Origin of the sequence: Hyphomonas sp. (assembly GCF_022844445.1) — a bacterium.
GTDB lineage: Bacteria > Pseudomonadota > Alphaproteobacteria > Caulobacterales > Hyphomonadaceae > Hyphomonas.
The window spans coordinates 1-230,031 of record NZ_JALHLS010000003.1 but is presented as its reverse complement, the minus strand read 5'-3'; the positions used below and the strand labels follow the sequence as shown (position 1 = coordinate 230,031).

Genomic DNA, 230,031 nt, shown 5'->3' with positions numbered 1-230,031 from the left:
GTAAGACGCTCAATGCCTATCTCACCGAAAAGATCTGGACACCCTTCGGCATGGAGGCCGACGCCACATGGCTCCTCGGCCAGGACGGACATGAGATCGCCGGCTGCTGCATCCAGGCGACAACGCGCGACTTTGCCCGCTTCGGTCTCTTTATGCTGGCCGACGGCGTCGTGAACGGTGAGAGCATTCTGCCGGAGGGCTGGATTGAAGCCGCCACCGTGAAGCAGGCCGACATCAATTCCCCCGGCGAAGGTTATGGCTATCAGTGGTGGACCTGGGACGACGGCTCATATCAAGCCGACGGAATCTTCGGCCAAGGTATCTTCATCGATCCCAGCCGTAACCTCGTCATCGCCTCCAATGCCAGCTGGACTTCCGCCCTCGGCTTTCGCGGCGGCGAGTGGGAAGCCCGCCGCGATTTCTATAAAGCGGTCCAGCAAGCCGTCGATCGTGACAAATCTGAGTAGATCCCCGGTCTTGTGAAAATCGCCGGTGTGTCGTTCAGTGTCTTCCATAAAGGGAGAAGACTGCCATGACCGACCACAAGTTCACCATGACCATCAACGGCAAGGCCGTTGCCGGAACGGAAGCCTTCGGCGTTGAAAACCCCGCCACTGGCCAGGTTTTCGCGCAGGCGCCGGACTGTACGAAGGCCGAACTGGACGCTGCCGTCGCTGCCGCGCGCGCCGCGCTGCCGGCCTGGAAAGCCACGCCCATCGAGAAGCGCCGGGAGCTGCTGAACGTGATGGCCGGCGTCATCATGCAGAACATTCCCGAGTTGTCGCGCCTCCTGACGCGCGAGCAGGGCAAGCCCCATCCGGACGCCGAAGGCGATGTCGGCGGCGGCGCCTTCTGGCTAATGGAATCCTCCAAGCATGAAATTCCCGAACACGTCTCCGAAGACTCCGCCGAGCGCCACGCCATCACGCGCTATGGCCCCATCGGCGTCGTCGCGGCCATCGTGCCGTGGAATTTCCCGATCATCCTTGCCGCCTTCAAGCTCGGCCCGGCGCTCCTCGCCGGCAACACGGTCGTGCTGAAACCCGCGCCGACGACGCCGCTTACCACGCTTCGCCTCGGCGAACTCCTGCGCGGCGTACTGCCGGACGGCGTGGTCAACTTTATCTCCGGTTCGGACCGGCTCGGTCCCTGGCTCACCGCCCACAAGGGCGTCGACAAGGTGAGCTTCACCGGCTCGACCCAGACCGGCAGGAAGGTCATGGAAAGCGCGGCCGGCTCGCTTAAGCGGGTTACGCTCGAACTCGGCGGCAACGATCCCGCCATCGTCATGCCGGATGTCGACGTGAAGAAGGTTGCCGAGGATCTCTTCTGGGCCGCTTTCCGCAACACCGGACAGATCTGCATCGCCACCAAGCGGATGTACATCCACAAGGACGTGTACGAACCCCTGAAGGCGGCGATCGTCGAATACGCCAAGACGGTGAAGATCGGCGACGGCGCGGAGCAGGGCACCCAGATCGGCCCGATCCAGAACTCCGCCCAGTATCGCCGCGTGCTGGAACTCATCCAGGACGCCAAGGACAACGGCTACAAGTTCCTGATCGGCGGCGAAGCCTCGAACGTGCCCGGCTACTTCGTGCCGATCACCATCCTCGACAATCCGCCCGAGTCCGCCCGCATCGTGCAGGAGGAACAGTTCGGCCCGGTCCTGCCGCTGCTCAAGTTCGACAATCTCGATGAAGTCATCGGCCGCGCCAATGACAGCGAATACGGCCTTGGCGCCTCCATCTGGACCACCGACCTAGACCGCGCCCAGCAGATCGCCGACCAGCTCCAGGCTGGCACCATCTGGATCAACGAAAGCCAGCACCTCAGCCCCCACGCGGCCTTCGGCGGCTTCAAGCAATCCGGCATCGGCGTCGAAGGCGGCCCGGACGGCGTCCTCGAATTCTGCCAGGCCAAAACCGTGTTCACCCGCAAGGCTGCCGCCACGGCTTGACGGTAATCCGTCTCCGGACGATGCCCCAAACGCAAACCGCCCCGGCCGTGAGGCCGGGGCGGTTCTGTTTCAGGTCAGGAAAAGTCAGACGCGTTCCGGACGGCGCGAGCGTCCGCCGCCACCGCCGCCCTGGCCCGGGCCGCGGCGATTGCCGCCGCCGTTTCCGCCGGGCTTGCCGCCGCCGGAGGTGCGCTGGAAGTGGCCACCCGTGCCGGAGGGGGTGCGCTCGCCCGTGCTCTGCGGGCGGCGCTCGCCATCACGCTGAGGGCGGCGTTCGCCGTCCGCCTGCGGACGACGTGCAGCAGGGTCATAGGCCCGGCGCTCGCCATCGCGTTGCGGGCGGCGATCACCGTTTCCGCTGCTGCGCTGCTGGCCCTGCGGCCGGCGGCTCTGCTGCTGCGGTTTGCGCGAGCCGCGATCATCGGCTTCCGACTCGCCCGCAGGACGCGGCGCCAGTTTGTTGCCGACCAGTTTCTCGATGGCGCGCAGGTAGTCGCGCTCATCCCTGGAGACGAACGAGATTGCCACGCCCGTCGCTCCGGCGCGCGCGGTGCGGCCGATACGGTGGACGTATTGCTCCGGCACTTCCGGAAGGTCGAAGTTGATGACGTGGGTCAGGCCGTCGATGTGAATGCCGCGGGCGGCAATATCGGTTGCGACGAGCACCGGCACGCGGCCGCCCTTGAAGGCTTCCAGCGCGCGTTCACGTTGCGACTGGCTCTTGTTGCCATGGATGGCGACCGAGTCGATGTCCGAGGCGGCGAGGCGGCGAACCACCGCGTCGGCGCCATGTTTCGTCCGGGTAAAGACGAGGACAGTTTTCACTTCCGGCTTGCGAATGGTCTCGACGAGGAGTGCCTGCTTTTCGCCCTGTTCGACGAAACAGATTCGCTGCTCCACTTTGTCGGCAGTGGCCGAAGGCGGGGCCACGGCCACCTGGGCCGGATCACGCAGGAATTGCGCCGCAAGGCCTTCGACGAGTTTCGGCATCGTGGCGGAGAAGAACAGTGTCTGGCGTTTCGCCGGAACGTGTTTCGCGATGGCGCGCAGTGCGTGGATGAAGCCGAGGTCCAGCATCTGGTCGGCTTCGTCGAGCACGAGGACTTCAACATCTTTGAGGCCAACCGCGCGCTGCTCGATCAGGTCGATCAGCCGGCCGGGTGTCGCGATCAGCACGTGCACGCCGCGCTCGAGCTTGCGAATCTGCGGGCCGATCTTGGCGCCTCCGCAAACCATTGCCACGCGCAGGCCGAGGCCTGCGCCATAGGTTTCGAACGAGGCGGCAATCTGGCCGGCGAGTTCACGGGTCGGGGCAAGCACGAGTACGCGCGTGCCTTTGTGCGGGGCCGGACCCTGATTGCGAAACAGCTTGTCGAGGATCGGGGCGGCGAAGGCCAGCGTCTTGCCAGTGCCGGTCTGGGCGAGGCCCATGACATCGCGGCCGGACATGATCAGCGGGATGGCGCCGGCCTGGATCGGGGTGGGGGTGGTATAGCCGGCAGCGGTCAGCGCAGATTCAACGCGCGGCGCGAGGCCGAAGGATTGGAAATTGGTCATGTGGTCTTTCAATACGAATGAATGCGCCCGGCGCGACACACGCGCTGGGGAGCGGGGGTTCTAACGACCCGCGTGAAGAAGGGCGCCTGGGGCTAAGTTGGTGTCTGTAAGGAGGGCCTCGGACAAGGCGGATGTTCCGCCACGCCAGCTCACGCTGCCCTGCAAGGCCGCCGAAGCGGCCCAGACCGGGGCCCAATGCGCTTTAAATTCCAGAAAGTCAAAGGGTTTTCCACAGGCCGGCCCGCCGCTCCGCCTACGGATCGAGCCCGTCCTCCAGCAGCTTCAGGGCAACCGCGCGGGCCCGGCCCCTCGGTTTGCCGAGCAGTTCGCCCAGCGTCGGGCCGAACAGGCCGACCCCGATGGCCAGGATTACGCTGATGAGGATCGCGTCTTCCAGTCGGCCTTCATCCGCCGCCGCGGCGCCGATCTTCTGCCGGACCACCGTCTGCACGGCCTCGCGCACCGTCCGCAGGCGTCGTGATTCGTCCGTCAGCTCCAGCCAGGCGGCCAGGCGCGCGGCGCCCTTTGTCTCGAACGCATCGAACAGGTTTTGCAGCGCCGCAGCCCGCCCGGCGCGCGGGTCGTCCGGAAGATCCATCGCCACCAGGCCTGAGACCAGCTCCACGATCATCTTATCCATCAATGCGGCCTGCACGCCGTCGATGGTGCCGAAATGGTGCAGCACGGTGGCGTTCGCCACGCCCGCCTCTTTCGCCACGTCGGCCAGCCGCAGGGTCTGCGGGCCGCCGCCGACGAGCAGGCGCTCGGCCGCCGCCAGGATATTGTCCCGGGAGGCCTCCTGTGACCGCCGGACGCGGGGGGGAGGGGTGCTTTTGTTTATCGACATTTTTGTCAGTAAATGATACAAAGACTGAAATTGGATTGAGAACAGGGGGCAGATTGCCCCTTTTTACGAGGAAAAGCGATATGACCGCCAAGCGCTCCCCTGAAGATCTGACGATCCTGCCGCGTGACCTACACTTCGATGTCGCCGGCGCGAAGTCCGGTCACTGGCTCGACGGCGACCCGGTCGCGACCGCCGTGATGAACACCCTGTCGATGACCTTCCCCGATGGCGAGCGCCTCTTCATGGACGCCGTGCGCGCCTATAAGGACCGCCTCACCGGCAAGCTGGCGCAGGATGCGAAGGATTTCATTACGCAGGAAGCGCTGCATTCGCGCGAGCATCACCTGCTCAACAAGATGATCGACCGCGAGAAGTATCCGGTTGCCCGCATCGAGGAACAAATCCGTGAGCGGATCGCTTTCTCCCGGGCACGCGGGCCGATGCGGATGCTGATGGCGACCATCTGCCTCGAGCATTTCACCGCCATGCTGGCTGATATGTTCGCAGAACATGATGACATGTTCCGAAAGACCGATCCCGCCTTGCGCGACCTCTGGCGCTGGCATGCGATGGAAGAGACCGAGCACAAGGCCGTCGCCTATGACGTGTTCCTCGTCGCCACGAAAGATTGGCCGGCCTGGCGCCGCTATGTCCGGCGCTGCGTGTCGATGCTGCTGATCTCGTATTTCTTCCCGCGCAACATCGCCACCTATTCGGCCTGGATGCTGGAAGCCGATGGCTATTCGCCGAAAGAGGCCAAAAAAGCCGTTCGTCATTTCCTGTGGAAAGATCCGGCCTTCTTCGGGCGCGGCTGGAAGATCTGGATCACGTGGTTCAAACCGGGCTTCCACCCGTGGGATCATGATAACCGCGACCTGATGTCGGACTGGCGCGCCGAATTCACGCCCGTTCCGGCGGAATAGGCCTCTTTCCAAGAATTCACCTGAATCCGGCCACAGGACCAACATGTTTGGTCCTATCAACTCTAGCTTCAAGGCTGGGGAATGAGGCCGTTCGCATGAACATTTTCTGGTTCCGCCAGACGCTCGCGCGCATTCCCGTTACCCTCGCGGTTCTGGCTGCGGCCCTCGTAGCGAGCGCCCAGCCGGCGCCGCTCGACTTGGAGTCCGCCGCGGCCGGGATCGAGACGGCCTCCGAAGAGACGCCCAACTATCTCGGCCTCAGATTGCCACTTCGCGCGGGCGAACGCGTCGTGCCGACCGCCAGTGGGGAATGTTCGGTCATCGTGTTTGCGCCCAGTGAGGAGCGATACGAGCGCTTCGCCGCCTACTGGCGCGCGGCCAACTGGGACGGCTACTGCCGCTTCGGCCTCGCCCACGGCAAGGGCTGGATTTCCGGCGCCGACGGCAACTGGAGCGTCGAGACGGCGATGCTCTACGGCCTTGAAGTGAACCCGGCTGAAACGATCACCACCGAAGTCGGGCAGGACGGTGCGATCTCCTGGGACCCGTCGACCGACACTCTGAACTTCTTTGTTGGCGAGGCCTTCAGTGATCTGAACGCCAGGCGCTACGTCATCCAGCTGGAGCGCGAACCGGCGAGCGAACTGGAAATAGGCGATCTCGTCTCGGCCTGGTACGGCACGGACTACCTCGAAAAGCACAGCTTTGACGAAGAAGGTCGCGAGCGTACGATGAGCGTCAGTGTCTGGAACGTGGACACTTATTGCGGCCTCGGCCTTCCGCCGGAATTCAAGCCGTACCAGAAGGAAGTGAAGAAGGCCTGCAAGAAGACCGGCGACAAGCTTGTGCTCTTCCGCCGTGAGGGCTTCGAGATTGATCCTTGGGCGAGCCGTCCGATCACCTGGCTGAAATCCTGCCCGGTCAACAAGACACGCGGTACCAGTGATTGCGGTAAGCTGGTGCAGGAGGCGCTCGGCAAGGACGCCTCCGAAATCGAGAAGCTGCTGACCGAAGGCGATGCAGCGGCCCGCGCTGCGGCAAAGGGGGAAATCCTTGATCGCTATGCCGAACTGGAATCGACGGTCGAGGAACCCCTGCTGGTCGAGGACTTCGATTAGCCGCGACGCCCCGCCTACAGGTCAATCACCACGCGCCGGTCTTCGAGCGCCGTGATTGCTTCTGCCGAGGTGGCGCAATGCACCATCGCGCCGCGGAAGTCCTCAGGAATGAACCCGCCCTCGATGATCTTCTCGATCAGCTGGAAGAAGGGCTCCCAGAATCCGTCCTCGTCGAGAAAGGCCATCGGCTTGGCATGGATCCCGAGCCGCGCCCATGAGAGGATCTCTACCGCTTCCTCGAGCGTGCCGATCCCGCCCGGCAGCACGATGAAGGCATCGGCTTCCTCGAACATCATCATCTTGCGGGTGTGCATGTCGTCGACGATGCGATGCTCCACCTCGGTGTACATCCGTTCCTTCTGCAACAGGAAGCGCGGCATGATACCGAGCACTTCGCCGCCGCGCTCATGGGCGGCCCTGGCGCAGGCGCCCATCAGGCCGACACCGCCGCCGCCATAGACGAGGCGGATGTCGCGGCTTGCGAGTTCGCGGCCCAGCTTTTCCGCAAGTCGGAGATAGGCTTCGTTCACCGTGTTCGATGCACCGCAATAGACGCAGATCGACCCGAGACGGCCAGCTTTCAGGGACTTCTTGATATGATCCATAGCTCTGAAATTAGGCGGCGTCGCCGCCATCCGCTAGTGGTTTTGCAGGGGCGCTGGCAGCCGCCTTTCGGTGGCCTGTTCCGTTTTGGCGCGTTCCGCGCCATATGGCGTGCATGAGTCCTCCCGCACACGGCCAGCAGGCGCCCGAAAATCACGACCGGATCGAGAGTGCGGATGGCGGCCTGCAAGCCTCCATCATGCGCATCCTGAAGCTGCTCTGGCGGCCGGAACTGGCGAAATGGCGCCCGGTCATGGCGATTGCCGTGGTCCTCACGCTAGCCGCTTCGGTGCTGGAAGTCATTTCGCCGCTGGTCATGGGGCACGCGATCAACCAGGTCGCCCCCCAGGAAGCCGGCGGCGGATTTGCCGTCGCGGCCTTGTGGCTGACCTATGGGCTGGTCCTGCGCTTTGCTGCCGCTGCGCTGCCGCAGGTCCGGGACTGGCTGTTCTCGCCGGTCAGCCAGGATGCTCAGCGGGTTGCGAGCGTGGACGCCTTCGGCCATTCGCTTGGTCTTTCGCTGAATTTCCACCAGACCCGCCGCACCGGCGCCCTGAATCGCATCATCGAACGCGGGGCAGGGGCGATCGATTACCTGATCCGGTTCCTCGCCTTCAATATTGGCCCGACGCTCATCCGCCTGGTGCTGGCCTCCATCGCGCTCGGCATTGCCTATGACTACCGTCTTTCGCTGATCGCGGTGGCGACCATTGCGCTTTACGTGATCTCGACCGTCATCATCACCGAATGGCGCGTGCGCCAGCGCCGCAAAATGAACGAGGCCGATACACATTTCCGCGCGACCTCGGTCGACATCCTGACGAACTTCGAGACTGTGAAATCCTTCGCCGCCGAGACGCGCGAGACGGCGCGCTTCGACAAGGCAATGGGCGAATACAACACTCACTATGTCGAGACAAACCGCAGCATGTATGTGCTGAACACCGTGCAGGCGCTGGTGATGAACCTCGGCCTGCTCGCTGTGCTGATCCTCTCGGCCTGGAACGTGCTGGACGGCAAGATGCAGATTGGCGACCTCACCGCCGTGATGCTGATGTTGCTGTCGCTCTATGCGCCGCTGAACATCCTTGGCTGGGCCTGGCGCGAGATCAAGCAAGGCGCGGTGGACCTCGAGAAGCTGCACGGCCTGCTCGGCATGGTGCCGGAAGTGCGCAATGCGCCAGATGCGAAAGTGCTGGCCAAGCCGCAGGGCAGGGTGACATTCGAGAATGTCAGCTTCAACCATGAAGGCCGGTCCGTCGGTATACAGAATATCAGCTTCGACGCGCCGCCTGGCGGCAAGATCGCGTTTGTCGGCACGTCAGGCGCCGGCAAGTCCACCCTGCTGAAGCTGCTGTTCCGCTTCTATGACACCGACTCCGGCCGCGTGCTGATCGATGGGCGGGATGTGCGGACGCTGACGCAGGAATCTCTGCGCGGCAATCTCGGCCTCGTGCCGCAGGATGTGGTGCTCTTCAACGACACGATCCGTGCCAACATCGCCTATGCCCGTCCCGGCGCGAGCGATGCGGATATCCGAGAAGCGGCGCGCGGGGCGCAGCTGCTCGACTTCATCGAAAGTCAGCCCGATGGCTGGAATACCCGCGTCGGCGAGCGGGGCCTGAAACTCTCCGGCGGCGAGAAACAGCGCGTTGGTATCGCCCGCGTCGTGCTGGCAGACCCAGCCATACTGGTCCTCGACGAGGCGACCAGCGCCCTCGACAGCGCCACCGAAGCGGCCGTTCAGGACGCGCTGGAACACGCCTCGGCGGGCCGCACCACACTGATGGTGGCCCACCGGCTCTCGACCGTGATTTCGGCAGACGAGATCATCGTGCTGGAAGCCGGACGTGTGATTGAGCGTGGTAACCACGCCGCGCTGCTGGCAAAAGGCGGCAAATATGCTGATATGTGGCAAAGACAGGCCCGTAGCACGGATGCTGCATTGGCCGCCGTCTGAACACCGCCCATCGTGAAGGGAGCGTTAGAATGTCCGAGGAAATCGAACGCCGCTCCATGCCGTGGCTGAATGTTGTGCTGGACTGGGAAGGCGTGGCCGCGGCCGCCGCGGCTTTCCTGGCGGCGCTGTTGCTCGGCTGGATCTGGGGTCCGCTGTTCTGGATTGGTTTTGCCGCGATGCTGGCCGCGCTCGCCGCCGGGCGCTGGTCGCGCCGTTCGCCGCCAGACATCCTCGACGGGGTGGTGGCGCCCTGTGACGGGATCGTCCTCTCGGTCGAGCGTGACGAGCCGCCGACGGCGCTGCGCCTCTCGTCGGGCAGTTTCCTGCGCATCCGCATCGCCTCTTCGCCCTTTTCCACCAACAAACTCTATACCCCGATTGCCGGCGGGGTAGATCTGATCAGCCTCGCGCAAGGCGAAACGAATGTGCCGCTGGCCTTCCGTCCCGACGATGACGGCCTGACGCGCGCCTACGTCACGTTCGAGAGCGCCGGTGAGCAGGCGGGGATTGCGCTGGCGAGCGGCGGCCTCGGCCCGCGCATCGAACTGGCGGTGGAGACCGGCGATGTCGTGCGCCTCGGCCGCGCCTTCGGCACGCGCCGCCTCGGCGGCTGGTGCGACCTCTATTTGCCGGCCGCCATGAGCGTCCAGATCTGGCCGGGCCAGACCCTGATCGGCGGGGAGACGGTGATTGGCCGCCTGCGCGCCGGGTTCGACGACGAGATGGTGATGGACGCGGTGGAAGTGGCGCCGCCGGAAGTCCGCAAGGAAGTTGTTGCGGCGGCCGCTGCGGCTGCGGTTGCAGAGGCCGCCATCGCGGACGAAGAAGTGTTCGATGATTATCCGGAGCCGGACGAAATCGAAGCCCCGGAGGACCCGGCGGCGATCTTTGCGCGCCTGCGCGAAGCGGCGCGCAAGCACGGCGAGAGCGACTGAGCTCTGCGCGAAGGATGTGTGGCCGGATGCGGGGCCTCCCGGGCGGTTTGTCATTCTGCATACTCGGCTTCTGCTCCTCCCGGCTTTTGCCGGGTCCAGCGGAGAGCGGTCAGCTTGTGTTCAATGGATATAGACCGGGCGCCCCGAGCTAGCCGGATCGTGCCAATGTCCCTAATCAGGCCCTTATGCTCCGCAGGCGGAAGGATCAGCGACTTTCGTGGCAGTGCGGATCGCGCGGTCTTCGGATGTGCAGGCCTGAGAACAGAGCCCGCCTCGCGCCACCCCAGCCCTATCCAGGATGAGGCGGGTTGGGGCGGCGCGAGGCGAAGGGGCCCTTCAGTCGTCTTCCGGGGGCTCGTTCGCGTTCATCCACTTCAGCAGCGGGCGAAGAGGGAGGATCCAGCCGAAGCCTGCGACAATATAGTAGACAAGCTGCAGCCAGGCGGAGCTGCCGGCGATCATGGTGCCGAGGGTGCCGGCGCCCCAGATCCAGAGCGCCATGAAGGCGAGCATCAGCACGACGGCGATGGGCTTGCGCATGGGGCGGAGCGGCTCCTGAAGCTGATGCGACGTTGGCGCCTCTTGATTGCGCCCGCGTCCGGATGATTTAGGCGGCATGGCTGCAAACGCAATTTCACCCGTTGCCGCACGCTGGATCCGGGCGTGGCTGATCCTACTGGGCCTGCTGGTCTATGCGACCATCCTTGTGGGCGGAGCAACCCGGCTTACGGATTCCGGGCTCTCCATCACCGAATGGCAGCCCGTGAAGGGCGCACTGCCGCCGCTGGATGAAGCCAGCTGGCTGGCGGAGTTCGACAAGTACCGGGAGACAACCCAGTACAAGCTCCAGAACCACGGCATGTCACTGGCCGAGTTCCAGTTCATTTACTGGTGGGAATGGGGCCATCGCCAGCTTGGGCGGTTTATCGGGCTAGTGGCGGTGATCGGCCTGGCCGTGTTCGCGGCCCGGCGCTGGCTGGGGGGCGGGCTCGGCTGGAAGCTGCTCGGTCTCGTAGCGCTTGGCGGACTGCAGGGGGCGATCGGCTGGTGGATGGTGGCCAGCGGGATGGGCGATACGGACCGGGTTTCGGTCGCGCCCTATCGGCTGATGACGCACTTCTCGCTGGCGCTGCTGATCCTGTGCGTGATCACCTGGCTCTGGCTGTCGCTCCGGGGCGCGCCGCGTGCGGCGGCGCCGGAGGGGCGGCGCACGTCGATCCTGCTCTTGGCGCTGGTCTTCATGCAGATGGCCGCGGGCGCGCTGGTGGCGGGGCTCGATGCCGGGCGCAGCTACAATGACTGGCCGCTGATGGCGGGTGAACTGGTGCCGTCTCACTACATTCAGGGCGATCTCGGAATCCGCAGCCTCTTCGAGGGGCGCGCAGCGACGCAGTTCAATCACCGCGTCCTTGCCTATGTGCTGTGGGGCCTTAGCCTCTGGGCCGCCTGGAGATACTGGGGCGGGGCGCTGGCGCGGCCGTTCGCGGTGCTGGCCGCGCTGGTGAGCGCACAGGCCCTGTGGGGCATCCTGACGCTGCTGAATGCCGCGCCCCTGACGCTCGCGCTGGTGCATCAGGGGCTCGGCGTGATCGTGACGCTGGCGGCCGTTTACCTCGTGTGGCGGGCCGCCGCGCCGGCTACTCCGTCACCGGTTCAAGAGTGATCTGGCTCGGGTCGATGAAGACGACCTGATGCTCGCCTGAGGCATTTTCGCCTGCAACGACGACAACCCCGCCGGGAAATCCGCCGGCCGGCAGTGTGCCAAGGGCGGTTATGGCGGTCGGGTTGCGGGGGGCCTGAATGGTGATGCCGTCGCGGACAGCCACATCCGTTGTCGTGATGCCGTAATCGGTCGAGATCTGGATCGGACGGCCGTCCTCAAGGGAGAGCAGGGCGGAAACCTCCCCCCGCGTCAGCGAGGCAGAATCGGCCGAGCGGGGCGAGGCGACGAGGGTGCCGCGCGCAAAGACGCAGGAGGTGACCGGGAAGTCCGTCCGGGTGGCGGCTTCGGGCGTCCAGGTAAGGTCGCCGTTAACCTCGGACAGGACGCCAGTGGTCAGGGACATGGAATTGGCCAGTGTCCAGTAGGCGATGCGGATCAGGCCGCCGGCGCTGGAATCCCCCGTGCAGAGGCCCTGGATGGCGCGTTCCTCCACGATCGGCAGGTCGATCTGGGTCGGGGCCACGAGGCCCGGGCTGTAGACATAGCCCTTGATCTCGCCGGCCTCGGTGATGCCCGGGAAGAGGGTGACAGAGGAGTCGCCGATGGTGGTGGAGCGCCCATCGGCAATGGCCTTCAGCCGGAACAGGGACGGCTCACCGATCCGCTCTCCTTCCATATCGAAGAACTCAAGGCCGCCGCCATCATAGGCAACCGCCAGCACGGCGCCGCCGCCGGTGGACATCGCCACGTCCCGGACGGGGCCGGAAAGGGGGCGGGTTGACCAGACGGCCGGAAGCTCCAATCCTGCAGCAATTGGGGCAGCCTGAGCGGGGGCTTCAGGCTCCTTTTCGCTACGGGAACAGGCCGCTGCGCCAAAAAGCAGGATGGCCCCGGCAGCCGCGTTGACAAAGGGAGAAGCGGCGACTAAACGCCAGCCCTTAATTTGCATTCCTGGAACTCCGAAATTGAGAGGCTCTGAGCAGAGCAATGAAAACCTATAACGCACCAGTAGGCGTAGAGACTAAGTGGGTCGTGATCGACGCGACAGGCGTCGTCGTCGGACGGCTTGCTTCTTACGTCGCGAAACGTCTCCGCGGCAAGCACCGCCCTGACTTTACCCCCCATGTCGACACCGGCGATCACGTCGTTGTAATCAACGCTGACAAGGCGGTCTTCACCGGCAACAAGCTGACCGACAAGGTCTACTACCGCCACACCGGCTACCCGGGCGGCATCAAGTCGACCACCGCCGGCAAGATCCTGTCCGGCCGCTTCCCGGAGCGCGCTCTGGAACTGGCCGTGAAGCGCATGATGCCGCGTGAAAGCGCGCTGTCGCGCCAGCAGTTCGGCAAGCTGCGCATCTATGCCGGTGCGGAACATCCGCACGTCGCCCAACAACCCGAGGTCGTCGATTTCAAATCGATGAACCGCAAGAACTCGAAAACGGCCTGATCCACATGACCGATACCTCTGCTTCCCTGAAAGACCTTGGCGCCCTGACCGGCGCACCGTCGGCCCAACCGGCTGTTAAAGCCGAGCCGAAGATCGACGCGCTGGGCCGCGCCTACGGCACTGGCCGCCGCAAGGAGGCTACGGCCCGGGTCTGGATCAAGCGCGGTACCGGCAAGATCACGATCAACGGTCGTGATCAGGAAACCTACTTTGCGCGCCCCGTGCTTCGCATGGTCATCGCCCAGCCGCTGATCGAAGCCGGCCGCGCGAGCGAGTTCGACGTAATCTGCACCGTCAAGGGTTCGGGCCTTATGGGCCAGGCCGGCGCGGTCCGTCACGGCATTTCGCGCGCGCTCGTTGCGTTCGAGCCGGGCCTTCGCCCGGTGCTCAAGCCCTTCGGCTTCATGACCCGTGACCCGCGCGTGGTCGAGCGCAAGAAGTACGGCAAGGCGAAAGCCCGCCGCAGCTTCCAGTTCTCGAAGCGCTAAACCGCACAAGGTTTATCCAGTTCTCTGGCGGGCGCTTCGGAAACGAGGCGCCCGTTTTGTTTTGGCCCCTGATCTCGAAGGAGTGGGCGCATGAAACCCAAGGTTTTCATTGATGGCGAAGCCGGCACAACGGGCTTGCAGATTGCGGCTCGCCTGAAGGCGCGCGACGACCTGGAGCTGTTGTCGATCGACGAGGTCAAGCGCAAGGATGCAAACGCGCGCGGGGCGATCATGAAGAAGGCCGACGCGGTAATCCTGTGCCTGCCGGATGATGCGGCGCGCCTCGCGGTCAGTCTTGTCGAGAATCCGAATACGGTCATCATCGATGCCTCGACAGCGCATCGGACTTCGCCCGGTTGGGTCTACGGCTTTCCAGAAATGGACAAAGGGCAGCGCGCGGCAATCGCCGCCTCGTCCAGGATTTCCAATCCGGGCTGCTATCCGACCGGGTTCATTGCTCTCGTCCGCCCACTGATCGTTTCCGGGCTGGTGCCGCATGACTGGCCGCTGACGGTGAACGCCGTGTCCGGATATTCGGGCGGCGGCAAGCCGATGATTGCGGAGTTCGAGGAACGCCAGACCGAGGACAACTACCGCATCTATGCGATGGGTCAGACACACAAGCATCCGCCGGAAATGAAGAAGCATGCGGGTCTTGCACAGATGCCGCTGTTCATGCCGGCGGTCGGGCGGTTTGCGCAGGGGATGATTATCGAGGTGCCGCTGACGCTCTGGGCGCTGCCGAAAAAGCCGAAGCGTGCCGCGCTGCACGCTCAGCTGAAGGCGACGTATGCGGGCGAGCGGTTCGTTAAGGTCGTCCCGCTGGGCGAGGGCGATGTGATGAAGACACTCGGCGCTGAAGGTTGCAACGAGACCAACCGGCTGGAGCTTTACGTGTTCGGCACGGATGAGCAGGCGCGCCTGGTGGCGCGGCTGGACAATCTCGGCAAGGGCGCCTCGGGCGCGGCGGTGCAGAACCTAAACATCGCGCTTGGCCTGGATGAGGGGGCTGGACTGGAAGGGTAGTCCTCTTTCACCGGGAACATTTCTGTACGCCATCCGTTGTGAACCAGGGCGCCCGCGCCCGTCTGCTACGGAGTACAATATGGACACGATACCAGGGACCACATCCGCTCGCCTGATCAGCTCCAGCCGGGTTGAAGGCACTGCCGTTTTCAACCTCGACGGCGAAAAGCTCGGCACGGTGGATTCGGTGATGATCGACCGCAGTACCGGCCATGTCGTGTATGCCGTCATGGCGTTCGGTGGGTTCCTCCGCATGGGCGAGAAGCGCCATCCGATGCCGTGGAAGACGATGGTGTATGATAAGCAGCGGGAGGGTTACGTGGTGAGCCTGTCACGCGTCGATCTTGAAGCGGCTCCGCACATGGAGGCGAACGAGTTTGGCCGCCTCGATGACCGCGACTACGAGGAAACGGTGTATACGCACTACAAGGCTGAGCCTTACTGGCTCTGAACCGCGCGTGATCAGCCGGGCGGAAGCTTGATGTCGGCGAGGCGCACCTTGGCATAGCTACCCGGCGCTGCGCCGAGGCCCATCTCCTTCGGTTCGACCACGGAAACCTTCCGGCCCGACTTGGGCTTCAGCCAGTCCCACCATGTGGGCCACCAGCTGCCGCCGACTTCGGTGGCGGTGTCGAGCCATTCGTTCGCCGAAGCACCGAGCTTGCCGGGATTTACCCAGTGCTGATACTTCTTCGCGTCGGGGTGGTTCACCACGCCGGCGATATGGCCCGAGCCGGAGAGTACGAAGGTCGCGTCGCCGCCATAGAGTTTCGCGGTGCGGAACACGCTTTCATAGGGGACAATATGGTCGTCCTTCGAAGCTTGCAGCATCACGGGAATCTTGATGTTCGCGGGATCGACCTTTATTCCGAGTACGGTGTATTCACCTTTCGCCAGGCGATTCTCGGAATAGCATTCCTTGAGATACCGGCGGTGAACGGGACCAGGAATATTGGTCTGGTCGGCGTTCCAGTAGAGCAGGTCGAACGGTCGCGGCGGCTTGCCGAGCATGTACATGTCAACGACATAGCGCCACACGAGATCGATCGGGCGCAGCCAGTTGAAGGTTTCGTACATATCCTTGCCAGGCATGATCCCGCCATGCTCGTCGATCAATCCGTAGACATAATCCCGGCCCGGACCATCGGTGAACACTTTCAGATCGCCGGCGAGTTCGAAGTCCGATTGTGAGGCGAAGAAGGTGGCGGCAGAAATCTTGTCGTAACCGGTGGCCGACATGTGGGCGAGCGCGGAGGTGAGCAGCGTGCCGCCGATACAGTAGCCGACGGCGTTGAGCTGCTTGGCGCCGGAGGCCTGCAGCGCGGCTTCGGTGGCAGCGTAGATGCCCTTCTTGACGTAATCGTCCCAGTCATAATCTTTCGTCACCTTGTCGGCGGAGCGCCAGGAGACAACGAAGACCGTGAGGCCCCGGTCGACGAGCCAGCGGATCATCGAGTTCTCGGCGCGCAGGTCGAGGATGTAGAACTTGTTGATCCAGGGCGGGAAGATCAGGAGCGGTTTGGCATAAGCTTGCGGCTGGGTGGGCGCGTACTGGATCAGTTCGAGCAGGTCGTTGCGGAACACAACTTGGCCGGGCGCGGTGGCGATGTTGACGCCGACCTCGAAGGGCGTCTCGTCGGTTTGCGATATGTAGAGCTTGCCGTTGCCCTTGCGGACATCCTCGCGGGCCATGCGAAGGCCCGCAAGCACGCTTTCGCCGCCGCTTTCGATGAAAGTGCGCAGGGCCTGCGGGTTGGTGCCGAGGAAGTTGGTGGGCGAGAGGCTCTCGGTCAGCAGCTGCATGAAGAAACGAGCGCGCAGCTGGACGGCCGGGTCCATCCCGGTGGCGCGGTCTGCGAGGCTGTTCATCCACTTCGAATTGACGTCATAGGCCTTGCGGATGAACTTGAAGGCGGGGTTCACCTGCCACTCAGGGTCGGCGAAGCGTTTGTCCTTTTCCTTGGGGGCTTCCTGGGAAACGGTCTCGGAAATCATTTCCTGCCAGAGCTTCATCCAGCCCTGCATCAGCTCCATATTGGCCTGCATCAGGGCCATCGGGTTCATGGCCAGGCTCTGGCCGACCTGGCGGAAGGCGTCCGTGGCCCCCATCGGGTCGCCTTTGGTGACCGTGGAGAGGGGCCCGGAACCAGTCATGACTTCGGTCATCAAAGCCTGGGACTCGGTATTTGCGAGCGCCATCGTGGTCATCAGCACTTGCCAGCGCAGGGGGTCCTGCGCCGCCATAAGGGCGGCGAGGGGCTCCTGACCGGTCGTTGGTGTGTTTGCGCTGCTCATAGGTCCTAGTTTTGCCCCGTTTTTCGCGCTCATCTATCCATCACAATGTTTGTGATTTAATGAGATTAACCATGAAAAACACGGCGATTCTCCTCTGTGGCGTGCCACTTATGCTGGCCTCAGGCTGCACTTCGTTTTCGAAGGTGCGCAACGCGATGGCCGATGCGCCCGCATGGTACGGCGAACGCCGGGCCGAAATCCGCGGCGAGGGCTATCCCGAAATCGCCGACATCCCCACGGTGGACCCGAACTGGAAGCCCGGCAAGGCGTTAACGGTCTCCGGCGCGGAGATGGCGATTATCCAGGCGGCTTTCGCGACGGATGCCCGGGCACAGGCGCCGGCGATCGGGGAGGCTGAAATCGTGGCCATCGCCGCGGAAATCCGCAGCGAATTCGAGCCGGGGCTGCCGCCGGGGGACTTCTTCACTGAGACCGAGATCGCGGCGATCCGGGCCAGTTTCAACGTGCCGCGCGTAACCGAAGGCCTGATCACGCCATGATCAATACAGATTTTCACAAGATCCGGCGCTTGCCGCCCTATGTCTTCGAACAGGTCAATCGCACCAAGGCGGCGCTGCGCGCGAAGGGCGCAGACATCATCGACCTCGGCATGGGCAATCCGGACCTGCCGACGCCGAAGCACATCGTTGACAAGCTGGTCGAGACCGCGCGCAAGCCGGACGTCAACGGCTATTCCGCCTCGCGCGGTATTCCGGGATTGCGCCGTGCACTGACGGATTATTACAAGCGCCGGTTTGACGTGAAGCTCGACAAGGACCGCGAGGTCATCGTCACGCTTGGGTCCAAGGAAGGCTTTGCCAACCTCGCGCAGGCCATCTCCGCACCGGGCGACGTGATCCTGGCGCCAGATCCGTCCTATCCGCTGCACCATTTTGGATTCATCATTGCCGGCGCCTCGATCCGAGGCGTGCCGGCGCATACACCTGAGCAGTATCTGTCGAACCTTGGGCGGGCCGTGCGCTATTCAGTGCCGCCGCCGACAGCGATGGTGCTGTGCTTTCCGTCGAACCCCACGGCGGCGGTATGCGATCTCGATTTCTACAAGGAGGCCGTGAAGTTCGCGAAGAAGCACGACCTGTGGATCCTGTCTGACCTCGCGTATAACGAAATCTATTTCGACGAGCCGACGCCTTCGATCCTGCAGGTGGACGGCGCCAAGGACATTGCGGTGGAGTTCACCACCATGTCAAAGACCTATTCAATGGCTGGCTGGCGCGTCGGCTTCGTAGCCGGCAATGACAAGCTGATCTCGGCGCTCGCCCGCGTGAAATCCTATCTCGATTACGGCGCCTATACGCCGATCCAGGTTGCAGCAGTGGCGGCGCTCGACGGGCCGCAGGACTGCGTAGACGATATCCGCCGGATCTACCGTACACGGCGCGATGCCCTGGTGGACAGCTTCACGCGCGCCGGCTGGCCTGTGCCGAGCCCGAAAGCCTCGATGTTCGCCTGGGCGCCGATCCCGGAGAAGCTGCGCCATCTCGGCAGCCTCGAGTTCTCCATTCAGCTGATCAACGAAGCGCACGTCGCCGTCGCCCCAGGCGCCGGCTTCGGTGAGCACGGCGACGATTACGTCCGCATCGCACTCGTCGAGAACGAACAGCGCATCCGCCAGGCCGGCCGAAACATCCGCAAGTTCCTCGCCGCCCACGGCGTCAAGGAGATCAAGCCGGTGGCAGCGGAGTAGGGTGATCCGAAGGGGGCACCAAGGCCAGAGGCCGCAGCACACCCTGCGAGGCGCCAGGCGTTCCGTCGCTTTCCGTTATTGCGTTCAGTTACGCTGACCTGAAACGGGCGGTTTCTACGCCTTTAAGGTCAGAGTGAGTTGAACCTTAACGGAGCGGCGCGATGTCGGAGGATAGTTTCGGTAACACCCCCTGCTATATCTGCAAGGCGCCCTTGGCCCCGCTGGTTTCGATCTGCTGGACCTGTGGATACTCGCAGCTGCCAAATCCGGAAGCGGAAGCGCCGGGTAGGGGCGCGGGGCCGGATGGACCAGCCCCGGCAGGCCATTCGGGTCCCGCCACGCCTAAACCTGCGCGCGACAAGCTGCGCGCTGATCTCCAGGCACGCATGGACCAGGCCAAGGCCGACTTGAAATCGCGCCTGAACAAGAAGTAAACCCGCTCTGACTTCCGGCAGGATGAGCGCGGCGCGGCGATGCCGCCCCTTCCCCCAAGCGTCCAAAACCGCTAGGCACCCGCCGAAACCTAGAAATAGCAAATGAGGCGCCCGATGGGGCCGTTACGGATTGGAATTGCAGGCCTTGGCCATGTCGGCACAGGTCTGATCGAGCTGGTGCAGCGTCAGGACCGCCTGCGGTTGCCGGGCCGTGTCGAGATTACAGGCGTAAGCGCCCGGTCGCAGAGCCGCAACCGGCCGGTGAATACCGACGCCTATGCCTGGTTTGATGACGCTGCGACCCTCGCCGAAGACCCCAATGTCGATGTATTCGTCGAGCTGATCGGCGGCTCGGATGGCCCGGCCAAGTTCGCCGTGGAATCGGCCCTGAAGGCCGGCAAGCATGTGGTGACCGCCAACAAGGCACTGATCGCCAAGCATGGCATCGCGCTCGCAGCGCTGGCCGCCGAGAAACATGTGGACCTTTTGTTTGAGGCCGCGGTGGCCGGCGGCATCCCGGTCGTCCGTGTGCTGCGCGACAGCCTCGTCGGCACCGAGGTGAAGCGCGTTTCCGGCATCCTCAATGGCACGTGCAATTTCATCACGAGCACCATGCTGGACACCGGCCGATCGTATGACGAGGTGCTCGCCGAAGCGCAGAAGCGCGGCTATGCCGAGGCGGATCCAACGCTGGACGTCTCGGGCATGGATGCGGCCCACAAGGCGGCGATCCTTTCGGCCATTGCCTTCTCGGCAGACCTTGACTTCTCGAAGGTCGAAGTGCGCGGTATTGAAGAAATCGGCCTTCTGGACCTGCGACTTGCTGACCGCCTGGGCTTCCGCATAAAGCTGATCGCCGAAGGCGTGCTGACGAAATCCGGTGTGGTCTGCCGTGTCGAGCCGATGGCACTGCCGCATGCGCATGCGCTCGCCCGCGTGGACGGTTCGCTGAACTCGGTGCGCATTGAAGGCGACCCGCTGGGCGCCGTCGTGCTGACCGGCCCCGGCGCCGGCTCCGGGCCGACTGCCAGCGCCGTGATGGGCGATGTGGCGAAGTTGTTCCGCCCGGCCATCCGCAACGCGTTCGGCCGCGCCGAGCACCACGTGGCCCAGCCGTTCGTGACCGGCGACTCCACCGAGATCGCACCGTTTTTCCTCCGTGTACGTCTGGCCGACAAGCCGGGCACGCTCGCTGCGCTCACTGAAGCGCTGGCTGAGGAAGGCGTCTCGGTCGACAAGCTGTTGCAGGATTCTGCCGACGAGAGCGGGGCTAGCCCCGTGGCCGTGGTAACCCACCGCTGCCCGCGCGCGCAGATGCAGGCGGCGGTTAACCGTATCGCGAAACTCTCCGTCTCTGTTGAAGATCCGCGCCTGATCCGGATCGAAGCGGCAAGCTAATTGCTTCCCGTATACGTTAACTGTCCCGAATTCCCCTCCGTGGAGAAAAAGATATGAAAAACAACGTACTGACGCCGAGCCTCGCTGACTCGATGGTCCGCGTCACCGAGCTGGCGGCGATCGCAGCTTCGAAGGAAGTAGGCAGGGGCGACGAAAAGAAGGCTGATGCCGCTGCCGTGGACGCGATGCGTTCGGCGTTCAACGAGGTGGATTTCAAGGGCCGCGTGGTGATCGGCGAAGGCGAGCGCGACGAAGCCCCGATGCTCTATATCGGCGAGGAAGTCGGCACCGGGAAGGGCCCGGAAATCGACATCGCGCTCGACCCGCTGGAAGGTACAACGCTGACCGCGAAGGCAATGGCGAACGCCTGCGCCGTGCTCGCCATCGCCCCACGCGGCGGGCTGCTCTATGCGCCCGATACCTACATGGACAAGATTGCCATCGGCCCCGGCTATCCGGATGGCCTGGTGAGCCTCGACGCGAGCCCCGCAGAAAACATCAAGGCGCTGGCCAAGGCCGCGAAACGCAAGGTCGAGGAGATGACTGTCTGCGTGCTCGACCGCCCGCGCCACCAGGATATCATCGACTCGCTGCGCTCGGCCGGCGCGCGCATTTCGTTGATCACCGACGGCGACGTGGCCGGGGTGATCGCCACCACCGATCCGGCCACCGGCATCGACATGTATGTCGGCCAGGGCGGCGCGCCGGAAGGCGTGCTGGCGGCTGCCGCGTTGAAGTGTGTAGGCGGACAGATGTTCGGCCGCCTCGTGTTCCGCAATGATGACGAGAAGAAGCGCGCCGCGCGTACCGGCATCACTGATTTCGGCAAGACCTATTCGCTGCACGAACTCGCCTCGGGCGACACGGTGTTCTGTGCCACGGGCGTGACCAATGGCACGATGTTCGACGGCGTCGCCTACAAGAACGGCCGCGTCCACACGCATACGCTGGTCATGACGTCCACGGACGGCATGGTCCGCTACGTCCGCAGCTCGCGGAAGGTTTGAGCTGAACTGAACCCCACTTCTCTGCGGGAGAGGGGCGCAGTCATTTGGGAATCCCGGGATACCCGAACATCGCCAGCTGCAGGCTCTGCGCGATACGGCCCGCGCGCTCCATGAAATAGTCGATGGCACCCGGTGTCGGCGCGGTGTCGCGCAAGGTCTGCTCGAAGATGGCGAGCCAGAGATTGAAATGCCATTGCTGGATATGCCGGTGCTTTGCATGCGCCGGCACGGGCTTGCCGGAATAGCGCCCGGCATTCAGCGCCACCGAGGCCCAGAAATCCTTCATCGTGATGAGGTGCGGCGTCCAGTCGCTGATCGCACTGTCGAACACCGGGCCGAGCAACGGGTGCGCGCGCAAGCGCGAGTAGAAGGTCTCGACCAGAAGCGAGATGTACGCCTCGTCGATGCCGAGCGCGGCGGCATGAGCGCGGATTTCGTCGCGACGCTCATCGGCGCTGCGGACTCGGAACTCGGTCATGTTGCTGAAATGGCCGCGGGTGAAAGCCGGCGGAATCGGTAGTTTTCGCAAGGCCGCATCAGAGCGGTTTGCCCAGCACGATATCGTCAAACAGCTTGCTGCCGACCTGGAACTGGCGGGTGCCGATCAGAGTGAAGCCGTGGCGTTTATAGAAGGCGATGGCGCGGTGGTTGTCCTGGTAGGTGCCCAGCAGCAGGCGCGGGGCGCGGCGCGCGCAGGCGTCTGCGACGGCGGCGAGCATGAGGCTCTGGCCGATGCCGGCGCCGTGGAAGCGGGAGAAGCAGTAAATGCGTTTCAGCTCCACATCGCCGGTCTGGATGGCCACGGGCAGGTCCGGGGGGCAGTTGACGGCGTAGCCGACCGGCGCGCCGGTGGCGGCGTACTCGGCGAGCCAAACGGAGCAGGCCGGGTCGGTCAGGTATTTTCCGTATACGTCGGCAGAATGCTGGCGCGCGCAATGGGCAACCATGTCCGGCCCGTCGATAATCTCAGTGTAGCTCTCGAGAAACGTCGCAGCGCCGATTTGGCTGAGCGCGCCGGCATCGTCCGGGCGTGCGCGCCGGATGCGGAAGTCAGTCATGGCAGGCAGCGGCGGTATGGGCCAGGAGCTCGTCAATGGTGGCAATCGCCTGCGGCAGTCGGGCCTCCCAGGCGCCGGTGATCAGCACATACGGCGTGCCGCTCGCGCGGATGAGTTCGACGAAGCGGGCGTGCATCCAGTCGCGGATCTTTTCACCGTCGCGCACGCCGTCCTGCACGAAGGGAACGTCCGGGGACGGAATGAGGTAAAGGTCCACGGTGTCGCGCGCGCCGATGGCGTCGACCACCGGATGGCGGGTGCCGGCATAGCGTTCAAACCAGGTGGCGGTCGCAAAGGCGTTTGTATCGCAGATCAGCACGCGGTTGGCGCGCGCCGCGGCCTCGTTCTCGCGGCGCTGTTGTTCCTCGGCAATGTGGATGAACTCGTCATCCGTCCAGGCCGGTGTCTCGCCGGGCGGGGTGTTCTGGTCCGCGATCTTGCTTTCCCAATGCTCGCGTCCGTATTCGGCCACCCACACCGTGCCATAATGCGCCGCCAGTGCCTCGCACAGTGTCGTCTTGCCGGTGGACTCGGCGCCAATCAGCACAACACGCAGGACACGAGACCGGCTCATGCCTTCACCGCCTTGCGCCAGGCGAGGAGGCCGATGACCGCCATGCAGAGGAATACGCCATAGAGCAGCGCCGTAAGGTTAAGGCCGCGGGAGATATAGAGGGGAACATAGATCACGTCGGCGAGTATCCAAAGGTGCCAGCATTCGAGCTTCTTGTGGCTTTGCAGCCATTGTGCCGAGAGGCTGATCGAGGTCGTCAGCGCGTCCCAGAACTTCGCCGCCCCGCCCAGCTTGCCCAGCAGCCACCATAGGAAGGCGGTCGAGGCCGCGATGAACACGGCGATCAAGGCCAGCTCGCGCTTCGACGTGGTGCGAACTTTGAGCGCTGCACGGTCCTCGCCGCCGAATAACCAGAGGTACCAGCCGATCAGGTTCAGCGCGAAGTACACGACCTGCAGACCTGAGTCCGCATACAGACGGTACTCATAGAAGATCCAGGCATAGGCCGCGACGTTGAGCAGGCCGAGCGGGAAGTTCCAGATGCTCTGGCGCACCACGAGCCAGACGCAGACTATGCCTGTAACGAAGGCGCCCGCTTCCAGCGCGCCTGCCGCGCCGGTGGACCAGGCAGCGTACGCAATGCCGATGGTGGCAAGCAACAGGAGGGCGGGAACGCCCAGTTCAACAAGGCGGTTGCCGGATGTGCGGGAAGGGGCGGTCTGCGTCATCCGGTGGCCAGGTTGAGGGTGCGCCGGGGCCGGGCCGTGCAGCCAGCCCCGGCGATAATCCTCAGTTTTTCGACATCGCGGCTTCGAAGTTCTGCGCGACTTTCTCGATGAAGCCCTCGGTCGTCAGGTAGCCCTGGTCCGGGCCGACGAGCAGCGCGAGGTCCTTGGTCATGTGGCCGGCTTCCACCGTCTTGACGATGGTCTCTTCCAGCGTGCGCGCAAACTTGCGCACGTCCGGCGTGCCGTCCATGCGGCCGCGGTGATCGAGGCTCTGCGTCCAGGCATAGATCGAGGCGATGGAGTTGGTCGAGGTCGCCTCGCCCTTCTGCCAGTTGCGGTAGTGGCGCGTTACGGTGCCGTGCGCGGCTTCGGCTTCCACGGTGCTGCCATCCGGCGAGAGCAGCACGGAGGTCATCAGGCCCAGCGAGCCATAGCCCTGCGCCACGGTGTCGGATTGCACGTCGCCGTCATAGTTCTTGCACGCCCAGACATAGCCGCCGGACCATTTCATGCACGCGGCCACCATGTCGTCGATCAGGCGGTGCTCGTAGGTGCCCTTGAAAGCGGCGAACTTGTCCTTGAACTCGGTGTCGAAGATTTCCTGGAAGATGTCCTTGAAGCGGCCATCATAGGCTTTCAGGATCGTGTTCTTGGTGGAGAGGTAAACCGGCCACTGGCGCTGCACGCCGTAGGTGAAGGTCGCGCGGGCGAAGTCGCGGATCGACTCGTCCATGTTGTACATGCCCATCGCGATGCCCGCCGAGGGGAAGTCGAACACTTCCTTCTCGATGACTTTGCCGTCCTTGCCTTCGAATTTCATCGTCAGCTTGCCGGCGCCCGGCACCACGAAATCGGTCGCCTTGTACTGGTCGCCGAAGGCATGGCGGCCGATCACGACCGGCTTGGTCCAGCCGGGCACGAGGCGCGGGATGTTGGAGATCACGATCGGCTCGCGGAACACCACGCCGCCGAGGATATTGCGGATCGTGCCGTTGGGGCTCTTCCACATCTTCTTGAGGCCGAATTCCTCGACGCGCTGCTCGTCCGGGGTGATCGTTGCGCACTTCACGGCGACGCCGTATTTCTTGGTCGCCTCGGCAGAATCGATGGTCACCTGGTCATCGGTCGCGTCGCGGTTCTGGATCGAAAGATCGTAATATTTCAGGTCGATATCGAGGTAGGGGTGGATCAGCTTGTCCTTGATAACCTGCCAGATGATCCGGGTCATTTCGTCCCCGTCCATCTCCACAACCGGGTTTTTGACCTTGATCTTCGACATGTTTTGGAATCCTTGCGCTGTAACGGTCCGGTTCGCGCTATAGCAGACCGGGCCCGCCCGTCAAAACCGGATATCCCATGGCAGACCGCCGCAGCCCCGCCATCCTCCTCCACTCGCCCCAGCTGGGCGAGAACATCGGCGCCACCGCGCGCGTCATGCTGAATTTCGGCCTGACGGACCTGCGCCTGATCGCCCCGCGTGACGGCTGGCCGAACCCCGCCGCCGATACCATGAGCGCCGGCGCGCTGGAGCAGGGCGTCGAGGCCCGTGTCTTCGACACACTCGAGGCCGCGCTGGCAGGGCTCTCCTTTGCCGTTGCGACGACCGCTCGCCCCCGCGGCATCGAGAAACCGGTGATGGACACGCTCCAGGCGGTGGAGGCGCTCGCAGCCCATCCCGGCCGGTGCGGCGTGCTTTTCGGCGGCGAGAAGTCCGGCCTGCCGAACGAGGCGGTCGCCCTCTGCGACGCGATCCTCACCTATCCCGTAAACCCCGGTTTTGCCTCGCTGAACCTCGCCCAGGCGGTCGGCATCTTCTGCCATCAGTGGGGCGCGGGCGCCGGCCTCGGCGGCCGCTTTGCCGGCAAGAACGAAGGCGTCGGCGCCCCGGCCTCCCGCGAGGATGTCATCGGCATGTTCGAACACTTCGAAGCCGAACTTGATCGCGCGGGCTATTTCTATCCGCCGGAAAAAACCCCCGTGATCACCAACAACCTGCGCAATGCCCTCATCCGCGCGCAATGGACCGAACAGGAAGTGCGCACCTTCCGCGGCGCCATCAAGGCCCTCACGCTGGGCCGCGGCAAGGCGCGCGTGAAACGCGAAGAATAGGCCTTCGTTTCAAGAAAGAATGTGCGGAACCAACCCTTTCGCGCGGGATTGGTACAAACGGGGCTTGGCTATCAATAGGTCGCTTGCACCAGCCCCTTCGCTGCGCTGATGGGGGGCACGCCTTGCCGGACGGCTTGGCAAGCTGGGTGGCGTAAATGATTCGGCCATCGCTCCCGTCGTCCAGTTTGCCATGGTTGTCGTCTTTGCGCCCCAGCGTGTCCCGCCGGTGACCATGCGGTCGGTCGCGGTGATTTTCGGCGCCGGCGCCAGTTTCAGCTCACCCGCCGGCTACCAGACCATCACGCCGGTCGACGCCGCCGGCAATGACCGCTTCTGGGGCTTCCTGAAGGTCGGTGTACCGATGAACATCATCATCGGCCGCGCCAGTGCTTCGCGATCGCACCTTGCCATGGCGTATAGGTTGAGGCGCAAGGCGCACGACATGATCGAAAGTGAGGTGTGCCGGCCCCAAATGATAACCGCCGTCCCGGTTTCCCGGAACGGCGGTCTAGGTCGTCAGATCTCGTAAGGCTTACTTGCCTTTCCAGACCGGCGCGCGTTTCTCGATGAAGGCTTTCGGGCCCTCCTTATAGTCCTCGGTATTGATGAGGCTCGCGAAGGCGACGCCGGAATCCTTCCAGAGGTCGTCGTCCGACTTGACCGTTGCATTGAGAGCGACGGCGCGGCTGGCCTTCACGGCGAGCGGAGCGTTGGCGGTGATGCGGCCGGCGAGTTTCATCGCCTCGTCCATAACCTGCGCTTCCGGCACGACCTTGTTGACCATGCCGAGTTCATAGGCGCGCTGCGAGGAGAGCGGATCGCCCGTGAGGATGGCCTCGAGAGCCACCGCCTTGCCGATCTGGCGCGGCAGGCGGAACAGGCCGCCGGCGCCGGCGACCAGTGAGCGCTTCACTTCGGGCAGGCCAAAATTCGTATCGTCAGCGGCAATGATCATGTCGCAGGAGAGGGCGATCTCTGTACCGCCGGCCAGCGCCGAGCCGGTGATTGCGGCGATCAGCGGCTTGGTGCGCTCGCGCTTCGCGATGCCGGCAAAGCCGCCCTTCTTGGTAGAGAGAGCGCCGCCATTGCCGGCGGAAATTTCCTTCAGGTCCGCGCCGGCGCAGAAGGCCTTGCCGACGGCAGTGAGGATGCCGACCCAGACTTCGGGGTCGTTTTCCATCTGGTCGATGGCCGCTTCCATCGTGGCCGCCATTTCGCCGTTGATGGCGTTGCGCGCCTCCGGACGGTTCATGGTGATGATGGCGACATTGCCTTTCTTGACGTATTCGACGGGCATGGCTCGGGTCTCCCTTGAGTTTATGGTGCAAAGCTAAGAGCCTTTCCGCTACGTCGCGCAAGCGTCCCTCTTGCCGGACGTTGCGGCAAGGACGACAGGTTAGGGGCATGAAACTCGATCTCGCTCCCGAATACGAAGCCTTTCGCGCTGAAGTCTCCGACACGCTCGCGAAAAACCGTCCCCTTGCGCCAACGGCCGACGACAAGGGTTACAAAAACCCGAAGCGTATCGCCTGGCAGAAGTTCCTGATCGATCACGGCCTTACGGCCCGTACGATCCCGAAAGAATACGGCGGCTACGGGGCCGAGCCGGACATCCTGAAAGCGCGCATCATCGCCGAGGAATTTGCGCGCAGCCGCATGCCGGGACCGATGGCGGGGCAGGGCATCTCGATGCTGGTGCCGACACTGCTGGAGCTGGGCACCGAGGAACAGAAACAGGCCTATATCCGCCCGACCATTCAGGGTGAGATGATCTGGTGTCAGGGCTATTCGGAGCCGGGCGCGGGATCCGACCTCGCGGCGCTGCGCACCTCTGCGGTGGAGGACGGCGACCACTACCTGATCAACGGTTCCAAGATCTGGACCTCGACGGCTAAGCAGGCCGACATGATCTTCTGCCTCGTACGCACCGACCCTGCGGCAAAGAAGCATGAGGGCATCACGTACATTACATTTCCGATGTCGACGCCGGGTATCGAAGTACGCCCGCTGGTCGACATGACCGGCACGGCGAACTTCAACGAAGTCTTCTTTACGAATGTCCGTGTACCCAAGAGCGGCGTGATCTTTGCGCCGAACAAGGGCTGGCAGGTGGCCAACGCCACGCTGACGCACGAGCGCGGCATGCTGGGTGATCCGAACGCGACCAAGGCCCGCTTCCTCGAACTCGTCACGCTGATGAAGTCGGAGACGGTCAACGGCCAGCGCTTGATCGACAATCCGGTTCTACGCGACCGGCTGATCAAGCTGCAGGCGGAGGTCTATGCGATGCAGGCGAACGGCCTGCGGATCACAACGAGCCGCCTGAAGGGCGAGCCGGCAGGCCTTGCAGGCCTGATCGTGAAGCTCAATGGCTGCGACCTCAACCATGAAATCGCGCGTCTTGCGATCGACGCGCTCGGTGAGTTCGGTATCCTTTATGAGGAGGGCGACCACCTGCGCGCCGATGGCAGCTGGCAATGGCGCTACATGTACGATCTCGGCCTGATTATCGGGGGCGGTACCGCCCAGATCCAGAAGAACATCATCGCGGAGCGCGGGCTCGACATGCCGCGCGAGCCGAAACTGGCAAAGGCATAAGCGCCATGGAATTTGCACTCTCCGAAGACCAGCGCCTGTTGCAGGACAGCCTGAAGGGCGTCCTCGCGGGCGCCGCCTCGCTGGACCAGGTCCGAAAGATTGCCGTGGGCGACGGCGCCGCGATCAGCGCGCTGGATGCCGCGCTCGCCGAGTTCGGCCTTGCTTCGCTCCTCGTGCCGGAAGATGCCGGTGGGCTAGGGCTTGGCCTGCTCGACGCCTGCCTCGTTCAGGAAGCGCTTGGCTATCACATCGCGCCGTCGCGCTTCCTCGCGAACGCGCTGGCGGCGACGGCGCTGACGGATTTCCCGGACCTGCTGACGCTGATTGCAGCGGGCGAATCCAAGTTCGGTCTCGCGCTGACGGAACTCGTCTCGCGCCGCGATGGCGCAGGCCTGACGGCCGAGAAAGGCAAGCTCTCCGGCAAGTCGTTGCTGGCAATCAGCGTGGATGGAGCCACGCACCTTCTGGTGGCCGAGACCGGCGGACAGCTTCATGTCGTCGAGGCGGGGCCGGACACCGTTCCGATGCAGACGATCGATCGCTCACGGACCTTCCACGAAGTGAAGCTCGCGGGCGCAAAGTCGCTGGCCGCCCTGAAGGCGGATGAGCGTTTCCTCGCGGTTGCGCGGCTGCTGGTGGCGGCGGACACGCTCGGCGCGGCGCAGGCGATGATCGACAAAGCGGTAGCCTATGCCGCCGAGCGCCAGCAGTTCGGCCGGGTGATCGGCTCGTTCCAGGCGGTCAAACACATGTGCGCCGAAATGGCCGCCAAGCTCGAGCCCGGCCGCGCACTGATCTGGCACGCCGCCCATGCGCTCGACATCGGCGACGCCGAAGGCCCCGTGATGGCAAACCTCGCAAAATCCTACCTCGCCGAGGCCGGCACCTTCATCGCCCGCACCTCCACTGAGGTACATGGCGGGATGGGCTTCACCGATCTCGTCGGGCTCCACTACTGGTACAAGCGCATCGGCGTGAACCGCCAGCTATTCGGCTCGCCTGAAGAGGCGCGCGAATCGGCGGCCGAGCTGCAGGGCCTGCTGGCCTGAAGCACAACCTCTCCGCGAATTTAGTCTTGCGACGTATTTAAACGTGTGAGAGAGTTTCCGCGAAATGCACGCTGTGCGTGTTGTCGCGGAGGCCGTTCATGGGTGAAGTTCGGATCGACTATGCGGGACTGGCCCGGCGGGCTGGGGAGTTTGAATTCCGGCGCGCCAACTATGCGGAGCTGGAAGCCGGCCTCGCGCTGGCCGAGCAGTTGACCGGGCAGGCGATGGCGACGCCCGCCTCCATTCTCTGGATCGAAAGCCAGACCGGTATGGCCGGCTGGGTGACGGGCGATCCGGTGGACGGCGTGTTCATCACCGTGGCGCTCAGCGCGGCCGGCGTTGCGGCAGTGCGCGATGGAACGTTCGTGCCCGCCTGGCCCGCGCTGGACCATATCTGCTCCACCGGAGAGGCGTGTAGCGGGGTCTATATCGGCGTCTATGCAGGCGCGACGAAGGAAGCGCGCAAATGCGTGATGATGGCGGCGGGGATCACGCGGCTGGAATTCTTCGCGCCGGTGCCCTGCTTTGCCCGCGGCGCGACGGAAGATGGCAAGCGCTCAATGGCCTCGCTCGGCTTTCATGCCATCGAAGGCGGCTTGCCGGACCTCTGGGGGCAGGATCCCCTCCTGGTCCCGCAGGAGCAGGCTGCATGAAACCGCGCCCGGATTTTGGTGAACTGTCTCTTTCGCGGCCCTTGGAACCCGCCATGCTGGCGCGTTTTTCGGCAGGGCCCGTGCGCACGCTGGACGAGTATCAGCAGTCGATGGCGCTGCGCGCAGCGGTCTATATGGCTGAGCAGGATTGTCCGTATGAGGAGGAGTATGACGGGAACGATTTTTCCTGCACACACTTCCTGGTCCGGGAGGGCACGAGGCCTGCGGGTACCTGCCGGGTGCGCTGGTTTGCGGACTTCGCCAAGATCGAGCGCTCGACCATCCTTCCGGCTTACCGGGGCACACCGGCGCTTCGTGTACTGATGGCGGAAGCCTGCGAGGTGATTTCGCGCAAGGGCTACCGAGTGGCGCTGGCGCAGATCCAGTCGCGGCTTTGGCCGGTCTGGAGCCGGGTATTCCGGTGCCGGATCGTGACGGGGCGAGCGCGGTTCGCATTCTCGGATTTTGACTATTGCGAGATGGAAATCCCGATCGCTCCGCATCCCCAGGCGCTGACCATCCGGGCGGATCCGTTTCAGATCATTCGTCCGGAAGGCGCCTGGGATGAACCGGGCGTTCTGGACCGGTCGGCGAGCCGGCTGGGCGACGCGGCCTGACCCCAGGGGCACGGCCCCCCTTTGCTTGGCGCTTGTTTTTCGGCCCAAGCCGCGCCACTAACACCGCAGTCGCCCGGTCTTGGTGCGGCCTAGCGTTCCCCCGGATTTCAGGACCTGCCCATGTCCGTCAACCTGCTCAAACTCGATGCGGCCGCCCGCAAGGCGCCGGTCGTTCCCGTGATCGTCGTGGACTCGGCGCGCCAGGCCGGGCCGCTGGCCCGTACGCTGGTGAAGGCGGGGATAACCATTGCAGAAGTGACCCTGCGCACGCCCGCCGGCCTGGAGGCGATTGCGGCGATGCGGGCCGAAGCGCCTGAACTGCTGGTCGGCGCGGGAACGGTTCTGACCGGGCAAGATGCCGACGCAGCCTTGAGCGCAGGGGCAGAGTTCCTCGTCTCGCCGGGCATGTCGCCGGGGCTGAGGGATGCGCTGCGCGGCCGCGAGCATGTGATGATCCCGGGTATCGCCACTGCCAGCGAAGCCATGGCGCGGCATGAAGAGGGCTTTGCGCGGCTGAAGCTGTTTCCCGCAGCAATCGCCGGTGGAGCGCCGGCGCTGAAGGCGTTGGCCGGGCCCTTGCCGCACCTGAGATTCATGCCCACAGGCGGCATCAGCGAGGGCGAGGTGAAGACTTATCTCAGCCTGCCCAACGTGTTCGCCATTGGCGGTTCGTGGATCGCCAGCCAGTCGGATATTGCGGCCGGGCATTGGAGCCGGATAGATGAAATCGCGCGCAGATTGCTGGCGCTCGCTTAGTGAATATATCAATCCGTAAGCGCGGCGCCGGATATCCCGATCCGACACCTGCCGCTACCACGTGGAGGGACAGGACATGAAAGCAGTCATTTTTGCAGGTGGTTTCGGTACGCGTCTGAGCGAGGAGACGGCTCTGCGGCCGAAGCCAATGGTCGAGATCGCCGACCGCCCGATCCTCCACCACATCATGGAAATGTATGCAGCGCACGGGATCAACGAGTTCGTAGTGCTTGGCGGCTACAAGGTGGGCTTCATCAAGGACTATTTCCTCAATTATCACTGGCGCAAAAGCGACTTCACCATTGACCTGTCGACTGGCGAGATCCTCTGGTCCGACAAGAAGGCGCTGCCCTGGAAAGTCACCGTACTGGATACCGGCGTCGACACGATGACCGGCGGCCGCCTGAAGCGGGCTCGCAAGGTGATCGGCAGCGAGACCTTCTGCCTGACCTATGGCGATGGGGTGTCTGATGTGGACATCACGGCCCTGATTGCCTTCCACAAGACATCCGGCGTGAAAGCGACCGTGACGGCCGTGTCGCCGCCTGGCCGCTTTGGTGTCATGGGTCTGTCGGCCGACAACCCGATCGTGCAGTCTTTCCGGGAGAAGGACTCAGCAGACGTGGGCCTGATCAACGGAGGCTTCTTCGTCTGTGAGCCGGACGTGATCGATCTCGTGGACGGCGACGCAACCGTTTGGGAGCAGGAGCCCATGAACCGGCTCGTCGACGCAGGCCAGCTTGCTGCATACCGTCATACCGGCTTCTGGCAGGCGATGGACACCGTCCGTGACCGACAGGTTCTTGAAGGCCTCTACGCAAAGGGCGCGCCCTGGCTGAAAAACGGGAGATGACATCATGAAATTCCACAAGACCACACTCAAGGACGCGATGCTGATCGACCTCGAACGCCGGGGCGATGATCGCGGATTCTTTGCGCGCACGTTCTGCGTTGACGAGTTTTCGGCCAATGGCCTGCCAACGGAGTTTGTCCAGCAGAATACCTCCTATTCCGCCAACAAGGGTACGCTGCGCGGCATGCATTTCCAGCGCGCGCCCTACGCCGAGGACAAGCTGGTCCGCTGCCTGCGCGGCGCGATTGTGGACATCATTCTCGATCTCCGCCCGGATTCGCCGACCTTTAAAAAATGGGAAGCGTTCGAACTGAACGACGAAAACAAGCGCCAGCTGCTGGTGCCTAAAGGCTTTGCCCACGGCTTCCAGTCTCTCAGCGACCATGTCGAAGTCACTTATCTGGTTTCCTCGCGCTACAACGGCGCGGCGGAAGGTGGGGTGCGGTGGAACGATCCAGCCTTCTCGATCAACTGGCCGCTCGCGCCGACGGACATGTCGGACAAGGACCGGAACTGGCCTGACTTCAAAGGTTGAGGTTTTCGGAAACCAGATTGGAAAAGCCCGCCTTTTGCGGCGGGCTTTTTTGTTGGCCTTTCTGCTTTCAGCAAAGCCCAGAAGGGGGCGGTGAGCGCCAGGTCCAATCGAGGGTCAGAATGCAGATGTGGCGTGATGTGTGGTTCCTCAGGCTCCAAATTCGCGGATCTGGAGCCTGAGGAAGCTGAAACGCTGTGAACTTACGCCTGACAAGTGGGAAGCGTACCTCGCACTTGTGGCCAGCATGAGTGCCGAAGCTGGTCATCCCGTGCAACGCCACATGCAGGCCCCCCTGTTCCTCACGACTTAGAAGACTGCAAGCTTCGCAACCTCATCGAACGCTGCTTCAGTCAGCTCAAGCATTTCCGCAGGATCGCCACTCGATACGACCACCGAGTCCGAAATTTCCTCAGCTTTGTCGTTCTTGCAGCCGCAATGCTTTGGAAGCGCCCAATGTCGGTTCTGCCTAATCCTTCAGCGCCGCTGCGACGGCTTCGGCGATGGAGAGTGAGCTCGTCAAGCCGGGCGACTCGATGCCGAACAGGTGGACGAGGCCGCCATGGCCATGATGGGCGGGGCCATCAATGCGGAAGTCGGCTGCAGCTTGGCCCGGGAAGGACAGCTTCGGGCGGCATCCGGAATAGTCGGCAGCGATAGCGCCGTCCGGAAGGCCGGGCCAGTATTCGCGCACAGCGGCATAAAAGCTGTCGGCGCGGCGGATATCCACGCGGTAATCGACCGCATCAGGATCATCTGTGTTAAGCCATTCGACATCCGGCCCGAAACGCATCCGGCCGCCGAGATCCAGCGTGACATGCACGCCGAGGCCGCCTTCGACCGGCGCAGGATAGATGAGGCGCTGGAATACCGGTTTCGTCTGGCAGCTGAAATAGCTTCCCTTGGCGAGCGTGAAGGGCGGCAGCAAGGCGGCGTCATAACCGGTCATGGCCCGTGCAACGCGGTGGGCATAGAGACCGGCGCTGTTGACGACGCGGCGGGCACACAATGTCATCGGTTCGGCGCCGCCCGCTTCGATCCGTATACGGCCATCAGCGAGGATCTCGGTCGAGGTGACGGGAGTATTGAAGGCGATCGCTCCGCCATGATCCTCAAGCTCGCCCTGCAACGAGAGCATGTAGCCATGGCTGTCGAAGACGCCCGTTTCGGCGGAAAGCACGGCGGCCTTGCAGGTGAGGTGAGGCTCCATCTTCATGGCTTCAGCGCCGGTCAGGAAGGAGAGGCCCTCCACATCATTGCGCCGGCCCCTGTCATAGAGGCCTTCCATCGTGGGGATCTGAGCATCGGCCGCGGCAACGATCAGTTTGCCAGTCTTGCGGTAGGCGACGCCATGCGCGTCCATCCAGGTGTAAAGCTTGCGCCGGCCGGCCACGCAGTGGAGGCGGCGGAGGCTGTCTGTGGGATAGTATAGGCCTGCGTGGATGACTTCGCTGTTGCGAGAAGACGTCAGTGTGCCGATGGCGCCCGCCGCTTCGAGGATCAGGACATCCTGTCCGTTGCGGGCGAGTGTCGCTCCGCAGGCGAGGCCGACGGCGCCCGCCCCGATGACGATGGTGTCGACGGCGATCATGGCGGGCTTGCCTCGGGTCCGGGGTTCAGACGCCGGCGTCTGCGTGTACGAGTCCGAAATGGCGTTCCATCTCGGCGTAATAGGCGTCGATCTTGCGGCCCGGCGGTATGACCACGTCATCGAAGGTGAGGGCGGTGTCCTTGGCTGTGTCGCGTTTGACCCGGCAGCCTTCGGCGAGACCCATCGGCAGCAGGCGCTCCTTGTGGACGACCGGTGCATTTTCGGCGACGCCGTAAGTGTCGAAGCCGCCAATGCCGTCCAGCGTCTGGCCGGCCTTGAGGTCTCGCTTGGCAAGGGCGACGACACCGACTTTCGGCGCGCCCGCAGGCGTCAGCGCGGCGTCGTTGAAGAGCACGGCGCGCGCCACGGTCAGTGGCACTTCGAAATGGCAGAGGTGGTAGGGCGTGTAGAAGAGGTAGTAGGGGCCGGCGCCAAGCTTGTAGAGATTCAGGTAGTGTGCCTGGCGCGGGTCATCGTGAGTGCCCAGAACAAATACGCCGGGGCCGGGACGTGCGCCGACAACGAAGTCGACGATGCCGGGGCCGGTGGGATCGATATGCGGAGCCAGCATCTCGACAAATTCCTCGAGCGGGCGAAGCGGGAGGGTGGGGTTCTTATTGGTCGGGTCCGGGCCGATCATGCCGCGTTTCGCAACACCCATACCGGTGCCATTGGCGACGATGGCCTGTTCGAAGGCGATCTTGGTGCCGTCCGCGAACGAAGTCACCATGTTGACGTTCTGACCCCATTTTTCCGCGAAGCCGCGCTGCGTGTCCGGTGTACGATATTCGTCCTGAAGACCCTTTATGTTCCCGCAGAGGACGGGCTTCACGCCGATCGACTGGACGAAGCGGAACAGGTTCATCTGCACGCCGGGCTGGTCGCCGTCGACATTCGTGATGACGACACCGGCCCTGTCGGCCTTGACGCGGAGCAATGGGCCGACGGTGCCATCCAGTTCGGCATTCATCAGTATGATGTGCTTGGCTGTTTCGAGTGCGCCTTCGACGGCGTCGAGGGCGAAATCCATTGATCCAGTGGCTTCGATGATGGCGTCAAGGCCTTCGGCGCGGGCGAGGGCGCCCGGATTGGTGGTCACGACCGGCTTGCCGGCCCTGATCGCCGCCGAGAGCTCTGCGGCCGTATCCGCCAGCACGGCGGTTTCACCCGGGCGGCTGGCTTCAAACGCATCAACACCGCGCTGTGGCTGGCGAGCGGCTATGGCGCAGAGCACCATTCCGGGCACGGACTTTGCGATCTGCAGCGCAATGCCCGACGCCATGAATCCTGCGCCGATCATGCCGACCCGGATGGGGCGGCCTTCGGCTTCACGCTTCTTCAGTGCGGTATCGACTATGATCATGGGGTTCAGACCGTTGCGATCTCGGGTGTCTTCCAGAATAGTTTGTCGTCAAGCAGCTTCGCCTTGCGCAGCTTGTCCAGCATCTTCAAGCGCGTGTAAGGCGCCGAACGGAAGTCTTCTTCCGTCATGTCGATGCTCTCGAACACCTTGCGCATCTGCTTGGCGCCGAGCTGGGCCGTCCACTGGCATTTGAAATCCGGAAGGACCTTCTGGATCTTGTCGAAGTTCACGCGGTAGGAGCGGTTGTCTGCGCCTTGGGTTCCGACTTCCAGTTCGCAGCCAGGAAACTCGTTCGCCACGATCTGCGCGATCTCTATCACGCGGTAGTTCTGGTCGGATGAGCCAACGTTGTACTTCTGGCCGCGGATTGCATCTGCCGGAGCAGTCAGCGAAAGGTAGACTGCCTGACACATGTCGAGCGCGTGGACGAGCGGGCGCCAGGGCGATCCGTCGGAGAGCAGCTTGATCTTTTTCGTGGTCCAGGCGAGGCCGGAGAGGTCGTTCAGAACGATATCGAAGCGCTGGCGCGGCGAGGCGCCGTAAGCGGTTGCGTTGCGCAGGAAGCACGGCTCGAAATCATCTCCGGCCATCTTGGTCAGGTCGTTCTCGACCTTCACCTTGCACTCGGCATAGGCTGTCTGCGGGTTGACGTCCGACGTCTCATCGAGAATCTGGTCCGGCTTTCCGACTCCGTACACGGAGCAGGAGGACATGTATACGAAGCGCTTGATGCCTGCCTTGCGCGCCAGGTTGGCCAGGTGAACGGAGCCGCCGTGGTTGATTTCGTGGGTCAGGCCTGGGTCCTGCTGTCCGAGCGGATCGTTTGAAAGCTCTGCGAGGTGAGCGACCGCATCGAAGCCCTTGAGGTCTTCGGCGGTGATCGCGCGGATGTCCTTCGACAGGATCAACGGGCGCGGAACATTCGTCGGGTAGAGCCAGCCCGAGCGATAGAAGCCGGTATCCAGACCGACCGCGTCAATACCGCGTTCAAGCAGGTATGGCCCGAGAAGCGTACCAATGTAGCCGTCTGCGCCTGTAAAAAGAACTTTCATGGCCATTAATTGTGCACTCCCTCGTCACGCGAACCGACGCAAGCCATATGCCAAGCAATTGTCAGGATGGCCTCTCAAAAAGCTTGTGGCTCCTCTGGTGTCAAGCCGAGATTCGTTTGGAGAATACTGCCTGCGGCGGCGTGCATCCGAAGCTAAATCGCAACAGCTCAAACGGTCGCAAAATCCGGATCGGTCTTGCGATTTCGGCTCCGGCGAAATGATTTGCCATTACCAGCAAGGAGGCAATCCGGCTGCGTCCCGACGCCATCGGTACCGGCAGGGCTCGGCTGGCAGAGACTTCGCAACCTATGACCGGGATTTCGACTATTCGGACGCTTCGGAGGACGAAGCCGGCGTTTACTCCCTGATCGACCATTCACCGGTAAGGGTCTTGCCGGTCTTGAGCTTGTAAAGGATCCGGCTGATCAAGAACTGTGCGCGCGCCGTCAGTTGTTGTGCATTCTGCTGTATCAGTAGGGTCTTGAACCGGTCGGCCTTGCCGAATGTGCGCTTCCCGAAATTCTGTTCCAGGCTAGCACGGAAAGCCCCGGCCCGGCCTTCGGCGATGAAGGACTCGAGCCGAGCGGCGATCGCGGCCTGCTCACTTTGCCACCACGCGAGGCATTCGGCCTGCAGCGCATCCATGCTGGCCGGCTGCTTTAGCTGGCGCTCAACGAACCGGCGTGCCGAGGACCAGTCTTCGAAGGCCGGCAGGGGATGGTTGCCCAGCACGTCCGCGTACGGATCGGCCAGACGCCGCTTCGGAAGCAGCGGGATAGCGCCAAAGTGCAGGGCCTCGTAGGGGCGGCAGGTCTCGATGCAGACATTGCCGGCCGGGCTGGGCGCGAACTTGGTGCTTGCCATTTTTGACAGATATTCGGGCCGGCTGATGCCGCGTTCACCATAGAATGAGCGAGGCAGCGAGAGGTAGCCGCCCGGCAGCGTCCGGAACCGGTCCGCCATGACGCGCCGGTCTGCCTTCCAGTCGCCAGCGAAGAACCAGTCCAGCGGGCGCTCGCTGACCGGCGTGGTCACAGGCGGGCCCAGATTGTTGGTAACGCCCAGCGCCAGCGGAAAGACGCCGCGAACGTTCAGCCATGACGACGACATCATGCGGACGACATGATCAAAGGCGGCATAGTTGGCGAAGTTTCCGCGGTAGTACTCGTCCCCAATATGTAGAAGGCCGCATCCGCCGGCCGACTTTACAGCGCGCAGGAAGTCCTCGGGCAGGTCCATCCTGTGGACACTGTTGTAAACATAAAGGGCGCCAGGCGCGACGGGCACCGGATGGCTCAGCGGCTCGAGCGTGTAGCCCAATGGGCCAAGCAGATGCAGCAGCCAGTCACGCTCCGACGGCACACTTTCTGTGAGACTGTAGAGTTTGAAGGGAGGAGCCTTTCGTTCTGCGCTGTTTGGATAAATGGGGGTCTGTGACATTCTGATCTTTTGCTATTCTCAAACTCGGACGCCGACCGACGATAACGCAAGTTCAGACTGGCTGCCAGCCGCCCACCCTGGCTGGGACGCCGGATCTCCAATCTGCAACGGCAGATTCATCCGAGGCATGCTTCTAAAGATGTACCGCGCGCCCCGCTCGACGTGAGCGGGAAGGTTAAGGGAGAGAGTGTGACGCCGAGCGGACCGAGACGTCGCATAAGCCAGCCGAACCCGCCTGGTATGGGTTCCTGCGGGCGATAAAGTTTCAAGCCTCTCACAGGACCGAGTGCTTTCTTCTCTGCTTTGTATAGAATGGTGTCATCCGGAAACTCAGGCGGTTCAAACGCCGGGTCAAGAAGCGGCTGGCCTGCTACGAAGCTGGTCGGTTGCTCGATCGTGGGCAATAGGTGGCGCGAAAGCATGCGTTTCGTGCGGTATGCTATCGGGTTCGCAATCAGCTTTCCCGCAGACCCCTGTTTGCTCTGGCGGTTTCGACAACAACTGCGTGTTACTGCCCGCGAGCAAGGCAGCCCTGACCGGGTTCATCAATCCGGCCCTCGTTCCCCACGGCGATCTCGAACCGGCTGGAGGTGCATGCTGCCCGATGGCGAACCTGCCCAAGGCCTGTCTGACCCAAGCCGGCACTTTCAAAGCCCGCATTTCGTCTGAAGTGGTGGCGAGATTGGCTTCTGGCGGTGGCTTGAGCGGCGCGCGTTCCTACGGAACCCGCATTCGGTGCGCCCCCGCCGCCGATCAGCTCGCGACCTGGCGCGCAAGGATGCTGCGGCAAATGTCGATGACGTCGGTGATCGCCTTGCGGTCGAACAGGGCAAGGCCGCCCAGATAGATCACGACGCCTACTGGCACGCCCACGAACAGGATGTAGAGCTTCGGCCAGCTGCCCGGCAGGACAAGCGTTAGCCCGTAGACGGCGAGGCTCATGCCGATGGAAAGGAGCGCCTGAACTTGCAGCGCGCCCCAGGCTTCGATGAGCCGGGCGCCGATCAGGTTCAGCAGAGCCCGGAAGTTAAACGGGGCGCAGACCAGGGTCGCCGCGAGATAGCCGAGGGATGCGCCCTCCAGACCCCACTGGACGCCGATCAGCAGGCACACGGTCAATACGGCGGCCGAGATCAGCGACCATCGCCACATGATGTCGACCCGGTTGAGGGCGACGAAGACGGAGCCCTGCATGAAGAGGAGGCTTTGTACGGCGCCGTAAACAGCGAGGGCGGCCATCGGGAAGGCGGCGGGCGCAAAGCTCTCGCCGAACACGACATAGGTCAGGGGCACCGATAGCGCGGCGACGCCCGCCATGACGGGGAAGGTGAACAGCGAGATCATGCGATAGGTCTTGAACAGAGCCGCCTTTAGCCGCCCAGGCTCATCCTTGATCTGGCCGATGGTCGGCAGCATTACCGCAAAGAGGCCGTTAGCGAAAATCTCGACGGGCATCATCATGATGCGCCAGGCGATGGAGTAGTATCCGAGAGCTGTGGCACCCAGCACGCGGCCAATGATGATGATATCGACATTCCGAGAAATAAACTGCAACACGCGCGTGCCAGTCATGCCCAAGCCGATGTTCATGATCGACTTGAGTTCGCGGTAGGAAAACTCGAATTTCAGGGGCGCGTTTGAAGAGATGCACAAGGCGGCCGCCTTGAGCACGTACATGACCAGCTGCTGGATCACCAGTGACCAGACGCCGAAGCCTTTAATGGCGCAGGTCAGGGCGACGATGATGCCGATGGTGACCGTAGTGAATTCGACAATTGCCAGTATACGGAAGTTCATGGTCCGCAGGAACCAAGCGCCGGGCACGATCATGGTGCCGCTGGCAAGTATCGTGATAGCTAGCAATTGAATGATCAGTTCGGCGCGTGGCTCGTTGTAAAAGTCGGCAATGAAGGGCGCCACGAAGACCAGTGCAAGCGACAGAACGGTTGCCGTTGCCATGCCAGTCCAGAAGGCCGTGGACCAGAGCTTGCTGGTCGGGTTTTCGGCGACGACGAGCGCCGGCTGCATGCCGAAGTCATTGAACACAAGCATGAAGAAGATGAACGGCATCGCGATCTGGATCAGGCCGAAGTCTTCCGGCGACAGAAGCCGGGTCAGGACGGGCAGGATCAGGATGGTGGAGGCGATGCGGGCGGTTGTCGCGGCCATCGTCCAGATTGCGCCTTTGGCCACGCGCTGCGCCAACGATCCGGGGACCGGGGCGGCGTCAACCGGCGCGGAAGGCTGTAGATCCGACATGATGGTCCGTTGCTGGCTGGGAGGGCGGGGGTGGTCCGCCTGGCCTTATAGAGGTCCTGCTCATGCAATTGGCAGTCCAAACAACACGTCCCGCGAAATCTCTTCGACGGCGACCTTGCCGGTCAGCGCCATGGACACGGAGAATTCACCATGCAGGGCCTTCAGCTGGTTCAGTAATCCGGCTTCGCCGGCGCCCGCCAGGGCGTAGACCCAGGGGCGGCCGATCATCGCAGCGTCGGCGCCCAGCGCCATGGCTTTCAGGATGTCCTGGCCGGATCGCACGCCGCCGTCGAGCAGGAGCTTGGTCTGGCCAGCCACCTTGTCCGCAATCCGCGGCAGCATCGAGATGGACGAAGCGACGCCGTCGAGTTGTCGGCCGCCGTGGTTGGAGACAATCAAGCCATCTGCGCCCGACCTGACCGCCTCGGCGGCGTCCTCCGGGCTCAGGATACCCTTGATCAGCAGAGGTCCGGACCATTGGGAGCGGATCCATTCCAGGTCGGCCCAGGTGATGGAGGGGTCGATAGAAGCATTGGCCCAAGCGGAAAAGTCTGCCGGTGTCGAGGCATTGGCGACGTAAGGCGCTATGTTTCCAAGAATATGGGGCTTGCCGCCAAGGCCCACGTCCAGCGCCCAGGCGGGGTGGAGGGCGTAGGAGATCAGCCCCCGGCGCAGCTTTGCCCAGCCGCCGCCGCCGCCGCTCATCGTGTTGCGGACATCGCGGTACCGGGTGCCGACGACGGGCAGGTCGACCGTGAGGGCAAGGACGGAAACGCCGGCTTCTTTCGCGCGGCGGATCAGGTCGGCGCAGGCGCCCCGGTCGCGGATCATGTAGAGCTGGAACCAAAGCGGCCCCGAGCCTGCGGCTGCAGTTTCCTCTACAGAACACACGGACAATGTCGACAGGCAGTAGGGGATCCCGAAGGCGCCGGCGACCCGGCGCGCGACGGCTTCGCCCCGACGGGCCATCATTCCGGAAAGGCCGACCGGTGACAGCGCGAGGGGCAATGTTAACTCTGACCCAAAAAGGGTCGTTTTGGTTGACCGGGCCGAAACATCGCGAAGTATTCGCTGGTGCAGTTCCAGACCCTCGAAATCGCGTACGTTGCGGGCGAGCGTCACCTCGGCATAGGCGCCGCCATCAAGATAATCGAACAGGAACCGGGGCAGGCGGGCCTCTGCGAGCCGGCGGTAGTCCGCGACAGACGCGGGGGCGAGATTTAGTGTCGGCACGGTAAATGTGTCCCCATTCGGCCCGTTAAGCTTGACTCACCATAAGCACAAAGCGGTTCCACTTGTTACCAGCCTGGTCCGGTAAAGTAACAGACTCCCGGATTTGTTAACGTATATTCCGGGGTCCGATATTCTGTTTCGAACCTTTTCCGGTTAAAGGGTGTTAGCGCCAAAATCCTGATTAATCGGGCTTATTGGGCTGGTACTGAACTTGCACGGGTCGTGAAGAGACCCAGGCCATGTCGGCCGCGCAGAGAAACTGGGGAATGGTAAGATGTCCAAACTTAAACGCATGAGCCTAATGAGTGTCGCTGCCTGCGCACTGATCGCGCCGGTCGCCTTCGGGCAGGTCGACAATTTCTACAGCCGCGACAAATATGAAGCCGTGATGGACCGGGTGCAACCCGAGTATGATCCGGAGCCGATCCGGCTTGGCTCGTTCCTTGTCCGCTCGCAGGCGGACCTTGGCGTCACCGCTACGGACAACGTGTTTGCCAGCTCCACGAATACTCAGTCGGACGTGATTGCGCGCGCCGGCGCCCGCGTTGCCGCAGATACCAACTGGAGCGTCCATAGCCTTGGCGGCGAAGTAACCGCCCACCGCAACGAATTCCTCGACCTCAGCGATGAATCGACGAACGACCTAACGGCCCGCCTTGGCGGGCGCCTGGATGTCACCCGCGCCCTCTCGCTCGGCGCCAATGTCTTCGCCGTCGACTCTGCCGAGCCGCGCACCGAGTTTGCCAACGACTTCGGCGCCGACCGACCGATCAACTTCACTCGCACCGGCGCATCAGTTGAAGCCAACTATCGCAACGACCGCATCCGCTTCGAGAACAGCCTGAGCCTGACCGAGGAGAACTTCGAGGATGGCCGCACGATCGTCGGCGGTTTTAATATTGACCAGGACTTCCGCGACCGCTCGATCACCCAAGGTCGCTCGCGCCTTTCCTATGCCATGACGCCGGACCTCGCTGTTTTCGCGCAGGGTACCTACACCGACAGCAGCTATGACAATCTTCAGCTGGTGGGCGGTTCACTGCGTTCGCGCGATTCCCAGGGCTATACCGTGTCCGGAGGTGTCGACTTCGAGCTGAGCGCACTGGTTCGCGGCGACATTGCGGTGGGTTACCTTGACGAGAAGAAGGACGACGCGTTCTTCGCTGACGTCAGCGGTCTTTCGGTTGACGGTCGCCTGCAATGGTTCCCGACGCGCCTGACAACAGTCAGCTTTACCGGCGCACGCCGAGTGGTCGATACAGGCGCGTTCGATTCACCGAGCGCAGTGGAGACCGTACTCGGGGCGCGCGTTGACCATGAACTCCGCCGCAATATCATCCTGTCGGCCTATGGCACCACATTCGACTACGAGTATCAGGAAACCGACCGCGAGGACCAGACCTTGGAGCTCGGCGCAATCGCAACGTACAAGATGAACAAACGCGTCCATTGGGAAGCCTTCGTTCGCAACCGCGACCGCGATGTATCGGGCCTCTCCGTGTTCGGTGACCCGTCCTACGGCGTCACTTCGGCCGGCATCGGTCTGAGGCTCTTCCCGTAATTCTTCCTGCAATCGGAGGCCGGCAAGCACGTCGGCCTCCGTCTTCCCTTTTCCGAGGCCGTGTTTTGACCAAGTCGTTTTCCATAGAATTGCCATCCAACCTCAGCACCGTTGGGGATGACCAGACGGCGGGCCCACCGCTCGACCTGAAGGCGATCGTTGGCATGGTGTATCGCCGTTTCTGGCTGATCCTCTCCGGATTCCTCACGACTTTCGGCGTCATCGCCTACATCACGTTCACCCAGACACCTCTTTTCTCGGCGCAAACGGTCATCCAGCTTGATACTCAGGAACGGAACGTCATCGATCTCGGTGCGATCTTCTCCGGTCTCGGCGGCACCACCGCTGTCATTGACACCGAAGTGATGGTGCTCGAATCCAAAACACTACTGACCCGTGTCGCCGAAAGGCAGAAGCTGGTTGAAGATCCGGAATTCAATCCGTGGCTTCGCCCGGAGCAGAAAAGCATTCTGTCTCCGATCAGTGGACTCGTGAAGTCGGTCACCGGCGCGAACGACAAACCCGATCCGTTTGACGCTCTGCCGGCGGAGGAGAAGCTCGCGATCCAGAAAGAAGTGGCTGTCGATATCCTCCAGGGCAAGGTCGATGCCGCACGCGTTGGCTCGACCTATCTGATTACGATCTCTGTGCTTAGCGAGTCTCCGGAGACAGCTGCACGCCTCGCCGATGAAGTTGCAGAACAGTACCGCGTCCAGCAGCTCGAGGAGAAATACGAAGCCACCCGCAAGGCGACCGAATGGCTTTCCGAGCGCGTGTCGGGATTGCGTGAAGAGGTCGAGGAAAAGGAACGTCGCGTCGAAACCTATCGCGCGGAATCCGGCCTTCTGGCTGCCCAGGGCGCGACCCTTACGGAACAGCAGATCGCCTTCATGACAACCCAGCGGGGCTCGCTTCAGCTGGAACTCGACCGGGCCCGCGCCCGGGCGGAAAGCCTCCGTCGCCAGATGGCTAGCGGCGCTGGCGCTGATGGTATCTCAGAAGTCCTCGACTCGCCGGTGATCTCTGACCTGAAAGCCCAGCGGGCGGGCATCAATCGCCGCGTCGCAGAACTCGAAACGAAGCTCGGCCCGCAACACCCGGAACTCATCAGTGCCCGGAATGAAGCCGCCGACATTGAACGTCAGATTGATGCAGAGGTGCAGCGTATTGCCGGCAACATCGACAACGAACTGCGCGTCGCGCAATCCCAGATCAATTCGATCCAGGGCGAGATCTCGCGTTCGACCGGCCAGCTGCGTGGCAACAACCAGGCGCTCGTTCGCCTGCGGGAGCTTGAACGTGATGCTGACACCAGCCGTCAGCTGCTGGAAGAGTTCCTGACCCGCTCCAAGCAGACCGGCGAACAGGATGCCCTGATTACAGCCGATGCCAACATCCTGTCGAAAGCCTCTGTGCCAGTGTCGCCGGCTTCGCCGAGGACGGCGCTGAACCTGCTCATCGGTCTGATCCTCGGCGCCGTGATCGGCGGCGGCCTCGCGCTGCTCACCGAGATGTTTGACATGAAGGTCAGCTCGACAGAAGACGTGGAGCGCAAGCTGGGTGCAACGCCGATAGGCTCGGTTCCGCTGATCCGCACGGCGAGCTTCCTGGGTTTGTCGAACACCAATCCGGCGGACTTCCTCGTGGAGAACCCGCTCTCGGCGTTTGCGGAAAGCATCCGCTATCTGCGCGCGGCGATCGCATTCTCCGACCTCGATAGCGAGACCAAGACTGTCGCGGTCTGCTCGTCGCTACCGGACGAAGGCAAGACCAGCCTCACGCTCGCGCTTGGCCGTATGTCGGCCATGTCGGGTTCGCGCACACTCGTCATCGACGGCGACTTCCGCCGCCGCCAGCTGACCGAAACGGCGGGTCTCAAACCGGATATCGGTTTTGTTGAGCACCTGTTCGGCGCCGGACAGCTTTCGGATGCGATCGTCAAGGATCGCAAGACGATGCTGGATATCCTTCCGCTCGCGCAGAACGGCCATACGCCGCATGATGTGTTCGGCACGCGCGCCTTCGACGATCTCCTCGAGCGGCTGCGGTCTATGTACGACTTGATCCTCATCGATACCGGCCCGCTTCTCTTGATGGCGGAAGCGCGTGTCGTCGCCGGCAAGGCCGACAAGACGATCCTCGTCGTACGCTGGCGTCATTCGAGCCGTTCGGCTGCGCGCCAGTCTCTGGCACTGCTGCGCAACTTCAAAGCCGACATCCTGGGCGTGACGCTCAACATGGTCGACCTTAACAGCAGCCGTCACCACCGCGATCCGGGTGCGACCTACAAAGCCTATCAGAAGTACTACCAGATGGAGGCTAAGCCCTCGGTGTTCAGCTGGATGGGCTTTGGAAAGGCCAAGCCGAATGGAAAAGGTCCCAAAGGGGCTGTTGCCGTGCAGGTTCCGCCTTCGAAGGCAACCGGCCGGGGGCTGTAAGGCGGGCCGGATGGCCGAGTATCGCGGAACAGGAAAGATTTCCCGGCGGGTGTTCCAGAAAGAAGGCCCGCCGCGTCTTAACTGGCAGGACAGGAGGCATGCAATGATTCGAATCGCCTTCTTCGGTCATGACGCCGCCGATGCCGCTGTGCGTCGCCGTGTTCGCGGCTTCATCGATGACGGGCTTGGTGTCACAGGCTTCATGATGCGCCGGCGCGATCCCGGCGCGCTCGACTGGGACAACATCGACCTCGGCGAAACCCGCGACGGCGCGCTTCTGCAACGCGTCCGCCAGATCTTTGCCGGGGCGCGGCTTGCCGCCGCTGCGCGCGACAAGCTGGCTGCCGCCGATGTGATCTACGCCCGCAATCTCGACATGCTCGCCTGCGCCTTTCTTGCCAAGCGTCATGCCGGGCTGGACACCCCTGTGATCTACGAGAGCCTCGACGTTCACCGCCTGCTGACGCGGCCCGATCTCGTCGGCACGGCCATGCGCTGGCTGGAGCGCGCGTTGCTGAAGCGGACCGCGTCCCTTGTTGTGTCGTCGCCGGGATTCATCCGCAATCATTTTGAACGCCACTATCCGGGGGACTACCGCGCCTTCATCGTCGAGAACAGGCTGGCGCCCGGCGCAGATTACGGCGCACGCGCCTGCGAGCGGAAGTCCGCGGCCAATGATGCTGCGCGGCCTTTGCGTCTTGGTTGGGTAGGAAACCTCCGCTGCAAGCGATCCTTGGACCTGCTTTGTCAGCTGGCGGATCAATTTCCGGACCGTCTTGAGGTTCACCTTCACGGCCAGCCAGCGCGCTCAGAGGTGCCGGTGTTCGAGCCGCTGATCGATGCGCGTGCAAACATGACCTATCACGGTCGCTACCGTGCACCAGAAGATCTTGCCAGGATCTATGAGGAGCTGGATGTGGTGTGGGCAGGCGACTTTATGGAGGCCGGGTACAACTCTGTCTGGCTCCTGCCCAACCGGATCTATGAGGGCGGGTATTACTGCACGCCGTCGATCGCGCCGGCTGGCACCGAGACGGCGGCCTGGCTGGAGCAGCATGGTTGTGGGTTCATTCTGGAGGAGCCGCTCGAGCGCTCGCTGGGCGAACTGGTTGAGGCTCTGATTGAGGACCGCGCGCCGATTACCGCGCGCGCAGCTGCGCTGGCCCAGCTGCCGCAGGAGACCTTCATCCAGCTGCCCGGGTTCCTGGCGGATGTTGTGCAACGCAGCCTGATGACCGGGAAAGCCGCATGAGTGTCTACCCGATCCGCGCCGCGTCCCCGGAGCCGGTTTTTGCCGTTCTGACAACTCGCACGCGCCCGGCGGCGTGGTGGGAGCAGGTTGTGGTCGGCATCTGGGTGCTTTGCACTTTCATTGTCTTCCCCGGCAACGCCTTTCTCCTCTATCCGTGCGCCCTGATTTTCCTGGCACTGTTCTTCGTTTACCGGGATGTGACGGTTCCGATCGCGCTACGCGCGCCGCTCCTGCTGATGGTGCCCGTGCTGGGTGTCCTGTCGACGGGGTGGTCGAGCGTGCCTGCGGAAACGTTCCGCGTTGGCGCCATGATGGTGCTCAACTTTTTCATCATGGTGACGATCGCCGCACGGCTGGACCGGCGACAGATCGTACGGGCGGTGTTCTTCGCTGGCATCGTTGCCATCGTGATCGCGGCGCCTCTGATCAATACGTTCGACCGGGGCGGACCCTATGGAAGCAAGAACATCTTTGCGATCCGTATGCTGATCTGCCTGTTGGCCTCGCTCGCCGTAATGTTCGAGTCGAAGGAGCATATCCTTGTGCGACTGCTCGCCGTGCCAGTAGCGGGCGTAGCGCTTGTCTTCACCCTGGCGGCGGATTCGGCGACCGCGCTCGTATTCGCTGTGGTGGCTGTCGTGGTGATGACCGGGCTCTGGATGTTCTGGCAGCCCGTATCGCGTGTTCGCCACCTTCGTTCCTTTGTCATGCTGATGCTGATTGTCGTGTTGGGGGGCGGTCTCATCGCGTTCCTGGCCATGCCCAACAATAGTCTGGTGAATGACTTCCTTGCGGCGGTCGGCAAGGATGCGACGCTGACGAACCGGACGATTTTCTGGGAAATGGGCAACCGGGTTGCCAAGGAAAACCCCTGGTTCGGGACCGGCCTGGAGGTATTCTGGCAACGTGACAGCGGCCCTGCTCAGACGCTGAACGAGATTGATCACAAGGCCTTCGGGACCAAGCTTTCGTTCCACAACACGTACATCGAAATCAAGGTTGCGCTTGGCCTTGTCGGCATGTACGCGCTGATCACCGCGATCACGTGGAGTTATATCCGCACCGTGTTCAACTGGTTCCGCACGCAGGGGATGGCGGCTTCGTTCTTCCTGACGACGGCGACGGTCATCCTGATCTCGACCTTCACCGAATCCTACATGTCCGGCGCTTTCGACACATTCGTGCTCCTGTTTTATCTCGGGGCGCTGACCGGATTGGCCGAAAAATACCATGCAGGACAACGCCAATACGTGCGTTTGAACCCAGAACCGGCCTGAGCCGGGCGACTATTGCAATACTGCAAATGCCCGATCTTCGCCGGATTTGCGCCGGATTCTGCCGATATGGTTAATTCCATGACCGCACGCTCGGAGCTCCCGTTTAAACGCCACGTTAAACCTTGGTCGCTTAATTGAACCGCATGTCGAGTTCGGATCCCATGATTCCCGTAGAGAGCCGCGTTTTCACGTCACCAGTCAGGATGTCCGGACGGACAGACTATGCACGCATGAGTGATTACAGCGAAGGCAAGTGGCCCGTCTGGGTCCGGCTCGCAACGATCATTGGCCTCAGTGCAGGCCTCTGGGGCGCGATCATCTGGGCCGCTGTCGCACTTTTCAGCTGAAAAACCGTTTTTCGCGTGCATGACCGGCAACTTCCCGTGCCGGCGGACTCGTCTTTGCATATAAAGGGCTGATTCTTCCGCCGCGCACGGGGCGCCAGCGGAGGCTTTCGGCCCTGAGAGGACATTATGCCAGGCAAACTATTGGTCACCGGCGGCGCGGGATATGTCGGCAGCCATTGCTGCCGCGCCTTTGCGGAAGCCGGCTGGGACGTCACGGTATTTGACAACCTGTCGACCGGCTGGCGCGACCTTGTCAAATGGGGCGACCTGATTGTCGGCGATCTTCAGAACCCTGCCGATCTCGAAGAAGCTTTTGCGAAGGTGAAGCCCGACGCGGTCGCGCACTTTGCCGGCTCGGCGCTGGTGGCCGAATCCGTCCGTGAACCGTCGATCTATTACCGCAACAACACCGTGGCGACGCTGAACCTGCTTGAAGCGATGCGCCGCCATTCCACCGGCTATCTGATTTTTTCCTCCACCTGTGCCATCTTCGGGCAGGCGCAGATGGACACGATCCGCGAAGACCATCCGAAGAACCCGATCAATCCCTACGGCATGTCCAAGCTAATGGTTGAGCATATCCTGAAGGATTACGACGCCGCCCACGGCATCCGCTCGATCCCGCTGCGATACTTCAATGCTGCCGGCGCTGACCGGGACGGCAGGACCGGCGAGCGCCATGCCTGCGAAACGCACGTTATTCCGCTCGCCATCCAGGGCGCCTATGATGCGGGCTACGAATTCACGATCCTCGGCACCGATTTCGATACGCCGGACGGCAGCGCCATCCGCGATTACATTCATGTCGAGGACCTTGCCGAAGCCCACCTGCGGGCACTGACCGCACTCGAGAATGGCGCCGCCTCGACCGCCTACAATCTGGGGACCGGCCGCGGCACAAGCGTGGCTGAAGTCGTTGCCGCCATCGAGCGCGCGACCAACCGCAAGATCCCGCGCCGCTTCGGGCCCCGCCGCCCCGGCGATCCGGCCAAACTGATTGCGCTTCCGGACAAGGCCGCACAGGAACTCGGTTGGGTCGCGTCGCGCTCGGATATCGACAACATCATCCGCTCGGCCCTGAAATGGCATGAGGCAGACCGCGCCGAACACGCGGCGCTTTCCAAAGCCTGAGCGGCGCAGCGGCGACTGACATGGCAGAGGTCACTCTCATCATCCCGTGCTACAATGCAGCGGATACGATTGCCGGAACGATCGAGAGCGCGATCGCGCAGACGGTTCCTGTGCGGATCATTGTGGTGGATGACTGCTCGACCGACAATAGCTTCGAGGTGGTTGCCGCGCTCGCGGAGCAGCATCCGCAGATCAAGCTCTTCCGGCAGGCGGTAAATGGTGGGCCGGGCAAGGCGCGCAATACCGGACTTCGTCTCGCAGAGACTGTGTGGGTCGCAGGGCTCGATTCCGATGACTTCCTCGAACCGGAGCGTATGGAGCGCCTGCTCGCGCATGTCGCCGGCCGCGAGGTCGACTTTCTGATGGACGATATCATCCGCATCTGGCCGGGCCAGCGGGTGGACGACGGCGTGCGGGTGTGGCGCGACGGGCCGGTCGGCACTGTGGCGATGGACCTTGCCGCCTTCGTTCGCGAGAACACGCTGAAGCATACCGGTTTCCGCCGCGAAATCGGATATCTCAAGCCTTTGATGCGCACGGCTTTCCTTCGAAAGCATGGGTTGGAGTTCCGCGAAGACATGCGTCTTGCCGAGGACTACGAGTTCTATGCGCGGGCGCTGGTCGCTGGTGCGCGGCTCGAAGTGGTTGATCCGTGCGGCTACATTGCGCTCAACCGCGAAGGTTCACTCTCCAAAGCCGTGCCGACAAAGGCGATGGAGAAAGTCGTAGCCGCAGATCGCGCACTGCTGGCAACGCCGGGCATCTCAACCGCGGCCCGGGCAGCGCTGCGTGAGCATCTGACACAGTCGCAGATCGATCTGCAGTGGATGCGCCTCATCGATTCTGTGCGGGCGCGCAGCCTTCCGCGGGCATTTGGTGTATTGATGACGCGGCCAGCCGTTGCCGCCGGCGTTATACTGCGGCTCGTGAAGCACGCTCTGAAGATCCCGATCTATCCGGAAGAGCGCGGAAAGATGGCTGCCGCCTGAGCGGTCAGCGTACATCGTATTTGTCGGTCTTCCGGTCGCCCAGCAGGATGCGCTGTTCCAGCCGTCGGCGAAGCGCCGCGTAGTATGCCTCAAGGAACGCCAGGTCCGTCTCGCCCTCCGTCCGGGTCCAGTTGATCTTGGCGCGAATGCGCGAGGCGACCTGTGCCTTGATCTCCGGCGTTGACTGGCGAAGCACATCCTCAAGCACATGCAGTTCGTGGATGCCGTAAGCGTCGGTCTGTGCTGTGGTGAAGGCGAAACGCGAGCCCGTCTCGGGCCGGGCAGCGGCGGAGGTGATGTCCTGCATAAGCTTGGCCTTCGGCGCCTTGATAACCCAGGTGCCGGCGATCAAGTCACCAACCCGCATCTTGTCCTTGTTGAAGATCGGGAAAAGCAGGAACACACCCGACCAGAGCAGGCCGAACAGACCCATCCAGGCCCCGAACTGGTCGCCGCCCATCAAGGCGAACTGGAAGGGCAGGCCGATCTCGATCTCGCGGATGAAATTGCGCGCCAGTACGGAGTTGGCCGTCAGTCGCCCGCCATCCCGCGCGGCAACCCTGAGGCCCAGTACCCGCTTGCCGGGCGTTGCTGCGCGCTGCCCGATCTCGAAGAAGATGTAGTAGAAGTTGCGCACGAAGAAGAAGAAGACAAGCCAGAAAGCAAACGCCACATTCGCGCTGCCGGGACTCATTGCGCCGATGACCATGCCGAGGCCGACAAAGGTTGCGATGACGATGGCCCACTGGATGGCTATGTCGATCAGGAATGCCCCGGCGCGTTCAGAGGCGCTGCCGAGACGGAGCTGGATGGCCGCGCCTTCCGGCGTGACCAGCCGGCGCACCATCTTTGAAACCCGCATCTCCTCAGCGAGGCGCGCGCGCCGCTGCACAGCGGCCTCCATGCTGAGGCCGGGACGCCGGCTTGTATCCACCGGTTTGACAGGCGGCGCGGCGCTCATGCGTCGGGCGCCTTCCGTGGGATGTAGAAATAGCCGAGCCAGAAAATCAGGGTGCTGCCGGCGACTGCGTAGCGGATCTCGTCGGAATTGATCAGCTGGCGACCGAATCCTTCAAGGATCGCCGCGACGATCAGCATCACGACGCAGCCCATGGCGATCGTCGCCGCCTTCTGCCCGGCTGCCCGGGCCGACGCGAGCCGCGTTCGACCACCCGGAAACGCCACCGCCCCCCCGATGATGAACCCCGCCGCGCCCGACAGCACGATGGCGTAGAGTTCGGTTACCCCGTGGATCATCAGCCAGCCGGTAAACTCGTAGCCAAGGCCCTTGTCCCAGAATACGGCATACATCGAGCCGATCATGACGCCGTTATAGACGAGCAGCCAGGCCGTCGGGATGCCGAACGCGAAGCCGAGCGCGAAGGCGAACAGCGCGATCTGCGCGTTGTTGTTGAACAGGAAGCTCGAAAAGGCCGTGAGCTGACCATCCCCGATCTCGTCCTCGTTGACGTAGATCGTACTGCGCAGGTACTCGACCGTCGCATCGGGATTGCGCCCTTCCATGAAATTCTGGCCGTGGAAGGTCCAGTACCATTCCATGTCCTGCAGGCAGAGAAAAAAGGCAAGCGCCCAGCCGCCGAAGAAGAAGAAAGCCGCCAGCAGCGTTGCCAGAACGGACTGACTGACCGCCGCCGGCCAGTCCTGCCGAAGGAACATCATCATACGTTCGCCGAGCGTCGTGCGTGCGCCGTAGACGAAGAAATAGGACCGCGTGCAGAGACTCTCGAGATAATTGATGACGTTCTGGTCCAGCGAAATCGACCGCGCGACCGACAGCGACGAAACGGCCTGTCTGTAAAGCCGGGGCAGGGCGAGCATCTGCTCGTCTGACAATTTCTTCACTCCGCCATTCTCTGCCTTGGTCAGTATCAGGTCGAGGCGTTGCCAGTCGGCCTGGCGTTCCTCGCGGAAGCGGTAGGATTTCAAGAGGTCGCTCACAGCATGTCCCTCTGCTTGATCTGGAGATAGCGCGAGACGAGTTCCGCGCTGAAGGCTTCCGGTGTCGACTCGATGATCTGCACGCCAAGGCGTTGCAGCCGGCGGAAGACAACATCGCGCTCCGCCAGCAGCGTATCGGCAATCACGGCCCGGGCGACATCCTGGGCCGTGTCCGGCGGCGCATCCGCCATCTGCGCGAGCGCGGCGTCCTCGAACGTCGCAAACAGCACGAGGTGGCGATCCGTCAACCGCTTGACGTTCTCGAGCATCAGTTCTGCCGAAATCGTATCGACAAAATCCGAGAAGATGATGATCAGGCTGCGCCGCTGCAGCTGCGCGCCAAGGTTCGACAAGGCCAGCGTAAAGTTAGCTTCGTTATCCGAGTAATCGAGCTCCGCGGCCATGGCCTGCGCCTTGGGGAAGCTGCTTGTGCCCGTCAGGAAGCCGCTGTTGAGGCCGGGGCGTTCGGAAAAGCCGTAGAGCATCGTCCGGTCTCCGTTGCGCAGCGAGACGTAAGCAAGCAAGAGGCCCGCCGTTACCGCCCGGTCGATCTTGGGCACGCCGCCGAGCGGCTCGCTCATCAGGCGGCCCGTGTCGAAAGCGAAGACAATGTTGTGGTTGCGCTCGGTCTTGAATTCCTTCGCCAGAAGGTGCCGGTGGCGTGCGGAGTGTTTCCAGTCAATTGCGCGCCGGTCCATCCCGGAGGAGAACTCCCTCAGCGCATCGAACTCGCTGCCATCGCCTCGCTCGATTTGTGTCTTGATGCCGAACTCCGCATCGCGCGAGAACAGACGGATCGCCTCGTCGCGTACCCAGCGTACGTTCGGCGTCACTGGCACATCGAGATTGAACATCTGGATGTGCCGTTTCTGGATCAGGCCCAACGGTCCCTGCCAGCGGCTCCAAAGCTGTACGATCTTTGCCACGCCGCGCCGCGACGGCGTCACACTAAACGTATACGGACGGGTGCGTCCATCCCAACCGCGCAGGCCTTGCGGCGTCGGCGCGCCCAGCAGCGCGTTGGTTTCCAGCTGGATTTCTATGCGCCGGGGCAAGGCGCCTTCGGCAAAGGTCAGGTCGATCTGCACATCATCCGCGCTGCCGACATAGAGCAACGGCGGCAGTGTCACCTTCGCCGAATAGTGGCGCACCGAGGCGCCGAGCAGCGTATCCGCCGCAATCAGCGCGCACACGCCCGCAATCCAACCCGCCGAAACAATCCAAAGCTCTGGCGCCATAAGCGAGATGGCCACCAGGATGGGCAGCCCGAGCAGCATGAGGAAGATTGCGCGAAGGGTCGGAGAAATCACCGGGGCGCCGCCGTCTGTTCTATGATGCCGAGTAGGGTTTCCTCGGTCGTGCGTCCCTCGATGTCGGCTGCGGGCGACAGCAGCACGCGGTGGCGAAGCGTCGGCAGGGCAAGGTTCTTCACGTCGTCCGGGATCACAAAGTCACGCCCGTCGAGCGCAGCGCGCGCCCGTGAGGCCGTGGCCAGCGCCGCTGCGGCCCGCGGGCTCGCGCCCGTTTCCAGCGCCGGGCTATTGCGCGTCGCGCGCACAAGGTCGACGATATAGGCGATAATGTCGTCATTGATGCGCGCTGCGGCTACGGCGTCCACGGCGGCATTGAGCTCCGCAGGCGAGATGACGGGCTGGATTCCGAACGCTTCCGGTGTTTTCATGCCGGTGCGCGTGCCGTGCTGCGCCACGATTTTCAGCTCCTCCTCGCGGCTCGGATAGTCCAGCGTATGCTTGAAGAGGAACCGGTCGAGCTGCGCCTCCGGCAGCGGATAGGTGCCCTGCTGCTCGATCGGGTTCTGGGTCGCGATCACCGTAAAACGCGGGTTCAGCGGGTAGCTCTCGCCGTCGATGGTCACCTTACGCTCCTGCATAGCTTCCAGCAGCGCGGCCTGCGTCTTCGGCGGCGTACGGTTGATCTCGTCGGCCAGCAGGATGTCAGTAAAAATAGGGCCTTTGGTGAGGCTGAACTGGTTGGTTTGGAAGTTGAAAAGGTTTGTACCCAGAACATCGCCCGGCATCAGATCCGGTGTGAACTGGATGCGCCCGAATTGCAGAGAGATCGCCTTGGAGAAGCATTGCGCCAGGAGGGTCTTCGCCGTGCCGGGTGCGCCTTCCAGCAGAACGTGTCCGGACGAAAACAGGGCCACCAGCAGAAGGTCCACGGTCGTATCCTGGCCAATGATGGCCTTGCGCACCTCGGTCCGGATCCGGTCCGCGAGGTTTCGGATGTCAGTTACGCTCATGTCGTGTTCTCCTGATGATTTCTTTGCGCCAGCGATAAAGCGCCCGCGCCTTGGCGAGCAGGTCTTCGCGGCTTGCGGCGGGCTCTTTCAGCTCCGCCTCCATTTGTGAAAAGACGCGGCCCGTTTCCGGGTCCGGCCCCAATCGATCGAACATGTCGGATGTCTGAGCCTCGGTCAGTGTGCGCGGCGCGCCAATCTCGCGAGCCAGGCGCCGGCGCACCAACGCGAGGAACCCCGGCGCCATCCGCGCCTCGCGCCGTGCCATGGTGACGAGGCCGGCCGAATTATCGGCGAGCGCCTGCTTGCCCAGCGCAATGGCGCGTTCTTCTGTCTTCGGCGGGCCAAACCGGACTGTGGCCGCCCAGCCGAGCAGCAGCGCGGCCGCCAGCGCAACCAGTGTCACGCCGACATAGGGTACGCTGAACATCATTTTCAGCAGGTTTTCGGACCGCTCAAAGCCGTGGAGCGTTGCGTCCATCAGGATGGGCTCGTCCGGATAGGTGCGCAGATAGTCAACAAGCTGTAGCGCAAAGCGGGCATTTTCGCGCTGCGCGAGGCCGAACGTGTTCATCAGGTCCGGATCGCTGAGGATGTAGAGCGCGCGGCTTTCATCATAGGCGAGCAGGGCGCCGCCCTTGAACCCGATAATGGTTTCCAGCGACGGGTCGCGGATCAGCTGCAGCACCACATCCGGCTTGACCACAAGATTTCCGAAGGGCGTCTCGAGGGCTTCGCGCGGCACTGGCACGCGCTGGATCTCCGCATCCGGATAAATTGAGTTCAGTTCGTCATTCAGGACGCGCGCCTCGATGAACTGTGTGTCCGCCTGCCGCGCCGGGTTCAGCCCGTCCGTGCGCCCCCACCATTTCGGCAGCACCGCCAGCGTCACTGCCTGCAGGTTGCGGTCGTCCAGCACCTCGAGGCTGCCATAGGCCGGCAACGTCAGGATCATCAGCCCCCAGTCGCGCGACTCCAGATCACTCTCCAGCCGCGACACCCGCACCGGATAGCCCGCGCCTTCCATGAGGCGCACAAGGCCGTTAAAGCCGAGCGCAGAAGTCGAATAGGGATGGTCGCCCGCCTGGTTGCGATCGCGCAGCTCCGGCGCCCAGCCAGCCATCACCAGCACTGCGCCGAACGAGATGGCCGCCACGGTGATCAGGATCGCGACGACACGCGCCGAGAAAGGTGAACTGGTCTGCACGCCCTCGCTCATGTCCAGCCCTCGCCAAAGGCAAAGTCTTCATAGCTGCGCCGTGCTTCCTGCCAGCCATCTGCGTCCACGGGGCGCCCGCCAAAGAAACTGCGCTCGACGACCATGATGATCGGTTTCAGCCCGTGCTTTGCCCGTTCAGGCAGCTTGCCGAGCCCGGCAATCTCGCGTGCTGTCAGAGAAGTCGGCACGCCGCCCTCGACGCGCGCCTGGATGTCCTCGATGGACCGGAACAGCAGGAGGTGCACCGCCTCAGCAAACCGCCCCTGCCGGGCCAGCGCATCGGCCTCTTCAAGCAGCGACCGCGCCGCCGCCGCATCCGGGCGGATGTCGGACAGCACATCGTCCTCGGCGCGGATCTTCGCGTCCTTCTTGCCGCCGAACCGCAGTCGGATCGCCTCTCCGAACAGGAAGTAGAGAATGCCCAGCACGACCAGCGCCGCCGCGATGTAGAACACGACCTGGAACACAGGCCCCAACGCGCTCAGGAACCGCCCGATGGCCGCCAGCCAGCCGGGCGTCTGGCGCGGCGGTACAAGCTCTATGTCCTCTTCCGGCCGCTCGAGCTGGAGCTCGCTGTCGTTGATGTAGGCCGCATGGGCGCGGTCCACTGCCGCAAGGTTGGTCTGTATGCTTTCCGGCTCGAACTCCGACTCGTCCGCAACGACTGCAACGTCCTCATAAGCCAGCGGGTCGCTGTCCGGGGCGGCATGGATGGTTTGCGAATGAGATGGCGTCGCCAAAAGCAGGCAGAGGCCCAACGCACCCAGAGGCGTCCTCAACCTGTTCTTCAGTGCCAGGCCCTCCTTGCGATTCTGCCTTGCGTTGTCCCGGCTGACTATTTCAGAGGACGCCAGCCGCTTCAACGGGCACTTGCCGTGAGGCCCATCCCGGAAGTACAGCCGCCAAAGGACCGCACGGAGGCCGCAAATGGACAAGGCTGAGGCATATCGCCAGCTCACCGAAGAAATTGCCAGTGTCGTGGCCGGAGAAACCTCCGAAACCGCCCGCTATGCGAGCGCCGCCTGCCTGCTGACACTCGCTTTCAAGCCGCGCTTCTTCTGGACCGGTTTCTATCTTGTCGATCCGCTGAAGCCGGACGAACTCGTTGTCGGCCCCTATCAGGGCACTCTCGGCTGCCTGCGCATCCCGTTCGGTAAGGGCGTCTGCGGTCATGTCGCGGCCTCGCGTTTGCCGATCATTGTACCGGACGTGCACGAGTTTCCCGGCCACATAGCCTGCGACTCCGCTTCGAACTCCGAGATCGTGGTGCCCGTCTTCAAGCCTGACGGCAGCCTTGCCGGCGTGCTGGACGTGGACTCGACAGAGTATGACGCGTTCGATGAGGTCGACCAGGCGGGCCTGGTCGAAATCTGCCGGATCCTACTCAGCGCCTAGGACAGGGCCGCCAACCGTTTCCAGTGTCTCCGGTTCCGGCGGCGGGGGCGGCGCAGGGGGCGGGCCGGCGATCGCCTCGATCCGGTCGCGCAACGCTTCCTCCAGAATGTCCAGCTTGCGCGCGCGCAGTCCCTCGATGGGTTCCGATACCGCGTCGAGTTTCATCCACACGTCTGCCTCCAGCGTTGTCGCCGGCCAGACCGGCAGACCCTCGCCGTTCGGATTGCCGGTGCGCGCAAAGTTCGACCAGTAGCTAACCATCCGCTTTGTCAGCTTCCGGTCGCCATCGGTCAGTTTCATGCCGCGAAGGTGGCTGTCGAACACGAACGAGATCTCGGCTGCATGGAATGCGCCAATAGTCTGTTTGCTTGAGGGCGGCACCCGCGTGAAATGATAGAGGTAGGTCGGCGCGCCCGATTGCGCGTTCTGCCGTCCAACAAATCGTGTGTGCACGCCGAACATGTCGTCGCCCAGCATCGCAGTCGCGCCCTTGTCCCACTTCTCCAGCGAATCCATTTCGTAAAGCGCCTGCAGCGCCTTCGCCGGGTTGAGTCCGAACACTTCGGCAAGGGCTTTCTCGCGCTCCTCCAGCGTCCCGGTCATCTGTGGCCGGACGATCGTCGGCGACTGGAACATGTCATAGAACAGAGAGGCTTCGTCCGCATTGTAGCCTGCCATCAGCGGCACGCTCGGCACATCTCCGTCCCGGAACGCTGCGCCGATCGCGCGCGGCATAACCCGCCCGTCCACCACCGGCAGGAAATAGCCATTGAGGTCGCTGCGGGCATTGGAGCGCGAGATGATCGCAGCCGCTGGAATGGCGCGCAGGTCCTTTGCGGTCGCTGCAGGCGGGACCAGCGTCGAGAGGAATTCCGCGCCCGCTTCCTCAGCACTCAGAATTCCGGGGAAGGGTGAGCGCTTCAGGTGCAGCACATTGCCCGTGCTCGCGCCGCTTTGCAGGATCGCTTTGTGAAACAGGCCATCGGCTGCAGGCAGAGCCATCAGTTCAGTGATCGACTGCGCCCCCGCGCTCTCTCCGAACACCGTTACGTTCTGCGGATCGCCGCCGAACGCGGCGATGTTGTCGCGCACCCAGGCGAGCGCCGCGGCCTGATCCAGCAGGCCGTAATTGCCCGATGTCCCGGCTTCCTCCGTCAGCGCCGGATGCGCGAGGTAGCCGAACGCGCCAAGCCGGTAATTGATGGTGACCAGCACAATTCCTTCTTCGACGAGTGCGTTGGACTGGTAAATCGATTGCGATCCCGAACCATATTGGTGCGCGCCGCCATGAAGCCACACCATGACCGGCTGCTTTTCCGTGCCCTTCAGGTTGCCCGTGCGCACGTTCAGCACAAGGCAGTCTTCAGCCTCCGGCGGGGTCTCCTGCGCTGAAATGGCAATCCGGGCGCCCATGCGCTCGAAGAAGGACAGGCCCAGACCGTCTATGATCTGGTTGACGAAACTCCCGTAACGAGTGCGCGGCTGGATGCATTCCGGGCCGAACTCGCGTGTATCGCGGGAGGTGGCGCCCCACTGGATCGGCGGCCCCGGCGGGGTCCAGCGCTTTGCCGAAGCATAGGGAATACCGTTGAAGACGCGGATATCGCCGTTGTCCCGGTCGATCCCGCCGATCACGATGCCTTGATGGATCCGCACAGGCTCCGAAATCTCCAACGGCTTCGGAGGCTGGCGCAGCGCGAACCAGCCATAAGCTGCCGCCGCTGCAAAAATGAAGAAGAGGACTATACTAATTCTGCGCATGTTTCGGTTCCCGGGCCCGGGCTGCAAGCCTTATACGAACGTGACTCGGCTGTCATGAATAGTCCGCAGGCCCGTGTTTTCAGACCTTTTCGAGGGCCGCCAGCGTTGCCGAGACAAGGTCCGCCACTGGCTCCACTCCGCAGGCAAAGCGGATGAAGCCCTCTGGCACCGCGTCGCCCCATCGGATGCGGCACTCGGCGCTCGAATGCACGCCTCCGAAACTGGTCGCTGCCGCCGCCAGCGGATGGCGCGCGATGAAGTCTTCCGCCGTCGCCCGGCTCTCAAGGCAGAAGCTGACAATCGGGCCATAGCCCTTCATTTGCCGCCGCGCGACCGGGTTGGCCGGATCGCCCGCCAGCCCCGGATAGCGCAGTCCCTTAACCCGCGCGTTGCCGCTCAGCGCGGTCGCAACCGCCATCGCATTGGCGTTCGCCCGCGCAACGCGCAGCTCCAACGTCTCCAGACCCCGGTGCAAAAGATAGGCATCGAAGGGGCTCACCACCGCGCCCGCCAGCCGTCGCCAGGTCCGCACGGGCGCCATCAGCGCCTCGCTGCGGCTCGCCACATGACCAGCCAGTATGTCCGAATGCCCGGCCATCGCCTTGGTGTCGGCCATGATCGAAAGGTCTGCCCCTAGGTCGAGCGGACGCTGGCACAGCGGTGTTGCGGTTGTGTTGTCGGCCACGAGGATCGTGCCTGCCGCTTTCGCCTTGGCCGCCACCACCGCGATGTCGCACACATCGAGTCCTGGGTTCGACGGCGTCTCGATCAGCGCCAGCTTCACGCCGGAGAAATCCGCGGCTGCAAAGTCGGCCGTGGCCACCGCGTGCACATGCACGCCCATCGGCTCCAGATGCGCCGCCAGCAGCGCCCGCGCATTGTAGTATCCGTCCGCATGCACCAGCACACGGTCACCCGGCCGCAGGTGTCCGTAAAACACCGCCGCTATCGCTGACATGCCGGACGGGAACAGCACCACATCGGCGTCCTCGATGATGCCGATCTCCTCTTCCACTTCCTCCACCGTCGGGTTCCCGTTGCGGCCATAGAAGTGGGTCCCGTCCGGGTTGCCCGGCTGGTGGAAGGTTGACGAGGCAATGATCGGCAACGCAATCGCTTCGCCCTTGGCCAGGCGCTTGGTGCGGTGATGCAGCAGCCGAGAAATCGGAGAATAGGGGTCAGTCAAGAATCCCGGCTCCTTTGCCCATAAGCGCGCTTAGCTGCGCTCTATCATCTGCGCTGAGCGCCTTCCAGCCGGCGCGCAGCGTGTCGAGGCACTTCGCCTGATACTTGAATACACCCTGCGCATACCGCTGACCTTCCAGCGTCACCTCGAATGTCTCCGCCCCGGCGGCCAGCGCCTCGGCATTCGCTTTGAGGAAGGGCAGGTAGGTATCGCCTGCCTGCGCCAGCAGCGCCTTCACCGGCGCTGCCGATATCGCCGCCGCCGGCTCCAGCCAGTCTCCGTCCAGCCCGCTCGCGTCATCCGCCAAGTCCAGCCAGCGGTAGAGGTAGGGCGTCTCTCTGCGCAGCCACGCCATCGGCGTCGGGTCCACGCTCATCACCTTCAGCTGCCCATAGAGCGCAATGTCCGCCAGCGAGATCCGGTCCCCGAACAGGAACCGCGTCGGCCCTGTCGCCATGGCTTCAAGCGCCTTGTTCGTCCTTTTCCAGCTTGCCTCGATGATCGGTGCCGTCTCTGGCGTGCAGCCGACCAGCGCCATACGCGAAATCTGCCGTGAGCGGATCATCGCCGCGTTGCGCTCTACGCCTTCGCGTCCCGCATTCGGCAGCGAGTCGAACATGATCCAGTTGGCGCACCATTCCGCATCGTCCGCATAGAACCAACGATAATGGAACATCGCTTTCATGAACCACTCGTCCGCCATGTCCTCGATCAGCAGGCAGACGAACCGCAGCTTCGGATCAGTTGGCACCAGCGCCCGGCCTTCGCCCTCTATCCCGAGCAGGAACGGTGTCGAGTCGTTTGTCCAGCCGCCATCGGGAGTCCGGATCACGGGGATCACCTGCGCCTTCACGTTCGGCATCACCCGCCCGCGATCCTCGGCTGTCATCCCGGTCCATGTGTGGGCCAAACGCTTCGCCCGGAGCGCCGCGCGCACCTTCAGCGAGTAGGGCGAGCCCAGCGCGCCGTAGACATCATATCTGCTCATGCCTTCTTTCCTCCTGCCCATGTGGGCCGCGTCACGATCAGCTCCTGACAGAGCAGCCCAGCCTCCCGGTGGCGCGCCATTTCCTTGTAGTCCCTGTGGTTCAGCGTGGCGATGAAAGATTGCCGGTCGGGGAAGTAGTTCACCAGCACCCCATCCCAGTCCCCGCCGCCGATGAAGTAGCGTTCCGTATCGCCCAGCAGCAGGGTGCTGCCGCCGACTTCCTCCATGGCCTGCGAGAACGCCTCCGAGTAGCGCAAATAGGCTTCCCGCCCGCTGATGTCCTTGCCATGCTCCGGGTCGCCCGGCGGATACTCCGCCTTGATGCGGAACTTCAGCAGGTTCACCTGCGCCACCGGTCCGTCATGCGGATCATCCCGGAAGGCGCGGAACTGGGCGGCGGTGGGCTGGAAGGCGGGCATTGCGGTCACTCCGTTTGCGCCGCGACACTAGCCCGGATTGCGGCCCTGTCACCTTCCGGCACGGGGTATGGCATATCGAATTTTCTTCCCTTCCAATGGCCGGGTGTGATTTCCTCTCCACCTGTCTCCCGGAAGGCCAATACATGCTTCGCACGATCCTCATTGCTACAACCGCGCTACTGGTCGTGATCATCGGCGCTTTCTGGTGGCTTTTGCTGGCCGACTCAAAAGCGCCGGCCGCGGCGCCTGGCCTGTTCGCCATCGAAGACTGGCGCGCCTTGATGCCGGAAGACGCCGCCAGCCTCCCGACCGAAATCCGCGTCCTCGAGATCGGCCGCGACAAAGCTCCCGGCTTCGCGGCCCGCGCCGGCGCCTTCGGCACCGACTGGAACACCACCTACCATTCCATCCAGATAGTATGGCCGGAACGTACGATGGTCATTGACGGCGCGATTGACGCCGACACGGCCATCGCCATGAAACAATCGGAGGCCGACTGGGCCTTTGATGCCCCCGCCTACGAAACGCTCCTCGCCGCGATGCTCGCCGCTGATCAGGTGCTGATCACGCACGAACATCTGGATCACGTCATGGCTGTTGCCCGCCACCCGGACCCCGCCACCCTCGCGCCGCGCCTGGTGCTCAACGCGCCCCAGATCGCTACCCTGCCGGTCTTCGCCCGCGGCACACTCGACCCCGCCCTCGCGGACCTTGCGCCCCGCCTCGACGGCACCGTTCAGCAGATTGCCCCGGGCGTCGTCATCGTCCCGGCCCCAGGCCACACGCCTGGTAGCCAGCTGGTCTTCATCCGCACGCAGGACGGCCGAGAGACCCTGCTGATCGGCGATGTCGCCTGGTCCCTCGACGCCGTCGAAACGCTCACCACACGGCCCGTCCTGACTCAGTACATGATCTTCGACCCCAACGAGGATCGCACTTCGGTAAAGGCCCAGCTGCGCGCCCTGCACGATCTGACGGTGTCGAATCCCGACCTTACCGTCGTCCCGGCCCATGACGGCAACCTGGTCGCCGGCCTTATCGCCGATGGCCACCTGATCAAAGGCTTCCGGAACTGACCCATGGCGTACTTCATGATGAAGCTGATCCCGCCACGTCCCACCTTCTTGCGCGATGCCACGCCAGTCGAACTGGAGGCCATGAGCCGGCACGCCATCTATATCCGGGGCCTGATAGGAGAGGGGAAACTCCTCGCCGCCGGCCCGGTCCACGACCCCTCCGGCGCCTGGGGCTTCGCCATTGCGGATGCTCCGGACGCCGCGATCGTCGACAGTTGGGGGCAGGCCGACCCCGTTGTCCAGTCAGGCCTCGGCTTCCGATGGGATGTCTTCCCGATCCTTTCGCTGCTCCGGCCGGAAACCTGACACCTTACCTTCGAGCTTGATCTTCGCCGCGCGGCGCGCCACATCGCGCGCTGATCCGTTTTCATGCCCATAAAGGAACCTCCGCCCATGGCCGGTCCCCAGTACGTCTTTCACATGCAGGGCCTCACGAAGGCCTATCCCGGCGGCAAGAAGGTGTTCGAGAACATCCACTTGAGCTTCCTGCCGAGCGCCAAGATCGGTGTCGTGGGTGTCAACGGTTCGGGTAAATCCACCCTGCTGCGGATCATGGCCGGCGTCGACAAGGACTTCGTCGGCGAGGCCTGGGCCGCCGACGGCGTGAAGGTCGGCTACCTGCCGCAGGAACCGAAACTTGATCCTGCCAAGAACGTGTTCGAGAACATCGCCGCGACCTGTCCGGAAAAGATGATGGTCGACCAGTTCAACGAAATCTCGATGAAGCTCGGTGAGGACTATTCCGATGAGCTGATGGAAGAGATGACCAGGCTGCAGGAGCGCATCGACGCGGCCGACGCCTGGGACATCGATTCCAAGATCGAGATGGCCATGAACGCGCTGCGCTGCCCGGAAAACGAAGCCGACGTGTCCACCCTCTCGGGCGGTGAGATCCGCCGCGTCGCCATATGCCAGCTGCTTCTGTCGAAGCCCGACATGATCCTGATGGACGAGCCGACCAACCACCTCGATGCCGAAACCGTCGCCTGGCTTCAGAACTACCTGATTAACTTCGCCGGTTGTGTCATCCTCGTTACCCACGACCGCTACTTCCTCGACGACATCACCAACTGGATTCTCGAACTCGACCGCGGCCGCGGCGTGCCCTTCCAGGGCAACTATTCCGGCTGGGTCGAACAGAAGGCCAAGCGGATGGAGCAGGAAGCGCGCGATGATGTCGGCCGCAAGCGCACGCTCGCCAAGGAACTTGAGTGGGTCCGCTCGGGCCAGAAGGCACGTCAGGCCAAGTCCAAGGCGCGTATCAACGCCTACGAGAAGATGGCCTCCGAAGCCGAGCGCGAGCAGGTCATGACTTCGCAGATCCGGATTCCCCCCGGCCCCCGCCTCGGCGGCGTCGTGCTGGAAGCCGAAAACCTCAGCAAGGCGTTCGGCGACAACGTGCTGATCGAGAACCTCTCCTTCAAGCTGCCCCCCGGCGGTATCGTCGGCGTCATCGGCCCGAACGGCGCCGGCAAGTCTACCTTGTTCAAGATGATCCTCGGTCAGGAGAAGCCCGACGCTGGCGCCATGCGCGTCGGCGATACGGTCAAGATCGGTTACGTTGACCAGAGCCGCGACAAGCTCGACCCCAACAAGAACGTCTGGGAAGAAATCTCCGGCGGCACCGACGTCATCGATCTCGGCGGTGTCACCGTCATGTCGCGCGCCTATGTCGGCGCCTTCAACTTCAAGGGCACAGACCAGCAGAAGAAGGTCGGCATCCTCTCCGGCGGTGAGCGCAACCGCGTCCACCTCGCGAAGATGCTGAAGGGCAGTCACAACCTGCTGCTGCTTGACGAACCGACCAACGACCTTGACGTGGAAACCCTGCAGGCCCTCGAAGAAGGCCTCGACAATTTCCCCGGCTGCGTCGTCGTGATTTCGCACGATCGCTGGTTCCTTGACCGCATGGCCACCCACATCCTCGCCTTCGAGGGCGACAGTCATGTCGAATGGTTCGAGGGCGATTTTTCATCCTACCTCGAAGACAAGAAACGCCGCCTGGGCGAAGATTCCGTCAATCCCAAGCGCCTCAAGTTCAAGAAGTTCGCGCGCTGAGCTTCGGCGCTCCCCCTCTCGGCCCGCGCGCGGGAGAGAGGGGCCGGGGTTCGGGGTCTTGCTCCCGAAGAGAACCGGTCTACCGTGTCCCCCATAGCCGGGAGACCCGCCATGAATCACATACTCACCGCCGCGATCAGCGTGCTCACCCTTGCGGCTTGCGCAACACCGGTGGCTTCTCCGCCTGTCAGCGGTGAGGCCGAGTTTTACGCGAAAGACGAAGCCGTCAATGCGCCCCCCGCGGCCCAAGCCCGCGGCCCCTACGAGGCAGACGCCCTTCTCGCCAGGTCCCTTCCGGAGATCTCCGAAGCGATCGTCAACGGCGAGACGACCTCCGTGCAGCTCACGCAGGCCTATCTGGACCGCATCGCCGCAATTGACCGCGCCGGCCCGCGCCTCCAATCCATCCTCTCGCTGAACCCTGACGCTCTCGCGCAGGCCGCCGCCTCTGACGTGCGCCGTGCCAACGGCCAGGCGCTGAGCCCGCTCGACGGGGTGCCGATCCTCCTCAAGGACAATATCGAAACGCTCGACCCGGCGCCGACCACAGCCGGCTCGCTCGCCCTCAAGGATAATGTCACCGGCCGAGACAGCCCGCTCGCCGCGAGCCTTCGCGCAGACGGCGCCGTCATCCTCGGCAAGACCAATCTCAGCCAGTGGGCAAACTTCCGCTCGAACTTCTCGCTCAGCGGCTGGTCGTCCGTGGGCGGACAGGTCCGCAATCCCCACATGCTGGACCGCAACCCCTGCGGCTCCAGCTCCGGCACAGGCGCCGCGCTCGCCGCCTCGCTCGCCGCAGGCGGCGTCGGCACGGAGACTAACGGCTCGATTATCTGCCCGTCCAACGTTAACGGCCTCGTCGGCTTCAAGCCCACCGTCGGCCTGATCCCGCAGGACGGCATCGTCCCGATCTCGCCGAGCCAGGATACCGCCGGCCCGATGGAGAAATCCGTGCGCGGCGCCGCCATGCTGCTGGACGCGATGATCCCCGGCGAGAACAGCTATTCGGCAGGCCTGTCGCCGGACGCCCTGAAAGGCATCCGCGTCGGTGTGCTGCGCAGCGCGCAAGGCAACAATCCGGATGTGATCGCCCATTTCAATGCTGCACTCGGCGTCCTGAAAGGGCAGGGCGCCGAACTCGTCGAGGTCGAGGCGTTTGACCCGCCGGAAGGTTTCTGGACCGCCTCGTTGCTCGTTCTCCAGTACGAGTTCAAGGCCAGCCTCAACACCTATCTCGCGGCGGCCCCGGTCGCCGTCACCACGCGCAGCCTCAGCGACGTCATCGCCTTCAACACCGCCAATGCCGAGACCGAGCTTGCCCTCTTCGGCCAGGATATCCTCGAGGAGTCCGACAAGCTTGGTCCACTCACGGATGAAGCCTACACCGAGGCGCTAGCCCTTGTTCAGTCCGCCACGCGCGAGAACGGCATCGACAAGCTACTGACCGATAACAACGTTGCCGTCCTCGTCGCCCCCGCCGGTCCGGTTGCCCCTCGCATCGATCCGGTCAACGGCGACGTCTGGCCCGAATGGGCTGGCGCCGGCTGGGCCGCCGCCATCGCCGGCTACCCTAACCTCACTGTCCCGATGGGTGACGTCCATGGCATACCGGTCGGCCTCTCCTTCATGGGCGGCAAGAACACCGATGCAGCCCTCCTCGGGTACGGCTACGCCTACGAACAGGCCAGCGGCATCCGCCTTTCGCCCAAATACCTCCCCTCCGCAGAAGCCCGCCCGGAGATCAACGCGGCGATGGAGAAGTAGGTACGCCTCACGCCAGCCAGCGCCATACTTTCCGCGCCGCAGCGTACAAAGTCTCTATACGGATCAGATCACCAAAAGAGTCCACCGGGAAGCTTACGCACACGCTCCGGCCCGGGTTGAGCTCCTTCCATGCCGAGCGTCCAGGCTGCCCTTTTGTCTGCGGTCTTCGCCTGGCGGCTGCGGCGGGTTTTCCGGCTCTTCCGGCCAATGTTTTGCTGGCAGATCGGCTGCATCTTCCGCGGCAAGATGGCCGGCAGCTTCAATTGCCTCCTCGGCGCCATCAATGGGTGGGGCCATCTGCATCGTTGCACGGGCGCCAAAGTCGCTGACCCGTCCGCCTGCAGAGCATAAGTTCCCGAAGGCAGAAGCGGGGACGATCCTGCAAAGGCCAGCGCCATACCCGCATCCCGGGAGACACTGCGCGCCCTCATCCTCTGCAGCCAAGGCGGTGCCGGTGGCTGCGCTGCGCGTGTTGACGCCGGGGGCTCGGCCCTCAAAGCCCGATACGTCCTGGTCACAAGACCCTCACTTCCGGTTGCTGCGCAATGGGACGTGAGGGTCTTCATCAAGCAAAACCAACCTCAACCGGCCGGGTAACCCCGCGTCCGGTCCTGATGGCTGCGCGCTTACCGCGCCGTCAGGCCGCCATCCACGATGTGTTCCTGCCCGGTCGAGAAGCTTGATGCGTCCGACGCCAGGAACAGAATCAGCTCGGCCACTTCTTCCGGCTTGCCCGCGCGTCCCATCGGCGTGCCGCCGAGCGCAACAATGTTCGGATCGAGCGCGTTGCCGCCGGAATGGGCGGTCAGAGCGCCTTTCTGTTCGGCGCTCATGGTCTCTGTGACGCGCGTGATTTCCTTCTGCCAGATCGGCGTGTCGATGATGCCGGGGTGGACCGAGTTGACCCGGATCTTAAGCCCCAGCGCGCCGCATTCGACCGCCGCTGCCTTCGTGAACAACCGCACCGCGCCCTTGGAAGCGCAGTAGGCCGCCACACCCGGCGAGCCGCGAAGCCCCGCCACCGAAGAAAGGTTGATGATCGAGCCTCCCTCGGTTTTCATCGCCCGCATCGCCGCGCGGGTGCCGAGGAAGACGCTGTCGGTATTGACCGCCATCTGTCGCTGCCAGTCGGCCAGCGAATAGTCCATCAGCGCCCCGGCAATCGCGATCCCGGCATTGTTCACCAGCACGTTGGGTGTACCGAACAGGCTGGTCGTCTCGGCGAAAATGGCGTCCCAGCGTTGCTCGTCGGTGACGTCCTGTTTCGCAATGGCGACCGTCCCGCCAGCCTTGGAAATCAGGCTTTGGGTCTCTTTAAGGCCCGCTTCGTCAACGTCAGTGGCCATGACTTTCGCGCCCTCGCGGGCGAGCGTAATGGCCGCTGCCCGCCCGATTCCGCTGGAAGCACCTGTAACTATTGCAATTTTACCGTTAACCTGGCCCATGTATTCCTCCCTTTTGTGAGGCCACACTAGCAGTCCCCGCGCTTGACGCGAGCGTCAGATTGGTGTTTTACCCGCGACTTCATGACGGGGTGGTGCGGAGCCGCCGTTGTAATCGTGGGCTCGAACGAGCTGAGCCCACCGGCCCGCGCTGAAAACTGAGGTACTGCCATGTCACGTCGCCATAGCGCGAAGTACAAAATCGACCGTCGGGTCGGTGAAAACATCTGGGGCCGCCCCAAGTCTCCCTTCAACAAGCGCGCCTACAAGCCTGGCCAGCACGGCCAGAACCGCCGCAACAAGGTCTCTGACTTTGGCATGCAGCTGATGGCGAAGCAGAAGCTGAAGGGCTATTACGGCGACATCACCGAGAAGCAGTTCTCGAAAATCTACGAAGACGCTGCCAGGATGAAGGGCAACTCGGCCGAGAACCTGATCGGCATCCTCGAGTCGCGCCTCGACACCATCGTTTACCGCGCCAAGTTCGTCCCGACGATCTTTGCCGCCCGCCAGTTCGTCAACCACGGCCACGTCACCGTGAACGGCAAACGCTGCAATATCGGCTCCGCACGCCTGAAGCCGGGTGACATTGTCCAGGTTCGCGAGAAGTCGCGCAACCTCGCCCTCGTCCTCGAAGCCCTCGGCAGCGGCGAGCGCGACATCCCGGATTACGTGGAAGTCGACCCCAAAGCGATGACCGCGCAGTTCAAGCGCATTCCGGTTCTCTCGGATGTGCCCTACCCGGTGAAGATGGAACCGGCTCAGGTGGTCGAGTTCTACTCCTCCTAAACCATCTGAATTCCTTGAAGTTTCGGGAAGGCCGCGCCAGACTGGTGCGGCCTTTTCATTTCAGGATACCGCGCCATGGCCATTCCCTCGATCGCCGCCGTCCGCAAGGCGCTCGTCGCGCCGCCCGGCAAGCCCTTCGATCTGTCGAAGCGGGACACGTCCGGCCGGGACGTCTTCGCCGACAAGGCCGAGGCGGAGACGAGCCTCAAGAAGGACGCAGCGGTCATCAACGAGCTGAAGGACATGCTCTATGCCGAAGGCCGCCGCTCGCTCCTCGTGATCCTCCAGGGCATGGACACGGCCGGCAAGTCCGGCACGATCAAGTCTGTCTTCTCGGAGACGACGCCGCTCGGCATGGAAGTAAAAGCCTTCAAGGCGCCCAGTAGCGAGGAGCTTGCCCGCGACTATCTCTGGCGCGTCCACAATGCGGTACCACGCCGGGGGCATGTCGGGATCTTTGACCGGTCGCACTACGAAGACGTGCTCGTCGTGCGCGTGCGTCAGTTCGCACCGCTGGAGGAAGTCGAGAAGCGCTACGAGCAGATCAACGCCTTCGAGAAACACCTCAGCGAGAACGGCACGACAGTGCTGAAGTTCATGCTCAATATCGGGTATGAGGAGCAGGGTATCCGGCTAAAGGAACGCCTTGAGGAGACCCACAAGCTCTGGAAGTTCAACCCGGTTGATCTGGATGATCGCTCGCGCTGGGCGGAATTCATGCAGGCCTATGAACTCGCGATTCACCGCTGCTCGACCCGTCATGCGCCCTGGCACATCGTGCCCTCTGACAGCCGGACGCGCCGCAACGCCGCGATTGCCCGCTTGGTCCGCGGCGCTCTGGAAGGCATGGACCTTAAATGGAAAGACCCGGGCCTGAAGCCCGAGTCCTTTGATTTTGGCTGAGGCCGGGAGGCGCCGTTCAGCTCTTGAATGCGACCGAACCGCCGCTGGACTTCGAAGCGTCCTGCGACTTCGGCGCGCCGCGGAACGTCACGTCGCCGCCGCTTGAGGCCGAGCCCTTGGCGCTCTCGGAGGCGTAAAGGTCAACTTGTCCGCCGCTCGATGCCTTGCCGGTGGCCGTGGCACAACGCAGTTCGTTGCCATCGATCTCAGCGCCTGAAGACGCTTCGGCGATGATCCCCTTGCAAGCGCCGGAGAGGTCAATGCTGCCACCGGAGGAGGCGTTAACATTGAAAGACCCCGCAGCGGCAGACACAAGGCTGATGTCGCCGGCGGAGGAGGCGTTCAATGTGTTCTCGCCGGCGCCTGTGACCTGGGCATCGACTTCGCCGCTGGAGGAGGCATCGATCGATACCGAAACCGCCTTGAGGGTGCGTGCATTGATTTCGCCTGACGACGATGCCTTGAGCGAGGCGGCGCGCGCCGTCCCTCCAAGGGTCATCTCGGCGCTGGACGAGGCGCCGGCGTCAAAGGCGTCGGAATCGATGGACTGCGCCGTGAAGCGCGACGACTGCGAGGCCTTCACGCCTTCAAGGTCGGGACCGGTAACCGTCACGTTGTAGACCGGCTTCTTCTTGCCGTTGACCTTGATGGTCTTGCCGTCGTCAGAGACGCTGACAGAGCGGTTCCAAAAGAACCAGCCGCCCTTGGAGGTGAGGCTGACACGCGACACGATCAGCGTTTCGCCGTCATTGCTGATCTTGGCATCGGAATAGTCGCCATCGCTGGATTCGACCACGACGCGCGTATTCGGGCCGGCCTTGTAGACGACGTTCATGGCGCCATCGACGTCGATGCGGGTGAAGGGTTTGGCCTCGAAAGCCTTGCCTTCGGCGAGCGCGCCAGGGCCGGCCAGAAGGGCAATGCTGGCGAGGGCGGTCAGGGCTTTTTTCATCTTGGGTGTCCTCTCAAGGGCGATGACACTGTATTGGATATCGAAATACGATATGTCAATCGTTGTTTTTCGATAAACTTGAAAATGCTGATCAAACAGGGCTCTTGGCCCGGTTCTGGCGGCGCAGGACCATCGGCGGCTGGCCATAGGCGCGGATGAAGGCAACCCGCATCCGCTCCGGATCACCAAAGCCCGTCTCGGCGGCGATCTGCTGGAGCGAAAGCCTGGTTGTCTCCACGCTCTGGCGCGCCGCTTCCAGGCGGAGCTTCTCGACGAAGCGCGCAGGCGTCGCGCCGGTTTCGTTGCGAAAGACGCGGGCGAAGTTGCGCGGGCTCATGGCAGCGCGGGCGGCGAGCGTGTCGACATCCAGCGGGAGGGCAAGATTCGTCCGTACCCAGCCGATCAGCTCATCGAACCGGCCTGAGGCGAGGCGCATGTCCTGCATCACGGAGAACTGGGATTGGCCGCCGGCGCGGCGCTGGTGGACGACGAGTTCGCGCGCGGCGCGGCGGGCGACGTCTTCGCCGAGATCGTCCTCGACCAGTGCGAGCGCGAGGTCGATGCCGGCCGTGATTCCGGCGGAGGTCCAGAACTTGCCGTCGCGCACATAGATGCGGTCCGCGAGGAGGCGCGTGCCGGGGAAGGCGCGCTCGAACTTGGCAGAGCGGCGCCAGTGGGTCGTGGCGCTCCGCCCTTCGAGCAGGCCGGCGGCGGCGAGCAGGAAGGCGCCGGAGCAGACCGAACAGGTGCGGCGCGTGCGGGTGGAGAGGTCGCGGATCGCGGAGAGCAAGAGTTCGTCGGTGTACGCTTCACGCGTGCCGTCGCCGCCGGAGACGATAAGTGTGTCCAGCTTCAGCCTTGGAGGCAAGGCATCGGACATCATCGAGACGCCGCAGGAGGCACGCACGGGCCCGCCACACAGCGAGTAGATGGTCAGCCGGTAAGGAGACGGCGACAGGCCGCGCGCAGGCATTTCGAAGACACCGATGGGGCCTGCGGCATCGAGCAGCTGGAAGCCATCGAAGATCAGGACGCCGATACTGCGCGAAGCTGATTTGGCGGAAACCATGGGAACTATGTCCTTTCTGCCAAATCGCTTCTAGGGCAGAAATGCGGGGCCAGCAAGGAGCCTGACATGAGCCAGCCCGCCTTTACGACGGTTTTCGCGATCTATCCAAACCTGACCCAGCTCGACTTTACCGGCCCGCACCAGGTGCTCTGCCGCCTGCCGGGCGCCGCGACGATTGTCGCCAGCCGTGATGGCGGCGAGATTGAAGCTGAAGGCGGCCTGGTGATCGGTCGCACCCGGAAGCTCGCTGATATCGAGCGCTGCGACCTGATCTGCGTGCCCGGCGGCATGAACGCGACCGAGACCGCGCTGGACGAGACCTTCGTCAACGAAGTGCGCCGCCTTGCGCTGGGCGCAAAATACATCACGTCCGTCTGCACCGGCTCGCTGATCCTTGGCGCGGCAGGCCTGTTGCAGGGCAAGCGCGCGGCGTGCCACTGGGCCTGGCGCAGCTTGCTTACGGAATTCGGAGCCATTCCCGACGAGGCGCGGGTCGTCCGTGACGGGAACATCTTCACTGGCGGCGGCGTGACGGCGGGCATCGACTTCGCCTTCACGATGATGACGGAGATTGCTGGCGAAGGCTATGCCAAGGCGCTGACGCTCGGCCTCGAATACGCGCCTGCGCCGCCTTATGGCTGCGGGCGTCCTGAACTCGCCGACCATGACACGCTGAGCCGAGTCGCCGGCAACATGGACAAGGTTATGGCAAAGCGCGTCGCCGAAGCGCAGGAAGCCGGGGCACGGCTGAGACGTTAGCCGGCCTTCGTTGGTTTCCCAGCGCAGCTGCCTCGGACGGGTCAACCCGAGCGAAGGGCAGGGACGAGAGAGGGCTGACCTGGTTCGGTGTGGCCCGTCCTTTGGCGCCGCTCAGGTTGAGTGTTGCTCGGCCTGGATCAGGCGGTTTCGCCGTAAAGGTCATAGTCGTCTGCACCGGTGATCTTGGTGCGGACGATATCCCCGGATTTCAGCGGTTTCTTCGCGGTCACATAAACTACGGCATCGACTTCCGGCGCGTCAGCCTTGGAGCGGCCGATCCAGCCGCCCGGGGACTGGTCGTCTTCGCCGTCGATGATGACATCCAGCTTCTTGCCGACCTGCATGGCAGCGCGCGCCGCGGAGACTTCAGCCTGCGCCGCCATGAAGCGGTGCCAGCGGTCTTCCTTTACGTCTTCCGGCACGTGGTTTTCCAGTTTGCCGCTTTCGGCATGAACGACGTTCTCGTAGCGGAAGCAACCGGCACGGTCGATCTTCGCTTCGCGGATGAAGTCGAGCAGGATCTGGAAGTCTTCTTCGGTCTCGCCGGGGAAGCCGACGATGAATGTGGAGCGGATTGCAAGGTCCGGCACATCGGCGCGCCATTTCGCAATGCGGGCAAGCACCTTGTCCTGGTTGCCGGGTCGCTTCATCGCCTTCAGCACCGGTGCGGAGGCGTGCTGAAATGGAATGTCCAGGTAAGGTGTGATCAGACCTTCGGCCATCAGCGGAATGATGTTGTCAACGTGCGGGTACGGATAAACGTAATGCATCCGCGTCCACACCCCGAGACTGCCGAGGCCCTTGGCGAGATCGAGGAAGCGGGTTTCGTATTCTGTACCGCGCCAGATTTCCGGCTTGTACTTCACGTCAAGGCCGTAGGCGGAGGTATCCTGGCTGATGACGAGGAGTTCCTTGACGCCGGCAGCGACGAGCTTTTCCGCTTCCGTCAGCACATGATGGATAGGGCGGGAGGCTAGGTCGCCGCGCAGTTTCGGGATGATGCAGAAGGAGCAGCGGTTGTTGCAGCCTTCGGAAATCTTGAGGTAGGCGTAATGGCGCGGCGTGAGGCGCAGGCCGCTTTCCGGCACGAGATCGAGGTGCGGATTGTGCGGGGGCGTCAGGTGGGTGTGCACCGCCTCCATCACCGCTTCATACTGGTGCGGGCCGGTGACCGCGAGGACCTTCGGATGTGCGCGCTGAATTACGTCCGGCTCGGCGCCGAGACAGCCTGTTACAATTACCTTGCCGTTTGCCTCGATCGCCTCGCCGATGGCCGCGAGGCTTTCATCGCGGGCGGAGTCAAGGAAGCCGCAGGTGTTTACCAGTACAAGGTCAGCACCCGAATAATCCGGGGCGATCTGGTAGCCCTCCGCGCGCAGGCGCGTGATGATACGTTCTGAGTCCACCAGCGCCTTCGGGCAACCGAGTGAGACGATGCCGACTTTCGGCGTCTTAGCGCCCTTGATCGGGGCGGGGGCGAGGGGCGTGATGGTCATGCGCGCCCTGCTACTCTGAAACAGGGGCGGAGAAAAGCCGCCGCCTGATTCTGGCCGGGTTCTGAACTGTCAGGGCTTACGGCCGAGACGGTTGACAATGTCCGCTGCGCGGGCATTCATCAGGCTCGCCATGTCGGTGGGGCTTTGGGACTTGGTCGTATCCGGCAGAACACGGATCAGGTGCTGCGCCGTGCCGAGGAGGTTTCCCATCTTGTCCTTGAAATTCGCGAAGATGGTGGCGGTGCCTTCCGAGGACAGGGTGACGCTGGCACGGGCAGAGCCGCCCGGGGAGATGTTGACCGGCATCATCCAGCCCATCTCGGCATTTGAGACGGAGAACTCGACTTGTTCGGCCTCACCGCTGCCCTGCGCGTAGACTTCGGTCACTGTGCCGAGGAGCGCTTCGGTAACACCGCTGAGGATGCCGCCCATGCCGAGGCGTGGGCCGGTCTGGGCCGGGTGATTGGACGGTGCGGCGGTGACGCGGATGATGTGCTGCGCGGCGGCTTTGATATTGCCGAGGGCGTCCTTGAAGTTGGCGAAGATGGTGGCGGTCCCCTCAGAGGTGAGCTTCACGCTGGCGCTGGTGGAGCCGCCCGGAGAGATCGTCACCGGCATCATCCAGCCCATTTCGGCATTGGAGGCGGAAAACTCCACCTGCTCCACGCCGTCACCGGCTTGCGCGATAACATCGGTGATAGTGCCGAGGACGGCTTCCGAGATGCCGCTGAGGGAGCCGCCGAAGCCGTAGCGGGAGGGTGGGGCGGCGGCGCGTCTCGCGGGGGCCGGCGTCACGCGGATCATGTGCTCGACCTGCGCGGCAATGTTGCCGACCTTGTCGGTGAACTTCGCGAAGATTGTCGCGGTGCCTTCGGTCGTCAGCTTGACGGTGGTGCTGGCCGAGCCGCCTGGGGTGATCGGCACCGGCATCATCCAGCCCATTTCGGCGTTCGAGGCGGAGAACTCGACCTGTTCGGCCCCGTGACCGCCCCGGGCGTACACTTCGGCGACCGTGCCGAGCACGGCTTCGGTGATCGCTGTGAGGCTACCGCCATAGGAGCCGTTAGTGGTAACTGTGGTCCGGTCAGCCATTTGCAAACTCCTCTGCCTTGAAGACAGAGGCGCAGTTTTCCGGAGAACCGGATCAGGGGGGCCGGACGAATTTCGGCCCGACAGCCGGCGAGCGGCCTATTCGGCCAGTTCGATGCCCTTCTCGGCGAGTAGGTCTTTCAACTCGCCGTTCTCGAACATCTCTTTGACGATGTCGCAGCCGCCGATGAATTCGCCCTTCACGTAAAGCTGGGGAATGGTGGGCCAGTTGGTGTACTGCTTGATGCCGTCGCGCACGGCGGCGTTCTCGAGCACGTTGGTGGAGACGTATTCGACGCCCAGATAGTCAAGGATCTGCACCACGGTGGACGAGAACCCGCACTGCGGGAAGGTCGGCGTGCCCTTCATGAACAGGACAACGTCATTGCTTTTGACGGCCTTGTCGATGGCGTCGAGGGTGGCCTGGTCAGTCATGGCAGATCTCCGGATTTGCCTGTCATGTGAGATGGGCGCCGGGCGGCGTCAAGGTTTGGACGCCGCCCGGGCCGCATTTACCATCCGCAGGTCTGACCTGCGTTCTGCTCTTTGAGGTAGCCCATCAGCGGGTCGAAATACTCAATGATGGCGCTGCCATCCATTTCGCGGGTGCCGGTGAACTTTTCCAGCGTATCCGGCCAGGGCTGCGAGTTGCCGGCTTTCAGCATCTCGTTGAATCGGGCGCCGACTTCCTTGTTCCCGTAGATCGAGCAGCGGTGCAGCGGGCCTTCCCAGCCGGCCTGCTCACAGGCGGCCTTGTGGAACTGGAACTGCATGATGAAGCTGAGGAAGTAGCGCAGGTAAGGCGTGTTGCCGGGGATGTGGTACTTGGCGCCCGGATCGAACGCGTCGGCCGGACGGGGCCCGGGTGGCACGATGCCCTGGTTTTTCAGGCGCAGCTCCCACCAAGAGCTGTTGTAATTCTCCGGCGGCGTCTCGCCGGCGAGAACGCCCCAGCGCCAGCTGTCGACCGTAATCGCAAAGGGCAGGAAGGCGATCTTGTCGAGCGCGGTCTGCATCAGAAGGGCGGTGTCGGCATCCGGGCCCGGCATGTCGGCATCGGTGATCAGGCCGATCTGCTTCAGGTATTCCGGCGTGATCGACAGAGCGACGAAATCGCCGATCGCTTCATGAAAGCCGTCATGGGCGCCGTTCTTGAACAGGAAGTCCTGATCCTTGTAGGCGCGCTGGTAGTAGTTGTGTCCAAGCTCATGATGGACGGTGTTGAAGTCCTCCGAGTTTACCTCGGTGCACATCTTGATGCGGACATCCTCTTCGTCATCGAGGTTCCAGGCGGAGGCGTGGCACTGCACTTCCTTACCTTCCGGGCGCACGATCATCGAGCGCTCCCAGAAGGTCTGGGGCAGCGGGTCGAGGCCGAGGGAGACGAAGAAGGCTTCCGCCGTCTCCACCATCTTGATCGGAGTATAGCCCTGCTGCACGAGGCGTTCCGTCAGGTCATATTTCAGCGGCGCTGTGGGCGGCTGGACGACATCGTAGATGTTCGACCATTGCTGGGCCCACATGTTCCCGAGCAGGTCTGCCCGGATCGGGCCGGTGGCGGGCTGGATGGCGTCGCCGTACTTCTGGTTCAGCTTGGTGCGCGTGTAGCAATGGAGCTCTTTGTAAAGCGGCTCCACCTGGCCCCAGAGACGGGCGACCTCGGCCTCCATGTCTTCGGGCGGCATGTCGTAGCCGGACAGCCACATCTGATCGAGGCTGGGATAACCGAGTTCGCGCGCGCCTTCATTGGCGAGCGAGACCATCGCGGCGTAGTTGTCTTTCATCGGCGGTGAGACGGTATGCCAGCCTTCCCAGACAGCCTGGGTAACCGCAGGGTTGCGCGAGGTCTCGATGATCGTGGAGGCCTCGTCGAGCGTGATCATCTTGCCCTGATACTCGAACTTTCCGGTGCCATAGGCCGCATCAAGGTCGGTGGTCAGTTTCGAGAGTTCCTCTGCGGCCCCTTCGCGCGACGGGGCTGGGATGGTGATGCCGCTGCGAAGGATACGCATTTTACGGGCAAGGTCCGGCGGCAGTATGGTGATGTCGAACTGCTTGGACTCATTGGCAAGCGAGATGACAAGCTTGGTCGCTTTCGCACCGGCATCAGCGGCGGCGGCGTTGGTCTCCGGCGTGATGTTGGTCGCCTGGTTCCAGAAGGCCTGTGCGGCCTCCTTGTTCATGGCGGCCATTTCGGTCTCAGCCCGGCCAAGAAAAACGCGGGCGGCGATGGCCGCTTCTTCCGCCGCCACCGCCGCCGGATCGGCGCGGTCCTGATGCGGGCTGCAGGATACAAGCAGAAGGCCGAGCGCAGCGGCGCTGACCGTTTTCAACAGTCTGGACATGGATTCTCCCTCCCAGGGGTTTGTCTCAGCAGACAGCGAACCGTCCGCCGCGTCAATCTGGAGAAGTCTTATGGCGCCCGCGTCTTCAGCGCGAGGGCATGCAGAGCGCCGCCCATGTGGCCCTGCAGGGCATCATAGACCAGCTGGTGCTGGCGCACCCGGGGCAGGCCTGCGAACCGGGCGCTGACAATCTCGGCCTGCCAGTGGTCATTGTCCCCGGCAAGGTCCGTCAGGGTGATCTCGGCGTCGGGGAAGCCTTCCTGAAGGTATTTCAGCAGCGTATCGTAGCTCATCGCCATGGCTAGTCTCCGGCCTCACGGTGGGGTGACTAGGCACATGCGGCGGCGCGGCCTATGGGTCAAGCATGCGCAGGCAAGAAGGCGGCGGGATGCACCGGATACACTGGAAAAAGGACATGGCCATCGGCCTGTTCGCAATGCTGGCCCTGGTGGTCGGTGTGTGGCTTTTCTGGCCCAAAGAGGCCGAACGACTGCCCGGCGTGACCTATGAGGCCATCCATGTCGATCCGGGCCCCATGCTTCACCTGGCCGAAGTGCTTTCGTCCGACGCTCTCGAAGGTCGGGGGGCGACGATGCCGGGCAATGACGCGGCGCGCGGGTTCATCCGCAAGCGGTTCGAGGATGCCGGCGTCGAGCCGTTCCTGCCGGGCGGGTGGGAACAGTCTTTCACCATCCTGCCGAAGAAGCCCGAAGAAACCGCAGGAACCGGCGTGAACCTCGTCGGCTGGGTGCCGGGCGATACGCCGAGGCAAGGGCCGGTCATTCTGGTGACGGCGCATTTCGACCATCTCGGCATCAGGGACGGCGAAATCTACAATGGGGCGGATGACAACGCCTCCGGTGCCGCGATGCTCACGGCGCTGGCGGAGTACTTCGTCAAGCGCCGTCCAAAGCATGACATCCTCTTTGTCGCACTCGATGCCGAGGAGATCGGCCTTCTGGGCGCCCGCGCGCTGGCTTTTGATCCCGAGGTGCCGATGGACCGCGTCGCGCTCAACATCAACCTCGACATGGTTGGCCGTTCCGAAGTCGGCGAACTCTATGCGGCTGGCACGTATCACACGCCTGCGCTGTCAGAGCTGGTCACCGAGATTGCGAAGAGTTCACCCGTTACCCTGTTGCAGGGCCATGACCGGCCGGAGGAGGGCCCGAATGACTGGACGCTCCAGTCCGATCATGGCGTGTTCCATCAAGCGGGTATCCCGTTCCTGTACTTCGGCGTCGAGGATCATCCAGGCTATCACCACCCGTCAGACGATTTCGAAGCGTTGACGCTGGACTTCTATGTGCGAGCGGCTGACACGCTGGTGAGCATTATCAATGCGGCAGACGCAAGCCTGCCGGAAATCTTCGCAGCGCGCCGTGCGCCTGCGCCGCCCCCCTCTCAAACAGAAGGAACGCCTGAATGACCACTACGGTCTCCTATCTTCTCAAATCGTCCACCAACCAGACTCTCGGCGCCCTTAAGGGCATTCTCGCCAAAGGTGAGGCCTATGTCGGCGCCATCAAGTGCGAGGAAGCGGCCGTGCTTGCGCAGAGGCTCTATCCGGACATGTTCGCGCTGCCGCGGCAGGTACAGATTGCGTGCGACACGGCGGCGCGCGGCGCGGCGCGGCTCGCCGGCCTGGACATGCCGAGCTTTCCGGACACGGAACAAACCTTCGCGGAACTGATTGCGCGCTGCCAAAAGGCGATTGATTACGTGAACGCCATAGACGACGCAAAGATCGACGCGACCGCCAAGACGGTGCTGCAGATCCCGATGGGGCAGGCCACCATGCCGATGACCGGTGAGCAATACCTGCAGAGCTTCATCCTGACGAACCTGCACTTCCATGCAGCGATGGCCTATGGCCTCCTGCGGACGCAAGGCGTGCAGATCGGCAAACGAGACTATCTCGTGCCGGCAAAATAAAAATTTCGCAATGATCCGCCAGCGGATCAACATTTATGCGTGCGGCAGGCCGAAAGGCCTGCCGCAACTGCATTTACCGCACGCGGCCGATTGCGAGAGGTAGCCTGCACTGTGTTGATTGGGCAACAGGTGCCGCCCGCTGTCAGGGGGCTGCGGAACCATGCCCCGGCGCGCCCGTTCTCCGCTTGTCTCGCCCGAATGGCAGGCACTGATTTTCAGTAGCGTTCCTCAAAGGAGAACCCATGTTCCGATCCATCCTTCTCGCAACCGCTGCGGCGGGCCTTGCAACTGTTGCCTATGCGCAGGACTCCGGCCTCTATCTGGAAGGCGGCTACCAGTATCTCGACGTGAAACCGGACGGCGCTGAAAGCGGCGTTGACACCAACGGCATCGCGGCCCGCGCCGGCTGGACGTTCAACCCCAACTTCAGCATCGAAGCCGAACTCGCCACCGGCATCGAAGACGGCGATTTCGACTTCAACACCGATGAAGATGAATTCAACTTCGATGACAACAATGATGGCGACCTCAGCGATGTGATCGCCGCATCCGGCGATCTCGGGCTGAACTATCTTGTCGGTGCCTATGGCAAGGTAGCCCTTCCGCTCACTGAGCGCCTCGGCGCTTATGCGCGTGCGGGTTATGCCTATATCGACCTTGATGCCTCGCTGCAGACCCCCGGCGGCCTGGATATCAGTGTTGAGGATTCCGCAGACGGCCCGGCATTCGGCGCTGGCATGCAGTACGGCCTGACCGACAATCTCTACCTCAAGGGTGATTACACCTACTACTCGTTTGACAGCACCGACACGAGCGGTGTGATGCTCGGTATCGGGTTCAAGTACTGATCCGTACCCGGACTTGAGCCTGCAAAGGCGCCCTTTCCTGCTTGCGGGAAAGGGCGCTTTACGTTCAGGTATCAGAGATGACGAGGTAAAGTGAGCCGAAAAAGATTGGCTGGCTGCGCAACGTGCCGTGCCTGCGGTCCCATTCACCGTTGACAAGCGCGGCCTGCAAGGCGCCGATGTACTGGGCGGCGACCGTGGGCGCAACGAAGCTCCAGGCTGAGCAGGAGAGGCGCGCCTTTTCGTCCAGGAACATTTCCGGCCGGCCATAATAGGCTTCGTTGAAGCCGTCGCGGCAGTCGAGAGGGATTGGCACCGCCATGGATTCGGCAGGCCTGCCGAGACCGGCGCGTATTCTGTCGAACGTGGGATAGCGGCGGGCCTCTGCAGCCAGGACGGCCGGCGCATAGTCGTTCAGCCAGAAATCCTGCACCTGGGCGGGATCACAGGTGAGGATTACGACAGGTCCGCGGGCGACCCGGCGCATTTCAGCGAGACCTGCCTCGAGATCCGGCCACTGGTGGATGGTGAAGGTCGCCATCACGGCGTCGAACGATTTGTCGGCGAACGGAAGGCGTTCGGCGACGCCATCGATGGCTTCCGGAAGATCGGCGGGGCGCTGTGCGCGCATGGACGCTGAAGGCTCCAGCGCCGTGACAGCGCGGTCACGCGGCTCGTAGGATCCGGCGCCCGCGCCAACGTTCAGGACGGTATTCGAATCCCGGAGGGCGCCGCGGATCATAGCCTCGATGGCAGGCTCGGGTTGGCGGTAGGCAGAATAGTTGCGACCGATCTCGCCATAGTTGGCATCGCCCGCACTGCCGTCCGGTTTCCGCATCAAACCGCGTTCATGTAGCCCGGCATCCAGCCTTCGTGTGCGGCGCGCAGGTCGGCGAGCTTCACGGCAAACTCCGGTGCGGCCTTGCCCCAGCCGGTTTCCAGCACGACCGCGTCTCCGCCGAATACGCCGAGGCGGCCCGGCATGAAGCCCTTGGAATCCCATTTGCGCAGCTGCGCTTCGCTTACGGCGACCAGATAGAGCGCCGAGGCCTCACCGAACAGACAGGCTTCGTCGCGCTTGTCTTCCGGTTCGCGGTTGCCGACGAGGCGCACGCCGATGCCGGACGCGAGCGCCATCTCGGCTGCGGCGCAGGCGATGCCGCCGTCGCTGCAGTCATGGACCGCATTGACGAGTCCGGCATTGATCAGGCTGCGGATAAAGCCGCCATTCTTCTTTTCGGCTTCGAGGTCGACGGGGGGCGGCGGGCCGAGGTCTTCGCCTTTGAGGCCGAGCCAGGTGCGCGCATACAGCGACGCACCGAGATGCCCGGGCGCTTCGCCGAGCAGGACCAGCGCGTCGCCGTCCTGCGCGCCTTTCAGCGTCGCGGTTTTCGAGAGGTCATCGATCAGTCCGACGCCGCCGACCACGGGCGTTGGCGGGATCGCCTTGCCGTCAGTTTCGTTATACAGCGACACGTTGCCGGAGACGACCGGGAAATCGAGCGCGCGGCAGGCCTCGGCCATGCCTTCGATGGACTTCACGATATAGCCCATTGTCGCGGGCTTTTCCGGGTTGCCGAAGTTCAGGTTGTCTGTGATGGCGATCGGCAATGCGCCAACGGCGGAGAGGTTTCGGTAGGCCTCGGCGACGACCTGCTTGCCGCCTTCATAGGGGTCGGCAGCTACGTAGTGCGGGTTGCAGTCCGAGCAGATGGCGAGGGCTTTGTTCGTGCCGTGCACGCGCACTATGGCCGCATCGCCGCCGGATTGCGAAGAGTCCAGGGTGTCGCCCATCACGTGCCGGTCATACTGCTCCCAGACCCAGCGCTTGGAAGCCATGTCAGGCGTCGACATCAGCTTTACCAGCACGGCGCCGTAATCCTTCGGTTCCGGATACTTGGTGATGTCGAAGTCGGGGCGCTTCTTGGGCTCCGTCCACGGACGGTCATAGTTCGGCGCGTCCTCGCCGAGTGGGGCGACAGGGATGTCGCAGACGACCTGGCCGAACTGCTTGAGCACGAGTCGGCCCGTGGTTGTCGTCACGCCGATCACTTCGGCGTCGAGGTCCCATTTGTCGAAGATCTTCTTGGCCACGCCTTCTTTACCAGGCTTGAGGATCATCAGCATGCGTTCCTGGCTCTCGGACAGCATGATTTCATAGGCGGTCATACCGGTCTCGCGCTGGGGCACGGCGTCGAGATTCATCTCGATACCGACGCCGCCCTTGTCGGCCATCTCGACCGAAGACGACGTGAGGCCAGCGGCGCCCATGTCCTGGATGGACTGGATCGCATCAGTCGCCATCAGTTCCAGGCATGCCTCGATCAGCAGCTTTTCCGTGAACGGATCCCCGACCTGAACGGTCGGACGGTTGTCCTCCTCGCCTTCGGTGAACTCGGCCGAGGCCATTGTGGCGCCATGAATGCCGTCGCGGCCTGTCTTGGAGCCGACATAGAGGATCGGCAGGCCGGGCAGGGCGCCGCGCGCATAAAAGATCTTGTCCTGGTCTGCGAGGCCGACGGCCATCGCATTGACGAGGATGTTTCCGTTATAACCTTCGTCGAACTGGGTCTCGCCCGCCACGGTTGGCACGCCGACGCAGTTGCCATAGCCGCCAATGCCGGCGACGACGCCGGACACGAGCTGGCGCGTCTTCGGATGGCTGGGGTCGCCGAAACGCAGCGCGTTGACCAACGCCACGGGCCGGGCGCCCATTGTGAACACGTCGCGCAGGATGCCGCCCACACCGGTCGCCGCGCCCTGATAGGGCTCGATATAAGAAGGGTGGTTGTGGCTCTCCATCTTGAAGATCGCAGCCTGGCCGTCGCCAATGTCTATGACGCCAGCATTCTCGCCCGGCCCCTGGATCACACGTGCACCCTTGGTCGGGAACTTCGCGAGGTGGCGGCGGGACGACTTGTAGGAGCAGTGCTCAGACCACATCACCGAATAGATGCCGAGTTCGACAAGGTTTGGTTTGCGGCCGAGGCGTGAGACCAGCCGCTCCCACTCGTCGGCCTTGATGCCATGTTCGACTCCGGCAGCAGCGTCCTGCTCGGCGGTAAGGTGGGCGAGAATGGTCTGTTTGTCGGTCATCGCTGCGCTTTAGCCGCTCTTTCCGCGAGTCGAAAGGGGAGAGTGCGCCCCCAGCCAACTTGGGCTTCGCAGGGGCCATTCTACGGCGCGTGCAACCGCAGGTGCAGGCCGGCGTCGGCCTGTTGTGCAATCCGCTGCACAGGAGCCCATCGACGCCTCATCTCACCCTCGCACTGCTGCTCGCCGAGCCTATGGCTTACGGGGGCACTGAAGCCCCTTGCAACCCGGTGCCTTGGGCCCCGGCCCAGCAAGCCGCCGCCAGAACAGCTAAACGGCAAGTGATCCGGCAGCCGCGCCCTTCCTATCTCAAGAAACAGCCGCCTCGACGGCGGCGCGGTGTTTCGCCTTCGCCGCGTCCGGCAGGAAGCTCGCGGTGAAGCTGTTGCGGGCGAGCTGTATCACCTGAGCGTCCGAGAGACCGAGGGCGTCTGCTGCTTTCTCGTAATTGCGTCCGATATAACCGCCAAAATAGGCAGGATCATCGGAGTTCACCGTAACCATCAAGCCCGCCTCAAGCTGCGCCTTCACGGGGCTGTCCTTCAAGTCCTTGATCACGCACAGAGACAGGTTTGACAGCGGGCAATTGGTCAGCGGTGTCTGCGTGTCCTTGAGGATCTGAATGAGGGCGGCGTCTTCCATCGAACGGTTGCCATGGTCGATGCGGTCGACGCCGATTTCGATCAGCGCCTGGCGGACGTATTCCGGGGGGCCTTCCTCGCCGGCGTGCATGCACAGCTTGAAGCCTATGTCGCGGCAGCGCTTGTAGAGCCGCTCAAACTTCAACGGCGGGTGGCCCATCTCTGAGGAGTCGAGGCCGACGCCGACGAACCTGTCATGCCAGCCGTCGGATTCCCTGAGCAGTGCGAAGCCGTCTTCTTCTGACAGGTGGCGCAGAAAGCTCATGATCAGGTAACTGGTGACGCCCAGTTCTTTTTCTCCGCGCTTCAGCGCCGCCAAGATACCCTCTGTCACCACGCCGAACGGGACGCCGCGCCCGGTGTGCGCCTGCGGGTCGAAGAACATCTCGACGTGGCGCACGTTATCCGAAGCGGCGCGCTGCAGGTAGGCCCAGGTGAGGTCGTGGAAGTCTTCTTCCGTGCGCAGCACCTGCATGCCCTCATAATAGAGATCCAGGAATTCCTGCAGGTTCGAGAAGTTATAGGCGGCCTTCGCCTCGGCGAGCGTCTTGAAGCGCAGGTCGATCCTGTTGCGTGCGGCGAGCTGCATCATCAGCTCGGGCTCGAAGCTGCCTTCGATATGAAGATGGAGTTCGGCCTTGGGCAGGCGGTGGATGAGGTCTGTGTGGGTCATGACTCAAGGCGTAACCGAAGGCTCGGTGAGCGTCCAGAACGGCCTTACTCGGGTGTGCTCGTCTGCACGGATTTCAGGTAGGCGACGAGACCAGCGGCGTCGATTTGTTCAAACTGCCAGTCAGGCATATCCGGGTGATCGCTGATCGTGCCGGCCGCAAAACGCGCATCCAGCGTGTCGAGGTCAATGGTCCGGTTCAGCAGGCGAAGCGCAGGCGCGTCCGGATGCGGACTTTCATCCGCCGCGCCGATCGCGTGGCAGCCGGCGCACGCGGTTTCAGCAATGGCCTGACCCCGGCCGACGCGTTCGTCCTGTTCGGAGATAATGATGTCTTCGGCAGTTTGAGGCGTCTCGAGCGGAGCTGCAGGTTCGGGCGGGGCGCTGTCGGAAACTCTGGAGCAGGCGGGCAGCACGAGCGCCGCAAGTAGGAAGAGGAGGGCAGGGGCCTGATTGTTCACGCCGCTGCCATGAGGCTGTCAAACAGGCGAACGCCGTCGCTGCCGCACTCGGCGCCGCCCATGGCGCGTTCGGGGTGGGGCATCATGCCGAGCACGCGGCCGTTCTCAGAAAGGACGCCCGCGATATCGCGTGCAGCGCCGTTCGGATTTTCGCCCCGCGCATAGCGGAAGGCGACGCGGCCATCGCCTTCGAGCCGGTCGAGCATGGCGCCGTCAGCGTAGTAGTTGCCCTCGGCATGGGCAATTGGAATGATGATTTCGCTGCCACCGGTATACCCGCTGGTGAAGGCGGTGTTTGCCGTCTCTACTTTCAGCTTCTGCGGCTTGCAGACAAAGTGCAGCGAGGCATTGCGTACCAGGGCGCCTGGCAGGAGGCCGGTTTCGGTTAGGATCTGGAAGCCGTTGCAGACGCCAAGCACATAACCGCCGCGTTCGGCGTGCGCTTTCAGTTGCGAGATGATCGGCGAATTGCCGGCCATGGCACCGCATCGCAAGTAGTCGCCGTAGGAGAAGCCGCCGGGAACCATCACCAGGTCGGTGCCCTCCGGAATCACCCCGTCTTTGTGCCAGACCATGGCCGGCGCCTTGCCGGTGGCCTTGAGCAATGCGTCATGCGCATCACGGTCACAGTTCGAGCCCGGAAAGACAATCACAGCTGTTTTCATGGCCGCTCCTTAGCAGGGAGTCGCAGGCCTTGAAAACGGGGGAATGCGCCCGGGCGCACTGAGACATTTCCGCCACACCGGCGCCGGGATCAGCCTGTCCCCGTCTTGCCCTGCGACGGGCGCGGCCTCATTCTTTGACCATCAACAACCTTGCGGGAGACTGATTCAATGAAAAAATTCGTAGCTGCCTTGTTTGCCATTGCCCTGATCCCGGCAGTCACAGCCTGCAACACGATCGAAGGCATGGGCAAGGATGTGAAGGCCGGCGGCCAGGCTGTCGAAGAAACTGCTGCCGAAGTCAAAGAAGACATCACCAAGTAACTGGCGACTTCGCAGCGCACAGCCGGCGGGGTCCTCACAGGCCCCGCCGGTTCGCGTTTCAGGTCTTGCCCTGGAAGATGAACCAGGCGCCCAGCGCAATCAGGCCGAAGCCGATGGCATGGTTCCAGCCGAGAGGCTCCTTCAGGACCCAGACGGAGAAGCCCGCGAAAACAACCAGCGTGATGACTTCCTGGATCGTTTTGAGTTCGGCGGCCGAGTAAACCGAATGGCCCCAGCGGTTTGCTGGAACAGCAAGGCAATACTCAAAAAAGGCGATGCCCCAGCTGACGAAAATCACCAGCAACAGGGGCGCCGCCTTGAACTTCAGGTGGCCATACCAGGCCAGCGTCATGAACAGGTTGGAGATCGACAGAAGGACGATTGGCAGAATGTACGGGGGCATCCGGTCTCCGGGAAAGGCTGGCGCTTGACCTGGGGCGAGTCGGTTGGACGTCGTGACCCCCGGCAAGCGTATTTCGGCCAGGCGCGCCGTCAAAGGAGATTAGAATGATCAGGAAGATGAAATCTGCCGGCCCGGCGATTGCCGCACTCGTTGTGCTGGCCGGCTGCCATACCATTGCCGGGATTGGCAAAGACCTGCAGGCTGGCGGCGACGCGATCAGTCAGGCCTCGCGAGACGTCCGAAGCGAGTTGGCCGGTGACACCCCGGTTGCGCGCGCGTCAAACGACTAGGCTGGCGCCTCAGTCTTCGAACGTCGCAATCACGGGCACATGGTCCGAGGGCTTCTCCAGCGCGCGGGCCTTTCGGAATACTTCGATGGCTTTCAACCTGTCCGCCATCCGGGGGCAGGCGAGGATGTGGTCGATGCGGATGCCGTGATCCTTCTGGAAGGCGCCGGCCTGATAGTCCCAGAATGTGTATTGGTGGGCCCGTCCATCGCAGGCCTCGAAAGCTTCGGTCAGTCCGATATGTTTCAGGCGGCGGAAAGCGGCGCGCGTTTCCGGCAGGCCGAGGGCGTCCGTGTTCCAGACCGTGTCGTCCCAGCAGTCATCCGGCCCGGGAATGCAGTTAAAGTCGCCGCAGAGGACAAAGGGCTGTTCGGTGCGGAGCAGGCTGCGGGCCTGCAGTTCCAGGGCCTCCGACCATTCCAGCTTGTAGTCGTATTTCTCGCCCGGCGCCGGGTTGCCGTTCGGCACATAGAGGCCCGCTACCCGGACGGGGCGGGGGCTGAGGACCGTCGCTTCGATGTACCGGGCCTGATCGTCCTTGAGAGTCCTCATCTCCTTCGAGATGTCCTCCAGGGGGAATTTCGAAAGGATTGCGACCCCGTTATAGGTCTTCTGGCCGTGGACGGCGCAGTTCCACCCCTGTTCCTCGATCTCGAGATAGGGGAAAGCGCCGGTCTCGCACTTCAGTTCCTGTAGGCAAACGACGTCCGCCGCGATGCTGCCGAGAACGTCGAGCACGGTCGGCAACCGCGCCTTGATAGAGTTAACGTTCCAGGTCGCGATCCGCATGGCCTCCTCTTAACAGCTTCGCCCCATTGTTCCAGCCGGTCAGGGGGCCTATACTTGCCCAAATCATCAGGAGTTTCGTTCATGGCGCCCGGTTGGATGCAGATTTTGTTGGTCGCGGTTGTGGCCATCCTCCTGTTCGGGGGCCGCGGACGCATCTCCAATATCATGGGCGACATGGCCAAGGGCATCGGCGCCTTTCGCAAGGGCCTGAAGGATGAGGACGCCGCCAAGGAGGATCTCGTCAACATCACGCCGAAGAAGGACGAGACAAAGTCCTCTTCGTAAGTCACTGAACCGGAGGGCGCATCGCCATGCTGCCCGGCATCGGGTTTTCCGAGATCCTCGTACTTGGCCTTGCGGCGCTGATATTTGTCGGCCCGAAGGATCTTCCGATGCTGATGCGCAAACTCGGACAGTTCATCGGCAAGGGCCGGCGGATGGCGCGCGAATTCCAGTCAGCCTTTGAGGATATCGCCCGGCAGAGCGAACTCGACGAACTGAAAAAGGAAATCGAGGCGCTGAAGCGGTCAAACATGATGACCCAAGCGCAGGAAGACCTGGCCGCCGTGGAGGCCGACATCAACTCCGCGGTTATGCGCCAGTCCGGCGCGCCGTCCCAGCCGCCGCCCTCCGAGCCTCGACCGCCTGCACCGCAAGTCACCGGAGAGGACAAGGCGTGAATTATGTTCCCCCGTCCGACGAAAAGCCGGACATCACCGACGATGTGGAATCGAGCCGCGCGCCGCTGCTTGACCACCTCAACGAGTTGCGATCGCGGCTGATCAAGAGTCTCCTGGCGCTTTCGGTTGCAACGATCGGCTGTTTCTTCTTTGCCGAAGGTATCTACGACCTGCTGGTACGGCCCTTCGCGAGTGTGGCCGAAGAAATTCGCGGTTCGCAGCTCGAATTCATCTTCACCGCGCCAATGGAATACTTCTTCGCGCAACTACAACTGGCCATGTTTGCCGGCCTCTTCGTCGCGTTTCCCTTTATCGCCTGGCAGGTCTATGCCTTCGTAGCGCCCGGCCTCTACAAGTCCGAGCGCGGCGCTTTCTGGCCCTATCTGGTATTGGCGCCGGTCCTGTTCACTTTAGGCGCAGCGTTGGTTTATTTCCTGATGCTGCCGATGCTGGCGCGCTTCACGGTGTCTATGGAGCAAGTCGAGGCGGCCGGCACCACCATCCGGATGGTGCCACGGGTCGGCGACTATCTCTCCCTCGTCATGGCGCTGATGCTCGCCTTCGGGCTGTCGTTCCAGCTGCCGCTCGTCCTGACCCTGCTCGGCCGGATTGGCATCGTCTCGTCGCGTATGCTGGCGCGCGGACGCAGGTACGCCATCGTCGGCATTCTGGCTTTCTCAGCCGTCTTCACACCGCCGGACCCGATGTCCCAGATCCTGCTCGCTGTTCCGGTCTATCTGCTCTACGAAATCTCGATCTTTTGCGTCAAACTCAACGAAAAGCGCGTTGCAGCCGAGGACGCTGCCGCCGCCTCCGCGAATTGAGACGCGACGGCGCCTGCTGACGCCGGTTGCATTTTTCTTGCAGGTGTCGAAGGTGGGCGGCGGGTAATCAACCGACTCCCGAGAAGCGAGGAGCCTCCCGCGTGGCGCGCGTCAAAAGCGTTTTGCTGGTCGATTTCGACAACATCTACGGCGCGACCAGCGACGATGTGGTGAGCAGCCTGTCTAACTGGCTATTGTGGCTGGAGGATGGCGCCCTTTCGCACGGCCAGAAGCGGCGCAATTTCCTGCACAAGCGCGTCTACTGGAACCTGCAGTTCGACAAGTACCGGCCCGATTTTGAACGCGCAGGTTTCGAGGCGTTCAACTGCCGGGCACTGGCCAAGCGCAAGATCAGCGCGGGCAAGAGCTCCGCCGATATCGTGATCACGATGGACGCTGTCGAACTCGCGCTGCAGACGAAAAATCTCGACGAGATCATCGTGCTGACCACCGATTCCGATTTCGTGCCCGTGGTGAACCGCGTTCAGTCTCCCGGCCTGCGTGTGGTGACAGCCGGCAAAGAAACCGATCCGACCTACGAACTCTACAGCCAGCATGCCGACGCAGTGATCCATATCGCAGCCCTGAAGGCAGGCTTCACCTATCAGCGGGCGCCGCGCAAATGGTACCAGCTGCGCTCGCCGCCGCCGGTGATTGCGCCGCTGACCCTGCAACGCGAGCGCCAGTCCCCGCTGATGGGGCGCGTGCGCGCGGCCCTGACGACCGGAGAAAGCGTCCAGCCCGGCGTGGCGCCGGAACTGCAGCGCGCAGCTGAGATCGTTAAGGCGCTGGGAGAGCGGATGCCGGACCAGGTGCTGTCGAAGACCAAGATCGTCCGGGCGCTTACCGCGCTGACCGAATTCACACCCGCCTACGAGAACGGCATCCGCCCCTGGCTCGGCCACAAGAACTTCGCCGCCATGATGCGGCGGCTGGAGCAGATCCACCCGGCAATCCAGGTCAACAATCTCGGCAAAGGGCGGATCGAGGTGATCTACCGCGAGCCGGGCGCCGGCCCGCGCCTCATGCGGCCGGAACCACTCGGGGAGGGCCCAGTCCCCGTGAACGAAGACGAGGCCGCGCCCGGCCTGCCGGTGGGGCTTGGTTCACCCGCCTGAGTCTGGCCCGTCTGAGTGGACAGGAGGGGGCGGCGCGGATTAGAGCCTGTGCCAAGACTCCAGACCATCCAAGGCACTGATCCCCATGTTCGATATCCGCGCGATTCGCGAGACCCCTGACCTTTTCCGCAAGGCCTGGAACCGGCGCAAGCCCGGACTGGGGGACGCGACCGTCTCACGCATCCTCGAGCTGGATACAGCCTGGCGCGCCGCCACGACCGACAAGCAGGACGCCGAAAGCGCCCGCAACACGAACTCGAAACTGATCGGGCAGGCCAAGGCCAAGAAAGACGAGGCGGAAGCGGCGCGCCTGATGGCGCTGGTGGCTGACGCAAAGACGATCATCGAGGACGCCGGCAAGGCGGAAGACGGCGCGCGCAAGGCGCTCGACGACCTGCTGATGAGCCTGCCGAACCTGCCGCTGGACGAGGTTCCGGAAGGCGCAGACGAGCATGGCAACGTCGAGAAATCGCGCTGGGGAAAGCCGAACCTCATCAACAACCCCAAGGACCATGCGGACCTTGGTGAAGCGCTTAAAGTGCCGAGCGGCTTTTCCATGATGGACTTCGAAGCTGCAGCCCGCATGAGCGGCGCGCGCTTCGTGGCGCTGCGCGGTCAGCTCGCCCGGATGGAGCGCGCACTGGCGAACTTGATGCTGGATATTCAGACCACGGAGCATGGTTATCAGGAAACGAGTGTGCCGCTTCTGGTGCGCGATCAGGCGCTCGTGGGGACGGGGCAGCTGCCGAAGTTTGAAGAGGATTTGTTTCGCACGACGCTGGAGCATTTCCTCATCCCCACGTCCGAAGTCCCGCTCACCAATCTCGTGCGTGAGCAGATCCTCGAGGCGTCGCAGCTGCCGCTGCGCTTTACCGCGCATACGCCCTGCTTCCGCTCGGAAGCGGGCAGCGCGGGGCGCGATACGAAGGGCATGATCCGGCAGCACCAGTTCTACAAGGTCGAACTCGTTTCCATCGTCGCGGGCGAAGCCGAAGGGCTGGCCGAACTCGACCGGATGACGGCCTGCGCCGAGGAAGTGCTGAAGCGGCTTGAGCTGCCCTTCCGCCGCATGCTGCTCTGCACCGGCGACATGGGGGCAGGCGCGCGCAAGACCTATGACCTCGAAGTCTGGCTGCCCTCTCAGAACACCTACCGCGAAATCTCATCCTGCTCCTATTGCGGCGACTTCCAGGCCCGCCGAATGGACGCGCGCTTCCGCCCCGAACCTAAGGCGAAGACCGAGTTCGTCCACACGCTGAACGGCTCCGGCCTCGCCGTCGGCCGCACGCTGGTCGCGGTGCTGGAGAATTATCAGAACGCGGACGGCTCGATCCTGGTTCCGCAGGCACTTCGTCCTTACATGGGCGGCGTTGAGGTGATCCGGTGAGAATCCTCCTCACCAACGATGACGGTATCAATGCCCCCGGCCTGGCCGTGCTTGAGGAGATCGCCAAGCAGCTGTCGGACGACATTTGGATTGCCGCGCCCGAGGAGGAGCAATCCGGTAAGGGACGCGCGATTTCGCTGACCCAGCCCGTGCGTGTGCGGAAGGTCGGCGCCAAGGCATGGGCGATCGCGGGTACGCCTTCGGACGCCGTGTTGCTGGCTTGTAAAGACCTGATGCCGGAGCCGCCGGACCTTGTGCTCTCCGGCGTCAATCGAGGCCAGAACATCGCCGAGGATACGAGCTTTTCCGGCACCGTCGCCGCCGCCATGTTCGGAATGCAGATGGGTGTGCCGTCCATTGCGCTCAGCCAGGCGCAGAACTTCCGCGACCGCGGCTCACTGCCCTGGGAAACCGCCAAGGCCTGGGGCGCCCGCACGCTGCGCCCGCTCCTCGACATGGGCTGGCCGAAGGATGTGGTGATCAACGTCAACTTCCCGGATGTCGAGCCGGAGGACGTGCGCGGCGTCCAGATAACGCGGCAAGGCTTTCGCGACGAGACAATCATCCATACCGATCGCCGCGAAGACCTGCGCGGCAACGACTATTACTGGATCGGCTATCGGGGAAAACTTTCCAGGCCGGATGAAGGCACCGACCTGCGCGCCATTTACGAAGGCTTTGTGTCTGTCTCGCCGCTGCATGTGGACTTGACGCACGAGGCATTTCTGCGGACGCTGCAGACGTCATGGCCGGATTGATCGCTGACCCGTTTCGCGCGGCGCGTCTGCTGCTCCATCTCCGGCAGGAGGGCGTGACAGATGCGCGCGTCCTCACCGCCATGGAAACGATTGATCGGTCGGCTTTCGTTGACGATCCGGGCCTCGCGCCGCTCGCCTTCGAGGACTCGACGCTGCCCATCCCGTGCGGCCAGGTCATCCTCCGTCCGGCGATGACCGGTCAGCTGCTGCAAGCCCTCGCCTTGCCGGAAGATGGTTCGGCCCGTGTTCTGTTGGTCGGCTTTGGTGCGGGCTACATGACGGCGCTCGCAGCGAGCCTCTCCCGGCACGTGTATGCCATCGACCGCTACGCCCGGCTCGTGCGGGAGGGGCAGGTGCGGCTCGCGCGGCTGGGGATTGGCAACGTCATGCTCCGGCAGTCGGACGGGCTCGAAGGCTGGCCGGAGCAGGGGTTGTTTGACCGGATCGTGTTCGCCTGCGCCGTGCCGGAGGTGCCGGACCTCCTGTTCAGCCAGCTCGTTCAGGGCGGCCGGCTGACAGCGCCGGTGGCACGAGGGAACGAGCGGGCAATTGTTTCGGTTACCTTGGGCGGCGGGATCCTCAGAACGCCCTTTTTCCAGCAGGTTCCGGCCATCACGGAAGGTCGCGCCTCCGTGCTCTAAAGCCTGCAGGGGGCGTTTGCAAAGCCCGCCCCCCCTCGCTATACGCGAGACCACTTCCTACATATGGCTGGAATCAAGGAGAATGGGCATGCGGGACAAACTGGTTATGGCGGGCATTTCCGCCGCGCTGATGGCGGCTCCGGCGCTTGCCCAGGCCGCGCCTCCGGCTGCTGCCGGCCCCAGCCTGATCACCCAGCTCCTGTTTTTCCTGCCGCTGATCCTGATTTTCTATTTCCTGCTGATCCGCCCCCAGCAGCAGCGCGCCAAGAAGCACGCCGAAATGGTCGCAAACATAAAGCGCGGCGACACGATCGTCACATCGGGCGGCCTGATCGGCAAGGTCAACAAGGTCAACGACGCCGAACTGTCCGTGGACCTCGCGGAAAACGTGCGCGTACGCATCATCAAAGCGATGGTGATCGAAGTGCGCAACAAGGCCGAACCCGTCCCCGCCAACGACTGACGGCCCCGGCCGAACGTTGAGTCGGCCCATATCAGGATAGCGCTATGCTGCAGTTTCCGCCGTGGAAAGTCCTTCTTGTACTTGGCATCATCATCTGGGGAACGCTGATTGCGCTGCCGAGCGCCGTAAACATGTCGGGGGCGCCCTCGTGGCTTCCCAAGAAGCCGGTAAACCTTGGGCTCGACTTGCGCGGCGGGGTCTACCTCGAAATGGAAATTCGGCCCGAGGAAGTCATACAGGGCCGGCTGGATGTGTTTGCGCGCGATGTGCGCAGCGCGCTGCAACGCACAGATTCTGCGCCGCTGATTCCGCACGAGATCGAGATCACCGGCCGGCGGATGGCGGTGAAGCTGATGAAGCCGGAAGCCGACGGTAGTTATCCGGCCGCCGCCGCCATCGCGCGGATTGAACGCGTCAACGGACCGCTGGAGGGCGGGCTCGCCGGGGGCAAGACGTATCTGGTCTCCCAGACGAGCCCCGATACCATTACTATCACCGTCCCCGCGAACTCCGAGAACCTGATGGTGGCCGATGCGCTCGCCAAGACCGAAACCATCGTCAGCCGGCGTGTTGACCCCGATGGCGTGGCAGAGATTTCGCTGACACCTTCCGGATCGAACCGGCTGATCCTGGAAGCGCCCGGCGAACCTGATCCGCTGCGCCTGAAGGATCTTCTCAACCGTGACGGCCGGATGACCTTCAACCTCGTCGAGGACAGCCCCTCAGCCATCCAAGCAGCCGAACGCGGCGTCGTGAAGCCCGGCTACCGCCTGTTGTCGGGCCCGACGACCGGGCCGCTTCTGGTGCGCTCCATCCCCGAAATCGTCGGCCAGGATATCGCCAATGCCAGTCAGGGCAACGATGATGCCAACCGGCCGCAGATCAATTTCCGCCTCACCGGCAACGGCGCCCGAAAGTTCTTCGAGACTACGCGCGCAAACACCGGCAAGCGTTTCGCTATCATCCTCGACGACGTAATCATGTCGGCGCCGAACATCCAGGAGCCGATCCCCGGGGGCAACGTCCGGATCACGGGTGATTTCACCATTGAGGAGGCGCAGGATCTTGCTGCCATCATCTCGGCAGGTGAAATGCCGGCGAAGGTGCAGTTCCTTGATCAGCGCGTTGTGTCGTCCACGCTCGGGGAAGATTCGATTGCAGCCGGCTTCATGGCCTCCATCGTCGGCCTCCTTCTGGTCGGCACACTGATGGTTCTGGCCTATGGCATTCAGGGATTCTTCGCGGTCATCTCGCTGACCTTCAACATTATCCTGGTGTTTACGTGCCTTGTCCTTTTCAACGCGACACTGACGCTCCCGGGGATCGCGGGTATCGTGTTGACGATGGGTATGTCGGTGGATGCGAACGTGCTCGTTTTCGAGCGGATACGCGAGGAACAGCGTGCGGGCAGATCGGCCTGGACAGCGGTGCAAGCCGGCTACGAGCGGGCGTTTGTTACGATCATGGACGCCAACATCACACTCCTCTTCTCAGCTGTGGTTCTTTATCTGATGGGATCTGGGCCGGTGAAAGGTTTCGCCGTGACGTTGGCGCTCGGCAACATCGTCTCCGTCTTCACATCGGTGGTCGTCACCTGCATGCTGACAGTGTTCTGGATGAAACTCACCAAACCCAAGCGGTTTGCAATTTGACCCGGCCCGAGGAGACGCAACCATGCTGATCAAATACTGGCCGGCGGAACTCAACATTCCGTTCATGAAGTTCAACGTCATCGGTGTCAGCCTGTCAGTGCTGATGATCGTCGGGTCAATCTTTCTTCTCGCAACGCGCGGCCTGAATGCTGGTGTCGATTTCGCGGGCGGATCGGTCATCGAACTTTCGGAAACGGAAACCGTCACCGTTGCGCAAGTGCGCGACAAGATCGGTGGTGGCCTCACTGTCAACTCGGCCACCGGCAGTGATGGCAAGCGTCTTGTCGTGATCCGTTTCGGTGAACTCGATGAAAGTCTGCTCGGCCCCGAATTCGCAGCGCTCCCCGACGAAGAAAAGGAAGCTCGCGCGTCCAGTGTTTCGAACGCGTACATTGTCAACGAACTGAAGCGTACGTTCAATCTGACGGACCAGCAGATCCTGCGCAACGACTCCGTCGGCCCGAAAGTGTCAGGGGAGCTTCTCTGGGAAAGCCTCATCGCGCTCGGCGTGGCCACGTTGTTCATGCTGTTCTACATCGCGTTCCGCTACAGCTGGTCATATGCGGTCGGCGGTATCGCCGCCCTGTTGCACGATACGATTGGCACGCTCGGCCTCTTCTCGCTCCTGCAGATCGAGTTTGACCTTACGACAGTTGCCGCACTTCTCACCATCATCGGATACTCGATGAACGACAGCGTCGTGGTGTTCGATCGGATGCGGGAAGTGCGCCGGAAATACAAACAGATGCCAGGCGCCGAGGTGATCAATCTTGCCACCAACCAGACCCTCTCGCGTACGTTCCTGACAGCGGGCGCGGTATTCATCGCAGTTCTGGCGCTGCTTTTCTTTGGAGGACCTGTCCTTCAGGGCATGGCTGTCGCGATGGTTTGGGGCATTTTCATCGGAACGTACTCATCCATCTTCTTCGCATCGGCGATCGTGCTCGCTCTGGGCACCGAAGTGAACAAGCCGAGCGACGAGATAGACACCCCAGGCTTCCAGGGTGTTTCCTGACGCGCGGGCCCCAGCCCGTCAGACGTTGAAGCGAAAGAGCATCACGTCGCCGTCCTGGACGATGTATTCCTTGCCTTCGGAGCGCATCTTGCCGTTGTCCTTGGCGCCGACTTCGCCGCCGAAGGCGATGTAGTCGTCGAAGGCGATGGTTTCTGCGCGGATGAAACCCTTTTCAAAATCGCCGTGGATAACGCCGGCAGCCTTTGGAGCGCTCCAGCCCTTGCGGATCGTCCAGGCGCGGGCCTCTTTCGGGCCAGCGGTGAAATAGGTCTGCAGGCCGAGCAGCTGGTACCCCGCCTGGATAAGGCGCGTCAGACCTGGCTCGGAGAGGCCGAGCGAGGCGAGATATTCCGCACGGTCCGCGCCGTCGAGCAGGGCAAGTTCACTTTCGATCTGGGCCGAGAACACGACGCAGCCCGCGCCCTCTATCCTCGCGCGCTCTTCCACCAGTTTCGAGTACGCATTGCCGGTCGCCGCGCTTGCTTCGTCGACGTTTGCCACAAACAGCACGGGCTTCGATGTCAGCAATTGCAGCATCTGCCAGGCCTTCATGTCATCCGCGGGCACCTTGGCCTTGCGGGCGGGGCGGCCCTCGGTCAGCTCGGCCAGCGCCAGGTCGATCAGCGCCACCTGCGCCTTCGCATCCTTGTCGCCCGAGTTTGCCTTCTTGATCACACCGGCCTTGCGCTTCTCGAGGCTGTCGAGGTCGGCGAGCATCAGTTCGGTCTCGACGACTTCAAAGTCTGCCACCGGATCGACCTTTCCGCGCACATGCGTGATGTCGTCATTGTCGAAGCAGCGCAGCACATAGATGATCGCGTCGGTCTCGCGTATGTTGGCAAGGAACTTGTTGCCGAGGCCCTCGCCCTGGCTCGCGCCCTCGACGAGACCCGCGATGTCCACGAAGTTCATACGCGCGGGGACGATCTCCTTCGACCCGGCGATCTTGGCCAGCGCGTCAAGGCGCGGCTCCGGTACGGCGACCTCGCCGACATTGGGCTCGATGGTACAAAACGGGTAGTTCGCGGCCTGGGCAGCGGCCGTCTGGGTTAATGCGTTGAAGAGGGTAGACTTGCCGACATTCGGCAGACCCACGATTCCACACTTGAAGCCCATGACGCCTTGTACTCCGGATTAGCTGAAGGCGCGCAATACCGCCTTTTCCCCGCCAAAAACAGGCACAAAAATCGCTTCGCAGCTTAAATGGCTGGCTTGGCCAGCCCCCGGGGGTATTCTCCCGTGGTTAACCGTATCAGAAGGGTACACGCCCCATGAGTTATGACGTCTTCCTGGTGTCTGCAGTCGAGGACCGGGACACCGCCAAACTGGTGGCGCGGCGCCTGCGGACCCTGAAGTTCAAGGTCTGGCTGGACCAGAAGCAGGAGGATGAAACCTTCGATGCAAAGGATGCGCGCGATGCGATGAACTCGCAGTCGATGCTTGTCCTCTGGTCAGCCAGCGCCGTCAGAAGCGACTGGGTTCGCGCGGCCGCGGCGGTCGGCAATTCGCGCGCCGGCACGCTGATCGAAGCTGCCCTCGACAAGACAATCCCCTACGAGCCGTTCCGTACCCACAAGCGTTACACACTCGACGGCATGACCTCGCGCAAAACGCCGCCGGCCTTCGCTGACCTGATCGACGAGCTCGGCCGCCGCCAGGGGCGCAGTGACCTGCGCGAATGGAACAGTTTCGGCGCGCAGGACGAGGACAAGCGACTCGATTGGCTCGCCGCACATCCGAACGACCCGCTTGCGCTCGACGCTAAGAAGAAGCGCGAGAAGGATCTCGGTATCAAGCCAGCGCCGGCCCGCGAAGCAATCGGTGCTGCGGCGCTCGCAGCCGCCTCGCTGCGCGGGGTGCCCTCCGCTGTGCCGCCTGCTGCCAACGTGCTCAGTCCGGCGCGCACCAATGGCGCGACGCCGCTCGCTTCCAATGGCGCCATTGCCTCCCAAACGCTGGCGGAAGAAGCGCTCGGTTTCGGCACGATGCTGGCCGTGGGCGTCGCCATCGCGGCCATGCTGATCCTCGCCTGGGTATTCCGCTCGCAGCCCGCAACGACGGTTCCGGGCGCCTTGCCAGCTATTGCCAATGCGGCAATTCCTGCAGGCTGCCCGGCAGGCACTGTCCCGCGTTCGATGCTGCGTGTGATGGAGCCCGGTCCCATCACCGACGATACACAGCCGCAGATCATCGACGACACGCCAGGTCAGCCTGACTGATCCTCCGCCCACGGACAATGAAAAAAGCCGCCGGAAAACCGGCGGCTTTTCTGTTGGTGTAAGTGCGTGTGAAGATTACTTCAGCGCTTTTTCGATCTCGCGGGCGGCCGCCTCGAACTGGTCGACCCCGGTCTGACTGGCCATCACGCGGCGGGCCGCTTCGGTCGCCGCATCGGCGGCCGCACGGCGCACTTCGCTGGCGGCCTCCGCTTCAGCGCGGGCGATCCGGGCCGTGGCCTGCGCTTCGCGGCGGGCGATCTTGTCGGCGAGGTCCTTCTTGGCTTCCTCAAGGAAGGCCTTCGCATCCCGCTTGGCCTGCTCGACGATCGCTTCGGCTTCCTTGTCGGCGTCCTGCTGGCGGCGCTCGGCCAGGGCAAGCGCTTCGGCGGCCTGCTCGCGCAGGTTTGCCGCTTCCTCGAGTTCCTTTTTGATCGCATCGGCGCGGCTGTCGAGGCTGCCCAGGACGGCCTTGAACGCGCCCAGACGCCAGACAATGACGAAGAAGATGAGGACGCCGAGGAAGACAAGGTGGGTCACCGGGTCTGTGAACGGCGTCAGCAGCGTTTCTTCACCATACTCTGCCGAAGCCGCAAGGGCTGCCGGTGCCGTTAAGGCTGCGGTGAGCGAAGCAAGCGCGAAGCGTGTCATGCGCGTTTCTCCAGTGCCGTCGTGACGGCCTTCTTGAGGTCCGCTTTAGAAGCCTTCACGCCGAAACGCGAGATCATCGCGTCTGCGGTGTCGATGGCGATCTGTTCGACATTCTGCATCGCGTCCGCGCGCAGCTTCGCAATGCGGCCTTCGGCGGTCTCGAGCTTGCGGGCAAGGTCGGCATCAACCCGCGCGGTTTCGGTCGCGAGTTCCGCTTCCGTCTTCTCACGGGCCTTGTCTGCCGTGTCACGGGCTTTCGACCGGGCCTGGGCCAGGCGAAGTTCAAGCGCTTTCTGCGCTTCAACCGACTGGTTGTTCAGGCGGGCGGCCTCATCGAGGTCCGACGCGATACGGTTCGAGCGCTTCTCCAGCGTATCGCTGAGTTTCGGAAGGATGAAGCGCGACAGGGCGAAGTACAGCCCGAGGAAGAAGATCGCGAGCCAGAACAGCTGCGAGGCATACCACGTCGGATCGAACGCCGGGAAGGGCGCCTTGACGGCCTCGCCGCCATGGGCAGCGGTCTCTGCGAGAAATGCCAGCAAGCTCATGGCGTGCCCAGCTCCTTACCTGTCGCTCTTAGGCGGCGAACAGGATCAGCATCGAGATAACGAACGCGAAGAGGCCAAGGGCTTCTGCGAGCGCCATACCGAGGAAAAGGTTGCCCGACTGCTGCGGAGCGGCCGAGGGGTTGCGCATCGCGGCATCGAGGAACGAGCCGAAGATGTTGCCCACGCCGATTGCGGCGCCGATCATGCCGAGCGTGGCGAGGCCAGCGCCGACGTACCGCAGACCTTCGGTGATATTGCCTTCCATGGGGGATCTCCTGTTGGAATTGGTTGGATCTTGTTGATATGGCGCCCCTCAAGCGTGTTCCGCTGGAACCGTCAAGGGGCAGGACTTGGTGCGTTTGGACGCACCGGTGGATAGGTCTCCCGTCAGTGGTGCGGGTGGATGGCGTCTTTGAGGTAGACGCAGGTCAGAAGGGCGAAAACATAGGCCTGCAGGAATGCCACAAGGAATTCGAGCGCGGTGATCGGGATCAGCAGCAAGTACGGCACCCAGGAGGCCCAGGCGAGGCCGGCGCCGGCCAGCATAACCACGAAGATCGCCAGCAGTTTCAGCATGATGTGGCCGGCCAGCATATTGGCGAACAGACGCATGCCGAGAGTGATCGGGCGGGCCAGGAAGGAGATGATTTCGATCGGGACCAGGAAGAACATGACCGGCAGCGGTACGCCGTGCGGGGCGAAGAGACCGAAGAAGCCGAGGCCGTTCTTATAGATGCCGTAGCCGACCACGATCAGGATCACCACGACCGCCAGTGCGCCGGTCACGGCGATGTGGCTGGTGGTGGTGAAGGCGTATGGGAACATGCCGACCATGTTCGCGCCGAGAATGAAGAAGAACAGCGTGAAGACGAACGGGAAGAACTTCAGGCCTTCTTCGCCCGCAGTCGAACGCACCATGTCGGCGATGAAGCCGTAAGACAGCTCGCCCAGCGACTGGATGCGGTTCGGGATCAGGCCGCCGCGCGAGGCCGCCACGCCGAGGAAGGCGAGGACCAGGCCGGTTGAGACCAGCATCCAGAAGCTCGAATTGGTGAAGGACAGGTTGTAGCCGCCCGCCGTCCACTCCAGCAGCGGGAAGATCTTGAACTGGTGAATCGGGTCCGTCGCGATGGTCGGAAGGAAACCGTGGATGGGGAGGTTCATCAGGTGATCTCGTCTGGCGGTTTGGGCGTTTCTGCCGATTTCTGTGCGTCTTCGGACAGCTGTTTGGCCGCCCGTAGGAGGTTGCGGATACCCGCCACCATGCCAAATCCCATCATCACGAGCAGGCCCCAGGGCGAGGTCTTCGCGAAATGGTCAATCAGCAGGCCCAGTCCGACACCTACGACAACCGTGCCAACAAGTTCGGAGCTGTAGCGCAAGGCCATGCCCGTGGGTGTGTTGACACTGCTTTTCCGTTGGCGTTCGGCCCGGTTCGTCCGCTCATCCCGTACAGCTTTTGCCTTCGCGATGCGGTCGGATAGATCCGAGGGATCAGGTCCGGGCATCAGAAGGCTCCTGCCAACGACAGAGGGACGACGTGCACCACCCCTTGAAATTTCGCGCAAACTATGAGGGGCACCTTGCCAAGTCAACGGGATTTCCCGTAAGTGATATCCTTGTTTTTATTGAATAAACGGTAAGTCCGACTGCGCTACTCCGCCGCAACGAGCCGCTCGGCGGCGGCAAGGTCCACGGAAACCAGTTTTGAGACACCCTTTTCGCGCATCGTGACCCCGAAAAGCCGGTCCATCCGGCTCATCGTGACCGGATTATGGGTGATTACGACGAATCGGGTGTCCGTGCGCTGGCGCATTTCGTTCAGCATGTTGCAGAACCGGTCGACGTTGGCGTCATCGAGCGGCGCGTCCACCTCGTCCAGCACGCAGATCGGCGCCGGGCGCGACAGGAACACCGCGAAGATCAGGGCGGAGGCGGTCAGCGCCTGCTCGCCGCCGGACATCAGGTTCAACGTGCCGAGCTTCTTGCCGGGCGGCTGGGCGAAGATCTCGAGACCGGCATTCAACGGGTCTTCGGCGTCGACAAGGCGTAGCTCTGCCTGGCCGCCGCCGAACAGGGCGATGAACAGCGCCTTGAAGTGGGTGTTCACCGCGTCGAACGCTTCGACAAGGCGCTGGCGCCCCTCGACGTTCAGGGCTTCAACGCCCTCGCGCAGCTTCGCGATGGCGGCGGTCAGATCGTCGCGTTCGGCAATCTGGGTGCCGAGGCGTGATTCGAGTTCCTCGGCCTCTTCCTCGGCATTCATGTTCACGCCGCCCAGCTGATCGCGCTCCCGCCGAAGGCTATCAAGCCGCGATTCGGCCTCGCGAGGTGTGAACGCGCCGAGCGTCTCCTCGTCGAGCCCTGCTTCGGCAATCGCCAGCAAGCCTTCCGGTGTGCGCTGGAAGGCGTTGCGGGCATGTTCGATGCTTTCAGCGAGCTTCGCTTCAGCGTTCTCAAGCTTCACGCGCCAGGCGGCGAGTTGCTCGCGCGCCTCGGCGGCGGCGGTCGCGGCCCGGCGGGCGGCAGCATCTGCTTCGCGGATCGCGGCTTCCTTGCGGGCGAGGGCATCAGCCGCGGCCTGGCGCTCGGCTTCCAGCGTCGCGGTTTCAGAGGCGAGGCCGTCGATCTCGGCCCGCAGGGCTTCCGGGCGTTCCCGCGAGGTCTGCACTGAGGCGGCTACATCGGCGCGCCGATCGCTGACCTGCGCAAGGCGTTCCTCGGCAGAAGCAAGGCGTGTCGTCCAGGCTTCGACATCGCGAACGAGGGCTGCGCGGCGGGCAGCAGCCTGCTCGCGTCCGCGCAAAAGGTCAGCCAGCTGACCGCGCGCTTCCGTTTCGGCGGCGCGGGCCGTGTTAAGGCGTGCGCGGGCCGCCGCGAGTTCAGCTTCCAGCGCCGCATCTTCCTCGGTGCTGCCTCCCGGCGCTGCAAGGGCCAGCATTTCGACGATAGACGACAGGTCCGCTTCGGCGCGCGTCAGCGCCTCGGTGCCGGCTTCGCGCTTCATCATCGTCCGCTCGTTCGCCTGCGTTGCCTCGATGGCGGCAGCGCGCGCATCAGTCAGCGTGCGCTGGGCCGGGGCGATAAACTGGCGCAGGTGGCGCAGGTTCTCTTCCGCCGCGAGGCGCGCCTTGCGGGCGGCATCTAGATTGGCGGCGAGTTCGGCGCGCTCGTGCTGGCGAGAGACAAGTTCGGCCTGGGCGGCCTCGATCCGCGCCTTCTGCTCGAGGCGTGCGGCGGCACTGATAGGGGCATCCGGTGTGCGGACAAAACCATCCCAGCGCCAGAGATGCCCTTCGCGCGAGACGAGCCGCTGGCCGGGCTTGAGGCTGGTGAACAGGCGCGCGCCGTCACCGGGCGTGACGAGTCCGCACTGCGAGAGCCGGGCGGCGAGTTCGCCCGGCGCGTCCACGAGCTGCGTCAGTGGCTGCACACCCTCGGGCAGGGCCTGCGCGGTCAGTGCCGCGCCACTCCAGAACACGGCCGTGCTGCGGTCTGTGGAGGCCTCGATATCATCGCCCAGAGCCGCCGCGATGGCTTTCTCGTAGCCGTCGCGAGGCTTCAGACTGTCGAGCACCGGCGGAGAGGCCGACGGATCCGACCGGCGCATCAGGCGGGTCAGGCCCGCGATTTCGGCTTCCAGCGAGCGCACGGCATGGTTCGCCGCATCGAATGGCGGCTGCGCTTCGCCCTCGGCCACGCGGGCGCGTGCAAGCTCCACTTCCGCAAGTTCGACCGCGCGCTCGGCATCGCCCAGCGCGATCTCACCTTCGGCCTCGGCATTCTTGGCCTGACGCAGGCGCAGCAGGTTGATGCCGGCATCTTCCAGGCCGGTCATCTCGCTGCGCAGACGGGCAATGTCCGCCGTCAGCTGATCCCTGCGCCGTGATTGCGCAGCGGCGGTTTCCTCCGCGGCCCGCCGGCGCGCGCGCAGTTCAGACAGGCGCTGTTGCGCCTCATCTGCGGCGCGTTCGGCATCGCCGAGGCGGTCACGTGCCGTCTCCAGCGCCGCGCGGGTTTCTTCATCCAGACGGACAGACAGCGCCGCATCTTCTTCCGGGAGGGCAGACAATTCTTCCTGGGCCTGTGCCAGCGCAGCGGCGGCTTCTTCGCGCGTGGTGGTCTCGCGGTTGAAGTCGATCGACAGGCGCAGCGATTCGGCTTCGAGGCGCGCATGCGAATCGGCGGCAATGCGGCGCTCGGTTTCCAGTTTTGCCAGCGTGATCCGCGCCGTGCCGAGCCGCGCAGCCGCGCTCATCTCGGCATCGCGCAGCGGCGCCAAACCTTCGCCGGCCTCAATGCGTTCCTTCTCCCGCATCGCATCTTCGCGGGAGAGGTCCTCGACCTCCCGCTTGAGCGTTTCGAGACTGGTGCGCGCGGTTTGCGCCGTTACCCGCGCTTCGACCCAGCGCAGGTGCGCGACCAGCGCATCGAGCGCCTGGATCTCCTCGGTCAGCTTGCGATAGCGGCGTGCCTTGGCGGCCTGCCGTTTCAGACTGGCGAGCTGGCGTTCAACTTCCGCGGAGACTTCCGACAGGCGCTGAAGGTTCGCCTCGGCGCCGTCGAGCTTAAGCTCCGCTTCGTGACGGCGGCTGTTGAGGCCCGCTATGCCAGCGGCCTCTTCTAGGATGCGGCGCCGGTTCTGGGGCTTTGAGCCGATCAGCTCCGAAATCTGTCCCTGCCGCACAAGGGCTGGGGAGTTTGCGCCGGTAGACGCATCCGCGAACAGCAGCTGGATGTCCTTGCCGCGCACCGTTCGGCCGTTGATCCGGTAGCTGGAGCCCGCGCCCCGGCGCAGCTTGCGTTCGATCTCGAGCTGGTCCGAACCGTTGAACTCCGGCGGTGCGGTGCGTTTGGAATTGTCGAGAACGAGGATAACTTCCGCGGTCTCGCGGGCCGGGCGACCTTCGGCGCCGTTGAAGATCAGGTCATCCATCTCGCCGCCGCGCATGGCCTTGGCGGAGTTTGCCCCCATCGCCCAGCGCAGGGCTTCCAGCAGGTTGGACTTGCCGCAGCCATTCGGCCCGACAATGCCCGTCAGCCCCGGTTCAACCGGAACAGTCTGCGGGTCTACGAACGACTTGAAGCCGGCAATGCGGAGTTCAGTGATCTGCATGCCGGACCCTCATTGCTACTGCACGCCCTTCTCGGCGAGCAGGAGGTCAAGTTGCTTCGAGAAGCCGTCAGCCGTGCGCCAGTCACCCTCGAAATTGCGGACTTTGCCGTCCACCACGAAGGTTGGCGTGCCGCTTACGTTGTACTGTTCGGCCGAGGCATAAACGTCGGCCAGGGCATTGCGGATGTCGGCATTGGAGAGGCAGGCGTCCAGCGCCTCCATGTCCGCGATGCCATACTGCTGACCGATGGTCAGCAGCGCTGTCTTGGCGGCGCTGGCCTGGGCGGCCTGAATCACACCTTCCTGACGCTCGAACAAGTCGTCGATCACATCGAAATAGCTCGCCGGGTCTACGCAGCGCGCCATCGAATAGGCGGCGATGTCGATCTGGTTCAGCGGGTATTCGCGGTAGACGAACTTCACCTTGCCAGTCGCGATATACTTTTCCTCGATCGTTGGTCGCACTTCGTCATGCCAGTATTTGCAGGCGCCGCAGGTGGGCGAGGCATACTCGATCAGCGTGATCGGCGCATTGGGATCGCCCTTCACATGGCCAAGTTCGCCGGTTTCGGTGGTCGCCGCGCCGCCCGCAGGCTTGGGGGTAGTGGCGCCATCACTGGCTGCGCCGCAGGCAACGACTGCCAGTACGGGAAGAGCCAGAAGGGCCAAACGCCGGGAAAAAGATGCCATGGTCATGAGCCTCGCGTTAAGGAATGAGTCGCACCGGTTGCCAAATGGTTAAAAAATCTGGCCCGGCTGTTTACCGGTCTGCCGTTAGCACAGCCTTGCCCAGCGCAACAATTGCCGCTCGCAGGCGCGGGTTTTCAATTTCCTTTGCGCCCGCATCGAGCAAAGCGGCTTCTTCTGGTGTCAGGGGGCGTGTCCTGGGCCGGTAGGCCACGGTCTCTGCGCCGCGCTGGATGGGGCCCTGCACGATGCGAATGGCCGTGATGTCGCCGCCCGCGGCCACGGAAACGCGCTGTCGGATGGTCTCCGACTGGTGCTGCACCAGCGGCGCGGCCTGCGGAATCACCCGAAGCGTCAGGATGCGGCCATCCTTGGAAGCGCTGAGTTTCTCCGGATGGGAAAACTTGTAGAGCTGTTCGCCCGCAATTTCCTTCCAGCGGGCCTGCAGCAGCTTCAGCGGTGGCAGCCTGGCCGCGCCGGATTTTCGGTTCACCCGGTCAGCCGAGATCGCCACAGCCTTCATCGGCGGACGCAGCGCGCGTGCCCGCGTATAGCGCAGCTTCACCAGGGCGCGGGCTTCTTCTAGCGGATCGAGGGTTGATCTTGTGACCATGTTCGCAAATCTGCACGGCTTCTAAGGCGAGGAAAAGGCATGGCCGGGAAAAGTGATGTGCCTCTCGCCGCCATCGTGGCGCCGCTGCTCGTCTGGTTCGATCGATCAGCCCGCACGCTGCCCTGGCGGACCAGGCCTGGCGTAATGCGCGATCCCTACCGTGTCTGGCTGTCAGAAATCATGCTGCAGCAGACTACCGTGCCTCACGCCGCGCCTTACTTTGCGGCCTTCACGACGCGCTGGCCCACGGTCGAGGCTCTGGCGGCGGCGCGAGACGAGGATGTGATGCAAGCTTGGGCCGGGCTTGGCTATTACGCGCGGGCGCGCAACCTTCTGAAATGCGCGCGCGAGGTGGCCGCTCGGGGCAGCTTTCCGGAAACCGAGGCGGGTCTGCGCCTGTTGCCGGGTATCGGGCCGTATACCGCCGGCGCGATTGCCGCGCTGGCATTTGGCGAGCGGACCCCGGCAGTGGACGGTAATGCCGAGCGTGTGTTCTCGCGTCTGCTTGCACTCAGGGAAGACTGGGCGGCGGCCAAGAAGCGCATTGGCCTGCTCGCGCGCGATCTTGTGCCCGCAGACAGGCCTGGCGCCTTTGCCGAAGCGCTGATGGACCTGGGCGCCACCGTCTGCACACCGAAGAAACCGAACTGCGCAATCTGTCCGCTGGCGCAGCTTTGCACCGCACGGGCCGAGGGCGAACCGGAGCGCTATCCGTTGAAGCCGGAGAAGGTGGTGCGACCCGTGCGCTACGGCGCCGCCTACGTGCTACGCCGGACGGGACATGTGTGGCTGGTGCGCCGGCCGCCTTCGGGCCTGCTCGGCGCAATGCTGGCGCTGCCTTCGTCGGAATGGCGCGATCTAAGTCAGGCGTTTGAGCCGCCACTGGACGCCGCGTGGCAGCGGGTCGGTCAAGTGCGCCACGTCTTCACGCACTTCAGCCTGCATCTTGACGTCTTGGCTGCCGAAACGCGCGACGCGAACCTGCCGGAAGGCTTCTGGGTGTCGGACGATGACCTGAGCGGCCTGCCGACCGTGTTCGCCAAGGCGGCCGCGCTGGCGGGCCTCAGCGCGCGGCGAAAACGTTGATCTGTACGAACGCCGCCATGTTGATGGCGACGCTCATCCAGAACAGTGTACGGAAGGCTTTCTTCTGCGTCTTGTGACGGAACACTTCCTGTCCAAGGATGCCGCCCGGCCAGCCGCCAACCAGGCCGATGAGCAGCAATATGGTTTCAGACACCCGCCATTGACGGTGGCTCGCCGCCAGCTTGTCGAGGCCGTAGCCCGCAAAGCAGGCAACGCTCGCCACGCCGTAAATGACGAACCAGTTGGATGAAATGCCCTGCACCGAATTGATTGCCAGCACGATGAACAGGAAGGCGGGGATGACCAGCATGCGCGGTCCGCGCTGAAGCACCTTCGAGAGGAGGCTCGGCTGAACTTTCACGTCCGGCGCAACGGCTACGCCGGTAACGCGCTTTGCCTTCGGCCGGCCGTCCTTGCCGATATCGAGATCAAAGTCGTACACGAGGCCGATTTCGATGTGGCGGCCTTCCTTGGCAAAGGCGCTGGCATGCACGAACACGTCCTGACCACCGCCCTCCGGCGCAATGAAGCCGAAGCCGCGCTCGTCATTCCAGCTCACGAGACGGCCGCGGGAACGAGGCGCCGCTCCGGTCACGCTGATTCTTCTTTCGACACCGAGGCCGCCAGAGAGGCAGAGAGGAAGCGGTCAATGTCGCCGTCCAGCACGCCGTCCGTGTCGGATGTTTCGACATCCGTGCGCAGATCTTTCACCATCTGGTAGGGCTGCAGCACATAGGAGCGGATCTGGTGACCGAAACCGATGGCGCTTTTGTCCGCATACTGAGAGTCCGCAATCGACTGGCGCTTCTGCAACTCGATCTCGTATAGCTTCGACCGCAGCATCTTCCAGGCCTCTTCGCGGTTCTGGTGCTGCGAGCGGCCCATCTGGCAGGAAACGACCGTGTTGGTCGGCAAGTGGGTCAGGCGGACAGCGGAGTCGGTCTTGTTGATATGCTGACCGCCGGCGCCGGACGCGCGATAGGTGTCCGTGCGCACTTCCGACGGGTTGATCTCGATCTCGATCTTGTCGTCGATGACCGGCGTCACGCTGACCGACGAGAAAGACGTATGGCGCCGCGCCGAGGAATCATAGGGCGAAATGCGCACCAGACGGTGCACGCCGGTTTCGGATTTAAGCCAGCCATAGGCGTTCTCGCCTTTGATCTGGAGGGTTGCCGATTTGATGCCCGCTTCTTCGCCTTCGCGCTCGTCGAGCTCTTCCACTGAATAGCCGTGCTTCTCCGCCCAGCGCACATACATGCGCCGCAGGATCGAGGCCCAGTCCTGGCTTTCCGTGCCCCCTTCGCCGGCGTTGACCTGGAGATAACAGTCGTTGGCGTCCGCTTCGCCCGACAACAGGGCCGCCAGTTCAGCTTTCTGCGCTGCCTCCGCCGCGCGGGCCAGAGAGCCATGGATATCCGAGAGCATGCCGGCATCCCCTTCGGCAAGTTCCATCAGCTCCGGCGCATCGGCGATCTCTTTCTCGAGCGATTCAACTGTCGCGATTCCATCCGCCAGTTTCTGGCGTTCCCGCATCAGTTTCTGCGCCTCGGCGGGGTCGTTCCAGAAGTCAGGCCGTTCAGAGAGGGCGGTCAGTTCGTCGAGGCGTTTGGTTGCCGTATCCCAGTCAAAGACGCCTCCGTAGCAGGGCCGCCGAATGGCGGATCTGGTCAATCAGCGAGCGAATTTCTGCAGACATGAGGAAGCAACCTTCAACTTAAGGGAAACGGTCTGGCATGGGCTATAACGCGCTGCGAAGCGCGGTCCAAGCGCTGTCTGCTCGCTCAGCTGCGTCAGAAGATACCGTCGAGATTCTCGTCGGCCGTGTCTTCAGGGTTTGAGCCGTCGGGGTTTGTCCCCGGTGTCTGCGTACCGTCACCGCAAGATCCCGAAATCGACAGGCAATCTTCTTGGCCGACGAACACGTTGAGACCAGGTTCGGTGCCAGGACGGAACGCTTCATCGATCACGCCGGGGCCGCCGCCCGGGGCGGGTGCGCCCGTGCGGGCATCGATCTTCACGAGACGCACGCCGGGCGGGATGCGGAACGGTGTGGCCGGTTCCTTCTCCAGGGCCTTTTCCATGAACTCGGTGAAGATCGGCGCGGCGAGCGAGCCACCGGCTTCACCTTCACCGAGCGAACGGTTGTCGTCAAAGCCGATGCGCACGCCGACCACGAGATCTGGCGAGAAACCGACGAAGATGGCGTCGCGGTAGTCATCCGTCGTGCCGGTCTTGCCGGCCAGTGGTTTGCCGACGCGCAATGCACGGCGGCCCGTTCCGCGCTCGACCACGCCTTCCATCATGTGGGTGATCTGGTAGGCGACGATCGGGTCGAGCACCTGGTCACGGATGTCGGGCAGCGCCGGCGGCTCCTGGCCGTTCCATTCATCGGCCTTGCACCCGTCACAGGCGCGCTGGTCGTTGCGATAGAGGGTCCGGCCATACCGGTCCTGTACACGGTCGAGCAGGGTCGGGGTGACCTTCTTGCCGCCGTTAACAAAAGCGGCGTAGCCGCGTACCAGATTGATCAGCTCGGTATCACCGGCGCCGAGCGACATGGCAGCGTAAGGCGGCAGCTTGTCGTAAACGCCGACCCGCTCAGCAAAGTCGGACACCGACTCCATGCCGATGTCCTGAGCCACGCGGGCGGTCACCTGGTTCAGCGATTTCTCAAGCGCCACCCGCAGAGTTACCATCCCGTAGGACTGACCAGCGGTGTAGTTCTTGGGCGCCCAGTATTTCTTGGTCGACACGTCATAGGAGACGAACGGCGCATCTAGCATACGGCTGGCCGGTGTGTAGCCCTTCTCGAGCGCCGCGGCATAGACGAACGCCTTGAAGCTCGAACCGGGCTGGCGCTTGGCCTGCGTGGCGCGGTTGAAGCTCGACTTGAAGAACGAATATCCGCCCTGCATCGCCAGCACGCGTCCGGAGTGCGGATCCAGTGCGATCAGCGAACCATCGACTTCCGGCACCTGGCGCAGCGTGGCGTTGCCCACCGGCATCATCAGCGGCTCGGCCGGCGGCCCGGCAATCGGCTTGCCATCCGGATCGAGTTTCACGTCTTCGTCCACAATCGGCGTCTCGGCTTCAGATGCCTTCTGGGCCTCGCGCTTGAACTCGGCGAGGATGACATGACCGACCTGCAGGCCGGCTTTTCCTTTTCCAGGCTTGTAGGTCTGGGCCCATTTGATCTCGTCAGAGGGCAGCTTGATTGTCTCACCATCCGTCAACAGCAGTTGGGCGGAGGTGGCGCTCAGCTTGGTCACCAGCGCCGCTTCCCAGGTGCCGTAGCCGCCCGGCAGTTTAACCGCTTTGAGGGCTTCAACCGAGCCGTCATCCACCGGCAGCGTCGTCACCGGGCCGCGCCAGCCATGGCGACGGTCATAGGCGATCAGGCCGTTCTGAAGCGCAGCCTGCGCGGCCAGCTGAAGGCGCGTGTCGATGGTCGAGCGGATCGACAGACCGCCCTGTTCCAGCGTGTCTTCGCCGTAAGTCTTGATCAGGTCGCGGCGCAGTTCCTGGACGAAGTAGGTCGTTGCGGCGTATTCCGGGCCGCGCAGTCGTTTCTTGGTCGTCAGCGGCTGGGCCTTCGCCACTTCGGCTTCTTCCTTGGTAATGTAGCCATCTTCAACCATGCGCCCGAGCACATAGTTGCGGCGCACCAGCAGGCGGTCCGGGTTGGTGTAAGGGTTGACGGCTGACGGCAGCTGCGCCAGCGACGCCAGGATTGCGGCTTCGGACAGGTCCAGTTCCGACAGTGACTTGTTGAAATAGTTCAGGGCCGCCGAGGCGACGCCGTAGGACTGGCCACCGAGATAGATCTCGTTGAGGTAGAGTTCGAGGATCTGCCCCTTCGTGAACTCTGCCTCCATCCGTTGCGCAACAATGGCTTCCTTGGCCTTGCGCTCAATGTTTTGGTCACGCGTCAGCAGCATGTTCTTCGCCACCTGCTGCGTGATCGTGGAGCCGCCCTGCATGCCGCCGTCGCCGGTTATCTTGTTCTTGGCGGTGGTCACTGCGCCGCGCGTGATGCCGGCATAATCGAGGCCGTCATGCGTGAAGAAGTTCTTGTCCTCGGCCGAGACAAAGGCCTGAATCACGTGTTCCGGAATCGACTCATAGGGCACGAACACCCGGTGCTGGTCGGCAAACTCCGCGATCAGCGTCCCGTCGCCGGCATGCACCCGCGAGGTGATCGGCGGCTCATACTGTTTTAGCTTGGCAATCGACGGCACATCCCGGCCGAGCGCGGCAAAGTAGGCCCAGACGGCGATCAGGGCGATCACCCCCAGCGCGAACAGCGCGATCGCGATCCGGCGCGCCCATTTTAGCTGCCCGGAATACTTGTCCAGGGTCGCGCGGAAGGTCGGAGGAGGAGCATCAGTCATCAACTATACCTGTGCGGTGATTCGACTGCGATTAGCCATGATCGCCCGTAACGGCGGAGCGTTCAGAGCGGTCGCATGCGTTTCCGGCGATACTATGGCGCGCGCGCGGCGGGCAAAAGAGGGCAGTGTCAGATGTCCCTGCGCTCGATCTCGAGGTCCTCGAGGGAAATCTCAGGCAGGGGGCGCTTCTCGGGCGGCGGGGTGCTGATGCCGTCCTTCAGCTTGGCGGCGATCCGGTCCCGGTCCCTGTTCGGAGGATAGTTTTCCAGCGCGTTCTGCCAGGCCGCCCGGGCATCGTCCTTGCGCCCTTCGTGCCAGTAGATGTCACCAAGATGGTCCTCGATCTCCCAGTGACTCTGCGGCGACAGGTCCTTGCGGGCGCTCTCGATCAGGCCCTTCGCGCGCTCGAGATCGCCCAGCTTGAACAGGGACCAGCCAAAAGAGTCCGCAATGTACGGATCGGAATCCGCCAGCAGCATCGCCCGGGCGAGAATCTTGTAGCCCTCTTCATATTTGTCGGTGCGCGTGATCAGGAAATAACCGAGCGAATTCAGAGTGTAAGGGTCGTTCGGACGGGCCAGTCGCTCGGACCGCAGGATGACAAGCGCGTCATTGATCTGCCCGGCCTGGCCAAGCGCATCGGCCAGCACCATGCGGCGCTGGTGCGTATCGTCCAGCTTGCGCGCATCGCGAGCATGGTCGGCCGCCATCGCCACGTCACCGAAGTGAAGGTAGACCGAACTTGCGGCGCCGTGGGCAGCGGCCTGTTCAGCGGCGTTTTCGGCGAGGCTCAGAAGTTCCGGCACCAGACCATAAGCGGCGGTCTTGTCGTCCAGCAGCGCCCGCAATTGAAGCGCGCCGTAGAGCGTGGACAGCCGGTCGTCTTCGCCGGTCAGCGCAAGCGCGTTATCGATGGCCTTGCGGGCGCCGCTCTCGTCGCCGCTCATCAGCAGCGCCTGCGCGGCCGACATTTCCAGCTGCGGCGAAGTTTCCGGCGCTGTCAGCGCAACATGCGCGGCGCCGTGATACAGCGCCTCTTCATACAGCGCATCGATGATGCCGCTGCGCAGGTTCTCGTTGGCGGGGTCGATCAGAAGGATCGACAGGTCGAACGCGGCGCGCTTGTCGTCGAAACCTTCGATATTGCCGCCCATCATGACGGTCTGGATGAAGCGCTGTTGCTGCATCGAATAGGACACGTCCGACAAGGCCAGCGCAAAGCCGGTCTGCACGGTCAGCGCCTTGTTCTTGAGGTTCTTGCCGGTCTCGAGGCTGTCGATGGCAGCGGCGTAGCTGGTCGCCTGTTCCGGCTCTGCGTCCGCCAGTTGCTGGTAGACGACCTTTGATTCCTCGATCCGCCCCATCCGCTGCAACAGCAGGGCATGGCGCACGATTACGGTGCTGATATGGGCGAACACGATGCCTTGCGGGTCGAACTCATGTTCCGGCGCCTGGATCACAGTCGGCGTCAGCGCGTCATAGACAGCGAGTGCTTCTTCATTGCGCCCGGCGGCCTCCAGCATGGCCGCAAGCGACAGGTCAGCGGTAATGCCGGGCATGCCGCCCGCCACTTCGCGGTGACGGTTGATCGCGCCTTCGAGATCGCCTTCCAGCGCCATTAGCCAGGAATCGATCCAGAGATAGAAGCCCGGCTGGTCGAAGTCCGCTGCCACATCGCCCGTGATGCCGAGGTAGGCGCGGGCACCGGCCATGTCATTGGCGGCAGCGCGGTCAAGCGCGAGGTAGGCGTTCAGAAAACGATCTTCTTCGCGCTCGGCTTCTGTCATCGCGGCGAGGAGCGTGATGTAGCCCGCTGTGTCACCCGCCTTGAGGGCGTCCACCGGATCGGGATAGCTCGCCCGTTGGCCCGTTCCCGTCTTGACGGCCGTTTGCAGCGCGGCAGGGGAGAGCGGCGTGGCCGCGGCTTCCGCCCCAAGCGTCGCCGTTCCCGCGCCGCTGGTCGGCAGGCTGCTACAGGCGGACAGGCCAAGCGCGAGGACCAGAGCGATCAGGGAAGGTTTCAGGGGCATAAGCGCGGAGACTCCACCTTGCAGACGGCCTGAGTGAAGCAGTCCCTTGCGGCAAGAGCAAGGCGCGGGAGGCTGTGAAACCGCAGGCGCGGTCTACACGCCTGCGTTATACTCACATGTTCGGATAAGCCGGGCCGCCGCCGCCTTCAGGCACCGTCCAGTTGATGTTCTGGTTCGGGTCCTTGATGTCGCACGTCTTGCAGTGAATGCAGTTCTGCGCGTTGATCTGGAACTTCAGGTCCGCGCCCGAGCCCACCCACTCGTACACACCGGCCGGGCAATAGCGAGCCGACGGGCCGGCATAGACGTCATGCTCAGACGCTTTCTGCAGCGCCATGTCAGCGACGATAAGGTGCACCGGCTGGTCTTCGCCATGATAGGTATTGGTGAAGGATACGTTGGTCAGCTTGTCGAAGCTGATGACGCCGTCCGGTTTCGGATACTCGATCGGCTTGAAGTCCTTGGCGGGCTTGAGCGATGCGGCGTCGGTCTTGGTGTGGTGCAGTGTCGGGAGGAAACCGAAGCCGACCAGCACGCGCATCCACATGTCCGGAACGCCGATCATGGCGCCGACCAGCGTGCCGAACTTCGACATCAAAGGCTTCATGTTGCGCACCGGCGAGAGATCCTTCCAGACCCAGGAGCTGCGCACTGCGTCCGGGTAGGAATCCAGCTCATCGCTCTGGCGTCCGGCAATGACTGCGTCGAACGCCGCTTCGGCGGCCAGCATGCCGGTCTTCATCGCGTTATGCGTGCCCTTGATGCGTGGCAGGTTCACGAACCCGGCCGAGCAGCCGATCAGCGCGCCGCCCGGGAATGACAGTTGCGGGATCGACTGGATGCCGCCCGACGTGATTGCCCGCGCGCCATAGGCCACGCGCTTGCCGCCCTTCAGATAGCGGATGACATCGGGATGATGCTTGTAGCGCTGGAACTCGCTGTAGGGGGCGAGATAGGGGTTCTTGTAGTTGAGGTGGACCACATAGCCGACAGAGACGAAGGCCTCGCCATTGTCGCGGAAGTGGTAGAGGAAGCCGCCGCCATCACCGTTCTTGCCCATCACGGGCCAGCCAAATGTGTGCTGCACGAGGCCTTCCTGGAATATCTCTTCCGGAACCGACCAGACTTCCTTCAGCCCGATGCCGAACTTCTGCGGGTCGCTGTCCTTGCACAGATCAAACTTCACCTGCAGCTGCTTGGTCAGCGAGCCGCGCGCGCCTTCGGCGAAAAGAACATACTTGCCGAGCAACTCCATGCCGGGCTGGTAATCCGGACCCGGCTTGCCTTCCCGGTCGATGCCCATGACGCCGGCGACGATGCCGCGCACGGCGCCCTTGTCGTCATAGACGATTTCCGAGGCGGCAAAGCCCGGGAACACTTCCACGCCCAGCTTCTCGGCTTCAGCCCCGAGCCAGCGGCAGACGTTCGCGAGCGAACCGATGAAGCAGCCATGGTTGCTCATCAGCGGCGGGAAGGGGGCCCAGCCGACTTCGGCCGAGCCGTTCTCGCCCAGCAGCTTGTAGCTGTCGGTTTTCACTTCCGTGGTGATCGGACGGTCGGCGCGTGTGCGCCAGTCTGGCAGCAGTTCGTCCAGCGCCTTGGGGTCCAGCACGAGGCCGGACAGAATGTGCGCGCCGATCTCGCCGCCTTTCTCGATCACGACAACCGAAAGGTCCTGACCCGCTTCATTGGCGAGTTGCTTGAACCGGATGGCGGCGGAAAGGCCTGCGGGGCCGCCGCCGACGATCACCAGGTCAAATTCCATCGACTCGCGTTCGGGGGCGTCGGCCATGGGTCACTCCTTGTTTGCGCTATGCGCCTTATCTCTATCCGGTTAAGCACTTACAGCGTGTTTCCCGAAGGTCCAGCCTGTCCGCAATGCCAGCCCCTGCGTCAAGAGTGCCGATTTCTGCGCTCACCGAATGGTGGGCGGACATGGGCGTGGGCATGGATACGGCGCTGGTCGAGGCGTTGCTGAAGTCCGCGCCCGCGCGCGAGGCCGCGGAAGAACTGAGCCAGTCGGCCGCTCCGGCAGCGCCCGCCGTGATCCGGCGGGGCGCCCGTACAGTCATCGATTGGGCGAACGAAGCGCGGGCGCAGGCGAAAGCCGCCACAACGCTTGAGGCCTTGGCTGAAGCCATCCGCGCCTTTGACGGCAGCCCGCTGCGGGCAGCTTGCGAGCAGGCGGTCGTCTATGACGGGGTTCCCGGCGCAAGCCTCATGGTGATCGGGGAGGGGCCCGGCGCCGAGGAGGACCGGCGCGGCCTGCCCTTCGTTGGCAAGGCCGGCCAGCTGCTCGACAAGATGCTTGCCGCGATCGGCCGGACCCGGGCCGAGAATGCCTTCATTACCAACGTCAACTACTGGCGCCCGCCCGGCAACCGCAATCCGGAAGCCGACGAACTCGCCGTCTGCCGTCCGTTTGTCGACCGGATGATCGAACTGGTGAAACCGAAACTTATCGTCGCCGCCGGCGGCATACCCGCCGTCTCCCTGCTCGCCAGCAAGGACGGCATCATGAAACTGCGCGGCAACGAATACGCCTTCTCCACGCCGGGCGGATTTCAGGCGCCTGTGATCCCGATTCTCCACCCCGCCTATCTGCTTCGCCGCCCGCAGGATAAGAGCCGCGCCTGGCGCGATCTCATGTTGATCGAGAAACGGCTGGCGGAGCTTAGCAGCGGTTAGTCTTCCAGCGCCTGTTCGGCTTTCTCGTCGACCTTGCCACGTTCCGTCTTCTTGAGGCTCGTGAACTCCGCGCCGATCGCGCCTTTCGAATCGGCGCCGATGACTTGCCTGGCCTTCTCGAAGATCTCTTTCTCTTCTTCTTCGATATGGTGCTCGTAGCGCTCTTGCAGCGCCTTGAACCGTGCAAGCCAGCCCGGTGAGCTGAACTTCATCTCGTGCAGGCCCTGAATCATTTCTTCCAGTTCATGGTGCTCCGCGACCGAGTGGCGGCCTTCCGGCTGGCCTTCGGACTCGGCAATCAGCTTGCTGTAGAAGGAAAGCTCCTCCGCGGCCGCATGGGCGCTTACATCATAGTAGAAGGTCTGCCAAAGCTTGCGGCGATCCTCGGAATCGCCTTGGGTTTTGGCCAGCTTAGCGAGCAGATCCCGGTGTTTGTCATGATCCGTCTTCAGCGTCTGATAGATCGTCGGCATGGGAAGGCCTCCTGCAATTATCTCCGCCATGAACGCCTCAGCCCGCCTTCCGTTCCCGCGCGCGCAGCGGACTGAGCACACCCCGATGCCCGCACCGCTGTCGATCATCATTCCTGCGCTCAACGCCGCCGGTGATCTTCCGTTGGCTCTGGAAAGCCTTCTGGCAGGCCTCGAAGCAGGCCTCATCCGGGAAGTGATCGTCGTGGACGGTGGCTCCGCGGACACCACCCGCGCGATTGCGGGCTCAGCGGGTGCAACCGTGATCGGATCGGAGCCTGGCAGGGCAAAGCAAATGCGCGCCGGCGCGGCTGCCGCGCGCGGCGAATGGTTCTTGTTCCTCCACTCAGATACCGCGCTGTCACGCGACTGGGCCGAGCGTGCCGCCGCGCATATGGGAACACGTTCCGGCATGGCGGCTGCCTTTTCGCTCAAGTACCGCTCCGACGCCCGCGAAGCTCGCTGGCTGGAACGCCGCGCCAATCGCCGCGCGCGGTGGATCGGTTTGCCCTACGGCGATCAGGGCCTTCTGATCTCGCGCGCGCTCTACAATGAAATCGGCGGGTATCCCGACGTGCCGCTGATGGAAGACGTGATGATCGTGCGCATGCTCGGAAAGCGCCGTCTCGTCATCCTTGATGCCGAAGCGCGCACGTCTGCAGCAAAGTATGAGCGCGACGGATGGCGCAGACGCGCCTGGCGCAACGCCTGGCTGCTGACGCGTTTCCTGATGGGCGCGAGCCCGGAAAAACTCGCGAAAGCCTACAACTAGTCTTCGTCAGCCCACCAGGCCGGGTCGGCAAACCGTTCAGCGTAAGTGCTTGTCAGGTAGGCGCGGAAAAGCGCGTAGTCAGTCACCGTGCAGGCATAGGGATCGGTGCGCACGACACCGGCTTCGGCCTCGAGGCCCCGTGCAATCTCGCCGCAGCCTGGCATGGCGAGATCGAACCGGGGCGCACTGCCTACCGTCGCATTGACCGGCCGCGCTACGACATAGCTCCACGCCACTTCGCCGCCTTCGCGAAGTTCCGCCTCACCGATCCAGACCGGCACGCCGCCTGCCTCCGTCAGCGCTTCAAAACGGATGTGCAGGTCTTCCTCCTCGCCATCTTCGGGTTCCACGACATAGCCGTCGCCGGACGGCAGGGCGATCCGGCATGGTGGGTCATCCGGTGTGCAAAGCGCAATCGGCCCGCGCGCCAGCAGTTCGCCTTCGGCGATGTAGGGGGCCTCGGACATGAAGCAGGCGCCGAGCAGCGGCGTGGCGGCCAGTGCGATCAACCAGGCATGCAGTTTCATGGCAGGCTCCCTTGCTTGCGTTTCAAGGCACGTCCGCCCACTGTCCGCCTCGTTTCCGGCAAATCCAAGGCCCCCAGTGCATGCGTCCTGCTATCCTTTTCGTATTTGCCAAGCCGCCGCGCATCGGCCTCTCGAAGACCCGTCTGGCAAAGGGCCTGGGCCTCACGACCGCCCGGCGCATTGCCGCCTTCACGCTCGCCCGGACATTGCAGGCCGCGAAGGGCAGCGGCTGCGCGGTCACGATTTATGTCGCGCCAGACCGGCTCGTCCGGGCCGCGCAGGCCGGTCAGACGTTCGCGGGATTGCCACTCGCGCCGCAGGGAAGCGGCGGCCTCACCGAACGTCTTGGCCTGGCGCTGCACCATGCGCCGCCCGGTCCGGTACTCTTCATCGGCGCCGATGCTCCGGATGTTACCGCGGGCAAACTGCGCGCAGCCGTCGCCCTTTTGCGCAGGAAGGACGCGGTATTCGGTCCCGCCAGTGATGGTGGCTTCTGGCTGTTTGGCCTGCACAAGGGGCCGCGCGCCCACGATCCGTTCGGAGGCGTGCGATGGTCCGGCCCGCATGCGATGGAAGACGTCTGGAGCAACTTGCCGCGTCACAGCCGCATCGGCCTTCTGGAGCAGCTGACCGACATAGACGAAGCCGCCGACTGGAAGGCCTGGACCCGGGGCGCCCGCTGAATTCCCCAAAAAGCCATCCGTAAAGTTCTTGCTATGTTCTTTTTCCTGTGGCTCTCATGCGGCCATGAGAACCGGACAGAAACTGAAATCTTCAGGGCGGGTTACGCTGATCGAGACTTCCGAGGCTGGCGAGCGCTTCCACCATCGTGGGCGCGGCGCGGTTTCCAACCAGACCGGCCGCTACGAGGCCCAGACGCACGATCCTTTCGATGACGGCTGGGGCACGATCGAGGACGATGCCGCGCCGCTCGAGACGCTCCTGATGGACGAAACCGCCCGCACCATCATCACCTTCAACAATTCGCCGGACATCAACTTCGACCGCACGGTCAATCCGTACCGGGGCTGCGAGCATGGCTGCATCTACTGTTTCGCCCGCCCCTCGCATGCCTGGGCCGGGCTGTCGGCCGGGCTTGATTTCGAGAGCCGGCTTTTCCGCAAGCAGAACGCGGCAGAATTGCTTCTGAGGGAAATTTCCCGGCCCGGCTACGTGCCGAAGCCCATCGCGCTGGGCATGAACACGGACGCCTACCAGCCGGTGGAGCGCGGCGAGCGGCTGACACGGCGCCTCCTTGAAATCCTGTCGGACCACAACCATCCCGTCAGCCTGCTGACGAAATCGGCACTGATCCAGCGCGACATCGACCTTCTCGCCCCGATGGCGGAGAAGGGGATTGTCCGCGTTGGTTTGTCAATCACGACGCTCGACCGAACGCTCGCCCGCAAGATGGAGCCGCGCGCTGCAACGCCTGCGCGCCGGCTGGAAACGGTCCGCGCGCTCTCGTCGGCAGGTATCCCGGTCTCGGTGATGACCGCGCCGATCATTCCGGGCCTGACCGATCACGAGATTGAATCCCTGCTCGAAGCCGCCAGTGACCATGGCGCAGCCGGGGCGGGTTATGTCGTCCTGCGCCTGCCGTTCGAAATAAAGGATCTCTTCCACGAATGGCTGGTGGAGCATGTGCCGGACCGGGCTGCCCGGGTAATAAACCTCATCCGCGAGATGCGCGGCGGCAAGGATTATGACGCCAGATGGTTCGAGCGCGGTCGAGGCCGCGGACCGGTCGCGGACCTGATATCACAGCGCTTTCACAAGGCAGCGGTTCGTTTCGGGCTCAACACACCGCGCACGCCTCTTCGCACCGATCTGTTCCGTCCGCAGGCCACGCCGGAGGGGCAGCTGCTGCTCGGACTGTAAACGCCGCAGCAGGTCCGGCGCGCACCGGTAACCTTTCGTTCGTCTTTCCGTAACGCGGTGGTAACCGGCGCATCCCAGAGATTCCAGGGCACGTAGATTTCAGCGGGGCCCCCGAAAATGACGATCCAGAAGAACACGATTGCGCAAGGTGACTGTATCGAACTCCTGTCGCGCATTCCCGACAAGTCGGTTGATCTCGTGTTTGCAGACCCGCCCTACAATCTTCAGCTCGGTGGCGGGCTGACCCGTCCGGACCAGTCGGTCGTCGACGGCGTCGATGACGAATGGGACAAGTTCGCCAGCTTTGACGAATATGACCTGTTCACGCACCAGTGGCTCGAACAGTGCCAGCGCGTCCTGAAGGATGACGGCGCCATCTGGGTCATCGGATCCTATCATAATATCTTCCGTGTCGGGAGCATCCTGCAGGATCAGGGCTTCTGGATTCAGAACGATGTGATCTGGCTCAAGACCAATCCGATGCCGAACTTCAAGGGCACCCGCTTCCAGAACGCGCACGAGACGCTGATCTGGGCCGGCAAGAACCGCGACGCGCGCGTCACGTTCAACTATGACGCCCTGAAGACCTTCAACGAAGACAAGCAGATGCGCTCTGACTGGGTGATCCCGCTTTGCACCGGCGGCGAGCGCCTGAAAGACGAAGCGGGCCGCAAGGCCCATCCGACGCAGAAGCCGGAATCTCTGCTCCACCGTGTCCTGCTGGCCACCACCAACCCCGGCGATCTCGTGCTTGATCCATTCTCCGGCACCGGCACCACCGCCGCGGCCGCCAAACGCCTCGGTCGCAATTACATCGGCCTCGAGCGCGAGGACTCCTATGTCCGCCTGTCGCGCGCGCGCCTGAAGTCCATCGAACCGATGGATGTAGAAACTCTGGAAACCGAGCGCAGCAAGAAGTCGCTCGCCCGCGTACCGTTTGGTGCCCTGATCGATACCGGCTGGCTGAAGCCCGGCGATCGCCTGTTCAGCCCGCAGCGCCGCCACCAGGCCCGCATCCGCGTGGACGGCTCGCTGACGACCGGCTCGATGTCCGGCTCGATCCACCGCCTCGGCGCGCATGTGCAACAGGCACCTGCCTGCAATGGCTGGACCTACTGGCACTACGAAACCGAAAAGCGCGACCTCGCGCCGATCGACCTGCTGCGCCGCCGCTATCGCGATGAAATGGGTTTGAACTAGGCTTCAGGAATAGGCGGTCAGCACTTCGTCGACCGCCTTTTCCAGGTCTTTCAGCGTCGCGACATGACTCATCTGTGCACAGAAGGGCTCATACCGCGGGATAACGCTGTCGCCGGTGCCCCACAGCGCGCGGCCTTCCGGGTTCAGCCAGATGATGCGCTTGGCCCGGCCGGCAAAATCACGAAACAGGTCAAGGCGCGGATCGCCATAGTTTGATCGCCCGTCGCCAAGGATGATGATCGTCGTGCGCCGGTCGATCTTGTTCTCGTGGTCCATCTTGAAGTCCGAGAAAGCCTGGCCATAGCTCGTCGAGCCGAGGCCGATCTCGCGCAGAATTTTCTTGATCGCCGCATCGAACTCCATCGTCTCCAGTATGTCGTCGACATTCTTGAGCCGGTACGAAAACGCATACGCGTGCAGGTCCGGAATCGCTTCCTTCATCGAATAGAGCAGCAACAGCAGGAAGCGCACATAAAGCGCGACCGAGCCTGACACGTCGCAGATCACGAGGATCTTGGGGCGGTCCTTTTTCTTCTGGCGCCAGATGACGTTGAACGGCACGCCGTCGACGCCGGCATTGGCGCGCATCGTTCGGCGCACGTCGAGGAGGCCCCGCTGCGTGCGCTTGCGGCGGCGGGAGTGCTTGACGGCCAGCCGCTTGGCGACTTTTGCGACCAGCTGCTTCATCCGAGCCATGTCGCCCGCCTCGATAGCCGAGAGGCGTTTCGTGGCGGCGACCTCATCGCGGAACTTTTCGGTCTCGGCAGCGCCGAATATCTGGAACGCCCGTTCGGCTCGCTCCCGCGCCGCCATCGTCAGCGTACGGCGCACGTCAATCAGGCGCTGGGCCTCCGCGTCTGCATCGGGCGTGCGCCCCTGCAGCGCCTCCAATAGCCGTGCCTGCAGCTGCTCGCCGCCCATCGCGCGCACCATCGACTGCGAGAAATACGCGACCTGCGTTGAGAAGCGGATATCGTTCAGCCCGGCCTGTTCCGCCGCCCGCTCGATGGCAGCGGCGAGGGCCTGTTCGTTGCCTTCCTGCGCCAGCTGCGACAGACGCTCGGCCGCGTCCTTCGGGTCTTCCTGGCTTTCCTGCGTCTCGGATTCTGCTGACTGCGATACAGAACCCGCCGGCGCAGAAGAGAAGTAGAGATCAAACAACCGGTCGTGGATCGACTTTTCCGACTCCGATTTCGCCAGCACGCAGGCCAGCGAATCTTTCATTAGGGCCCGGTCATCATAGCCGATCATCGCGACTGTGCGGGCCGCATCCAGCGCTTCACCTGTCGAGACGCGTACGTCGGCGGACCTCAGCGCACGGATGAAGTTGGAGATCTGCTTTTCCATCGCCGGGCAATGCCCTCAGCCCATGTCCGGATAGCCCGAGGCGAGCCGCCCGCGCGCATCCGGTCCGGTCGCCTCGCGCACCATCTTCGGAATGGCCGGCGCAATCGCCGCTATGTCCGTCTCGTGCTTCAGCAGCACGTTCAGCGTATCGCGCACGAAGTCCTCTTCCAGCGTGCTCGCATGCATCAGAAGCAGCGTGCGGGCCCAGTCCACGGTCTCGGCAATGGAGGGCCGCTTCTTGATGTCGGCCTCTCGGACCGATTGCACGAAGCGCACGAGCTGGTTCAGCAGCGCGTCCGAAATGCCGTCCACACGGGCGCGCACAATGCGCTGCTCGCGCTCATGGTCCGGGAAGCCGATATGCAGGTGCAGGCAGCGCCGTTTCAGCGCGTCGCCAAGCTCGCGCACGTTGTTCGACGTGAGGATCACCAGCGGCGGCACCTTTGCCTTGATCGTGCCGATCTCCGGCACGGTCACCTGATAGTCCGACAGCACTTCGAGGAGGAAAGCCTCGAACGCCTCGTCTGACTTGTCGATCTCGTCGATCAGCAGCACCGAGCCCTGGTCCTGCTGCATTGCATGGAGCAGGGGGCGGGCTTCAAGGAACTGCCGGGAGAAGAACAGGTCTTCAAACCCGGAAAGCTTCGCTAGCGAATCCTTCAGCGTTTCCGCCCCGCCGAGCAGCTCGTTCAGCTTCTCCTTCAGGATCTGCGTGTAGAGCAGCTGCTTGCCATACTTCCACTCATACAGCGCCTTGCCCTCATCAAGGCCCTCGTAACACTGCATGCGGATCAGCGGCAGATCCATCCATTTGGAAAGCGAAGCGGCAAGGTCAGTCTTGCCGACACCGGCCGGACCTTCGATCAGGATCGGCTTGCGCAGCCCGTGAGCGAGGAAAACCGCCGTGGAAATCTGCGAGGTGGAAATATAGCCCGACGTGCCGAGCCCTGCGGTAATTGCCTCGATCGAGGTCAGCGGCTCGTAGCCGGTCTTCTTGTCTTTAGCCATGCAGGGAGGGGTAGGGCGGGCTTGCCTGAGAGGCAAGGCGTGACGCCGCGAAAGGGCGGGGCTAGGAGGACAGGGTCATGCTGATCGCCCGGATTCTCTTCACACTGCCGCTGCCGGAGCCGTTTGATTATACGGTCCCTGATGGCATGGCGCTGGAGCCAGGCTCCTACGTGGCGGCGCCTGTGGGCCCGTATGACCGGCTTGGCATGGTTGTGGAGGTGCTGCCGGACCAGCCGGGTACGAACCGCAAGCTGAAGGCCGTGAGCGCTGTCTATGACGTGCCGCCGATGTCCGCGCCAATGCGGGAGTTCCTGACCTGGACGACGCGCTACACGGTGAGCCACCCGGGCACGATCCTGTCGATGGCGCTGCGCGCCCGGGAAGCCCTGCTGCCTTCGCCCGTCGAGCTTCGCTACCGGCTCGGCGGCCTGCCCGAGGGGCGTCTGACGACTGCGCGCGCCAAGGTGCTCGAACAGGCCGGCGCGCTGGGCCTCGCCTCGTCTTCTGAACTCGCTGCCGCAGCGGGTGTTACGTCCAGCGTCGTGAAGGGCCTGCTCGCCATGGGCGCGCTGGAAGAGGTCGAGGAACCGGTGGATCTGCCATTTCCCGTGCCGGATCCGGACCTGCCTGGCGCGGTGCTGACGGGTGAGCAGGCGTGCGCCGCAGAAGACCTGCGCGAGGGCCTCCGGAAGGGTGGCTTCTCGGCCTACCTGCTCGACGGGGTCACTGGCTCCGGCAAGACCGAAGTCTATTTCGAGGCCATTGCCGAAGTCCTCCGGTCGGATCCGGGAGCGCAGATCCTCGTCCTGCTGCCGGAGATCGCGCTGACGCAGGCTATCCTCTCCCGCTTCGAAGCGCGCTTCGGCGCCGCCCCGGCCCCCTGGCATTCGGGGCTTAACCCCAAGGAGCGCCGCCGGACCATGCGCGAGGTCCTGCATGGGCGTGCCCGCATTGTCATTGGCGCGCGCTCGGCGCTGTTCCTGCCATTCCGCAAGCTGAAGCTGATCATCGTCGATGAAGAGCATGATGGCAGCTACAAGCAGGAGGACGGCGTCACCTATCATGCCCGCGATCTCGCCGTTATGCGGGCGAAGCTGGAGGAAGGCGCGGTCGTGCTCGCTTCGGCCACCCCGGCGCTGGAGACGGTCGTCAACGCGGAGGCCGGCCGCTATGTTCGCCTTCGCCTCGCGGCCCGGCCCGGAACGGCGCGCCTGCCTGAGATCGAACTGATAGACCTGAAGCGCGCTCCGCCGGCCAAGGGTAAGTGGCTGTCGCCGCGGCTCGAACTGGCGCTCGGCGAGACTTTGGCCGCGGGGGAGCAGTCCCTCCTGTTTCTGAACCGGCGCGGGTATGCGCCGCTCGTCATCTGCAAAGCCTGCGGCGAGAAGCTGAAATCTCCCGGTACCGAGACCTGGCTGACTGAACACCGTTATTCCGGCCGCCTCGTCTGCCACCTCACCGGCTATTCGATCCCGAAACCGGCAGTCTGCCCGAAATGCGGCGCCGCTGATTCGCTGATGGGCGTCGGCCCGGGTGTCGAACGGGTGGCTGAGGAGGTCCGCCTGCTGCTGCCCGAGGCCCGGATCGAAATTTTCTCATCCGACACCGCGCAGGGCGGCGACGCCGTGCGGAGTATCATCGAACGGATGGCGGCTGGGGAGATCGACGTGCTCATCGGGACCCAGATCGTCGCCAAAGGGCACAATTTTCCAAATCTGACCCTTGTCGGGGTGGTTGATGCCGATAGCGGCCTGAAAGGCGGAGACCTGCGGGCAGGGGAGCGCACCTACCAGCTTCTGAGCCAAGTGGCCGGGCGGGCTGGCCGCGCGGAGCGGCCGGGCAAGGCCTATGTGCAGACCTACGACCCAGACAACCCTGCCATGCAGGCGCTGGCGGCCAATGACCGGGACGGTTACCTGCAGATCGAGCGGGAAGTCCGCGCCGAACTGGGGCTGCCCCCATTCGGACGGCTGGCCGCGATGATCCTGTCAGCCCCCTCGGCGGAACTGGTCGACAAGGCAGCTCTCGATTTCGCAGCGCTGGCGCCAAATTCCGAAGGAATTGAACTGTTTGGGCCTGCGCCGGCCCCGATAACGGTGCTCAGGGGACGCCACCGCAGGCGATTCCTTGTGAAGAGCCCCCGGAACATCGATCTTTCGGCCTACATGACGGCCTGGGTCGCCCGCCTCAAGCTGCCGTCGCAGGTGCGATTGTCAGTCGACATCGACCCGTATTCTTTCCTGTAAACACTGGGGATTCGGGGCAATTCCCCATCTTTGCCATTTCGCCGCAGCGTCTGGTACGGCGGCCATGTTGTCAGCGCAGTTTTCTGATGTTAAGCGCCGCACAATTGAGCGGGCGCGCACGGGTTGTGACGGCCTGCTCCTGACATTTCCCCGGGCAATTCCCGCCCTTCAACCGCGACGGATATCGACCTTGCCGGCATCGAGCGTGACGCAGACGAGTGAAGCAGCCCAGCGCTATGCGCGCGCGTTGTTCGAACTGGCGCAGGACAAAGGCGCCCTGGCCGTAGTTCACAAGGATTTCCGGGCCTTCGCGCAAAGCGTGCGCACCTCGAAAGACCTGACCACATTGCTCGATTCCCCGGCTTTCGGCCGTGATGCAAAAGTCAAAGCGCTCGGCGGGGTGGCAAAGAAGGCCGGCTATTCGCCTATTTTCAGCAAATTTCTTGGCGTGATGGCCACCAATGGCCGGGCGAAGGATATCCTGAGCGCCGAGTACGCCTTCGACCAGCTCTACGCCAACCAGCGCGGTATCAAGCGCGCGGTGGTGCGGACGGCGAAGGAAATGAGCGGCGCCGAGCGCGCCCGCATCGAATCGCTCCTGGCCAAGGTGGTCGGCGGCGAAGTGGAACTTTCCAGCGAGGTTGATCCCTCGCTGATCGGCGGCATCCAGCTGCGCATCGGCTCCAAGCTCGTTGACGCCAGTGTGGCCGCCAAACTCAATCGCATGAACACCGCCATGAAGGGAGCACAGTAGCTCGATGGATATTTCACCCGCAGAAATTTCGGGCATCCTGAAGTCGCAGATCGACAACTTCGGCGTCGACGCTGAAGTTTCCGATGTCGGCCAGGTTCTCTCGGTCGGCGACGGTATCGCCCGCGTTTACGGCCTCGACAGCGTCCAGGCTGGCGAGCTCGTCGAGTTCGAAGGCGGCCTCAAAGGCATGGCCCTCAACCTCGAGAACGACAACGTCGGCGTCGTGATCTTCGGCGATGACCGCGGCATCAAGGAAGGCGCGACCGTCAAGCGCGCCGGCGAGATCGTGGCTGCCCCGGTCGGCAAGGGCCTCCTCGGCCGCGTCGTCAACGCACTGGGCGAACCGATCGATGGCAAAGGCCCGCTGAAAGATATCGCCAGCCGTCAGCGTTCGGACGTGAAAGCTCCGGGCATCATCCCGCGCAAGTCGGTTCACGAGCCGATGATGACCGGCATCAAGGCCATCGACGGCATGATCCCGGTCGGCCGCGGCCAGCGCGAGCTGATCATCGGTGACCGTCAGACCGGCAAGACCGCAATCTGCATCGACACCATCCTGAACCAGAAGCCGACCAACGACGCTGCGAAGTCCGACAAGGACAAGCTGTTCTGCGTCTACGTCGCGATCGGGCAGAAGCGTTCGACCGTGGCCCAGGTCGTCAAGGTGCTCGAAGAGCGCGGCGCCCTCGACTACACGATCGTCGTGGCTGCAACCGCTTCCGAGCCGGCACCGCTTCAGTACCTCGCCCCGTTCACGGGTTGCACCATGGGTGAGTGGTTCCGTGACAACGGCATGCACGCCCTGATCATCTATGATGACCTGTCCAAGCAGGCCGTTGCCTACCGCCAGATGTCGCTGCTGCTGCGCCGTCCGCCGGGCCGCGAAGCCTATCCGGGCGACGTGTTCTACCTCCACTCGCGCCTCCTTGAGCGCGCTGCGAAGCTGAACTCGGACAACGGTTCGGGCTCGCTGACCGCTCTGCCGATCATCGAAACCCAGGCCAACGACGTGTCGGCGTACATCCCGACCAACGTGATCTCAATCACCGACGGCCAGATCTTCCTTGAAACCGACCTGTTCAACTCGGGTATCCGCCCGGCCGTGAACGTCGGCCTCTCGGTGTCGCGCGTGGGCTCTGCCGCCCAGACGAAAGCGATGAAGAAGGTTGCCGGCTCGATGAAGGGTGAACTCGCCCAGTACCGCGAGATGGCTGCCTTCGCGAAGTTCGGTTCCGACCTCGACGCCGCCACACAGCGCCTGCTGAACCGCGGCGCCCGCCTGACGGAACTGCTGAAACAGCCGCAATACTCGCCGCTGCTGATGGAAGAGCAGGTCTTCATCATCTACGCCGGTACGCGCGGCTACCTCGACAAGGTCGAGCTCAAGAGCGTCACACGCTACGAGAAGGAGCTGCTCGCTCATCTGCGTGGTTCGAAGAAAGATCTGCTCAACAAGCTGCGCGACAAGAAAGAACTGACCGAAGAGATCGAAGCCGAGATCAAGGCGACGCTCGAAGCGTTCACGTCGAAATTCGCCTGAGCCCAACTCCACCCGCGTCGCCTCCAAGGAATAAAGGCCCCTCATGCCCAGCCTGAAGGATCTGAAAAACCGGATCACCAGCGTGAAATCCACGCAGAAGATCACGAAGGCGATGCAGCTGGTTGCCGCTGCAAAGCTCAAGCGTGCGCAGGATGCGGCCACCGCAGCCCGTCCGTATGCTGAGCGTATGGCTGCCGTTCTGGCAAACCTTGCGGCGTCCGCTGGTGGCGGTGGTCCGAAACTGCTGGCCGGCACCGGCAAGAGTGATGTCCACCTGATCGTCGTGATGACGGCCGAGCGGGGCCTCGCCGGCGGCTTCAACTCTTATGTTGTGAAGCTCGCCCGCCAGAAGATCCAGGCGCTGCAAGCCGAAGGCAAGACCGTTAAGGTCCTGACAATCGGCAAGAAGGGCCGCGAACAGCTGTCGCGCGAGTATTCGAGCCTGCTGACTTCGCACGTGAACCTTGCGGACGTGAAAGGGAATGACTTCTCTGGCTCCGCCTTCACCGTGGGCCAGATGCTCACCACGAGCTACGAAGCCGGCGAGTTTGATGTTGCGACGCTGATCTACTCCCAGTTCAAGAACGTGCTGACGCAGGTGCCCACCGCGCAACAGCTGATCCCGGCGAGAGCGCCCGAAGGTGCGCCGAAGATCGACCTTGGCGGCGCCATCTACACCTATGAGCCGGATGAAGCCACGCTGCTCGAAGCGCTGCTGCCGCGCTACATCAACACGCAGATCATGTCCGCGATGCTGGAAAGCTCGGCCGGTGAGCAAGCCAGCCGGATGACCGCGATGGACAACGCGACACGCAATGCAAAGGACCTGATCAAGGCCCTGAACCTCAAATACAACCGGGCTCGCCAGGCACAGATTACCAAGGAGCTGATCGAAATCATCTCCGGTGCCGAAGCCCTCTAGACCTTAAACCACACGACTTCATCTCCCGAGGAGATTTCAGATGAGCATGCCCGCCAACGCTAAAGGCCGAGTTTCCCAGGTCATCGGCGCCGTTGTTGACGTCGAGTTCGAAGGCGAACTCCCCGCCATTCTCAACGCGCTTGAAAGCGAGAACAATGGAGCCCGCCTTGTGCTCGAAGTCGCGCAGCATCTCGGTGAGAACACCGTCCGCACCATCGCTATGGACTCGACCGAAGGTCTTGTCCGCGGCCAGGCGGTAGCCGATACCGGCAAACCGATCATGGTTCCGGTTGGTCCCGCCACGCTCGGCCGGATCATGAACGTCATCGGCGAGCCGATCGACGAGCGCGGCCCGGTGAGCCGGGAACTGCTGATGCCGATCCACGCCCCGGCGCCGGACTTCGTGGATCAGGCCACGGAATCGGAAGTGCTCGTCACGGGCATCAAGGTCATCGACCTGCTCTGCCCCTACGCCAAAGGGGGCAAGATCGGTCTGTTCGGCGGCGCCGGCGTGGGCAAGACGGTTCTGATCATGGAACTCGTGAACAACATCGCTAAACTGTTCGGCGGTTACTCGGTATTCGCCGGCGTCGGCGAGCGCACGCGCGAAGGCAATGACCTCTATCACGAGATGATCGAGTCGAACGTTATCAACCTCGAAGGCGAAAGCCGCATGTCGCTGGTCTATGGCCAGATGAACGAGCCGCCGGGCGCCCGCGCGCGCGTCGCTCTGACCGGTCTCGCTCAGGCCGAGTACTTCCGCGACGTTGAAGGCAAGGACGTGCTGTTCTTCGTGGATAACATCTTCCGCTTCACCCAGGCCGGTTCGGAAGTGTCCGCACTTCTCGGCCGTATCCCGTCCGCCGTGGGCTACCAGCCGACGCTGGCTACCGATATGGGCGCGCTGCAGGAACGCATCACCTCAACGAACAAAGGCTCTATCACCTCGGTGCAGGCAGTGTACGTGCCCGCAGACGACCTGACTGACCCGGCGCCCGCCACATCGTTCGCACACCTTGATGCGACGACCGTTCTCAACCGCTCGATCGCCGAAAAAGGCATCTATCCGGCTGTGGACCCGCTCGACTCCACCTCGCGCATCCTCGACCCGATGGTCGTCGGCGAAGATCACTACAACGTTGCGCGCGGCGTGCAGTCGATCCTGCAGAAGTACAAAGAGCTTCAGGACATCATCGCCATCCTCGGCATGGACGAGCTGTCGGAAGAGGACAAGATCACCGTGGCCCGCGCCCGGAAAGTGGAACGCTTCCTGTCGCAGCCGTTCGACGTGGCCCAGGTGTTCACCGGTTCGCCGGGCGTCCAGGTGAAACTCGATGACACGATCAAGGGCTTCAAAGGCCTGATCAGCGGCGAGTTCGACCACCTGCCTGAGCCGGCCTTCTATATGGTCGGCAACATCGACGAGGCGAAAGCCAAGGCTGCCAAGATGATGGCTGACGCTTCGTAAGCGCCTGTATCGAGGGATACTGACAGATGGCTGAAAAGCTGCACTTCTCTCTCGTTTCGCCCGCCCGGGAGCTTTTCTCGGGCGCTGTCGATCACGTGATCGCTCCGGGCACGGAAGGCGAGTTTGGTGTGTTGGCAAACCACGCGCCGTTCATGACCACGCTTAAGAACGGCGTTGTCCGTGTGCTCGACGGTGATGTCGTCAAGATGCGCATCTACGTGCGCGGCGGCTTCGCGGACGTGACGCCCGCCGGTCTGACCATCCTCGCCGAGGAAGCCCGCAACCTGACTGACGTGAAGGCTGACGAAGTTGACGCGGAGATCGAGGCGACCCGCCTGAAGCTGCTCGCCCTCGACAAGGACGATCCGAAGCAGATCGCCTTCGGCGAGCAGATCTCCTATCTCGAAGGCATCCGCGCCGCGCTCGCGAACTGATCGGCGGCCTCAACGCCCGCACAGGAAGCCGGACAGGGTGTCGCCCTTCCGGTTTTTTGTGCCTAGTGGTCCTGCGCATGGAAGCGCGGCTGCGTCCCGGGAACCTGGATTTGCCAGCAGGCGAGATCGTTCGGTCTGGTCTCTTGGTCACGACAGTCATGCCCGAATCCGGCCTATCCGGCGGCAGTTCCTTCTCCGTCTCGGCGCCTGGCTGCGCCCTGGCGGCGCAAGTGTCGGCAAACGGAAGGGCACGCGACCGCGGGCGCTGCAGAAGAAGCCTGCAGTGGAATCCGTTTGAGGCCTGCGGCTCTCAAAGGCAGCGGTGTGCTGCAACGGTTGCTCACGTCCGCCTCAGGCGAAGACGGCTATCGTCTGCCGGCCGATCATCACCGGGGCGCCCGCCTTGTTCCACATGGACATCGCCTGGCTCGAATAGCCGTTGCGCGAAGTCTGCGCGGTGTGGCGCGCGAGGAACCAACGGTCCTCGGTCGCGATGTTTTCGGTCAGGAATTCCGCCATCCAGGTCATCGAGCTGATACGGCCAGGCGCGGTAAACATCGCCATTGCGGCTGGCGGAGGAGCATCGGCGAGCGCGAGCAGCGCGATGGCATCGTCGCGCGTCGCCGGATCCTTGTGGCGCATCCAGAGAGAGATGTCCGCCTCGGAGGCGCCGCTCATCAGGGCGTTGCCGCCGGCAAACCGGATATCGAAGTTCTGCGCGAACGTTGGCCCCTGGCCCGAGCGATGGAGCGGGCGCTCGATCGCTTCAACGGCGGGAACATCCGGGGGCGGAAGATGTGCAAAGCCCAGCGTAGAGTCACGCGGTGCGCCGAACGTAATGATCGCTTCGGCCAGCACGCCGTCTTCTCCTGTCATGCGGACGGAGGTGAACACTGTGTTCTTTCCCTGGCGCAGCACTTCCGGCTTGCAGATGACGGTGCCGTTGACCGGGCCGACAAAGGCGATCTGAACGGCCCGCACCGGCAGGCCAGCGCCGAGATGGGTGGCCGCTTCAAGGCAAAGAGCTGCCGTCAGGCCGCCATAGGCCGTGCGGCCCTGCATCCAGTTTTCGGTAATGGTCGCGGCGCGCGTGTCGCCGCCAGCCGGCACCACGGAGGCGAGGAGTTCGGTGAAGTTCATGGCAGCTCTCCGGGAGGGGTCATCCAGCTTTACATGGTTCCGAAAAGGAACCCAAGACGTAACGCTGGGTCAAACGAAAGCGCCCCGGCTTTAGGGCCGGGGCGCGGGAAGAAATTACGCAGGCGCGTAGGATCAGTGCTGGCTTTCCGGGGTAGTGATGCGCAGACCGTCCAGTTCATCGGTGACCTTGATCTGGCAGGAGAGGCGTGAGTTCGGCTTCACGTTCTCCGCGAAGTCGAGCATCGACTTTTCCATTTCCTGCTGCTCACCGGCTTTCGCGAGGAAGGCCGGGTCAACGTAGACATGGCAGGTGGCGCACGCGCAGGCGCCGCCGCAGTCCGCGTCAATGCCGGGCACAGAATTGTTGACCGCGACTTCCATGACGGACATGCCGTTTTTCGCCTCGAGCGTGCGTTCGGTGCCGTCATGCGAGATAAAAGTGATCTTTGCCATGTGTTGTTTCCGTCTCCTTCAGGCGGCCGCTTGGGCGGCTATATCCTTCATTGGGGTTGATGTATCGCTAAGGCTGGCAGGTGCAAGCTTTGCCCCTGACATGATGAGCTTTTTCGAGGCCAGGAATTCCGGCGGGCTGTTTACCGAATCGACAGCGATCAGCGTGCCGTTCTTGAGGTAGAAGACCGCGAACTTGCGTGAAGCCGGATCGCCGCGGATGACGTGCGTGTCGTAGCCCTGGCTGAGGCCGGCGATCTGCAGCTTCAGATCATACTGGTCCGACCAGAACCACGGGCAGTCTTCCGCCGGGCGAGGTTGGCCGAGGATAGCGGCGGCAGCGAGCTTGCCCTGTTCGATGGCGTTGTGAACGCTCTCAAGGCGGCCGGACCGGCCATAGTGGACAAGCGGACGCGCGGCGCAGTCACCGGCGGCAAAGACGTGCGGATCGGAGGTGCGTGCGTCGCGGTCGACGAGAATGCCATTGGAGCAGGCAATGCCGGCGTCCCTTGCGAGTTCCTCGTTGGGCAGGATGCCGATGCCAGAAAGTACAATGTCGGCGGGCAGGCGTGTGCCGTCGCCAAGGATGGCGGCGGCAACCTTGCCCTGAGCGCCTTCGAGATGGGAGAGCGTAATGCCGGTAAGGATCTTCACGCCCTGGCGCGCATGCTCAGCGGCGTAGAATTCCGAGATGACGGGGCTGGTGACGCGGGCGAGGACGCGCGGCGCCATCTCGATGACCGTCACATCAAGGTCCATCTGGCGTGCAACCGCGGCCGCCTCGAGGCCGATATAGCCTGCGCCGATGATCACGATGCGGCGGCCGGCGATCATCTTCGGGCGCATGCGCTCGACATCGGCCAGCGTGCGCAGATCGTGGAGACCGTCGAGGTCCGCGCCGGGCACAGGAAGGGGCCGGGGGCGCGAGCCTGTGGCGAGGATCAGGTAATCATAGTCGACATGCCCGCCATGGCCGAGCTGGACCTGCTGTTTCGCCCGGTCGATGCGAGGCACGTGGGTGCCAAGCATGACTTCGATCTTCTGGTCTTCGTACCAGGCGCTGGGCTTGAAATAGAGGCGTTCTTCGTCGAACTCGCCCTTCATGTAGGCTTTTGATAGCGGCGGGCGTTGGTAGGGCAGGGACGGCTCGTCGCCGATGAGGGTGATGCGGCCCGTATATCCGCCCTGACGGAGAGACTGCACGGCCTGCGCGGCGGCCTGACCGGCGCCGACGATGACGATGCTTTTTGCCTCTCCTGCCGACATGTCGGCTCCCCATTCTTATTCGTGACGGGTGCGTCACTTTTTTGTTTATTCTGTTGCGCCTGCGGCTGCAAGCATGGCCAAACGGGGCACACCGTCACAGGTTTACGCGCGTTGCGTCAACCGGCGAGACGGCTAGGGTGCAATCCCAGATGCGGATTCTTGAACTGGCCTCTGATTTGGACACCCGGGCCCTTGGCGCGCGGCTCGCGCCCTTGTTGCGGCGGGGGGATGTGATCGCGCTGAGGGGCGATCTGGGCGCCGGCAAGACCACACTGGCACGGGGGCTGATCCAGGCGCTGCTGGGCCGCGACGAAGAAGTTCCGAGCCCGACCTACACCCTGGTACAAGTCTACGAGGGGCCGAGCTTTCCGCTCTGGCATTTCGATCTCTACCGGCTGGAAGAGGCGAATGACGTTCACGAACTCGGCTGGGACGAGACGCAGGACGGCGCCGCGCTGATTGAATGGCCGGACCGGGCGGGCCGCCATCTGCCGGCGCACCGGCTTGATGTCTTCCTTGAAAACTCTGGGGAAGGGCGGCGGGCGAGGCTGGAACCGCAGGGCGAAGGCTGGCAGGAACGGCTGGATGAACGCCTTGGCTGAACAGCGCACTGCAGAGATTAATGCCTTCCTGAAGGCCGCAGGGAGCGGCTGGGATACAGCGCGCCACCATGCGCTGGGGCAGGATGCCTCGACGCGGCGATACATCCGCCTGTACCGGGAAGACGGCGCGACCGCACTGCTGATGGATGCCCCGCGTGTTGAGAGTGATCCATGCCCACCCGACGCCGACGCGGCGACGCGTGCCAAGATGGGCTGGAACGCGATGACGCGGCTGGCGGCCTCGCGCGTCGAGGCCTTCGCGCTGATCGCCGACCACCTGCGCGGCCTCGGCCTCAAAGCGCCGGCGGTCTATCATTTTGATGCGGCAAAGGGCTTCGGGCTGATTGAAGATTTCGGGGACAGCCGCGAGTTCGCCCGCCTGATCGAGCGCGGGGCAGCAGATGAAACGCCGCTCTACGTGGCGGCAGCCGAGCGGCTGGCACAGCTGCATGCGGCGCCGATTCCGAAGGTGCTGTCGCGGGGCGATGCCAGCTGGCCGATCCTCGAGTTTGACGCCGTGGCGCTAGGCGCAAATGCCGACCTCTATGCCGACTGGCTGCGCGCCGAAGTCGGGCAGGGGCCGCTGACGGGCGCCGAGCGGGCACGATGGGAGCGTGAACGCGACGCGCTTATCGCGCAGGCGATGTCTTTCCCGCGCGCCTTCACGCTGCGCGACTATCATGCGGAGAACCTGCTCTGGCTGCCTGAAAAAGATGTGGGGCTTCTGGATTTTCAGGATGCTGTCGTGGGCTGGGACTCGTGGGACCTTGCCATGCTGACGCAGGATGCGCGGCGGAACGTTTCGCCAGAAGCAGCGGAAGCAGCGATCCGGGCCTTCCTTACACGGACGGGGCAGGCGCGCGAGGCGTTTGACGAACGCCTCGCCGTGATCGGTGCGCTGAATGCGCTGCGAATTGCCGGCGTGTTCTCGCGCCTCCAGCACCGGGATTGCAAGCCGCGCTATGCGGACTTCCAGCCCCGCCAGCTGCAACTGCTTGCCCGCAACCTCTCGCACCCTGCGCTGGCCGGAATGGCTGCTTTCGTGCGCGAGACGACACCGTTTGTCTTTGAGGCCGACACATGAGCGTTTCCGTGCCGCATACCGCGATGGTGCTTGCCGCCGGCCTTGGCACGCGGATGCGGCCTCTGACGGATACGACGCCAAAGCCCCTGCTGAAGGTGCGCGGCAAGGCGCTGATCGACCGGCTGCTCGATCCCCTGGTGGCGGCGGGCGTCCAGCGCATCGTCGTCAATTCGCATTACCTGGCCGACCAGATCGACGCGCATGTTCTTGCGCGAACGGATGTTGTGGTCGTGCTGTCGGATGAGCGCGGCGAGGTGCTGGAGACAGGCGGGGCGATTGCCAAGGCGCGAGGTCTCTTGGGGGATGACCCGATCTTCGTGCTCAACACGGATGCCTTCTGGGCGCCGGAATCGCCGGAGCCATTCCTCGCGCTGGCTGGGGCATTTGATCCGGTGGCGGAGGATGAACGGCTGCTGATTGCTGACACCGGTCAGGCGCTCGGCTTTGACGGCGCCGGGGATTTCTTCCTGCAGGGCGGAGACCGTCTGGTGCGCCGAGGCAGCGCAGGGTCTGCGCCCTGGGCCTATGCGGGCGTGCGCATCATGATGCCGAAGCTGTATGACGGTCTCGCGGTGGAGCGTTTCTCCGCGTTGAAGATCTGGGATGAACTGATCCCAAAGGGACGCCTTGCGGGGCAAAGGCTGGACCGCTTCTGGCTGCATGTTGGCGATCCGAAGGCGCTGGCGGATGCAGAGATGTGGATCGCCTGCCATGGCGGCTGAGCTCCGGCCGTTCGGCGCGGGCGCCCCCAGGGTCTGGACTATTCCTCCCGGCACGGACTTTCTCGGTTCTCTGGCGCGTGAACTGGCTCAGGCGTTCGATCTGAAGACCAAGGCAGACGCGCTCGCAGACGCCATCCTCTATGTGCCCAACCGCCGCTCGGCGCGCGCCCTGACACTGGCGCTTTTCGATGCGCAGGGCGGCAACCGGACGCTGCTGCCGCCGGATATCCGAACGCTGGGCGATCTGGAGTCGGATGAGCCGCCGCCCGTAGCTGAGGCGGCAATAGCCGGCCTCTCGCCGATGCTTTCGCCTGCCGCACGGCTGGGCGCCCTCGCGAGATTGACGTCCACGTTCTATGCCAGCGAGTATGGCCGCACGCTGCCACCGGCCTCTGCTCTCGCAGCTGCGCGGGAACTGTCGCGGCTTCTGGAGCAGGCAACGCTGGGCGAGGCGCCGGTCGACTGGGCGCAGCTCGGCACGCTGGTGCTGGAGACCGATCTGGCGGTGCATTGGGAAAACTCGGTAAAGTTTCTGTCGATCATTGCGGAGATGTGGCCGCAGTGGCTGCGCGACAACAATGCGGGCGATCCGTTCGAGCAGCGCCAGCGCGCTGCCGACGCGCTTGTGGCAAGCTGGACTGCCAAGCCGCCCACGTCTCCGGTGATCATTGCAGGCTCCACAGGTGCAACACCGTCCGGCCGGGCGCTAATGAAGGCGGCGCTGAGACTGCCGCAGGGTCTCGTCGTGCTTCCAGGGCTCGATACCGATCTCAGCGAAAAGGCGCAGGCAGCTGTGGCCGGGGCGCCAAGCCATCCGCAGTTTGCACTTGTGCGTACATTGAAGACACTGGGGCTTGTGCTGCGTGACGTGGCCGAATGGCCGGCGGCGTATGCGCCTGTCTCGGCCTCGCGCCGGCGGCTTGTGTATGAAGCGCTGGCGCCGGCCGATGATACGGCGGATTGGCGCGAGACGCTGGAAGAATTGGCCGCGAGCAGCAGTACGACGCCGGCAGGGTTTGCGCGCGAGGCGCTTAGCGGCCTGTCGGTGATCGAGCTGCCGAACGAGCCGTCAGAAGCAGAAGCGGCGGCCTTGTTGCTGCGAGGTATCCTTGAGGAGACGGGCGCGACCGGGGCGCTGGTGACACCTGATGCCGGGCTCGCGCGGCGCGTCGGTGCGTTGCTGGAGCGATGGGGCATTTCAGTGCCGCCATCGGCAGGGCGTCCCTTAGGACGTACGCAGGCCGGCAGCCTGATTTCCCTTTGTGCCCGCTGGGCGGTGGACCCGGGAGACCCGGTGACGCTGTCGGCTGTTCTGAAGCACGCGTTCGTGCGCAACCGCGAGATGGGCGATATTCTGGACCTGCATTTCCTACGCGGCGCACGACGGTGGCGGACACTGGAAGAGCTGGCTCTGCGTATCGAGGCGCGGTTTGACGAGGAACGTGTGCCGGCCTTCACGCGCGAGGAGCAGGCGCGGGCGGCGGCGTTCGTGAGGGAACTGGCGGGTCTCATCGCCGAAGTGCGCGCCGATTTTTCAGTGGAAGACGAGATCAACGTTGCTGAGGGCGTGCAGCGGATCGCGGCGCTGGCCGGCGCGATTAGCGAGACGCCGCTGCCTTGGGCAGGCGAAGACGGCGCGGGCGCTTCCAAGCTGCTGGAACGTATCCGCGAGATGGGCGAGTTCCTGGGCAACGTGCCTCCGCGCGATATTGCCGAGCTCGTTGAGAAGGAATGTGCGAACCTGACAGTGAGCATGGGCGAGGCAGAGCATTCGCGCCTCAGCATCTGGGGCCCGCTCGAAGCACGCCTTCAGTCCGCGGATCTCGTGGTGCTGGCGGGGTTGAATGAAGATGTTTGGCCGGACAAGACGCCGCCGGATGCCTTCCTGCCGCGCAGGTTCCGCGGGCAGCTCGGCATGACCGACCCGGATGAACGCCTCGGCCTGTCAGCACATGACTTTGCGCAGCTCGCCTGCGCCCCCCGCGTGGTCATGCTGTATTCGGCGCGGCGCGAAGATGCGCCGGCGGTGGCCTCGCGCTGGGTGTGGCGGCTGCGAACGTTGGCCCAGGGCGCGCTGTTCGAGGCGGCTCCGGGTGTGCTGGCGGGCGCGCACGCGGCGCTGCCGGACTGGGTGCGTCAGATGCAGGCGGAAGGCATCGGAATGCAGGACGCCGCATTCAGCGCGGAGCCGCGCCCGACACGGCGCCCGCCTGCCTGGCCGAAGCGATTGTCTGTCACGCGTGTCGACCGGTTGCAGCGTGATCCCTATTCGATCTGGGCTGAGTCCGTTCTCGGCCTGCGGGTGCTTGATCCGATGAACGGGCCGGTACAGGCGAACCTGAAAGGTACGGCGGTTCACAAGGCTGTCGAGCTGTTCGATGAGGCAGGCGCGGAAAAATCTCCGGTGAACCTGCTGGCGCTGTTCGGGCAGGAGCTGCGCAAGGCGGGCGAGACGGAGGCAGACTGGCTGAGCCGGGAGGCGATCTGGGCGGATGTCGCGGCCTGGTTCGTAGGCTGGCGCGCAGGCCGCGATGTCTCGGGCGGCAAGATGCTCGAGGTAAACGGCGAACTGAAATACGAGATCGGCGGCGACACGTTCATACTGTCCGCACAGGCAGACCGGATCGAGATCGGCGCAACCGGCGAGATTACGATCGTCGATTTCAAGACCGGCAGCGCGCCCTCTGACAAGATGATCCGGTCGGGTTTTGACCAGCAGATGCCGCTGCAGGCGCTGATCGCGGGCAAAGGCGGCTTTGCGGGCGTACGCGCGGCGCCGGTGGCGGCGCTGGAATATGTGGAGCTGCGCGGGAAATATGGCGCGCGCACGATTGGTCCGGGTAAGGACGGCGAGCTGACGCCGCCGAAGATGGCTCAGCGCGCGGAAGAGGGGATGCAGCGGCTGATCGCGGCGTACCGTGCGCCGGACGCCGTGTATGCGTCGGCGCCGCGGGTGCAGTTCGTAAAGTATGACTACGGGTTCAACCTGCTTGCACGGCGCGCAGAGTGGACGAACGATACATCTGACGGCGAGGGCGGGGAATGACGGACGCCGTTCACGCCGCCGCGCTGGACGCGGCAACCCGCGCGCAGGCGCTTGCGGCAAATCCAGGCCGGTCAGCCTTTGCGACCGCGAATGCGGGCAGCGGCAAGACGAAGGTGCTGATCGACCGGGTGGCGCGGTTGCTGCTGCGCCGGCCGGACGGGCGGCCGGGCGCAAACCCGGATTCGATCCTGTGCATCACCTATACGCGGGCGGCGGCGAGCGAGATGCTGACGCGATTGTTCGAGACCCTCGGCGAATGGGCTGTCATGGAAGACGAGCCTTTGCGCCAGGAACTGGCGAAGCTTGAGGGAACCAGGTCGGAGCTCTACGAACTTGAACAGCTGAAGGCTGCACGGGCGCTGTTTGCACGCGCGCTCGAGACGCCGGGTGGCCTCAGGATCGAGACAATCCATGCCTTCTGTGCACGGATATTGCGGCGTTTTCCGTTGGAGGCGGGCGTCATGCCCGGCTTTGTGGAACTGGAGGAGGATGACGCGCGCGAGATCTGGACCGCGGCGAAGCACACGGCGATCCTGACGGCAGCGCGGGAGACGCCGGAGACGCTGGCGCTTCTGGCGCGGGAAGCAGGTCGGGATGGAGCGTCGAGCGCGCTGGACGCGCTGAAGGGCGCCGGGCGGGCGCTACGGGAATTTGCGGCGACGCATGGCGAGGACTGGGCAGTGATGGAGGCGGCGCTGCGCGCAGTGATCCGGCCGCCTCAGGCAACGCCGGATGCGCTGCTGGCGAAGGCGATGGGGCCGGACCTGCCGGTGGCGGCGCTGCGCCGGCTGGCCGGGCCGCTAGCGGCGGGCAAGAAGACGGATCAGGCGACGGCGGATCTGCTGGCTGCCGCGCTGGGGGCTGGCGAGCCGAAGGCGGCGTTTGAGCTCTATGCCCAGATTTTCCTGACGCAATCCGGCAGCGTGCGGAAGTCCAATCCGTACACGAAGGATGTGGTGAAGCTCGCGCCAGAGGTCGAGGAACTGTTTGCGCTGGGGGACAATCCCGGCTCGGAAACGCGGCGTATTCTGGCGCTGATGGACGATCTGAAGCGCGCCGAGGCATTTGCGCGGACAACGGCGTTGCTGGAACTCGGCCTTCCGGCGCTGGCAGCCTATGAGACCGAGAAGGGGCGCCGGGGCGCGCTGGACTTTGACGACCTCATCGAGCGCACGCGCGACCTGCTGGCGTCGGAAGGGCTTTCCAGCTGGGTGCTCTACAAGCTGGATGGCGGGCTTAGCCACGTGTTGCTGGATGAGGCGCAGGATACGAGCCCTGCGCAGTGGGAACTGATCCGGGCGCTGACCCAGGAGTTCACTGCCGGGCAGGGGATCGAGCGGCTGCGCGATCCGCGCACGATCTTCATGGTAGGCGACGAAAAACAATCGATCTACTCGTTCCAGGGCGCTGACCCTGCACGCTTCCTGACGGAGACGCAGGCACTGGTGGCGCGCGATCCCGATGTGGCGCAGGCGGACATGCGGATGTCGTTCCGCTCCAGCCCGGAAATCCTGACCTATGTCGATACGGTGTGGAATGCTGCGCCGGCCATAGAGGTTCCGTTCGCGGATAGCCCGCTGATGACGTCCAACACCATCGTGCATACGGCAAAGCGATGGATGGAGCCGGGCTTCGTGGAGCTGTGGCCGGTCATACCGCGCGATCAGGACCCGGAGACCGATGCCTGGGAGCGGCCGGTGGATGCGCTGCGGGTAACGTCGCCGAAGGTGAAGCTGGCGCGCGAGATTGCACGGTCAGTGCGCCAGATGGTGACCGGCGGTGCGGCGGTCTGGGAGCGGGACGGGACGCAGCGACCTGCGCGGCCTGGTGATGTGCTGATCCTCGTGCGGGAGCGGCGCGGCGGCTTGTTCGAGGCAGTCATCAACGCGCTGAAGAGCGCTGGCGTGCCGGTGGCGGGCGCGGACCGGCTATTGCTGGCGGACTATATCGGGGTGCAGGATTGCCTGAACCTCATGCGTTTCGCGATCCTGCCATCGCGTGATCTGACGCTGGCGGAAATACTGCGCGGGCCGTTCGGCGGACTTGTCGATGATGACCGGTTCCTGTTCGAACTCGCCGCCGGACGGAGGCAGGGAGAGACGCTCTGGTCTCGCGTTCTGGCGAGCGCTGATCCGGAAGTGGCGCGACTAAGGCCTTTCCTTCAGTCGCTGGTGGCAATAGCGGGGCTGCCGCCGTTCGAATTCCTGTCTTCGGTATTGGATCTGCCGGATGAACGCGGACGCACCGGTTGGGATAAGCTGAATGCCCGGCTCGGTACGCCGGCGCGCGACCCCGTCGAGGCACTGCTGGCAAAGGCGCTGGCGCATGATGCCTCAGGGCCTTCATCGCTGCAGCTGTTCGTCGCGTCGATGGAGTCGACGCCCGTGGAGATCAAGCGGGACCTGGCGGAGGCGGGCGCGGAAGTGCGCGTGATGACCGTGCACGGCGCGAAGGGATTGCAGGCCCCAATCGTGATCCTGCCGGACACGACGGCCAAGCCGAAGCTGACCAGCGAGGCGATATTGTCCGTGGACGGCGCTTTGATCTGGTCGCCGCGCAAGGACATGGATGTCGAGGCGGCAGAGCGGGCGCGCTTGCTGGCGCAGGCCAAGGCGCACCAGGAGCATCGCCGGTTGCTCTATGTGGCGTTGACGCGGGCGCAAGACCGGTTGCTGATTGCCGGGCACTGGAGTGGCCGGGACGGCGAGAGTGCCAAGGGCTACGACGACGACTCCTGGTTCGCGCTCTGCCGCAATGCGATGGAACAACTGGGCGCAAGCGAGCAGGACAACGGCGCGCTGCACTATGGAATGTCGTCCAGCGTTCCGGATATGGCTGCGGCGGAACCGCCAGACGCCGAGCGCTTGCCGGAATGGGCGCGCCGTCCGCCTTCACCGGATGTGATCCTGCGCCGGTTGACCGCGCCAACGAGCCTTTTGGGGCCGACGACGCGGGTGGTAGCGCCGTTCGATCCAAAGCGGGAAGCGCGCCTGAAACGGGGCCGCCTGATCCACAGTCTTCTGCAATACCTGCCGGAACTTCCGGTTGCCGCGCGCCATGCCGCAGGTCAGGCCTTCCTCGCCAGGGAGCCGGACCTGACCAGGGCGCAGCGCGCCGAAATGCTGGCGGCTGCAGAGAACATCCTGAACGATTCGGCGCTGTCCCAACTGTTCCAGCCTGGCGGGCGGGCCGAGGCGGCGGTGATCGGGACGTCGCCCAAACTGCCTAACCTTGTGATCAACGGCCGCGTGGACCGGCTGGTGGTGACACCGAATCGCGTCCTCGTGATCGACTTCAAGACGGATCAGCCGGCACCGGACGAGGTGTCTGGAGTTGCCGAAAGCTATATCACGCAGATGGCCGCCTATGCCGCCGTGCTGGAGGAAGCCTTCCCCGGCCGCGAGATCGTGGCGGTGCTGTGCTGGACCGACGGACCGAAAATGATGCGTATCCCCGCAACCATGCTATCAGAATCCCTCAACACTGCCTTCAGGGCGGTTTGACACCCCAAAAGAATTCCTATGTATCAGGCTCCCAATTCGGGCCGCAGAAGGAGCCGGAACCATGGCTGGTATGGATGTAAGTGACGACGAATTCGATGTGCTGCTCGGCGCGTCCGATGTGCCGGTGGTGGTCGATTTCTGGGCGGAGTGGTGTGGGCCCTGCAAGCAGATGGCGCCGCATATCGAAGCTGTTGCCGCCGAACTCGATGGCAAGGTGAAGATCGTCAAGCTGAACGTGGACGATTATCCGCTGGTTGGCGCCAAATACGGTGTGCGCGGCCTGCCGACGATGCTGCTGTTCAAGCAGGGCAAGGTCACCGCGACCCACAATGGCGCCATGAACCGTCAGGCGCTCGCCAACTGGATTTCGCAGTCGATCTGATTTTCGCTCTCAGGCGACCTTGTCGCTCGTCAGGGCGATGAAGACGTCTTCGAGATCAGGAGATTTCGTCGACAGATCCGCAATGCTGATGCCGGCAGCGCGCACCTTCTCGAGGAGGCGCCCGATGCCGGTTTCGGCCGTTTTGAAGGTGATGGCGAGCGTGCCGTCCGGGCGCAGCTTCGGCTCATGCATGGCGAGTTCGGCGGGAATGGCCGTGATCGGCTCGCGCGGCGTGATGATCAGGGTCTTGTAGTCGAGGCGTGAGAGCAGCTTTGACGTCGGCTCGCAGGCGATGATTTCGCCGTGGTTGACGATGGCAATGGTATCACAAAGTTCTTCGGCTTCTTCGAGATAGTGCGTCGTCAGGATAACCGTGGTGCCGTTGGCGTGCAGTTCGCGTACATAATCCCACATCAGGCGGCGCAGCTCGACATCCACGCCCGCCGTCGGCTCATCCAGTATCAGGACGGGCGGATTGTGGACGAGCGCCTTGGCGACCATCAGGCGGCGTTTCATGCCGCCGGAGAGCTGGCGCACGTAGGCGTCTTTCTTGTCGGCGAGGCCGAGGGCGGTAAGGATTTCCACAGACCGCCGCTCTGCTTTCGGCACGCCGTAGAAGCCAGCCATCAGTTCCAGCATTTCGAAGGGGGTGAAGAAGGGGTCGGCGACGACTTCCTGATTCACGACGCCGATGGCGGCGCGGCTCTGGCGGGGATGCGCGTCGATATCGAGGCCCCAGATCTCCGCGGTGCCGGAGGTTTTCTTCACGAGGCCGGCCAGGATGTTGATGAAAGTGGACTTTCCCGCCCCGTTCGGCCCGAGGAGGCCGAATATCGAGCCCGTGGGAATCTGCAGGGAGATGCCCTTAAGGGCCTGCTTTTCCTGCATTTTCCCGGTCGCTGCATAGGTTTTTCGCAGGTCGCGGACTTCGATGGCGTATTTGGGATCTGGCATGGCGGTCTTTCGTCGCGGCATTCGGCGCGCCTTGCAAGGCGCCTGCCCAGACTCTAGTTAGGGATCAGGTTGTACAGGGGCAAGCGGCCCCCCGCGTCAGTCCTGCCGGAGTTTCACCATGCCTCTCAAGCGCGATGTCTTTACGCCGCCTGAAATCTCGATGGTCACCAGCCGTAAGGTCTCCTGCAACGGGGGGGGCGGTGCGATGGGTCATCCCAAGGTGTGGTACGAGATGGGCGACGAGGATTTTGTTGAGTGCAAGTATTGCGACCGCCGGTTCGTCCTGATTGGCGGCCGTGAAGATCCGTCGCGTCCGAAATAGCCCCGCAACCCGCTGATCCAGGCCAGGCAACATGCATGTCCTGATATCAGGCGGAGGGATCGGAGGGCTGAGCGCCGCGCTCGCCTTTCTCAAGTGCGGCCACAGGGTCACCGTGCTCGAGCAGTCTCCGGTGCTGGATGAAGTCGGCGCAGGCCTCCAGATTAGTCCCAATGGTATGCGCGTGTTCGAGGCGCTGGGCGTCAGTGCGCGCGTGGAGAAGGATGCTTTCCGGCCCAGGTCGCAGGAGCTGAGATTCGGCAAGGGCGGCGGCCGCATCCTGTCGATCCCGCTGCGGGATGCTTCGCGCGCGCGGTGGGGCGGGGAATACCTGCATGTTCATCGCGCAGACCTTGTCGAGGCACTCGCCGGGGCGCTGGAGGATCGCGCGCCGGACGCGCTGCATCTCGGGCGGCGCGTGATTTCCTATTCGCAAGACGAAGGCTCGGTTACGGCGCACCTCGAAGATGGGGCAGCCGTGCAAGGTGACCTGCTGGTCGGCGCAGATGGCATCCATTCGGCCATCCGTGCGCAGATGATCGGGCCGGATACACCGCGCTTTACCGGCCATGTGGCGTGGCGCGCAGTGGTGCCGGTTTCCGAACTGGGCGCCGATGCGCCGCCGGAGTCTGCTTGTGTCTGGGTGGGCGGACGCCGGCATGCAGTGACCTACCGGCTGCGGCGCGGAAGCCTTGCGAATCTCGTGGCCGTGGTCGAATCGAAAACGCCGGAGACGGAATCCTGGACGGCGACGGGTGCGCGCGAGCAGGCGCTGAAGGATTTCAAACGCTGGTCGCCGGTGATCCGCTCCATCCTCGAGAAGGCGCCGGTGCTCAACCGCTGGGCACTGTATGACCGGCTGCCGCTTTCCAACTGGTCCGAAGGACGTGTCGTGCTTTTGGGCGACGCCTGCCATCCGATGCTGCCTTTCCTCGCGCAGGGCGCCGTTATGGCGATCGAGGACGCCTATGTGCTTGCTCAGTTGTTGACGCGAACACCGGATCTGCACGACGCGCTGAGTTCGTATGAGGCGCAGCGCAAGCCGCGCACGTCGCGCGTGCAAGCCGGTGCTCGCAACAACGCGGCGCTGTTCCATCGCGGTGATCCGTTCTCGCAGCTTGCGACCTATGGGCCGATCTGGCTTGCAGGTCAGTTCCTTCCCTCGGTGGCACATGGCCAGTATGACTGGATCTACAAACATGATGTGACGGACATGCCCGTCACGCCCACCTGACCCGCCGGTCACATAAAAAGAAACGCAGGGAAACGGCGCATGCTTTCAGTCCTCGACCTGTTCCGCATCGGGATTGGCCCCTCCAGTTCGCATACAGTTGGACCGATACGGATTGGCGCACGCTTTCTTGGCGAGCTGGTCCAGGCCGGTGTGATGGCGCGCACGGCGCGGATCGAAATCGAACTTCAGGGATCCCTGGCGCTGACGGGCGTCGGCCATGGTACGCCCAAAGCAGTGATGCTGGGCCTCCTCGGGCTCGATCCCGAAACCCTGGAGCCCGAGGATGCAGAAGCGCGTGTCGCGGCGCTCGAGGCCAAACGCGCGCTGCCACTGCCGGATGGGCGCTCGATTGCGTTCGATGCCGCCAAGGACATTCGCCTCGCCTTTGACGTGATCCCGAAGCTGCACCCGAACGGCATGCGCTTGCGCGCGTTCGATGAGGAAGGCGCGGTGCTCGTCGACAGTACATGGTATTCGACCGGCGGCGGGTTCATCGCGTCGCAGCGCCAGCTGGAGCGGCCCGTTCGTGACGACACCGTGCCGGGCGGCCTGGCCGTGCCCTATCCGTTCATTTCGGCCGCCGAACTGCTGGCGATCTGCCAACACAGGCTGACCGGTATCGATGAAGTGATCCTTGCCAATGAATCGGCGAAACGGCCCGAGGCGGACACGCACGCCGCGCTGGACCGGATTGCGGGCGTGATGATGACCTGCATTGACCGGGGGCTGACGCGGACCGGCACGCTGCCCGGCGGATTGAAGGTGCGGCGACGGGCGCCGGAAATCTGGCAGCGCCTGCGCGCCGCGCCGCCGTCGAACGAGCGCGAACAGCTATTCGACTGGCTGAACGTCTACGCAATGGCAGTGAACGAGGAAAACGCGGCAGGCGGGCAGGTGGTGACCGCGCCAACGAACGGTGCGGCGGGGATCATTCCATCCGTGATTCGCCACTATTGCTGGGATGAGGAGGACCGTTTCGTTCGCGTCCGGAAGTTCCTGCTGACCGCCGGGGGCGTAGGCCTATTGTACAAGCAGCGCGCGTCGATCTCTGGCGCTGAGATGGGATGCCAGGGCGAAGTGGGCGTTGCCTGCTCGATGGCGGCTGCAGGCCTTGCAGCAGTGTGGGGCGGCACGCCGCAGCAGGTTTGCAATGCCGCCGAGATCGCCATGGAGCACAATCTGGGTCTGACCTGCGACCCGGTGGGCGGGCTCGTGCAGATTCCCTGCATCGAGCGCAATGCCATCGGTTCAGTTAAGGCCGCAAATGCGGCGCGCCTGGCGCTGCATTCGCTGGAGCAGACGAAGGTCTCCCTCGATCAGGTCATCGAGACGATGCGTCAGACGGGCCTCGACATGTCCTCTAAGTACAAGGAAACGAGCCTAGGCGGCCTGGCCGTCAATGTCGTCGAATGCTGACGGGTCAGTCGGACGAAAGGGCGCGCAGGACCTTTGCCATCGATTCGAGCTTGGCAACCGAACTCGTACGGTCGATCAGCGTATGGCACCGGGCGCGGGCTTCGGTGACCGGATCACGCTTGTCGGGGGTGCCGCCCTCGGCATCCTGAAACAGTTCGGCGATCGGAACGCGCAGGACACGGGCCACGCTGGCGAGCATACCGGCACTCAGGCGGTTGGTCCCGGTTTCGTACTTCTGAAGCTGCTGGTGGCTTATTCCGAGTTCCTGACCCAACTCGGAAAGGGTGAAATTCTGCGCGGTGCGCAGTTCTCTGATCTTTTCGCCGACCATCTGATCAATCCGGGTAGGAGAACGCGATCCGGCAATTCGAGTGTCTTCTATCATTTTTCTACCTTTTGGCTTCTTTTATCGTTTTCCTCGACAAGAAGTGGAAGGCAACCGATGCAGTACCAAAAAAAACGTTGAACTAACAATCTATTCATAATGCTGGGGACGGTACACGCGCGGCAACGATCCAGTCGGAAAGTGCTAATAGTCCTTTTTCCAGCGCACGGATACCCGTGATTCACCCGTCGAGTTTGTCTCCGAGGAGACAGATACCTGTGGTCTGGGCTGCCACTCGACTTCGACGGAATTTCCGGCTGCGCCCTGGGTTGTCACCTCCAGGTAGACATCTGACGCGAGATACTGACCAACACCGACCTCGGCATTTCCGGCATTGTCGATCCCGAAACGCAGGCGATCCAAACCGAGGCCGTCCTGGAGCGCGCCGATGGGATCGATGCCGGTATCCTGGCCTGCTAGGCGCGCAATCGAGGTGGCGAGTTCGGCGGCTTCCAGCGCCGTGAGGTCCACGGATGATCTATTGAACAGCATACGCGAGAGAATTTCGTCCTGCGGCAGCGGGGGCGTACTGGTGAGTTCGATGGTGGGGCGCGCCGGGGCGCCGCTGACATCCGCGCGCACGGAAAAGCCGTCCACTTCGCGCGTCGCCGAAATCGCCATGCGGGCGGTGTCGACCGGGCCATCGAACGTGATCTGGCCGGTGTCGAATTCAAAGGGACGCTGGGCGAGTTCGAGCGTCCCGCGCACCAGCGTCGCGCGGCCGTTGAGCAATATGCTGTCCGGCCGGCCGGTGACATCGAGGTTGACGCCCCAGTCACTGTCCAGCCCGCGGCCACGCACGATGACGCCGCGGGGCGCGGTCACATCCAGAGCGAGACGGATGGGCTTTTCGAGCAGGGTCTCTCGAGGGGCGTCCGGATCGTCTGTGGTCCAGCGTACATTCAGGGTACGGATGGAATTACCGGCGAAGCTGTCGATGTTGAAGCGTGCGTCATTGACGACAAGCGCGCCGCTGAGAACGCGGTCCGTTTCTCCTTCTGTCAGTTTTGCATCGCCCGAGATGCGAGCGAAGTCTCCGAGCCGGTCATAGACGAGTATACGATTGAATTTCACACTGACGCCGGCTTCAGCCTCGGCGAGGCGGCCACTCATTTCAAGCGTGCCCCCATCGGCGCCCGCACCCCGTCCGGTTAGGGTCAGCACGCCCTCGTCTAGGCTTGCGTCGACGTCTAGATCCTTCAGGCCCATGCCCGTTGCGCCGTACTCGTAAATGCCATCGCGGATCTTTGCATCGGACTTAAGGCGGGGCGCACTCAGAGCCCCGCCGATTTCGGTGCGGCTGCTGAGCGTACCCCCGACATCGTGTCCGTAAGCCAGCGCAATCAGGCGGACCGATTCAAGGTCGCCATTGACCTCGACAAGCACCTCGATGGGGCGTTCCTGATTGAACTGAACGATGCTGTTCGCCGACGCCATCACCGGCAGACGTCCGGCAGCATTGGCTTTCATGTCCGGCCCGTAGTTCGACTGTGCGGTAAAGGTCAACGCACGGCGGTCGAGGCGGCCGTTCATCTTCAAGTCGATGCGCGTGTTTAGGCCGGAGACGGCGCTGGTTGCGGACATTTCCATTACGCCTTCAGGTGCCTCGCCATAAAGCCGTCCGTTGGCACGGCCGGAGATCACAGCTTCGATGGCGGGATAGCCCAGCACGGCAAGTACCGGCGCGATGGACAGGCTCTCCATCGTGAGGGAGCTGCTGTTCGTTTCATTGCCAGGATGCAGGCGCGCCTGCAGCCGCCCACCCAGGAGAGACACATCGGCGTCTAGCGTCGGCGACGGCCCCAGGGACCATTGGATGTCTTCCCGAGTAGTAATGGCGATGCCGAGCAGGGTGCCCGATAGCGAAAGCCGGCCGGACGGCGGCCCGTCTGCGAGCGCAACGAGTCCGCGGAAGTTGAGATCGGTATTGGCGCGTACCTGACTGTCAGTCATCCGGCCATCGAATCTGTAGCCTTCCGCAACGGTTGTCAGCGTACCGGTTACGGCGTCGATAGTGAGGTTTTCCGTGAGTTTGATGTCGCGGGCTTCAAAGGTGGCGCCGACGTCGAAGGGGGTGTCGCCCTGGCGGCCGCCTGTGCCTTTCAGGCTGAGACTGCCAAACGTGATGCCGCCAATCTGGAAAGCGCCGGCCTCGGCTTCGAGGTCTGCCTCGAGCGAGCCGCCGTCGACCAGCGCAGCAGATCCCGTGAACTCAATGGAGCCCAGGCGCCCTTCGATATTGTTGAACCGGGTCGTCTCGCCGCGCCGGTCGAGCACGAACGAGGCGGCAGAGGCCTGCCCATCGGAACGTCCTGTGAGCGTAACCGGCCCGGAGAGATCGCCGTCCTCGATATAGATCTCGGCAACGGCGGTCAGGTCGGAAACGCTCCGTCCACTGACGAGCGCCCGGCCGCCTTCGGAACTGGCCGCTACCAGCATGCCGCTGCCCTGGCGCGTGACCCGCACCGACAAGGCGCTGAGATCAACCTGGCTGCCGGAGATTTCCAGACGCTTCAGCTGCCGGGCAGTGACGCGAAGGTCGGGGCTGCCGGGGCCATAAATGCGACCGTTTGCCTGCCCTTCGAGCCCGGGCAGGCGGAAATCGAGGCGGCGGATGTCGCCCGCTTCGGGACGAATGCGAACCAGGCCGCGGATGGTACCCCGGCCATCGATCAGCGGTTTGAGGTCATCGAAGCTGGTAGTCAGGCTGGCGAGGTTCAGATTGAGGCCGAGATCGAAATCCCGTAGGTTGCCTTTGGCTTGAACGAAGCCGGCAGCTGTGCCGCCGAAGCCTCCGGGCAGAGCGGAGATGGATTGTGCCACCTTGCCGGAAACGTTCAGTGTATTGTCGGCAAATCCGGCTTCACCGAGCAGCTGGGCATTGCCGGTCTTGTGGGTGATTTCGGCCGCGTCAACCAGCAGGCGGCGGGATGCGATGTCAAATACACCATTGCCCGAAATGCGCACTTCGTCGCCGAGAATACGGGACACTTGCGCATTCGAGGTGAGCACCTTGTAGGCTTTCAGGTCGCCCGTGAACGGAATGCGTCCGCCGTCCAGGCTGACCGTCAGAGGGCCAGCCACTGCCTCAAACGGTAGGTCTGCGTCCGGGCGCACTTCGAGGCGTGTCTCGCCGGAGTACTGCCAGCCGGTGCTGCGCTGTTCGAGCGTGCCGTCCAGCTGGAACAGACGCGGCGCGTCCCAGAAAGGGGCGAGCGTCGCGAGGTTGGCCTTGACCTTTGCAGGCTCGGTCAATTCGAACCGGTCGGTGCGGGATCTCGCGGCGATGTCGACCGTGCCTGCCGCAAGCCTGCTGACAACATTGAAGGCGACCGCGCTTTTCTCGAACGTCGCCGTGAGGTCCGCCTCGGCCATCGGTCCGAGAAAAGTCGCGAGGTCGGCCGGAATGGGCAGCGCGCCGGCGTCAACACGGAGGTTGGCATCAACCGTGCCGTTTTCAATCTTGCCAGAGGCGAAGAGCTTGTCGCTGCCATCGACCGTCAGGCGGGCTTCGCCGCGGCCATTGTCGAGATTGCCGGCGGCAGTTGCCGCGACGACGGCTGAGGCGTTCTCCGGCAAGCGCAAAAGGTGCGCAAAGACGCCGCCGGCGGGCGCGACGCCGTCAACTTCGAGATTGAACTCGGAACTCTGGTCACGGAGGATGCGTGCATCGATCCGGTCACCTGCGCCTTCAAGCGGGGAGATCTGCAGCTGCGCGTCGATCGAGCCGTTGCGCTCGTTGAGGAAGCGTGCAGTAATGGCTGAGGCGGATTCCGGGCCGGCGACGCCTTCGGCAAGAAAAAGGCGGTCGATGGTTGCTTTGCCGAGCCGCACTTCCCAGGGCTTTCTGCCGGTCTCCGGGCGCGGTGCGCGCACCGGGCGCCGCAGCACGTTTACTTCGGCAATCGACAGGGCCTTGAGGTCCACCGTACGCGACAGGAGCCGGAGAGGGGACCAGGAAAGATGGGTCGTTTCCGCCGAAAGCCAGACGCCCGAGGCATCGCGGACTTCGATGGAGCCGACAGAAAAGTCAGCCAGCGGATCACCTTCAAGCTTGCGGATGCTGAGGCGGCCATAACCGGCGATTTCGCGGCCATCGATCTGCGAGATCACGAAATCGCGGCCGGAATCCGTGGTAATCCAGTATCGCAGGAACAAGGCGAGCAGCGCCAGCGCGGCGAAAAGCACGGCCAGAGTTGCAGACACCGGCCTGCGGCGTGCCAGAGCGAAGGGATTGAAAGCGCCCGCCATCAGAAAGCTTGTCCGATGGAGATGTAAACCTGAACCGGTGCGTCACCATCACGGCGGTTGAGCGGGGTTGCTACATCGAGGCGGATGGGGCCAAAGCCTGGATAGTAGCGGATGCCGAAACCGACCGATGCGGCCGCATCGGAGAACACTTCGTCCGGATTATCGCTCGCGGCGCCCACATCCGAAAACACAGCGTACCCGAAACGCTCGGAGGCGCGCCAGCGCAGTTCGGCCGAAGCAGAAAAGAGGTTGCGTCCGCCAACGAGGTCGCCGAACGCATTGCGCGGCGAGAGGCTCTGGTATTCGTACCCACGGACCGTGCCGCCGCCACCGGCGAAGAAGAGACGGTCAGGCGGAACTGCGTCAGATCCGATGAAAGTGCCGTACTCGGCGCGAACTGCCGCAACCACATCGTCAGCTATCGCGCGGTAGGTGGATCCTGAAAGCTGGAAGCGCGTATAGCCTGGCGTCTCGTCGCCGACCGAAATACCGGATTCCGCCCCGGCAAAGAACCGAAAGCCCGATTGCGGATCGAGCGGGTCGCCGACATCGGAGTAATTGGCCGTAACCGGGAAGGACAGCGTCACCTGTTCGCGCTCGATGCCCCCGGCAATGCGCGCGCGCTCGTCGATCGTGCGGGTCGCGTCCAGCTTGGCGCCGACCGACATAGACAACTCGCGGGAAAATGGCTGCGCCAGCGCCGCCCCGATGCTGATACCATCCAGGTCATAGGCGTCGGTCTGCTCTGAGCGCACACCGGTTTCCAGCGACAGGGTCCGGCCATAGCGCCCGATGTTCGGGCGTTCGTAAGTAGCCGTCAGGTCCTGCGCGAGTGTGGCGACTTTGGTGCTGATCCGTATGCGGTCAGCGCGGCCAGTCAGGTTTCGGCGTTCCCAGTAGGCATCGACACCGACGCCTTCGGTTGTCGAAGCGGTGACGCCGGCCCCGATAGTGCGCGGCTTGCCTTCGACGAGTGTGGCGGAGACCGAGTGCAGGCCGTCCACGCCGGGCTCTTCAGAAATGGTGACGCCGATACCTTCATAGAGGCCTGTGGCGCGCAGGCGCGTGCGCAGCCGGTCTATCACTGACGGCGTGTAGAGTGAGCCATCCGACCATGTCTTCAGCGTGCGGATCATTTTCTCGCTGCTCGCATCAGAGTTTTCGATGACGAGGTTGCCGAGCGAGACGCGCGGGCCGGGCACAAGCAGGAAGGTCAGCTCCACATTTGCGTCTTCGCGCGAGGCGAGCACGTCTATGCCCTCGCTTCGCGCGAAGGCATAGCCCTGGCGGCGCAGCTGCAGGACGAGGCTATCATCCATCGCTTCGATACTCTGTGTACGGGCGACCGCGCCTTGCGGCAGCTTCTTGAGCTCCTCTTCCAGCCTCAGGGCCACTTCCGGCACCATCTGGTCACGCCCGGCAAAGTCGCGCTTCAGGATAGTGAAGAGAGGTCCTGGTTGCGCAACAAGGGCTGCCATGTCGCCGGCGGCATCAATGTGCGAGGGGACGATGTCAGCCGCCAGGTAGCCTTCGGAGGACATCAGGTCACGCAGCAAGGTCGCCGAATTGTTCGTCCGGTTGCGGGCTTCCAGCACACTGCGGGGCGGCGGTTCTGCCACACGGACCAGTTGATTGGCGCGGGCCCGCAGAGCAGGGGGCATGCCTTCCACCGAGGCGCGAGGGGTGGTCTGGGCCTCCTGCGAGACGGCGCCGCGAAGCCCGGGAATCAGGGTGCAGCCAGACGTTGCGGCCAGCAGGCATGCCCCGGCCAAAGGCCGGGCGAGCGTCCATGCGATGGCCGGTTTGGCGTCTTTCATCTTTGTCTCAGCTTTCTGCCGGGGCAGGACTGCAAGTACTGGCCCACTCGTACTTGCGAAACCATAACGTACACTTGACAGGTGAATGCTAATGCCGGGCGACCCCGGTGTTGATTGCCTATCACACGAACGTGACCCTATATTTCCGCAACGACCGCAGGATTCGAAGCAAATGATGTACCTTTTCATCCTTGGCGGGCTGCTTTTGTTGCTCTTGGGCGGCGAAGCCCTTGTCCGGGGGGCGGTCTCGGTCGCCCGGAAACTGAATATTTCTGAGATGGTAATCGGCCTGACCCTGGTTGGATTCGGGACATCAGTTCCGGAATTGGTCACCAGCCTCCAGGCAGTCGACCAGGGCGCGGTCGGCATCGCCATCGGCAGCGTGGTCGGCTCCAACATTGCCAACATCTTCCTGGTGCTGGCCCTGGCGGCGCTGGTTTCTCCCATCCTCGTCAATCCGAAAGCGCTGGCCCGCGATGGAACCGTCATGCTGGCGGTGACGGCTCTGCTGTGCACCTTGTTGTGGTTCGACCAGTTCGGCCGCACCGCTGGCCTTGTCCTGACAGGCCTGCTGATCGCCTATCTCGTGTTCTCACTGATTGCAGACCAGAAGCAGGACAGCCCGCCCGCGCGGTTGCATTCGGCGGAAGGCGAAGCGGTGGATGTTCACTATGGTCTTGTCGCGGGGCTTCTGATCGCGGTGGCCGGTCTCGCCGGCGTGGTCATCGGGGCCAACTTTCTCGTTACCGGGGCGGTCTCGCTGGCGCGGTCGTACGGGATCAGCGAAACCGTCATTGGCCTGACGATTGTCGCCATCGGCACCAGCCTTCCGGAACTCGCCACAGCTATCGTCGCCGCTTACCGGAAGCGGGCAGATGTCGCGCTCGGCAACATTATCGGCTCCAACATCTTCAACATCCTCGGCATTCTGGGCATCACGGCGCTGGTCTCGCCCTTCAGCGTGCGCGGTGACATCACCGCAGATGCTCTCGCCGGCGGCGAGACAGTGAGCATCATCTCGTCGGTGGACGCCGGTGCACTGGTCCTGTCGGCGTGCCTGCTGATGCTGTTCGCAATGACCGGCCGGAAAATCGCGCGATGGGAGGGCGGGGTTCTCCTTCTCGGCTACATCACTTACATGGGCCTCACCTTCAACCTCATTCCGGCGCTGAACCTGATCCCCAATGGCTGATGAATCGATCTACAAGGGCCTCGGCCAACTCGGCCAGGCAAGCGCCATTCCGGCCACTCCGGATGCCGCCGAACTGGAACGCGTGCCCAACCCGCATGCCGGGACGCTGTACCTGACACGTTTTGTGGCGCCGGAGTTTACCTCGCTTTGCCCGGTTACCGGCCAGCCGGATTTCGCCCATCTCGTCATCGACTATGCGCCCGGCCACTGGCTGGTGGAGTCCAAGAGCCTGAAGCTCTACCTGACAAGCTTCCGCAACCATGGCGCCTTTCACGAAGACTGCACGGTCTCCATCGGCAAGCGGATCTTCGAGTTCACGGATGCACGCTGGCTGCGCATTTCCGGCTACTGGTATCCGCGCGGCGGGATTCCGATAGACGTGTTCTGGCAGTCGGGCGCCGTTCCAGACGGCCTCTATGTGCCGGACACCGGCGTTGCGTCTTATCGCGGCCGAGGTTGATCAGGCGCCTTTCCAGCGCTGGATTCGGCCTTCCGGACCCGCGCGAACGCGCTCCGGCGTCGGCGCCTTCGCGGTGCCCAGATGCACGAAACCGGCGACCCGTTCGCTGGAAGTCAGGGCAAGCAGCACACCCGCATCTTTGTCGTAAGCAGCCCATTCGCTGAGCCACACACCGGCCCATCCGCTCGCATTGGCCGCAAGCAGCAAGTTATAGCAGAGCGCGCCTGCTGAAAGTTCCTGTTCCCAGACGGGCGTGCGGCCATCCTCAACCGGGCTTGAGATCACGGCCACGACGACCGGCGCGCGCAGCATCGACTTCTCGGCTTCCTCAACTTGCTGATCCGCCGCGCTGCGGCCGCGCAGGATGCGTCCGAGTTCGGCGCCGAACTGTGTGCGGGCCTCGCCTTCGAACACGACAAACCGCCAAGGGCCAAGCTTGCGGTGATCCGGCACACGCATTGCCACGCCGAGGAGTTCGTCCAGCTCCTCCGGGGAAGGGCCGGGCTCGCCGAGGATCAGTTTGTTGGCGGACTTGCGCAGGGCCAGCAAGGCGCGGGCGTCTGCGCTGGGTCTGGCGCCGGCGAGCGGAAGATCGCGGGGCGGCGCGGGCGGAAAGCGTTTGGTCATGACTGTCCGGCTTAATGCGGCAATGGAGCAAGGTGAAGGACAGAAAACGCCGCGCCGGGGCCCGGGAATTGAAATTTCGAGCGCCGCAGGCCATTTATGCCTTCAGAAAAGGTCGGGAGGCCCGCATGATCGATAATCCGGACATTGGGGCCCCGGCACCCGCCTGGAAACGCCTGCGGTTCGAGGCGACCGCGGCGGCGGCTGAAGAGCCGTCCCTGTCGAGCTATCTCAACGCGGCGATCCTTAACCACGCCACCCTCGGCCAGGCCTTATCTTACCATCTTGCCGAAAAGCTTGCGAGCCCGGCCATGGCGACCCAGCAGGTACGCCACGTGATTGCCGGTATTTATGACAGCGCGCCGGAACTGGTGGCGATTGCGGAGACCGACATGCAGGCGGTGCTCGAGCGAGATCCCGCCTGCCGGGGCATGTTGCAGCCCTTCCTGTTCTTCAAGGGCTACCTGGCCCTGCAGACCCACCGGATCGCCCACCAACTTTGGCGCGCCGGTCGGGAGACGCTGGCCTTCCACTTCCAGAGCCGGTCTTCGGAACTGTTTGACGTTGATATCCATCCTGCCGCCCGAATCGGACGCGGTGTGATGTTCGACCATGCCTCCGGCATCACGATCGGTGAGACTGCCGTCGTGGGCGACGGGTGTTCGCTGTTGCACGGCGTGACGCTGGGTGGCACCGGCAAGGAAGTCGGTGACCGTCACCCGAAAATCGGGCGCGGCGTGCTGCTCTCGGTCGGCGCCAAGATCCTCGGTAACATCACTGTGGGCGACGAAGCAAAGGTTGCGGCGGGCAGCGTGGTCCTGAAGGATGTGCCGTCGCAGTGCACCGCTGCCGGCGTTCCCGCGCGCATCGTGTCCGGACCGACCTGCTGCAAGCCGGCGCAGAGCATGGATCAGGGTATTCCCGACGCCGCCGAAACCTGATCCATACCTAGCAGTGCAACACTTTGCTCCGGCGCGAGAAGCGTCTAGTCTCGCCCTGTGTTGATTTGGTTCAGGAATTCCCATGATAAACAAAGAAGAAACCCTGCGCCTTGAGGCCTACCTCAAGGAGAAGCTGCATCCGGGCCTGCGCCTTCTTGCACGCGACAAGGCAAATGATTCCCTCGAAGTCTACCTCGGCGCGGAGTTCCTTGCGGTCGTCTACAAAGACGAGGACGAAGGCGAGACCTCGTACCAGTTCATGATGACCGTGCTGAAGGAAGACATTATGGGCGGCTGAGCCGCCCGTCAGCCTTCGCGGTGCGCCGCCCTCTGCAATCGATCATTTATGGCCTCGCCCAGCCCGCTCACCGGGATCGGGCCGACCGCTATGCGTTCGTACCGGGCGTCGAGGGCGCGCAATACCGCAAACAGCTTAGCGGCTGCCTCGACGAGGTCGCCGCTGGGCGACAAGTTCAGGCCGCCCGGCTGTTCCGGGCCGAAGGTCAGATAGCCTTCGCCCTCTTCCGGCGAGGTCACGTTCAGTCGTAGCCGTGCGTTCGGGGCGTAGTGGGATTTCAGCTGGCCCGGCGCATTGATGCCGTCGCCCGCGCCATGAAAGCGAACCGGGCGGCCAAGCACTTCTACAATCTGCGATGTCGGGATGCCGCCGGGGCGGAGCAGGACGGGCTCCTCGCCGTCGAAGCCAAGGATGGTGGATTCCATGCCGACCTCGCAGGGGCCGCCATCGAGGATGAGATCAATCCGCTCGCCGAGATCAGCTTCCACATGTTCGGCCCGGGTGGGGCTGACATGCCCGGAACGGTTGGCCGACGGCGCGACCAGCGGGCGCCCGAAGACGGTGATCAGCGCGCTCGCCGCCTGGTGCCGCGGCCAGCGCAGCGCCAGAGTGTCGAGCCCGGCGCGGGCGAGGTCGCAGACCTGTCCGCCGGGACGCGCCGGCAGCACCAACGTGAGCGCGCCCGGCCAGAAAGCTTCGGCGCATCTGCGGGCGAGCGGCGAGAAGGCGGCTTCCCGCTCAGCCATTGCCCACGACGAGACATGCGCGATCAGCGGGTTGAACCGGGGCCGGCCCTTCGCCTCATAGATGGCGGCGACCGCTTCCGGGTTCGCGGCGTCGGCGGCGAGGCCGTAGACAGTTTCGGTCGGAATGGCGACGAGCCCGCCTTCGCCGAGGATCTCGGCGGCGAGGGCAATGGTTTCCGGAAGAATGGGCACGGTGCGCGCGGTCATGGCCGGGCCATACCACTGCCGGGCGTTCTGACAAACCGGGCGCTTACTGTGTCCGCTCCGCCCGGCCGGACAAGGTGACAACGACCTGATCGCCGATCCACTTGCCATCCGGGTCTGAACCCTGGCCGAGATCCAGCGCCTTGCGCGTGAAGGTGACCTGCCCGTTGAGGCGCGCTTGTCTGCCGTCGATATCCAGCGTGAAGCTCAGTGGCACGCTGACGGCTTTGTCTTTCAGCGTCATGGTCGCGGTCGCGGTATAGCCGCTCGTGGCCTGTTTGAAGTCTGACAGCACGACGGTTGCCTCAGGGAAGTCTCCGACGTTGAACCATTCGCGGCCCTTGAGGGTGTCATCGTAGAGCTTCTTGCCGGTTGAAGCCGATCGCGTGTCGACGGTGACGCTGACCTTCGAGCGCGCCAGCGCCTCCGGATAGAAGGCGACATCGGCTGCCCAGGTAGCGAACGTGCCTTCAAAGGGTTTGCCTTCGTAGAGGCCAGCAAACTTGATCTCGGACGCCGCATAGTCAACGGTCCAATTGGCATTGGACGAGGTGGCGCCTAGAGGAGCCGGGGCGGAGCTTGCAGGGCCGGCACTCAGCAGGGATGTGGCGGCAATCGCAGCAAACAGGGCAAGGCTGCCACCAAACGCGAACAGAAAGCCGCGCGCAGGCAGGGCAGGCGCATTGGCCTTGCCGAATAAGCCGGGCAGCATGCGTTTCAGCACGCCGTCTTCCGCGCCGATCTCGTGTTTAACGGCGCCTGCCACGTGCAGCGCCAGCAGCGCGATGATGACCCAGGCGCCCTTGCTATGGAAGAACTCGACGATGCCGTACAGCGTCTCGCCGCGCAGGCCTTCCGTGAACGGAAGATGCGGCCAGCTCACGACGCCGTAGAGTACGGTCGACACCTGGAAGGGCGAGATGGACACCATCAGCCAGCCGCCGAGCGGAATGCCGATCATCAGGGCGTAGAAAATGATGTGGACCGCATGGGACGCGGTCTTCTCACGCTTTGGCATCCCCTCGGGCAGGGGCGGCGGCGGGTTGGCGAACCGCCAGCCAAGCCGCGCGAGCGCGAGGAATAGGATCGTGATGCCGATGGATTTGTGAAGCTGGAAGCGCCCCTCGTTGTCTTCCATGTTCCAGCCAAGCCAGATCATGAACAGGAGCAGCGCGGCCATCGCCCAGTGAAGGGCGATGGCAACGGCTGTGTAGCGCGACGAGGACGCTTCAGCACTCATGGGGTTTAGCCGGCAGCTTCTTCGAGGAACTCGGTCTCGATGATGATTTCGACATCATCGCCGATGAACTCGAGATTGCCGGTCATGCCGAAGTCAGACCTTTTGAGGGTCGTCTTGGCGGAGAAGCCGATCCGGTCCTGATCCGGCGCCCAGGGCATCTGGACCATGCCATTATAGGTGACGTCGAGGGTTACTGGCTTGGTCACGCCAAGGAAGGTCAGGTCGCCGGTTACAGTGCCCGTGGTCGCGCTCGACTGGGTGGCGGCGGTCGACTTGAACGTGATGATCGGGTGGGCGCTGGCATTGAACCAGCCCGGGTTCAGGGCGAGATCATCGTTCCAGCTGGCATAGGGGCTGTCAGCGTGCGTGCCCTTGTAGTCGCCCGTATAGTCAGTTTCGACCGAACGCGGATCGATGGTGACTTCCACTGAGTTTGCGGCGAGGTCCGCCGGGTTGAACTGCAGTGTCGCGTCAACCGTCTTGAAACGGGCCGTATATTTCGAAAGGCCGAGGTGGTTGACGCGCCAGGTGACTGACGTGTGCGTCGGGTCGATCTTGTAGGTCGCGGCCTGGCCGAAGGCGACTTCGGGCGCCGGGGCAGCGGCAGACTCTGTCACTTCAGCAGCCGGAGCTGCGGCTTCAGGCGCGGCCGGCGGGGTGGCGGCAGGGGTACAGGCAGCCAGAACCAGCGCGCTGGCCGAAATCAGGAAAAGTCTCATTGTATTCGTCTCCAAAATGCCCAACGGGTCGCCCGCACAACTAGTGCAGACTTTCGGCACATGCATCACTTAGACTATCACTCGACTGGCATAACTCCTATCCACGACATGGAACCCTGATGGCCTACGACGCCCCGATCGACGAAATTGAGTTTTCTCTCAAGGCGGTAGCGGGTCTGGGCCAACTTGAGGGCCTGCCGGGCCTCCAAGCTTATGACGAGACGATCATCCGGCCGATCCTCGAGGAAGCGGCCAAACTCGCCCGCGACGTGCTCGCGCCGCTGAATCAGGTCGGCGATTCGCAGGGTGCGCGGCTGACTGGTGACGGCGTGATTGCTGCGGATGGATTCAAGGCGGCCTATGACGCCTTCCGCGCCGGCGGCTGGATGGGCCTTGCGGCGCCGGAAGCGTGGGGTGGGCAGGGCTTGCCGCGCGCGCTCGCGCTTGGCGTAATGGAAATGTTCCACGCCGCAAACATGGCGTTTGGCCTTTGCCCGATGCTCAGCTACGGCGCGGTCGAAGCGCTGCTGGCGCACGGCACAGACGAGCAGAAAAAGACCTACCTGCCGAAACTCATCGCCGGCGACTGGACCGGCACGATGAACCTGACTGAGCCGCAGGCCGGCAGCGATGTCGGCGCGCTGACGACCAAAGCCGTGGCCAACCCGGATGGCAGCTACGCCATCACCGGCCAGAAGATCTTCATCACCTGGGGCGACCACGACCTCGCGGAAAACATCATCCATCTGGTGCTCGCCCGCCTGCCGGGTGCGCCGGCGGGGTCGCGGGGCATCTCGCTGTTCCTCGTGCCGAAATTCCTCCTCAACGCCGATGGCACGCAGGGCCCGCGCAATGGCGTGCGCTGCATCGGCCTTGAGAAGAAGATCGGCATCCATGCGAGCCCGACCTGCGTGATGGACTATGCCGGCGCGACCGGCTGGCTGATCGGTGAGGCCAACAAGGGGCTCGCCTGCATGTTCACGATGATGAACTCGGCGCGGCTGAACGTAGGCCTTGAAGGCGTGGCGGTTGGGGAGGCCGCGTATCAGGCGGCTTTCTCGTACGCGCAGGATCGCAAGCAGGGAAAAGTCGGCGGCGTTGCCGGCGCGGCGCCCATCCTGCACCACGCCGATGTGCGCCGTACACTGATCACCATGCGCGCCCGCGTCGCGGCGGCGCGCGCCATTTGTTACGCCTGCGGCGTCTCCGCAGATCTCTCCCATTCGTCCGACACGCCATCGGTCCGCGCGGCCGCAAAGGCACGCGAGGACCTGTTGACGCCGATTGCGAAGGCCTGGAGCACGGACATGGGCGTCGATGTCGCCAGCCTCGGCGTGCAGGTGCATGGCGGCATGGGTTTCATGTCCGAAACCCTCGCCGCTCAACTCTACCGCGATGCGCGCATTGCGCCGATTTATGAAGGCACGAACGGCATTCAAGCTATCGACCTTGTCGGCCGCAAGCTCGCCGGGAATGGCGGCGCCTCGATGCGCGCCATGCTGATCGAAATCGACGAAACCGTGCGCCTCTCGCGATCGACCAATGATCCGCAGTTCGTTCAGCTGGCGGAGCGTCTGTGGGCTGCCTCCAAGGCGCTGGCCGAGACGACCGACTGGATGCTCGCCCGCCTGAAAGCCGAGGAGCAGGACAAGGCACTCGCGGGCGCCAGCGCCTATCTGGCGCTTGCCGGAGACGTTATCGGCGGCCATTTCCTCGTCCGTTCGGCGCTGGCCGCGCGCCAGAAGGACGCCGACTTCCGGGCGCGTCAGATGGCGCTGGCCGGCTTCTTCGCCGAAACGGCGCTCGCCTCTGCGCCCGGGCGCGTTCCCGGTATCACGGAAGGCGGCGACCGGTTTCTCGACAACAGCCGCGCCCTCTTCGGAATCGATTAGATCATGGCGGCCTGGACAAAGACCTATGACGGCAGTGAGCCTGTCCGCATCAACAAGTGGCTGGCGCTGGAAGGTGTCTGTTCGCGCCGCGAGGCCGATGCTCTGATTGAGCAGGGGCTGGTCGAGATTGACGGCAAGACCGTCACTGAACTTGGCGAGCGGATCGTCCCGGGACAGACAATCAGGTTAACGTCGAAGGCGGCGCAGAAGCTCGACAACCAGCTCTCTATCGTTCTCAACAAGCCGGTCGGCTACGTTTCCGGCACGCCGGAGCCGGGTGAGACGCCTGCGATCCGCCTGATCACCAAGGATCGTCTCAAAGGCGAGGCGCACGCGATCCCGGGCCGCAACAATAAGATGGCGCCGCTCGGGCGCCTCGACAAAGACTCGCGCGGGCTGCTGATCCTCTCCGAAGACGGCGTGCTGGCAAAGGCCGTGATCGGTCCGCTCAGCGAGGTCGACAAGGAATACGTCGTGAAGGTGCTCGGCGAGATCACGCCTGAGAAACTGGCGTTGCTGCGCCACGGCCTTGAACTCGACGGCCGGAAGCTGCGCCCCGCGAAGGTCTCCGCCGAAGGCAAGGATACGCTGCGTTTCGTCCTCAACGAAGGCCGCAATCGTCAGATCCGCCGCATGTGTTCTCTGGTGCACCTGCGCGTTGCCGACCTGCACCGGGTCCGTGTCGGCCCGGTCGAACTCGGAACCCTTCCTGAAGGCAAATGGCGCCCGCTGAGCCACAAGGAGCGCGCCGCCCTGATCGCAGCCAGCGTCGGTAAGGCTGCCGAGGCGAAGTCCGCAAAGAAGGCGCCTGCGCCCGGCCCAAAGGCGCGCAAGGCTTCGGCCGCCAAATCGAAGGAAGTGTCGACTGAACTCGCCCCCAAAGTGCCCTACCGGACCCGGTCCTATGGCCTGACAGGGGAGGGATTTCGTCGCACGAAACTGCCGCCCCGGCCGCGCCGCCCGGTCAAATAGGCTTGCCCTAGCGTGACGGCTCGACGCGGCGCCTTGGCGGCGTATCGTAGCGCATGGATGGATTTGAGTATGCCCCGACAAGCCGCTTCGGACTGAACTATCCCTTCGGGGAGGTGACGCCCGGCCTTGGCGAAACGATCACCGTCGCCCCAGGTATCGAATGGGTGCGGATGCCGCTGCCCTTTTCGCTGAAGTTCATCAATCTCTGGCTCATCGATGACGGCGACAGCTGGACCATCGTCGATACCGGCCTGCCGCTTCCGGAAACGAAGTCCGCCTGGCGCAAGCTGCTGGACGCGCGGGTGACAGCCCAGAAGCCTCTGAAACGGGTGATCATCACCCATATGCACCCCGACCATGTCGGTAGCGCCGGCTGGCTCTGCCACAAATACGGCGCCGAACTCTGGATGAGCCGGCTTGAATACATCACCTGCCGGATGCTGGTGGCCGATACCGGCCGGCAGGCGCCGCCGGTTGCCATTGAGTTCTACCGCCGCAGCGGCTGGGATCAGCCTGCCCTGGAGCATTACAAATCCCGGTTCGGCGGCTTCGGCCGGGGCGTCAGCCTGATGCCGGATGCCTATTTCCGCCTCTCGGATGGCGACGAGCTCAAGATGGCGGGCGCACGCTGGCAGGTCATCACCGGCGCGGGACACTCGCCGGAGCACGTCTGCCTGTTCAGCCCGGACCTCAATATCCTGATCTCCGGCGACCAGATTCTGCCGCGCATCTCCTCCAACGTCTCGGTCCATCCGACCGAGCCTGAGGCCGATCCGCTGGGCGAGTGGCTCGACAGCTGCCGCAAGCTGATGAAGCTGCTGCCGGAGGACACGCTGGTCCTGCCGGCCCATAACGAGCCCTTTACCGGCGCCCACAAGCGCCTTCAGCACCTGATCGACGGGCACGAGACCGCGCTGACCCGCCTGCGGCGGCGCCTCGAGAAGGGCCCCGCCAACGTGCTCGACACGTTCGTAGCCGTTTTTGGGCGTTCCATTGTCGGCGATGAACTGAACATGGCGACGGGCGAGGCGCTGGCGCACCTGAATTACCTTAAGCATCGCGGCGAACTGATCCTGGGGGCCACGGATACCGGGGTGACGCTTTACAATCCGGCGCACGTGGCCCAACCCGGCGAATAGCAGTCTGCAAGCCATTTTCGCCTTCGCAGAGCCTGACATATTCGTCTAAGACTGCCGCCGAAGTGGATTCTTGAGGTCACAATGCCCAGTGAAATCGACGCACCGTCGCAAGCGGCGCCGCCCGTGTCGACCTGGGAAAAGGTGAAGCGCGAACTGAAGGAATGGGGCGCCACGCTTGCGATCGTCGCCCCCGCCTTCCTGCTGTTCACGGGCCTCCTGTACGAACAGCGGGTGATCCCGTCTGAAAGCATGGTGCCGACACTGGAAGTGGGCGACCGCGTGGCCGTGGCCAAGTTCGCTTATGGCTATGGCCGCTACTCTCTGCCGCTCAGCATGGGCCGCTACCTCCCGCTCGGGGAAGGCCGCTTTTTCCCCGGCACGCCCGAGCGCGGCGAAGTCGTGGTCTTCGAACACACCCATTCCGACCGCGTGATGATCAAACGCGTCATCGGCTTGCCGGGCGATACCGTGCAGATTCTGGGCGAGACGCTGATCCTGAACGGTCAGCCGGTGGAGTCGGAGTTCGTGCGCGACGTGCGCTATGTGCCGGACCGCGAAGTGATCATCGATCAGGTGGAGGAATGGACCGAGACCATCGGGAACCACTCCTGGACCACCCACCGCGGACTGCGCGGCCGGCCGGTGTCGGATACGCTGCTATTCGTTGTCCCCGAAGGGCACATCTTCCTGATCGGGGACAACCGTAACAACTCCTATGACAGCCGCGAACTGTCCGGCCATTGCCCGCCGGTCAATAGCGTGGTGGACCGGGCCGGTTGCCCGCTTCGCGGCCATGCGGATGACGCTTCCATCGGCTTCGTTCCGCTCGATCACCTGATCGGGCGCGCCGATACGGTGCTGCTCACCTTCCACCGCTGCAAGTTGCAGGATGGCGAGGAATGCAAGAAGCGCGTCTGGCGCGGTCTCTAATAAGACGCGCTAGGCTTGCGGCTTGCCCGCTTGGAGCAACGCCGCTAGTCCGGTCGGACACGGTACGGGGGCCGTGCAATGCCACACCGACGAGGAAGGACGATGCCAGTCGCGACATCGGCTGCTCCGGCCCGGGGCCCAATCATCATCTCGCGGCATGGCCGTCCGGCACTGAACCGCGACCTTGGCCCAAAGCTGGCGTGGAATGACTACGTCGACTGGTGGGCGAAATATGAGGCCAGTCCGCTCGAGGACGGACAGGCGCCGCCTGACCGCCTGATCCAGATCGTAAAGGACGCCGAAGTCGTCTTCGCTTCGTCGCGCCTGCGCGCGCAGCAGACCGCGGCTCTGGCGCTTCCGCACAAGCCGGCCGGACACGACCCGGTATTCAATGAAGCGCCGCTGCCGCCGCCGAAACTGAAGAGATTCAAGGCCCTTCCGAAAACCTGGAACGTGCTGGCGCGCACCGCCTGGCTGGCCGGCCATCATCTTGGGGAAGAAACGTCAGCGCAAGCTCGCCTGCGCGCGCGGATTGCCGCGCTCAGGCTGCACGAGGCCTCGGCCCAGGGAAAAGTCTACCTTGCCGCTCATGGGTGGTTCAATCGGATGCTCCGGCCGGAGCTGCGCCGGCTGGGCTGGGTCTGTGTTGAAGACGGCGGCGACCGCTACTGGAGCTACCGCGTGTATGAGTATCGCGGGGGATAATCCGTCCAGCGGTCCGTATTTCGGTTGTCGCTCCGCCACCGGAGCTCTAGAACCACACGCTACCGGCTGAGGAGTTGTCGCGCATGGCGGACACGAAGACCAAACCTGTCGACAAGATGAGCTTCGAGGAAGCGCTCGCTGAGCTTGAAGTGATTGTCCGCCAACTGGAAGCCGGCGACGTCGAACTTGAAAAGTCGATTGCCATCTACGAGCGCGGGGCGGCCCTGAAGGCGCACTGCGATGCGCGCCTGAAATCCGCCGAGCTGAAAGTCGAGCAGATCGTGCAGGGCACGAACGGTCCGACCACCGAACCTGCAGTATTTGACTGAGAGTCCGGCGAGCAATGGGGGAAGTCGCGGGATTCGAGCAAAGGCTGACCGAGGTTGCAGACCGGGTGACGGTTGCGCTTGACCAGCTGATCCCGCCAGCGAGCGGTCCTGAAGCGAACCTGATGCGGGCGATGCGCCACGCCGCTCTTGCGAACGGCAAACGGATGCGGCCTTTCTTCGTGCTGGAAACCGGCGCGATGTTCGGCGCCTCGGAGAAGAGCCTGCTGCGTACTGCCGCCGCGCTCGAGTGCGTGCATTGCTACTCGCTCGTGCATGATGATCTGCCGTGTATGGATGATGACGACTTCCGGCGCGGCCAGCCGACCGTTCACAAGGCTTTCGATGAGGCGACCGCCGTCCTCGCCGGCGACGCCCTCCTGACGCTCGCGTTCAAGATTCTTGCGTCGAGCGAAACACATGATGATCCGGCCGTCCGGGTCATGCTCATCGAGCGGCTCGCCGATGCCTCCGGTGCGCGCGGCATGGTCGGCGGGCAGATGATCGACATGCTGGAGCGCGAGAGCCCGCGCGACCTCAATACGATCACCCGGATGCAGCGCCTGAAAACCGGTGCACTGATTTCCTACGCCATGGAGTCTGCGGCGATCATCGGCCATGCGCGGGAAGCCGAGCGTAACGCACTGGCCGGATTCGCGAATGATCTCGGCCTGGCCTACCAGATTGCCGACGACATCCTGGACGCCGAAGGCGACGAAGAAGTGGCCGGGAAGCCCCTGCGAACCGATTCCGCAGCCGGAAAGGCCAATTTCGTGACCCTCTTGGGGGTCGACGGCGCCCGCCAGCGGGTAAGGTTACTGGCCGCCCAGGCCAAGGAACATCTGGGAATTTTCCGTGACAAGGCCGCTATCCTGCTGCATTCCGTGGATTATGTATTGAACCGGCCACGTTGAACCGGTTGTGTGGACTCCCAGAAAAGACAACCCGAGATGACAGAACTCCGTCCGAACAGGCTGCTCGATTCGATCAACTCGCCCGCCGATTTGAAGGGCCGCCCGCGCGCGGACATCAAGCAGATCGCCGAGGAAGTCCGCGAGGAAGTGATCGATGTCGTCGCTGTGACCGGCGGACATCTGGGCTCGGGTCTCGGCGTGGTCGAGCTGACTGTCGCCATCCACACGGTCTTCAATACGCCGGAAGACAAGCTTGTCTGGGACGTGGGCCACCAGTGCTATCCGCACAAGATCCTCACCGGCCGCCGCGACCGCATGCGCACGCTCCGTCAGGGCGGGGGCCTTTCGGGCTTCACCAAGCGCTCCGAGAGCGAGTACGACCCGTTCGGCGCCGCCCACGCCTCCACCTCCATTTCCGCTGGCCTCGGCTTTGCCAAGGCGCGTGATCTGCAAGGCGGCAACAACCACGTCATCTGTGTCATCGGCGATGGCTCCATGTCTGCCGGCATGGCCTATGAGGCGATGAACAATGCGGGCGCGGACAAGTCGCGCCTGATCGTCATCCTGAATGACAACGACATGTCCATCGCGCCGCCGGTTGGCGCCATGAGCCACTATTTTTCCAGGCTCGTCTCTTCGCGCCCCTACCGCGGCCTGAGGCGGTTCGCCAAGAAAGTCGTCGCGCCGATGGGCCTCGAGTCGCCTGCACGTCGCGCCGAGGAATATCTTCGCGGCTTTGCGATGGGAGGCACCATGTTCGAAGAACTGGGCTTCTATTACGTTGGCCCTGTCGACGGCCACGATCTCGATACGCTCTTGCCGATCCTCGAGAATATCAAGGCGATGCAGGACGGCCCGATCCTGCTGCATGTCGTGACACAGAAAGGGAAGGGCTACGCGCCCGCCGAAAACTCGGCCGACAAATATCATGGTGTCTCGAAATTCTCGGTCGTTACCGGCGAGCAGGCCAAAGGCGCCGCCGGTCCGCCCAGCTACCAGAAAGTCTTCGGCCAGACGCTGGCGAAGCTTGGCGAGACTGATGACAAGATTTGCGCCATCACCGCCGCCATGCCCTCCGGTACGTCTACGGATATTTTCGGCGCGAAGTTTCCAGAGCGGCATTTCGATGTCGGCATTGCCGAGCAACATGCCGTGACGTTCGCAGCCGGCCTTGCCGCCGACGGCATGAAACCCTTCTGCGCGATTTATTCGACGTTCCTCCAGCGCGGCTATGACCAGGTTGTGCACGACGTGGCGATCCAGAAACTGCCCGTCCGCTTTGCGCTGGACCGTGCCGGCCTCGTCGGCGCAGATGGCGCAACCCATGCCGGCAGTTTCGATATCGGCTATCTCGGCGCGCTGCCCGGTTTTGTCTGCATGGCTCCCGGCGACGAAGCCGATCTCGCCCGTATGGTGAAGACCGCGCTCGACATCGATGATGGTCCGAGTTCCATCCGCTATCCGCGCGGCGAAGGGATCGGCATCGAGATTCCGAAGGAGCTGAAAGCACTTGAGATCGGCAAGGGGCGGATCGTCCGTGAAGGAACGACTGTGGCGATCCTGTCCTATGGTACACGCCTTCAGGAATGCCTGAAGGCGGCTGAGATGCTGTCGGTGCAGGGCCTCAGCACGACCGTGGCGGACGCACGCTTCGCCCGCCCGCTGGACGCTGATCTCGTCGAACGTCTGGCAAAGAACCACGAAGTGCTGATCACGATTGAAGAAGGCGCAAAAGGCGGCTTCGGCGGCTTCGTTCTGGAACATCTTGCCAATGCCGGGGCGCTCGACAGCGGCGTCAAGATCCGCATCATGACCCTGCCCGATATTTTCCAGGACCAGGACACGCCCTTCGCCATGTACGAAGCGGCCGGCCTCAATGCCCGCCACATCGCAGCCCGCGCCATCGAAGCGCTCGGCCGGGGTGACATTTCGGCCATCGAACGCACCGCCAGGGCTTAAGGCCCGCGCGCCACAAATTGACCTCACTTCGGCCCTGTCACCGCTGGGCTTGGCGCGCTAAGCAAGGCGCTGCGCATTTCAATCCAGCGCGATCCACTGATCTTTCCCGGAGACCACCGATGCTTCGCCCCTTTCTGCTTGCTGTCGCTTCCGCTCTCGTCCTTGGCGCCTGCGCCTCGTCCACCGATGTGCCTTCCTCCTCCGGCACCAGCTCGGCCGAAACCTCGGTCGTCTCGCCCTTCAATCTCGCCATGCAGACGGCGGACGAACTGGTTGCCGCCGGCAACACGCCGACCGCTATCCAGCGCCTGATGCAACTCGCCGGAGATACCGGCATCTCGCCGCAGCAGCGCGCCGACGCGCTCTATCGCCTCGGGCAGCTCAGCGGTTCGCCTTCGGGCTATGACGCCGAAGGCGCCGTCGAGTATTACAATGAAGTCCTGGCCGACTACGCCAACACACCTGCTGCCAAGCAATCGGCTGCCGCGCTTCCTGGCGCAAAGTCTGCCGTGGCTGCGCTGATCGCAAAGCTCGAGTCGGTGAACTCCACGCAGGCGGACCAGTTCCTCGCCCTGTTTAAACTTGGCCGCCACCAGGAAGCGATCGATGTAATGGTCGCCAACGACATCCTGCCGGGTAATGAGGAACTGCTGGCGATGTCCCAGATCGGCTACCTCTGCGACGATTCAAACCTGACCGGCCGCGCCTACGCGGTGACCGACCGGGACGGCACGACGCGCAACCTGCGTTTTTGCGATTTCGGCAAATAGGCGTAAACGTCTCCGTCAGGGGAGGCGCTGAATGGAGGTTGTCGAGTATCGCCGCAGGGCGTCACTGGCCGACACGGGCGAAGCCGTCTGGCGCGCCTATCCTGACCGCCTTGAGCAGGCCGGTCCCGGTGGCACGCTTGTAACCACTGTGCCCTATAGGGCCGTAAAACGACTCCGGCTGGGCTTCACGCCCGGCCGGTTTCAAACGACGCGGTTCCTGATGGAGCTGACCGGCACGAAATCACGGCTGGTCATCACAAACCTCCATGCGGGCGGGATCGGCGCCCTCGAGGACCGGTCCGATACCTTCTTTGCCCTTGTACGGGCAGTGGTCGCGGGCGTGCACCGCACCAACCCCGATGCCGCGTTCATGGCCGGTGAACAGCCTGCGATCTTCTGGCTGCTCCTGGCGTTCAACCTGGCGGCCTTCACGATGCTGGCACTCGTTGTCACCCATCTTCCCATCGTTCCGGGCAATATTTCAGCCTCTGTAATCATCAAGGCAGTGGTGATCCTGTTCAGCCTGCCTTTGATGATGTCCTGGCTCGTCAATGCCCGCCCGCGCCGGTTTGACCCTCAGGCCGGTCTCGAAAAGGTGATCGCTGCCCGCACTGCGTGAGTGCGGCGTGCTGGCATTTTCCGGGCGCGCCCCTTCAAAGCCCTCGCGAGACATGGTTTGTTGAGGTGAACCAGAAAACAATCAGAGGAAACGGGAAATGGCTGAAGGCGCGGTACCGAACTGGCCGACAATGTCGATTGCAGACGCAAATGCGGCCCTCGCGGGTCCAGGCTCGCCGGTCGAACTGGAGGACGCGGTCATTCGCGGCGTGCCCCTCAAGGTCTACAAGAACGCACCGGCGACCATTCCCGCCATCCTCGATATGGCAGCAGAGCAGTTCGCGGACCGCACTTACCTGGTCTACCAGAACGAACGGGTGACCTTCCGCGCGTTACATCTGGCCTCGCGCACGCTCGCCAAGGTGCTGCAGTCGAAGTTCGACGTTCGCAAGGGCGACCGCGTGGCCGTCATCATGCGCAACTATCCGGAATGGCCGCTCGGCTTTTACGCCGCGCTCAGCGCCGGCGCGATCACAACGCCGATGAACAGCTGGTGGACCGCCGAAGAGCTTGAGTACGGCCTTTCCTTTGTCGGGGTGAAGGTCGCCATCGTTGACGGCCAGATCTACGAGCGCATCCGCGGTTACCTTGAGCGTCTGCCGGATCTGAAGCACATCCTGATTGCCCGCGATTCCGCGGACGAGATTGCGGACCCGCGCGTGCATTCGCTGAACGCCATCGTCGGCCATCCGAACAGCTGGGCCGACCTTCCGGATGCCGGACCGCTCGGCGTTGCTCTGGATGCGGATGATGATGCGACCATCATGTACACGTCCGGCACAACCGGCAAACCGAAAGGCGCGCTGGCGACACACCGCGCCGTCGTGTCGAACATGTTCAACTCCACGACCTGCTCAGCCCGCATGTACCTGCGCAAGGGCGAGCCGGTCCCGGCGCCCGATCCGGAAGTGATGCGCGCAACTCTGCTTTCGGTGCCTTTTTTCCATGCCACAGGTTCCTTCGCGATCCTGATCCCGTCGGCCCTGCGGGGCGACAAGATCGTCTCGATGTACAAATGGGATGCGGGAGAAGCGCTGCCGATCATTGAAGCTGAGAAGATCACCTCCATTGGCGGCGTGCCAGCCATCGCCTGGCAGCTGCTCGAACATCCGGACCGGGACAAATACGACCTCTCCTCAATCCAGGTTATCTCCTATGGCGGGGCGCCGTCTGCGCCTGAACTCGTGTCCACGATCAAAAAGCGCTTTCCGGAAGCTGCGCCCGGCAATGGCTGGGGCATGACGGAAACCTGTGCGACGGCGACGCTGAACATCGGCGAGGATTATGTCCATCGTCCGTCCAGCGCCGGCGCGCCTCCCGGCGCGGTGGAAATCAAGATTTGCGATCCGGACGGCAAGCAATTGCCGGTAGGGGTGGTGGGTGAGCTGTGGTGCAAGAGCCCGTCGAACTGCCGACTTTACTGGAACCGTCCGGATGCAACCGCAGAGACGTTCCGCAACGGCTGGGTGGTAACCGGAGACCTCGCGCGTATCGACGAAGAGGGCTTCCTCTACCTCGTTGACCGCGCGAAGGACATGCTGATCCGCGGCGGCGAGAACATCTACTGTATCGAAGTCGAGAACGCGCTCTACGACCATCCCGCCGTCATGGATGCGGCCGTGGTCGGTATCCAGCACAAGATCCTTGGCGAGGAAGTTGGCGCCATTGTTCAGTTGAAGCCGGGCAAGACGGCGAACGAAGCGGAGTTGCGCGCGCATGTCGCCGGACAACTCGCCGCCTTCAAGGTGCCGGTCGAGATCCAGTTCCTTAACGAGCCGTTGCCGCGCAACGCGAATGGGAAGATCGTGAAGGCTGAGCTGCGCAAGCGCTTCGCACCAAGGGCCTGATCTCATGACGGTGAGCAGACGGCGTATCGGCGATCGGGAGGTGCATCCCGTTGGGCTCGGTTGCATGAACATTACCCACGCCTACGGGCCGCCGCTGAACGAGGTGGATGCCAAGGCGCTGCTGGTGCGCGCACTCGATCTCGGGTGCGACTTCCTTGACACCGCTACGATCTACGGCCTTGGCCGCAGTGAGGAACTGATCGGCGAGGCTCTGGGCCAGCGGCGCAAGGAATACTTCCTCGCCAGCAAATGTGTGCTCGGCTTCCGCGACGGCCAGCGCGTCCTGGATGGGAGGCCGGAAGCGATCAAGGCGGCCTGCGAGGCGAGCCTGAAACGTCTGCGTACGGACGTGATCGACCTCTACTACCTGCATCGCCCTGACCCGAAAGTACCGGTGGAAGACTCCGCGGGGGCGCTTTCTGATCTCGTGCGGGAAGGTAAGATCCGTTTCATCGGCCTGTCGGAAATGGGCGAGGACCAGCTGCGCCGGGCGCACAGGATCCACCCCGTCGCGGCGTTGCAATCGGAGTATTCCCTCTGGGTGCGCAATCCGGAAATTGCCGTATTGGACGCCTGCCGCGAACTCGGCACAGTCCTCGTCGCCTTCTCGCCGGTCGGGCGAGGTTTCCTCGCCGACCCGCCGGCGGATCCTGCGGCGTTCCACGATACAGATCTGCGCCGTGTGATGTTCCCGCGCTTTGCGCCCGAGTTCTATCCGAAGAACCTTGCGCTGCTGGATGAGGCGCGCGCGGTTGCAAAGGAAGCCGGCTGTTCGGTCGCCCAGCTTGCGCTCGCCTGGACTTTGGCCAAGGGGCCTCACGTGATCCCGATCCCGGGCACGGCAAAGATCGCGCACCTCGAAGAGAACCACACGGCCACCAACGTCACGCTGACGCCGGCGCAGGTCGCCCGGCTCGACGCGCATTTCTCGCCCGAGCGTGCTGCCGGGCCGCGCTACAGTCCGCCGGGCCAGGCGAGCGTCACGACCGAAATGTTCGAATTCGAACGGGCCGCCAGTGGCGGATAAGCCGCCGGTCGCGCTGGAAGATCGAGGCGAAAGCGGCGATGGGCGGCGCTACTCGCCCTCGGCGGCGCGCAACCGGGATCCGATCCTGCACGCCCTCAGGGAATTGCTCCCGGAAAAGGCTGCTGTCCTCGAGATCGCCTCCGGCACCGGCGAACACGGCGCCTGGTTCACGCAGCATCTGCAGGGTCTCGACTGGACCTATTCGGACATCGACCCCGAAAGCCTCGTCAGTCAGCGGGCCTGGCGCGCCGCGGACAAGCAGGGCCGCCTGCGCGGCCCCCTTGTCATCGATGCGTCCTCGGACGACTGGGGCGGCGCAGAGCGCGCCGCAGCCTGGCAGGCGATATACTCTGCCAACATGGTCCATATTGCGCCCTTCGGGGCAGCCGAGGGCCTGTTTCGCGGGGCTGGGAGGCTGCTGGCGCCGGACGGCACGTTGATCCTCTACGGCCCCTTCGCGCGGCACGGCAATATCGCGCCCTCGAACGCCGCGTTCAGCGAGAACCTGAAGGCCCGCAATCCGGACTGGGGCGTACGCGACCTGGATGTACAACTTGCGCCGCTCGCCCGCGCAGCAGGCCTCACGCTTCAAGACGTGCGTGAAATGCCCGCAAACAACCTGATCGCCGTGTTCCGGCACGTCTAGGCCTTCGGCAACCAGTCTGCCGTATCGTCGTCCGGGTGCTGGTTGTTGCTGCGCCGGATGCGCGCGGCTTCCTCCGGCATCGCCTCTTCGGTCGCGCCGTGATGGGGCAGGTCGTTCAGCTGGTCCATCTGGGGCAATCGGCCCTCCATACCAAGCTGGAATTTCAGCGGGACGGAGGCTGGATCATCGAACGCGCCGATGCTCATCGAAATGTGCGCGTTGTCCTCGTGCTGGTAATAGAGCGGCGTGCCGCAATCCCGGCAAAAACCGCGCCGGGCCTTCTCCGAACTGTGAAACTCCGCCGCCGCGCCGCGTGTCCATTGAAAGTCCGTAAGCGGAACACCCACCAGCGCGGCAAAGAAATTGCCGGTCGCTTTCTGGCACATCCGGCAATGGCAGACGTGCGGATTGTCGAGCAGGCCGGCAGCGCGGAACCGGACGCGGCCGCACTGGCAGCCTCCGCTCCGGAGGCTCGCCATGCGCCTATTCCTTGCCGCCGCCGAAGCGCTCGGTCCACTCCGCTACCTGCGCATCCTCGATCTTCTGGAACAGCACCTCCGGCGGCGTGATCGGCGCGCCGCGCGGCATAGCGTCCATCAGGTTCTCGTCGTTCCACGTCGGCCAGCGGCGATTTCCTTCCGGAATACCGAGCGCGTCGAGCACTTTCCTGGCAGCGTCGGGAATGATCGGCTGCGCCACAATGGCAAAGATAGCGGCGAGGTTGATCCCCGCGCGCACGCCGACGGCGGCGCCGTCCACATCCGACTTGTACTTCACCCAGGGCTCAGCCTTCGTGAGATACTCGTTGCCGGCTGCCCACAGCGCGCGCGTCTCTGCCGCCGCTTTCCGGAACTCCATCGCCTCGTAGTATTCATCGATCGCCTTCAGGCGCGTCGACAGTTCGTTCGCCATCCACGCTTCCGCTTCGCCGGGCGTACCGGACTCCGGAATCTTGCCATCGAACTTTGAAGCACAATACTTGGTGATCCGGTTGACGAAGTTGCCGAGCACGTTCGCAAGGTCGGAGTTCACGGCCGCCTGGAATCCTTCCCATGTGAAGGCGGCATCCGAGCCTTCAGGCGCGTTGGCGATCAAGTACCAGCGCCAGTAGTCCGCCGGCAGAAGGCTCAGCGCCTGGTCCATGAACACGCCGCGCTTGCTGCTGGTTGAGAACTTGCCACCATACCAGGTGACCCAGTTGAACGCTTTCAGCTTGTCGACGGTTTTCCACGGCTCGCCGGAGCCGAGCAACGTGACGGGGAAACTCACCGTGTGGAAGGCTACGTTATCCTTCCCCATGAACTGGACGTACTCGGTCTTGTCGGCGCCCTTGTCGCGCTTCCAGAGCTTCTCCCAGTCATTGCCCGTGGCCTCTGCCCATTCCTGCGTGGCCGAGATATAGCCGATCGGTGCATCGAACCAGACATAGAAAACCTTGTTCTCGAAGCCCGGACGAGGTGATCCGTCTGCGGAGGTTACCTTCACGCCCCAACTCAGGTCGCGCGTGATCGAGCGGGCGATCAGGCCTTCGTCGAGCCACTTGTTGGCAATCGAAACGGCCAACGACGGCCAGGCTTTGCCCTTCTCGTTGACCCAGGCGCGGATTGTGTCCTGCATGCCAGTCTGCTGGAGATAGAGATGCTCCGTATCCCGCACCTCGATGTTCCGGCTGCCGGTCACGGCGGAGTAGGGGTTCTTCAGGTCAGTCGGGTCGAGCAGCCGGCCACAATTATCACACTGGTCGCCGCGCGCTTTCTCGTAGCCGCAGTGCGGGCAGGTGCCTTCGACATAGCGGTCCGGCAGGAACCGGCCATCGTCGACCGCGTAGACCTGTTTCGAGGTCTGCGACTCGATCAGGCCGTTCTTTTCAAGCTGCTGCGCAAAGTGCTGCGTCAGCTTATGGTTCGCGGGCCGCGAGGTGCGACCGAACCAGTCATAAGAGAGGAGAAATCCTTCGCCGGCCTGGCGCTGGATCTCGTATTGCTCGTCGCAATACTGCTGCACCGTTTGACCGGCTGCCTGGGCGGCAAGCTCGGCGGGTGTGCCGTGTTCGTCTGTGGCGCAGATATACGTCACCTCATGGCCCTTGAGGCGCATTACACGGGCGTACACGTCGGCAGGCAGCATCGATCCTGCCAGATTGCCAAGATGCTTCACCCCGTTGATGTAGGGCAGGGCAGACGTGATCAGGATACGCCGGGTATGCGTCATGGGGCGCGGTTTCTTTCCCTTTTGGGGCCGGATGCGGCCGAAACGGGCCACTGGCCCGAGAAGGACGCCCTTTTAACGCGGTGTACCGGAAAAGAAACTCTCAGCTGCCGGTTTCGGAAAACCCGGCCGGAGTGAGCCTGACCGGGTTCCGAGGAGTTTGGGGGAGGGGATGCCTACGCGCCGTATCCGGGACCAACCTCGAAAGTCACGCTGACGCGGCGGGCCATTGGCTCGATCATGGGCACGGCGCCTGCTGCGCTGGCTTCCAGCCGGTCAAACGTGGTCCTGCAACTCGCCGGCTCGATGCCCTGGTCGAGAAGGGCTGTGACTACGTTGTTGGCGCGCGCTTCTGAGAGCGATGCGGCGTCTTCATCCGTATGGGCTTCTTCGGACAATACGCTGACAGTCACCCGGCTCACATAACAGCTCTTCAACTGTTCGCTGACCTCGTCGATCAGGCGCTCGGACTGCGGCGTGAGTTCGGTGTCATAGGCGCTGAAGTAGACCGCGATCTGGCTGTTCGCGCAGGCGGCGCGCGTCGCTGCACCGGTCGCGGCCTGCGCAGGTGCTGGCGGTGTCTGAGCCACCAGCGGTAAGGCAAGGGCGAAGGCAGCAAATCCGGCAATGGCCTGTCTGCAGATTGCGGTCTTCATGTCCGTCTCCTTGAAGCGGCGATGTATGACCAATCAATTCTTCGTCGTTCAAATGGTTCCGCTTTCCGGCGAAACCCTCTGCTTTTCAATTACTTAGGGGCTACGGAAACTCCAGTTAGCTGCGTCCCCAGTACGTGATCCGCCGTAGCAGAACTTCCATCGGGCCGCGCGGGGCGAAGCTGCGCCATATTCCCGTGAAAAGGAGGGAGGCCAGCGCTACAGCCGCTGCCACGCCAATGGCTTCGGCGGCGCCCATCCTGCCAAACTGGTCGAGGCCGTAGGCCGTGAAGATCAGAGAGAAGAGCAAGGATTGAAGAAGATAGGCGGTCAACGAAGCCGAACCTGCCTTGGCCAGAAATCGGCTGACAGGACCACCCGCACCGCTCGAGATGGCTGCGATGAGTCCGGCATAACCGAGCGCGGAGAAGGCCGAGAAACCCATGATGACCGCGCTGCCGAAAACGAACGTGGAATCGACGGCTGAGCCCGCCTGCAACAGGATCCAGCTGCCAAGGGCGCTGCCGGCAAGGCCGATGGGCAGGAACACCCGGCGGGAAAGCTTCCAGATCGAGGCCATTGGCTGATCAATGGTGCCGGCCTTAACTGCGGCCAGCCCGAAGCAGAAGAAGCCAAACACCGAAATGCCTTGCTGAACGATCACGCTGGGCAGCACCAGGGGCAACAGTTTCAGCCGATAGAGAGCCGCCTGCCAGAACGTGCCTTCTGCAAAGGCAACGCGGGCAGCGGCATCCATTTCTTCGTAGCCAGCTTCGGCCATGGCTTCAGGTGCGTAGGTTTCGCCCGCCCAGACCATGACGGCTATCGCCAGCAACAAAAGTGTGTTGATCAGGATCAGTATGATCCCGGTACGGACAAGCGTCTTCACGCTGGCATTGCGCAGCACGAACAGCAGGCAGCCAAGAAGGCCGTAGGTGAGCAGGATGTCGCCGAACCAGAAAAAAACAAAGTGCAGGACGCCCAGAACGATCAGTGCGGCCATACGCCGGAAGTAGCGCGGCGCGAAATCTTTCCCGGCCCGCTCAGCAGCCATCAGCTGGAAACTGAGCCCCGCGCCAAACATCATCGAGAACAGCGGATAGGACTTCATAAAAAACAACAGGCCGACCGCGCCATAGACGACCTGGTCCGCCGCCGTGTTCAGGCCGCCATTATGGAAGCCGGAGGAAAAGGGCTGCGCGAACGCGGTCACGTTCACCACGGCAATGCCGAAAAGCGCAAAAGCCCGCAGCAGATCGGGCATCAGGGCGCGGTCTGACATATCGGGCCTCCCGGAACGACCGCGGGCAGTGTTGGCGGGATTGGGCCCCAGAAGCAAGCCGAACGGCCGCCCGCGCTTGCGCCGAGGGGGCGATTCCGGTATCGGCGTCCTCGTGCCGGCATAGCTCAGCTGGTAGAGCATCTGATTTGTAATCAGAGGGTCACGGGTTCGAGTCCTGTTGCCGGCACCACCCCAGACGACACAAAACTGTGACGTCTCCGACACCGAACCGTTTCAGAACGCCTCTAAAGCTGGAGGCCTGTAAGCGGGGCAGGTTCCATGGGCGATCCGAAACTCATCTATTCTCTCGAGATCCGTGTCCTTGACCTCGAACGGAAGGTCGAAGGGCTCGAGAAGCAACTTGAAGCGTCACTGTCGGCGAGGAAAACGTCGCCTTCCGGAGGGCTCGCTCCCTTACCAGCGGCGTTGCTGAAGCGAATCAATGACGGGGAGAACGCCGTTCGCGTGGTGCGCCAGTTTCGGTTGATGACACAGCGCGAGCTTGGCGACCGTAGCGGCATCCGGCCGAACCATATATCGGCCATCGAGCGCGGCATGTCCTATGGCCTGAAATCGGCACGGCGATTGTCCGAGGCGCTGGATATTCCGGTGGACGTGCTGCTGGACCGCAGCTGAGCTATTCCGGAACGACGGGGGCGGCTTCTGCAACCTGCTCGGTTGCCGGTTTAGGTTTCGCCTTTGGAATGTAGACGAACGCGTCACCCTCCCGCGCAAATCCGGCGATCGGCAGGGCAAAACCGAGTGCGCGGGAGATTCGCCCGGAGATGCGTGCTTCGAACTTTCCGGGCGATCCGGGAGCAACCCGCAGGGAGGCTGAGAACCGCGTACCGGCGGCGTTTTCCGATTCCAGCGGCACCAGCAGTTTGCCTTCATCACAGGAGATTTCCCCGCGCAGGTCGCTCCAGCCGGAGCCGAGAATTTCGCGGTTGCGGTCGAGCACGTCACTGGTGGCGACGCCTTCCGCGAGGACGCATTCGCTGCCGCGGAACTGGATCATCGGGCCTTCGAGCTTGATCTTGCCACCCGCCTGGCGGATCCATTTGGCGGCGCGCTCATAGTCCTCTAGGTCGAGGTTGATGACATAGTCGGTCAGGGTGACCGTTCGGCCCTGATCCACGGACACTTTGGCGGTTCCCTGGCCATGCGTTCCGGTCCAGTCGACGACGTACTGGAGCGTACCCTTAGGCAGGGTCGAAGGATCAAGCGTCAGGTCTGCATTGCCGTAATTGGTGCCATTGACCGTCAGGTTGTCGAGCCCGCCGCTGAAGATGGTGCCGCGTGCTTCGCTCCAGGACACGCCGTTATCAGCTGCGCCGGACAGTTTCAGCGCGGTGGCCAACGGTACAAAGGCAAGGCCCACGACGCCAGCGATCACCAACAGGATCAACACGAACAGAAAACGGATCATCTTGTCCTCAATTGAGAGCTGGCAAACGGAACGCCGCGCGCACGCCGCAACAAGACATCATACGCTTCCATTCGGTCAAATCGAAACTGCAGGGGCTGCTGCGGGTCAGGCGTCCTTCCAGACCGGCGGACGGCGTGCAAGGAAGGCTGTGAGGCCTTCACGGAAATCCGCCGTCTGGGCCGTGAGAATCTGGTTGCGGTCTTCCAGCGCGATCGCGGCTTCGATACCGCCGGCGTCGAGATTGATATTCAGCGCTTCCTTGGACAGGCGCAGGCCGAGCGGGGAGGTGGTGAGCATCAAGTCGATGTCTTCCTGCGCGGCGGCTCCAAGCTCCGAATCCGGAACGACCTGGGCGACGAGGCCGACACGCAGGGCGCGCTCAGCATTGATGAACTTGCCGGTAAGGATGAGTTCTGCGGCCAGCGAAGCGCCGACAAGGCGCGGCAGGAAGTAGGACGAGCCGATATCGCAGCCGCCGAGGCCAATGCGGATATAGGCGCAGTTCATGCGCGCGCTTTCGCCGGCGATACGGATGTCGGAGGCGAGCGCAAGCGAGAAGCCGCCGCCGCAAGCTGGCCCGTGGATCAGCGAGATTATCGGCTGAGGACAACGGCGCATAGCCATCACGATCTCGGCTATCCTGCGCTGGGTCTTGAGGCCGCGCTGCACGCCGCCGCCGGAGGCCGTGTCGTTGCCGGAGGATTCGTTCTTGAGATCGAGCCCGGCGCAGAAGGCACGGCCCGCGCCGCGCAGCACGACGATCCGAACATCTTTTCGATCAGCGAGGGCGAGGAAATAGTCGCGCAGGTCCTCGATCATGGCCGGGTTCAAGGCGTTCAGGGCATCGGGCCGGTTCAGCGTCACCCATTCGACGGCGCCTCGGGCCTCCACAAGCAGGCGCGGGGCTTCGGTGGCGGATTTGGTCATGGCGGTCTCTCCGTGTTTGGGCCGGAGTGTGCCTGCGGGCGCCCCATCCGGCCAGACCTGTCGCCGGGGGAGGGGTTGCGCGGGGCTAGGCATACGGGAAACTGGAGTGAAACGGCGGGAGACCCGGTATGGAACAGGCTGAAGACTTCCGGCAGGAAACGCGCGCGCTGCACGCGCTGGTGTCGGCATTGCCGGTCAGCAGCTACACCGAAGCCACTCAGTTCAAGGGCTGGACGACCGTCGACGTCATCCGCCACCTGCATTTCTGGAACCGGATGGCGCATTCACAGCTGACCGATCCGGAAGGACTGGTCGGGCACCTCAAGCAAATGGCAACGCGCGGCATCGCCATGCGCGCCTATGAGGCGGAACAGCTGGGGCACCTAGGTCCGGAAGCGCTGGTGGCTGAATGGGCGGCCTTTGCGGACGCGACGGCCGACATCTTCGCCACAGCAGATCCCAAATCGCGCCTCAAGTGGGCCGGACCCGACATGAGCGCGCGTTCGTCCATCACGGCGCGCCTGATGGAGACCTGGGCGCACGGGCAGGAAGTGTATGACCATGCCGGCGTGGTGCGGAAGAACGCTGACAGGATCGGCAATATCGTCACACTTGGCGTCAATACGTTCGGCTGGACCTATGCCACGCGACGTGAGACGCCGCCGGGCCCGATGCCGTACCTTGTGCTGACGGCGCCATCCGGTGCGGTTTGGACGCACGGCGAGCCGAGCGATAGCGGCCGAATCGAAGGGCTGGCCGAAGAGTTCTGCCAGGTCGTGACGCAAACGCGGAACATCGCCGACACGGCGCTCAAGGTGACAGGTACGGTGGCAATGGACTGGATGAGCAAGGCCCAGTGCTTTGCTGGCCCGCCCAATCCGCCACCGGCGCCGGGCACGCGCTTCACCCGCAAAGCCGCCAGCGCCTGATCCGGCTGGACAAGCCGCCCGCCATCGTTACGAAACTTGCCGACACAAAGCCTTTCAGGGAGCTCTCCGCCATGTCGATCCTTCTGCTTGAGAAACGCGGGCCGATTGCCCTTCTGACGCTGAACCGTCCGGAGATGATGAATGCGCTTGGGCAGGAGGGCGATGGCCCGGCCGTAACCGCGGTTTGCGCCGAGATCACCGCCGACCCGATGATCCGCTGCGCAATACTCACCGGCGCCGGGCGCGCCTTCTCCGCCGGCGGTGATGTAAAGGCGATGAAGGAGAAACAGGGCGCGTTCGGGGGCAGCCCGGCGGATATCCGCGAAGGCTACCGCCGAAACATCCACATGATTGTGCGCTCCATCTACAATCTGGAAGTCCCGCTGATCTCGGCCATCAACGGCCCGGCGATCGGGCTCGGCTGCGATGTGGCCTGCATGGCGGACATCCGCATCGCCGCGGACACTGCGAAGATGGGCGTGACCTTCCTGAAGCTCGGCCTCATTCCGGGAGATGGCGGCGCCTGGCTGCTGCCGCGCCTGATCGGCGCCTCGCGCGCGGCAGAGCTTCTGTTCACCGGTGATGTGATTGACGCAAAGACCGCTGCTGAATGGGGCCTCGTGTCGCGAGTGGTGCCGGCGGACAAACTGATGGACGAAGCGCTGGCGCTGGCGAACAAGATCGCCCAGCAGCCCCCGCAGGCGCTGCGTCTCGCCAAGACGCTGATGCGCCATGGCACGACCTCGTCCTATGACACGATCATGGAAATGTCGGCCGCCGCGCAGGCGCTGATGCACGAGACGAACGATCACGTGGAAGGCGTCAACGCCATCATCGAGAAGCGCGCACCCGTATTCAAGGGCAACTAGTCAAGCACACCCAGCCGGAGAGGGCGGTGCACTTCCGGCTCTGCGTGACTTTCGGGTCTGCAGATGGGTTCCGGGCCAATTGCGGCGTGGACGGATAAATCCAGGGGAAGAGCCTGTGTGCTCACGTGCACAGGAACCTCGCGCATTGGTTTCAGGAAGCAGGCTGCCTTTCATGCGTCCTGGCGCCAAACCGGGAGTTCTCGGATCGCCTCCTTTTGTATCCGGGCTAAAGCAAGCATCATAACCGGGGGCGACATCTGGCAGGGTTCGCCCAGCGAATGATCCGTCGTTACAGGTGAAACCTGCTGCGAAGCACCGTTTGTGTGCCTAGGGCCCGAAGGGTTTAGGCAACGACCTTGGCGGCGAACAACGCCTTGATTTCGGCCTCGCTCCGGCCCAGCGCGGCGAGCACTTCGGCCGTATGCTGGCCCGGCGTCGGGGACGGGCCTTTCGGGCCATCGTCCGCGCCCGGAAAACGCACCGGCGAGGCGGGCGAGGCGTAGGTCGTGCCGTCACCCTTGGCGCTTGGCGTTTGTACTATGGCGCCCGAGGCGAAGGCCTGCGGGTCCTTCGCTACATCGGCGAGCGTCTGAACCGGCGCCCAGGCGATCGATTCTGCGTCGAGACGTTTCGCCAGATCGGCCATGTCGTGCGCGGCAAAACCAGTATCGAGAATGGCGACCACTTCTGCGTTGTTGGCGCGGCGTCCTTTGGCATTGTTGAAGCGTGGATCAGTGGCGAGTTCCTCGCGCTGGATGACGCGGCAAAGCGGCGCCCAGTCCGTTTCGCCCTGACGCGCGACGATGCAGAACCACTTGTCGTCCTTCGACTGGAAGAAGTTCGAGATCGGAACATTCTGCTCCCCCCGGCCCTTCGTGGATGCAACTCTGCCAAAGAAGAGCTGGATCGCGAGGTCGGAGCCCATCGTGTAGAGGCCGGTGCGGAAGAGGGAGGCCTCGACGAGGCGGCCCCTGCCGGTGCGGGCCGCCTCGACGAGCGCGGCACAGATCCCGGCGGCGGCAGCGATGGACGTTGTATGGTCACCGAAAGCGGTGCGCAGCGGGAAGGGTTCAGCGCCTTTCGGAATAGTCAGGCTCGCAACGCCTGTGCGGCTCCAGAAGCTCGCGATGTCGAAGCCTGGACGGTCAGCGTCCGCGCCTTCGAGGCCGTAACCGGTGAGCGAGCAGTAGACGAGTTTGGGGTTGAGTGCTTTCAGGGACTCGTAGTCGAGGCCCGATCGCGTAAGGCCGCCGGGTCGGACGTTGGTGAGGAAGACGTCGGCATCCTTCACGAGTTCGCGGATCAGGGCCTGGCCTTCCAGCTTGCCGGTGTCAATGACGACCGATTTTTTGCCGCGGTTATCGAAGTCGAAAACCGGGTTGTCCTGGATATCGGTACCGATGGTGCGGAAGAAGAGGCGGATCGGATCGCCGCCAGGCGGCTCGATCTTGGTGACGTCTGCGCCCCAGTCCCGCAGGATGCATCCTGCACCGGGCGCTGCCATGTACGTCGCGTATTCGACGACTTTGATGCCTTCGAGCATGAACGCTTCCTCCTGATTATCAGGAACGGGTTTCGCCCGCTCAGGCGCAATTGCCAAGGGTTATCGCGGCGGCAGGCTTATCCGGCCTCCGGCCGTTTCGCCGAGGTTGGCAGCGCGGCAAGCTGGCGGGCCTGGCCGACCCAGTCGTCCCGTTCGATCCGCCCTTTGAAATGGTTCAGCTTGCCATCGACATAGGCCACATCAACCGGCGACCATTCGGCGACCTGCCAGAAGTAGTAGACACCGACATCGTTCAGGAGATCATTCAGCATCGGACCGACGCCAACGATCTGCTCGAGATCGTCGCTGGCGCCGAACGCAGCATGGGTGAGAAGGTTTGCTTCATCTCCTTCGCGGTGCGCCGACTTGATGGCTTCGGCGCGCTTGGCGGACGGCTCCGGGGGAGAGGGCGGCGGCGGTGCTGGCGGACGGACGGGACGAGGCACCGGGCGCGGCTCGAAGACGGCCGGCTGTTCCGGACGAATGCGGGCCTCCAGATCGGCGCGTGGCGGCTCGCCGCGGCTGCGCAGCATGTGGTGCACGGCGGTGAGACCATACTCAATGGCGGTAAGGCGATCCTGCAGGGCGCCGAGATCGAAGGTCGATTCTATGGAGCGCAGGGCGAGGTCGATACGGGTATAGTCCGGCTGCGGAGCATTGAGGACGGCGTCCTGCAAGGCCGCGAGGCGGCGCTCCAGCGACTCGTTGCGGTTCTGGTTACGCAGTTCGGTTCGGATGGACGCGAGCGAGGCGTCAAGCGCGCCAAGCTGGCTGTAGACCGGCTCAAGGTCCACCGGACGACGGGAAAGGACGTCGAGATCGCTCTCGATCCCAGCGAGCGTGCCGATCAGCGTTTCCGAGGATGGACCTGCGGCAAGGCGGGTCTCCAGCGCGGCAAGGCGTGCGACGATCGGATCCAGGTCCGGTTCGGGGATCTGCACGTCGCGCACCGCCATTTCGAGCGCGGTAACACGTTGGAGCACGACGTCCAGTTCCGGCCCCCGCGCTTTCGCAACCTCGGCGAGACCGTCGATGCCTGTCGACAGGCGCAGCAGTTCAGGACGGACGGAGAGCTCTTCGATACGCTGCTGGAGCGGGGCAAGGTTCGGCTCTGGCAGTTCGAGGTTCTCGACGGCAACCTGCAGCGCCGCGAGGCCGCTATGAACCGGGCCGAGATCTGTTTCTGGCAGGCGGATACTGCTGACCAGCTGTTCCAGGCGTTCAAGTCGGGGTTCGATGAGCGTGCGCAGTTCCGGCAGGCGCGAGTCGCTGACATGTGAAGTCAGCGCGGTGAGGCGCGTGTTGACACCGTCAATGTCCGGCATGCGCAGGTTGTCGATCCGGGCGGAGACGCCTCGCAGGTGCTGGTCAATGGCTTCGAGATGGACCGAGCGCAGCGACGAGATCGCGGCGGAAATACCGGATACGGATTGTTCGAGTGTGCCAAGGCGGGCCTGTAAAGCTGCGGCATCTTCGTCGGGCGCCGCAAAGGCATGCTGAATCTCGTAGAGCCTCTGCTCGATCGGTTGAAAGTCCGGTTGCGGCGGGCGGTAGCTTTCCAGCGCCATCTTCAGCGAATACTCGACATCCTCGCGCGTCAGCGCTTTGCCCTGCGCGAGGAAGGCATCGACTTGCCGGTTGAGCTCCGCATGAGACTCCGTCACGTCCACGAACTTGCGCCGCATCCACCACCAGGCAATGGCCGCGCCCAGCAGCGCGGCAAGCGCCAGAAGGAAGAATATTTTTGCGAGGAGAAACCACATGGTCAGGCTCCGGAAGAAACGGGTGTGAAGGTGTGTTGGGCACGGCCGGTCATTCATCGGCCCCCACGATACGGATTTCGATGCGGCGATTGAGGGCGCGGCCTTCCTCGGTTGCGTTGTCGCCGATCGGACGGGCCGGGCCATAGCCGGTTGCAATCAGTCTCGAGGGCGCAACGCCCCGCTGGATGAGGGCCGCGCGCACGGCTTCGGCACGGCGTCGGCTGAGGTCTTCGTTGATGGCGGCGCCGCCGGTATTGTCTGTGTGGCCTTCGACGCGCAACGTGCCGGGACAATCGGCGGCGGCGCGGGCAGTGAGGTCGAGCAAAGCGGCCTTGGAATTGGCTATTCGGTCGCTGCCGGGGTCGAATTCGATGCGGGACGCATCGAGCAGGCGGGTCAGTTCTTCCTCGCAGGTTTCCACCACTTCGCGCGCAAGTATCTGTATGTCGCCCACAGTGCCATACTTCAGGCTTGCGCTGGCGATCTCGCGCACGCGGTCAGCTTCAGCTGCTGGAAGTTCGCAGCGCAGGTCAAACTGGAGCGATGAGAAGCTCGCCGTCCCGATGTCACAAAGCTTCAGAGTTTCCACACCCCGCAGCGCCGCATCGCGAAATCCGGGTGGGGAGGGAATGCCGATCGCCTCAAGGTTATTCTGCACTTCCTCGATCCGCACCGGCCGATTTGTGTTGGCTGCCTGAAACACGGCGTCGCGGGTCGCGATGTCGGGTACACGGCCATCAAGCGTGAGCTTCGGACCGGAAAGACGGAACAGGAATTCCGGCTGGTCACGTTTCGCGGACAACGTTCCATCCGTCTCGCCATTGGCCTGGTTGGGCCGCACCGACTCCGGACCGAAACTGCCGGTCACCCGTGTGGCGGGACGTGCCTGTCCGAGCCAGGTAGGCGCGCGGGCCCTTCGGATGTCATTGAGCAGGCGTTCACCTGCCTCGGGTGTCGGCGGCATGCCGGTGACCTTCACCCATTGGCCCGAAACACTGATACTCGCCCAGTCGGCGCCGGCATCGGCCACCACCTGTTCGGCAGCGCGGCGCACCACGCGCTCGACACTGTGCGGCGCGAAGGTACTCCAGGCGATGAGGGTGAGCAGCAAGAGACCGAGAACCGGCAGCAAGCCATAAGGAAGGAAGGGCAGGCCATCGCCGGACGCGACACGGAACCGGCGGACGCGGTGCGTGACCGTTTCCTTACGCGCCTCCGTCTCCTGGTTCATTTGGAATCCCTTCAAGGACATGACGCTCCTGGTGCGAAGCGCCCCCCAGTCCCGTCTTGAAGTAAAGCCATAATAGAACAGGCGCAGCAATACTTCGCACCAACCGGTTGCGGGTTCACTGCAGTTTGCCCATGCAGGCTGGGAAACAGGGTAAATTTGCTCGCCAATCACGCGAGTTCAGTGGGCATTTCGGCTCCATCTTACAGAAACACAACGCGGCGAAGATTGTATTCCCAAGCATTACTCGCGTGTCAGGCGAATACTCCCGTTGCCAACATTTGAGTTCAACGCAGGGATGGCTTGCTGAATGCGATCGTCAGAGGATTGGCCTCATAGATCCGCAGTCCGTCGCACCAGAGCGATCCGCGCGCAGTGGCGAGGATCCGGTCTAGCCGCGCTTCAAGGCTGAGAAGCTCGATGATGGTCGTGACTTCCCGCTTCTCCGGCGTGACCTGGCCACGATAAGACCATTTTACGCGCTCACCGATGGCGGGTGTCTCTGCCGCCATGCCTTTGAGGGCGTCGGCGGGTACTTTCAGAAGCACGGCGCGCATCAAAAGCTGCTCAAGCGCGTCGAGCCCCAGTGAGCCCGGCTGGACGGGATCGTTGAAGAAGTGAGCCTTGAAGTACCAGGCGGATGGATCGACCGCCTGCCTGCCGCGAATGAGGCCAAGGCCGGCGCTGCCGCCTGCAGGGTCAAAATAGTCAGCGCGGTCGAGCATGCGCAGCTGGCCGGATGCGAGGCGAGGATCGACGGGAGATAGGTCGGCGCCGGACGCAGCAGGCAGGGAGATGTAAGTGCGATCCTTCTCCAGGATCGGCAAGCCTGCCTGACGTACCAGCGCGGCGGCCGGGAAGAAGCCGAACTTTGTCTCAAGTTCCATCACGGGCTCGCCCGTCTTCAGATGGGCGATGACGTTGAAAGCCACCAGCGTCATCGGGCCGACCTTCGAGAAACTCGACAGGGTCGTCCCCACACAGATGGTTCCATCATTTGGGCCGATCATCCGGTGAATCTTGCCGTCGCCCTCCAGGTTGCGGAAGCGGTCGCCGCCTTCGAGGGCAAAGCCGCAATGGCTTGCGAGCCAGCCGCAGGGCTGCAGGATGATTTCGTTGAGCACCGCGAAAGGCATCGAGCCGGAGTTATTGTCAGCGAAATACCAGGCTTCCGGCGGGATATCGTACTCGGCCGCAATGCGAGCGCCGGCCTGCTGCGCACCGGGCCGCGTGGACACGTCGGTGACCCGCGTCATCACATGATAGGGCGGCTGGGGCAGGCGAGGCACGCGGCCGCCCTTGTCGAACCGGTCATACATGGCGCCGAACGCCGCCGAAGGCGGACCGTTGGCGCAATCGAGCAGCGCTTCCTGGTCGCCGCGGCTTTCGCGCTCAGGGCCGACGCGGATCGGCGCCGAGGAAATGCGCGGCGCCGGCCAGTTGCGCCGCAGCTGGATGCCGAAGCGCGGGCAATAGAAGACCTTGCGGCCATCAGACCGCGCGAGCAGGGAAGCGAACACGCGCGGCGTTTCGCCGGGGATCACCTCGTCGATAAAGACTTCATAGGTGATGTCGTGATCCTTGTCGGGGACTACCTGGCCCCGGCAGATGAACTTGGCGGTCTCGCCCGGCACCGGCTCGAAGACATAGCCATCGCGTTCCTGCGTCAGGCCGAGGGCGGCGGCATAAAACTCAAGCGCCTGCACGGCGGCTTCGGCCATCAGCGTGCCCGGCATGCAGGGATCATTATGGAAGTGCCCCTCGTAGAACCATGCATCTGTCGTCACGCGTGAATTGGCGCGCAGGTAGCCGCGCTTCCACGGGCCGCCTTCGGGATCAAAGGCGCTGACGCTCTCGAAGAAGTTCAGCTTGCCGGCAGGCAGGTGCGCAGGAAAGGACTGGGCGGCGCAGAGTTCGAAGCCCTTGCCGAAGCAGGCAAAAGCATCACCTGACCGGAACAACGTCACATCGGTTTCGCTGAAGGCTCGCTTCGTGCTGGCGCGGCTCGTATCGATCGGCGCGGCGCCCGTCCTAGGAGGCGGGGATGTTTCGGCGTCCCACGCGACGCCTTTACCGGAGGCGAGTTCGGCATCCGTAAAGAAGCCTGCCTGGCCCTGGCGCACAGAGAAAGCGGGCCGTCCGTTGGCGGCGCAGTCATACTGGAAGAAGAACATGCGTACGCCCGCGAAGGTCGCGTGCTGTGTGATCTCGATCTGGAATTTCAACGTATCGCGGGCCAGCGGCAAGCCGCCTTCATGGAAGGTGATTTCGCAGCCGAGCAGGCGGTAGACACGCTCGCTCTGGTTCTTGAGGTCAGCGCCCATCCAGCCGATCAGCGTGAGGTCCGCCTGACCGCACTCGATCAGTGGGCCGGGGCGGACGCGGCCATCGTGCGTGTACCATCCGCCTGCTGAGAGATCGGTCTCCGTCCAGATGACACCGGCGCCTTCGACCCCGGCCTCGGCATCGATGCCGGTGATCCGGTCGACCAGCAAGAGCGGCGCTGCGGGCAGGCGCACCTGACGCGTATACTGGTCCTGTGCCTTGAAGGTTTCGCCGAAGAAGGTCGACATTTCGCCGCGTGCGGACGCTTCGACGGCGTCCCGATCCCAGGCCTTGCCGGTGGGTTGGCGGGGCGCCAGCGGCGTGCGGCCGGAAACAACGCCGGCTGGCGGAGGCAACTTCGCAGCTTTGGCACCTGGTGCAGACGGAAAGGGGATGCGTCCTTGGGGGGCTGCATCCCGGACTTGCGGCAGGTAAACCGGAGGGGGGAGTGGCGGCGCGGCGGGGAGACCACCCGTCGCGCGGCGCGTTGGTCGAAGGACTGGCGCAGGCAGATGGGCAGGGCGGGAAACCTTGTAGGGCTCCGCATGGCGCCACGGGTTCTTCCGCGCTTCAGCCAGGCGCGCAGCGATACGGTCGATACGAACGGGATAACCACGCGCGAACAGCGTAGCGGTGAGTTCTGCGACCTGCGTAAGCTCTGCATTCTCGACACGGTCGGTAGCCACAGCGAGGTGCGGTTTTCCGGCGAGTATCTGCGAGATGCTTTGGGTGAGCGTGTCGCGCGGCCCGAGTTCAACGAAAGTGCGCACACCGTCTTCCCACGCCTGGCGGATCGTGGCGGGGAAGTCGACTGTGGCGATCGCCTGCCGGGTCAGCATGTCGGCAACCCTGGCTTTGGTCGGCATGTAGGCGGCGTTGATGGCATTCGCGTAGAGGCGCACGGTGCTGCCTCGGGAGACGGGCCTCGTATGCAACTCGCGCCACTTGTCTTCGAACGGTTTCATGGCGTTGGCGTGAACGACGAGATGCTGGTGCATCAGCGTGCCTGTGCCTGCGCCGAGGCGCTGGCAGAGCGCGCGGCAGGCGTCCGCCGGGCCGCCGATCATCAGGTCGTCATCGGTGTAGATGATTGTGATCTCGACATTCGGGGATGACGCGATCTCCTGGCGCACCTTTGCGACCGGCGCACGAACGCGCCAATTGGTCCAGCCAGCGGGAACGTTCGGGCCCCACGCTTCTCCCGCGGTCTCGAAAGCGCCACCGAGATGGCGCTCGTACATAGCAGCCGCTTCGATATCGTCGAGCAGTCCGCCCATGTCCTTCCAGTAGCCAAAGGCGAAGAGCGCATTGCTTTCGCCCAGTGACAGGCCGATGGCGGCGTCGGGAGAGAGTTCAAGCACATCGCGCAGGAGGATCGCATGGGCCTGCGTCACCAGCGAGACGGCGCACAATTGTTCGTATTCGGACAGGGACGCCTTGGCCAGCAGCGGCGTCATCGCCTGCGCCTTGGGAAGCTTGCCAAGCGTTTCGGCTACTTCCGGGAATGCCATCAACAGACCGCGCCCCATCCGGGGGTAGGACGCAGCGGAGCCCGTGAGCGCAAAGGCGAGTTCACCCTCTGGCGCGCCGTCACCGAACCAGATGCCAGCGCCCGCTGGCGCCGCCCTTGTGTCAAGCGCGGCAGCAGCGCCAGCGCAGCGCGCCGACAGCTCGCCCGCGTCTTTTCCGAGGACGGCAATGCGCAAGCGGCCGGAGCCGCCTGTCTTGCCTGCCTTCAGACGATTGGCGAGGGCGGAGTGCGACGCGGCGGCCGCGAAAAAGAGGTGCGGCACGGCACGCAGCATATCCGGCGTGACCTGGGGCGGCGAGGCTTGCGCAGACAGGCTCACGGCTTGCGCAAATCCGTTACCACCGGCCGATACAGCAAACGAGCCATGTGACTTGAGCGCTACCGAAACGCCTTCGGACGTCAGTTCATGTGACCGCGCGGCGAGACTTAGCGACACGGCAAGATCAAACAGACCTGTTGTCACCGGCGCTTCGCCGTATACGGAGCATAGGACCGCGCTGGCTGAGTTTTCCGGCCGCGAGGCCCAGCGCAGGGTTTCCAGCGTCCCGAGAATGGAATCACCCGCAGATTCAGCTTCCGTCCGGCGCTTGAGGGCGAGGGAGGCGGCGCGGTCCGCGGTCCCGTTCCGGACAGGATCGGTGGCCGCGAAGCTTGCGCCGGAAACCAAAGCGAGGTCCAGGGTGCGCGACGCCAGGGCCGCAATGGCGACATCAAGCGCCGCCAGACCCGAGGCGTCCTCAGCAGAGATTGCGAAACCCTGGCCTCGGAAATCTTCGCTCGACGTGATGCGGTTGGCCGCCATGTTTGCCATCGCGCCCAGCACATCTGCGGCGACGAGCGGTGGGGCAATGGCATCGAGCAGGGCGTCCAGATCATCGTGACCGGCAGCGATATGTGCGGCCTTCACGCGCTCACGAATGGGCCAGCGGGCCGAGTCGTCGGCGCACTGGATGCCCGCGAACACGCCGCACTGTTCAGCGGCAGGGCGGTGGACGCCGTCCAGCGCCATCTGCGCAACATCAAAGACGGCAAGCTGTTGCGCTTCTGCGCGTAGCAGGTCTGAAGGCGGTATACGGGCCTTGACCGGGTCTGCGCCCGCGAGGTTCGCGAGGTGGACGGGTGTGGCAGGCGTATTCATCAGACGGCGCAGGACGCTGCGTTCGCCCCGGTCTGTGCCGGCGACAAGGCCGATGCCGACAACGACAATTTCATCGCCTGTGGCGGGCGCGATAGCGCCATGTCCGTTGACGTAGCCGCGTGCAGGTTCGTGAGCTTCCAGAATGAGGTGCGAATTGTTGCCACCGAAGCCGAAATTGCTGATGGAAGCGCGGCGCGGTGTATCACCGAAGCGTACCCATGGCTTTGCGTCCGGCAAAGGCGCGAGGCCCGTGTTTGCCAGCGGTCTAATGAGGTCGCCATCGAGCGGTGTCGGGGCCAGCGTTTCGGCTTCGAGCGAAGCTGTGAGCTTCAGGAGGCTTGCAAGGCCCGCGACCGTGATCAGATGACCCGTGTTGGCCTTGAGCGATCCGATGGCGAGTTCGCGATGTGCGCCGAACACCGCAGCCGCCGACTGGATCTCGACGCTGTCGCCGACAGGCGTGCCGGTGGCGTGACATTCGAGATAACCGATTGTGGCGGGTTCAATGCCGGACATCTCATAGGCGCGGCGCATGGCTTCCGTCTGGCCGTCGGTATCCGGCGCGAGGAAGCCTTTTCGCTTGCCGTCGTTCGAAAGGCCAATGCCTCGGATCACTCCGCGGACCGTGTCGGTCCTGCCCACATCCGACAGACGTTTCAGCACGACAGCGGCGGCGCCTTCGGAGGGGACGAGACCGTCTGCACCCTGGATGAACGGCCGCGACCGGCCCGTCGGACTGAGCGCTTTTAGCGCCTCAAATCCAATTTGCAGGATCAGGTTATCGGCGGCGTTAACCGCTCCCACAAGGGCAATGTCGATCTGGCGGCTGGCGAGTTTGCGACAGGCGATCTCAAGCGCGTAGAGAGAGGAAGCGCATGCAGCGTCAAGCGCGAAGGCGGGGCCTTCCGCGCCGATCATTCGCGCGATCAGGTGCGCCGGAAGACCAGAGTTCAACGTGTCCGTGAGCGGACGACCGGTGCGCCCGTTTCGCCAGACATCCTCGGCATACTCGACCTTGGCACGGCTGGGGTAACAAAGGTTGGCGAGAAACGCACCACGTTTGGCAGGGTCGGTGCGGGTAGCTCCTTTGACTGAGCTCCAGGCCTCCCAAGCTGCTTGCAATGGCCAGCGGTGGACGGGATCCAGCGCGGCGGTATCCACCCCTTCGAGGCGCTTCAGGCCTTCATGCGCAACCACCGGGTGGTCTACGCGCCCGGAAACGTAACGTCGAGCAGCATCCGGCGCGGCGCCTAGGCCTAGCTCCTGAGCGGTGACCGGCCGTGTGACAACCTGCTTGCGGCTGACAACATCCCATAGGGCAGATGGCGAAGCGGCGCCCGGCAGGACGCAGGCTTCTGCGACGATGGCGATGGGCTCAAAGGGGGTCATGTCGTGGCCCAGGCCTCGCCGACAACGAGTTCAACCTGCTCGGGCGCGCCGCCAAGCAGTTCGCTGACGAAGATGCGAGCGCCCTCATCCAACGGGATCAGCGGAATGCCTTGCGCCTCGAAGTGGCTGGCAAGGGCGCCATCGACCATGCCGCCGGCCCAGGGGCCCCAGTGGAAAACTTTCACCTGCGCTTCGGGAACGGTCCTTGCCAGTGAGCGGCCTGCGCTGGCGAGAAGTGCATTGGCCATCGCATAGTCGGATTGCCCCTTGTTGCCGAAGAAGGCCGCAGCGGACGAGAAGAAGGCGATGTAGCGTAGCTGGGCTGCGTCGAGCGCGGCGAGGATGTTCATCACGCCGCCGACCTTGGGCGCAAACACACGGCGCAGTTCTGCTTCGGTTTTGTCGGCGGCAAGCTTGTCGGCGAGCACGCCGGCGCCGTGGACCCAACCGGTAATCTGGCCCCACTTTGCTTGAGCCTGGGAAAGAGCACCAGAGACAGCCACGCCGTCGCCTGCGTCCAGCGGAATGTAAGCGCCTTCGGCTCCGGCTTTACGAATGGCGGCAAGGGTTTCGCGGATTTCGGCGCCGGCGAGAAGGTTGCGCGCGGTGCGGTCGATCTCTGCTGGCGTAACCCGCGCGCCGGACTGGCGGAACCGGTCGACGAGGAGTCCGCGCAGGGTTTTGAGGTCACCCGTATCAGGCAGGTCCGCCGGCCACGGTGTCTCCGCCGAACGGCCCGCCAACAGAATCGTGCCCCCCGCACGGCGGGCGAGTTCGATAGCGCATGCAGCTGTGACACCGCGCGCGCCGCCGGTGACCAGCCAGACGCCGGGCGACGCCCCTGGAATGACAGATGGCGGCGCAAGGGACGGGCCAGGCGAGGGAACAGACAAGGTTCCTGTGAAACTGATTTCGCCGTCGGCATAGCCGCTGCGGAGTGCGTGTGCGACGAGCGCTTCGCCGCCGGGCGGAAGCGTCCAGGCGAACGCGCGACTTTCCGGCCATTCCTTGCGAAGCGTCCGGCTTAGACCTTCAAGGCCAGACCAGGCATCCGCAGACTGCAGCAGCAGCGTCAATCCGCCCTCGCGTCGCGCGGCCCGGGCAGCGACGAGCGTGGCCCAATGCCGCGCGTCCGCAGCGACGTTGGTGAGACCCTCTGTGAGGATTGTTGCAGATGCACTTCCGGTCGGAACGGCAACGCGCCGGGCTTCAAACCCTGCGGCCGCAACTGTGGCCGCGATTGCGGCCGCGCTTGCGGGCTGCGCCTCTGTCACCTCAACCACGGCGCCTGCACGCAGTGTGAATGCCGGCGCAGATGCCTGGTCATGCCACAACACCGGACGCACGTCGCACCGGTAAGGTGCTACGTCAGCCCGGGGCAGATGGGGATAATGGGAAGCCCGTGTCTCCCCGTCATCCCTCAGCCGAAAAAATCGGCGATCTTCCGGATCGTGCGCAGTTCGGCGAGATGCTCAGGATCGACTTCCGGTAGCGAAGGATACTTGTCGCGCAGAGAGGAGAGGATCTCGACCTGCTTGATAGAATCCACGCCGAGTTCGCCCTCGAGGTCCATGTCATCTTCGAGCATATCAGGCGGATAACCTGTCTTCTCGGCGATCAGCGCACGGATGACGTCAGGAGACACCAGCAGCGCAGATGCAGCGGGAGCCACAGCCGGTTTCGTCTCGGCTCGGAGGGCGGAGGCTTGAGCAGCCGCTGCGGCGGGTGCCCCGCCCGGTGTTGCCGCGTCGATCATGGCCGCTATGGCTGCAATGGTGCGCAGCTCCACGAGCCGCTCGGGCTCGATTTCTGGCAGGTGCGGAAGGCGGTCGCGCAGCGAGGAAAGGATTTCCACCTGCTTGATGGAGTCGACGCCGAGTTCGCCTTCGAGGTCCATGTCGGCGTCCAGCATATCGGGCGGATAGCCTGTCTTCTCCGAAACAATGGCGCGGACGATCCCCGAAGCATCCAGCACCGGCGCTGCTGCGGCGGCGGGTTTCGGCGCCAGCGGCGCTTTGGCCGGCGCGGTGGCGGGCGCTTCGGCCGAGGTCGGTCTCACCGGCTCCGGCACGAAGGCGTGCGTGCCATTGGATCCGTTTGCTTTCGGCGCAGGGGCCGGCGCCGGCGCCGGTGGCGGCGTGTCGACGGGAGCGGGCGCTGCGGCGCGCGGCGCCGGCAGCAGTTGCGGTTCGGTCGGAAGGGCGCCGGCCTGGCCGAGCAGCACGGCGGCTGCGTTCAGGTAAGCTTTGTGACCTTCGGCCATCGCACTCAGGTAGTCCTGATGGCGAAGGGAAACCTCCTGCCAGATGCGCTCGACGGTCGACGATAAGTCTACGCGGCCGGCAGATTGGGGAGCCGTCGCCGGCGGGGCGGCGACGATTTTCCGGTCATTCTGATCGGGCATGGCAGGTTCAGTCCTCTGAAGGTTCGGTGTGGGCCCGCGCGGCGCGGGAGCGGCGATGGATTGAGCGGCGGCATTCGGCGGCGCCCGACCGGCGGCGCCATCTTTTGGGGGATACGGACGATCGTAGTTTGCACCGGTCAGAAAGACCGCGTGCCGTGACGGCTCGGGCTTCGGCGCCGGAGGCGGCGTATCTGCATAGAGCTCGGCGAGGTCAACAGTGAGGCCTGCGACTGCGAGCGCGCCGACGCCCGACAGGAACTGCGCGACTCCATTGGTGCGCTTGTTATCGAGCGACAAGACCGTGTAATCGCGCCCACCGAGGGTGTCGGAAACCAGACCGGCGACAACATTGCCCGGGCCGACCTCGATGAAGAGACGTGCACCCGCCGCATACATCGCCTCTACTTGCTCCCGGAACAGGACAGGCGAGGCGATCTGGGCAGCGAGCGCGCCGCCGAGGTCCTTCGCGGCGGCCTTGTAGGGCTGGGCCGATGCATTGGCGTAGACTGGCAGCGTGGGGCGCTTGAGGCGGAGGCCCTCGAGGGCGGACCGGAACGGCGCGACGGCCGGTTCGACGATAGACGAGTGAAAGGCGGTTGCGACCGGCAGGCGGCGCGCCTTGATGCCTTCGGCCCCGCAGCGTTGCTCTGCCGTCTGAATGACGCTGACCGGACCGGACAGGACGACCTGACTGGGGCCGTTGTCATTCGCAATGACGAGTCCGTTACCGATTTCCTTGACGAGCGGCGCGATGCGGGCAGCGGTGCACTGCACTGCGAGCATGGCGCCTTCCGTCGTTTGCGCCGCATTGGCCATCTCCCGTCCGCGCGCGGCGGCAATGGTCAGCGCGGCTTCGCGGTCAAATGCGCCGGCATAGTGCAGCGCCATGATCTCGCCGAAGCTGTGCCCGCCCGTCATGTCGGCTTCGACGCCCAACGCTTCGAGCAGCGCAAGATGCGCCAGAGACACCGCAGCGATAGCGGGTTGGGCATGCTGCATCAGCGTCAGACGCTGTTGCTGGTTGCCGAATTCAACCTGATCGAAAGCTGCGGGCGGGAAGGCGAGTTTGTGCAGCTTCAGCGCGCCGGTCACCGGATGGCTCGCGGCAAAGTCCCACAGCGCGCGCGCTGCCGGGAACGCTATGGCGAGATCTGAACCCATGCCGGGATACTGGCTGCCCTGACCGGAAAAGAGGAAGGCAATCTTGCCCGGTTCCGGCGCATTCAGAGATGCGGCGCAGCCTTGGGGTACCGGCGCGGTGCCCAGTGTTCCTGAGCTGGCAAGAGCCGCGAGCTTTGCGGCTTTGGTCGCAAGGTCTTCTGGGCCTGAAGCGACAATGGACGCCCGGGCTGCAGCATTCGCCCTGAACAGGCTGTGTGTGCCGCCGGCCTGCGAAGCAAAGGCATCCTCCCGGGGCGGAGCTTCTGAAAGGCGACGCAAGGCGCCCGCGAGGTCAGCGGTACTGTCTGCGCTGAAAAGGAAAAGCTCTGCAGGATGTACCCGCGCCGGTTTGGCGGCGGCAGACCCAGTATACTCCTCGAGCGTGACATGGAAGTTTGATCCGCCAAAACCGAACGAGCTGACCGAGGCGCGGCGCGGCCGGTTGTCAGCGGTGATCCAGGGTCGGGCTTCGGTGTTTACATAGAAACAGGCGCTGTCGCGAATGGCGTCAGCGGGTTCCTCGATCTTGATCGTCGGGGGCAGCACCTTGCGGCGCAGGGACTCTACAGCCTTGAGGAGGCTTGCAGCGCCCGCCGCCGCTTTCGTGTGGCCGATCTGCGATTTGACCGATCCCACCGCGCACCAAGGACCTTCTCCTTTGTCCGCTTCGCTGAAGACAAGATGCAGGCCTTCAATCTCTGCGCGGTCACCTGCCTTGGTGCCGGTCCCGTGTGCTTCGACGAGATCAACGGTCTCCGGGCCGTACCCCGCCTGCTCATAGGCGCGCCGCAGCGCGCGGGCCTGTCCGGACGGGAGGGGCGTGTAGATGGCGGTACCCTTGCCGTCCGACCCGCCACCTATGCCGCGAATGACGGCGTGGATCTGGTTGCCGTCGCGCTCGGCATCCTCAAGGCGGCGCAGGGCGAGCATGCCGATCCCTTCGCCGAGCATCGTCCCGTCCGAATTGTTCGAGAACGGACGGCAATCGCCAGTGGGCGACAAGGCCGGTGTCTTTGAGAAGCACATAAACATCAGGATGTCGTTCAGGGCATCCACGCCGCCGGTGAGCACCATGTCGGAATCGCCGGCGCGCAATTCGTGCAGCGCGATCTGCAAGGCAGAGAGGCTCGAGGCGCAGGCGGCGTCAGTCACATAGTTGCTGCCGCCCAGATCGAGGCGGTTGGCGATGCGGCCAGCCACCACGTTGCCAAGCAGGCCCGGGAAGGTGCTTTCCTTCCATTCGGCATAGTGGTTCTCGATGCGGGTCGCGATGGCCTGAACATCCGCCTCGGCAAGGCCAGACTGGCGCAGCCCGTTAACCCAGGCAGGACGTTGAAGGCGGCCGGCCATGTGCGCGGTCAGTTCGGTCGCCGAGGCCACGCCGAGGATGACGCTCGTCCGTGAACGGTCGATCTTGCCGCCGCTGTCCCGCTCTGCATCATCAAGTGTCATCTTTGCGGCCACGAGCGCCAGCAGCTGCGCTGAGTCCGTGGTTTGCAGCTGTGCCGGCGGTATGCCGAAAGCCAAAGGATCGAATGCGACCGGCGAGAGGAAGCCGCCGCGCCGGCCATATGTCTTGTCCTTGGTCAGCGGATTGGCGTCGTAATAGTCGTCGATCAGCCAGTGCGTCTCGGGCGTATCGCTGATCAGGTCGCGCGCCTCGAAGATGTCCCGCCAGAAGCCGGTCGTGTCGCCGCGCCCGGGAAAGATGGCACCCATGCCGACGACGGCGATCGGCTCGACAGGGCGTCTGGAACTCGGAGGACGGCGGTCAGTCATCAAGCTTACTCGAACAGGCGTGGTGTATAGGAGAAGTAGTTCGGAGGTACGGCAATTCCCGCCGAGCGCAGTTGGCCTGCGCGGGTGACGCGCACTGCACCCTCCAGAAGGTTCAGCGCAATCTGTCGAACAGTGCGGGCTTCGACCGGCTCGAGCGTCGTTCCGGCGACCCATTCGTTGAACGCGCCCATCGCAGGGCCACACCAGATCTGGTAGTCTGCGGTCCGGCCCGGCGTGCCTTCTCGGGCCCATTGGGCGCCCTGGAACAGGTATCGCCGCGCGACCAGCGCCAGACGCTTGTTGCCATCGGTTTCGGCGCGTGCAGCTTCCGCCGGATTCACGCGCCGGATATAGGCGCTGGTTTCGGCCCAGGCTGCATCGAACGTTTCACCCAGCACGTCGTCAATCCATTTTTTGTCTGCTGCGGCCAGCGAGTCATAGCTCGCGCCGCTCCGATAGAAACCATGCAGCTTCCGGCCCCGCATCGCAAACAATGTTCCCCGTTTGAGGACCTGAACTTCGACGCCCTGTTCGAACATGTCGGCAGCTGGCGCCATGGCGACATCTGCAGGTCCAGCCTTGGCCAGCAGCTTTCGTCCGGCTTCGGAAAGGCCTGACTCCACGGCGCTCTGATTGATGGATCCGGTCAGGACATAGGCGGCGCCCATCTGATAAGCTGCAGCGACGGCGCCCGGCGTCGCGATGCCGCCGGCGAGCCCGATACGAATGGCGCTTTCGTCATAACCGTGCTTCGCCGCAATCCGCGCCCGGGCCGCACTGAGTGAGCTGAACAGGACGGCAGCAGGGCGATTGTCCGTATGGCCGCCCGAGTCGGATTCGGCAGTGATGTCGGCCGCGACCGGCACGGCCGCGGCGAGGTCGGCCTGCGCCTCGGTGATCTTTCCGGCGCTGACGAGTTCGCGCAACATCTTGTGCGGCGCAGGCGCCATGAATGGCTCGGCGACTTCGGCGCGTGATACCTTTGCGAATACATGGTTGCGGCGACGGATGGTGCCGTCGGCTGCGCGCTCGAGACCGAGCGCAGTGAAGCGCACCACATCAGCCGTCAAGCGCATGAAGGCGGAGGCAGAGACACGGTGCACGCCTTCCTTGAGGAAGAGATCCACGATGGCGGCTTCCTGGCCGGGCTCCTGCGGGGAATGGATGAGGTTCGCGCCCCAGGCGGCGTCGCCGGCGCCGACGCCTGCGCGGATTTCGTTGATCCCCGCTTCGATTTCCTTCAGTGGCAGGCCGGCGCTGCCATAGAAGCCTAGGCATCCGGCCTTTACGGCTTCGACAACCATGCGAGGCGTAGCTATGCCGCGGGCCATTTCGCCGACGACATAACTGAAGCGTGCAGGATGCTCGGCGAGAAAGGTGCGGTCGCCCAGCCATTCGGGATAGATCGGCGGAAGTTTCGCCCAGGCGCTACCAGCGGGCGCCCCATCGCCAATGGCGGCGACGGACGGGGCGCCACGATCATCAAACGTGAGCCAGGCTGCTGCACGCGGAGACTCGACGGCTCTTTTCAAGAGATCCCGCACGCGATGTTTGCCCTTCTGGCTCGGCCCGTTCTGAAAGCCGTTCATCTGCGTTCATTAAAAGCGCAAAAGAAAGCCGCTCAACGGAAATTACTTGATTCCGCTTGTTTCAATAGACAGCGACGCAAACGTTCACAACTTGAAATCGTAATCGCGTGGTTAACATCTTCGCGTTGAGCCGAAACCATACTTGGCGGCTATTCAGCTGCTCGGTCCGGCGTTGGACTGAATGCGCTCTTGCCACGGCGCGCGGGCCGACCTAGAGCGGACCTGTCACTGGGGAGTAGCCAGTCGTCCGAAAGGGCGAGCCATTGCGTCAACATGCTCGGTCGAGAGGCCGTGGTGCGATGGAAACGGGAGACCGTTTGGGCGAGACCACTGGCATCTTCTCTTCGCTCAGGGTTGGGCGGCGGGACTGATGTCTGTTGGTTCCTGAACGCCGCCCGACCCGGAGACTGCACCATGGAAGCCCTGTTCACTTCGACGGCCGTCGTCGCGCTCGCCGAGATCGGCGACAAGACGCAACTTCTGGCGATTGTTCTCGCCACGCGATTCAAGAAGCCGCTGCCGATCATTGCCGGCATATTTGTCGCAACCCTCGCCAACCACTTCCTGGCGGCTCTTGTCGGCTCGCAGGTCGCCTCAATCCTCGATGGTCAGTGGTTCCGTTTCCTGATCGCGGCCTCTTTTATCGTGATGGCTGCCTGGACCTTGATCCCGGACAAGCTCGACGATGATCCGGAACCGAAGCCGGCCCGGTTCGGCGCCTTCGTCGCAACCACGATTGCGTTCTTCCTCGTGGAAATGGGCGACAAGACCCAGATCGCCACGATCGCACTCGGCGCCCGCTTTCATGACGTAATTGCTGTCACCGCCGGCACAACTCTCGGGATGCTGCTGGCCAACGTTCCGGCAGTCTTTCTCGGCAACGGACTGCTGAAGTACGTACCGCTCAAGGTGGTGCGGTATGTGGCGGCGGGGCTGTTCCTGGTGATCGGCCTGTGGGTGCTCGGGCAGACGGCAGGCTGGATCTGATGGCGGAGGAGGAGGGATTCGAACCCCCGGAGCCCTTTCGAGCTCAACGGTTTTCAAGACCGCCGCATTAAACCACTCTGCCACTCCTCCGCGGCGACCGCTGTTTGTGGGAAGGCAGGCCGGAAGGCAAGTCCCCCCGGGTCACGCGAAGATGAATCAGGTCTTAACGCTGCGTGCCGGACTTTTTGTTCGGTTTGACCGGGTGGCCACATCTGCATGGTAAACCGATTGCTGAACCGGCCAGAAGGCCACCGGATACGCCCTTACAGGCGGGTGCGGGTTCTCAGAAAGAGGAGATTAGCGGCCCATGCCGTTTGCGCGTACCTGGCCCAAGAGCCAACTGACCGTTGTTGCGTCCGTCGTCGTTCTGGCGGCCGTTGCGCTGCCGGCCTCTGCCGGTCCAAAGGCGCCGATCAAGTACGTATACGAAACGAGCGCGCCGCAGAAACAGGTGAGCCGCGCCACAACGCCGGCAGGGAACGTCGACAAGGCGACCCAGCGGATCGAATTCCGCTATCCGGGATCGCTTGAGGCCGCCGGACGCATTGAGATGGCTTCGGTATCGGTACCGCCGATAGCCTCGCCGGTCGTAGAGACGTCCTACACGGAAGCACCCCAGTTTTCGCCATCGATCCGGAGCTTCGACGCCCGCACAACCGCTGCCGCTCTGGGCACAGCGGGCAGGGCGCCGCTGGTAGAGGCGGTTCCGCTTCAGCCGCTGGTCGAGACCTTCAAACCCGCGCCGGTTGCGGCTGCTCCAGCGGGTAACGTCTTCGAGACTGGCGTTGCAATCATATATGGCGACGAGTTCGCCGGACTGCCGACCGCCAATGGCGAGATCTTCGACCAATCAGCCCTGACAGCGGCCCATCCGTCGCTGCCGCTCCCGAGCGTTGTGCTGGTGTCCAATCCGGCGACCGGCAAGGAAGTTTTCGTGCGCGTCAATGACCGCGGCCCGTTCGAGGAAGGCGCATCGCTCCAGGTGTCGCGGGAAGTTGCGCGCGTCCTCGGCTTCGAATGGGCAGGGAAGGCCGAACTGACCCTGCGTCTCGCCGATGGCAAGACTGCTGCGGCCGTGATCACGCCGCGTGAAGACAGTGTCCCGAAGATCATCGCTGCGTCCTACCAGGCGCCGCAACCGGTTAAAGCCGGCCCGACTGATGAGCTGCTAGGCGGCGACGAACTCGCTGGCGGCACGACCTGGTCGGCTCCGGTCCGGCCCAAACGCACCGAAGTGAAGTGGCCCGAGCCGCCGGCTGAATGGGGCGTCGCCGCCGACGTTAAGCCGGAAGCACGCAAAGTCAGCTCTTCGGCCTCCGGCTCGCACTACGTCCAGCTCGCCTCGTTTTCCGACATCGGGAACGCCGAAACGCTCTACCGCGGCCTCCAGTCGGACCTGCCTGTGGAAATCGTACCGGCCCGGGTGAACGGTACCGATTTCTTCCGGGTTCGCGTCGGTCCGCTGGACAGCCGCGAATCCGCTCAACAGCTCCGTGACCGCCTGAATGCAGAAGGCAAGGGCGACGGACGGGTCGTCACTGCGGAGTAGAATGCCCGCAGTCCGCCCATTGACGCTGACCACAAACCGGCCCCTTTTCCCGTTTATCCGGGAAGAGGGGCCGAATGTGCACGCGGCCGTTTTGGAATAGGGAGACTCTCACGTGAAAATCTGGCGCGGGATCATTTCAGCAATTGCCGTTTTCGGGGTCAGCGCGGGTTTGCCCGCCGCGGCCCAATTGATCGATACACCGGCGGAATATGCCGTGATCATGGACCATGAGACTGGCCAGATCCTGTATTCGAAGCGCGGCGACGAACCGATGACGCCGGCATCGATGACGAAGATGATGACGGCGCTCGTCGTTTTCGAGCTCATCGAGCGGGGCGAAATCTCGCTGACCGACAAGTTCACCGTCAGTGAAGATGCCTGGCGCCGGGGTGGTTTTCCGTCTGGTACGTCCACCATGGGCCTTGTGCCCAAGGACACGCCTACGGTCGAAGAGCTGCTGCATGGCGTGATCACGATGTCAGGCAACGATGCCTGTATCGTTCTCGCCGAAGGCATTTCAGGTTCAGAGGCGGCCTTTTCCGCTCGCATGACCCAGATAGCCCACGAACTCGGCCTGAACTCCGTGAACTTCGTGAACGCGACGGGTCTTGAAGGCGAGGGCCATGTCGTATCCGCGATTGACCTCGCGAAGATCGCCAAGATGACGATCGACAAGTATCCGCAATACTATCCCTGGTATTCGCTGCCGTCCTACACTTGGCGTGAATACACGCAGGCAAACCGCAACCCGTTGCTGGAAGTAGCGGGTGCAGACGGCCTGAAGACGGGCCACCTTGAATCTTCCGGTTACGGACTGACCGCTTCTGCCGTTCGCGACGGCGTGCGCCGTACGATCGTCATCAATGGCCTGCCGACCATGGCGGCGCGCGCGCAGGAGGCCGAACGCTTGATGCGGGTCGCAATCCAGAGTTTTGAGCTCAAGTCTATCGGACCGGAAACGGTCACTCTGCCGGATGTGCCAGTTTGGCTGGGCGAGCAACGCTCCGTCGCGGTCTCGCTGGCGGAACCGGTAAAAGTTGTTGGCCACAAAGCGATGTTCACAAAGGCCAAGGCCGAACTCGTGCTCGACAAGACCATCAAGGCGCCGGTCAAGAAAGGCGATGTCGTCGGCAAGTTCGTCGTCACGCTTGAAGGTCAGGAACCCGTCTCTGCAGCTGTGATTGCCGAAGCGGATGTCAAGAAACTCGGCTTCATCGGCCAGGCCATAGAAGGCATCAGCACACTGATGAAACAGGAAGACAAGGCGCCTGACGCGGAAAAAGAACTGAAGGGCGGGAATGGATAGTCCTGCCCGAGGCCGGTTCATCACGCTGGAAGGCGGTGAGGGCACAGGGAAGTCTACCTTGCAGACCGCCCTGCGCGACCGGCTGGTAGAGCAGGGGGTCGACGTTGTCCTCACCCGCGAGCCTGGGGGAACACCCCGCGCCGAAGCGGTGCGCAACCTCGTGCTGACGCCGCCCGGCGGGCAAGCCTTTTCGCCGCTCGCCGAAGCGTTGCTGATGAATGCTGCCCGCAGCGAGCATCTCGAACTGCTGATCCGCCCGGCGCTTGCCGGCGGCAAATGGGTCATCTGTGACCGCTTCGCGGACTCTACGCGCGTCTATCAGGGCCTCTCGGGACAGGTGCCGGCGAACGTGGTGCGCAACCTCGAGGACCATGTCGTTGGCGACACGAAACCCGATCTCACGCTGATCCTGGATGCTCCGGTCAGCCTCGCCACGGAACGGCGCGCTGCTCGCGCGGGAGCCGCGGACGTGTTTGAGAAACGCGACAGCGCCTTCCACGAATCCGTTCGCCGGGCCTTCGCCTCGATTGCTCAGAGCGAACCGTTGCGGTGCAGGCTGGTCGACGCGAGCCGCACTGCCCCCGAAGTTGCCGACACCGCCTGGGCGCATGTCGCCCGCCTGCTCCCGGTCTCAACACGGTGACCGCTGGCTGGCCCCTGTTCGGCCATGGCGATGCGGAGCGCCGCTTCCTCGATGCGCATGCGCGCACTCGTCTGCACCACGCTTGGCTGATCGAAGGACCGGAAGGTATCGGCAAGTACCGGTTCGCGCTGCGCCTTGCAGGTTTCCTTCTCGGCGCGCGCGGCCCGGCAGATCAGCCGCTCGACGCCGGCAAGACGGATCCCGTCTGGCGGGCGATCGCGGCCGGCAGCCACCCAGACCTTCGCATCCTCCAGCGCGGCCTCAACGACAAGGGCAAGCTGGTCCAGGACATCAGCGTCGACCAGATCCGGGCGCTGACGGACTTCTTCACGATGAAACCGGCTCTCGGCGGTTGGCGAATCGGGATCATCGACGCCATCGACGAGACCAACCGGAACGGCGCCAATGCGCTTCTCAAGACACTCGAAGAGCCGCCGCCGAAATGCGTGCTGTTCCTGATCAATCATGGCCGCGAGCCGATCCTGCCAACCATCCGGTCGCGCTGCCGGGTGCTGCGCCTGTCGGCGCTGACGGATGAAGACTGCCGGAAAGCGCTGGACGCAGCCGGTGCGCCGCCGCAGGCCGCGCGGATTGCGAAGGGCAGGCCGGGGAAGGGCATCCGGCTGTCTTCGGCGCCTGCCCTTGCCGCCGTTGAGGCCGCCCGGGCCCTGCTCCGGTCTGCCCCCACTTTCCCCGACAAGCTGGCCATGACCGCCCTCGCCGCAGCCGCCGTTGACGACGCGTCCATGGAGGCTTTCCGGGCCGAACTGCTGGATTGGCTCGCTGACCGCGCCGAGACCCAGCCGGCCGCCGCCAAAGTGTGGCTGAAACAGGCACGCCTCGCCGGCGACGCCGAACAATTGAACATGGATGCCGCCCAGGTCGCCACGAAACTGGTCGCGGGGCTTTATGAATTGGCGCAGCCCGTCTAAACGCCGTCCAGATGTTTGATACCCACGTGAACCTGCATGGCGAAGCCTTCGCCAACGATCTGGACGAGGTGCTGGGGCGTGCGCGCGCCGCCGGCGTGCAGCGCTTCCTCGCCATCTGCGACCGCTATGATAACTTCCCGGCAGTCAAAGCCATCGCTGAAGCGCAGCGCGACATCTGGTGCTCCGTTGGCGTCCATCCGCACCACGCCAAAGACTTCACCGGCCTGATGGCTGAGACGCTGATCACTGAAGCCGAGCACCCGAAGGTCGTGGCGATCGGCGAGACCGGGCTCGACTTCCACTACGGCTACAGCGCCGAGGCCGACCAGGTGCGCAGCCTGCGCGAACACGTCCGCGCCGCGCGCGCGACCGGACTACCGCTGATCCTTCACACCCGCGAGGCCGACAGCCTGATGGCGGACATCCTTGAGGATGAATACGCGATTGGCCCGTTCCGGCCGCTGCTGCATTGCTACACCGGCGGTGAGGAGCTCTGCCGCCGCGCGCTGGCACTCGGATCGTATGTCTCCGTGTCCGGCATCCTGTCCTTCAAGAGCGCAAAGGACGTGCGCGCGGTGATCGCCGGCGTGCCGCTCGAGCGCATCATCCTGGAAACCGATTGCCCATACCTTGCGCCAATGCCGATGCGCGGGCGCCGCAACGAGCCTTCCTACCTCGTGCACGTCGCCGAGGCGCTCGGCGCGCTGATGGGCGTCGATACTGACACAGTGAAGCGCGCAACGACGGAGAATGCTGTGCGGCTGTTCTCTAAGGTAGCTGCCTGATGGCGCGGGCGCGTTTGGTCCTGCTGGGAACCGGCTCATCCGGCGGCGTACCGCGCGTCGGCGGCGACTGGGGCTCATGCGATCCGGATGAGCCGAAAAACCGCCGCACGCGCTGCAGCGCGCTGATCGAGCGATCGAACGATGAGGGCGCGGCGACGCGCATCCTGATCGACACGTCGCCGGACCTGCGCGAGCAGCTGCTGACGGCCGGCACCACCCATCTCGATGCTGTTGTCTACACGCACGACCACGCCGACCAGGCGCACGGAATCGATGATGTTCGCGCGCTTGCTATCCGCCAGCGCGCACAGATTCCGGTCTATTTCGATGCGGCGACCGGCGAACGTCTGGAGCGGCGATTCGACTATATCTTCCGCGGCGCAGGCGGGTATCCGGCAATCATGGCGGTGCAGCCGGTGATCGTTCCGCTGAAGCCCTTCGAAATTGTAGGCCGTGGCGGGCCTGTGGAAATCCTGCCCATCGACATGGAACACGGCCGTATTCGATGCATGGGCTTCCGCATGGGCAACTTGGCCTACTGCAACGACGTCAACGGTCTGCCACCAGACTCGATGGACGCATTGAGGGGCCTCGACACACTGATTATCGACGCCTTGCGTTACGCGCCACATCCATCGCATGCGCACCTCGAGTTAACGCTGGCCTGGATCGCCGAGCTCAAACCGCGCCGGGCTATCCTGACCAATCTGCATGTCGACATGGACTACCAGACGCTGGTCCGGGATCTTCCTGACGGGGTGGAGCCGGCCTATGACGGCATGGAAATCGCGTTTGAAGTGTAGGGACGCGTGAGGGGAGTGCGCCCTGAGGGGGCCGCAGCGCCTGAAACCCATACCGTATACGGACGCAGCCAGGTTACCCGATCACCGATTTCCCATAATATTGATTATGCGAATGATGGGTCTCTATAGGTGGCGCAGCCACTTATCGACGCTTATGGACTGATTTGCGTCCCCGGCAATGCGCTCACAAAGCGCATGCGACCACGACCTTGCCAGCGAGATGCTGGCGGCTGTGCCTCAGATCATGCCCGCCCGAATTCATGCGGGCTTAACCTTCGAGCGCGCCCCCTTCCCTGCATCGCGCACCCGCCAGGCAAGCTCATTCCCACTCGGTTATTTCCTATCGACACATCGCGTTGATTTCATTCATTAAAATAATTTCCTCAGACTTCTATACCGTCATGCACACCGTCAGAAAACGCCGCTCTTGAAAGCATTGGGTTTTTTGACCAGATCTCTGAGAAGCACCTTCCGCCATCTATCGCCAAGCCCGGCCAGGAAGCCCGCGCAAGGCCACTCAAATCGACCCCGCCGATTCCCCGCCCGATACGCCGGGGTTAGTGGCGACCTGTGAACTGTACCGTCACGGCCGCCCCACCGCCACATGAGCCGCGCGCGCTGCCTCTTCGAAACAACCCGCTACCCAGACGCTTGCAACCGCTCGCGATGACGGGCCAGCCTCCGCCGATGTTCGTCGTTAAGCGAGATCGGCGAGCACCAGCGCAATTCGCTCCGTGCAGGTTCGCTCAGGGCTGGCGAGAGTTCTGGTTTGCCCTCGTCGTCGAAGGTTACAAGCGCGCGGTCGAAGGCGGCATCCCATAGGGCCGACAGAAGGAGTCCGTTGTGCACATCAAGCCGCTCGGCATCACTTTCGCAGTCCGCCCATGGGACGATGTGCGAGGCGCGCAGAAGGGCCGCATCGGAGATACCAGTAAGGGGGCAGCGTCCCTGCCAGTAATCCATCAGACGCGCCCGAAATATGTCCTGGCCGATCCTCTGCACTACAAGCCGTTCGGCCTCGGTTGTTCGGGGCAGATCTGAGACGCAACGCTCAAACTCCCGTAGCGGTGCATCAGGCAGGCTGACACTCAATTCATATACGCGACGCAGCACCGCGTAGAGTGCTCCTAGAGCCTCGAAACAATAACGAGCGTGGCCGGGACCGGGAACGTCGGCGGCGGGTAAACCCAGTTCTTGGATGACACCAAAATGGTCGAGGGCGAGAAACCACGGCCCTGACGGTGTTGTAGCAGCAACAAAAATTGAGCCCCTAGCGGTGGTCGAGCCGAAAGCCGCCCAACCCGCTTCTTCCCCGAGAACGCGACGGAAGCCATTCTGCGACGCGACCTTCTGACACTCCTCGCGGACAACGAACGATTGAGGCGATTCGATTGTCATAGTTTCGGTCGCCTCCTTTGAGAATCAGATGTCCATTCCAAACAGACGCATCTCCGCCGGCGTCGAGCTCATTCGAAGTCTTATATGATTGTCGCCCTGTAGCTCGGGCGGGGGAGCGGTAGTGGTCGTAACGATGTACTGGAAGCATGGTGTTTCCACCTCTTTCTCCCATTGATGCACAAGGCTGAAGAGGCGGGCGTAGAGCTGCCCATCCAAGTCCGCCTCACGCGGACTGTCGTGAATGAGGAAGGCTGGCAGGTCGGCTTTCTCCTCAATAGCCATGTGCAAAGCGGCAAGGTCGAAGGCCACAATCTTGAGGGAGTCCAAGGCGGCGGTTGATACCTCACCTCGTCCCGAGAATTCGGCATCAACTTTCAGGCCGTGGCCATCCAGCTTGATGGTGCCTTCCACTCCGTCGGGGAGCCAGGCGGCCATGATCCCTTGGTATCTCTCCTCAAGCGTCCTGATGGCTGCCCGCGCCCGCGAGCGCCCCGACTCCAACTGTGCGCGAACTGCTTCCAGCGCCGCAGTCCCCGGGGGTGTTGGTTTAGCGGCTGCTTCGGCTGCGCGCAGCGACCGCGCATCATCGAGTATTCGCCTCGATCGATAGATGCGGTCTTGGACCTCCTTCGCAGCCACCTGCGCGGCGCGGCTAGCAGTGTCAGCGGCTTTGGCCTCCGCCTCAAGTGCTTGCCGCCGAGGACCGAGCTGCTGAATCTGGGCTTCGACGCCTTTGGCCGCCTGTTCTGCACCGTTCGCCTCTGCGTCCAGCTCGGCGGCCCTCTTCTGCTTCTCAGCAATTGCGACCTTCAGCGCAGACAGGTCACATGCTTCGAGTGAAATGCCGCACCCCTTCGCCTTAACCTCATCTATGCTGACTCTACAGACGGGGCAGACCCGGATCCGTCCCTGAGTGATATCGATCTCGCCCAAGGTCGCTTCGGAACGGTAACGCCCGGCTTCGTCTCGCTTGAAGCGCGCCTCGTTTTCGAACTGCTGTTGTTTCGCAACGAATACTCCGCGCTCCTCATTGAGTGCATACAGACGCCCGAAGATCGAACTGACGTCGGGCGGCTTCGGCAGATCGGTTCGCATGGCGTCCGCCAATGCCCTCTCTGCCAACGAGACCAAGCCTTTCTGGTCAATGGTATCGTCGAAACCAACTTCATCGCCCACGCCCAATGCTAGCCTCACGGCTTTCAGACCATCGGCATACCGCTGCTGCTGATAAGCTTGGCGTCGCCGTTCATCCTCGACAGCAGCCACGAGGTCTCGCTCGCGGCCGGCCGCCGCGCGCTCTTCCGCGTCGAGAGCGCGCAAAGCGAGGCGCACCATCGTCAGCTTAGCTGTTTCGCCCAGCACTTGTGCGCGTGAACGGGTTTGCGTCTGTGATGACCGCCACGCCAGAATGTCGGCAAGACGGCACTCCTGATCGCGCGTCAACCAAGCACGAAGGACATCCCAGACTTGGTCATGGCTGACATCAGGCGGCGTGACTCCTGCGATCGTCGGGAAAAAGGTGTCGATCAAGACAGGGTCAATGAATGTTTGATCCCCGTCGAGACGGCCGCGCGCGATAGCCTCCTCTATTGACTCTGCTCGAGTGGCGAACTCCCCGCCCAGAAATCCTAACGGGCGGACAATTACCCAGCATGCGCCATCGATTAGAACTTCCGCCGCTATCACGCCGTTCGGCAGCCTTGCCATGATCCGTGATCGCTGGGGATCGGTCGCATAGGCGGGCTCCCCCAGACAAGCTCGAAGCAAACGGCAGAAGGTTGTCTTGCCGCTGCCATGGGCCAAGGCGCGGTTGCCGCTGCTCGACATATCTGGCGTCCAGATGATGTTGAGGCCGGGTTTCAACGACACGTCGCGGATGATGGTCTGTGGGTCCTTGAAGACGGCTAGCCGACGAAACCAAAGCCGAGGCCCGACGCGGCCCTCCGGCGCCATCGGCGGGTGCATCGTTGGGGCAAACAGTTCAGGCTGCGCCATGCCCAAACCTCGCCCAGACCACATTGTCCTCCTGCGCAACAGCCGCGGTTAGGCTCCTGACGTCAAGGCTTCGAATTGCGCGAATTACAAAGGCGGCGCGCTGAGCATCGGCGGAAACGGCTTGTAGCCCCGCCGAATTAAAATGCTGCCCCCGTGCCCATGCTCCATCGGCGCGTTCCTCCAATTGGCCCGAGGTAAGCAGCGTCTCGAACATCGATCGCCACGCTGCATTGATAGCTGGGCTCAGCCGTACTGCGCCTTGTGCAGGCTGCGCGTCGGGGCCGGCGAGCCTGATCCACTGATTCCGGTCGCTAGCCGACAACAGAGGCGTGAGCAGTGCCGGTTCCGCAAGGCTGGCGATTACGAAGCGGGCGCGGGCGCCATCGTTCGCCTGATCCATCTGCCAGAGCGCGTATTGCGCCGCGTAGCGAAGACGGTCTCGCGGCTGCACGGTTGCCGGCCAAGCCCAGGCGCCATCTGCCAAGTCCTCGAGACGCGGCAATACGACGGAGGCTGGAAGCACATCGGATAGCTGATCGGCCTCAGTCCGTTTCCACGCCGCCAACACCAGACGCTCGGTGCGGTATTCGCCAAACTGGCGGGTTTCCTTTTCCTTCAGTCCCCTGAATGTTTCTGACGGGTAGCCGGAGCCTTTGACCTTCTCCGGGTCGAGCACATAACGCAGCTCTTCCTCGGTGAGACCATATTTTTTAGCAAAGAAGGCGTCGAGTTCCGCGCGTATTTGGGGGCGGCGATCCTCGTTCCACACGAAGGGCTGACCGGAATATCCCAAGTCCTCCGCCCAAGGTTTCATGGCGTGACTCGTGTAGGTAAGCTCCAGCACCCGCGGGGTGATGAACCCGAGATCCTCGTGGGAGAAGGCGGAAGGAGGAAGGACCGGAAGTTGTTGGGCGATGAAGAAGTTGAGATGAGTGCCACCGACCTTGTGACGGGCCGAAAAATCGAACGTCAGAGAAGTAAGCATGCCAACGAAAGCTGCTGCATGCTTTCCATCGACTTGAGGTCCAGGATACCAAATGGGTAGATTATTGCCGACGCCGGCTTTCGGGAATACTCCGCCAACGACCGTCCGCTCGTTCGTGGCGTTAGTGATATCCCGCCAGCCCATGAGCCAGCGCGGCTGCTTAGCTGCGATAAGGCGCTCGGCAAGCACCAGCGGATCTTTTGGCTCGTCGCCGAGGCGAGCAAGATCATCCGCCGACAGCGGCGTTTCGCGTTGCATCTCTGCGCCGCCCGCAACTGTCTTGGGATCGAGCAAGAAGCGTTCTGGCGCCACCTTCAGCGTGCCGCGCCAATCATGCGCGCGGCCAAGGAGGTGGAACAGATCGGTTTCCCGCGCGGGGCGTTCCTCGATCGCATAAATGGCGCCGGCAATCCAAGTGGCAAGCGCCTTGAGCACACCTGCATATGCGCTTTCCCCTAGATCAGAACTTGCCTTGCGGCGTCCCTTTCCGCCTTCGCCGCGCGCCTGTTTAACGGCACTTTTCAGCGCCGCAGGAACGCGGGCGGCACGCAGGACGACTTCTTCCTCCGGCACCCAATAGCGGGGCGAAGGCTCGAAATTTAATTCTTGTTTCTCGACAACGGTGCAATCGCGCGCGCCTTCCTCATCTTCGCTCGCATCCGGACTATAGGTGGCCCAGCGATGATCGAAGTGATGGATCATCTTGGCTTCATAGAGCGGCACCCGGCGCTCAACGCCAGCAGGCGTTTCCCGAATCCAGTTCGCCCCGTCGGGTTGCCAGCCCTCGGACTCCATCTGTGCTGGCGTGCGGAAGAAGCCTGAGTCGCCGGACATGTGGAACATAGTTTGGAAATTAATGCCCCAAGGGTTGATGTCGCCTCCCGACTCGGTGGGCCGCGCTTCGATCAGCACAGGGCCACGAAGATAAATCTTTGCAGTCAATTCCGCGTCGGTGCGGGTCCGGAAGACCGGCACGGTCTTGGTATTTGGATTAACCGCGGCGATTTCTGTCGGCGACAAACTAAAATGTCGCCTCTCATCGGCAAAGTCTTCGGCTGTACGGGAGAAGAAGCTGAAGGAAATCGCGGCCGGGCCGGCACCCGGCGCTGCCAATGTTACCAATGAAAATTTGAAGCGCGCGTGACCAATACGGTCGAAGAAGCCCCGACCAGTCTGGAAATCATGCAAACTGACCAAGCGGCGTTCATCCACCTGCGCGGCGAAAAAGCTAGCTGTGGTGGAGTCCGTCGCGATGGCAGTTGGCACAATGATGCCTGCCCGACCACGCGGCCCGACCAGGCGCGAGAACATCTCCGCGAAGAGTGCATAGGTATTGACGTCACCTCGGCCGGTGAGCGGATAGCGGCCAGACGAGCGAGCAAACTCGCTTGCTGCTTCCGCTGCGCGCTTGGCGAAGACGAAGTCTCTCCAAAGTCGGCCATCCGCAACGTCGGGGTCAGCGCTCTCCAGCAAGCCGATCAGTTTCTGGCGCTCTGCCTTGTTGGGCGCGCTCGCGATCGCCGGCGATCGCGCGGCAAAGAACTCCTGCTCCTGGAGCTTAATGCGCTCCCACGGCGGGTTGCCGATGACGACATCGAAGCCGCCATCTCGTTCCATGATCTCGGGAAACTCGATGAACCAGTGAAAGGCGTTCACCTTCTCGGCAGTCAGCTTTGCACCTTGGCGCAAATGCTCGGCGGGCGCTTGGCCGCCCGCCGCCTGCCATACGTGTTCGGTGAGCGGCATGGCGTCCGTGCCCGTGGCGCCGGCCGCTTTCGGCGTGAAGAACGCCGCCATGTAGAAGTTCGCCGAGATATAGAGATCGCTTGCTGTCTTCAGACGCCGCCAATCGTCTGAGGCACGCATGTCCTCGAAATCTCGCGCCTTCGCCTCGACGCTCGCCAGATCATCTTGCGCCATTTCCTTCAACTTGTGATCTCGCTCGGCCAGGATTTCAGGCGGCGACCAGCTCTTGAAGAGCTGCGGATGACCTTTCGCCCGATCTCGCTGTTCCTTGTTAAGGCGAGCGTACCGGCGAGAGAGTTCCTTGTCGTCGCCGGTCAGCGGCTTGTAGGCCTCGTCAGGCAATCCTTCCCTCAACATCGCGCGGCTAAAGACGCCGATCAGGCTATCGCCACAGCGGATCTGCGCGTCGAAGAAGGCGAGCGGACGGCCCGGCTCCAGCGCTTCAATCCAAAGCGCTACCTTAGTCAGTTCGACCGCCATAGGATTGCGGTCCACGCCATAGAGACAGCGGCAGGCAACTTCGCGCAACGCATGGCGGAAGTCGGCTGCCGAAGGAATTCCCCCCGCGCGATGCCGGGCGACACGACTGGCGATGCGCCGCGCCGCTGCGAGCAAGAAATGTCCCGAACCGCAGGCGGGGTCGACGACGGTGAGCTTCAATAGCGCCTCGGCGGGATCAGCAGCCTGAGCTTCCCGCTCATTCAGAACCGGATCGAGCGTGGTATCGAGCAAGAGCTGCACCAGGCTGTCCGGAGTGTAGTAAGAGCCAGTTGTCTTGCGTTGGTTGCCCTTCTGCTCTGCGGCTTCAGATGCGAAAACCAGCGTCTTGCCATCGTCGCCTAGTTGCGGCTGGAGCTCGAGCAGGGATTCATAGACAGAGCCCAGTTCCTCGGTCTCCATCGCGCGCCAGTTCACCGGGACGATCCCGGTTTTGTCGGAGAGCCAGGAAAGGCGGTAGAGTGCCTCCATGAAGGCGCGGTTACGCAGGCGAGCCCCTTCGAGACGCGGCAATATACCGGCGCTGAAAAGACCGCCCAGGGCCGGCAGACCGAGCGCCTCCTGGCCGTGAGCAAGGGCATGGAAGACGACCTTGACGCCCTCGTATCGGTCGTGGTGTTTGTCCCAGGTGGCTGCCCGAGCGCATTGCGCGCGCAACGCGGCGAGGCTGTAGCCCTCAGCATAGAGCTTTCGGGCAATCGCCTTCGCACCCTCTGGGTGAAGCAGGTTCCGGTCCTCGGCTACCATCAGGAAAATCAGACGATAGACGAGACGCAGAAGCTCGTTGAACCATTCGGTCAGATTGACTTCGCCGGATTTCAAGCTGGCGGCGAGGTCGGGATTAGCTTCGAGAAAGCCCGAGCCGAGAACCTTGAGCGCAGTTTCGACCTGGTCTGCCAGCCGGTCGCGGACCACCTCGCCTTCACGTGAGCCAGCTTCACGCCAGCGTTCGAGGATGCAGTCTGTTACACCGGTGTCGGCGATGCCGAACCGGGTCCGATGGATCAACGACCAGAGAACGGCGAAAGAGGCCGCGTCCTCATTTGTGAATATTTGGGCAAGGTCGGCTTCAACGTATGCCGGCCGGGTCAACGAGGCATTGTCGCGCATAAGGCGGATCACTGTCCCGTTCGTCACCAAGCCCCACAGCGCGTGATCGCTGTCGTTGAGATAGTCCTGAAGCGCGAAAGCCGCGGAGCGCGAACGGTCGTTGGAGAGCGTCGGGCTACGCCTATCGAGCTTTTCGTCGGAAGGCGGTACGACGACGATAGGAACCCGGCCGCCGGCAAGGAAAGAGACAACTCCGTCGGTTGGAGCCAGATCGTCGAAGCCCAAAGTTTCTTTGAGGAAATCACGCACGAAGCGACGAGTCGCTTCGACGGAGGGGTTTTCAAACTTTGCGAACCCGTCGAAATGGGACTGGCCAACGCGGAAGGCGGTCGAGATCTCCTCTCGGATCGTTAGTCCCTTTCGGATCCGGTAGTCTTCCTCCGTCTGCTCGGATGCTTGTCTGCGATCGATGCTCGCGACCATCGCCGGCGCGACGAGGTTGCCCTCGAGCGTCAGTGAGGGCCAGGCGGACACATCTGTGATGGGCTTGCGGGCCATGGCTTAGGCCTCACCCGGCATTAACGTGAAGAGGCCGATCACGTCCGGCGGGAGCACCGCCTCCACTGTGACACGCGCTGCGGACCCCGACGCTGCGCGGAGCCGTGCATGGTCCGCCATGAGTTCTTGCGCGCGCAATCGGACGAAATCGGCGATCGGTCCTTCCAGCAATCTGGCTAGATCCTCCTTCGCTTTCGCGATGAATCGGTCGCGTGCGACGGGGGCCAAATCGGCCATCGCCGGTGCGTTCAGCAGTTTCCGGGCGGCCTCGCTGGCCGCCACGATCCGGCCGCCCTCGATCGCGACGAGCGCTGCTTCCTCGGCCAGCAGCAACCGCTCCTTGCGGGCATGGACGGTCAGCTTGAAGCGCACACGGAGCAGGACAACGCGAGTCAATTGCTGTACGGCGGCGGTCGGCCAGGCGCCGACCCGGCCTATGCCGAGACCTGACAGGGTATCGGGATCAAGCGAAGCCTCGACCAGTGCTTCGGCAAGCGTGGCCGTCAGGGGATGTGTCCTCGTCAGCAGCGCCGAGCCCGAGGGCGCGGGCTCGAGTGTTGCCAGACGCACCGATCCAATCAGATTGTGCTCGGCCAGACGCTCACGCAAGCCAGATTCAAGCGCATTGACGTGGGCCAGGAGTATGGTTTTCCGGGTTTCAAGGGGAACGCCAAAGCGCGCCATCGCCCGTTCGACGAAGAGCTTCGCATCCGCCGGAGAGCCGAGCAGCATACGGACCTTCTCCCATTCCGGAGCGACCTCCTGCGGCTTCATTGCGTTCTGGGCGAAACGCGCGCGGGATTTCTTCTCGTTCTCGGCGGCATCGCGCCAACGTGCTTCCATAACCCCGACACCATCGGCGAGGCGCAGATCGAGCGTGAGTTGGCGGGGTGCGCCACGGCGCAGCATCATCGACGCCATCAGCGCATCCGTCACCGGCCCCCGTTCATCGGGAAGCGGAACGGTCACGCCCGTCGCCTTGCGGATCTCCTCGGCCTTGCGAAGGATGACATCGAGCACGGCGCCGTCGATCGCGCTGTCCGGCGAAAACATCATCATCGATCGGACAAGCTCTGCCGGTTGGCCGAAACGATCGACCCGTCCTTCGCGTTGCTGATGTCGGGTCGGATTCCACGACAGGTCATAATGGACGACCGTATCGAACAGCTGCTGCAGGTTGATTCCTTCGGAAAGACAGTCGGTGGCGACGAGGATGCGCTGAACCTGCTTTTCCTCATCCACCGATGCCATGTCCGCCACGCGGTCTCGGCGTTCGTCGGGCGTAAGAACACCTGTTACGGCTTCGACGATCAGCTTTGGGAACGCCTTGCGCAGGCCATCGCGGACATGTTCGGCGGTTGCCAGATAGCGACAGAAGACGACGGGATTGGCGCCCTTCTTGATGAGGGGGGTCAAAGCATCGACCAAAGCGATCAGCTTGGGATCGGGTTTGCTGACCATTTCCTCGGCACGCTTGACCAGGGCAAGAAGTTCCGGGTCGACGTCGAAGGATGTACCCGGTTCAATATCGACCGCGTCCTCGTCGTCGCTGTCGTCGTCATAAATTTGCGGCTCGAGGCGATCGCTCTCGCTCGACATTCGGTTCCGCAGCGCGCTCACAGCCGCCGCCGGCGAAGAGCCGACGCAACGCATCAGGGCCAGCGTGCCCCAGAAGGCCAAGCGTCGTTCCCGCTGTCCGGATACTGCTCGGGAAACGATGCCAAGGCAGTAGTCGAGCGCGGTTTCCTGGAATTCGAGGTGCGCTGGAGAAAGACGGTAGGGAAATTCCGTTGTCTCATGCTTCGCGAAGGCGCGATCTTCGTCCCAATCCCCCGAGACGAGATCGATCCGGCGCCGCTGTACGAAGTGCCGCGCCAGACGCTCCCGGTAGCTAGCGTCCTCAAAGTTCATCGATGTGAATGATGGTTCGACCAGAGAGAGAAGGCGCGCGAAAGCGTCCTCATCCCCGGAATGCGGCGTGGCGGTCACAAGGATCATCCGCCGATCCGGATTCCGGGCCAGCCCTGAAAGAAGCTCAAAGCGCTGCTGCCGACCCTTGTGCGTGCCTACACAGGCATGCGCCTCATCGACGATAACGAAATCAGGGCAGGCGCGTGCGAAGTTTTCCCGGCGCTTCTCGGCCTTGATGTAGTCTAGGCTGACAACCGTAAAAGGATATGCATTGAATAAGGTCTGAGCGAGCGGCAGGCTGCGTTCCAGCCTGCTCGCCGTCCCCGACGTGACCGCAACAGCTTCGATCCCGAAGCGCACCTTCAGCTCTCCGACCCACTGTTCGACGAGATGCGGAGGGCAGAGCACTGAGAACGCATCCACCTCGCCGCGATCCATCAGTTCGCGCAGGATCAAGCCAGCCTCGATCGTCTTGCCGATACCAACGTCGTCCGCGATGAGCAGGCGTGGCACTGGCAGGCGAAGGGCCATCAACAAGGGAACAAGCTGGTAGGTCCGAGGTTCAAAGGCGAGTTGCGCGGCGGACCGGAAAGGACCTGCACCACGGCGCAGCGTCAGACGCATCGCATCCGCGAGGAGCGCAGCCTTCGCCTGAACGGTTGTAGCGGCGTCGGCAGGCAGATCAAATCGGGCAGGCTCAACCGGGAGGATCTCAAGCGCCGGGTCGAGGATAACCGCGTCGTTCTCACCGCCCGAGAGAGGGCGGAGAGCTAGAATGCCATCTTGAGGGGACGGCTGCGCGACCCATTCACGCCCGCGGGCGCGGACCAGATCTCCAGGGGCAAAATTCACTGTCATCATGTCATCCCCCAAACATCGAAATCATCGCGTGGGGCACGCCCGCTGCTACCGTCTCCGGCAGCTCGAACAGTGTCCAGCCCTTGGTTTCCGCCGCCTCGCGCGTTGCCTCGGTCAGAGGAGCGACGCAAGCGGCGACGAAATGACTGCGCCAGACGAAGCTCATCTCCTGATTAGAGAAGCTGACAGTGGAAGCGTCGGGGGCCGGAAGCCCTGTCTCCTTGAAGGCGCCTGTCCATCCACCACCGCCCTCAGCCGACTGGCCCGGCGAGGCCGCGAGCACCACCTCGCCTCGCGCCAGATCGATCAGCATCTGCTTTGCTTCATCGCTCGTTCGGTCGATCAGCTCGTGATCAGGCTGGTTGAAATAGGAGAGCAGGCAACGATAGCACCCGCGAACACAGGCCTCCCCGTCGTGACTGGCGAGCAGCTTGGCATCGCCAGCTGCGATCGCTTCGTCGACCTTCTCAAAGTGCATAAGGATCAGTGCTTCTCGGGCGACTTTGCCGAAGGCCTTCGGATCCTCGATTAGACGGCTCAACACGCCTGCGCCACCCTCTGCGGCTTCGTAGGCCAGAACAGCACGGCGGTTGTCGCGAGCGGGTAGTGGCTCGCCAAGGATCTCGCCCTCTTCCAGTTGGAAGACGACGGCAATCCCCCTCATAAGGGCATGCTGAACCGTCGGGATGGTCTTTGGCGCATAGGCCGTGGGTTCGTTGAAACGGAAGAGAAGCGCGTTCTTGTGGTCGCGGACAATGGGGACGATCCGAACGGGCCTCACAACATCTGGTGGCACGTCGATATCTGGATCTTCGTCTTCGGACTTCGACCAGTAGCCGCTACGTGGGTCGATATAAAAACCGAACTTGGTCTGTTGTGCCCGGCGTTTCAGCCCTTTGTTGATCCGACTGATCTCGGCGCTGTTGGCATATTGCAGCTTGAGGATCGAGGTATCCTCACAACGAAAATCCGCCTCGGTAATCTGGACCCGGCCGTCGCGCTTTGGCCAGGAGAAGACGGTCTGAATCTCGAAGCCCTGCCGGACGCGCTCTTCGTCATTTGCCGTGATCCGCTCTGTGGGCGCGGCTTCCACGTTGTCGATCCGGAGCGTCCTCTGCACTGGCATCTCACCCGCCATCGGGGCATCGCAGGCGTGGCAGCGCTCGACCTCGCCGTCATGACAGCCGCCGCAGTTCGAGCAGATGAAGATGTCTCGGGTGGCGAGCTCCGACCCGTCCCCCGTTCGGACTTCCGGCGGCAGCTTCGCCTTCATGACTCTGTAAGCGCGGCCTTCGTGATAGATCAGGCTGCGCGGCCCGAACTCCGAGATAGCCAGGAAGCGGGCGCGCTGGAGGAACGAGCCAGTTTTTCCATCCCCAGGGATGAAGGCATAGAGTGGCAGCCGCGGGAAATTATATCCCGGCAGGAAGCCCTCCGTCGCGAGATAGCGGTAAGAGTAAAAGTCCGATCCATTCGTGGCCTTGCCCTGCTCCAGAATGGTGATCTGGTCGCTCGCCTGCATTTGCGCAGCCTTGATTCGACGACGGTCCGCGCCCGAGAGGCCCGTGATCTCGGAGCGAGCATTGGCCTCCATCAGCTGCGTTCGTGCTGAGTTATACAATTCCCGCCAGCGACCGAACGCGCGATCGAATTCCTGCGGCGCGCGCTGGGCGACCGCGGAGACGAAGTCATCTGGTTCACTCATCCAGACCGGTTTCCGGCCAGCCACCGAGCCGAGAATCTGATCGAGAACGCGCTTCATCGGGAAATGCGCCCCAACCATCAACTCAGGCCGGTCGATGACGTCGTGGATCTCTTGCTTCAGCGGAGAGCCTGGCTTCGCCAAGTCTAGGATGTCGGGGATGTCAGGAGACAGAGCGAGCTTCGCTTCGGCAAGCCAGACGGCATGCAGATGCGAGCGCACGAGCTCTTCATTGGTGATGTCGAGCGCCGGGGGACGAACAACACCAGCCACCATCTCATTGCGCCGCTCGAAGAAATACTGGTCGTGCGGCGATTGAGCGGCGCAATAGGTCACAATGACCGCGGCCTGCCCGGAGCGGCCCGCGCGGCCGGCGCGCTGGGCATAATTGGCCGGTGTCGGCGGTACGTTTCTCAGATAGACGGCATTTAGCGCCGAGATGTCGACGCCGAGCTCCATGGTTGGCGAACAGAACAAGGCCGGCAGAAACTGCTCCGACTCACCTACCGCTTTGAGATCGGCGGCATTCTTCGTGAGATTCTCCCGGTCTTCCTTCTCAAATCGGAAGCGCCACTCGCGCCATTCGCGCTGTCTCTGGGAAACTTGAGCTGTATGTTCGCGGCCTTCCAGTCCCCAATAGCTGCTATGGCCCGCCTTCAGATGGGCAGCGATCTCATTGTAGAGATCGTGAAAATAGCGGTTGCCCTGCGCCGCCCCTGTCCTGATGGCTTCCCCAGGAACGATCCGAACCGCTGACGGTGACAGACGCCAACCTTGCAGGTCGGCCTCGATGTCGACGCGCGACACCAATCCCTCGCGAGCCAGAAGTTCCATCAGGCCCGTCATGACTGTCAGGTAGTCTGCCTTGCTGAGCTTGGTCCCAATGACGCTTTTTCGATTGATGAGACGTCCGATACGGGAGTTATGCCCAGCGCGGACGATCGTTTGTTCTTCCCGTAAGCCAACCCGATCCTTGCCTGGAGCTTGCAGAAATAGGGTCGTGCGGCTTCTCGGCGTCTCTTTCGCGTCGATGGCCCAGGGGACGCGCAGGAGATTTCGGGACTTTTGGGCGACGGCGTCGAGGACGGTCAGATCGAGCGCCTCCGTCCCAACGGCCAAGCCGTCGAGCATGGCGCCGAGGAGCAGCTTCAGCATCGCCTTGCGCACGGGCGCATCGAGCGTCCCAAAATCCGGCAAGACAGCCGTGAGGCGCTCTGTATCTTCCGCGATGTCATCGAGCCCAACGAACGCAACGTCGATGAGCTTGAGGACGGAGAGGCTCGGGTTGGTGTAACGCCATCCCCGACGCAGATCTGTCCAGAGCCGATGGGCGAGAACCTTCGCGAGAGAGCGCTGGGCGTCCTCACGAACTACAGCGCCCGCCTCGGGATCCAACATCCAATGGACCCGCGCGACCTTATTGCCCGCCGTAAATCCGAGCGCCTTCACGACCCGCAGACCGAATTCGTCCTCGGCTAGGCCATCGTCGCCAGCGTCCAGCACCGCTCGCAGGATCGCGCCACGCAGTAGGCTGACGAACAAATAGTCGTTGAAGTGGCCAGCCTGGAGGGCGGCGTCCTGCCGGTTGTCCGTGAAACCTAGGAGTTTGCGTTTCTCTTTGGGAACGCCGCTGTTGTTCCCGTTCATCCATTCCAGGGCGGTCGAAACGAGGAGCGTCGTTGCCGAGCTGCGGCCCTCACCCGACAACCCGGTGAGCTTGGTGCGTTCGCGCATGTTGGGATGCGGCTGGTCGAGACAGCACGGGCAGAAACCAAACTTGCCCGGTATGAACCAAAAGCTTTTACCCGCCGAATCGCAGCGCCCATCCGGGGCCACCGTGATCATCTGGGGCATCCTGCGTTTCCTGTTCGCTCGGAGTCGCTCGATGCCGTTGCGCTCCTCGCGCCAGTCCTCGGGGTACGCTTCGATCTCGCCTGTAAAGACGTACTCAGGATCGCCGTCGCCCGTAGTGGTCAGGTAGCCCGCCGTTTCTCCCTCTTGATCGTCGAGCGGCGCATCATCGATGCCCCTGGGCAGAAACAGGATGCCTTTGGCATCCTCGGTCTTCGTAATGACGTGGACCTCATGTCCGCATTCCCGACAGAAGCGGGTGGGATAGAGGCGGTGGCCCGGGGCACTTGGATCTTCGAGTTGACCTTCGAACAACACATTCCTGGGTTGGCCAGTCAGTGTAGTGAAAATCTCGCCAGCGCCCGAGATGAATCGATGGAGCTTGAACGCCAGGAATGCGCCGGTTCCCAAGCCGCCACGCTCAGTTTCCGGGAGGCTGACGCGCGTCAGGAATGCCTCGAGCCCGCTTCGGCAGGTTTCGACGCCGACGCCACTATCTTTTGAAAGCAGCGCTACGGCCTTTTCAAAAGGGATCGGCTTCTTGCGCTTGAGCTCCTGTGCGTCGTCCAGGCCAATCGCCAGTTCGGTCCATACCGCCAGCGGGTGTTCTTTCAGAACCTCATCTGTCAGCTCCGCTGGAAGTACGGATGTCAGGACAGGCGCAAGCTTCCGCCGCACATCGTCGAGCTTCAGCCGATCATCCGTCGCCCGTCGAAGCGATTCGTCGATGACGGATTCCGGCCCGATAGGGGTCCCGAAAAGGCGCGACGCAACATTCGCCACGGCCTCAGCGCGATTGATATCGGATCCTTCGCTCGCCATGGTGGCCGAGGTTCCAATGCAGATAGGTGCCTTGTCTGGCGTGCATCGGTCGCGAAGACGACGAACGAGGATCGCGACATCGGCGCCCTGGCGGCCGCGATAGGTGTGCAGTTCGTCAAGAACGATAAAATTCAGTCCGTTCGCATTCTCTATAACCTTGGTATCGAGCTGGTCCTGCCGCGTCAGCAGAAGTTCGGCCATCATGAAGTTAGTCAGCAGAATGTCCGGCGGGGCGTCTGCAATTCGTTGCCGATCTTCCTGGCTTTCCTGGCCGGTGTAGCGACGCACAACCGGCTTAAGCTCGGTCGGCAGGCCCGACTGTGCGATGAATTTCTCGATCTCATTGATCTGGCTGTTGGCCAGTGCATTCATCGGATAAACGAAGATGGCACTGGTTCTGCGCGGCCTCCCGGCCTTGCGGGCGCGAACGATCGCGTCGACTACGGGTACGAAAAAGCAAAGCGACTTGCCCGAGCCTGTCCCCGTCGTAACCACGTAACTCTGACCCGCCTGCGCCTTGGCGATGGACTGGGCTTGATGGCGATGGAACCGCAGGGGCTCTGACCCGAACCGGAATATTCTGCCCGTCGCTTCATCAAGATCGCCCGAGTTGACCAGGTCATCGACGGTTGGACCCCCAAGAAACTTCGGGTTGAGAGACAGCATAGCATCCGGCCAGAAACGCCCGGCATCGTACTGGCGATCAACCTCAGACTTGAGGTCATCAGATCGAATGGTACTGAAAGACCGCGAAAACCTGGCGTAAGAATCGACGAGGCGGTGATCGAATTCAAACGCCCGCATTGCCGCCCCCCGTCATCATTGTTCGGTAATTCACGTTCTCTAGCAATGCGCTACCGTTGCCCCACCGCACGTCCATCTTCAAGGAGTCGGCGATGTTTCTGATCTTTATCTGTACAATATCCACACTTCCCCCTCCCATTTTTCTTTCGTTATTTACAGGCGCTATTGGCGCGCTCAGCTATGTCGGCACAGCGCGTCATAAGCGCCGCGAAAGGTTCGACATCTTCATGCGGAGCCACGGCCTGTCCCCTTTACGCATCGGCCTGCGGCCAGCGCAGTTTCCCGCGGCCGACGCGCAGGGCTTCCACTAGCCTCGTATTACCCGACAATCGTCCCGAGAAGAGGCTGGGCTTGGGATCGACGGCTGGCTTCTTGAATGCGGCGACCCGCTGATAGTCCGGCGTCGCCAGCCAAGTCCGCCCGTCACCCTCGTCGGTGACGATCCGGTAGAGTCCGGCAGGCGGGGCGACGGCGATGTCGAGCAGGCGCTTGTAGTGTTCGACCGACCATTTCTGGATACCGCCGCTGAGAGCTTCGGTACGGAAGCGAGCCCATAGCGCCGCAGTGTCGGGTGTAGGCCAGTCGCTGGCGTCCGTGTAGGCCGTGATCTCGTCGGATTCGAGCCAGGCGCGCATCTCGGCGGGCGTGACGAAGACAGGCTTGGCATCCTCGATCGCCGCCATAGCCGCCCGTCGCGAAGGAAGGCCCGCGCGTATCAGCATGGACATCATGAATTGCGGGACGCCGGTTTCGACCGCCGCTGCGGCGCCGCCCGCCACCGTCTCCGGTGACCAACCAAGGGACATGCGACGGGTACGGACAGCTTCCAGCGCCCAGACCAGGCGATAGGTGAAGGCCTCTTCGACGGCCCGCATGTTTTGCGGACCGATCTTCGCGACATCCTCGCCTGATATCCAACTGCGCAGAATCGCCTTCCAATTCGCCGGCAGCGAGTTGGCCTTGTCGGGGATGAAGGGCCGCATAAATAGTAGGCGCTCCCCGAGACCGCCGAGGGTGTCGGCAAGTACGTCCACGTCGCCGCTCAGCGCCGCCTCATCAGCCTGGTCGAGGAGTTCGGCCAGTTCGTCGGCCATGGCGTCTATCGTGAGGCCAGCCTCAAGCCCAACGCCCATCGCGAAATGTCCGCGCCGCGCCTGGGCCGTCGTAGTCTTCCAAATGAGATCGGCGCGTGCCTCGAACACCTTCTTGTGCAGCGGTCCGACGTCCTCGCCTTCGCGGGCGATTTGGCGGGCCCAGAGCGATCCTTTGAGCGCCTCGTCCAAGAGCTGCGGCAGGTCGGCGCGGTCAGCATCGAGCGCTTCAATCAGACCGAATACGGTCGCATCGAGGCGTTCAACGATTTGCGAAAGCGGCTCCTCGTCGATGGTCTCCTCATCATCATCGCCGCCCTCTTCATCGTCGTCGCTATCAGCGTCGTATTCCGCGCCGGCAGCCAAGCGCTCGGCGACTGCGGCCTCCTCCTCGGGCGATCTCCAAGCTTCGCGGGAATTGGCGAGATATTCCCACGCATCATCGCGATCTAGGACACCTTCGCGGGATAGGCGTTCAAGGATCTCGGCGACGATCTGGATGAGGCCGCTTTTCAGTGTGCGGGCTTTGGCGGAGGCAACCAGCTTTCGCCATTCCCTCTTTCGCCAATCGATCTTATCGAACATGACGTGGACGATGAGACCTTCGACGTCCACAAAGGCGCGCCCGGCGCGGCCAGCGACGTTCGCGAACTCCTCGCCTTTGATCTTCTCGGACGCCCGATACAACGCTGGCACCAACAAGACGGCGGCGTTGAGGTTGAGGCCTTGCGACAAGGTCGGCGACGCGACGATGACTTTTAGGACCCCCTCGGACAGGAGGGCTTCCAGCTCACGCAGGAACGGGCTCGGCAGCCGGCCATGATGGATGGCGACGCCTGCTTTCAAGCAGGCGACGGCGGGATGGTCCTCGCCCAACCATTCCTTGCCCACCTCCAAGGCACGCGCGATCGACGCTTCGTCTTCCAGCAGCGAGTCCAGATAGCCACGCTTGCAGAGGTCCACGACTTGTTTGCCGTAGCTCTCGACCCAATTGGCCTGGGTAGAGAAGATGAGGGTCCGCTTGCCCTGGCTTGCGAACTCCCACGCCGCGAACAAGGCGAGGTGCGAGTTCTTGCGCGGATAGGGCTTCTTCTCTTTCCCGAGCGCCGCTTTCTCGACAACGAACTTGTCAAGAAAGGGACCATCATCGTCGAGGTCGAGCCGGAGCAGCCCGTCCTTACCCCGCCAGGTGAGTGCGCCGAACCGCTGTCGCGTGGGGCGCCAGTCGGAACGCACCGGCTCGCCCGGTTCGTCCGAGCGAATCCATGCGGTGAGATCGTCCAACTCGTCGCCGCTGGGCAGGATTGCGGAGAGACAGACAATCCTGCGTTCGTCCGCATCCGCGCGCCGAAGCAGACGCTGCACCAACGTCTCGTAGCGGATTTCGCGCTCGCTCGGGCCGATCATGTGGCCTTCGTCGAGGACGATCAGGCCGACATCATCAATCACCGACGAGTCGCTTCTCAACGCGAAGTCGAGCTTCTCGGGCGTCGCGATGATGATCTCGCGGGTGCGCAAAGCGTCTTCATCGCCAGCCGAAAGGCCGCTGGCGCCATAAAGCGAGGAGACGCTGAAACCGAGCGGCGCGAAAGTCTTTCTGAAGGATCGCTCGGTCTGGGCGGACAAGGCGCGCAATGGCGTGACGATCAACACCCGGCGCGCCGATGACAGGGTCATCAATGCGGCGATCTCAGCCACCCGCGTCTTACCGGCGCTGGTAGGCAAGGCCACGACCAGATCGTCGGTAACATCGGTGGAACGCCGGGCCGCTTCGCGCTGCGATGGCCATAGCTCCACCTCGGAGGTCTTGCGGGCATAGAGCGACGAGATGAACAGGCGCCGCAGATCGGGGTATTTCTCTTCTGTCCCCTCAGGCGGCTCGGTCGGCAGGGTCTGATGCAGCGAATGCTGCCAGAGGTCGTCGATCAGGTGGCGGCAGAGGTTCGAAATCCACCACAGCGGCACATTCTCCGCATTGTCCGCCAGACTGACCGCCGTGGCGAGCAGCGTCCGTGCGGTCTCGATCGGCTCGGGTTCACCTGTCTCGAGCGCGAAGTCAAAATACGCCAGCGCTCGGCAAATCGTCGTGTTGAGGATAGTCGACAGCACCTCGTCGATATCAGGCTCTTCCCCTCGTAGCGCCTCGGCGATCTGCTCATCGCCATGGACATCGTCGTCCAGCCATTCGCGAACGAAGCCACGTAGTTGCCCGAGATCGCGCAGGATGAGGTGTCGGATCGCTGTTTCACCCGGCGAGGCGTTGAGGTCGTCTGCCGTCTCGTTGAAGAGCGAATAGGCAACCGCCGAAAAGCCGGCCAGATGGTAGGCGGCGGCGGCGATCATGCGACGGAAGCCGCGATCCGGTGCCTCCGGGTCGCCGTTGCGCACCAGGGCTTCGAACGCATTGGCCGCGCGCTCGAACGCCTTGCTGGTCAGCTCCGAAGCGCTAGCCAGGGCACGCAGGGCCATCGCGCCTCGAAGTAGGGCGAAGCCGTGTTCGGCAAGATCGGTTTCGATCGTCGCGCCGAGGGGCGGTGCATTCGACGGCAACACGCCTTCCTCGCGCATCAGCGACCAGGCGGCACCACGATAGAGCAGGCGCCCAAGGATGCCGTCGGCGGTCGCGGTCGCCAAGAATACCGTTAGCTCGTCAATCGTCTCCAAGGTCTTCCGCCTCCTGATACGTGGCCGCGATGAAGTCCTGGTGATCTTCGACGTGGATGTTCACGACGTATTGGTCCCGGTTGGTTCCTGTGGCGTCGAGATCACCCTTCAGCGAGGCGTGGGGACCGTTGCCCGATACGGTGAAGAGCATGTGGTCGATGCGATCGGCGCGAAGGGACTTCAGGCCTACCTCGTCACGGAGGCTGCGGCCCAGCGCGTTGTCGTCCGTGTCGTTGCTCTCCAGCAGGCGGTTGGCGACGAACAGCAGGGAGTCGGGCGTGCAGCGGCCGTTGTCGCGGTTGAGCACCTTACGCGCGCTCGTGACCGTGGCTTTGCCGAGCACCTTATTGCTCTTGGCTTCGCCTTTCAGGAGCCAAAGCTTCTCGCCAGCCCCATCGTATCCGGCGCCGATGAAGTCGTCGCCGCGCATGGCCATGTTGCGGCCGTCCTTGTAGCGGAGGCGGCGCACCGGGACGCGCAGGCCGATCTCTTCCTCGACCAGCTCGGTCGCGAGAATTTCGCCGAGATCGCCGGAACGGCCTTTCGGAGTTTGGGGCATCGCCTCGCTGAGGATACTGGCGGCGACTTTGTATCCGAGCCGCTCGACGTCTTCGGCGATGCGTTCAAGTCGATCGTAGTGCGAGCGGACAGTCTCGGCGAGGTCATCGCGAATCTCATCGCGGCCCTCATCCTTCTCGACATAGGTCCAGTAATGCCTCCGCTTGTCCTTTTCTTTGGTGGCGTCGCACCATCTCTCGTACAGTCCCACGCATTCCCCCCTTGCCATCGCGCTGTGCAGTTTGATCACTCGGTGATCTCTGCGCCTCCGCTCAATTCCACAAACACGACCCCTAAGTCATTTCTTTTGCAGCCGCATTGTTCGCACGCGTGGTGATGTCGGCGCACCGCGCCATCAGCGTGTCGAAAGGCTCGGCGTCTTCCAGGAGAAGCCCATCGTCGACCATACTGGCGTAGTCCTCTTCCAGCGCCTTCAGACCGACGCCGGCGGGCACGAGCCGCAGACCGCCGTTGACAGCCGCCGCGTAATTAATGGGCGTGCGATCGGACGCTTTCTCGGCGAAGAACATCGCCTTGTGGCGCGCTACTGCGTTCGCCAGCTCGCGATCGGAGAAGGCGGACGCCGCGAAACCGGCTTCGTCCAGCCGTGCAACATCATGCCAGTGACGAGCATAGCGATCCCCGCGCAGCCGCTCCTGCAGGCAGAAGACATGGATGGCGGTCGCCTTCTCCCAGAAGGTTCGCTCCGCGTGCATGACGCGGGGACGCGCCGTGGGAAAGGTCACGCCCTCGATCAGGCCAGACGCATCGCAGGCGATGTCGCGCGGGCTAGCGGGCTCGCCCGTCGATCGTGCGCCGAATTCGAGCATCACGCTCGGCGCCACATAGCCTGAGCCGGCCGTCACGGCCTCATAATCGATGAACAGCTTCTCGCCTTCGACGCGGATCGCGGCCGTCAAACCTTCAGCCGCGAGCGCCGCCGCTATGATCGGCTGAACACTTCCTTCGACCCACTCGGGCAGGCGCTTGCGCACCTCACTGGACCAGCGCTTTTCCTCGCTGCGGGTTTTCGGCAGCGCTTCGCCATTCTCGCCGACCAGATCTGGGGCAATCGCTCGGATGTCGTAGGTCAGATCGACGTCCTCCGAGAAGCGCCGGATGACCTGATAGGCCTTGGACAGCGACGTGCCGCCCTTGAACACGAGATGTTCGCCGAGCGCCGAGCCGTAAAGGGTGGCGAGCGCCCAAACCACCCATACGTCCTTTTCCAGGAGGTGCGCCGGCCGACCCGATCGGTCGGCCGCGACGCCGAGCGCGTCGCGGCGATCGTTGACCGGAAGGTGGAGAAAAGGATCAGCCATGCGCGGCTTTTCCTACGCTGCGGGCGAGCCAGGTCGGAAGCTGCGGCGCGACCGCGACCAGTTCGCTGAAAGCGCCTGGGGGGAGTTTCCGCTTCAAGGTCTGGAGCGCGGCCTCCGCCTTCTCCGGTCCAAGCCACGCCAGCGCCCGTACCGCCTCGCCAGCGGGTCGATGCGCCATGGCGAGTTGCCAACGCGGCGCGTGGCGAAGCTCGACGACCTGCTTGCCGAGGTTCATCTTCCGGGTGCGCCCGGAAGTCAGATAGACCGACCGGATCGGCACCTGGGTCGTGAGGCCCAACGTGTTGGCCGCAGCGGCGCCGCTCGGGACGATCGTCTCTCCCCGCTGGTTGGCCAGAGCCTCGACGGCCTGTTCCACGGAGGGAGATCGCGTGCCGAACCGGCTCGTAATCGGGAGGAGATAGACGCCGCGTCCGGCCCGGATCAGTTGGCCTCTCTCGGTGAGGCGCGACAAAGTCTGGTCCACCGCGGCGCGGCTGCCGAGGTGGAGCAAGCTTTTAGCCGCGACCGGCGTACCCTCAGGCAGCCCTTTCGCGTGCGCTAGAATCTCTTCGGTCAAGCGTTGCATAGCCGTTCTCCTGTCAGAAACATATACGGTTTTCTGACACTTTTCAAGGAGGCGGCTTAAGGCTGCTCGAAAACGGAGGACTGCCCGCGACTACTGGGATGCTAGCCGCACGCTCGGCTATTTCAGGAACGGCGCCGCGATCTCCAGGAGTCTCGCGCGTTCCACGCGACGCTCATTCAGCATCGATTCCGCCAGATCGATCACAAGACCCATCGGGAGACTTCCGGCGAGCTGCTGGCCAGCCGTCATGAAGGCCCGATCGTCATCCGCCGGCCAGGTCTTGTCGGCCCCCTCGCGATCCTCGCCAAAGAATTTGATCTTATCGAGCGCGGCGTTATTGCCGATGGCCAGATGGATGAAGGTCCTCTCATCAATCACAACGCCCGCGGCGTTCGTCAGACGCCGTGCCATGAATAGATTGTACTCGACAGCATAGGCGGCACAGGCCACCAAGCGTCGCTGCTGGGGATCGCCCACGGGCATGCGATTGCGCGCGCGTCCCTGCGAACCATCATCGTCAACGAACTCGATGAATTCGGGAATAAGGCCAACCACCAGGGCAGCGCAGGCATGACCAGCCTCGTGGAGGCAGATCGCTTCGTCAGATGGCGTCTCGAAATCGATCAGGTGCGGTATCCGCCTCAAGACAACCTCTCCCCCACTCTGCTGCTCACGTCGCCCGAAAAGCGCTCGCAACCACCCAACCAGTGCCTTGATCAATCAACCGGCTCCGCCAAACCGCCATCGACAGGAGCCGACGCCTGAACCCGTCCCAACAAGAGCGGCAGCTT

Annotated in this window: 198 protein-coding genes, 2 tRNA genes, 1 pseudogene and 1 riboswitch (1 of these 202 only partly in view); of the genes and pseudogenes, 105 read left to right on the top strand and 96 right to left on the bottom strand. The window is 63.4% G+C overall.

The genetic code is table 11. The features are described 5' to 3' along the window. Positions 1–467: the 3' end of a serine hydrolase gene (locus tag Q0C17_RS05770; RefSeq protein WP_291202714.1), read on the top strand. Its footprint begins 739 nt before the window's first position; the window shows 467 of its 1,206 coding nt (coding positions 740–1,206); the start codon falls outside the window, past its left edge; it ends in the stop codon at positions 465–467. A 65-nt stretch (positions 468–532) separates the two neighbouring features. Then, positions 533–1,960, top strand: a complete 1,428-nt coding sequence (locus Q0C17_RS05765; RefSeq protein ID WP_291202711.1) for an aldehyde dehydrogenase family protein — start codon at positions 533–535, stop codon at positions 1,958–1,960. An 84-nt stretch (positions 1,961–2,044) separates the two neighbouring features. Here Q0C17_RS05765 and Q0C17_RS05760 read toward each other — a convergent pair whose 3' ends face one another. Together Q0C17_RS05760 and Q0C17_RS05755 are read right to left on the bottom strand one after the other, a co-directional pair. Beyond that, positions 2,045–3,517 (bottom strand): DEAD/DEAH box helicase, encoded by a 1,473-nt coding sequence (locus tag Q0C17_RS05760; RefSeq protein WP_291202708.1) that lies wholly within the window; start codon positions 3,515–3,517, stop codon positions 2,045–2,047. Between the two features lie 253 nt (positions 3,518–3,770). After that, on the bottom strand, positions 3,771–4,364 hold the full coding sequence (locus tag Q0C17_RS05755) for a TetR/AcrR family transcriptional regulator (protein WP_291202705.1): 594 nt from the start codon (positions 4,362–4,364) through the stop codon (positions 3,771–3,773). An 80-nt stretch (positions 4,365–4,444) separates the two neighbouring features. Here Q0C17_RS05755 and Q0C17_RS05750 point away from each other — a divergent pair, with 80 nt between their 5' ends. After that, positions 4,445–5,287, top strand: coding sequence for a metal-dependent hydrolase (locus Q0C17_RS05750; RefSeq protein ID WP_291202702.1), 843 nt, complete (start codon positions 4,445–4,447; stop codon positions 5,285–5,287). Between the two features lie 95 nt (positions 5,288–5,382). After that, positions 5,383–6,405, top strand: coding sequence for a hypothetical protein (locus Q0C17_RS05745; protein ID WP_291202699.1), 1,023 nt, complete (start codon positions 5,383–5,385; stop codon positions 6,403–6,405). A 14-nt stretch (positions 6,406–6,419) separates the two neighbouring features. Here the strand turns inward: Q0C17_RS05745 and Q0C17_RS05740 are convergent, their stop codons facing one another. Beyond that, on the bottom strand, positions 6,420–7,010 hold the full coding sequence (locus Q0C17_RS05740) for a TIGR00730 family Rossman fold protein (protein WP_291202696.1): 591 nt from the start codon (positions 7,008–7,010) through the stop codon (positions 6,420–6,422). A gap of 113 nt (positions 7,011–7,123) precedes the next feature. Between Q0C17_RS05740 and Q0C17_RS05735 the strand changes: the two genes are divergently transcribed. Continuing rightward, complete coding sequence (locus tag Q0C17_RS05735; RefSeq protein ID WP_291202693.1) at positions 7,124–8,968, top strand: ABC transporter ATP-binding protein/permease; 1,845 nt, start codon at positions 7,124–7,126, stop codon at positions 8,966–8,968. Positions 8,969–8,997: 29 nt separating this feature from the next. Further along, entirely contained in the window at positions 8,998–9,903 is a 906-nt protein-coding gene (locus Q0C17_RS05730; protein WP_291202691.1) for a phosphatidylserine decarboxylase, read from the top strand. 336 nt (positions 9,904–10,239) lie between these two features. Here the strand turns inward: Q0C17_RS05730 and Q0C17_RS05725 are convergent, their stop codons facing one another. Beyond that, positions 10,240–10,443, bottom strand: coding sequence for a DUF2842 domain-containing protein (locus Q0C17_RS05725; RefSeq protein ID WP_291202689.1), 204 nt, complete (start codon positions 10,441–10,443; stop codon positions 10,240–10,242). A gap of 76 nt (positions 10,444–10,519) precedes the next feature. Here Q0C17_RS05725 and Q0C17_RS05720 point away from each other — a divergent pair, with 76 nt between their 5' ends. Beyond that, on the top strand, positions 10,520–11,566 hold the full coding sequence (locus Q0C17_RS05720; protein WP_291202686.1) for a COX15/CtaA family protein: 1,047 nt from the start codon (positions 10,520–10,522) through the stop codon (positions 11,564–11,566). Here Q0C17_RS05720 and Q0C17_RS05715 read toward each other — a convergent pair. Next, entirely contained in the window at positions 11,541–12,308 is a 768-nt protein-coding gene (locus Q0C17_RS05715) for a hypothetical protein (RefSeq protein WP_291202683.1), read from the bottom strand. The two genes, Q0C17_RS05720 and Q0C17_RS05715, sit on opposite strands and share 26 nt — an antisense overlap. A 245-nt stretch (positions 12,309–12,553) precedes the next feature. On the opposite strand from Q0C17_RS05715, the gene rplM reads away from it, so the two are divergent. From rplM to Q0C17_RS05695, 4 genes are all read left to right on the top strand, one after another. Continuing rightward, a complete protein-coding gene (gene rplM, locus Q0C17_RS05710) occupies positions 12,554–13,018 on the top strand; it encodes a 50S ribosomal protein L13 (protein ID WP_291202680.1) in 465 nt (154 codons plus the stop codon). A gap of 5 nt (positions 13,019–13,023) precedes the next feature. Next, the gene (gene rpsI / locus Q0C17_RS05705; protein WP_291202677.1) at positions 13,024–13,506 is read left to right on the top strand and encodes a 30S ribosomal protein S9; all 483 of its coding nucleotides are present in this window, start codon (positions 13,024–13,026) and stop codon (positions 13,504–13,506) included. 90 nt (positions 13,507–13,596) lie between these two features. Then, positions 13,597–14,532 (top strand): N-acetyl-gamma-glutamyl-phosphate reductase, encoded by a 936-nt coding sequence (argC, locus tag Q0C17_RS05700; RefSeq protein ID WP_291202674.1) that lies wholly within the window; start codon positions 13,597–13,599, stop codon positions 14,530–14,532. Positions 14,533–14,611: 79 nt separating this feature from the next. Continuing rightward, the gene (locus Q0C17_RS05695) at positions 14,612–14,983 is read left to right on the top strand and encodes a PRC-barrel domain-containing protein (protein WP_291202671.1); all 372 of its coding nucleotides are present in this window, start codon (positions 14,612–14,614) and stop codon (positions 14,981–14,983) included. Between the two features lie 11 nt (positions 14,984–14,994). Here the strand turns inward: Q0C17_RS05695 and phaC are convergent, their stop codons facing one another. After that, a complete protein-coding gene (gene phaC / locus Q0C17_RS05690) occupies positions 14,995–16,827 on the bottom strand; it encodes a class I poly(R)-hydroxyalkanoic acid synthase (protein ID WP_291202668.1) in 1,833 nt (610 codons plus the stop codon). A gap of 155 nt (positions 16,828–16,982) precedes the next feature. Here phaC and Q0C17_RS05685 point away from each other — a divergent pair, with 155 nt between their 5' ends. The 5 genes from Q0C17_RS05685 to glpX all read left to right on the top strand — a co-directional run bounded on the left by Q0C17_RS05685 (position 16,983) and on the right by glpX (position 21,374). Continuing rightward, positions 16,983–17,327 (top strand): hypothetical protein, encoded by a 345-nt coding sequence (locus tag Q0C17_RS05685; RefSeq protein ID WP_291202665.1) that lies wholly within the window; start codon positions 16,983–16,985, stop codon positions 17,325–17,327. Next, on the top strand, positions 17,327–18,535 hold the full coding sequence (locus tag Q0C17_RS05680) for an LL-diaminopimelate aminotransferase (RefSeq protein ID WP_366914768.1): 1,209 nt from the start codon (positions 17,327–17,329) through the stop codon (positions 18,533–18,535). Before Q0C17_RS05685 ends, Q0C17_RS05680 begins: the two co-directional genes overlap by 1 nt. A gap of 161 nt (positions 18,536–18,696) precedes the next feature. Beyond that, positions 18,697–18,969, top strand: a complete 273-nt coding sequence (locus Q0C17_RS05675) for a hypothetical protein (RefSeq protein WP_291202658.1) — start codon at positions 18,697–18,699, stop codon at positions 18,967–18,969. Between the two features lie 114 nt (positions 18,970–19,083). After that, on the top strand, positions 19,084–20,367 hold the full coding sequence (locus Q0C17_RS05670; RefSeq protein WP_291202655.1) for a homoserine dehydrogenase: 1,284 nt from the start codon (positions 19,084–19,086) through the stop codon (positions 20,365–20,367). A 53-nt stretch (positions 20,368–20,420) separates the two neighbouring features. Then, positions 20,421–21,374, top strand: a complete 954-nt coding sequence (gene glpX, locus Q0C17_RS05665; RefSeq protein ID WP_291202652.1) for a class II fructose-bisphosphatase — start codon at positions 20,421–20,423, stop codon at positions 21,372–21,374. 40 nt (positions 21,375–21,414) lie between these two features. Here glpX and Q0C17_RS05660 read toward each other — a convergent pair whose 3' ends face one another. From Q0C17_RS05660 to Q0C17_RS05640, 5 genes are all read right to left on the bottom strand, one after another. Continuing rightward, positions 21,415–21,852, bottom strand: coding sequence for a group III truncated hemoglobin (locus Q0C17_RS05660; protein WP_291202648.1), 438 nt, complete (start codon positions 21,850–21,852; stop codon positions 21,415–21,417). A 58-nt stretch (positions 21,853–21,910) separates the two neighbouring features. Then, a complete protein-coding gene (locus Q0C17_RS05655; RefSeq protein ID WP_291202645.1) occupies positions 21,911–22,432 on the bottom strand; it encodes an N-acetyltransferase in 522 nt (173 codons plus the stop codon). Further along, entirely contained in the window at positions 22,425–23,006 is a 582-nt protein-coding gene (locus Q0C17_RS05650; protein ID WP_291202642.1) for an ATP-binding protein, read from the bottom strand. The genes Q0C17_RS05655 and Q0C17_RS05650 overlap by 8 nt, the downstream gene beginning before the upstream one ends. Further along, entirely contained in the window at positions 23,003–23,674 is a 672-nt protein-coding gene (pnuC, locus tag Q0C17_RS05645; RefSeq protein ID WP_291202639.1) for a nicotinamide riboside transporter PnuC, read from the bottom strand. The genes Q0C17_RS05650 and pnuC overlap by 4 nt, the downstream gene beginning before the upstream one ends. A gap of 61 nt (positions 23,675–23,735) precedes the next feature. Beyond that, positions 23,736–24,953, bottom strand: coding sequence for an NADP-dependent isocitrate dehydrogenase (locus Q0C17_RS05640; RefSeq protein ID WP_291202636.1), 1,218 nt, complete (start codon positions 24,951–24,953; stop codon positions 23,736–23,738). 77 nt (positions 24,954–25,030) lie between these two features. On the opposite strand from Q0C17_RS05640, the gene Q0C17_RS05635 reads away from it, so the two are divergent. Then, positions 25,031–25,783, top strand: coding sequence for an RNA methyltransferase (locus tag Q0C17_RS05635; protein ID WP_291202633.1), 753 nt, complete (start codon positions 25,031–25,033; stop codon positions 25,781–25,783). Positions 25,784–25,973: 190 nt separating this feature from the next. After that, entirely contained in the window at positions 25,974–26,312 is a 339-nt protein-coding gene (locus tag Q0C17_RS05630; protein WP_291202630.1) for a hypothetical protein, read from the top strand. Positions 26,313–26,315: 3 nt separating this feature from the next. On the opposite strand, the gene Q0C17_RS05625 is transcribed toward Q0C17_RS05630, so the two are convergent. After that, positions 26,316–27,080, bottom strand: coding sequence for a crotonase/enoyl-CoA hydratase family protein (locus Q0C17_RS05625; RefSeq protein WP_291202627.1), 765 nt, complete (start codon positions 27,078–27,080; stop codon positions 26,316–26,318). A gap of 107 nt (positions 27,081–27,187) precedes the next feature. Here Q0C17_RS05625 and Q0C17_RS05620 point away from each other — a divergent pair, with 107 nt between their 5' ends. From Q0C17_RS05620 to Q0C17_RS05585, 8 genes and pseudogenes are all read left to right on the top strand, one after another. Then, the gene (locus tag Q0C17_RS05620) at positions 27,188–28,381 is read left to right on the top strand and encodes an acyl-CoA dehydrogenase family protein (protein WP_291202624.1); all 1,194 of its coding nucleotides are present in this window, start codon (positions 27,188–27,190) and stop codon (positions 28,379–28,381) included. 5 nt (positions 28,382–28,386) lie between these two features. Next, positions 28,387–29,430 (top strand): acyl-CoA dehydrogenase, encoded by a 1,044-nt coding sequence (locus tag Q0C17_RS05615; protein WP_291202621.1) that lies wholly within the window; start codon positions 28,387–28,389, stop codon positions 29,428–29,430. Positions 29,431–29,528: 98 nt separating this feature from the next. Next, positions 29,529–30,083: a hypothetical protein gene (locus Q0C17_RS05610; protein WP_291202619.1), complete on the top strand. Its 555-nt coding sequence runs from the start codon at positions 29,529–29,531 to the stop codon at positions 30,081–30,083. Further along, positions 30,080–30,700, top strand: coding sequence for an N-acetyltransferase (locus tag Q0C17_RS05605; protein ID WP_291202616.1), 621 nt, complete (start codon positions 30,080–30,082; stop codon positions 30,698–30,700). Before Q0C17_RS05610 ends, Q0C17_RS05605 begins: the two co-directional genes overlap by 4 nt. A gap of 120 nt (positions 30,701–30,820) precedes the next feature. Beyond that, positions 30,821–31,456 (top strand): bifunctional 4-hydroxy-2-oxoglutarate aldolase/2-dehydro-3-deoxy-phosphogluconate aldolase, encoded by a 636-nt coding sequence (gene eda, locus Q0C17_RS05600; RefSeq protein ID WP_291202614.1) that lies wholly within the window; start codon positions 30,821–30,823, stop codon positions 31,454–31,456. Positions 31,457–31,532: 76 nt separating this feature from the next. Then, positions 31,533–32,309, top strand: coding sequence for a glucose-1-phosphate cytidylyltransferase (gene rfbF, locus Q0C17_RS05595; protein ID WP_291202612.1), 777 nt, complete (start codon positions 31,533–31,535; stop codon positions 32,307–32,309). A gap of 4 nt (positions 32,310–32,313) precedes the next feature. Next, positions 32,314–32,844, top strand: coding sequence for a dTDP-4-dehydrorhamnose 3,5-epimerase (rfbC, locus tag Q0C17_RS05590; protein WP_291202610.1), 531 nt, complete (start codon positions 32,314–32,316; stop codon positions 32,842–32,844). A gap of 318 nt (positions 32,845–33,162) precedes the next feature. Continuing rightward, positions 33,163–33,294: pseudogene (locus Q0C17_RS05585) on the top strand (IS5/IS1182 family transposase); the annotation flags it as partial. A 16-nt stretch (positions 33,295–33,310) separates the two neighbouring features. On the opposite strand, the gene Q0C17_RS05580 reads toward Q0C17_RS05585, so the two are convergent. From Q0C17_RS05580 to Q0C17_RS05555, 6 genes are all read right to left on the bottom strand, one after another. Next, on the bottom strand, positions 33,311–34,432 hold the full coding sequence (locus Q0C17_RS05580; RefSeq protein WP_291202607.1) for an NAD(P)/FAD-dependent oxidoreductase: 1,122 nt from the start codon (positions 34,430–34,432) through the stop codon (positions 33,311–33,313). Positions 34,433–34,457: 25 nt separating this feature from the next. After that, positions 34,458–35,795 carry an SAF domain-containing protein gene (locus Q0C17_RS05575; protein ID WP_291202604.1) on the bottom strand — a complete coding sequence of 446 codons (1,338 nt, stop codon included), beginning with the start codon at positions 35,793–35,795 and terminating at the stop codon, positions 34,458–34,460. Between the two features lie 5 nt (positions 35,796–35,800). Next, positions 35,801–36,853 carry an NAD(P)-dependent oxidoreductase gene (locus Q0C17_RS05570; protein ID WP_291202601.1) on the bottom strand — a complete coding sequence of 351 codons (1,053 nt, stop codon included), beginning with the start codon at positions 36,851–36,853 and terminating at the stop codon, positions 35,801–35,803. Between the two features lie 351 nt (positions 36,854–37,204). Further along, the gene (locus tag Q0C17_RS05565; protein WP_291202598.1) at positions 37,205–38,287 is read right to left on the bottom strand and encodes a hypothetical protein; all 1,083 of its coding nucleotides are present in this window, start codon (positions 38,285–38,287) and stop codon (positions 37,205–37,207) included. A 753-nt stretch (positions 38,288–39,040) separates the two neighbouring features. Further along, on the bottom strand, positions 39,041–40,546 hold the full coding sequence (locus Q0C17_RS05560) for a lipopolysaccharide biosynthesis protein (protein ID WP_291202595.1): 1,506 nt from the start codon (positions 40,544–40,546) through the stop codon (positions 39,041–39,043). A gap of 60 nt (positions 40,547–40,606) precedes the next feature. Next, positions 40,607–41,779: an L-lactate dehydrogenase gene (locus tag Q0C17_RS05555; RefSeq protein WP_291202592.1), complete on the bottom strand. Its 1,173-nt coding sequence runs from the start codon at positions 41,777–41,779 to the stop codon at positions 40,607–40,609. Positions 41,780–42,053: 274 nt separating this feature from the next. On the opposite strand from Q0C17_RS05555, the gene Q0C17_RS05550 reads away from it, so the two are divergent. The 6 genes from Q0C17_RS05550 (at position 42,054) to Q0C17_RS05525 (ending at position 50,774) form a co-directional block, all read left to right on the top strand. Beyond that, entirely contained in the window at positions 42,054–43,340 is a 1,287-nt protein-coding gene (locus tag Q0C17_RS05550; protein ID WP_291202589.1) for an outer membrane beta-barrel protein, read from the top strand. Between the two features lie 65 nt (positions 43,341–43,405). Continuing rightward, complete coding sequence (locus Q0C17_RS05545; protein WP_291202586.1) at positions 43,406–45,778, top strand: GNVR domain-containing protein; 2,373 nt, start codon at positions 43,406–43,408, stop codon at positions 45,776–45,778. Between the two features lie 103 nt (positions 45,779–45,881). Then, positions 45,882–47,030, top strand: a complete 1,149-nt coding sequence (locus Q0C17_RS05540) for a hypothetical protein (protein WP_291202583.1) — start codon at positions 45,882–45,884, stop codon at positions 47,028–47,030. Next, entirely contained in the window at positions 47,027–48,307 is a 1,281-nt protein-coding gene (locus Q0C17_RS05535) for an O-antigen ligase family protein (protein ID WP_291202580.1), read from the top strand. The genes Q0C17_RS05540 and Q0C17_RS05535 overlap by 4 nt, the downstream gene beginning before the upstream one ends. Before the next feature lie 473 nt (positions 48,308–48,780). Then, a complete protein-coding gene (gene galE / locus Q0C17_RS05530) occupies positions 48,781–49,785 on the top strand; it encodes a UDP-glucose 4-epimerase GalE (RefSeq protein ID WP_291202577.1) in 1,005 nt (334 codons plus the stop codon). A gap of 20 nt (positions 49,786–49,805) precedes the next feature. After that, entirely contained in the window at positions 49,806–50,774 is a 969-nt protein-coding gene (locus Q0C17_RS05525; RefSeq protein WP_291202575.1) for a glycosyltransferase family 2 protein, read from the top strand. Between the two features lie 4 nt (positions 50,775–50,778). Here Q0C17_RS05525 and Q0C17_RS05520 read toward each other — a convergent pair whose 3' ends face one another. The 6 genes from Q0C17_RS05520 to Q0C17_RS05495 are packed head-to-tail and all read right to left on the bottom strand — an operon-like array spanning position 50,779 to position 56,991. Continuing rightward, positions 50,779–51,735 (bottom strand): RDD family protein, encoded by a 957-nt coding sequence (locus tag Q0C17_RS05520; RefSeq protein ID WP_291202572.1) that lies wholly within the window; start codon positions 51,733–51,735, stop codon positions 50,779–50,781. Continuing rightward, positions 51,732–52,733, bottom strand: coding sequence for a stage II sporulation protein M (locus Q0C17_RS05515; protein ID WP_291202569.1), 1,002 nt, complete (start codon positions 52,731–52,733; stop codon positions 51,732–51,734). Before Q0C17_RS05515 ends, Q0C17_RS05520 begins: the two co-directional genes overlap by 4 nt. Then, on the bottom strand, positions 52,730–54,043 hold the full coding sequence (locus Q0C17_RS05510; protein ID WP_291202566.1) for a DUF58 domain-containing protein: 1,314 nt from the start codon (positions 54,041–54,043) through the stop codon (positions 52,730–52,732). The genes Q0C17_RS05515 and Q0C17_RS05510 overlap by 4 nt, the downstream gene beginning before the upstream one ends. Next, complete coding sequence (locus Q0C17_RS05505) at positions 54,040–54,996, bottom strand: MoxR family ATPase (RefSeq protein ID WP_291202563.1); 957 nt, start codon at positions 54,994–54,996, stop codon at positions 54,040–54,042. Before Q0C17_RS05505 ends, Q0C17_RS05510 begins: the two co-directional genes overlap by 4 nt. Next, complete coding sequence (locus tag Q0C17_RS05500; RefSeq protein WP_291202560.1) at positions 54,983–56,212, bottom strand: DUF4350 domain-containing protein; 1,230 nt, start codon at positions 56,210–56,212, stop codon at positions 54,983–54,985. Before Q0C17_RS05500 ends, Q0C17_RS05505 begins: the two co-directional genes overlap by 14 nt. Then, positions 56,209–56,991 carry a hypothetical protein gene (locus Q0C17_RS05495; protein ID WP_291202557.1) on the bottom strand — a complete coding sequence of 261 codons (783 nt, stop codon included), beginning with the start codon at positions 56,989–56,991 and terminating at the stop codon, positions 56,209–56,211. The genes Q0C17_RS05500 and Q0C17_RS05495 overlap by 4 nt, the downstream gene beginning before the upstream one ends. Before the next feature lie 148 nt (positions 56,992–57,139). Between Q0C17_RS05495 and Q0C17_RS05490 the strand changes: the two genes are divergently transcribed. After that, on the top strand, positions 57,140–57,607 hold the full coding sequence (locus tag Q0C17_RS05490; RefSeq protein WP_291202554.1) for a GAF domain-containing protein: 468 nt from the start codon (positions 57,140–57,142) through the stop codon (positions 57,605–57,607). Here the strand turns inward: Q0C17_RS05490 and Q0C17_RS05485 are convergent. The 4 genes from Q0C17_RS05485 to Q0C17_RS05470 form a co-directional block, all read right to left on the bottom strand. Beyond that, positions 57,593–59,368 carry a carboxylesterase family protein gene (locus tag Q0C17_RS05485; protein WP_291202551.1) on the bottom strand — a complete coding sequence of 592 codons (1,776 nt, stop codon included), beginning with the start codon at positions 59,366–59,368 and terminating at the stop codon, positions 57,593–57,595. The genes Q0C17_RS05490 and Q0C17_RS05485 overlap by 15 nt on opposite strands. A 79-nt stretch (positions 59,369–59,447) precedes the next feature. Then, positions 59,448–60,554: a cystathionine gamma-lyase gene (locus Q0C17_RS05480; RefSeq protein ID WP_291202548.1), complete on the bottom strand. Its 1,107-nt coding sequence runs from the start codon at positions 60,552–60,554 to the stop codon at positions 59,448–59,450. Then, a complete protein-coding gene (locus tag Q0C17_RS05475) occupies positions 60,547–61,542 on the bottom strand; it encodes a glutathione S-transferase C-terminal domain-containing protein (RefSeq protein ID WP_291202545.1) in 996 nt (331 codons plus the stop codon). The genes Q0C17_RS05480 and Q0C17_RS05475 overlap by 8 nt, the downstream gene beginning before the upstream one ends. Beyond that, the gene (locus Q0C17_RS05470; RefSeq protein ID WP_291202542.1) at positions 61,539–61,961 is read right to left on the bottom strand and encodes a DUF1330 domain-containing protein; all 423 of its coding nucleotides are present in this window, start codon (positions 61,959–61,961) and stop codon (positions 61,539–61,541) included. The genes Q0C17_RS05475 and Q0C17_RS05470 overlap by 4 nt, the downstream gene beginning before the upstream one ends. A 143-nt stretch (positions 61,962–62,104) precedes the next feature. On the opposite strand from Q0C17_RS05470, the gene Q0C17_RS05465 reads away from it, so the two are divergent. The 4 genes from Q0C17_RS05465 (at position 62,105) to Q0C17_RS05450 (ending at position 66,859) form a co-directional block, all read left to right on the top strand. After that, complete coding sequence (locus Q0C17_RS05465) at positions 62,105–63,037, top strand: hypothetical protein (protein WP_291202539.1); 933 nt, start codon at positions 62,105–62,107, stop codon at positions 63,035–63,037. Positions 63,038–63,040: 3 nt separating this feature from the next. After that, entirely contained in the window at positions 63,041–63,343 is a 303-nt protein-coding gene (locus tag Q0C17_RS05460) for a YciI family protein (protein WP_291202537.1), read from the top strand. Positions 63,344–63,430: 87 nt separating this feature from the next. Then, positions 63,431–65,095, top strand: coding sequence for an energy-dependent translational throttle protein EttA (gene ettA, locus Q0C17_RS05455; protein WP_291202534.1), 1,665 nt, complete (start codon positions 63,431–63,433; stop codon positions 65,093–65,095). A gap of 111 nt (positions 65,096–65,206) precedes the next feature. Further along, entirely contained in the window at positions 65,207–66,859 is a 1,653-nt protein-coding gene (locus Q0C17_RS05450) for an amidase (protein WP_291202531.1), read from the top strand. Positions 66,860–67,485: 626 nt separating this feature from the next. On the opposite strand, the gene Q0C17_RS05445 is transcribed toward Q0C17_RS05450, so the two are convergent. Further along, positions 67,486–68,304, bottom strand: coding sequence for an SDR family oxidoreductase (locus Q0C17_RS05445; RefSeq protein WP_291202528.1), 819 nt, complete (start codon positions 68,302–68,304; stop codon positions 67,486–67,488). A 168-nt stretch (positions 68,305–68,472) separates the two neighbouring features. Between Q0C17_RS05445 and rpsD the strand changes: the two genes are divergently transcribed. Beyond that, positions 68,473–69,090 carry a 30S ribosomal protein S4 gene (rpsD, locus tag Q0C17_RS05440; RefSeq protein WP_291202525.1) on the top strand — a complete coding sequence of 206 codons (618 nt, stop codon included), beginning with the start codon at positions 68,473–68,475 and terminating at the stop codon, positions 69,088–69,090. 75 nt (positions 69,091–69,165) lie between these two features. Further along, complete coding sequence (locus tag Q0C17_RS05435; protein WP_291202522.1) at positions 69,166–69,993, top strand: polyphosphate kinase 2 family protein; 828 nt, start codon at positions 69,166–69,168, stop codon at positions 69,991–69,993. Between the two features lie 16 nt (positions 69,994–70,009). Here the strand turns inward: Q0C17_RS05435 and Q0C17_RS05430 are convergent, their stop codons facing one another. Both Q0C17_RS05430 and Q0C17_RS05425 read right to left on the bottom strand, forming a co-directional pair. After that, the gene (locus tag Q0C17_RS05430; RefSeq protein WP_291202519.1) at positions 70,010–70,945 is read right to left on the bottom strand and encodes a DUF2807 domain-containing protein; all 936 of its coding nucleotides are present in this window, start codon (positions 70,943–70,945) and stop codon (positions 70,010–70,012) included. 91 nt (positions 70,946–71,036) lie between these two features. Continuing rightward, entirely contained in the window at positions 71,037–72,014 is a 978-nt protein-coding gene (locus tag Q0C17_RS05425; protein WP_291202516.1) for a GlxA family transcriptional regulator, read from the bottom strand. Positions 72,015–72,080: 66 nt separating this feature from the next. Between Q0C17_RS05425 and Q0C17_RS05420 the strand changes: the two genes are divergently transcribed. After that, a complete protein-coding gene (locus Q0C17_RS05420) occupies positions 72,081–72,773 on the top strand; it encodes a DJ-1/PfpI family protein (protein ID WP_291202513.1) in 693 nt (230 codons plus the stop codon). Positions 72,774–72,910: 137 nt separating this feature from the next. Here Q0C17_RS05420 and rimO read toward each other — a convergent pair whose 3' ends face one another. The 5 genes from rimO to Q0C17_RS05395 form a co-directional block, all read right to left on the bottom strand. After that, positions 72,911–74,269, bottom strand: a complete 1,359-nt coding sequence (rimO, locus tag Q0C17_RS05415) for a 30S ribosomal protein S12 methylthiotransferase RimO (RefSeq protein ID WP_291202510.1) — start codon at positions 74,267–74,269, stop codon at positions 72,911–72,913. Between the two features lie 69 nt (positions 74,270–74,338). After that, positions 74,339–75,361 carry a hypothetical protein gene (locus Q0C17_RS05410; protein WP_291202507.1) on the bottom strand — a complete coding sequence of 341 codons (1,023 nt, stop codon included), beginning with the start codon at positions 75,359–75,361 and terminating at the stop codon, positions 74,339–74,341. Between the two features lie 96 nt (positions 75,362–75,457). Continuing rightward, the gene (gene grxD, locus Q0C17_RS05405; protein ID WP_291202504.1) at positions 75,458–75,793 is read right to left on the bottom strand and encodes a Grx4 family monothiol glutaredoxin; all 336 of its coding nucleotides are present in this window, start codon (positions 75,791–75,793) and stop codon (positions 75,458–75,460) included. 77 nt (positions 75,794–75,870) lie between these two features. Then, positions 75,871–77,703, bottom strand: coding sequence for a M2 family metallopeptidase (locus Q0C17_RS05400; protein WP_291202501.1), 1,833 nt, complete (start codon positions 77,701–77,703; stop codon positions 75,871–75,873). A gap of 68 nt (positions 77,704–77,771) precedes the next feature. Then, positions 77,772–78,002 (bottom strand): BolA family transcriptional regulator, encoded by a 231-nt coding sequence (locus tag Q0C17_RS05395; protein WP_291202498.1) that lies wholly within the window; start codon positions 78,000–78,002, stop codon positions 77,772–77,774. A gap of 89 nt (positions 78,003–78,091) precedes the next feature. On the opposite strand from Q0C17_RS05395, the gene Q0C17_RS05390 reads away from it, so the two are divergent. From Q0C17_RS05390 to Q0C17_RS05380, 3 genes are all read left to right on the top strand, one after another. Next, positions 78,092–79,132 carry a M28 family peptidase gene (locus tag Q0C17_RS05390; RefSeq protein WP_291202495.1) on the top strand — a complete coding sequence of 347 codons (1,041 nt, stop codon included), beginning with the start codon at positions 78,092–78,094 and terminating at the stop codon, positions 79,130–79,132. Beyond that, positions 79,129–79,638, top strand: a complete 510-nt coding sequence (locus Q0C17_RS05385) for a DUF1993 family protein (protein ID WP_291202492.1) — start codon at positions 79,129–79,131, stop codon at positions 79,636–79,638. The genes Q0C17_RS05390 and Q0C17_RS05385 overlap by 4 nt, the downstream gene beginning before the upstream one ends. A gap of 242 nt (positions 79,639–79,880) precedes the next feature. Then, a complete protein-coding gene (locus Q0C17_RS05380) occupies positions 79,881–80,486 on the top strand; it encodes a porin family protein (protein ID WP_291202489.1) in 606 nt (201 codons plus the stop codon). A 64-nt stretch (positions 80,487–80,550) separates the two neighbouring features. Here the strand turns inward: Q0C17_RS05380 and Q0C17_RS05375 are convergent, their stop codons facing one another. The 5 genes from Q0C17_RS05375 to purQ all read right to left on the bottom strand — a co-directional run bounded on the left by Q0C17_RS05375 (position 80,551) and on the right by purQ (position 86,013). Further along, positions 80,551–81,321 (bottom strand): class I SAM-dependent methyltransferase, encoded by a 771-nt coding sequence (locus tag Q0C17_RS05375; protein ID WP_291202486.1) that lies wholly within the window; start codon positions 81,319–81,321, stop codon positions 80,551–80,553. Then, a complete protein-coding gene (gene purL, locus Q0C17_RS05370) occupies positions 81,321–83,579 on the bottom strand; it encodes a phosphoribosylformylglycinamidine synthase subunit PurL (protein WP_291202483.1) in 2,259 nt (752 codons plus the stop codon). The genes Q0C17_RS05375 and purL overlap by 1 nt, the downstream gene beginning before the upstream one ends. A 306-nt stretch (positions 83,580–83,885) precedes the next feature. Beyond that, positions 83,886–84,890, bottom strand: a complete 1,005-nt coding sequence (locus Q0C17_RS05365; protein ID WP_291202480.1) for an adenosine deaminase — start codon at positions 84,888–84,890, stop codon at positions 83,886–83,888. Positions 84,891–84,934: 44 nt separating this feature from the next. Then, on the bottom strand, positions 84,935–85,348 hold the full coding sequence (locus Q0C17_RS05360; protein WP_291202477.1) for a cytochrome c: 414 nt from the start codon (positions 85,346–85,348) through the stop codon (positions 84,935–84,937). Next, the gene (gene purQ / locus Q0C17_RS05355; protein ID WP_291202474.1) at positions 85,345–86,013 is read right to left on the bottom strand and encodes a phosphoribosylformylglycinamidine synthase subunit PurQ; all 669 of its coding nucleotides are present in this window, start codon (positions 86,011–86,013) and stop codon (positions 85,345–85,347) included. The genes Q0C17_RS05360 and purQ overlap by 4 nt, the downstream gene beginning before the upstream one ends. Before the next feature lie 168 nt (positions 86,014–86,181). Here purQ and Q0C17_RS05350 point away from each other — a divergent pair, with 168 nt between their 5' ends. Beyond that, entirely contained in the window at positions 86,182–86,334 is a 153-nt protein-coding gene (locus tag Q0C17_RS05350; protein WP_291202471.1) for an entericidin A/B family lipoprotein, read from the top strand. Between the two features lie 58 nt (positions 86,335–86,392). Here Q0C17_RS05350 and Q0C17_RS05345 read toward each other — a convergent pair whose 3' ends face one another. Further along, positions 86,393–86,737 (bottom strand): DMT family protein, encoded by a 345-nt coding sequence (locus Q0C17_RS05345; RefSeq protein WP_291202468.1) that lies wholly within the window; start codon positions 86,735–86,737, stop codon positions 86,393–86,395. 104 nt (positions 86,738–86,841) lie between these two features. On the opposite strand from Q0C17_RS05345, the gene Q0C17_RS05340 reads away from it, so the two are divergent. After that, positions 86,842–87,027: an entericidin A/B family lipoprotein gene (locus Q0C17_RS05340; RefSeq protein WP_291202465.1), complete on the top strand. Its 186-nt coding sequence runs from the start codon at positions 86,842–86,844 to the stop codon at positions 87,025–87,027. A 9-nt stretch (positions 87,028–87,036) separates the two neighbouring features. Here the strand turns inward: Q0C17_RS05340 and Q0C17_RS05335 are convergent, their stop codons facing one another. Then, on the bottom strand, positions 87,037–87,813 hold the full coding sequence (locus Q0C17_RS05335) for an exodeoxyribonuclease III (protein WP_291202462.1): 777 nt from the start codon (positions 87,811–87,813) through the stop codon (positions 87,037–87,039). Between the two features lie 81 nt (positions 87,814–87,894). Here Q0C17_RS05335 and tatA point away from each other — a divergent pair, with 81 nt between their 5' ends. The 10 genes from tatA (at position 87,895) to secF (ending at position 96,351) form a co-directional block, all read left to right on the top strand. After that, complete coding sequence (gene tatA, locus Q0C17_RS05330) at positions 87,895–88,098, top strand: twin-arginine translocase TatA/TatE family subunit (protein ID WP_291202460.1); 204 nt, start codon at positions 87,895–87,897, stop codon at positions 88,096–88,098. Between the two features lie 26 nt (positions 88,099–88,124). Continuing rightward, entirely contained in the window at positions 88,125–88,493 is a 369-nt protein-coding gene (tatB, locus tag Q0C17_RS05325; RefSeq protein ID WP_291202457.1) for a Sec-independent protein translocase protein TatB, read from the top strand. Continuing rightward, entirely contained in the window at positions 88,490–89,317 is an 828-nt protein-coding gene (gene tatC, locus Q0C17_RS05320; protein ID WP_291202455.1) for a twin-arginine translocase subunit TatC, read from the top strand. Before tatB ends, tatC begins: the two co-directional genes overlap by 4 nt. 101 nt (positions 89,318–89,418) lie before the next feature. After that, on the top strand, positions 89,419–90,435 hold the full coding sequence (locus Q0C17_RS05315; RefSeq protein WP_291202452.1) for an NYN domain-containing protein: 1,017 nt from the start codon (positions 89,419–89,421) through the stop codon (positions 90,433–90,435). Positions 90,436–90,520: 85 nt separating this feature from the next. After that, positions 90,521–91,822, top strand: a complete 1,302-nt coding sequence (serS, locus tag Q0C17_RS05310) for a serine--tRNA ligase (RefSeq protein WP_291202449.1) — start codon at positions 90,521–90,523, stop codon at positions 91,820–91,822. After that, positions 91,819–92,580, top strand: coding sequence for a 5'/3'-nucleotidase SurE (gene surE, locus Q0C17_RS05305; RefSeq protein WP_291202446.1), 762 nt, complete (start codon positions 91,819–91,821; stop codon positions 92,578–92,580). The genes serS and surE overlap by 4 nt, the downstream gene beginning before the upstream one ends. Then, positions 92,568–93,221 (top strand): protein-L-isoaspartate(D-aspartate) O-methyltransferase, encoded by a 654-nt coding sequence (locus Q0C17_RS05300; RefSeq protein WP_291202443.1) that lies wholly within the window; start codon positions 92,568–92,570, stop codon positions 93,219–93,221. Before surE ends, Q0C17_RS05300 begins: the two co-directional genes overlap by 13 nt. 88 nt (positions 93,222–93,309) lie before the next feature. Further along, a complete protein-coding gene (gene yajC / locus Q0C17_RS05295; RefSeq protein ID WP_291202440.1) occupies positions 93,310–93,684 on the top strand; it encodes a preprotein translocase subunit YajC in 375 nt (124 codons plus the stop codon). Between the two features lie 44 nt (positions 93,685–93,728). Next, positions 93,729–95,336 (top strand): protein translocase subunit SecD, encoded by a 1,608-nt coding sequence (secD, locus tag Q0C17_RS05290; RefSeq protein ID WP_291202437.1) that lies wholly within the window; start codon positions 93,729–93,731, stop codon positions 95,334–95,336. A gap of 22 nt (positions 95,337–95,358) precedes the next feature. Next, positions 95,359–96,351 (top strand): protein translocase subunit SecF, encoded by a 993-nt coding sequence (secF, locus tag Q0C17_RS05285; RefSeq protein ID WP_291202434.1) that lies wholly within the window; start codon positions 95,359–95,361, stop codon positions 96,349–96,351. A gap of 18 nt (positions 96,352–96,369) precedes the next feature. On the opposite strand, the gene ychF is transcribed toward secF, so the two are convergent. Beyond that, positions 96,370–97,467 (bottom strand): redox-regulated ATPase YchF, encoded by a 1,098-nt coding sequence (gene ychF, locus Q0C17_RS05280; protein WP_291202432.1) that lies wholly within the window; start codon positions 97,465–97,467, stop codon positions 96,370–96,372. A gap of 155 nt (positions 97,468–97,622) precedes the next feature. Between ychF and Q0C17_RS05275 the strand changes: the two genes are divergently transcribed. Then, the gene (locus tag Q0C17_RS05275) at positions 97,623–98,570 is read left to right on the top strand and encodes a toll/interleukin-1 receptor domain-containing protein (protein WP_291202429.1); all 948 of its coding nucleotides are present in this window, start codon (positions 97,623–97,625) and stop codon (positions 98,568–98,570) included. 75 nt (positions 98,571–98,645) lie between these two features. Here the strand turns inward: Q0C17_RS05275 and Q0C17_RS05270 are convergent, their stop codons facing one another. The 8 genes from Q0C17_RS05270 to Q0C17_RS05235 all read right to left on the bottom strand — a co-directional run bounded on the left by Q0C17_RS05270 (position 98,646) and on the right by Q0C17_RS05235 (position 106,182). Further along, positions 98,646–99,218, bottom strand: coding sequence for a hypothetical protein (locus Q0C17_RS05270; protein WP_291202426.1), 573 nt, complete (start codon positions 99,216–99,218; stop codon positions 98,646–98,648). After that, entirely contained in the window at positions 99,215–99,766 is a 552-nt protein-coding gene (locus Q0C17_RS05265) for a hypothetical protein (RefSeq protein ID WP_291202422.1), read from the bottom strand. The genes Q0C17_RS05270 and Q0C17_RS05265 overlap by 4 nt, the downstream gene beginning before the upstream one ends. 28 nt (positions 99,767–99,794) lie before the next feature. After that, a complete protein-coding gene (locus Q0C17_RS05260; protein WP_291062620.1) occupies positions 99,795–100,031 on the bottom strand; it encodes a F0F1 ATP synthase subunit C in 237 nt (78 codons plus the stop codon). Between the two features lie 122 nt (positions 100,032–100,153). Next, entirely contained in the window at positions 100,154–100,930 is a 777-nt protein-coding gene (locus tag Q0C17_RS05255) for a F0F1 ATP synthase subunit A (protein WP_291202418.1), read from the bottom strand. Continuing rightward, positions 100,930–101,274: an AtpZ/AtpI family protein gene (locus Q0C17_RS05250; protein WP_291202415.1), complete on the bottom strand. Its 345-nt coding sequence runs from the start codon at positions 101,272–101,274 to the stop codon at positions 100,930–100,932. Before Q0C17_RS05250 ends, Q0C17_RS05255 begins: the two co-directional genes overlap by 1 nt. 146 nt (positions 101,275–101,420) lie before the next feature. Then, on the bottom strand, positions 101,421–104,882 hold the full coding sequence (gene smc / locus Q0C17_RS05245) for a chromosome segregation protein SMC (protein WP_291202412.1): 3,462 nt from the start codon (positions 104,880–104,882) through the stop codon (positions 101,421–101,423). 15 nt (positions 104,883–104,897) lie between these two features. Beyond that, positions 104,898–105,572, bottom strand: a complete 675-nt coding sequence (locus tag Q0C17_RS05240; protein ID WP_291202409.1) for a thioredoxin domain-containing protein — start codon at positions 105,570–105,572, stop codon at positions 104,898–104,900. Between the two features lie 70 nt (positions 105,573–105,642). Next, on the bottom strand, positions 105,643–106,182 hold the full coding sequence (locus Q0C17_RS05235) for a DciA family protein (protein ID WP_291202406.1): 540 nt from the start codon (positions 106,180–106,182) through the stop codon (positions 105,643–105,645). Positions 106,183–106,221: 39 nt separating this feature from the next. On the opposite strand from Q0C17_RS05235, the gene mutY reads away from it, so the two are divergent. Next, complete coding sequence (mutY, locus tag Q0C17_RS05230; RefSeq protein ID WP_291202403.1) at positions 106,222–107,268, top strand: A/G-specific adenine glycosylase; 1,047 nt, start codon at positions 106,222–106,224, stop codon at positions 107,266–107,268. On the opposite strand, the gene Q0C17_RS05225 is transcribed toward mutY, so the two are convergent. From Q0C17_RS05225 to Q0C17_RS05205, 5 genes are all read right to left on the bottom strand, one after another. Further along, positions 107,246–107,863, bottom strand: a complete 618-nt coding sequence (locus Q0C17_RS05225; protein ID WP_291202400.1) for a cold shock and DUF1294 domain-containing protein — start codon at positions 107,861–107,863, stop codon at positions 107,246–107,248. The genes mutY and Q0C17_RS05225 overlap by 23 nt on opposite strands. Then, positions 107,860–108,967, bottom strand: a protein-coding gene (gene prfB / locus Q0C17_RS05220; RefSeq protein ID WP_291202397.1) for a peptide chain release factor 2 whose coding sequence is annotated in 2 segments (ribosomal slippage) — positions 107,860–108,897 and positions 108,899–108,967 — 1,107 coding nt in all. Because the reading frame shifts where the segments join, the coding sequence is not laid out codon by codon here. Before prfB ends, Q0C17_RS05225 begins: the two co-directional genes overlap by 4 nt. 94 nt (positions 108,968–109,061) lie before the next feature. Further along, positions 109,062–111,662, bottom strand: coding sequence for a penicillin-binding protein 1A (locus Q0C17_RS05215; protein WP_291202394.1), 2,601 nt, complete (start codon positions 111,660–111,662; stop codon positions 109,062–109,064). Between the two features lie 128 nt (positions 111,663–111,790). After that, positions 111,791–113,692 carry a tetratricopeptide repeat protein gene (locus tag Q0C17_RS05210; RefSeq protein ID WP_291202391.1) on the bottom strand — a complete coding sequence of 634 codons (1,902 nt, stop codon included), beginning with the start codon at positions 113,690–113,692 and terminating at the stop codon, positions 111,791–111,793. A gap of 112 nt (positions 113,693–113,804) precedes the next feature. Continuing rightward, positions 113,805–115,484, bottom strand: coding sequence for an electron transfer flavoprotein-ubiquinone oxidoreductase (locus tag Q0C17_RS05205; protein ID WP_291202388.1), 1,680 nt, complete (start codon positions 115,482–115,484; stop codon positions 113,805–113,807). Positions 115,485–115,591: 107 nt separating this feature from the next. Here Q0C17_RS05205 and Q0C17_RS05200 point away from each other — a divergent pair, with 107 nt between their 5' ends. After that, positions 115,592–116,380 carry a uracil-DNA glycosylase gene (locus Q0C17_RS05200; RefSeq protein ID WP_291202385.1) on the top strand — a complete coding sequence of 263 codons (789 nt, stop codon included), beginning with the start codon at positions 115,592–115,594 and terminating at the stop codon, positions 116,378–116,380. On the opposite strand, the gene Q0C17_RS05195 is transcribed toward Q0C17_RS05200, so the two are convergent. Then, positions 116,377–116,853 carry a hemerythrin domain-containing protein gene (locus Q0C17_RS05195; protein WP_291202382.1) on the bottom strand — a complete coding sequence of 159 codons (477 nt, stop codon included), beginning with the start codon at positions 116,851–116,853 and terminating at the stop codon, positions 116,377–116,379. The two genes, Q0C17_RS05200 and Q0C17_RS05195, sit on opposite strands and share 4 nt — an antisense overlap. An 85-nt stretch (positions 116,854–116,938) precedes the next feature. On the opposite strand from Q0C17_RS05195, the gene Q0C17_RS05190 reads away from it, so the two are divergent. Then, positions 116,939–117,622, top strand: coding sequence for a TIGR04283 family arsenosugar biosynthesis glycosyltransferase (locus Q0C17_RS05190; RefSeq protein ID WP_291202379.1), 684 nt, complete (start codon positions 116,939–116,941; stop codon positions 117,620–117,622). On the opposite strand, the gene Q0C17_RS05185 is transcribed toward Q0C17_RS05190, so the two are convergent. Continuing rightward, a complete protein-coding gene (locus tag Q0C17_RS05185) occupies positions 117,619–118,149 on the bottom strand; it encodes a hypothetical protein (protein ID WP_291202376.1) in 531 nt (176 codons plus the stop codon). The genes Q0C17_RS05190 and Q0C17_RS05185 overlap by 4 nt on opposite strands. Positions 118,150–118,229: 80 nt before the next feature. Between Q0C17_RS05185 and Q0C17_RS05180 the strand changes: the two genes are divergently transcribed. The 3 genes from Q0C17_RS05180 to Q0C17_RS05170 all read left to right on the top strand — a co-directional run bounded on the left by Q0C17_RS05180 (position 118,230) and on the right by Q0C17_RS05170 (position 121,230). After that, positions 118,230–118,832 (top strand): DUF2064 domain-containing protein, encoded by a 603-nt coding sequence (locus Q0C17_RS05180; RefSeq protein ID WP_291202373.1) that lies wholly within the window; start codon positions 118,230–118,232, stop codon positions 118,830–118,832. Between the two features lie 64 nt (positions 118,833–118,896). After that, a complete protein-coding gene (locus Q0C17_RS05175) occupies positions 118,897–120,030 on the top strand; it encodes a PA0069 family radical SAM protein (RefSeq protein ID WP_291202370.1) in 1,134 nt (377 codons plus the stop codon). A gap of 117 nt (positions 120,031–120,147) precedes the next feature. Continuing rightward, positions 120,148–121,230, top strand: a complete 1,083-nt coding sequence (locus tag Q0C17_RS05170; RefSeq protein ID WP_291202368.1) for a site-specific DNA-methyltransferase — start codon at positions 120,148–120,150, stop codon at positions 121,228–121,230. A gap of 3 nt (positions 121,231–121,233) precedes the next feature. On the opposite strand, the gene Q0C17_RS05165 is transcribed toward Q0C17_RS05170, so the two are convergent. Both Q0C17_RS05165 and Q0C17_RS05160 read right to left on the bottom strand, forming a co-directional pair. Next, a complete protein-coding gene (locus Q0C17_RS05165; protein ID WP_291202365.1) occupies positions 121,234–122,577 on the bottom strand; it encodes a VWA domain-containing protein in 1,344 nt (447 codons plus the stop codon). A gap of 15 nt (positions 122,578–122,592) precedes the next feature. Further along, positions 122,593–123,585, bottom strand: coding sequence for a MoxR family ATPase (locus tag Q0C17_RS05160; protein ID WP_291202362.1), 993 nt, complete (start codon positions 123,583–123,585; stop codon positions 122,593–122,595). Positions 123,586–123,662: 77 nt separating this feature from the next. Here Q0C17_RS05160 and Q0C17_RS05155 point away from each other — a divergent pair, with 77 nt between their 5' ends. From Q0C17_RS05155 to Q0C17_RS05130, 6 genes are all read left to right on the top strand, one after another. Next, positions 123,663–125,831 (top strand): primosomal protein N', encoded by a 2,169-nt coding sequence (locus Q0C17_RS05155; RefSeq protein ID WP_291202360.1) that lies wholly within the window; start codon positions 123,663–123,665, stop codon positions 125,829–125,831. Between the two features lie 64 nt (positions 125,832–125,895). Further along, positions 125,896–126,585: an ATP synthase F1 subunit delta gene (atpH, locus tag Q0C17_RS05150; protein WP_291202357.1), complete on the top strand. Its 690-nt coding sequence runs from the start codon at positions 125,896–125,898 to the stop codon at positions 126,583–126,585. Positions 126,586–126,589: 4 nt separating this feature from the next. Next, positions 126,590–128,125, top strand: a complete 1,536-nt coding sequence (gene atpA / locus Q0C17_RS05145) for a F0F1 ATP synthase subunit alpha (RefSeq protein WP_291202354.1) — start codon at positions 126,590–126,592, stop codon at positions 128,123–128,125. A gap of 43 nt (positions 128,126–128,168) precedes the next feature. Further along, entirely contained in the window at positions 128,169–129,047 is an 879-nt protein-coding gene (locus Q0C17_RS05140; RefSeq protein WP_291202351.1) for a F0F1 ATP synthase subunit gamma, read from the top strand. 46 nt (positions 129,048–129,093) lie between these two features. Further along, positions 129,094–130,515 (top strand): F0F1 ATP synthase subunit beta, encoded by a 1,422-nt coding sequence (atpD, locus tag Q0C17_RS05135; protein WP_366914767.1) that lies wholly within the window; start codon positions 129,094–129,096, stop codon positions 130,513–130,515. Positions 130,516–130,541: 26 nt separating this feature from the next. Beyond that, complete coding sequence (locus tag Q0C17_RS05130; RefSeq protein ID WP_291202343.1) at positions 130,542–130,949, top strand: F0F1 ATP synthase subunit epsilon; 408 nt, start codon at positions 130,542–130,544, stop codon at positions 130,947–130,949. Positions 130,950–131,300: 351 nt separating this feature from the next. Here Q0C17_RS05130 and Q0C17_RS05125 read toward each other — a convergent pair whose 3' ends face one another. The 3 genes from Q0C17_RS05125 to Q0C17_RS05115 form a co-directional block, all read right to left on the bottom strand. Beyond that, on the bottom strand, positions 131,301–132,089 hold the full coding sequence (locus tag Q0C17_RS05125) for a thioesterase family protein (RefSeq protein ID WP_291202340.1): 789 nt from the start codon (positions 132,087–132,089) through the stop codon (positions 131,301–131,303). 132 nt (positions 132,090–132,221) lie between these two features. Then, on the bottom strand, positions 132,222–132,542 hold the full coding sequence (locus tag Q0C17_RS05120; protein WP_291202336.1) for a 2Fe-2S iron-sulfur cluster-binding protein: 321 nt from the start codon (positions 132,540–132,542) through the stop codon (positions 132,222–132,224). An 18-nt stretch (positions 132,543–132,560) separates the two neighbouring features. After that, positions 132,561–133,805 carry an FAD-dependent oxidoreductase gene (locus tag Q0C17_RS05115; RefSeq protein ID WP_291202333.1) on the bottom strand — a complete coding sequence of 415 codons (1,245 nt, stop codon included), beginning with the start codon at positions 133,803–133,805 and terminating at the stop codon, positions 132,561–132,563. Between the two features lie 149 nt (positions 133,806–133,954). Between Q0C17_RS05115 and tsaE the strand changes: the two genes are divergently transcribed. From tsaE to trxA, 6 genes are all read left to right on the top strand, one after another. Beyond that, the gene (gene tsaE, locus Q0C17_RS05110; RefSeq protein ID WP_291202330.1) at positions 133,955–134,407 is read left to right on the top strand and encodes a tRNA (adenosine(37)-N6)-threonylcarbamoyltransferase complex ATPase subunit type 1 TsaE; all 453 of its coding nucleotides are present in this window, start codon (positions 133,955–133,957) and stop codon (positions 134,405–134,407) included. Next, positions 134,391–135,491 (top strand): phosphotransferase, encoded by a 1,101-nt coding sequence (locus Q0C17_RS05105; protein ID WP_291202327.1) that lies wholly within the window; start codon positions 134,391–134,393, stop codon positions 135,489–135,491. Before tsaE ends, Q0C17_RS05105 begins: the two co-directional genes overlap by 17 nt. After that, entirely contained in the window at positions 135,488–136,213 is a 726-nt protein-coding gene (locus Q0C17_RS05100; protein ID WP_291202324.1) for a nucleotidyltransferase family protein, read from the top strand. The genes Q0C17_RS05105 and Q0C17_RS05100 overlap by 4 nt, the downstream gene beginning before the upstream one ends. Beyond that, entirely contained in the window at positions 136,203–139,259 is a 3,057-nt protein-coding gene (gene addB, locus Q0C17_RS05095; protein ID WP_291202321.1) for a double-strand break repair protein AddB, read from the top strand. Before Q0C17_RS05100 ends, addB begins: the two co-directional genes overlap by 11 nt. After that, positions 139,256–142,762 (top strand): double-strand break repair helicase AddA, encoded by a 3,507-nt coding sequence (gene addA, locus Q0C17_RS05090; RefSeq protein ID WP_291202318.1) that lies wholly within the window; start codon positions 139,256–139,258, stop codon positions 142,760–142,762. Before addB ends, addA begins: the two co-directional genes overlap by 4 nt. 61 nt (positions 142,763–142,823) lie before the next feature. Next, complete coding sequence (gene trxA / locus Q0C17_RS05085; RefSeq protein WP_291202315.1) at positions 142,824–143,144, top strand: thioredoxin; 321 nt, start codon at positions 142,824–142,826, stop codon at positions 143,142–143,144. 9 nt (positions 143,145–143,153) lie between these two features. Here the strand turns inward: trxA and Q0C17_RS05080 are convergent, their stop codons facing one another. Continuing rightward, positions 143,154–144,098, bottom strand: coding sequence for an ABC transporter ATP-binding protein (locus Q0C17_RS05080; RefSeq protein ID WP_291202312.1), 945 nt, complete (start codon positions 144,096–144,098; stop codon positions 143,154–143,156). A gap of 118 nt (positions 144,099–144,216) precedes the next feature. Between Q0C17_RS05080 and Q0C17_RS05075 the strand changes: the two genes are divergently transcribed. The 3 genes from Q0C17_RS05075 to Q0C17_RS05065 are packed head-to-tail and all read left to right on the top strand — an operon-like array spanning position 144,217 to position 147,067. Then, positions 144,217–144,420: a zinc-finger domain-containing protein gene (locus Q0C17_RS05075; RefSeq protein WP_291202309.1), complete on the top strand. Its 204-nt coding sequence runs from the start codon at positions 144,217–144,219 to the stop codon at positions 144,418–144,420. A 31-nt stretch (positions 144,421–144,451) separates the two neighbouring features. After that, positions 144,452–145,651: an FAD-dependent monooxygenase gene (locus tag Q0C17_RS05070; protein WP_291202307.1), complete on the top strand. Its 1,200-nt coding sequence runs from the start codon at positions 144,452–144,454 to the stop codon at positions 145,649–145,651. 39 nt (positions 145,652–145,690) lie between these two features. Then, complete coding sequence (locus Q0C17_RS05065) at positions 145,691–147,067, top strand: L-serine ammonia-lyase (RefSeq protein ID WP_291202304.1); 1,377 nt, start codon at positions 145,691–145,693, stop codon at positions 147,065–147,067. A gap of 4 nt (positions 147,068–147,071) precedes the next feature. On the opposite strand, the gene Q0C17_RS05060 is transcribed toward Q0C17_RS05065, so the two are convergent. The 3 genes from Q0C17_RS05060 to Q0C17_RS05050 all read right to left on the bottom strand — a co-directional run bounded on the left by Q0C17_RS05060 (position 147,072) and on the right by Q0C17_RS05050 (position 153,520). Beyond that, positions 147,072–147,398: a helix-turn-helix transcriptional regulator gene (locus Q0C17_RS05060; protein ID WP_291202301.1), complete on the bottom strand. Its 327-nt coding sequence runs from the start codon at positions 147,396–147,398 to the stop codon at positions 147,072–147,074. Positions 147,399–147,596: 198 nt separating this feature from the next. Beyond that, positions 147,597–151,703 carry a translocation/assembly module TamB domain-containing protein gene (locus Q0C17_RS05055; RefSeq protein ID WP_291202299.1) on the bottom strand — a complete coding sequence of 1,369 codons (4,107 nt, stop codon included), beginning with the start codon at positions 151,701–151,703 and terminating at the stop codon, positions 147,597–147,599. Further along, positions 151,703–153,520 (bottom strand): BamA/TamA family outer membrane protein, encoded by a 1,818-nt coding sequence (locus Q0C17_RS05050; RefSeq protein ID WP_291202296.1) that lies wholly within the window; start codon positions 153,518–153,520, stop codon positions 151,703–151,705. Before Q0C17_RS05050 ends, Q0C17_RS05055 begins: the two co-directional genes overlap by 1 nt. A gap of 172 nt (positions 153,521–153,692) precedes the next feature. On the opposite strand from Q0C17_RS05050, the gene Q0C17_RS05045 reads away from it, so the two are divergent. Together Q0C17_RS05045 and queF are read left to right on the top strand one after the other, a co-directional pair. Next, positions 153,693–154,712: a calcium/sodium antiporter gene (locus Q0C17_RS05045; protein WP_291202293.1), complete on the top strand. Its 1,020-nt coding sequence runs from the start codon at positions 153,693–153,695 to the stop codon at positions 154,710–154,712. Beyond that, the gene (gene queF, locus Q0C17_RS05040) at positions 154,705–155,172 is read left to right on the top strand and encodes a preQ(1) synthase (protein ID WP_291202290.1); all 468 of its coding nucleotides are present in this window, start codon (positions 154,705–154,707) and stop codon (positions 155,170–155,172) included. Before Q0C17_RS05045 ends, queF begins: the two co-directional genes overlap by 8 nt. Here queF and Q0C17_RS05035 read toward each other — a convergent pair whose 3' ends face one another. Next, a complete protein-coding gene (locus tag Q0C17_RS05035) occupies positions 155,173–155,799 on the bottom strand; it encodes a nitroreductase (RefSeq protein ID WP_291202287.1) in 627 nt (208 codons plus the stop codon). 125 nt (positions 155,800–155,924) lie between these two features. On the opposite strand from Q0C17_RS05035, the gene cysE reads away from it, so the two are divergent. Together cysE and Q0C17_RS05025 are read left to right on the top strand one after the other, a co-directional pair. After that, positions 155,925–156,737 (top strand): serine O-acetyltransferase, encoded by an 813-nt coding sequence (gene cysE, locus Q0C17_RS05030; RefSeq protein ID WP_291202283.1) that lies wholly within the window; start codon positions 155,925–155,927, stop codon positions 156,735–156,737. An 82-nt stretch (positions 156,738–156,819) separates the two neighbouring features. Continuing rightward, positions 156,820–157,035 carry a DUF3126 family protein gene (locus tag Q0C17_RS05025; RefSeq protein ID WP_291202280.1) on the top strand — a complete coding sequence of 72 codons (216 nt, stop codon included), beginning with the start codon at positions 156,820–156,822 and terminating at the stop codon, positions 157,033–157,035. A gap of 8 nt (positions 157,036–157,043) precedes the next feature. On the opposite strand, the gene Q0C17_RS05020 is transcribed toward Q0C17_RS05025, so the two are convergent. From Q0C17_RS05020 to Q0C17_RS05010, 3 genes are read right to left on the bottom strand one after another with little or no spacing between them, the layout of a single operon-like run. After that, on the bottom strand, positions 157,044–157,988 hold the full coding sequence (locus tag Q0C17_RS05020) for an L-threonylcarbamoyladenylate synthase (RefSeq protein WP_291202277.1): 945 nt from the start codon (positions 157,986–157,988) through the stop codon (positions 157,044–157,046). A 43-nt stretch (positions 157,989–158,031) separates the two neighbouring features. Beyond that, positions 158,032–159,225: a cytochrome b/b6 domain-containing protein gene (locus Q0C17_RS05015; protein WP_291202274.1), complete on the bottom strand. Its 1,194-nt coding sequence runs from the start codon at positions 159,223–159,225 to the stop codon at positions 158,032–158,034. A gap of 5 nt (positions 159,226–159,230) precedes the next feature. Continuing rightward, positions 159,231–159,944: a YceI family protein gene (locus Q0C17_RS05010; protein WP_291202271.1), complete on the bottom strand. Its 714-nt coding sequence runs from the start codon at positions 159,942–159,944 to the stop codon at positions 159,231–159,233. A gap of 119 nt (positions 159,945–160,063) precedes the next feature. Between Q0C17_RS05010 and Q0C17_RS05005 the strand changes: the two genes are divergently transcribed. From Q0C17_RS05005 to Q0C17_RS04945, 13 genes are all read left to right on the top strand, one after another. Then, on the top strand, positions 160,064–161,836 hold the full coding sequence (locus Q0C17_RS05005; RefSeq protein WP_291202268.1) for an acyl-CoA dehydrogenase: 1,773 nt from the start codon (positions 160,064–160,066) through the stop codon (positions 161,834–161,836). A 3-nt stretch (positions 161,837–161,839) separates the two neighbouring features. Continuing rightward, positions 161,840–162,808 carry a pseudouridine synthase gene (locus Q0C17_RS05000; RefSeq protein WP_291202265.1) on the top strand — a complete coding sequence of 323 codons (969 nt, stop codon included), beginning with the start codon at positions 161,840–161,842 and terminating at the stop codon, positions 162,806–162,808. 53 nt (positions 162,809–162,861) lie between these two features. After that, complete coding sequence (locus Q0C17_RS04995) at positions 162,862–163,947, top strand: MBL fold metallo-hydrolase (RefSeq protein ID WP_291202261.1); 1,086 nt, start codon at positions 162,862–162,864, stop codon at positions 163,945–163,947. A gap of 81 nt (positions 163,948–164,028) precedes the next feature. Continuing rightward, complete coding sequence (gene lepB / locus Q0C17_RS04990; protein WP_291202259.1) at positions 164,029–164,877, top strand: signal peptidase I; 849 nt, start codon at positions 164,029–164,031, stop codon at positions 164,875–164,877. 102 nt (positions 164,878–164,979) lie between these two features. Next, entirely contained in the window at positions 164,980–165,582 is a 603-nt protein-coding gene (locus tag Q0C17_RS04985) for a histidine phosphatase family protein (RefSeq protein ID WP_291202256.1), read from the top strand. Between the two features lie 83 nt (positions 165,583–165,665). After that, positions 165,666–165,911: an exodeoxyribonuclease VII small subunit gene (locus Q0C17_RS04980; RefSeq protein WP_291202253.1), complete on the top strand. Its 246-nt coding sequence runs from the start codon at positions 165,666–165,668 to the stop codon at positions 165,909–165,911. A 14-nt stretch (positions 165,912–165,925) separates the two neighbouring features. Continuing rightward, positions 165,926–166,822, top strand: coding sequence for a polyprenyl synthetase family protein (locus Q0C17_RS04975; protein ID WP_291202250.1), 897 nt, complete (start codon positions 165,926–165,928; stop codon positions 166,820–166,822). A 36-nt stretch (positions 166,823–166,858) separates the two neighbouring features. After that, positions 166,859–168,781: a 1-deoxy-D-xylulose-5-phosphate synthase gene (gene dxs / locus Q0C17_RS04970; RefSeq protein WP_291202247.1), complete on the top strand. Its 1,923-nt coding sequence runs from the start codon at positions 166,859–166,861 to the stop codon at positions 168,779–168,781. Between the two features lie 119 nt (positions 168,782–168,900). After that, positions 168,901–169,551: a hypothetical protein gene (locus tag Q0C17_RS04965; protein ID WP_291202244.1), complete on the top strand. Its 651-nt coding sequence runs from the start codon at positions 168,901–168,903 to the stop codon at positions 169,549–169,551. A gap of 31 nt (positions 169,552–169,582) precedes the next feature. Continuing rightward, the gene (locus tag Q0C17_RS04960; protein WP_291202241.1) at positions 169,583–170,170 is read left to right on the top strand and encodes a hypothetical protein; all 588 of its coding nucleotides are present in this window, start codon (positions 169,583–169,585) and stop codon (positions 170,168–170,170) included. A gap of 97 nt (positions 170,171–170,267) precedes the next feature. Further along, on the top strand, positions 170,268–172,016 hold the full coding sequence (locus Q0C17_RS04955) for a class I adenylate-forming enzyme family protein (RefSeq protein WP_291202238.1): 1,749 nt from the start codon (positions 170,268–170,270) through the stop codon (positions 172,014–172,016). A gap of 4 nt (positions 172,017–172,020) precedes the next feature. Continuing rightward, complete coding sequence (locus Q0C17_RS04950; protein ID WP_291202235.1) at positions 172,021–173,043, top strand: aldo/keto reductase; 1,023 nt, start codon at positions 172,021–172,023, stop codon at positions 173,041–173,043. Then, complete coding sequence (locus Q0C17_RS04945; protein WP_291202232.1) at positions 173,033–173,689, top strand: DUF938 domain-containing protein; 657 nt, start codon at positions 173,033–173,035, stop codon at positions 173,687–173,689. The genes Q0C17_RS04950 and Q0C17_RS04945 overlap by 11 nt, the downstream gene beginning before the upstream one ends. Here Q0C17_RS04945 and Q0C17_RS04940 read toward each other — a convergent pair. The 4 genes from Q0C17_RS04940 to Q0C17_RS04925 all read right to left on the bottom strand — a co-directional run bounded on the left by Q0C17_RS04940 (position 173,686) and on the right by Q0C17_RS04925 (position 177,832). Beyond that, positions 173,686–174,168, bottom strand: coding sequence for a GFA family protein (locus Q0C17_RS04940; protein WP_291202229.1), 483 nt, complete (start codon positions 174,166–174,168; stop codon positions 173,686–173,688). The genes Q0C17_RS04945 and Q0C17_RS04940 overlap by 4 nt on opposite strands. 4 nt (positions 174,169–174,172) lie before the next feature. After that, positions 174,173–175,900 carry a methionine--tRNA ligase gene (gene metG, locus Q0C17_RS04935; protein ID WP_291202226.1) on the bottom strand — a complete coding sequence of 576 codons (1,728 nt, stop codon included), beginning with the start codon at positions 175,898–175,900 and terminating at the stop codon, positions 174,173–174,175. Between the two features lie 173 nt (positions 175,901–176,073). After that, positions 176,074–176,553 (bottom strand): OmpA family protein, encoded by a 480-nt coding sequence (locus Q0C17_RS04930; protein ID WP_291202223.1) that lies wholly within the window; start codon positions 176,551–176,553, stop codon positions 176,074–176,076. 115 nt (positions 176,554–176,668) lie between these two features. Further along, positions 176,669–177,832, bottom strand: coding sequence for a DUF418 domain-containing protein (locus Q0C17_RS04925; protein WP_291202221.1), 1,164 nt, complete (start codon positions 177,830–177,832; stop codon positions 176,669–176,671). Positions 177,833–177,946: 114 nt separating this feature from the next. Here Q0C17_RS04925 and Q0C17_RS04920 point away from each other — a divergent pair. Then, positions 177,947–178,022, top strand: a tRNA-Thr gene (locus tag Q0C17_RS04920). Positions 178,023–178,111: 89 nt separating this feature from the next. Beyond that, on the top strand, positions 178,112–178,468 hold the full coding sequence (locus Q0C17_RS04915; protein WP_291202218.1) for a helix-turn-helix transcriptional regulator: 357 nt from the start codon (positions 178,112–178,114) through the stop codon (positions 178,466–178,468). A 1-nt stretch (position 178,469) separates the two neighbouring features. Here the strand turns inward: Q0C17_RS04915 and gspN are convergent, their stop codons facing one another. Then, a complete protein-coding gene (gene gspN, locus Q0C17_RS04910) occupies positions 178,470–179,261 on the bottom strand; it encodes a type II secretion system protein N (RefSeq protein WP_291202215.1) in 792 nt (263 codons plus the stop codon). 105 nt (positions 179,262–179,366) lie between these two features. Then, a complete protein-coding gene (locus Q0C17_RS04905) occupies positions 179,367–180,188 on the bottom strand; it encodes an enoyl-CoA hydratase/isomerase family protein (RefSeq protein WP_291202212.1) in 822 nt (273 codons plus the stop codon). Positions 180,189–180,316: 128 nt separating this feature from the next. Here Q0C17_RS04905 and Q0C17_RS04900 point away from each other — a divergent pair, with 128 nt between their 5' ends. Both Q0C17_RS04900 and Q0C17_RS04895 read left to right on the top strand, forming a co-directional pair. Then, a complete protein-coding gene (locus Q0C17_RS04900) occupies positions 180,317–181,117 on the top strand; it encodes a TIGR03084 family metal-binding protein (protein ID WP_291202208.1) in 801 nt (266 codons plus the stop codon). A 71-nt stretch (positions 181,118–181,188) separates the two neighbouring features. Continuing rightward, positions 181,189–181,986, top strand: coding sequence for a crotonase/enoyl-CoA hydratase family protein (locus Q0C17_RS04895; protein WP_291202205.1), 798 nt, complete (start codon positions 181,189–181,191; stop codon positions 181,984–181,986). Positions 181,987–182,329: 343 nt separating this feature from the next. Here the strand turns inward: Q0C17_RS04895 and Q0C17_RS04890 are convergent, their stop codons facing one another. From Q0C17_RS04890 to Q0C17_RS04860, 7 genes are all read right to left on the bottom strand, one after another. Then, entirely contained in the window at positions 182,330–183,529 is a 1,200-nt protein-coding gene (locus Q0C17_RS04890; protein ID WP_291202202.1) for a CaiB/BaiF CoA-transferase family protein, read from the bottom strand. Between the two features lie 77 nt (positions 183,530–183,606). Continuing rightward, positions 183,607–185,292, bottom strand: coding sequence for a hypothetical protein (locus Q0C17_RS04885; RefSeq protein WP_291202199.1), 1,686 nt, complete (start codon positions 185,290–185,292; stop codon positions 183,607–183,609). Between the two features lie 49 nt (positions 185,293–185,341). Continuing rightward, positions 185,342–186,523, bottom strand: a complete 1,182-nt coding sequence (locus Q0C17_RS04880) for an OmpA family protein (RefSeq protein WP_291202196.1) — start codon at positions 186,521–186,523, stop codon at positions 185,342–185,344. 284 nt (positions 186,524–186,807) lie between these two features. Continuing rightward, the gene (locus tag Q0C17_RS04875; protein WP_291202193.1) at positions 186,808–192,903 is read right to left on the bottom strand and encodes a beta-ketoacyl synthase N-terminal-like domain-containing protein; all 6,096 of its coding nucleotides are present in this window, start codon (positions 192,901–192,903) and stop codon (positions 186,808–186,810) included. Then, entirely contained in the window at positions 192,900–194,186 is a 1,287-nt protein-coding gene (locus Q0C17_RS04870; protein WP_291202190.1) for an SDR family NAD(P)-dependent oxidoreductase, read from the bottom strand. Before Q0C17_RS04870 ends, Q0C17_RS04875 begins: the two co-directional genes overlap by 4 nt. 137 nt (positions 194,187–194,323) lie before the next feature. Further along, positions 194,324–198,247, bottom strand: coding sequence for a beta-ketoacyl synthase N-terminal-like domain-containing protein (locus tag Q0C17_RS04865; RefSeq protein WP_291202187.1), 3,924 nt, complete (start codon positions 198,245–198,247; stop codon positions 194,324–194,326). Between the two features lie 5 nt (positions 198,248–198,252). Continuing rightward, positions 198,253–199,779, bottom strand: a complete 1,527-nt coding sequence (locus tag Q0C17_RS04860) for a PfaD family polyunsaturated fatty acid/polyketide biosynthesis protein (protein ID WP_291202184.1) — start codon at positions 199,777–199,779, stop codon at positions 198,253–198,255. A 267-nt stretch (positions 199,780–200,046) separates the two neighbouring features. After that, a riboswitch (yybP-ykoY riboswitch) is annotated at positions 200,047–200,236 on the top strand. Between the two features lie 14 nt (positions 200,237–200,250). Here Q0C17_RS04860 and Q0C17_RS04855 point away from each other — a divergent pair. Next, the gene (locus Q0C17_RS04855) at positions 200,251–200,823 is read left to right on the top strand and encodes a TMEM165/GDT1 family protein (RefSeq protein ID WP_291202180.1); all 573 of its coding nucleotides are present in this window, start codon (positions 200,251–200,253) and stop codon (positions 200,821–200,823) included. On the opposite strand, the gene Q0C17_RS04850 is transcribed toward Q0C17_RS04855, so the two are convergent. Further along, positions 200,824–200,913, bottom strand: a tRNA-Ser gene (locus Q0C17_RS04850). Between the two features lie 217 nt (positions 200,914–201,130). Here Q0C17_RS04850 and Q0C17_RS04845 point away from each other — a divergent pair. The 6 genes from Q0C17_RS04845 to Q0C17_RS04820 all read left to right on the top strand — a co-directional run bounded on the left by Q0C17_RS04845 (position 201,131) and on the right by Q0C17_RS04820 (position 206,841). Next, a complete protein-coding gene (locus Q0C17_RS04845; protein ID WP_291202177.1) occupies positions 201,131–202,372 on the top strand; it encodes an RlpA-like double-psi beta-barrel domain-containing protein in 1,242 nt (413 codons plus the stop codon). Between the two features lie 112 nt (positions 202,373–202,484). Further along, a complete protein-coding gene (locus Q0C17_RS04840; protein WP_291202175.1) occupies positions 202,485–203,678 on the top strand; it encodes a D-alanyl-D-alanine carboxypeptidase family protein in 1,194 nt (397 codons plus the stop codon). Then, positions 203,671–204,321, top strand: coding sequence for a dTMP kinase (gene tmk / locus Q0C17_RS04835; RefSeq protein WP_291202173.1), 651 nt, complete (start codon positions 203,671–203,673; stop codon positions 204,319–204,321). Before Q0C17_RS04840 ends, tmk begins: the two co-directional genes overlap by 8 nt. Beyond that, a complete protein-coding gene (locus tag Q0C17_RS04830; RefSeq protein ID WP_291202170.1) occupies positions 204,318–205,253 on the top strand; it encodes a DNA polymerase III subunit delta' in 936 nt (311 codons plus the stop codon). Before tmk ends, Q0C17_RS04830 begins: the two co-directional genes overlap by 4 nt. A gap of 11 nt (positions 205,254–205,264) precedes the next feature. Continuing rightward, positions 205,265–206,038 carry a TatD family hydrolase gene (locus tag Q0C17_RS04825; RefSeq protein ID WP_291202167.1) on the top strand — a complete coding sequence of 258 codons (774 nt, stop codon included), beginning with the start codon at positions 205,265–205,267 and terminating at the stop codon, positions 206,036–206,038. After that, on the top strand, positions 206,038–206,841 hold the full coding sequence (locus tag Q0C17_RS04820; RefSeq protein WP_291202164.1) for an MBL fold metallo-hydrolase: 804 nt from the start codon (positions 206,038–206,040) through the stop codon (positions 206,839–206,841). Before Q0C17_RS04825 ends, Q0C17_RS04820 begins: the two co-directional genes overlap by 1 nt. Before the next feature lie 639 nt (positions 206,842–207,480). On the opposite strand, the gene Q0C17_RS04815 is transcribed toward Q0C17_RS04820, so the two are convergent. The 10 genes from Q0C17_RS04815 to Q0C17_RS04770 all read right to left on the bottom strand — a co-directional run bounded on the left by Q0C17_RS04815 (position 207,481) and on the right by Q0C17_RS04770 (position 229,960). After that, on the bottom strand, positions 207,481–208,239 hold the full coding sequence (locus Q0C17_RS04815) for an HNH endonuclease signature motif containing protein (RefSeq protein ID WP_291202162.1): 759 nt from the start codon (positions 208,237–208,239) through the stop codon (positions 207,481–207,483). Positions 208,240–208,263: 24 nt separating this feature from the next. Continuing rightward, complete coding sequence (locus Q0C17_RS04810; RefSeq protein WP_291202157.1) at positions 208,264–210,234, bottom strand: DUF2326 domain-containing protein; 1,971 nt, start codon at positions 210,232–210,234, stop codon at positions 208,264–208,266. Continuing rightward, a complete protein-coding gene (locus Q0C17_RS04805; RefSeq protein ID WP_291202154.1) occupies positions 210,221–215,071 on the bottom strand; it encodes an N-6 DNA methylase in 4,851 nt (1,616 codons plus the stop codon). The genes Q0C17_RS04810 and Q0C17_RS04805 overlap by 14 nt, the downstream gene beginning before the upstream one ends. A gap of 3 nt (positions 215,072–215,074) precedes the next feature. Continuing rightward, positions 215,075–217,840: a DEAD/DEAH box helicase gene (locus tag Q0C17_RS04800; protein ID WP_366914766.1), complete on the bottom strand. Its 2,766-nt coding sequence runs from the start codon at positions 217,838–217,840 to the stop codon at positions 215,075–215,077. 4 nt (positions 217,841–217,844) lie between these two features. Then, entirely contained in the window at positions 217,845–223,019 is a 5,175-nt protein-coding gene (locus Q0C17_RS04795) for a DEAD/DEAH box helicase (protein ID WP_291202148.1), read from the bottom strand. Between the two features lie 251 nt (positions 223,020–223,270). Next, entirely contained in the window at positions 223,271–226,774 is a 3,504-nt protein-coding gene (locus Q0C17_RS04790; RefSeq protein WP_366914763.1) for a DEAD/DEAH box helicase, read from the bottom strand. Beyond that, positions 226,761–227,543, bottom strand: coding sequence for a DUF1837 domain-containing protein (locus Q0C17_RS04785; RefSeq protein WP_366914765.1), 783 nt, complete (start codon positions 227,541–227,543; stop codon positions 226,761–226,763). Before Q0C17_RS04785 ends, Q0C17_RS04790 begins: the two co-directional genes overlap by 14 nt. An 82-nt stretch (positions 227,544–227,625) precedes the next feature. Then, positions 227,626–228,654 (bottom strand): nucleotidyl transferase AbiEii/AbiGii toxin family protein, encoded by a 1,029-nt coding sequence (locus tag Q0C17_RS04780; RefSeq protein WP_291202140.1) that lies wholly within the window; start codon positions 228,652–228,654, stop codon positions 227,626–227,628. After that, positions 228,647–229,240 carry a DUF6088 family protein gene (locus Q0C17_RS04775; protein WP_291202137.1) on the bottom strand — a complete coding sequence of 198 codons (594 nt, stop codon included), beginning with the start codon at positions 229,238–229,240 and terminating at the stop codon, positions 228,647–228,649. The genes Q0C17_RS04780 and Q0C17_RS04775 overlap by 8 nt, the downstream gene beginning before the upstream one ends. Positions 229,241–229,357: 117 nt before the next feature. After that, on the bottom strand, positions 229,358–229,960 hold the full coding sequence (locus Q0C17_RS04770) for a hypothetical protein (protein WP_291202134.1): 603 nt from the start codon (positions 229,958–229,960) through the stop codon (positions 229,358–229,360). Positions 229,961–230,031 lie beyond the last annotated feature (71 nt).

Coding starts and splice junctions, on each gene's coding strand:
- Q0C17_RS05765 (WP_291202711.1), top strand. CDS start 533: ATGACCGACCACAAGTTCACCATGACCATCAACGGCAAGGCCGTTGCC.
- Q0C17_RS05760 (WP_291202708.1), bottom strand. CDS start 3,517: ATGACCAATTTCCAATCCTTCGGCCTCGCGCCGCGCGTTGAATCTGCG.
- Q0C17_RS05755 (WP_291202705.1), bottom strand. CDS start 4,364: ATGTCGATAAACAAAAGCACCCCTCCCCCCCGCGTCCGGCGGTCACAG.
- Q0C17_RS05750 (WP_291202702.1), top strand. CDS start 4,445: ATGACCGCCAAGCGCTCCCCTGAAGATCTGACGATCCTGCCGCGTGAC.
- Q0C17_RS05745 (WP_291202699.1), top strand. CDS start 5,383: ATGAACATTTTCTGGTTCCGCCAGACGCTCGCGCGCATTCCCGTTACC.
- Q0C17_RS05740 (WP_291202696.1), bottom strand. CDS start 7,010: ATGGATCATATCAAGAAGTCCCTGAAAGCTGGCCGTCTCGGGTCGATC.
- Q0C17_RS05735 (WP_291202693.1), top strand. CDS start 7,124: ATGAGTCCTCCCGCACACGGCCAGCAGGCGCCCGAAAATCACGACCGG.
- Q0C17_RS05730 (WP_291202691.1), top strand. CDS start 8,998: ATGTCCGAGGAAATCGAACGCCGCTCCATGCCGTGGCTGAATGTTGTG.
- Q0C17_RS05725 (WP_291202689.1), bottom strand. CDS start 10,443: ATGCGCAAGCCCATCGCCGTCGTGCTGATGCTCGCCTTCATGGCGCTC.
- Q0C17_RS05720 (WP_291202686.1), top strand. CDS start 10,520: ATGGCTGCAAACGCAATTTCACCCGTTGCCGCACGCTGGATCCGGGCG.
- Q0C17_RS05715 (WP_291202683.1), bottom strand. CDS start 12,308: ATGTCCACCGGCGGCGGCGCCGTGCTGGCGGTTGCCTATGATGGCGGC.
- rplM (WP_291202680.1), top strand. CDS start 12,554: ATGAAAACCTATAACGCACCAGTAGGCGTAGAGACTAAGTGGGTCGTG.
- rpsI (WP_291202677.1), top strand. CDS start 13,024: ATGACCGATACCTCTGCTTCCCTGAAAGACCTTGGCGCCCTGACCGGC.
- argC (WP_291202674.1), top strand. CDS start 13,597: ATGAAACCCAAGGTTTTCATTGATGGCGAAGCCGGCACAACGGGCTTG.
- Q0C17_RS05695 (WP_291202671.1), top strand. CDS start 14,612: ATGGACACGATACCAGGGACCACATCCGCTCGCCTGATCAGCTCCAGC.
- phaC (WP_291202668.1), bottom strand. CDS start 16,827: ATGAGCAGCGCAAACACACCAACGACCGGTCAGGAGCCCCTCGCCGCC.
- Q0C17_RS05685 (WP_291202665.1), top strand. CDS start 16,983: ATGGCCGATGCGCCCGCATGGTACGGCGAACGCCGGGCCGAAATCCGC.
- Q0C17_RS05675 (WP_291202658.1), top strand. CDS start 18,697: ATGTCGGAGGATAGTTTCGGTAACACCCCCTGCTATATCTGCAAGGCG.
- Q0C17_RS05670 (WP_291202655.1), top strand. CDS start 19,084: ATGGGGCCGTTACGGATTGGAATTGCAGGCCTTGGCCATGTCGGCACA.
- glpX (WP_291202652.1), top strand. CDS start 20,421: ATGAAAAACAACGTACTGACGCCGAGCCTCGCTGACTCGATGGTCCGC.
- Q0C17_RS05660 (WP_291202648.1), bottom strand. CDS start 21,852: ATGACCGAGTTCCGAGTCCGCAGCGCCGATGAGCGTCGCGACGAAATC.
- Q0C17_RS05655 (WP_291202645.1), bottom strand. CDS start 22,432: ATGACTGACTTCCGCATCCGGCGCGCACGCCCGGACGATGCCGGCGCG.
- Q0C17_RS05650 (WP_291202642.1), bottom strand. CDS start 23,006: ATGAGCCGGTCTCGTGTCCTGCGTGTTGTGCTGATTGGCGCCGAGTCC.
- pnuC (WP_291202639.1), bottom strand. CDS start 23,674: ATGACGCAGACCGCCCCTTCCCGCACATCCGGCAACCGCCTTGTTGAA.
- Q0C17_RS05640 (WP_291202636.1), bottom strand. CDS start 24,953: ATGTCGAAGATCAAGGTCAAAAACCCGGTTGTGGAGATGGACGGGGAC.
- Q0C17_RS05635 (WP_291202633.1), top strand. CDS start 25,031: ATGGCAGACCGCCGCAGCCCCGCCATCCTCCTCCACTCGCCCCAGCTG.
- Q0C17_RS05630 (WP_291202630.1), top strand. CDS start 25,974: ATGGTTGTCGTCTTTGCGCCCCAGCGTGTCCCGCCGGTGACCATGCGG.
- Q0C17_RS05625 (WP_291202627.1), bottom strand. CDS start 27,080: ATGCCCGTCGAATACGTCAAGAAAGGCAATGTCGCCATCATCACCATG.
- Q0C17_RS05620 (WP_291202624.1), top strand. CDS start 27,188: ATGAAACTCGATCTCGCTCCCGAATACGAAGCCTTTCGCGCTGAAGTC.
- Q0C17_RS05615 (WP_291202621.1), top strand. CDS start 28,387: ATGGAATTTGCACTCTCCGAAGACCAGCGCCTGTTGCAGGACAGCCTG.
- Q0C17_RS05610 (WP_291202619.1), top strand. CDS start 29,529: ATGGGTGAAGTTCGGATCGACTATGCGGGACTGGCCCGGCGGGCTGGG.
- Q0C17_RS05605 (WP_291202616.1), top strand. CDS start 30,080: ATGAAACCGCGCCCGGATTTTGGTGAACTGTCTCTTTCGCGGCCCTTG.
- eda (WP_291202614.1), top strand. CDS start 30,821: ATGTCCGTCAACCTGCTCAAACTCGATGCGGCCGCCCGCAAGGCGCCG.
- rfbF (WP_291202612.1), top strand. CDS start 31,533: ATGAAAGCAGTCATTTTTGCAGGTGGTTTCGGTACGCGTCTGAGCGAG.
- rfbC (WP_291202610.1), top strand. CDS start 32,314: ATGAAATTCCACAAGACCACACTCAAGGACGCGATGCTGATCGACCTC.
- Q0C17_RS05580 (WP_291202607.1), bottom strand. CDS start 34,432: ATGATCGCCGTCGACACCATCGTCATCGGGGCGGGCGCCGTCGGCCTC.
- Q0C17_RS05575 (WP_291202604.1), bottom strand. CDS start 35,795: ATGATCATAGTCGATACCGCACTGAAGAAGCGTGAAGCCGAAGGCCGC.
- Q0C17_RS05570 (WP_291202601.1), bottom strand. CDS start 36,853: ATGGCCATGAAAGTTCTTTTTACAGGCGCAGACGGCTACATTGGTACG.
- Q0C17_RS05565 (WP_291202598.1), bottom strand. CDS start 38,287: ATGTCACAGACCCCCATTTATCCAAACAGCGCAGAACGAAAGGCTCCT.
- Q0C17_RS05560 (WP_291202595.1), bottom strand. CDS start 40,546: ATGTCGGATCTACAGCCTTCCGCGCCGGTTGACGCCGCCCCGGTCCCC.
- Q0C17_RS05550 (WP_291202589.1), top strand. CDS start 42,054: ATGTCCAAACTTAAACGCATGAGCCTAATGAGTGTCGCTGCCTGCGCA.
- Q0C17_RS05540 (WP_291202583.1), top strand. CDS start 45,882: ATGATTCGAATCGCCTTCTTCGGTCATGACGCCGCCGATGCCGCTGTG.
- Q0C17_RS05535 (WP_291202580.1), top strand. CDS start 47,027: ATGAGTGTCTACCCGATCCGCGCCGCGTCCCCGGAGCCGGTTTTTGCC.
- galE (WP_291202577.1), top strand. CDS start 48,781: ATGCCAGGCAAACTATTGGTCACCGGCGGCGCGGGATATGTCGGCAGC.
- Q0C17_RS05525 (WP_291202575.1), top strand. CDS start 49,806: ATGGCAGAGGTCACTCTCATCATCCCGTGCTACAATGCAGCGGATACG.
- Q0C17_RS05520 (WP_291202572.1), bottom strand. CDS start 51,735: ATGAGCGCCGCGCCGCCTGTCAAACCGGTGGATACAAGCCGGCGTCCC.
- Q0C17_RS05505 (WP_291202563.1), bottom strand. CDS start 54,996: ATGAGCGTAACTGACATCCGAAACCTCGCGGACCGGATCCGGACCGAG.
- Q0C17_RS05500 (WP_291202560.1), bottom strand. CDS start 56,212: ATGAGCGAGGGCGTGCAGACCAGTTCACCTTTCTCGGCGCGTGTCGTC.
- Q0C17_RS05490 (WP_291202554.1), top strand. CDS start 57,140: ATGGACAAGGCTGAGGCATATCGCCAGCTCACCGAAGAAATTGCCAGT.
- Q0C17_RS05485 (WP_291202551.1), bottom strand. CDS start 59,368: ATGCGCAGAATTAGTATAGTCCTCTTCTTCATTTTTGCAGCGGCGGCA.
- Q0C17_RS05475 (WP_291202545.1), bottom strand. CDS start 61,542: ATGAGCAGATATGATGTCTACGGCGCGCTGGGCTCGCCCTACTCGCTG.
- Q0C17_RS05470 (WP_291202542.1), bottom strand. CDS start 61,961: ATGCCCGCCTTCCAGCCCACCGCCGCCCAGTTCCGCGCCTTCCGGGAT.
- Q0C17_RS05465 (WP_291202539.1), top strand. CDS start 62,105: ATGCTTCGCACGATCCTCATTGCTACAACCGCGCTACTGGTCGTGATC.
- Q0C17_RS05460 (WP_291202537.1), top strand. CDS start 63,041: ATGGCGTACTTCATGATGAAGCTGATCCCGCCACGTCCCACCTTCTTG.
- ettA (WP_291202534.1), top strand. CDS start 63,431: ATGGCCGGTCCCCAGTACGTCTTTCACATGCAGGGCCTCACGAAGGCC.
- Q0C17_RS05450 (WP_291202531.1), top strand. CDS start 65,207: ATGAATCACATACTCACCGCCGCGATCAGCGTGCTCACCCTTGCGGCT.
- Q0C17_RS05445 (WP_291202528.1), bottom strand. CDS start 68,304: ATGGGCCAGGTTAACGGTAAAATTGCAATAGTTACAGGTGCTTCCAGC.
- rpsD (WP_291202525.1), top strand. CDS start 68,473: ATGTCACGTCGCCATAGCGCGAAGTACAAAATCGACCGTCGGGTCGGT.
- Q0C17_RS05435 (WP_291202522.1), top strand. CDS start 69,166: ATGGCCATTCCCTCGATCGCCGCCGTCCGCAAGGCGCTCGTCGCGCCG.
- Q0C17_RS05430 (WP_291202519.1), bottom strand. CDS start 70,945: ATGAAAAAAGCCCTGACCGCCCTCGCCAGCATTGCCCTTCTGGCCGGC.
- Q0C17_RS05425 (WP_291202516.1), bottom strand. CDS start 72,014: ATGGTTTCCGCCAAATCAGCTTCGCGCAGTATCGGCGTCCTGATCTTC.
- Q0C17_RS05420 (WP_291202513.1), top strand. CDS start 72,081: ATGAGCCAGCCCGCCTTTACGACGGTTTTCGCGATCTATCCAAACCTG.
- rimO (WP_291202510.1), bottom strand. CDS start 74,269: ATGACCATCACGCCCCTCGCCCCCGCCCCGATCAAGGGCGCTAAGACG.
- Q0C17_RS05410 (WP_291202507.1), bottom strand. CDS start 75,361: ATGGCTGACCGGACCACAGTTACCACTAACGGCTCCTATGGCGGTAGC.
- grxD (WP_291202504.1), bottom strand. CDS start 75,793: ATGACTGACCAGGCCACCCTCGACGCCATCGACAAGGCCGTCAAAAGC.
- Q0C17_RS05400 (WP_291202501.1), bottom strand. CDS start 77,703: ATGTCCAGACTGTTGAAAACGGTCAGCGCCGCTGCGCTCGGCCTTCTG.
- Q0C17_RS05395 (WP_291202498.1), bottom strand. CDS start 78,002: ATGGCGATGAGCTACGATACGCTGCTGAAATACCTTCAGGAAGGCTTC.
- Q0C17_RS05390 (WP_291202495.1), top strand. CDS start 78,092: ATGCACCGGATACACTGGAAAAAGGACATGGCCATCGGCCTGTTCGCA.
- Q0C17_RS05385 (WP_291202492.1), top strand. CDS start 79,129: ATGACCACTACGGTCTCCTATCTTCTCAAATCGTCCACCAACCAGACT.
- Q0C17_RS05380 (WP_291202489.1), top strand. CDS start 79,881: ATGTTCCGATCCATCCTTCTCGCAACCGCTGCGGCGGGCCTTGCAACT.
- Q0C17_RS05375 (WP_291202486.1), bottom strand. CDS start 81,321: ATGCGGAAACCGGACGGCAGTGCGGGCGATGCCAACTATGGCGAGATC.
- purL (WP_291202483.1), bottom strand. CDS start 83,579: ATGACCGACAAACAGACCATTCTCGCCCACCTTACCGCCGAGCAGGAC.
- Q0C17_RS05365 (WP_291202480.1), bottom strand. CDS start 84,890: ATGACCCACACAGACCTCATCCACCGCCTGCCCAAGGCCGAACTCCAT.
- purQ (WP_291202474.1), bottom strand. CDS start 86,013: ATGAAAACAGCTGTGATTGTCTTTCCGGGCTCGAACTGTGACCGTGAT.
- Q0C17_RS05350 (WP_291202471.1), top strand. CDS start 86,182: ATGAAAAAATTCGTAGCTGCCTTGTTTGCCATTGCCCTGATCCCGGCA.
- Q0C17_RS05345 (WP_291202468.1), bottom strand. CDS start 86,737: ATGCCCCCGTACATTCTGCCAATCGTCCTTCTGTCGATCTCCAACCTG.
- Q0C17_RS05340 (WP_291202465.1), top strand. CDS start 86,842: ATGATCAGGAAGATGAAATCTGCCGGCCCGGCGATTGCCGCACTCGTT.
- Q0C17_RS05335 (WP_291202462.1), bottom strand. CDS start 87,813: ATGCGGATCGCGACCTGGAACGTTAACTCTATCAAGGCGCGGTTGCCG.
- tatA (WP_291202460.1), top strand. CDS start 87,895: ATGGCGCCCGGTTGGATGCAGATTTTGTTGGTCGCGGTTGTGGCCATC.
- tatB (WP_291202457.1), top strand. CDS start 88,125: ATGCTGCCCGGCATCGGGTTTTCCGAGATCCTCGTACTTGGCCTTGCG.
- serS (WP_291202449.1), top strand. CDS start 90,521: ATGTTCGATATCCGCGCGATTCGCGAGACCCCTGACCTTTTCCGCAAG.
- Q0C17_RS05300 (WP_291202443.1), top strand. CDS start 92,568: ATGGCCGGATTGATCGCTGACCCGTTTCGCGCGGCGCGTCTGCTGCTC.
- yajC (WP_291202440.1), top strand. CDS start 93,310: ATGCGGGACAAACTGGTTATGGCGGGCATTTCCGCCGCGCTGATGGCG.
- secD (WP_291202437.1), top strand. CDS start 93,729: ATGCTGCAGTTTCCGCCGTGGAAAGTCCTTCTTGTACTTGGCATCATC.
- secF (WP_291202434.1), top strand. CDS start 95,359: ATGCTGATCAAATACTGGCCGGCGGAACTCAACATTCCGTTCATGAAG.
- ychF (WP_291202432.1), bottom strand. CDS start 97,467: ATGGGCTTCAAGTGTGGAATCGTGGGTCTGCCGAATGTCGGCAAGTCT.
- Q0C17_RS05275 (WP_291202429.1), top strand. CDS start 97,623: ATGAGTTATGACGTCTTCCTGGTGTCTGCAGTCGAGGACCGGGACACC.
- Q0C17_RS05270 (WP_291202426.1), bottom strand. CDS start 99,218: ATGACACGCTTCGCGCTTGCTTCGCTCACCGCAGCCTTAACGGCACCG.
- Q0C17_RS05265 (WP_291202422.1), bottom strand. CDS start 99,766: ATGAGCTTGCTGGCATTTCTCGCAGAGACCGCTGCCCATGGCGGCGAG.
- Q0C17_RS05260 (WP_291062620.1), bottom strand. CDS start 100,031: ATGGAAGGCAATATCACCGAAGGTCTGCGGTACGTCGGCGCTGGCCTC.
- Q0C17_RS05255 (WP_291202418.1), bottom strand. CDS start 100,930: ATGAACCTCCCCATCCACGGTTTCCTTCCGACCATCGCGACGGACCCG.
- Q0C17_RS05250 (WP_291202415.1), bottom strand. CDS start 101,274: ATGCCCGGACCTGATCCCTCGGATCTATCCGACCGCATCGCGAAGGCA.
- smc (WP_291202412.1), bottom strand. CDS start 104,882: ATGCAGATCACTGAACTCCGCATTGCCGGCTTCAAGTCGTTCGTAGAC.
- Q0C17_RS05240 (WP_291202409.1), bottom strand. CDS start 105,572: ATGGCATCTTTTTCCCGGCGTTTGGCCCTTCTGGCTCTTCCCGTACTG.
- Q0C17_RS05235 (WP_291202406.1), bottom strand. CDS start 106,182: ATGGTCACAAGATCAACCCTCGATCCGCTAGAAGAAGCCCGCGCCCTG.
- mutY (WP_291202403.1), top strand. CDS start 106,222: ATGGCCGGGAAAAGTGATGTGCCTCTCGCCGCCATCGTGGCGCCGCTG.
- Q0C17_RS05215 (WP_291202394.1), bottom strand. CDS start 111,662: ATGACTGATGCTCCTCCTCCGACCTTCCGCGCGACCCTGGACAAGTAT.
- Q0C17_RS05210 (WP_291202391.1), bottom strand. CDS start 113,692: ATGCCCCTGAAACCTTCCCTGATCGCTCTGGTCCTCGCGCTTGGCCTG.
- Q0C17_RS05205 (WP_291202388.1), bottom strand. CDS start 115,484: ATGGCCGACGCCCCCGAACGCGAGTCGATGGAATTTGACCTGGTGATC.
- Q0C17_RS05195 (WP_291202382.1), bottom strand. CDS start 116,853: ATGCCGACGATCTATCAGACGCTGAAGACGGATCATGACAAACACCGG.
- Q0C17_RS05190 (WP_291202379.1), top strand. CDS start 116,939: ATGCCCGCACCGCTGTCGATCATCATTCCTGCGCTCAACGCCGCCGGT.
- Q0C17_RS05185 (WP_291202376.1), bottom strand. CDS start 118,149: ATGAAACTGCATGCCTGGTTGATCGCACTGGCCGCCACGCCGCTGCTC.
- Q0C17_RS05180 (WP_291202373.1), top strand. CDS start 118,230: ATGCGTCCTGCTATCCTTTTCGTATTTGCCAAGCCGCCGCGCATCGGC.
- Q0C17_RS05175 (WP_291202370.1), top strand. CDS start 118,897: ATGAGAACCGGACAGAAACTGAAATCTTCAGGGCGGGTTACGCTGATC.
- Q0C17_RS05170 (WP_291202368.1), top strand. CDS start 120,148: ATGACGATCCAGAAGAACACGATTGCGCAAGGTGACTGTATCGAACTC.
- Q0C17_RS05165 (WP_291202365.1), bottom strand. CDS start 122,577: ATGGAAAAGCAGATCTCCAACTTCATCCGTGCGCTGAGGTCCGCCGAC.
- Q0C17_RS05160 (WP_291202362.1), bottom strand. CDS start 123,585: ATGGCTAAAGACAAGAAGACCGGCTACGAGCCGCTGACCTCGATCGAG.
- Q0C17_RS05155 (WP_291202360.1), top strand. CDS start 123,663: ATGCTGATCGCCCGGATTCTCTTCACACTGCCGCTGCCGGAGCCGTTT.
- atpH (WP_291202357.1), top strand. CDS start 125,896: ATGTTGTCAGCGCAGTTTTCTGATGTTAAGCGCCGCACAATTGAGCGG.
- atpA (WP_291202354.1), top strand. CDS start 126,590: ATGGATATTTCACCCGCAGAAATTTCGGGCATCCTGAAGTCGCAGATC.
- Q0C17_RS05140 (WP_291202351.1), top strand. CDS start 128,169: ATGCCCAGCCTGAAGGATCTGAAAAACCGGATCACCAGCGTGAAATCC.
- atpD (WP_366914767.1), top strand. CDS start 129,094: ATGCCCGCCAACGCTAAAGGCCGAGTTTCCCAGGTCATCGGCGCCGTT.
- Q0C17_RS05130 (WP_291202343.1), top strand. CDS start 130,542: ATGGCTGAAAAGCTGCACTTCTCTCTCGTTTCGCCCGCCCGGGAGCTT.
- Q0C17_RS05125 (WP_291202340.1), bottom strand. CDS start 132,089: ATGAACTTCACCGAACTCCTCGCCTCCGTGGTGCCGGCTGGCGGCGAC.
- Q0C17_RS05120 (WP_291202336.1), bottom strand. CDS start 132,542: ATGGCAAAGATCACTTTTATCTCGCATGACGGCACCGAACGCACGCTC.
- Q0C17_RS05115 (WP_291202333.1), bottom strand. CDS start 133,805: ATGTCGGCAGGAGAGGCAAAAAGCATCGTCATCGTCGGCGCCGGTCAG.
- tsaE (WP_291202330.1), top strand. CDS start 133,955: ATGCGGATTCTTGAACTGGCCTCTGATTTGGACACCCGGGCCCTTGGC.
- Q0C17_RS05105 (WP_291202327.1), top strand. CDS start 134,391: ATGAACGCCTTGGCTGAACAGCGCACTGCAGAGATTAATGCCTTCCTG.
- Q0C17_RS05100 (WP_291202324.1), top strand. CDS start 135,488: ATGAGCGTTTCCGTGCCGCATACCGCGATGGTGCTTGCCGCCGGCCTT.
- addB (WP_291202321.1), top strand. CDS start 136,203: ATGGCGGCTGAGCTCCGGCCGTTCGGCGCGGGCGCCCCCAGGGTCTGG.
- addA (WP_291202318.1), top strand. CDS start 139,256: ATGACGGACGCCGTTCACGCCGCCGCGCTGGACGCGGCAACCCGCGCG.
- trxA (WP_291202315.1), top strand. CDS start 142,824: ATGGCTGGTATGGATGTAAGTGACGACGAATTCGATGTGCTGCTCGGC.
- Q0C17_RS05080 (WP_291202312.1), bottom strand. CDS start 144,098: ATGCCAGATCCCAAATACGCCATCGAAGTCCGCGACCTGCGAAAAACC.
- Q0C17_RS05075 (WP_291202309.1), top strand. CDS start 144,217: ATGCCTCTCAAGCGCGATGTCTTTACGCCGCCTGAAATCTCGATGGTC.
- Q0C17_RS05070 (WP_291202307.1), top strand. CDS start 144,452: ATGCATGTCCTGATATCAGGCGGAGGGATCGGAGGGCTGAGCGCCGCG.
- Q0C17_RS05065 (WP_291202304.1), top strand. CDS start 145,691: ATGCTTTCAGTCCTCGACCTGTTCCGCATCGGGATTGGCCCCTCCAGT.
- Q0C17_RS05060 (WP_291202301.1), bottom strand. CDS start 147,398: ATGGTCGGCGAAAAGATCAGAGAACTGCGCACCGCGCAGAATTTCACC.
- Q0C17_RS05055 (WP_291202299.1), bottom strand. CDS start 151,703: ATGGCGGGCGCTTTCAATCCCTTCGCTCTGGCACGCCGCAGGCCGGTG.
- Q0C17_RS05050 (WP_291202296.1), bottom strand. CDS start 153,520: ATGAAAGACGCCAAACCGGCCATCGCATGGACGCTCGCCCGGCCTTTG.
- Q0C17_RS05045 (WP_291202293.1), top strand. CDS start 153,693: ATGATGTACCTTTTCATCCTTGGCGGGCTGCTTTTGTTGCTCTTGGGC.
- queF (WP_291202290.1), top strand. CDS start 154,705: ATGGCTGATGAATCGATCTACAAGGGCCTCGGCCAACTCGGCCAGGCA.
- Q0C17_RS05035 (WP_291202287.1), bottom strand. CDS start 155,799: ATGACCAAACGCTTTCCGCCCGCGCCGCCCCGCGATCTTCCGCTCGCC.
- cysE (WP_291202283.1), top strand. CDS start 155,925: ATGATCGATAATCCGGACATTGGGGCCCCGGCACCCGCCTGGAAACGC.
- Q0C17_RS05025 (WP_291202280.1), top strand. CDS start 156,820: ATGATAAACAAAGAAGAAACCCTGCGCCTTGAGGCCTACCTCAAGGAG.
- Q0C17_RS05020 (WP_291202277.1), bottom strand. CDS start 157,988: ATGACCGCGCGCACCGTGCCCATTCTTCCGGAAACCATTGCCCTCGCC.
- Q0C17_RS05015 (WP_291202274.1), bottom strand. CDS start 159,225: ATGAGTGCTGAAGCGTCCTCGTCGCGCTACACAGCCGTTGCCATCGCC.
- Q0C17_RS05010 (WP_291202271.1), bottom strand. CDS start 159,944: ATGAGACTTTTCCTGATTTCGGCCAGCGCGCTGGTTCTGGCTGCCTGT.
- Q0C17_RS05005 (WP_291202268.1), top strand. CDS start 160,064: ATGGCCTACGACGCCCCGATCGACGAAATTGAGTTTTCTCTCAAGGCG.
- Q0C17_RS05000 (WP_291202265.1), top strand. CDS start 161,840: ATGGCGGCCTGGACAAAGACCTATGACGGCAGTGAGCCTGTCCGCATC.
- Q0C17_RS04995 (WP_291202261.1), top strand. CDS start 162,862: ATGGATGGATTTGAGTATGCCCCGACAAGCCGCTTCGGACTGAACTAT.
- lepB (WP_291202259.1), top strand. CDS start 164,029: ATGCCCAGTGAAATCGACGCACCGTCGCAAGCGGCGCCGCCCGTGTCG.
- Q0C17_RS04985 (WP_291202256.1), top strand. CDS start 164,980: ATGCCAGTCGCGACATCGGCTGCTCCGGCCCGGGGCCCAATCATCATC.
- Q0C17_RS04980 (WP_291202253.1), top strand. CDS start 165,666: ATGGCGGACACGAAGACCAAACCTGTCGACAAGATGAGCTTCGAGGAA.
- Q0C17_RS04975 (WP_291202250.1), top strand. CDS start 165,926: ATGGGGGAAGTCGCGGGATTCGAGCAAAGGCTGACCGAGGTTGCAGAC.
- dxs (WP_291202247.1), top strand. CDS start 166,859: ATGACAGAACTCCGTCCGAACAGGCTGCTCGATTCGATCAACTCGCCC.
- Q0C17_RS04965 (WP_291202244.1), top strand. CDS start 168,901: ATGCTTCGCCCCTTTCTGCTTGCTGTCGCTTCCGCTCTCGTCCTTGGC.
- Q0C17_RS04960 (WP_291202241.1), top strand. CDS start 169,583: ATGGAGGTTGTCGAGTATCGCCGCAGGGCGTCACTGGCCGACACGGGC.
- Q0C17_RS04955 (WP_291202238.1), top strand. CDS start 170,268: ATGGCTGAAGGCGCGGTACCGAACTGGCCGACAATGTCGATTGCAGAC.
- Q0C17_RS04950 (WP_291202235.1), top strand. CDS start 172,021: ATGACGGTGAGCAGACGGCGTATCGGCGATCGGGAGGTGCATCCCGTT.
- Q0C17_RS04940 (WP_291202229.1), bottom strand. CDS start 174,168: ATGGCGAGCCTCCGGAGCGGAGGCTGCCAGTGCGGCCGCGTCCGGTTC.
- metG (WP_291202226.1), bottom strand. CDS start 175,900: ATGACGCATACCCGGCGTATCCTGATCACGTCTGCCCTGCCCTACATC.
- Q0C17_RS04930 (WP_291202223.1), bottom strand. CDS start 176,553: ATGAAGACCGCAATCTGCAGACAGGCCATTGCCGGATTTGCTGCCTTC.
- Q0C17_RS04925 (WP_291202221.1), bottom strand. CDS start 177,832: ATGTCAGACCGCGCCCTGATGCCCGATCTGCTGCGGGCTTTTGCGCTT.
- Q0C17_RS04915 (WP_291202218.1), top strand. CDS start 178,112: ATGGGCGATCCGAAACTCATCTATTCTCTCGAGATCCGTGTCCTTGAC.
- gspN (WP_291202215.1), bottom strand. CDS start 179,261: ATGATCCGTTTTCTGTTCGTGTTGATCCTGTTGGTGATCGCTGGCGTC.
- Q0C17_RS04905 (WP_291202212.1), bottom strand. CDS start 180,188: ATGACCAAATCCGCCACCGAAGCCCCGCGCCTGCTTGTGGAGGCCCGA.
- Q0C17_RS04900 (WP_291202208.1), top strand. CDS start 180,317: ATGGAACAGGCTGAAGACTTCCGGCAGGAAACGCGCGCGCTGCACGCG.
- Q0C17_RS04895 (WP_291202205.1), top strand. CDS start 181,189: ATGTCGATCCTTCTGCTTGAGAAACGCGGGCCGATTGCCCTTCTGACG.
- Q0C17_RS04890 (WP_291202202.1), bottom strand. CDS start 183,529: ATGCTCGAAGGCATCAAAGTCGTCGAATACGCGACGTACATGGCAGCG.
- Q0C17_RS04885 (WP_291202199.1), bottom strand. CDS start 185,292: ATGTGGTTTCTCCTCGCAAAAATATTCTTCCTTCTGGCGCTTGCCGCG.
- Q0C17_RS04880 (WP_291202196.1), bottom strand. CDS start 186,523: ATGAACCAGGAGACGGAGGCGCGTAAGGAAACGGTCACGCACCGCGTC.
- Q0C17_RS04875 (WP_291202193.1), bottom strand. CDS start 192,903: ATGACCCCCTTTGAGCCCATCGCCATCGTCGCAGAAGCCTGCGTCCTG.
- Q0C17_RS04865 (WP_291202187.1), bottom strand. CDS start 198,247: ATGACTGACCGCCGTCCTCCGAGTTCCAGACGCCCTGTCGAGCCGATC.
- Q0C17_RS04855 (WP_291202180.1), top strand. CDS start 200,251: ATGGAAGCCCTGTTCACTTCGACGGCCGTCGTCGCGCTCGCCGAGATC.
- Q0C17_RS04845 (WP_291202177.1), top strand. CDS start 201,131: ATGCCGTTTGCGCGTACCTGGCCCAAGAGCCAACTGACCGTTGTTGCG.
- tmk (WP_291202173.1), top strand. CDS start 203,671: ATGGATAGTCCTGCCCGAGGCCGGTTCATCACGCTGGAAGGCGGTGAG.
- Q0C17_RS04825 (WP_291202167.1), top strand. CDS start 205,265: ATGTTTGATACCCACGTGAACCTGCATGGCGAAGCCTTCGCCAACGAT.
- Q0C17_RS04820 (WP_291202164.1), top strand. CDS start 206,038: ATGGCGCGGGCGCGTTTGGTCCTGCTGGGAACCGGCTCATCCGGCGGC.
- Q0C17_RS04815 (WP_291202162.1), bottom strand. CDS start 208,239: ATGACAATCGAATCGCCTCAATCGTTCGTTGTCCGCGAGGAGTGTCAG.
- Q0C17_RS04810 (WP_291202157.1), bottom strand. CDS start 210,234: ATGGCGCAGCCTGAACTGTTTGCCCCAACGATGCACCCGCCGATGGCG.
- Q0C17_RS04805 (WP_291202154.1), bottom strand. CDS start 215,071: ATGGCCCGCAAGCCCATCACAGATGTGTCCGCCTGGCCCTCACTGACG.
- Q0C17_RS04800 (WP_366914766.1), bottom strand. CDS start 217,840: ATGACAGTGAATTTTGCCCCTGGAGATCTGGTCCGCGCCCGCGGGCGT.
- Q0C17_RS04795 (WP_291202148.1), bottom strand. CDS start 223,019: ATGCGGGCGTTTGAATTCGATCACCGCCTCGTCGATTCTTACGCCAGG.
- Q0C17_RS04780 (WP_291202140.1), bottom strand. CDS start 228,654: ATGGCTGATCCTTTTCTCCACCTTCCGGTCAACGATCGCCGCGACGCG.
- Q0C17_RS04775 (WP_291202137.1), bottom strand. CDS start 229,240: ATGCAACGCTTGACCGAAGAGATTCTAGCGCACGCGAAAGGGCTGCCT.